Below are 227112 nucleotides of genomic sequence, written 5' to 3' on the forward strand. Positions count from 1 at the left end.
GTAGCCATGGATCGTGCCGGCGCCTCAAAAGCCGAGCTGGCCCAGGCGATGGGCGGTCTGCGCGGGATGCGGCTGGGCATGCTGGAGGGGAATACTGATGAGGGGTATATCTCGGTGGGCGCGGGGATCGGCAACATCCATGCCATCACCTCTGTCGCCGAGGTGGTCAACCAGCTGGCGGTGTGAAGCCGCCAGCCGGGGCTCGGCAACCGGCGCGATCAGGCGTCGGCCACCTTCTCTACCGCCCGGGAGAAAGCGTCGATAGCCAGTCCGACGTCGGCGGCGGTGACCGACTCCGCCGGGTGATGGCTGACGCCCCCCAGGCAACGCACAAACAGCATGGCCGATGGCCAGCGCTCGGCGATGGCGATGGCGTCATGCCCTGCGCCGCTCGGCAGCGTCAGCGAACGCCCCTGCACCGCCGCTACCGCCTCGCCCAGCACCGCCTGCAGGTGACTGTCGCAGGCGGTGGCGGCGATGCGATAATACTCCTCAGCGGCGAAACGCAGCTGGCGACGCCCGGCAATGGCCTGCGCCTCGCCCAGCAGCTCATCCAGCAGCGCCGTCAGCGGCGCATCCTGCGGGCCGCGAATATCCAGCGTCAACTGCACCTCGCCCGGTATCACGTTCACCGCGCCCGGCACACAGCGCAGGGTGCCGACCGTCGCCACCAGGTTACCGCCGCGCTGCCGGGTCAGGTTTTCCACCTGCACCATCCATTCCGCCGCCGCGGCGAGGGCGTCCTTGCGGTGGAGCATCGGCACCGTGCCGGCATGGCCAGCTTCGCCGGTAAAGCGGCAGTTCAGCCGTCGGGCGCCGTTAATCGCCTCCACCACGCCGAGCGCCAGCCCCGCCTGCTCCAGGCACGGCCCCTGCTCGATATGCAGTTCCAGATAGGCGGCGATATCCCGCGGGAGACGGGCCGCATCGCCGATCCGCGCCGGATCGAGTCCGGCATTCACCAGCGCCTGGGCGACGCTCACGCCGTCGGTATCGCACTGTGACAGCCAGCTTTCAGGCCAGGTGCCGGTGACGCCGCGGCTGCCGAGCAGGGTGATGCCAAAGCGGGTGCCCTCTTCATCGCCAAAGCCGACGATCTCGATTGCCTTTGCCAGCCGTCGCCCCTGCTGGTGCAGACGCTGGACCACCTCAATCGCCGCCAGCACGCCGAGCATGCCGTCGTAGCGTCCGGCGTTGCGCACGGTGTCAAGATGAGAACCCAGCAGCACCGCCGGCGCCCCCTCCTGTTGTCCTTCATAGCGTCCGCAGATATTGCCGACGCTGTCCTGCCACACCATCATGCCGGCAGCCTGCATCCACTGGCCCACCAGCTGGTTGGCCTGCAGATGCTCGGGCGACAGATAGACACGGGTCAGGGCATCGGCGGTTTCGCTAAGGGTGGCCAGCCGATCGGCACGCGTCATCACCCGGCTGGCAGCCGCTTCTCTCTCCGCCTGCTGGCGGGCGGTATCACTCATAGGGTGGCCTCGGTGCGGTAGTGATCCCAGGCCGCCTGCATCGCCGCGCCCTGAGTGGTGGTGAACTTGAGGTAGTTCAGGACCGCTTCCAGCGCGCTGAGCGTCTGCATCACGCAGTCTTTACGCGCGTTATAGCCCATGGTGCCAATGCGCCAGACTTTACCGTGCAGCGGACCAAACGAGGTGCCAATTTCAATGCCGAAATCTTCCAGCATCAGTTTGCGTACCTGATCGCCGTTGACCCCGTTGGGGATCACCACCCCCAGCACGTTATTCATTTTGTGCCGCAGGTCGCCAAAGGTCTCGAGCCCCATCGCCTGGATGCCCTTCAGCAGCGCATCGCCGTGCAGTTTGTGGCGGGCGATGCCGTTGTCGAGTCCCTCCTGGAGGATCAGGCGCGCGCACTCCCGGGCGGCGAACAGCGCCGAGGTCGCTTCGGTATGGTGGTTAAGGCGCTCCGGCCCCCAGTAATCCATCACCATGCCGAGATCGAAATAGTTGGAGTAGATCATCTCGTCGACGCCGTCGTGGTGGGCGTCGGTGCGGATCCCCTGCTCAATGCAACGGCGGCGGCGGATGACCTCTTCCATCTGCGGACTGAGGGTGATGGGCGAGGTGCCGGAAGGACCGCCCAGGCACTTCTGCATCCCGGCGGACACCGCGTCCAGCTGCCAGGCGTCGGTTTCCAGCGGGTTACCGCCGAGCGACGCGGTGGCGTCGGTATAGAACAGCACTTCGTGACGACGGCAAATCTCCCCCAGCTCCGCCAGCGGCTGCAGCATGGTGGTGGAAGTATCGCCCTGCACGGTGAGCAGCAGGCGCGGGCGCACGCGCTTGATCGCGTCCTCAACCTGATCCGGCGTAAAGACCTCGCCCCACGGCACCTCGATGGTGTGCACCTCTGCCCGGCAACGACGCGCGATCTCGCACAGCAGATGTCCAAACCGGCCGAACACCGGCACCAACACTTTGTCACCCGGACGGATCGCCGACACCAGAATCGCTTCGATCCCGGCGCGCGAGGTGCCGTCGACCAGCATCGTCCAGCGATTTTCGGTGCGAAACACACCGCGGTAGAGCGCCATGACTTCATTCATGTAGTGGGTCATCGCCGGATCGTACTGGCCAACCAGCTGGCTCGACATGGCGCGCAGCACGCGCGGGTCGGCATTGATCGGCCCCGGCCCCATCAGCAGGCGCTGCGGCGGGTTAATTTGTGAAAACTGAGTGATATCCATCTGCCATTCCTTACGTTAGTTAAGACCGCGCACCGAGGAGATAAACTGTTTCAGTTCGCTGGTCTGCGGATTGGCGAACAGCGTTTTGCTGTCGCCCTGCTCCCAGACGCGTCCCTGATGCATAAACACCACGCGGTCGCCCACTTCGCGGGCAAAATTCATTTCATGGGTGACGAGGATCAGCGTCATACCTTCCGCCGCCAGTTGCTCCAGCACCTTCAGCACTTCACCCACCAGTTCCGGGTCGAGTGCCGAGGTGATTTCGTCACAGAGTAAAACTTTCGGCGACATGGCCAGCGCCCGGGCAATGGCCACGCGCTGCTGTTGGCCGCCGGAGAGATTGGCCGGATAGTAATCCAGACGGTCGCCAAGACCGACCTTCTCCAGCATCCGCTGCGCCAGCTCCCGGCATTCGGACTGGGACTTCTTCAGTACCCGCCGCGGAGCCAGCATGACGTTCTCCAGCGCCGTCATGTGCGGGAACAGGTTAAAGTTCTGGAACACCATGCCGATGGAGCGGCTGATCTCCCGGGCCTGTGAATCGCGATCGGTGATGGTCATGCCCCCGAGCTTGATACTGCCCTCCTGGTAGCCCTCCAGACCATTGATACAGCGCAGCAGGGTGCTTTTACCCGAGCCGCTGCGGCCGATGATCGAGATCACTTCCCCCATGTCGATATCCAGATCGACGCCCTTCAGCACATGGTTGTCGCCGTAGTACTTCTGCATCTGATTAATGGTGATGAGAGGCATTGAATTTGTTCTCCAGATAGCGGCTGTAGCGGGACAGCGGATAGCACAGAATGAAATAGCCCAGCGCCACCAGGGCAAACACTTTAAACGGCTGATAAGTGACGTTGGTCAGCATCGTCCCGGCCTTGGTCAGCTCCACAAAGCCAATAATCGATGCCAGCGCCGTGCCTTTGATCACCTGTACGGCAAAGCCCACCGTCGGCGCGATGGCAATGCGCAGCGCCTGCGGCGCCACCACCCGGTACAGGGTCTGGCCGAAGCTCAGCCCGAGACACCGCGAGGCCTCCCACTGGCCTTTGGGCAGCGCGCGAATGCTGCCGAACCAGATATCCAGCAAAAAGGCGCTGGTGTAGAGCGTCAGAGCGACCGAGGCGGCGGTCCACGCCGAGACGTCGACGCCGAACAGCGCCACGCCAAAGAATGCCAGAAACAGCTGCATCAGCAGCGGCGTCCCCTGGAACAGCTCAATGTACCCGCGGATCAGCCGTTTCACCTGGCGTCCGCCGGTGAGGCGCAGCAGCAGTAACGGTAAGGTGACCAGCGCCCCGCCGGTGAACGCGACCAGCGACAGCAGCACCGTCCAGCGACCGGCCAGCAGCAGGTTGCGGATAATGTCCCAGTCAGTAAAAGTGGTCATCAGGCCTGTACCCCCAGCCATTTACGCCCCGCCGCCATCAGCAGCTGGCGCATCGCTATCGATAACGCTAAGTAGATCCCGGTGGTCACCAGATAGACCTCAAAGCTCAAAAATGTCCGCGACTGGATCAGGTTGGCGGCGAAGGTCAGCTCCTCATAGGAGACCTGCGACACCACTGACGAGCCGAGCATCACGATGATGCACTGGCTGACCAGCGCCGGGTAAATCCGCTGCAGCGCCGGGGGCAATACGACGCGAACGAAGGTTTGCGTCCTGCTAAGCCCGAGCACGCGACCGGCTTCCCACTGGCCCTTCGGCGTCACCTGAATACCGGCGCGGACGATCTCGGTGCTATAGGCGCCGAGGTTAACCACCATCGCCAGCAGCGCCGCTTCACCGGCGGTCATCTTCAGTCCAAGGTTCGGTAAACCAAAGACGATAAAAAAGAGTTGCACCACAAACGGCGTGTTGCGGATGATTTCCACATATCCGCCCCATACCCGGCTGAGCATTCCCGGGCGCCCGCTGCGGATCGCCGCCCCGAGGATGCCGATCGCCAGTCCGCCGATCGTCGCCAGCACCGTCAACTGCACCGTCACCCACAGGCCGGCCAGCAGCTCCGGCCAGTGCGGCCAGAGCTCAGAGAAATGAAGTTGCTCCGTCATCCCCAGACCTTACGCGCCGAGGCTGGCAGGCAGTGGCGCTTTCAGCCACTTCTCAGACAGACCGTTGAGGGTGCCGTCCTTAATGCCCTGCTCGATGAGGGTATCCACTTTCGCCTTCAGCGCCGGTTCGTTCTTTTTCAGACCGATAAAGCACGGCGAGTCCTTCAGCATAAAGCTCGGCACCGGCGCTTTGTCGGCGTTCTGCCGGGAGATGGCCGCCACCACCAGATTGCCGGTCGCGACATACTGCACCTGACCGGACAGGTAAGCCGACAGCGTAGTGTTATTATCCTCGTAGCGCTTAATCTGCGCTGCCTGCGGCGCCACGCTGGTCAGTACCATATCTTCCACTGCCCCACGGGTCACACCGATGCTTTTGCCGCTCAGCGCGGCCGCGTCCTTCAGTTCCGCCCCTTTCGGGCCAAACACGCCGAGGAAGAACGGCGCGTAGGCGCGGCTGAAGTCGATCACCTTCTCGCGCTCGGCGTTCTTGCCGAGGCTGGAGATCACCAGGTCCACCTTATCGGTCTGCAGATACGGCACGCGGTTGGCGCTGGTCACCGGGACCAGCTGCAGCTTGAGCTTCATCGATTTCGCCAGATAGCGCGCCATATCGATGTCATACCCCTGCGGCTGCAGGTCGGTGCCCACCGAGCCGAACGGCGGAAAATCCTGAGGCACGGCAATACGAATGACGCCGCGTTTTTCAATATCCTGGAGCTGGTCAGCCTGCGCGGCAGAAACAGACGAAAGGAGACAAGCGGCCCCGGCCAGTGCGATCAACAGTTTCTTCATGATGTTTACCCGTTACGTTAGCATGAAACAAAAGATTCTTTGAATCTGTTTTTGCAACTAATGTGCCAGATACAGACGAGGCGAGAGTTGGCGAGGAATTAAAACAAAAAGTGAGAAAGGACAAGCGTTAACGGGAAAGTGTTCAGCGAGCGGCGGCGCCATCACGTGGTTTTTCTTGCACCATAATAATGCACAGCACCACGCTGGCGCCCCATTAGCGTTGTTCCAGCTCGTCCAGTTGCTGATAAAGCGTGGCGATATCGTGGATGCGCGGACGACCGCTGTCGAGCGTTTCATGGAGAAAGGCATTGGCCAGCAGATTAATCAGGCTGTTGACCGAGGCATAGCTGTCGTAGGCGGAGACGCTGTCCAGCGGCGCGCAGAGCTGCCAGCGGGAGAGCGGAAACAGGCTGTGGGCCTGCGGCTCGCACATTAACAGGACCGGCACCCCGTCGCGCTGCAGCTGCTGCAGCAGCGGGCGTACTATTCGCGGCCGGCGGCGAAACGCCATCATTACCACCAGATCATCGGCGGTCAGATCGACCAGCTCTTCGCTAAGGCTCTGGCCTGGCTGGGGCAGCACCAGCACCTGGCCGCGGGCCTGCAGCAGCTGCTGGCGCAGATGCAGCGCCGCCGGATAGGCGTTACGCATGCCCACCACCACAATGCGGCGCGCGGCCACCATCGCCGTCAGCGCCTCGGCGAACTGGCGGGCGTCGAGGGCGTTGACCCACTGGGTGAGATTCGCCATCTCCTGCTTATAATGGCGCGCCAGCAGCGTGTTACCCTGCACCGCGTCGCGCTGGTCGGTGAGCGGCATCCCGCTCTGGCGCAGGGTGCGCAGTTCATCGCGCATATCCTTATATTTGTCGTAACCGAGGCGCTTGAACAGCCGGCTGACGGTGGCTTTCGACACGCCGCTCAGCTGCGCCAGCTCGGCGCTGTTGTAGCTTATCAGGTCATCAAAGTGGTCAAAGATGAAATCCGCCACCCGCTGCTCCTGCGGCGACAGCGAGGCGTATTGCCCTTTCAGTCGTTCATCGAGTTGTTGCATAGCGCCCCTGTAACTTTCGTTTCATCATCCATCCCTCATCATACTGTATCTGCTATGCCTTACACATAGCGTGCCAGTGGGAAAATTCTGGTCATTGTTTTTATCAATGAAACGAAACGTTCAGAGATGGAACAGCTTTTGCAGTGTTCTGCGGGTGATTCGTTCAGAAAGGATAATTTATGCACAGTAGCAACGTTTCGACCCACGGCATGGCGGTGGCCCCCCATCACCTCGCCAGTCAGAGCGCGCTGGCGATCCTGCGCGAGGGCGGCAGCGCCATTGAAGCGATGGTGGCTGCCGCGGCGGCCATCGCCGTCGTCTATCCCCATATGAATGGCCTCGGCGGCGATGGCTTCTGGCTGATCGTACCGCCTGAGGGAGACCCCATCGCCATTGACGCCAGCGGGGCGGCCGGATCGCTGGCGACCCTCGAGGCCTACGCCGGACAGCAGCATATTCCCCACCGGGGACCGCAGGCCGCGCTGACCGTCGCCGGCACCGTCAGCGGCTGGGACGAGGCGCTGCGTATTTCACGGGACTTAACCGGCCGCGCGCTGCCGGTGGCCCGCCTGCTGGCCGATGCGATCGGCTATGCCGAAGACGGTATTCCGGTCACCGCCTCGCAAGCCCACGCCACCGCCAGCAAACTGGAAGAGTTGCGCCATCAGCCGGGCTTCAGCGAAACCTGGCTGGTATCGGGCGAGGCCCCGCGGCCCGGCAGCCGCTTTCGCCAGCCCGCCCTCGCCGGTACCCTGCGCATGCTGGCCAGCGACGGTCTCGACAGTTTCTATCGCGGGCCGCTGGCCGAGCGTCTCGCGCAGGGTATGGCCGCGCTGGGGATGCCGATCACCCTCGGCGACCTGCAGGCCCACCGCGCCCGGCGTCCGGCGCCGCTGACGCTCCAGCACCAGCAGGGCACGCTGTGGAATCTTGCGCCGCCGACGCAGGGACTGGTGTCGCTGGCGATCCTTGGCATCACCGACCGCCTGAACATGGCCGATGCCGACGACGCGCAAACAGTGCACCGTATTGTCGAAGCCACCAAGCGGGCATTTGCCCTGCGCGATGCGCATATCACCGATCCACGCCATCTGGATGTGGATGTACAGCAGTTGCTCACCCCGGAAGCCCTGCAGCCGCTGGCCGACAGCATCGACGACGCCAGCGCTTCCCCCTGGGGCCGCGGCAAAGGCCCGGGCGATACCGTCTGGATGGGCGTCGTGGATAACAGCGGACTGGCAGTGTCATTTATTCAGAGTATCTATCACGAGTTCGGCAGCGGCGTGGTGCTCCCGGACACCGGGATCGTCTGGCAAAACCGCGGGGCGGCCTTCAGCCTCGATCCGCAGCATCTCCTGGCGCTGGCCCCTGGCAAACAGCCATTCCATACCCTCAACCCTGCCGCCGCCCGCCTGAACGATGGCCGGGTGATGGTCTATGGCTCGATGGGCGGCGACGGTCAGCCGCAAACTCAGGCGGCGCTGTTTACTCGCTATATCCTGCAGGGGGTGCCGTTGCAGGAGAGCATCTCCCGTCCGCGCTGGCTGCTGGGCCGCACCTGGGGCCAGTCCTCCGATTCACTGAAGCTGGAGGGACGCTTTGCCCCCGCCTGTATCGCGCGACTGCGCGAGCTGGGGCACGAAGTGGAAGTGCTGGCTGATTTCAGCGAAGCGATGGGCCACGCCGGCGCCATTGTCCGCCATCCCAACGGCCTGCTTGAAGGGGCGACCGATCCACGCAGCAACGGCGCCGCCGCCGGATACTAAGGAGCAGACTATGACCACACAGCCTGACTGGAGCGAGTATCTGACGCAGATGACTCACCTGTTGCACCTGGAGCTGGATGCACACCGTCGTGAAGAGCTGGAGCGCCAGTTTGCCCGCATCGCCGCCATGGCGCAGCCGCTGATGGACTATCCCCTCGGGCCGCGCGAGGAGATTGCGGGGGTGTATAAAGCATGACTCTTCATCACTTCACCATCGCCGAGATCCAGCGTGCGCTGCACGAGGGCGAACTGAGCGCCCGGGAGATCGCCCGCCAGACGCTGGACGATATCGCCCGCGTGAATCCGCAGATCAACGCCTGGACCGAGGTCACCGCCCAGCGCATGCTGGCGGAGGCCGACAGCATTGACGCCCTGCGCCGGGAAAAGCGCCCCCTGCCGCCGCTGGCAGGGATTCCTTACGCAGTGAAAAATCTGTTTGATGTCGCCGGGCATACCACCCTCGCCGGGGCGAAACTGCTGAGCGACCGGGCGCCGGCGACCAGCGACAGCTGGGCGGTGCGCCAGCTGCACAGCGCCGGCGCCCTGCTCAGCGGGATGCTCAATATGGACGCCTACGCCTACGGCTTTACCACTGAAAACAGCCACTATGGCGCGACGCGCAATCCGCACGATCTGTCGCGGATCGCCGGCGGATCGTCCGGCGGTTCGGCCGCGGCGGTGGCGGCCGGGCTGGTCCATTTCAGCCTCGGCAGCGACACCAACGGCTCGATCCGCGTCCCCGCGTCGCTGTGCGGGATCTTTGGCCTGAAACCCACTTTCGGTCGCCTTTCGCGCTCTGGCAGCCATCCGTTTGTCGCCAGTCTGGATCATATTGGTCCTTTTGCCCGCCGGGTGGCCGACCTCGCCGCGGTGTATGACGCCCTGCAGGGGCGCGACCCGGCCGATGACTTTCAGGCTGATAAAGCCAGCGAGCGCACCGGTAATCTGCTGGAGCGCGGACTGGAGGGGCTGCGCTGCGCGCGGCTGGGCGGCTATTTCACCACCTGGTGCGATGACGACGCCCGGGCGGCCGTGGATCGGGTCGCCCACGCGCTGGGCGCCGACAGCGAGCTGCAGTTCGCGGATGCCGCGCTGGCCCGCTCGGCGGCCTTTATCATCAGCGCCAGCGAAGGCGGCAATCAGTACCTGACGGATCTTCGCCACTCGCCAGAGCGTTTTGAACCTCACTCCCGCGAGCGGCTGCTTGCCGGAGCGATGATCCCCTCCGCATGGTATCTGCAGGCTCAGCGTTTTCGCCGTCATGCTCGCCAGGCAATGAAATCCCTGTTCAGCCAGGCCGACGTGCTGATCGCCCCCGCCACCCCATGCAGCGCCACGCCGATAGGCGCGGAGGAGATGGTAATTAACGGCCAGCCGCTGCCGGTGCGCGCCAGCATGGGAATGCTAACGCAGCCGATCTCCTTCCTCGGTCTGCCTGTAGTGACCGTGCCCCTGCGTACCGCCAGCGGTAAGCCGATTGGCCTGCAGCTGATTGCCGCGCCGTTTAACGAACAAGCCTGTCTTCGCGCCGCGCGGGCGCTGGAAGCGATGGGCATTACCGATGCCCGAGTGGCGGAGAGTGCAGCATGATCAATCTGGACAATGTAGACCGCCCGGCGATCCTCGCCGAGGTGACGGCGGCGTTTTATCAGTATGAAGAGGCGCTGGTCAGCAATAACATCGAGGCGCTGGATGCGCTGTTCTGGCACGACCCGCGCACCGTACGGCTGGGAGCCGGCGAAAATCTGTATGGCATCGAGGCGATCCGCGCCTTTCGCGCCGCCCGCCCCGCCGCCGGTCTGGCCCGCGATCTGCGCCATACCACCATTACCACCTTTGGCGCGGATATGGCGGTGTGCAGCACCGAGTTCACCCGCGAAGGCAGCGCCCGCCTGGGCCGCCAGCAGCAGACCTGGGTACGCTTCCCCTACGGCTGGCGCATTGTCGCCGCCCAGGTCAGTCTGATGGACTGAGTGGCGTATACGGGAGCGGACCGGAGAATAAGGTATCCACCGGCCCGCTTCCGGTCCGGTAACACGCTATTTGGAGTCGAAGATCATGGTGTTCATCAGAGCGGCTGAATCAAAAGATATCCCCTCGCTGAAAACGCTATTTCTGCAGCTGGGCTATCAGACGGAGACGGCGATCATAGAACAACGCATCACTGCCCCGCAGAGTATGATGAGTGCGCTGGTGGCGGAAACAGAAAACGCCGTGTGTGGCGTAATCGTTATCAATTTTATTTTACCGGTACATGAGAACCGTTTATGGGCATTAATTTCCGCGCTGGTCATCGAGGAATCGTCACGTGGATCAGGGATAGGCCAGCAACTTCTCCATGCCGCAGAGCGCCTCGCCCGCGATAAACAATGCGCTCAGATCGAACTTTCAAGCAGTGAAAAAAGAATCAGAGCGCATCAATTTTATGAAAATAACGGCTACAAGGAGGTCCGCAAACGCTTCGTTAAACATTTGTCTTAACCGCCTGCGCGCGAGGGCTTTCCCCGGATGACCGTAACTATATTTTGCCCAGCAGGATATTTAACATGCGGCGCAGGGGTTCCGCCGCACCCCACAGTAGCTGATCGCCAACCGTTAACACCGAGTAGACGGGTTCATTATTTAACGACATTTTCTTGTAGCGGCCAATTCCTACCTGCAGCGAACCACTAGTAGCAGCCGGGGTCAATTGACTGACACTCTCTTGCTTATTATTGCGGACATAGTTTACCCATGGATGGGAATGGGTGACTAACTCAGCGAATTCCGCTTCGCTGACCTCACGTTTAAGTTTAAGGGTAATGGCAGCGCTGTGGCAGCGGATCACGCCGACCCGAATGCATAAGCCATTGACCGGAATGGTGCCGGGCGCAAGGCCAAGAATTTTATTGGTTTCCGCCTCGCCCTTCCATTCTTCGCGGCTGTTTCCATCGCCTAAATCGCTGTCGATCCAGGGAATGATGCTGCCCATCAACGGGACGCCAAAATTCTCCACCGGCATACCCGCGCTATTAATCAACTCACTCACTTTATTGACTAAAGGCAGCACGGAACCTGATGCCGTCAGTTCATCTGCAGATAAATGCTGACTGATATAAGCGCTTTGCGCGATTAATTCCCGCACCTGTTTGGCGCCCGCTCCGGAGGCAGACTGATAGGTCATCACGCTCATCCATTCGATCAGGTCAGCCTTGATCAGCCCGGCCAGCCCCATCAGGCTCAGCGTAATGGAGCAGTTGCCGCCAACAAACAGTTTCACTCCTGCTTTCACGGCACGATCGATATTATCGCGGTTGACCGGGTCGAGAATAATGCAGGCTTTTTCATCCATCCGCAGCGCCGAAGCGGCGTCAATCCAGTAACCTTGCCAGCCATGGTTAATTAACGCTGGATAGATGGCTTTGGTATAATCCCCGCCCTGACAGGTGATGATGATATCCATTTCGGCGAGGGCGCTAAGGGAATTCGCATCTTTAAGGATGTCGCTTTTACCATTAATAACCGGGCCCACACCGCCCGCACTGGAGGTACTAAAAAAATGCGCTGAAATATCGTCGAAATCATTTTCTTCGATCATTCTTTGCAGTAATACAGAGCCTACCATTCCCCGCCAGCCAACAATACCCACCTGCTTCATTTATTTAACCTTTATAAGTTATGAGAATGTTAATTTGCATTTCGCCATACTTTATATCGCATCCCCCCATAAAGGTCATTACCCACCACATCGATTTCTATCATTATTAAAATGTTTCATCCGCCATCAGTGATATTTATCTCTTATTACGATAAAGCAGGAATAAAGCGGCGGCGGCGACTGTCCAGTTTTCGGCATTCAGAGGAAGAAACGGCGTAGTGAAACGGGAGCGGCTTCCTCTCTGGGTACCATGAAGAGTAACTTGCATTTTGATAGTTACTATGTCAATTTGCTGGCAAAAGCCACCTGGTTACTGGACAGTCCATGAAAAATGAACCGCTTTGCCACGCTCCCTGCCCCATTGCCCGCAGCCTTGGCCGCATCGGTGACAGCTGGAGCATCATGATCCTGCGCGACGCCTTCGCGGGCTTTACCCGCTTTGACGAGTTCCAGAAAAGCAGCAACGTCGCGCCCAATATTCTGTCGCGCCGCCTGAAGGCGCTGGTCGACGACGGGCTGCTGGAGAAGGTGTGCTACAGCAGCACCCCGCCGCGCTACGAATACCACCTTACGCAACGCGGCCGCGATTTTCGCATGGTGCTGCTGGCGCTGGCGGAATGGGGTAACCGCCACTTCGCCCCCGAAGGCCGTCAGATGCAGCTGGTGGAAACCGCCACCCAGCGACGGGTTGAGCCAGTCATGGTGGATAAAGCGACCGGGGAAGAGATTATTCCGGGTAAATACGCCATGGTGCCGGGCCCCGCCGCCTCGCCGATGATGAAATACCGTCATGAATATCTGCTGCGCAAACGCGAAGGCGATAGCGGGCAAAAATTCCAGCCTGAACCCTACAGAGAGGCCAGCAATGAATCCGGCCAGTAAGAAAAGCGTCCTCGTCCTGGCGGCACTCGGCGTCGCCGCCCTGGCGGCAGCGAGCTACGGCGCTTACTGGTGGCATACCGGGCGCTTTATGCAGACCACCGATGATGCCTATGTTGGTGGCGACATTAGCGCCATCTCCAGCAAAGTCTCCGGCTATATCCAGCAGCTGGCGGTGCAGGACAATATGGCGGTGAAAAAAGGCGACCTGTTGATCCGCATTGACGACCGCGATTATCGCGCCGCCCTCGCAAAAGCCGCCGGAGAAGTGGCGGCGCAGCAGGCCGCGCTGGCCGATATCCTGGCCACCCGCCAGCTACAGCAGGCGACCATTGCCGGCTCTGCGGCCTCGTTACTGGCCGCCACGGCGGCAACCGAAAAACTGGCTAACGACAACCGACGCTATAACGCCCTGGCCGCGTCGAGCGCGATTTCCGCACAGATCCGCGATAACGCCTCCGCCGATTATCGCCGGGCGCACGCCGAGCAGGAGAAGGCCAAAGCGGATAAAACCGTGGCCGAACGTCAGCTGGCGGTGCTGGATGCTCGCCAGCAGCAAACCCTGGCTGCCCTGGCGCAGGCCCAGGCTAACCTCGAGATGGCCAGGCTGAACCTCAGCTATACCGACATTCGCGCGCCGTTCGATGGGGTGATTGGCAACCGCCGCGCGTGGTCCGGCTCGTTCGTCAGCAGCGGCACGCAACTGCTCTCCCTGGTGCCCGCGCACGGCCTGTGGATTGACGCCAACTTCAAGGAAAACCAGCTGGCGCATATGCGTGCCGGCCAGCCGGTGACCATCGTCGCCGATGTGCTGCCGAACCATACCTTTAAGGGCCATGTCGCCAGCCTGGCGCCGGCGACCGGCTCACGCTTCAGCATTCTGCCGGCGGAGAACGCGACCGGGAATTTCACTAAAATCGTGCAGCGGGTGCCGGTCCGCATTGCGCTGGAAGGTGACGGGGCAAAGCTTGACGTCCTGCGCCCGGGACTGTCGGTGATCGTCACCGTGAACGAAAAGAGCCCTCGATGAGCACCGTTCAGGCGCTGTCCGCCCCGCAGGGTCTGTCGATGCCGACGGCGAAGAAGATCTTCGCCTTCGCCAGCATGTGCGTGGGGATGTTTATTGCCCTTATCGACATCCAGATCGTCTCCGCCTCGCTGCGGGATATTGGCGGCGGCCTGTCGGCGGGCGACGATGAAACCGTCTGGGTACAAACCAGCTACCTGATCGCCGAGATCATTATTATCCCGCTTTCCGGCTGGCTGGCCCGGGTCATGTCGACCCGCTGGCTGTTTGCCGCTTCCGCGGCGGGCTTCACGCTGATGAGCCTGCTGTGCGGCTGGGCGTGGAACATCCAGAGTATGATCGCCTTCCGCGCCCTGCAGGGACTGGCGGGCGGGTCGATGATCCCCCTGGTGTTCACCACCGCTTTCGCCTTTTTCCAGGGCAAACAGCGGGTTATTGCCGCGGCGACGATCGGCGGCCTGGCCTCCCTCGCCCCTACGCTGGGTCCAACGGTGGGCGGCTGGATCACCGAAAACTACAACTGGCACTGGCTGTTCTTTATCAACGTGGTTCCGGGGATTTACATCGCGGTGGCAGTGCCGCTGCTGGTGAAAGTAGACAGCGCCGACCCCTCGCTGCTGCGCGGCGCCGACTATCTCAGTATTCTGCTGCTGGCCTTGTCCCTCGGCTGCCTGGAATATACCCTCGAAGAAGGTCCGCGCTGGGGCTGGTTTGATGACGCGACCCTGACGACCACCGCCTGGGTCGCCCTGCTCTGCGGCGTGGCCTTTGTTATCCGCACCCTGCGCCATCCGCAGCCGGTGATGGATCTCCGCGCCCTGCAGGATCGAACCTTCAGCCTCGGCTGCTATTTCTCGTTTATGGCCGGCGTCGGCATCTTCGCCACCATCTATTTAACCCCGCTGTATCTGGGGAGCGTGCGCGGTTTCAGTGCGCTGGAGATCGGCCTGGCGGTATTTTCCACCGGTCTGTTCCAGGTCATGTCTATTCCGTTTTATTCGTGGCTCGCCAACCGCGTCGACCTGCGCTGGCTGCTGATGGCCGGGCTGATCGGCTTTGCGGTGTCGATGTACAGCTTTGTTCCGATCACCCACGACTGGGGGGCGGATCAGCTGCTGCTCCCGCAGGCCTTTCGCGGACTGGCGCAGCAGTTTGCCGTCGCGCCAACGGTGACCCTGACGCTGGGCAGCCTGCCGCCCGCGCGCCTCAAGCTGGCCTCCGGGCTGTTTAATCTGATGCGCAACCTCGGGGGCGCCATCGGCATCGCCCTGTGCGGCACGGTGCTTAACGACAGAACCAATTTGCACTACAGCCGCCTGGCGGACCATCTGAATAACGCCAACCTGGCGATGAGCGATTTTGTTCAGCGCAGCGCGGCAAACTTCACCGTCCAGGGGATCTCGCCGGATGCCGCGCAGACGGCGGCGCTGAAAAATCTTTCCGCGCTGGCGCTGCGGGAGGCGCGAACCCAGGCATTTTCCGATGCTTTCTACCTCATCATGATGGGTTTTTTGCTTGCCGCGCTGCTGGTTCCCTTGATGAAAAAGCCGCCGGCACACTAATACTACAGGAGAGTTAACTATGGGCGTTTCCGTTAAACGCATTGTCGTCACCGGGATGGGGATTGTCAGCCCGCTGGGTTGCGGCGTACAGCACGTCTGGCAGTCGCTGCTGGCAGGAAAGTCAGGGATCACCCGGCTCAGCGAGCAGCTGGTCGCGGATATTCCCTGCAAAGTGGCCGGCCAGGTGCCGTCCATTGACAGCGATCCGCTGCACGGCTTCGACCCGCTGGCGACCATCCCGGCGAAAGAGCGCAAAAAGATGGATCGCTTTATTGAGTTTGCGCTGGTCGCCGCCCGCGAAGCGCTGGCCCAGGCCGGTTGGTCGCCAGTATCCGAGGCCGAACAGGAACGCACCGCCACGGTGATCGCCACCGGGATCGGCGGGTTCAGCGAGATCGCCAATGCGGTACATACCACCGATGAACGCGGGCCGCGTCGCCTCTCGCCGTTCACTATCCCCTCTTTTCTGGCCAACCTGGCCGCCGGGCATGTGTCTATCGCCCACGGTTTCCGGGGGCCCATCGGCGCGCCGGTCACCGCCTGCGCGGCTGGCGCTCAGGCCATTGGCGATGCAGCGCGGATGATCCGCAGCGGCGAGGCGGATATCGTCCTCTGCGGCGGCGCGGAAGCGGCAATTCATCGCGTTAGCCTTGCCGGGTTTGCCGCGGCAAGGGCGCTGTCCAGCGCCTCCAGCGACCAGCCGGAAGCCGCTTCCCGCCCCTTTGACCGTGACCGCGATGGTTTTGTGATGGGAGAAGGCGCGGGGCTTATCGTGATCGAATCTCTGGAGCACGCGCTGGCGCGCGGCGCCACGCCGCTGGCCGAGCTGGTGGGCTACGGCACCAGCGCAGATGCTTATCACCTGACCGCTGGCCCGGAAGACGGGAACGGCGCACGTCGGGCCATGGAGACCGCTATTCGCCAGGCCGGGGTGACCGTCGACGAGATTGACCATATCAACGCCCACGCCACCTCAACGCAGGTAGGTGATAAAGGTGAGCTGGCGGCGATTAAAACGCTGTTTGGCGCCCATCCGGTCGCCATTACCTCGACGAAATCCGCCACCGGCCATCTGTTAGGCGCGGCCGGCGGGATCGAGGCCATCTTCACCATTCAGGCCCTGCGCGATCAGGTGGTGCCGCCGACGCTGAACCTGCATCACCCTGATGAAGAGGCGGCAGGTCTCAATCTGGTGGCGCTGCAGGCCCGCCCGCAGAAAATGCGTTATGCGCTGTCGAACGGTTTTGGCTTTGGCGGCGTTAACGCCAGCCTGCTGCTGAAACGCTGGGAATAATCGTCAACTCCCCCCGCCGGCACTGGCCGGCGGGGTTAATCAGAACACGGACGCGCCACATGGATTAAATAAATTTAGCCTTATCTGCCCATGCAACAGGCACGCCCTGAGCGCATAACAGGGGTTCAAAACTGAGCAGCACCGCCTCAGCAATGTTGTGCTCGATAAAAGGATCTTCCTGCAGAAAAGCGTGAATCAAGGGCTTATCGTTTCCGCGCATAAGAATGAACCCACCGGCATGATTATCAACAGGGCCGGCAAACAGAATTTTTCCTTCTTTAATTCCGCGCATAAGCCATTGCTTGTGTGCCTCAAGATGGGCTGAGATTTCCTCTTCCGAACGCAGGTATGTCAATGTTATCGCGTGCATCATGGCCTACACCTCATTAGCAAATCGTCGTTGATGTTCTGAGAAACTGATCTCAATGTCTGACTTATTTCTTTTAACTGCACATGTCTGAATAACGGGTTTCATAACTCCAGCAAACGCTGAATTTATTCTATGCTGAGCGCCGCCTGATTAATCAGTTCAGCGACCTGAGCGGGATGGGAAATCATGGACAGGTGATCGGAATGAATCCGCGAAATGTGGGCGCCTATCTCGTGGGCAAAACGCGCCTGGACCGACGTATTCAGCGCATGGTCATTTTCGGTGATCAGGTACCATGATGGCCTGCTATGCCAGGCGGCGGTCTCTATCTTTTCGCTGAAGGCGCCCGCGGCGATGGGCTGCTGCTGCGCCGCCAGAAGGCGTGCCTGTGATGCAGAAAGGTCATTCGCCATGATCTGATGAAAAGCATTCGCATCATCCAGCCAGATCAAGCCGTTTTTATCCGCCTCCATCCCCTCCATCGGCGCATTAAGCCGTGTCAGAGCCTCGGCGACAGATTCTCCTGAGTCCGGCGCCAGGGCAGAAAGGTAGACCAGTCCTTTCACGTTTGGTGCATTACCTGCCTGGGTAATAACCGCGCCAGCCCATGAATGCCCCACCAGAAGAACGCCGCCCTTCTGACGCTCGAGGACGCGTTCCGTCGCCGTCACGTCATCCTGCAATGAGGTCAAGGGATTCTGCACGGCGGTGACGTGATAACCGTCAGCCTGAAGCAACGGGATAACGGCAGACCAGCTGGAACCATCCGCAAACGCCCCGTGGACCAGAACAATGTTTTTAATATCCGTCGCCTCTGCCCGGAGAGGCGATGCGAATGAAATCATCAAAGACATAACGAATGCTCCCAGGCGAATGTTTTTCTTAAGAAAAGGGTTCATCGACTCTCACTCTACCGTTGACGTTAAAAGAACGTCGCTCACTTTAACGCGGCAGGATGAAACCTATAAAGTGTCTTAAATGACAGTTATGATGCTAAATCAGACATAATTTTTACCAGGACTCACCATGCGAATTGCGTTACTGGCTATACCGGGCAGCATGAGATCGGCACTTGCCGGCATAGCCGACATGTTCTGGCTCGCCAATCAGATCATCGTCCAAAATCCGCAAGTCAACGCGGATATTGCACGGACGTCACCGTTTTTTGAGGTCATGGTGGTCACCTCCGATGGTCTGCCAGTCATGGACGTTCAGGGGAGAAAAATCGTTAGCGATGGTTCGTTCAATGATGCCCAACCTGTTGATCTGGTTATTGCCAGCGGTATGCAGCTTGACGAGCAGAAGCTTCCCCTCGCGCAAGAGGCCGTTACCGCTGCCGCAGAATGGGTGAAAGAAAAATATCTTCAGGGCAGTTGCATTGCAGGGGCCTGCGCCGGCGGATTTATCCTGGGTGAAGCCGGGTTACTCAACGGACGCGCCTGTTCCACGACCTGGTGGCTGTATCATACCTTGCGATCGCGATACCCACTGGCGAAGCCCGTCTGGGGGAAAGTCATGGCTGAACAGGACAACATCATTACCACAGGAGGCCCGTTTTCGTGGATTGACCTGGTTATCTATATTGTTCGCAAATATGCGGGCAATGAGATTGCCAAGAGGACGGCTGATATGGCCGTTGCGGATAGCCAGCCATTATCACAGCAGCTTTATGCGCCTGCGGGATTTCTCAATTCAAGGCATCCTCTTCTGATGAAGGCTGAACAGCTGGTGCGTTATCAAAACCCGGGCATAACGGTGGATCAGCTGGCTGAGGCCTTGAACCTGACACCCCGCACCCTCAATCGTAAAATGACCGCGCTGATCCAGGAGAGTCCGAAAAACTTTATCACGCGGGTTCGTATTGAAACGGCGGCGCTTATGCTGGAAATCCCTGACAAAACGATTTCTCAGGTCGCCAACGCCTGCGGATATAGTGATGAGACCGCATTCAGGCGGGCTTTCAGTCGTATCATGGGCATGTCCCCAGGGAATTACAAAGAGCGGATCAAAAATCAGGCCCCATAGTCTTTCACATGCCTGGAAAGCATCATCATGATGAATTCTTCACGCAATTATGAGGTGGCGCTCATTTTATACGCATGGCGAGTCATATCCTGAAATTCATTCTCAGGAGGTAAAACCATGAAAAAGCTTCTGATATGTTGTTTGTTTGGCAACACCGCCAATTCTCTCGCCAAAAAGATAGAGTTACTGGCGGAAAAAAAGGGCCATCCTCTCATTGTCAGCGCAGTGGGCCTGGAAAATTTTGCCAGCGTGGCGCCCGCTTTCGACGGATTTCTCGTTGCGCCGCATATTCAGTATAAGGTCGCGGAGATAAGAGGGATTGTTGGCGACGCTCTTTCTATTGCGGTGATTGAAAGTCTGCCCTATGCCTCACTCGACGCGGAAAAAGTTTTCGCGTTTGTGATGGCGCAGATGCCTGAACTGGCAATCTGACGCCAAAGGCCGCCTCTCTTGTGCGGCCTTCTCTACGCATGTCGCCTTCTACCTGCCCTGTTGAGACGCTTCAGCCCGTAATGCCGCCTGTACAGCAGGACGGGCATTTATTATTTCCATATACGACGATAGCGCTGGCCAGCGATCCAGTGGGATCGCGAAGAATTTGCACCATCCCAGCACCGTGAAGAGGTAGGCATCCGCCACGCTAAAGGACGGGCCAGTCAGATAGGTTTTTTCGCTGAGCGTCGTCTGCAGAAAATCGAAGCGTCGGAATAGCTTGTCTCGAAAAATCGTTTTGACATCTTCCGCCAGCGCGGAGTTAAACAGCGGCGCCGAACCCGCGTGTATTTCACTGGTGATAAAGTTAAGCCATTCCTGCAGGCGCACCCTTTCCCAACTGCCCGCGCGTGGCGCCAGGCCGTATTCAGGTTTACGATCGGCGAGGTACTGCACCATCGCCGGCCCTTCGGTGAGGATCTGCCCATCATCCAGCTCAAGCGCAGCAACATACCCTTTCGGGTTAATGGTGAGGAAGTCGCGACCATCAGCGGTGATCTTGCTTCTGTTGTTGACTCTCACCAGTTCAAATTCAAGGTTCAGCTCGCGCAGCACGATGTGCGGTGATAATGAACAGGTATCTGGCGCGTAATAAAGTTTCATCTCGTCTCCGTTAATGTGTAAAGCCGTCGGACAACGTCCTGCACGATCCTCAGCACACTGTATTTAACGCCGATCGCACTGTAAAATTAATGATATAGAAAAGAACTATTAGCTGAGCTACTGATAATCATGATGAATCTTTTACATTGGTGCCTGCTGGTAGCCGTGGCGGATGCCGGCAATATCTCACGTGCTGCCGAGGAGATAGGCATGACCCAGTCCGGCGCCAGCCAGGCCATTGCCCAGCTGGAGGCTTCTCTGGGCTTTCCGGTATTTACCCGTGAGCGACGATACATCGGGATTACCGCCCTGGGTGAGCAGGTGGTGGAACATGCCAGAAACATGCTTTCGCAGCTGAACGTTATCCGCGAACTGGCTGATCGGGGCCGGAACGTCACCCGCGGGCGCATTCGGCTGGCCAGTTTTCCCTCCGTGACGTCTACCTTGTTGCCCGGCCTGCTGCGCGACGTTAAGCGCCTGCATCCGGGTATTGACGTTGTTGTGCTGGAAGGCTCTGACGAAGAAGTCGAAGCGTGGCTTGCCGCAGACACCGTTGAACTTGGGGTGGTCATGAATCCCGTTCCCGGACTTGCAGAGGTGGTACTAGGACAGGATGCATGGGTCGCGGTCCTGCCCGCCAGCCATCGGTTGGCACAGCATGCGAAAGCTGATGGCATAACGCTAAAGGCGCTGGCGGACCAGCCCTTTGTTCTGGCGACGGGCGGCTGTGTCGTGAATGGCAAAAGCCTGATGGAAAAGGCCGGGTTGCAACTCTCTGATATCCGCGTGACGGTTCGCGACTGGATAAGCGCCTGTAAACTGGTCGGTGAAGAGATGGGCGTCGCGCTGGTACCGGAATCCGCCCTGCCGGAGACCTTGCGCAACCTGTGCGTGGTGCCAGTGACGCCGGCTATTCATCGTGAATTTGGGCTGGTTTGTTCGCCATCCGGAACGTCTTCTGATGCCACACAGGCGCTGCTTAATGCGCTACGTAAACGAAGATGAGCGCTCAAGCGTGAATCATCTTATCGGCATGTTAAACGGCTATTTCTGACAAAGCGTGGCCCCTCTGAAGCGCCGTGAGGTCCGCTTTGAGCGAAGAGCGGCCGTCCCATCCAGCGTAAGAACGTAAAAAAACCGCCGTGAGGCGGTTTAGCTTTCTCGTTAGGAGGTTGCGCTTGCGAGTCGCGCTGCAAATCCAATGAAGAACATACCTACCAGCGCGTTTCCAATGGTTGATAATCTACGGTTGCCTTTCAAACGGCTTAGCAGATAAGAGCCGCAGAAAACGAGGAAACCGAAATAAACGAGAGTAATCGCGAACATTACTGCTGCAAGGATGATAAACGCCATCCAGGAATGTTCAGCCTGAACATTGATGAACTGGGCGAAGAAAGAGATATAGAACAGCAGCGTCTTTGGATTCAGTAGAGTAACAAGCATTCCACGCCCGATGATCCCCTTAGCATCAGCTGAAGATTTCTTTTCCTGACTCGTTTCGACAGTTGGCTTAAAGATAGCGCGTATCGTCTGGACACCGAGATAGAAAAGATAGGCAGCACCTGCGTATTTAATGGCGTTAAACAAGGCTGGAATTGAGCTTATGACTGCGGCAAGCCCACACCATGCCAGCAGAACCAGAAGTACGTCACTCATGAGAATGGAAAATATTGCAGCAAAGCCTCGTTTGATCCCGCTCGTAATGCTTGTTTTAATCACGAACATGGTCTCAGGGCCAGGAGCAAGAACTATCAGTGTCGCACCAAGCAGATACGTCCCGAAATTCACGATACCAAAATCAGCAAACATTTTTACTCCAGTTCTCTCGTTTTCATCGAGGCTATTATAACGTAACCAGCGTTAATGAAAACACATCATGGCTGCTTTCTATCTATTCAGCCAATGTCCGCTCCTGGCACGAAGCGGACGCTATGAAAAATCATCAAGCTCGATTAAGAAGAGAAGAAGACATTGTTTTTAGGTAAGATGAATGGCTCAACTCATTAGCATGTATCTTTAATATCTCAAAGCAACTTTCTTAGGGCGTGTTACCTTTTTCTTTATCATATTGCTCTCTCCTTTACGCCCATTAATAACATAATGCACTTCGCAAAAAATTCTATACTGCGAAAAGAAATGTGAAAGTGCTTTATGTAATTCACCTGCCCATGGAAGACGCTCAACTTCCTTATCAAAAAAAATGATGTATAAAGTCAGTACTTTCTCTAAGATGAAAAACATTATTTCTAAATATCCTGAGTGAGTTCGAATGTTCTTTCATCAATTTTCCGATGCCATCTGAAATTGGTAATAATTTTTTAAATTCTCTAGGGCGTTCATTATCGAGTAAGAGTCGCATATTTAAGCTTTTAAATCCTTCGCAGACCACACCTAAAAAACCTAACCATGTAGAAAGATAAATTCTCATATCAAATTTTTCTCTCTCACTCAAATGGCCATTTTTTGTCATTTTTGTGTTGAGCTTATTGTAATTTTTAAACATAAGATCAGCCGTTTCGAAATAATGAATTTGTAATGTTAATACGCGGTCGTGATTGCGACATGGGAGCCTGTCCTCAGGGAAGCGGCAATCTGTATCTATAGCGTAAGTATGTGGGACATTAGCAAAATAATAAAGATCATGATCTGGAAAAATCAGTTCTCCATCATCTAGGGCCTTTTTTAAATGATCAGAGACATCATCAAAATTTCTGAATCCGTAATCTATTAGATTTTCCCCTGCAAAGTTGGTCAACCACCAAGAATTAAACCCTCCTACCTCACCTCGCCCCCCAAAATCAAAATCTACGCTCCCGGAGTTTAGATCTACCCTGCATCCAGCCCCATGTTTATAATATTTGACACCACCATCTAGCTCACCAACATTGGGTATATCAGATTCAATCCACTCATAGCAACTTGATGGCATTTTAATTCCAGACCGATGCATTAGCTTTAAAGCCACCTGGACATTATCTTGAAAGTCAACAATCAAACGATAAAGATTATTATTCATACCACAAGCTCACTTCAAATTATTGAGAAATGGGTGCAATACTTCACTCTGAACCAAAAACGCTATTAAGGATAATATCCCTTTTCCCGATAAATTAACACTGGCTATGCTCTTGATATCCGCTTCTGGCACAGAGCAGACAGCTAACTGAGCCAAAGATCAGCCATGAGCGAGGTGCGGAAATTTGAGTGTTGCCCGCCCCGGACATCTGAACTTAGCTTTGGCATTGCAGTGTAACATCTGAACTGGCCGGGCTTATGTGTTAGCGTTTTCCTGCTGCCGGGGAGTTTTCGCCGTTGCGGCTTTTGACTTACTGCTGGAGTAAATGAAGAACAGCGCGATACCCAGGCAGATAATGGCGCCGATTCGGCTCATCGTGAATGGAATCGACGCATTGCCCAGCCAGCCGAAGTTATCGATCAGCATGCTCATGGTTAACTGGCCAAAAATGACAGCGACCGTAGCCACTGCCGCGCCAATACGCTGGACGGCCAGTACCATAATGACGATATACGGTACGCCAAACATTGCGCCCAGCAGCTGCCATTTAGGCACGTCCATCAACGTCAGGGGGTGTTTGGGTTCAAAGAAGAAGATCAGCAGCCCCGTCACCAGGGCGCCGACAGAAAATGTCAGGAACGCGCTTTTAAATACGCCGACCTTGCTGCCCAGCTGGCCATTGATAGCCGCCTGGATACTCAGCATGGCGCCACCGGCGACGGCGAGCAGAATCATGATAATAGTCATAATGTTACTTTACCCCTGTGCAACCATAACCAGCGCTGCAATGATGAAAATCAGCGCAATGATACGCTTACTGTCAATTTTCCGGCGCGACGTACCGAGCAGACCGAAGTGATCAATAATCAGGCTCTTGAACACCTGGCCTGCCAGGATGCCGATCATAGTCATGGCGATGCCAATTGCCGGCGTTACCACGGTCAGGATGATGACGTAAATCGGCCCAAGCACGCCGCCAAGTAGCTGCCACGCTGGTTGCGCAAAGAATGACGGGCTGTTACGCGGGCTGAAAAAAAGCATCAGCAGGAAGGTCAGCGCCGCGCCCACGCCAAATATGCTGAAGGTAGCCCAGAGGTCACCGACCTCCCCACCCAGTGGCCCGAGCAATCCTGCCTCTATGGACAGTCCCATGCCTCCGGCAATGACGATAAAAATCAATATTAGTTGCATAGCAATCTGTCTCCCAAAGTCCAGACGGAGAAGATTACGACTTAACATGGATGAGAAAAATGCCATAATGAGATAAACACCTGTGCAGGATATGCATTAATGAATGGCCTTGGGAACATCAGTATTCGCGCCCTGCTGATTTTTATAGACGTTTATGAAACGCAGAATTTCTCGGTGGTGGCCCGGCGGGAAGGGATATCGGCCTCTCAGGTATCACGCGTCATCCATCAGATGGAGGATGTGCTCGGGCAGCAGCTTTTTTACCGCAATACCCGGGCTATAATTCCGACGGAAAGCGGCCATCTTTTTATCCGCTATGCGCGTGCGATGACGGGCAGCATGGAAGAGGCGCGGCGGGAACTCAATGAGAGAACGCTTGAGCCTTCCGGAATGGTCCGCATAAACGCACCGGTGTTCTTTGGACAGCGCCATGTCGCACCCGCGTTACCCGGCCTGACGGAGCGATACCCGAAGCTTAGTATTGAGCTTACGCTGACGGATGATTACATCGATCCACACCGGGAGCCGGCTGACGTGATTTTCCGGATTGGCGTGCTGACGGATTCCGCCTTTCATGCGCGCGTGTTTGGCCAGCAGTTCTATCATCTTGCCGCGTCACCGGATTACATCCGCCGGCACGGCATGCTGGGATCACCCGAAGAGCTCGCGCGACATCAATGCCTGGTCTATCGCGGTTCGTCAGGACCAAACCAATGGCTGCTGCGCAGGCACGGAGAGGAATGGGTGCACTATCCCGTCTCGCCCCTGATGTCATCGAATAATGCGGAAACCCTGCTGATTGCCGCACTCGGGGGGATGGGGATTGTGCTGTTTCCTGACTGGCTGATTGGAGACCGGCTGAAGAGCGGCGAGCTGGTCGGACTGCTGCCGGAACTGGATACATCCATAAAAACGGAGCCACAGCACATCGCGGCAATCTATCCGAATGCCCGCCACCCTCCGCTGAACGTGCGGGCGATTATCGATTACTACCTGGACGCGTTCGGTTCACCGCTTTACTGGCAGTCTGAATAAGACAGGCGACTTTATGGCTCGTCTCGAAGTTAACTTCCGTTTCTGGCGCAGAGCACACGCGTTAAATGCGCTTAAGGTCTGTTTTGAGCGAAGAACGGACCACACTATCTAAAGAAAGATAACGCTGATAATGTTGGGACCGCTCATGTTAAAAAAGGTATGCCATTTCTTTTCATTGACGATAACGAAGGGATTTTCATGGTTGAGGTTGAGGAAATAAAAAAGAAGTATCCCGGCGCAGACGCCTGGCAAATGGGTGACAGTCCGGAGCTGGCTAACGAGCTTGCGGAACTGATCAAAAAAGGGATAAAAACGGCCTCTTGCGGATCTTTTGCCTCTTACCAGCATGAAAAATCTGCTCCGAGGATAGGGAGTTATCACATTATTCTTGATGGCCAGAATGTTCCAGTTTGCGTGATCAGACTGATTTCGATGCAGCTGGTTCGTTTTTGTGATGTGACTGAAGCGTTCGCCCGCAAAGAAGGTGAAGGCGATTTAAGCCTTGAATACTGGAAGAAAGAGCATCAGAGATTTTTCAGCTCTGAAGGTCATTTTTCTGAGGATATGGAGTTGATCGCAGAAGAATTTGAAGTGGTTGAGGTGCTGTAAGGCAAGGGCAACGGGTTGACGTTTTATCACTGGCCACTGATAACACTGTTCGCTTCTGGCGCGGAGCGGACAAGCTGTCGAGCTAAAGGTCCGCATTGAGCAAGGAGCGGACGTGCCAGCTATAATTGGTAATAAAATGAGAGTAGAACTATTCTGATTTGTTTAAAAAAACATTTTTATATCCAAGGGCAAAATATTTTTATGCTATCTTACATGCTATCTCAATATGCCAGGCTACCTGTGCCTGAAGTTACTCTACGTTCATGGTTAAAACAATGGTTGTCAGAGCAGGAATCGAGGTGTACGGACAGAAGTTTCTCGGCGCGATTTCCCTGGAGAGAAACTGGATTATGTCAGGAATATTTTTTACAACGAAAACTCAAAATTGATGGAAAGCAATTTCTTACTGGCCCCCGTTATCAGGGCGGAAATATTAACAAACCTTTTATTGATATTGTAGGTATGGATTCTGACCTAAATCATACTGCATTAGAACTCATTAGTAAGGAATGGTCACAACTCAGAGCTCAGTATGTCCGCATTCTTGTGCCAGGCCAGTCCTTCCCGCAGGGTATTCCCGACCAGTATATATATGCCACGTCTTTTTCTGAACCCCCTGAATTCAATGATAAATTTCTTACTTTGCAAGTGGCGACATACGAAGATTTTGACTGGTGTTGTCAGGCTCTGGGCGATGCCTATAAGCATACATGGCAGACAGTTCGTGAACTGTCTGCAAGTAATTTGGTAGCAGTTGATGACGAAGAGTTGTGTGACCATATTTCTGAGAGAGAAGTATATATTATCTATGAAAACGATGTTCGCGCCGGGTTGCTAATATGCCAGAAAGGAAACCTCGCTTTTCTGAGAGGATATCGTATTACTGACAAAGTAATACTTCCTGCTTTTCGTGGTCGATCATTGTCGGCCCGAGCGCAACGCCTGCTGTACCGATTATTAACTCATTCCGATTCGGAACTATCTTTGTATATGGGCACAATTATTCCGGAGAATATACCCTCGATGAAAACTGCAGAAAGAGCGGGACGAACTTGCATCCTAAGTTATCAATTTCTACCCATCTGCAGCACCCACGACTAACAGCAATGCTAATTTATCTTCAGCCTACTTCCGCTTTTGGCACACAGGGGACGTCCAGGGCCCGGGAGTACTCCCCTGGACGCATTAATGGACGGTATGTGATTGTTGTGCAGGCTATCATATGGCTTGAGGTACAGCAGAATCAGGCTTCGTAGCAATGAGTCGGCTCACAGCGTCCGGAATCCACCCGGTGCCGTAAATCACCGCAAGGTCTGTCATAAGGTAATTTCATCACGCATCGCGACACCTTTTTTCTTTACGCAGGCCTTCTCTTTCACGGTTTGTCAGAACTGTGGACCGCAGTAATCTCCACTCCGTGCTTTAATCAATGAGAGTGTGTCGGGTGCAAATTAAACTACCTTTCTCAACAGCAAAGGCGGGATACCCCTACCCTCGCAGGGTTTCTGCGTCTGGTAATATGCCCATGACAGTCTCAAAGACCGCTTTGAGGGTTTCCCGGTTTAAGGCACAAAATCGCGTGGCGTTGACCCCAGAATGCAGCGAAAAGCAGCGGTAAATGCCGCCGGGCATGAAAAACCAAGCTGGTAAGCGACCTGTTTGATTGGAACGCCGTTCGCGAGAAGATCCAACGAAGCGCAAATTCTGGCTCTCTGCTTCCATGTTCTAAAACTAAAGCCTGTATCCTTCATAAACAATCGGGAAAAGGTCCGTTCCGACATGGCCGACATAAAAGCCAGCTCGCTCAGCGATGCTTCCCAGCGCTGATTGACCAGGAGCGATCTGGCCGCGCTGAATAATCGCTCATCATTCGGCATGGGAAGCGCCATCGTTAAAGGTGGAGCCTCGCTGAGAATTTCCAGAAGCAACAAAGCTATCTTCCGTTGACTCGGTCTGGCGTAGTCCTCACTGAACAGCCCAGCGATAAGTTCTTTGACTAACGGCGTAGCCGTGATCACATGTACCTGCTGACTCTTCGTAAAGCTCGTACATTCTGCAATAAGGCTACTGCTGAAATAGATCGCCCTGAGATCGGTTTGTGAAAGCAGATGGTAACTATGGATATGCAAAGGCGGTAGCCATAATGCCCTCTGAGGAGGGATCACCCAACGGTCACTCTCTGTTTGCACCAGCATAACCCCTCTGGTGGCGAAGAGTAGCTGCCCCTCAACATGATGATGGGGAGGATCTACCTCGCCGCGTTGATAGCTTATCGCAGTACTGGACCAGCCTGTGGCTTCATCATGTCTTGGCGCTTTATCTATACTACCTGGCATTTCAGATTTAGCCCCTGCCATTATCATATCGAAACTGGAACCACCCGGAGTAGAGCCTTAGGCAATGGGTGCGTGACTTATCATTCTGATCATCAAAGATATTACAGGAGCTTATCCTCATGCGCGTACACTTTATCGTACATGAAAGTTTTGAAGCCCCGGGCGCATATGAAACCTGGGCAATAAACCAGGGTTATGATGTAACTTACTCACGCGTCTATGCAGGCGATCGGCTACCTGATGACGCCGTAGGCATCGATTTTCTTATCGTTATGGGCGGTCCGCAAGATCCGGACACAACGCTTGAAGCGTGCCCGCACTTTAATGCTAAAGCGGAACAGGCGCTGATTGCTTCCGCGGTTAAAACCGGTAAGGCGGTGATCGGTATCTGCCTGGGTTCACAGCTAATCGGTGAAGCGCTGGGCGCGCCGTTCTCTCATAGCCCGGAAAAAGAGATTGGTAAATTCCCGATCACATTGACCGAAGACGGCAGGAAGGATGAGATGTTCTCTCACTTTGGGAAAACACTGGAAGTGGGTCACTGGCATAACGATATGCCAGGTTTGACGCCGGGGGCTAAAATTATTGCTTACAGCGAAGGCTGTCCGCGGCAGATTGTTGCCTATTCAGACCGCGTCTTTGGTTTCCAGTGCCACATGGAGCTCACATTGGACGTTGTAGAACGGCTGATCGCTCATTCTGAGAAAGACCTGAGCCGTGCAGCAGAATATCGTTTCGTTGACACGCCGGAAGCGCTCCGGGCACACGATTACAGTGAAATGAATCAAGTACTTTTTGGCTTTTTGGATAAGCTGGAAGCACGTTACAAAGCAGCGCAAGCATAATGTCATGCTCGGTGAGCTTGCCATCGGGTCCGCTCCTGGCACAGAGCGGACAAGCTACCTGAGTTGAAGGTCTGCTATGAGCGAACAGCGGACATCGTGACTCGAACAGGATTCATGCTAAGATGAAAAGGCATTTAATTGCCAGAAGTTGGCGAAGCCAATGAAAGGGATACGTAATGTTTACCCCAGAGTTTATAAATGAAGAACGCGGCGAATTTCTCCTTGTGGCCAACCACGCTCTGGCATCACCGGAATCGATAAAACTCAGTATTGCATACAATATTGCCAGAATAAGCTGGGGGCTATCGCAGCTTCCACCGCACATTCAAACTTGCCGGGTCGTCTATGACATCAGAGGGCAATCCATCCCAGATCAGGTTCAGGCCCAGATCAGGCAAGCACTTGAGCAGATAGCCATGGTGGAGTTTAAGAGCTGATGGGACTTCAGTTAATTATCAAAGCAGAACGTAACAAGATAGAAAAAGCATTGGGATCGCTGACACCAGAATGTGAAATATTCCCGGTCGCTGAAGGCCTTTTCGGTATTTCCATTTCGGAGCGAAGTCTCTCATCCGCGGGTGAATCTGCAGTTCTAAAAAAACTTGAACCACTCACACGTTTTGACCTGTGGCAGGGAGCCTGGCAAGAACCCAGGCGACGTTGGTTTTGGTGAGTTTCAGCGCTGAGTGAGATGGGGAAGTCGCATTGCGTGCTGGACGCAGATCGCCTGTCTTCATTAGCAAAGCGGCTTAAGGCTCTCAGTACTCAGATATGAATGTCCGCTCCTGGCACAGAGCGGACATTCCCCTTTGCCGACGTGAAAACCGCTATTGTCTGACCTCATTCTGGTCAGCCGGATGTTTTCTCCCGTCGCCCTGCCGGCGGCCTCTATCTCAGTAAAACCTGAATCAGCTGCACGACGATATACACTCCCGCTATCACCTGTATGATCCGAAACCCCCATCTCAGATAGCGCCATTGATGGCGTTCGCTGGCATCAGCGGCTTCAATGGCGGGATCATAACGTTTTCTTTTCCTGGTTCTGAATGTATCGAATCCCCACAGGATGAGAAGAAAGATGATGATGATTTTTTCAACGATAAGATGGTTCACAAAGAGAGACTCCGGTCTTCTCACGGTTACAGGCAGAATAGATAAACCGCCTGGATGTAGCCACCACTAAATGTAGGGGTACCTGAAGACGCAAGCCAGGCATTCCCGGATTGTCTGTCTTATGACTACGTTAGCGCATAGCAACGCCATAAAAGCGACATTCATTTCCGACACATGCTGCCGGAGTCCCCTTCCCCAACGCATCAGGCTGGGTGATAAAACGATGGCGGCTGCCCGGTCACGCGGCGGAACATGGTGGCGAAAGAGGACGCATTATCGTATCCAAGAGATAATGCCACTTCGTTCACCGGTTTTCCTGCTATCAACCATGCCAGGGCGCTCACCACGCAGGCTCGCTGACGCCAGGCGGAAAATGACAGGCCCAACTGCTTCAGGAAATGCCGGCGAAAGGTGCTCTGGCTCATAAACAGCGCCCTGGCCCAGCGTGCCGCAGGATCATGGATAGAGGGGTTAAGCAAAAAAGCCTGACAAAGCGCCAGCAGCGCCGGATGCTGCGGCAACGGAATGTCAAATTCGCGGACCGGCATGGCGGCCAGTTCCAGCAACATCAACTGTATCAGCGTGCGATCGCGTGGGCTGTCGTACAACGGTGGTAAATCCACAGCCTCAAGCAGTAGCTGGCGCAACAGCGGCGAGACGCTGATCACTTCGCAACGACGGTGTTTAATGAAAGCGGCCACATAATCTGGCTCAATATATAAGCTACGCGTGGTCACCCCCACAAATCTGACGGCGTGCACGGTTTCAGGAGGGATCCAGACAGCATGTTGCGGAGGAACCACCCATTCTCCGTCCTGAGTGGTGACATACATCAGTCCGGTCGCGCCATACAGCAGCTGTGCGCGACGATGCTGGTGCGGTGGCAGTATATACCCTTGCGCATAGTCATTGCCTAACGCCACCACTTCGCGATCGAGCCGATCGACCTCGTCAATTTTTACGTTGCGCACACCTGCCCCCCTCTGACCGATTTACAAAGGTAATTGAGCGCTACGCAAATGGGAAGCCGTACGCGACCGGTATAAGCTGCTCGCTCATTTTCAGGTCGGGGATATTTTCTTGAATGATATCGTTATTATTGCGCTGGCTGGCTTTACGACCGGCATTACCACAGTCCTGTTCGGCTTCGGGGGCGGCTTTGTGGTGGTGCCCTTTGTCTATCAACTGATGCTTCGGCAGCCGGAACTTACGGGAAACGCCATGCATGTCGCGGTGGCTACCTCAACGGCGGTGATGATATTTAACGCCGGCTGGGTCAGCTATCGAAACTGGCGGGCGGGCAAGCTTGCCGCGCAGACGCTGTTTCCTTTGTTATGGTTTATTGCCATTGGGGCGGTGGTCGGCTCCTGTCTGGCGGGGATATTGAGCGAGAAGATCGTTCGCGCGCTGTTTATTCTCTATATGCTGGCAACCATCAGCGATTGTTTGTTGCGCAAAGGTTTTTTCAGGGGCAGCGCTCGGCGTCGGCTGTCCCTGCCAGTAGTCACTGGCGGCGGTATGGTTATCGGTATGATTGCCGCATTGCTGGGCGTGGGCGGCAGCGTCATGACGGTGCCCCTGCTACGGCGACACGGGTATGAGATGCAGGAGTGCGTTAGCGCATCCAACCCGCTTTCTTTGCCCGTGGCGCTATGCGGGGCTGTGACCTATGCCGTCATTGGCTGGCACAGCATTCCGCTGAGCGGATTTCTGGGGTTTATCAGCCTGAAAATTTTAGGCCTGCTCGTCCTGACCGGCTGGGCCGGGATAGTGTTTAGCCGCCGGGCAATCCCTGCGGTACCTGATGTATGGTATGCACGCATCTATGTGCTGCTGCTGTGCCTGGTACTCCTCGCCATGCTCATTCAATAATCAAAATACATCCTGGTGAACCGGTTCAACAGACGCGACCGGGCGGGACCCTCTCCCTGTGGAGAGGGCCAGATGAGTGGCAGCAAGCTACCCGCGATACGGATGGGTTTCGCGCCAGTGGTCGGCAATTTGCTGCCGGGTGCAGACCCACACCTTGTCGTGCTGCTGGATATAGTCAAGGAAACGCTGCAGCGCACGGAAACGGCCCGGACGCCCAAGCAGCCGGCAGTGCATCCCCACGGACATCATCTTCGGCGCGGTTTCTCCCTCGGCGTACAGCACGTCAAAGCTGTCTTTCAGATAGGTATAAAACTGCTCCGCGGTGTTGAACCCCTGGGCGGTGGCAAAGCGCATGTCGTTGGCGTCGAGGGTATAAGGCACGATCAGGTGCGGCCGCTGGCTGCCGTCGCTGCAGGCCACTTCGCTCCAGAAAGGTAAATCATCGCCGTAATAATCGCTGTCGTAGTCAAAGCCGCCGTGCTCCACCACCAGTTGGCGGGTGTTGGGGCTGTCGCGGCCGGTATACCAGCCGGTGGGCGGTTTGCCGAACAGGTCGGTCAACATCTGCACCGCTTTTTGCAGATGCGCGCGCTCCTCGGCAATATCTATGTGCTGATAGTGGATCCAGCGCCAGCCGTGGCTGACCACATCGTAATCCGCGGCCTTGATCGCCGCCACAATCTCCGGGTGCCGCGCCAGCGCCATCGCCACGCCGAAGACCGTCAGCGGCAGCCCGCGCTGGCTGAACTCACGATGAATGCGCCAGAACCCAGCCCGGCTGCCGTACTCATAGAGTGAGTCCATCGACATATGGCGTGCCGGGTAGCTGGCGGCGCCGATAATATCGGACAGGAACTGTTCCGAACCCGCATCGCCATGCAGGACGTGATTCTCCGCGCCTTCCTCATAGTTGAGGACGAACTGCACCGCGATCCGCGCCCCGCCCGGCCAGCGCGCGTGCGGTGGCTGCCCTGCATAACCTCGCAGATCGCGAGGATAGTGTTCCTGGTTCTCTCCCATCTCCTGCCCCTTTTAAAATGGATTTAACGACTGAAACTGTCCGCTTAACGCTTTTCTCTCCGGGAACGCTAAGTCCCCGTGCTTGCTGGTCGCCAGGCCCAGCGCGACCAGTGACTCCACCATCTTCACCGCCGCGCTGACGCCATCGATCACTGGCACCCGCAGCTCGCGGGTCAGCTCCTGCGCCAGGGTCGCCATGCCACCGCAGCCAAGGACAATCGCCCCGCTGCCGTCCTCTTTCAGCGCGCGAATGCAGCGCTCACGCACTTTCTCCTGCGCCAGGCCGCTGCCGTCTTCCAGCGCCAGCACCGGCAAATCAATGGCGTGCAGCGCCGCGCAGTGTTGATGAAATCCGTACTGGTGCAGCAAATGACGGGCGATGATCAGCGTGCGCGGCAGCGTGGTCACAATGGAGAAACGAGTGGCGACCATCGTCGCCATATGCATCGCGGCTTCCGCAATGCCGATCACCGGCCCCTGGGCCAGCTCCCGCGCCGCCAGCAGCCCCGGGTCGCCGAAGCAGGCGATCACATGCCCATCCACCCCCTGCTCGCGTCCGGCCTTGATCTGCTCCAGCACGCCGACCGCGGCGATAGCTTCGTCAAAGTGGCCCTCAATTGACGGCACCCCGGCGCGGGGACAGACCGCAAGGATCTCGGTACCCGGCGCAGCGACCGCACGCGCGGCGGCGCCTATCGTTTCAGTCATCGCCAGGCTGGTGTTGGGGTTGATCACTTGTATACATATGGCAGACATCACGGCTCCTTGTGGCCGGCGAACAGCCGGGAAAAATCGGGCAGGCTGACGCCATCGCGCTCGAAGCACAGGCTGGCGACAATATGATCAAAATGGTGCATCAGCGCCTCGCTGAGCGGCTGCAGGGCTTTATCCCGTAGCAAACCCACCAGCTGCTGGTGATCGTCGCAACGGCAGCCCTGTCGCCAGGGAGCGCCCCAGGCGGCAATCACTAAAGAGGAGCGCTGGCTGAGGCGGGTCACCATCTCGGTGAGCACCGGGTTGCCGGAGATAGCCTGCAGCTGAATATGAAAGTCAGCGGAGTGGCGGATCGCCGCCGGGCCGTCGTGCGCCTCATGGGCCTGCTGTTCACGCTGAATAATGTTCTCCAGCGCCGCCAGATGCGGCGGCTGGCAGCGCGCGATCACATCCGGCAGATTAGCGACCTCAAGCAGCGCCCGGGTACGAAAGATCGCCTGGGACTCTTCCACGCTCGGGCTGGTGACGTGTGCACCACGTTTGGGCGTTAAGGTGACCAGTTGCACAGCGGCGAGTCGTTGCAGCACCTTTCTGATGCCGGTGCGACTCACGGCGAACACCTCCGCCAGCGCCTCTTCCGGCAGTTTGCTGCCCGGCGGCAACTGATGTTCGACGATGGCCGTCATCAGCGCCTGGTAAATGCTTTCGTCCTTGTCCTGCAGCGCTGGCGCGGCCTGGAGACGATGTTCATTATTCATTAACCCACTCCGGTTTCACTTATCGATAGCAGATCGTATACATAAAATTTATTTTTTGTATACAAGATTCATCATTCTGGCCTGGATCCTGCAATAGCCTCAGCAATCCATTTCACAGGGTTTTCATTCAGAGGAGCAGGTTTCATGCCACATTCATCCCACACGCAGCAGAAGAAGACTCACGAGGCGGCCGCCAGCTACAGTCCGCGGCTATGTAATGAGGATCTGGCGCCCACCCGCGACCAGAACTGGAGCTGGTACAATATTTTTTCATTCTGGATGTCGGACGTGCACAGCATGGGCGGCTACGTAGTAGCGGCGAGCTTCTTTACGCTTGGACTGGCCAGCTGGCAGGTTCTGCTCTGCCTGCTGGTCGGCATCTGTATTGTGCAGCTGTGCGCTAACCTGGTGGCGAAGCCGAGCCAGATGGCCGGGGTGCCATACGCCGTTATCTGCCGTCAGGCGTTTGGCGTCTTCGGCGCCAATATCCCGGCGGTGATCCGCGGGCTGATCGCGTTCGCCTGGTACGGTATTCAAACCTATCTGGCGGCGAATGCCCTGATGCTGGTTCTGCTCAAGTTCTGGCCCTCCCTTGCCTCGCTGACCAGCAGCAGCTTTCTCGGGCTGTCAACGCTCGGCTGGCTGTGCTTCGCCACCATGTGGCTGCTGCAGGCGATGGTGTTCTGGCATGGCATGAACGCCATCAAACGCTTTATCGATATCGCCGGTCCGGCAGTTTATGTGGTGATGCTGGCGCTGGCCGGCTGGATTGTATACAAGACCGGTCTGGATGGGATCTCCTTTACCCTCGCCAGCAAATCCCTGAGCGCCGGCGAGCAGACCTGGCAGATGATCACCGCCACGGCGCTGGTGGTCTCCTACTTCTCCGGGCCGCTGCTTAACTTCGGTGACTTTTCCCGCTACGGCAAAAGCATGGGCGAGATCCGCCGCGGTAACCGCTGGGGTCTGCCGTTTAACTTCCTGCTGTTCTCGGTGGTGACCGTGGTGATTGTCTCCGGCACCCAGTCGCTGTTCGGCAAAATGATCACTGACCCGATCGAAACCGTCAGCCGCGTGGGTAACGATCTGGCGGTGGCCATTGGCCTGCTGACCATGATTACCGCCACCATCGGCATTAATATCGTGGCTAACTTCGTCTCTCCGGCCTTCGATTTTTCCAACTGCGCGCCACAGAAAATCAGCTTCCGTACCGGCGGGATGATTGCCGCGGTGGGATCGATACTTCTGACGCCGTGGAATCTGTTTAACTCGCCGGAGCTGATCCACTATACCCTCGACGTACTGGGCGCCTTTATTGGCCCGCTGTTTGGCATTCTGATCGCCGACTTCTACCTGATCAAACGCGGCCGGGTGTCGGTGGACGATCTGTTTGACGATACGCCGAAGGGCAAATACTGGTACCGCAACGGCTTTAACCCGAAAGCGATTGCCGCCCTGCTGCCGTCGGTGGGCCTGGGGCTGATCATCAGCTTTATTCCGGCCCTGCATGAAGTGGCGAACTTTAGCTGGTTTATCGGGGTCTTCCTCGGCGCCACCCTCTACCGCTGGCTGGCCCGCGACGAGCGTGAAGCACAGGCGACCGCAGCCTTTCATTCCGGCGCGGTAGCGCAAAAAGAGTAACCCTCCCCACCTGCCGCGGCGTCTGGCCGCGGCAGGCTGAAAACTGGCACCAATCTTGCTGTTTATCACTATTCCCAGGCGTTAAGAGAAGGCAGGTTCGATGATGGATTACCAGACCGCGGTACGCGGTGCATTTTTTGATATTGCCGGCATGGCAGAGACCCCGGATGAGGTGGCTGCTCAGGCCCGTTATCTCGATGATGGCCTGTTGTTCTTGCGGGACGGGAAAATTATCGCGCTGCTGCCATGGCAGGAGGGCGAAGCCTTTCTGCATCCACTGAAGGGTTATGTCGATCAGCGAGGCAAGCTGCTGCTGCCCGGGTTTGTCGATACCCACATTCACTATCCGCAGACTGAAATGATCGGCGCCTTTGGTGAACAGCTGCTGGAGTGGCTCACCACCTACACCTTCCCGGTGGAGAGCCAGTTTGCCGATGCGGATTACGCGCAGGAGATAGCGCAGTTTTTTGTTAACCAGCTGATTAGCCATGGCACCACCACCGCGCTGGTGTTTTGTACACTGCACCCGGCTTCGGCCGAGGCGCTGTTCAGCGAGGCGCTGCGTCTGAATATGCGGCTGATCGCCGGCAAAGTGATGATGGATCGCCATGTGCCGGATTATCTGTGCGAAACCGCCGGGGAGAGCTACGAGCAGACCCGGGAGTTAATCCTCCGCTGGCATCAGCGCGGGAGGCTGGGCTATGCCATCACCCCGCGCTTTGCCCCTACCTCGACAACGGAGTTGCTGGAGGCCGTGCAGCGCCTGCGGACTGAGTTTCCCGACACCTGGCTGCAGACACATCTCAGTGAAAACCGCGAGGAGATCGCCTGGGTTAAACAGCTGTGGCCTGAGCATGCGCGCTATCTGGATGTCTATCATCACTATCAGCTCACCGGCGAACGCAGCGTATTTGCTCACGGGATCCATCTCGATGATGCCGAGTGGCAGTGCCTGCATGACACCGGGTCCGCCGTTGCCTTCTGTCCGACCTCGAATCTGTTTCTCGGCAGCGGACTGTTCCGCCTGCCCGCCTGCTGGCAGCACCAGGTGCGGATGGGCATTGGCAGCGACGTCGGGGCTGGCACCACCTTCAGCATGCTGCGGACGCTGGGCGAGGCCTACAAGGTAGGACAACTGCAGAGCTATCGCCTGCGCGCCAGCGAGGCCTTCTATCACGCCACCCTCGGCGGGGCGCGCGCCCTGCGGCTGGAGGATAAAATTGGCAATTTTCAGCCGGGCAAAGAGGCAGATTTTGTGGTGATTGACCCGGCGGTCACCCCGCTGCAGCGTCTGCGCACAGGCCGCTGCCATGACATTTATGAGCAGTTGTTCGTGCTGATGACCCTGGGAGATGAACGCAATATCAGCGAGACGTGGGTGAATGGCGAGCGGGTGTGGTGTCAGGATTGACCCTCACCCTGGCCCTCTCCCAAAGGGAGAGGGAACCGTTCGGTCATCGTTGCGACGCTGGCACGCCTCCAGACCCTCTCCCGGAGGGCCTTTGAATTGCCTGGCACCAGAATTTAGGTCATCAAAAACTCATTGCCAGGCCTACGCCATAGCCCGTGGTGTTATTGCCGAACATATAGCGCGCCACCAGTCGGGTGCGGGTGATAAAGACCGGGTATTTACTGCTGTCCAGCTCGAGGCCAACCCCCAGGGAGGTCAAACCGGTAAAGCCCAGCGCCCCTCGCTGCTCGCCGAGAAATTCAGTATGCGCCCCCTCCAGCACATAACGCAGCGGGTTGCCCAGCAGCGTCCAGTCGGCTATCGGCGCGCGGCGGCGCAGATACAGGCCGAGATTCTCCGCGCTGGCCTCGCCCTGCACCACCTCGGCGCTACTGCCGAAACTTTGCAGATGCATATAGGAGTAACGCAGTTCGGCATCAATATCCTGGGTGGCAGAGAAGCGTTCGTAATCCAGCATCAGTGCCCCGCCCAGCCCCCAGGCGTTGAACCGACCGCCGTCGAGAAATTGCAGATCGGCGTTGGTTTTTCGCTCAATTGCCCAGCTGCCAATACGCGCATCGCTGGCCAGGGTACCGAGCATCACATTGACGATCGGCCGCAGCACCAGGTTGCCTCCGAGGCTGTCCCGGTGCAGCGAAAAATCCCAACCGACGCCGCCGGTGGTGGTCAGACTGTTCCATTTGGTCGGCACATTCCGCGTCTGTTCGCCATTGCTGACCACAAAGCGCGGGTCGTAGCGGCTGTAACCCATCGTACCTTCAAGGTACAGAGGAAACGACTCGCTGAGGGTTGCCCCGCCGCCAAACTGGGTGATGGCCAGATTATGTTTGTCGTTGCTGCCGGAACCAATGTTGAGATCGCTGGCGGTCACGTCAGGGACGACGGTATAGCTCATCAGAGTCAATACGGCATCGGCACGCTGTTTGATGGCGTGGCCGTTCGCCGCCAGCGTCGCTGGCGCGGAAAGCGAAAGTACCGACAGGAGAACGAAAAGACGCACCATATGTCGTTTGCCACCTCAGCGACAGGCTAACAATATTGCCACCTAAATCAGCAGGCTGGCGTTCACTCAGTATAGTCGGTGAGTCAGCCTGCGCGTCCGGCGGGGAGAAAAAGCATCGGGCTGGTCAGGCCGCTCCTCCGCGGCTATGCAGCAGTTCCACATTTTCAAACGGCAGGCGCGAGACCCGGTTGCGCCCACCATTTTTGGCCACATACAGCGCTTTATCGACGCGGGAAAAAAGCTGATCAATCGCTTCCCCGTCATGGTGTTCGGCCACGCCGATGCTCACCGTCACCGACAGCGTCTGATACTCGCTGACCGCCTGGCGGATCCCTTCCGCCAGTATCAGGGCGCGCGCTATCGGCGAATGGGGTAAAAAGAGCAGAAACTCTTCTCCCCCCCAGCGATAAATTTTATCTTCGCGATCCCCCGACGTTTCCAGAATGCGGGAGATCACCAGCAGGACTTCATCCCCTTTTTGATGACCGTGAATATCATTAATGCTCTTGAAATGATCGATATCGATTAACAGCAGACAAAAGCCTTGCGCGATAAATGACGGCGCCTCGACGAGGCGATAAAATTCACGGCGATTAAGCAATCCGGTGAGCGGATCGTGGGCGGCAGAGAATTCCAGCTCTTTTTTCAGATGCACTTCCTCGGTGATATCGTGAATAATGCACAACATCAGTCGAATATTATAAAGCACTACGGGCCCGGCATAGGTTTGGACATGGCGCAGCGTACCGTCGGCTAAAATATGCGTAAAATTAAGCGGTTTATGCCCGCCTGGCATATTGGCAATATTATTCATGATGGGGATCACATCCCGACCAAGGGTATTAATTTGCCAGGTATGTTTATTGCGCATTTCCTCATCGGAATAATGATAAAAACGCAGCGCCGCAATATTGGCATCGACAATTCGACCATCCTTACTGGGATCGATCAATAGCATCGGCGCGGTATTGGTCATAAAAAAACGGGCAAAAAAACCATTGTTGCGTCGCTGATAACGGCGGGAGCCGGTATGAATGGATTGATTTTGCGCCAGCAGCTTCACGGCTTCAAACAGCAATAAGGTACCGCTGTCGTCGGTGTCGACCAGGGTGGTTTTACAATATACCGACTGCAGGCCCTTGCCCGTCTGTAACGTCCAGACTTCAAATATCTCGGTCATCGTATCGAGATAGCGAAGATAATGTTGTAACTGCGTTTCAGGACAGGTCGAATAGATACCGTTACGCATCTCCTTCAGCGACATATCGCCGCTCAATGTCCGGGAAGCCGGATTGGCATAGACCACACTTTCAGTAAAAGGATGGACTACCCATATCGGGGTGCTTAATACATCAAAAACAGCCAGTTCTTTTAATAACATACAGGCCCCAAACCGACCAATTCCCGGCGCAGAAGCGACACATAACGATATGCGTCCCTGACGCTGGTATAAAGTGATAACAAAGAAACCGAATAGCCTTAATGACGCGCGTGCGCGGCAAGTATAGTCGGTTCTGCACGCAGCGACGCCCACCCGAGGCGACTTTGCGCGTGGTTTAACCGTCTGGATGCGATAATGTCTTTTTTATTAATTCTATTTCAACAGCATAGCAGCAATACCAGAACTGGTAGTCGCTTTTGATCACAGAGTGTGTCTATCGGTCTTTTCGCCCGTTGGCTGCGTATTGGCTTTGTCCAGGATGCCCGCATTGCGGCTTTTATGCCCAGACTAATCGTGATAGTTTCTATCATAACTCTCATCACAAACGGCCATCACAGTGAAAAGATCCGCTACTAAAATCACGCTTGCCGATATCGCACGTGAAGCCAACGTCGGTATTGCCACCGTCGACCGGGTGCTCAACAAGCGTGCGGCGGTGAAGGAGTCCACGGCATTGAGCGTACTGGAGGCGGCACGACGACTGGGGTTTACCCTCGAGCAGCCCCACTATCGCCTGGCGGCGGGCAAAGCGCCGCTCACGGTCAGAATGGGGTTTATTCTGCTGCAAGAGACCCACTCCTTCTACCTGCCGCTGGCCCAGGCGCTGACGCGAGAGGCCGCCCCATGGCTACCGGCGGGCCAGGTGCCGGTGATACTGCATTTTGCCATCGATGCGGTGGAAGCGATGGCTCAGGCCATTCACCGGCTAAGTGACGAAGTGGACGTGTTAGGCCTGGTGGCGCTGGACCACCCGCTGATTCGCCACGCGGTGGCCCGGGCTGCCGCCCGTGGCGTTCGCGTGTTCACCCTGCTTTCGGATCTGTCGGTCCCTCAGCGCAGCGGATATATCGGCCTCGATAATCAAAAAGCCGGGCGCACTGCGGCCTGGTTTATTGAGCGCTTATGTCGGGGTAATGGCGAAATTGGCATTATCATTGGCGACAATCGTTTTACCTGTCAGGAAAGCTGTGAGATCAGCTTCCGCTCCTGCCTGCGTGAACAAGGCATGGGGCAGCAGATCCTGGAGCCGGTTCGCAGCCATGAACGGGCGGATATCGCCAGGAGCGTGACGGAGCAGATGCTGAGTCAGTACCCGGCCCTGCAGGCGATCTATGCCCCCTGCGGCGGCGTCGAAGGCATTGTCGAGGCGCTGCGCGACAGCGGCCGTCAGCAGGCGATCACTCTGGTCTGTCACGGCCCGCTAAACGACAGTGAACTGGCCCTGATCGATGGCACCATCGACATCATGCTTAACCACCGGCTGGAGGCGTTTGCCGCCGCCACGCTACGCACCATAACGGACGCAGTTTCGCGCTCGCCGAGCGAGGTGATTTCTCTCCCTCAGCCTTTCGATATCATCACCAAAGAAAATATGTAAACTCCCGGCCCCGCCGCCGCCGGGGCCAGTTAACGGGCAGACCGCGCCCGCCCTCAATTTGATAAAAAACTATCAAAAACTCCATCAATACAAAGCATGATGGCCATCAAAAAATCATCATTCCATCATTGTTGAGAATGAAATATTTATTCAATACTCAGCGGCATCCCCTGTGTAAAAAGGAAGCCAACATGACACTCTCAATCGCCAATGCCCCCTGCAGCTGGGGCGTGGATGACCCGAAAAACCCTGACCTTCCCACCTGGGCTACCGTGCTGAAGGAGGCGGCGCAGGCCGGCTATCGCAGCATTGAGCTGGGGCCCTGGGGCTACCTGCCCACCGACCCGGCCAGCCTGCGCGCGGCGCTGGAGCAGCATCAGTTGTCGCTGGTGGCCGGTACGATCTTTGACGATCTGGTCAGCGAGGCCCATTTCCCCACCCTGGTGGCGCTGACCCATCAGATCTGCCGCAATCTGTCGCAGGTTCCGGCCGCCGAACCCACGCCAGGGCATCCTGTTCAGCCGCCTTACCTGGTAATTATTGATTTCGGCAACCCTGAACGGGCGCGCTTTGCCGGGCGCGGCGCGCTCGCTCCACGTCTTGATGACAAAGACTGGCAGCGCATGATGGCGCACATTACCGCCCTCAGCACCCTCGCCTGGCAGGAGTACGGTGTGCGGGCGGTTATCCATCCCCACGCCGGGGGCTGCATCGAATTTGCGGATGAAATCGAGCGGCTGGCGAACGATATTCCACACGACGTCGCGGGATTGTGTCTGGATACCGGGCATCTCTACTACGCCGGTATGGATCCGCTCGACTGGCTGGATCGCTATTACGCACGACTCGACTACCTGCACTTCAAGGATGTGGATCCGCAGGTTTACCAGCGCGCCATCGCCGAGGGCATCGACTTTTTCACCGCCTGCGCCGAAGGGGTAATGTGCCCGCTCGGCAGCGGCGCCATTGACTATCCGGCCATCAAAGACTTTCTCGCCCGCCGAGGATATCAGGGCTGGATAACCATTGAACAAGAGCGCGACCCGCGCCATGCCGCAGGCAGCCTGCAGGCGGTCACGGAAAGTCTGCGCTATCTGCGCGACGTGGGATTCTGACAGGAGACGCAACATGATTAACGGTTTAAAACCTCTCGATCGCACCCTGCGCTGGGGCATGGTCGGCGGCGGCGGCAGCAGCCAGATCGGCTATATTCACCGCTCAGCGGCGCTGCGTGATAACACCTTTACGCTGCTGGCCGGCGCCTTTGATATTGATGCCGAACGCGGACGCCAGTTCGGCCAACAGCTGGGGGTGGATCCCGACCGCTGTTACGCCGACTACCAGAGCCTGTTCCGCGGTGAAGCGGAGCGTCCGGACGGCATTCAGGCGGTGTCGATTGCTACACCAAATAACACCCATTATGCCATCTGCCGGGCGGCGCTGGAGGCTGGGCTGCACGTGGTGTGCGAAAAGCCGCTGTGCTTCAGCAGCGAGGAAGCTGACGAACTGGTGGCGCTCAGCCAGCGGCAGCAGAAGATCATCGGGGTGACCTACGGCTATGCCGGCCACCAGCTGATCCTGCAGGCCCGACAGATGATCGCCGACGGGCTGCTGGGCGACATCCGTATCGTCAATATGCAGTTTGCCCACGGTTTTCACGCCCAGCCGGTGGAGCTGGAAAACGCCAGTACGCGTTGGCGGGTCGATCCTCGCTTTGTCGGCCCCAGCTATGTTCTGGGCGACCTGGCCACTCATCCGCTGTTTCTGGTTGAAACCATGGCTCCGCAGCTGAACATCACCCGGCTGATGTGCGCCAGACAAAGCTTCGTCAAAAGCCGCGCGCCGCTGGAAGATAACGCCCATGTGCTGATGGAGTATGACAACGGCGCCGTTGGCTCGCTGTGGAGCTCCGCCGTTAACTGCGGCTCCATGCACGGACAAAAGGTGCGTATCGTCGGTGAAAAAGCCAGTCTCGAATGGTGGGATGAACAGCCCAACCAGCTGCGCTATGAAATCCAGGGCGAGCCGGTGCGTATCCTCGAGCGCGGCATGGACTATCTCGATCCGCTGGCGCGTCAGGATGACCGCATCGGCGGCGGCCATCCGGAGGGACTGTTTGAGGCATGGTCGAATCTCTATCGCCGTTTCGCCATCGCCATGGATGCCGCCGACCGTCGCGACGAAGCGCTGCTGGCCGACTTCTGGTATCCGGACGCTCGCGCCGGCGCGTTCGGCGTGCGCTGGGTGGAAAACTGTGTACGGTCTGCCGACAACGGCGCCTGCTGGGTCGACTTCCGCTAACTCACTGGCTCAGGGCGCTCGCCCTGAGCCTTTATGGCTATTTTTCAATTCGTGCCAGCTGGGTCTTATCCGCCTCACGTGCGCTATCCGCCAGCGCCTGGAACGCGCCGGCGCCATAGTATTGCGCGGGAACCGGCAGCGCCTGCATATCATGCCCTGGGTAGATCTGCAGTTCGCCGAGGTCGCGTAAGCGGAACCCCCCAACCTGCTCCGGCATGGTCAGGCGATACGGCGGCAGGGTTTCGAAAGGGACCGGCGTCGGCAGCCGATTCCCCTGCAGATCATAGTTACGCTTCAGCACCAGAAACTTATCCGGCACCCGCCGGTGACTGTTCCACCAGTCGCCGTCGATCCGCTGAAACATCGCTTCCGTCTCCCCTCGCGTCGCCACCATCAGTCGGGTCAGCGCCTGTTTCAGCGCCGCATCCATGGCCTGGTTATAGTCTTCCAGCGAACCACCGTGGCCGCTGAGGATCACGTTAATCGCCAGCCTGGCGCCGAGTAAATTGGAGTAGAGATCCTCTGGCGAAAAAGCGGAGATCTCCTCAGAAAACCCGGGGACCGACTGGAAGCCATACCACTGGGCAATCTCATGCCATTGGGCAATTTCGAAGGCCAGATGACCCGCCAGCCAGGCGGCCAGCTGATAGCGCTGCCTGACGCCCGCCGGCGGCGTAAAGGCATTCAGCTGAACGCGGCGTACGCCCAGCTCTTCACTGTAGAAGATCCGCCCCGCCTGGCCCAGCGTCGGCGCAATACGATTGAACAGATAGAAGGTGTAGTCCGCCGTATCGCGCACATGGGCGATATCAATAAACCCGCCGCGACGGGTATAGATGAGCCCGTTCTGCTCCTCGCTGAGCCCCAGCAGGTTTTTCACCGCCCCGAACGCGCTGTCGTTGTAATGGTGCTTGCCCAGCGTATCCAGAGTCAGCACATTGCCAATCTGGTATACCGGAATCGGGATGCCCACCGCGCGCACGTGCAGGTCGTAACCAAAAGCGCAGCACGGTCGCAGCGACTCCGGCGGCGGCAGCTCACCCAGGGTGGGCACCGGATGGATCGCCGTCACAGCGGGCAGCACCGGATCCTGCGCCAGCGCCGGCAGCGACAGTGCAAACAGCAGCCATAAGGCTTTACGCATCAACAGCCTCTCCACAACAACAAAAGAGCGCGCATCTTACCGGCAGATGGCGCCAGCAGTTTTAGTTAAAAACGGTATTCACCGGAGACAAAGAAGCTATTGCGCTCGTTAAAACCAAATTCAGTCAGCACGTTAAAGTTTTTGGTGACTTCATACTGGGCGCCAATCAGCATATTCCAGGGTGAGGTTAGCTTCTGCTTGACGTCGAATTTCCCCTCGCCGTCTTTATTGACTGCGGCAATCAGGGGCTGAAGCTCTGGCGGCATATGCAGGTCGGCCAGATCGCCTTTAAACTCCTGCTGCACGTCCTGATACATGCTCCCGACCCACAGGCTGAGGTGGGACGGCCCGTCGATCCCCTGAAAACTGAAGCGGTAGCCGACGCGCGGCGAGACGGTGACCGCCGAGATGCTGCCGTCGAGAATATCGAAATCGGTACGGGTGTAGTTAGTGTCTACTAACCCGAACCAGTTGCCGTATCCCCCGGCGAGCGTAAAGCCGGTTCCCCAGGTGGTTCCTTTGAAATCAAGCGTAAAATCAATATTCTGCAGTTTTCCGCTCTGATAAAGCTGGTGAACCGCGCCGGCGATCACCCGATCCAGACCGCGAAACTGCGAAGGATCCGAATCCACGGAGACCTGGGAGACAGACGACCCGCGGGTATGCCCCACCAGCCCGTAAACGTTGAGAAACGGAAAGACCCACATATCGAGGCGCAGGTTTTCGGTTTTGCTCTTCTCGCGGGTGTGCCCGGCATCGATGGCGAACATATCGCTGGGAATGGGATGGTTGCCCAGCTTAAGCCCGGAAAAGGTAATACTGTCGACCATGATATCCTGACGGATATTCATATAGCTCAGGTTGACGCCGTAGGGTAACGGGATCGAATACCCCCGGGCGCGTGCCTCATCTCCCCATATCGGAAAATAGCTGTCGCTCTCGCTCTGCTCCGCGGCCGACGCGCCACAGGCCGCCAACAGCAGCGTTAACACCGTTCCGGATGCTCTCATTGTTATTCTCATGTGTAGTTATAAACCCGAACCGACATTGCAATAGACCGCCTGCTCATGCTCACTGAACGCCACGTCAATCCCGGTACGCAAACCGTACTGCCGTGCAATCAGGTAACGAAAACCGGCCCCCCATGCCACCTCTGACTGTTCCGCTGGCGTGCGCGCCGCGCACCCCGCGCCAACGAATCCCTGCAGGATCCAGCGCGGGGTGAAGGCCCAGGGAGGTTTGCGCCGTGACCACGTCGTCGCCCTGATAGCGGTAGCGCGAAATAGGGACATCAAAGGGTTATCATGGTGGATGAATGACTGATTAATGGCCCGCGACCGCCAGTGCGGACAACAGGAATTTCATGCTTACTCCGGGGCTTTGGGGACGCACGACACGCCTCACGAACAGTATTAACGCGACGGGGTAATGAAAATATAACGTATGAGAATAATGCTCACCAACGCGCAGTCGCCTGTTTTTCGGGTATTTTTAAACGAAAAAGTGCTGGCTATCACAGAAAAATGCCATCGCGATACAGGGCAGCGCGGTGATTGTATTCAAAAGGTGAATATCGTATAACATAGCGCTACCGAGGGGTGTCCCGTGAGGGCTGAGATGGCGCAAGCCGAACCCTTTGAACCTGATCTGGGTCATGCCAGCGAAGGGACGGGTCGGCAATTTTGCCTGCATTACCGCCATTGCCTGTTCACACCCCTGCACGCCCGGATCTCCCCTGAATATCTGGAGGTCCTGTGATAATTCCCGCGTTTAGCCATGGTCTTTATGGCCGTTTACGCCAGCTGGCCGCCGCTGACTGGCAGCACTATGTGGCGCATCCTTTCGTCCAGCAGCTTGCCGAGGGCACCCTGGCGGAAAGCGCATTTCGTCGCTACCTGACCCAGGATTATCTGTTTCTGATCCACTTTGCCCGCAGCTATGCGCTGCTGGTGAGTAAACTGCGCACGCTGCCGGAGATGCGGGCCGCGGCCGCCTCAATGAACGCCATCCTCAACGAACTGCCGCTGCACGTCGGTTACTGCGCTCAGTGGGGCATTAGCGAGCAGGAGATGGCTACCCAGCCTGAAGCGCCGGAAACCATTAACTATACCCGCTACGTGCTGGATATTGGCCACTCGGGTGATGCGCTGGATCTGCTGGTCGCGCTGATGCCCTGCGTGGCCGGTTATGCGGAAATCGGTCTCGGCCTGCTGCAGCATCCCGCCACCCGACTGGACGATAACCCCTACGCCTCGTGGATCCGCAACTATGGCGATGAAGGCTATCTGCAGGGCGTCAACGCCGCGCTGGCGCTGCTGGAAACGGTGTGGCAGCAGCGCGGGAGCGAGGCCCGGATCACTGAGCTGAGCGAGATTTTCACCACCGCCACCCGCCTTGAGGCGCAGTTCTGGCAGATGGGCCTCAACGCGACGGCGGAGACCCGGGCGTGACGGCGCCGGGTATCGAGGTCCGTGGCCTGAGCCTGCATTTCGGCGACCGCCGGCTGTTCGACAACCTGTCGTTTACGGTCCCCGGCGGGCAGTGGGTGTCGCTCCTCGGCGCCAGCGGGGCCGGCAAAACCAGCCTGCTGCGGGTGATGGCCGGTCTGGCGCCCGCCACCCGGGGAGAAGTGGTCGCCAGCGATGGGCAGCCTATTCAGGGCCGTCTGGCGTGGATGGGGCAGAAAGATCTGCTCTACCCCTGGCTGAGCGTCCGGGACAACGTCGCCCTCGGCGCGCGGCTGCGCGCTGAAAAAGTCGATCGTGCCCGGGTCGCCGCCCTGCTTGATCAGGTTGAGCTCTCGTCCTGCGCCGACGCCCGGCCGGCAACCCTCTCCGGCGGCATGCGTCAGCGCGCCGCGCTGGCCCGCACCCTGTATGAGGACCGCCCCATCGTGCTGATGGATGAGCCTTTCTCGGCGCTGGATACCCTCACCCGCACGCGCATTCAAACTCTGGCCGCCACCCTGCTGGCTGGTCGCACGGTGGTGCTGATCACCCACGATCCGCAGGAGGCCTGCCGGCTGAGCCACCGCCTGCTGGTCCTCTCGGCGGCAGACGGCGACATCGATGACAGCCATCACCTTGCCGGCACACCTCCGCGCGCGCCGGACGCGCCCGATCTCTTGATTAGCCAGGCCGCCCTGCTGCAGCAACTGATGAGGGCCCATCCATGACCGGACGTCTCTGGCGGGGAGGTATGGTGTTCTGCGGCCTAATGATCCTCTGGGGTCTGGCCAGCCGCAGCGGCATTCCTCACTTTCTTTTACCCTCCCCGATGGCGGTCGCCGAGGCGCTGTGGGTTAATCGCGCCTATCTCGGCTGGAACACGCTTATCACGCTCAGTGAGATCCTGAGCGGCCTGGCGCTGGGCGTGACGCTCGGTGTCACCCTGGCGCTGGGTATGATCCTCTCTCCGCGTCTGCAGCGCTGGCTGATGCCGCTGGTCCTCACCAGTCAGGCGATCCCGGTCTTTGCCCTCGCCCCGCTGCTGGTGCTGTGGCTGGGCTTTGGCATGAGCGCCAAAGTGGCAATGGCCGTGCTGGTGATTTTCTTTCCAGTGACTTCCGCCTTCTTTGATGGCTTGCGACGGGTCAACCAGGAGTATCTCGATCTGGCGCGCAGCATGAACGCCTCCTTCGGCGCTCAGCTGCGGCATGTCCGCCTGATGGCTGCCCTGCCTGCGCTGGGCTCGGGCCTGCGGATGGCGGCGGCGGTGGCGCCCATCGGCGCGATTATCGGCGAATGGGTCGGCTCCGCTGAGGGGCTGGGCTACGTCATGCTCAATGCCAATGCGCGGCTGCAAACCGATATCTGCTTCGCCGCGCTGTTTATTTTAGTGCTACTGACCCTCCTGCTGTGGCTGGCGGTAGATACCCTGCTACACCGGCTGATCGACTGGTCACCGGAATAAAGATGAAGTAATAAAGGAAAACAGATGAAAAAGTCGCTTTTCGCCGGGGCAACCCTGACGGCACTGGTCAGCGGCCACGCGCTGGCCAATGAACCGCTGACGCTGGTGCTGGACTGGTACATTAACCCCGACCATGCGCCGATTATGGTGGCCGAGCAGATCGGCGCCTTTAAGGCTCAGGGGCTGGACGTCAAGATTGTCCCTCCCTCCGATCCCGCGCTGCCTCCCCGCATGGTGGCCGCCCGTCAGGCGGATCTGGCCATCACCTACCAGCCGCAGGTGCACTTCTTCGCTGACGAAGGGTTACCGCTGGTGCGCGTCGGGACCCTGATTAACTCGCCGCTGAACACGGTGATCGCTCTCAATAAGCAGATCAAAACTCCGGCAGATCTGCAAGGTAAGAAGGTGGGCTATTCGGTCAGCGGCATTGAGCAGGCCACCCTGTCGACCATGGCGCAACACGCGGGTATCGATCCGGCCAGTATCAAACTGGTTAACGTCAATTTCCAACTGACCAGCGCCCTGCTGGCGGGCCAGGTGGACGCGGTCATCGGCGGCTACCGTAATATAGAAGCACAGGAGCTGAAGCTGCAGGGCAAAACGCCGGTAGTGATGAACGTCGAAGATTACGGCGTGCCGGCCTATGACGAGCTGGTGATTGTCGCCCATCGCGACGCGATTCATGAGGCCAAGATCCGTAAATTCCTCACCGCCCTGCAGGCCGGAGTGAGCTATCTGCGCGCCCATCCGCAGGAGAGCTGGGAGGCGTTTGCCGCCGCCCACCCGGAGCTGAAAACCGAACTCAACCACCAGGCGTGGCTGCAAACCGTGCCGCTGTTCGCCACCGATCCGGCGGCGCTGGATAAACCGCGCTACGAAGCTTATGAACAGTTTTTATATAACAATAAGTTGGTGAAAAAAGTCACACCTTTAACAAATTATGCGGTGGAACTGCATTGAGACTTGCTATCGCTGACGGAAGGCATTCCGTCAGCGTTTTAACGCAGCGGCAATAAAAATATAGAGACTTTCTCACTAATAATTACACTTTAAAGGGTTATCGTGACACGCAGTTGTTCTATTATAATTCAGCAGGTTACGTTAATTATTGCCCCGGTAAGAATAACGTCAAAATAACGCAATCAATAAAACGTTGAATGCGGATTTAAAAAGCCATATATTGTGCGCGCTTTATGAATGCCAATTCAATTCCTTAGACCAATTATTCAACCAGCGTTCAACCGCAATGCTGGTTGTGGGAGTGATATGATGACGGATAAAGTCCGTATTGATACTTTACGTGCCGATTTATTAGACGCAAACAACGAAACCTTTTTGGCCCGTCAGGCCGAATTCGAATCGAATGTCAGGAGTTACCCGCGTAAGTTACCGCTGGCTATCACTAAAGCTGAAGGCGTGTGGCTGACGGATGCGGATAACAAACAGTACCTGGACTGCCTCGCGGGCGCCGGTACTCTCGCTCTGGGCCACAACCACCCTGATGTATTGCAGAGCATCCAAAGTGTCATTACCAGCGGCTTGCCGTTACATACCCTCGATCTGACTACCCCGTTAAAAGATCGTTTCTCCGAATACCTGCTCTCTTGCCTGCCGGGCGAAGGGAAAGAGTATTGCCTGCAGTTCACCGGTCCTTCCGGCGCTGACGCCGTGGAAGCCGCGCTGAAACTGGCGAAAAAATACACTGGCCGTACGGCGGTGATCAGCTTCTCCGGCGGCTATCACGGGATGACCCATGGCGCGCTGTCCGTCACTGGCAACCTGTCGCCGAAAGCAGCGGTTAACGGCATGATGCCGGAAGTCCAGTTCATGCCTTACCCGCACCTGTATCGTTGCCCGCTGGGCATCGGCGGCGAAGCCGGCGTGAAAGCCCTGACCTACTACTTCGAAAACCTGATCAACGATGTGGAGAGCGGCGTCCGTAAACCGGCGGCGGTGATCCTCGAAGCTGTGCAGGGTGAAGGCGGCGTGAACCCGGCGCCGGTTGAGTGGCTGCAGCGCATCCGCAAAGTGACCGAAGAGCATGGCATTCTGCTGATCGTCGATGAAGTGCAGGCTGGCTTTGCCCGTACCGGTAAATTCTTCGCCTTCGAGCACGCCGGTATCCAGCCGGACATCATCGTGATGTCGAAAGCGGTCGGTGGCGGTCTGCCGCTGGCGGTGCTGGGCATCAAAAAACAGTTCGACGCCTGGGAACCGGGTCACCACACCGGCACCTTCCGCGGCAACCAGCTGGCGATGGCTACCGGCCTGACTACCCTGCGTCACCTGCGCGACAACAAGATTGCCGACAAAGTCGCTGCCCAGGGCGAGTGGCTGAAAGGCAAACTGGCCGAGCTGCAGAAGCGCTACCCGGTCATTGGCCACGTACGCGGTCTTGGTCTGATGATCGGTATCGAAATCGTCAAGCCGAACGAAGCGCAGGATCACATGGGCTGCTACCCGGCTGACGGCGAACTCTCTGCCCTGCTGCAGAAGAAATGCTTCGAAGCGGGCCTGATTCTGGAGCGCGGTGGTCGTCACGGCTGCGTGCTGCGTCTGCTGCCGTCCCTGCTGATCAGCAACGCGGAACTGGATGTGTTCCTCGACAAATTCGAACAGGCCCTGCTGGCCGCCGGCGTAAAGCCGGTCTGAGTGGAGTCAGTGACCACCATGTCCACATTGAATCCGATTCTTGCTGGTTCAGCGCAGAGCGTTGAAGCCTATCAGCAGGTTATCGAGCAGACCAGCCATGCCGTTGTGCAGTGGCTGAAGCAACCTGAGATGTATCAGGGGAAAAGCGTTGACGAGCTGCGTGAGCGTATCTCCCTTGAATTTAACGAACAGGGTTTGGGTAACCAGGCGGCGATTGATCGTGCGATCGAGTACTTCCTGAAAGACAGCCTGTCGGTGCATCACCCGCAGTGCGTGGCGCACCTGCACTGCCCGAGCCTGGTAATTAGCCAGGCGGCGGAAGTGTTGATCAACGCCACCAACCAGAGCATGGACTCCTGGGACCAGAGCCCGTCAGCAACCATCATTGAGATGAAGCTGATCGAATGGCTGCGCGCCCGGGTCGGTTATCCGGCTGGCGACGCCGGCGTCTTCACCAGCGGCGGCACCCAGAGCAACCTGATGGGCCTGATGCTGGCGCGCGACGCCTTCTTCGCCCGTCAGGGGCACTCCATCCAGCAGGATGGGCTGCCGGGGGATATCCGCAAGTACAAAGTATTGTGCTCGGAAAACGCCCACTTCTCGGTGCAGAAGAACATGGCGCTGATGGGCCTCGGCTACCGCTCGGTCACGCTGGTGAAAACCGACGAATTCGCGCGGATGGACGTGTCCGATCTGAAAGCGAAGATTGCGCAAGCGCAGGCTAACGGCGAGCAGATCATGGCGATCGTCGCCACCGCCGGCACCACCGACGCGGGGGCTATCGACCCGCTGCGCGACATCGCCGGTATCGCCGCGGAACATCAGATCTGGCTGCACGTTGACGCAGCCTGGGGCGGCGCGCTGCTGCTGTCTGAGCAGTATCGTGACTACCTTGACGGTCTGGAGCTGGTGGATTCCGTTACCCTGGACTTCCACAAGCAGTTCTTCCAGACCATCAGCTGCGGCGCCTTCCTGCTGAAGGACGCGCGCCATTACGAGCTGATGCGTTATCAGGCGGCCTATCTGAACTCCGAGTTCGATGAAGAACACGGCGTACCGAACCTGGTGTCTAAGTCGCTGCAGACCACCCGTCGCTTCGATGCGCTGAAGCTGTGGATGGGTCTGGAAGCGCTGGGCCAGAAACAGTATGCGGCGATCATCGATCACGGCGTCACGATGGCGAAAAACGTGGCGGAGTACGTGAAGTCGCAGCCGACGCTGGAGCTGGTGATGCAGCCGCAGCTGGCGAGCGTGCTGTTCCGTTCCCGTCCGGCGCAGATGGCGCAGAGCGACGCGGCGGCTATCGCGCTGCTCAACCAGCGCGTCGGCGATGCCCTGCTGGCTTCCGGCCGCGCTAACGTTGGCGTGACCGAGCATAACGGTGTCACCTGCCTGAAGCTGACCCTGCTGAACCCGGTGGTGACGCTGGATGACGTGAAGGTGCTGCTTAACCTGGTGGAACGCACCGCTCAGGAGCTGCTGGCGCAATAACCTGCCCTAGCGGGCGGCGCCTGCCGCCCCGCTGTCAGCCTTACCTGCAATAAGCCGATAATCTCCTTATCGGCTTTTTTATTTCTTTCCGCGCCACTGACGTTCTCTGCTCCCTGGCTGGTCGCTGGGCCCGTTGACGCCTGCCTTTCGCGATGCCACAGTATTATCCCGAGAATAACGACGTTCAGGATAAACATCCTGAAAATGAGGATGATGATGGAGAAACGCTTACCGGGACTGGATCTCGACGCCCTGCGTAGCTTTGTGACCGGCATGGAGTGCGGCAGTTTCGCCCAGGCAGCGCTGCGCCTGTCGCGTTCCACTTCGGCCGTCAGCGCCCAGCTTAAAAAGCTGGAGAGCCAGTGCGGTACGGCGCTGGTGGCCAAACAGGGGCGGCATCTGGTGCTCACCGCGGAAGGCGAAAAGCTGATGAGCTACGCCAGACGACTGCTGGCGCTCAATGATGAAACCCTGCGCGCGCTGCAGGGCGAGCGGCTCACCGGCGAGATCCACCTTGGTATGCAGGAAGATTTTGGCGAATCGCTGATGCCGGGGATCCTGGGGCAATTTAAACGGCATCATCCGCAGGTGCGGATAGTCGCCAGGGTGGATCGCAATGGTCCGCTGCGCCAGGCGCTGGCGGAAGAGGCGCTGGATCTGGCGCTGCTGTGGCAAACCGAAGATCAGGGTCCCGGGATGGGCCGCTGCCCGCTGGCGTGGATTGCGCATCCTGACCTGGATATTGGTGCACTGCTAGCCTCCGGCGAGCCGATGCCGCTGGTGATGTTCGATAGCCCGTGCCTGATGCGCTCCCGCGCTATCGCCTGTCTCGATGCCGCGGGGATCCCCTGGCAGGTGGTATTCGTCAGCCACAGTCTGAACGGCATCTGGGCGGCGGTACAGGCTGGCCTGGGGCTGACGATACGCACCCGCATCGGCATGCCCGGCAACCTGCGCACCGTCGCCGGGCTGCTGCCATCGCCAGGTAGCCTGGCCGTTAACCTGCAACAAACCCCGCGCGAGGGACAGCATTCCGCCGCCGTGGCGCTGCTAGGAGACCTGATGACCGAGGCCCTGCAGGGGTGGGTCGAGATGTGACGTTGTCACGCTACTTCCATTCACCCTCACCCTCTCCCTGAAGGGAGAGGGAACCGTTCGGCAGTCACCGACAATGGGCATCCAGCGCCTCTCCCGCTTCGATGCCCGGTGGCGGCTGCGCCTTACCGCGCCGACATTCTCCCTGCGCGCTCCTGTAGGCCGGGCAAGCGCAGCGCCGCCCGGCATCAGGTATAAGGGCTGGAGGGAACCGTCCGCCAGACGCCTACGCCGCGGGTCAGGCTTTGCTCTCCTGCAGCAGCTGCTGGATCACCTGCTCCTGGCGGGCATAATCCCCTTCGCCGAAGGCGGTATAACGCAACTGTCCGCGAGCGTCGAAAATGTAATGCGCCGGCCAGTACTGATTGCCGAAGGCATTCCAGATGGCGTACTCATTATCCGCCACCACCGGGTAGGTTATCCGCCCGTCCTTCACCGCCTGGCGCAGCAGCGGCAGCGAACGCTCCCAGGGATATTCCGGGGTATGGACGCCAATCACCACCAGCCCGGCCGCACGGTATTTGTTCGCCCAGTCGCGTACGTAAGGCAGGGTATGCTGACAGTTGATGCACTCCCGGGTCCAGAAATCCACCAGCACCACTTTGCCCTTCAGACGCTCCGGAGTTAACGCCGGGCTGTTGAGCCACGCGCTGCCTCCCGCCAGGGAAGGCATCGCGCTGCTGGGCTGCGGCGCGGCGATCGGCTGGAGGATGGTCTTTTGCTCCGGCTGCGGCAGACGGGCGGCCAGCCGCTGCTCCAGCGCCTGACTCCAGCCTCCCGCACTTTGCAGATAGCGATCGCCGCCGCTGGCGATCAGTGCCACCGGGGCCAGCATCGCCACCCCCGCCAGCCGGCGCAGCCGTTCGCCGAACGCCAGCCCACGACGCAGACGGGCAATCAATGCTGCACCACACCACCCCAGCAGGAATAACATCAGCGCCCCGCCGCTGCCGTAGGCCAGCAGCAACCCGCCGGTGGTCGCCTGGCCCGGATGCACAAAGCCCAGGCTGAGTATCGCCCCCAGTACCGGCCCGGCGCACGGGGCCCACAGCAGGCCCACCGCCAGCCCGGCCAGCAGCGAACCGATCCAGCCGCGCAGGCGTGAGCTGGCGTTGTTAAGCTGATTTCCCAGCGCCACCAGGGGTGAGGTCAGCCGCTGCGCGACGCGCTGCGAAAGCAGGCTCAGCCCGACCAAGGCGAAGAACGCCAGCGCCAGGCCGCGGCCTGCGAGGGTCAGATTCACCACCCAGCCGCTGGCGACCGTCACCAGCCACGAAACCGCGCCGAACATCAGCGCCATTCCAGCCAGCATAATTGCCAGCTGCCCCCGGCGGCCCCGGACGCTGGCGAACAGCAGCGGGATCACCGGCAGCGTACAGGGGCTCAGCAGAGTTAACATTCCGCCCAAAAATGCAATGAATATCGACATCGCCTTCTCCTCATTATGTCGTCGCTGCCGAGAGTGGCAGCCACGACATTACCGCAAGGCCATGTAAGGCGAATGTGTCGGGAAAGGGGGAGAATTGTCGGCTTAGTTATCCGTCTGCGCCGGAGATACAGCAGGATACAATCCCGCCGCGGCAAGGCGAACGCTGGCGTCCAGGCCGCCCTGTGGGCGGTTGGCCAGGCGCAGTGCGCCGTTCATCTGGCTGACCAGCTGCGCGGCGATCGCCAGCCCCAGACCGGTGCCGCCGGTATCGCGATTGCGCGAGTCCTCCAGGCGATAAAACGGCTGCAGCACCGCCTGTAGCGCGGCCTCCGGGATCCCCGGCCCCTCATCCAGTACATGGAGGGTGACATCCCCGGCGGCGTCGCGGGTCAGAGTTACCGTGACCGTGGTGCCGAATTTCAACCCATTATCGATAAGGTTAGTCATCACCCGGCGCAGGGCCTGCGGTGGGATCCACACCACCCCGGCGGTCTCCTCCGGGCAAAAACGCACCGGCCGGCCGACATCGGCATAATCGCAGACGATGGTGTCGAGAAAGGCGTCAAGGTTCAGCCGCTGGCGCGCCTCCGCCAGTGGCTGCGAGGTGCGGGCGAAGGCGATGCCCTCCCGCACCAGGCGGGTCATATTGTCGAGATCCTGCAGCAGCTTATCGCGCAGTTCCGGCTGGTCGGCCATCTCCACCCGCAGCTTCATTCGGGTGATCGGGGTTTGCAGATCGTGGGAGATAGCGGCGAGGATCCGCGCCCGCTCCTGCAGATGGTCGTGGATGCGCGCCTGCATCGCGTTAAACGCGCGAGCGGCACGGCGGACCTCTTCCGGCCCCTGCTCGGCCATGGTTCCCGCCGTGTCGCTGGCCGGTTCAAGGGCGTCCACTGCGCGGGTAAAACGGGTGATGGGCAGCAACACCTGGCGAACGGCATACCAGGCGCAGGCCAGCAGGAGAACAAACTGAGCGATCAGCACCACCGGCAGCCAGCGGGCGATGGCCGGTAGCTTCGGCCACAGATCGAGAGTCAACGGGGCGCCGTCGTGGAGGGTAATATGGGCCTGAATATGCTGCCGCGGGCCGGGGATCGTCACAATACTTACCGGATACTGCGCACTCAGCGCCTCCTGCAGGGAGCGGGCTGCGTCCCGGGCGCGCCAGCTGTCCGGGTAGTCGCCGCGCTCGCCGGAGCCCAGCAGATAGCGATAATTGCCGCGCGCCAGCTTCGGCAGCCATTGCGGGCGCTCAGCGGCCGGCAGGCGGTCAAGGATCGCCACGCTGGTGGCGACATCGGAAGCCAGATTGTCCAGCATCACGCTGCGAGCGCTGCTCATGCGCTCATAAAACAGCAGCGACAGGGTTAAAGTATTCGCCAGCAGCAGCGCCAGAAACAGCAGCGCTATCAGCCTCGACTGCAGCGAGGCGGGCCAGAACCTCATTCATGCCTCTCGCGGATGGAGACCGGCACCGACAGCACATAGCCTTCGCTGCGCACCGTTTTAATGTAGGCCGGCTCGCGGGCATCCTCCCGTAGCCGCTGGCGCAGTCGGCTCACCAGCAGGTCAATTGACCGCTCAAACAGTTCCGCGTCGCGTCCCTGGGTCAGATTCAGCAGCTGGTCGCGGTTCAATACCCGCTGGGGGTGATCGAGAAACACCCGCAGCAGCCGATACTCCGCCCCGCTGAGGGCGACGATGGCGCCGCTGTCATCCAGCAGGTGGCGGGCGGCAGTGTCGAGCAGCCAGTCGCCAAAGGCGATCAGCCTGCCCGCCTCGGTGATCTGCAGATTGGGCGGCAGCGCCCGGGTGCGGCGTAAAATGGCTTTGATGCGCGCCAGCAGTTCGCGGGCCACAAAGGGTTTAATCAGATAATCATCAGCTCCCATTTCCAGGCCGAGGATCCGGTCGCTGTCGTCGGTGCGGGCGGTGAGCATCAGCACCGGAATATCCTGCTGCGGGTTGGCGCGCAGCTGGCGACAGAGCGTTAAGCCGTCCTCGCCCGGCATCATGATATCCAGCACAATCAGGTCAATTTGATGATTTTTGAGCACCGACCACATGGCTTTGCCGTTCGCCGCGCCGCTGGCGCGATATCCCGATTTTTCCAGATAGTCGACAATCAGTTCCCGAATATCGCGGTCGTCATCGACGACCAGGATGTGGTCAATACGCTCCAAAGGCTGCTCCTGCGGCAAAATAAACTCTTCACAAGCATAAGCCGTGTTGCCGGAAGCGCAACGTCGCGCCGCCGGCAAGGCGCGGATTACAAACGGTCAGCGTCCACCACCGCCTGGACAAAGTCTGCCGGGTCCTCCTGCGGCGGATTATGGCCCACCGCCCCCTGCAGATCCCGGTGTTCATATTTTCCGCTAAATTTAGCCCGGTAGCTGGCGGGAGCCGGATGCGGCGCGCCGTTATTCGCCCCTTCAAGGGTGATGGTGGGCACGGTTATCGGCGGTAGCGCCGCCAGCCGTTGTTCATAGCCGGCATACTTCGCTTCCCCCTTCTCCAGCCCCAGGCGCCAGCGGTAGTTGCTGATGGTGATCGCCACGTGGTCCGGGTTATCCAGCGCCCGGGCGGTTCTGGCAAAAGTCGCGTCGCTGAATTTCCACTGCGGCGACGCCTGATGCCAGATAAATTTCGCAAAGTCGTGGGTGTTCTGCCGGTAACCGGCTTCGCCGCGCGGGGTGGCAAAATAGAACTGATACCACCACGACAGCTCCGCCTGCGGCGGCAGCGGTTTTTCGCCAATCTGCTGACTGCTGATCAGATACCCGCTCACCGAGACCAGGGATTTCACCCGCTGCGGCCACAGCGCGGCGACGATATCCGCCGTGCGCGCGCCCCAGTCAAAGCCGGCCAGATCCGCCTGCCTGATGTTCAGGGCGTCCATCAGATGGACAATATCGGCCGCCATCGCCGACGGCTGACCGTTACGCGGCGTGCTGGCGGAGAGGAAACGGGTCGTGCCGTAGCCGCGCAGATACGGCACAATGACCCGGTAACCCTTCTGCGCTAAAGCCGGCGCCACCTGAGCATAGCTCTGAATATCGTAGGGCCAGCCGTGCAGCAGGATCACCGGCTGGCCGTCGCGCGGGCCGATATCCACGTAGCCTATATTCAGGTCGCCGGCGCGGATCTGGTGGATCTTGTCGAACGCCCCCGCGTCTTCCGCGGCGCAAACGGCAGCGGACCACAGGGTGGATAACCCCAGCGCCGCGGCGCTGGTATAGCGGATCAGGGATAATCTGTTCATCACTTTCTCACCTTTTATCATCATCAAGAGAGTACGTGACCAGTAAAGCGGAAATTTGTATCTGCCATGTGCCCGACCGGGGCCATTTTTATCTCTTAATGTCAGCGCTGCGCCGCGAGATACAGTGTGATACAGAGTCGAGGTTGGCAATTGTTGCGGGCATGTGAATTTATGCTTGCCCCAGGAGATAAATCCGTTACCGTGGCAGGCATTTTTCACCACTTAAGAACGCAGGTACCCGCTATGGAGATTTTTGATGGTCACAATGACCTGCTGCTGAATCTCTGGCTTCACCATCGTGAGGATCCGGTAAGCGCCTTCTTTGCCGGGATAGAAAACGGCCATCTCGACTATCAGCGTATCCGCCAGGGCGGGCTGGCCGGCGGCCTGTTCGCCCTCTTTGTGCCGCCGCAGGAGTATATCGCCCGCGTGGCGCCGCAGTACGCCAGCGAGGCGTGGGATCCGCTGGCGATCCTCTGGCAGCAGTTGGCTATCCTCAAGGCGATTTGCGCCCATGACGCCAGCCGCGCGCGGCTGTGCCTGAGCGCGGCGGATATCGAACGCTGTCGCCAGGATAACGCGCTGGCGATGGTGGCGCACATCGAAGGTGCTGGCGGGTTCGACGCGCAAGGCGAAGATCTGCAGGCCTTTTATCGCGCCGGGGTGCGCAGCATTGGTCCGTTCTGGAACATCGCCAATCGCTTCGGCTGCGGGGTCACCGGCGCCTTTCCCGGCAGCCCGGACAGCGGGCCGGGTCTCACTCGCGAGGGCATTGCGCTCATCGCTCAGGCCAACGCCCTGAAGATGCAGATCGATGTTTCGCACATGAATGAACAGGCCTTTTGGGATACCGCTCACCATTCCACCGCCCCACTGGTGGCCACCCACTCTAATGCCCACGCCCTGTGCCCACAGCCGCGTAATCTGACCGACCGGCAACTGCGGGCGATCCGTGACAGCGGCGGCGTAGTGGGCGTCAATTTCGGCAATGCTTTCCTGCGCGCCGACGGACGGCGCGACAGCGACACGCCCATAACCACCATTGTCCGGCATATCGACTATCTTATTAACATAATGGGTGAGGATCATGTGGCTCTCGGCTCGGATTTTGACGGCATCACCCTGCCCGACGAGCTGGGCGATGTGGCCGGCTTACCGCGGCTTATCAATGCCTTGCGGGACAATGGCTATGATCAATTGGTGCTGGATAAGCTGCTGTGGAACAACTGGCTGCGGGTATTAAAAAAGGTTTGGCAACAATAGGTTATATTGTAAACATAAAGTTAATTCCTTACAGATTCCGGGTTGATCTCTCTCCCGGTGAAGCGCAATATGCGGCGGCCGTCACAGATCCAGCATTATCCGTGAGGCCTGTCGTCATTTTTAAGAGGAACACAACATGTGGAAGAAACCTGCTTTTATCGATTTACGTCTCGGTCTGGAAGTGACGCTGTACATTTCTAACCGTTAATCGCCCCGCCCGCCGTTCGCGCGGGCACCTTCATTCATTACCCGGTCCGTCTTCATGTTCATTAAAGTCCTCGGCTCCGCCGCCGGCGGCGGTTTCCCGCAATGGAACTGCAACTGCGCCAACTGTCAGGGTCTGCGCAACGGCACCATTCAGGCCAGTGCCCGCACCCAGTCGTCGATCATCGTCAGCGATAACGGCAAAGAGTGGGTGCTGTGCAATGCCTCGCCGGATATCAGCCAGCAGATTGCCCATACCCCCGAGTTAAATAAACCCGGCGTACTGCGCGGGACGTCTATCGGCGGCATTATTCTCACCGACAGCCAGATCGACCACACCACCGGGTTGCTGAGCCTGCGCGAAGGCTGCCCGCACCAGGTGTGGTGCACGCCGGAGGTTCATGAGGATCTCTCCACCGGCTTCCCGGTGTTTACCATGCTGCGACACTGGAACGGCGGCCTGGTGCATCATCCCATCGCCCCGCAGCAGCCTTTTACCGTTGACGCCTGCCCTGATTTGCAGTTTACCGCCGTGCCTATCGCCAGCAACGCGCCGCCCTATTCGCCGTATCGCGACCGGCCGCTGCCGGGCCATAACGTGGCGCTGTTTATCGAAAACCGCCGCAACGGGCAGACGCTGTTCTATGCCCCGGGGCTGGGTGAGCCGGATGAAGCCCTTCTGCCGTGGCTGCAAAAAGCGGACTGTCTGCTGATCGATGGCACCGTCTGGCAGGATGACGAGCTGCAGGCCGCCGGCGTCGGGCGCAATACCGGTCGTGATATGGGACACCTGGCGCTCAGCGATGAGCACGGGATGATGGCCCTGCTGGCCTCCCTGCCGGCAAAACGCAAAATTCTCATTCATATTAATAACACCAACCCGATCCTTAACGAGCAGTCTCCCCAGCGCCAGGCGCTAACGCAACAGGGGATTGAAGTGAGCTGGGACGGGATGGCAATCACCCTTCAGGATACCGCATGCTGATCACCGACACGCTGTCGCCGCAGGCCTTTGAAGAGGCTCTGCGGGCTAAAGGCGCCTTCTACCATATTCACCACCCTTACCACATCGCCATGCATAACGGCGAAGCGACCCGCGAGCAAATTCAGGGTTGGGTGGCGAACCGGTTTTATTACCAGACCACCATTCCGCTGAAAGACGCGGCGATTATGGCTAACTGCCCGGATGCGCAGACCCGGCGCAAATGGGTGCAGCGGATCCTCGACCACGACGGTAGCCACGGCGAAGATGGCGGGATTGAAGCCTGGCTGCGGCTGGGGGAAGCAGTCGGTTTGAGCCGCGACGACCTGCTCAGCGAGCGTCACGTGCTGCCCGGCGTGCGCTTCGCGGTGGATGCCTATCTTAATTTCGCTCGTCGCGCCTGCTGGCAGGAGGCGGCCTGCAGCTCCCTGACCGAGCTGTTCGCCCCACAGATCCATCAGTCGCGCCTCGACAGCTGGCCGCAGCACTATCCGTGGATCAAAGAGGAAGGCTATTTTTACTTCCGCAGTCGTCTGAGCCAGGCTAACCGCGACGTTGAGCATGGTCTGGCGCTGGCGAAGACCTACTGTGACAGCGCTGAAAAACAGAACCGGATGCTGGAGATCCTGCAGTTTAAGCTCGACATCCTGTGGTCGATGCTCGATGCCATGACCATGGCCTACGCTCTGCAGCGCCCGCCCTATCACACGGTCACCGACAAGGCGGCCTGGCACACGACCCGACTGGTGTAATCATGCAAAAAACGTCCATCGTTGCCTTTCGTCGCGGCTACCGACTGCAGTGGGAAGCCGCCCAGGAGAGCCATGTGATCCTCTATCCGGAGGGAATGGCTAAACTCAATGAGACCGCCGCGGCGATCCTCGAGCTGGTCGATGGCCGGCGCGACGTCGCGGCGATTATCGCCATGCTTAACGAACGTTTCCCGGAAGCCGGCGGCGTCGATGACGACGTCGTCGAGTTCCTGCAGATCGCCTGTCAACAGAAGTGGATCACCTGCCGTGAGCCAGAATAAACCCGCCGTCAATCCGCCGCTGTGGCTGCTGGCGGAGCTGACCTACCGCTGCCCGCTGCAGTGTCCCTACTGTTCCAATCCGCTGGACTTCGCCCGGCAGGAAAAGGAGCTGACCACCGAACAATGGATCGAGGTCTTTCGCCAGGCGCGAGCGATGGGCAGCGTACAGCTGGGCTTTTCCGGCGGCGAGCCGCTGACCCGTAAAGATCTGCCGGAGCTGATCCGCGCCGCGCGCGACCTCGGGTTCTATACCAACCTGATCACCTCGGGAATTGGGCTAACCGAGAGCAAACTCGACGCCTTCAGCGAGGCCGGGCTGGACCATATCCAGATTAGCTTCCAGGCCAGCGATGAGGTGCTCAACGCCGCTCTCGCCGGCAATAAAAAAGCCTTCCAGCAGAAGCTGGCGATGGCCAGAGCGGTAAAAGCGCGCGACTACCCGATGGTGCTGAACTTCGTCCTCCACCGGCACAACATCGACCAGCTCGATAAAATTATCGAGCTGTGCATTGAGCTGGAGGCCGATGACGTCGAGCTCGCCACCTGCCAGTTTTACGGCTGGGCGTTTCTTAATCGCGAGGGGTTACTGCCGACCCGGGAACAGATCGCCCGCGCCGAGCAGGTGGTCGCCGATTACCGGCAGAAAATGGCCGCCAGCGGTAACCTCACCAACCTGCTGTTCGTCACCCCGGACTATTACGAGGAACGCCCGAAAGGCTGTATGGGCGGCTGGGGATCGATTTTCCTCAGCGTCACTCCGGAAGGCACTGCGTTGCCGTGCCACAGCGCGCGCCAGCTGCCGGTGGCGTTCCCGTCGGTGCTGGAGCAGAGTCTGGAATCGATCTGGTATGACTCGTTCGGCTTCAACCGTTATCGCGGGTATGACTGGATGCCGGAGCCGTGCCGCTCCTGTGATGAAAAAGAGAAAGACTTCGGCGGCTGCCGCTGTCAGGCCTTTATGCTGACCGGCAGCGCCGATAACGCCGACCCGGTGTGCAGCAAATCCCCACATCATCACAAAATCCTTGAGGCCCGGCGCGAAGCGGCCTGCAGCGACATCAAAGTCAACCAGCTGCAGTTCCGCAACCGTACCCGCTCGCAGCTGATCTACAAAACCCGGGAACTGTAATGACGCTGGCGACCCGCACTGTCACTCTGCCGGGCGGCCTGCAGGCTACCCTGGTTCATCAGCCGCAGGCCGATCGCGCGGCGGCCCTGGTGCGGGTTGCCGCCGGCAGCCACCATGAACCGTCGTGCTTCCCCGGTCTGGCGCACCTGCTGGAACACCTGCTGTTTTACGGCGGTGAGCGCTACCGCAATGATGAACGGCTGATGAGCTGGGTGCAGCGCCAGGCAGGGAATGTGAATGCCACCACCCTGTCCCGCCACAGCGCTTTCTTTTTCGAGGTCGCCGCCGAGGATCTGGCTGACGGCGTCGCGCGCCTGCAGGAGATGCTGCAGGCGCCGCTGCTGCTCAGGGACGATATTCAACGCGAAGTCGCGGTTATCGACGCCGAAAACCGCCTGATCCAACAGCATGAGTTGTCGCGACGGGAAGCAGCCGTGCGTCACGCCGCCATCGCGCCCGCGGCGTTTCGCCGCTTTCAGGTCGGCGACGCCGGGTCGCTGGGGGAGGATTTCCTCGCGCTACAGGCGGCCTTACGTGACTTTCACCGCAGCCACTACGTCGCCCGCCGGATGCAACTCTGGCTGCAGGGGCCGCAGTCGCTGGAGGTGCTCGGCGAACTGGCGACCCGTTTCGCCACCGGGCTTGCCCCGGGCGAGGCACCGCCGCCAGCGCCGCCGCTCACTCTGGGCGAGCCCCCTCAACTGCAGCTGGCCGTCTCCAGCCAGCCCGCGCTGTGGCGCTGCCCGCTGATCGCCTTAAGTGACAATGTCACGTTACTGCGCGAGTTTTTGCTGGATGAAGCCCCCGGTAGCCTGATGGCCGGCCTGCGCCAGCGCGGGATGGCCGAGGACGTGGCGCTGAACTGGCTGTATCAGGATCAGCACTTCGGCTGGCTGGCGCTGATTTTCGCCAGCGACCGGCCGGAACAGGTCGACCGGCAGATAACCCACTGGTTGCAGGCGCTACAGCAGACGACGCCTGAGCAGCAGCAACACTACTATCAGCTGTCCCGGCGCCGTTTTCAGGCGCTGTCGCCCCTCGATCAGCTGCGCCAGCGGGCATTCGGCTTTGCCCCCGGGGCGCCGCCCACCGGGTTCGCCGATTTTTGCGCCGCCCTGCTGGCCGCCCCCACGGTCAGCCTGGCCTGCCAGACGCAGCCCCCCGGAGCAACGGTAGCCACCCAGGGCTTTAGCCTGCCGCTCAGCCGATGGTCGCCACGTCCGGTCTCTGACCCGGCGCTGGCATTCGCTTTTTATCCGCAGACCGCTGGCGACCTCAAGGCCGAAAGCCCGGCGGAAGCCGCGCCACTGCGTCACCTCCCGTCACCGGGAGAGCCGCCGACGCTCCTGCTGCGACCACCCTTCTACTGCTCGCCCACGCCGGCCGGGGGGCTGGCGCGCGGGGAACAGCTGCGTTCATTGCTTGCCGCCCTGCGCCATGCCGGGGGACACGGCGAGTGGCATCTGTTCGACGGTAGCTGGCAGCTGATCCTGCAGTTGCCTGCGTCCGGCCAACGGCCGGAGGCGATTCTGCAGGCCATCGTGCGGCAGCTCGCGCTCCCGGTCGCCCCGCTGCCCCCACCGCCGGAGAGTATTGCGATCCGTCATCTCATCGCCCAGCTCCCCGAACGGCTGGGTACGTCAGCGCACCAGGAAGGTTGGCTGGCGGCCCTGACCGGCGGCAGCGCGGAAGATGCGCAGTGGGTAGCGCGTCAGCTGAGCCGGCTTACCGTCCCGGTTAATCCGCCGATGCCCGCTCCGGCCCCCTGCCGCCGCGGCGTCGAGCGGCTGGCTTTCCCCGGGGAAGGCGCGGCGCTGCTGGTCTTTATTCCGCTGCCGGAAGGTGCTTCGCTGGCGGCCCTGCGGGTGCTGGCGCAGTTCTGCGAGCCGCCGTTTTTCCAGCGCCTGCGGGTGGAGCAGCAGATAGGCTATGTGGTGAGCTGCCGCTATCAGCGCGTTGCCGATCGCGATGGGCTGCTGATGGCGCTCCAGTCCCCGGAACGCCGTCCCGGAGAACTCCTCCGCTGCTGTAAAACCTTTCTGCGCCAGCTGGACCCCATGGATGAGGCGACCTTCAGGTTGTTACAGCAGCGGCTGGCCGCTCAGGCCCGCTCCCGGGTACCGCCGAAGGTGCGCGCCCTGGACGCGCTGCGCCAGGAGTATAACTTGCCGGGGGTGACGCCGCAGGCGGCTGACGCGCTGCGCGTTGAAGAGGTGGTCGCCCTGTGGCGTGAGATGACCCGCCGGCGTCGTCGCTGGCGAGTGCTGTTCACGACAGGGAGTTAATGGCCGGGGGCATCCGGGGTCAGAAAGTCGCTGACGAAGCGGGTGAGGATCGCCGCGGCCTGCGGGCTCTCCTGGACCTCGTCGTGTAACTGTTGTGGGTCGATGCCTTCTGCCTGCAGCACCGCCTCCCGGTAGCGGATCAGCGAGCGGGCAATCGGCGCGGTGAATTCCGGGTGAAATTGCGTGGAGACCGCCTGCGGCCCGTAGCGCACAATCTGGTGGGGATCGTGGGAGGATGCGGCCAGCACGGTAGCCCCCTCCGGCAAACGGGTCACGGTTTGCAAATGGCTCAAATGCGCGGGGAATGTCGCTGGCAGGCCGCTCAGCAGCGGGTCATCGACACCCCACGGCGAAAGCGCAATCGTTTTGCTGCCGCTTTCCCGCCCGGCAGGATGGTAAGCCACCTCACCGCCCAGCGCATGGGCCATCAGTTGATGACCATAGCAGACGCCGAACAGCGGCATGCCGATAGCCACCGCCTGACGGATCCAGTCGGCGGTCCGTTCGCTCCATGCCAGGCGATCGGACACCATTGCCCACGAACCGGTGAGAACCGCCACGGTCTGGCGATCCGGCGCCGGCAGCGGTTCATCTTCAAAGACCCGCACCGCGGTCAGCTGCGCCTGCCACGGCGCCAGCAGCGTACGGAACCAGTGCGGCAGATCGCCATGCTCCTCGCGGATGGCTGCCGGCGGCGTGCCGGTCTGAACCAGCAATAATCGGTTACGTGTCACCCTTCCTCCTCGCTCCGGGTCATGTTCCTGCCATCACTATGCCGCCCGGAAAGCCGCGGGACAAATAACCAATATCTATGAACGATGCGCGTCCGGAATAAGTCCAGCCGCTTACTGGGCATCGGCGCTGTCACGCTGCGGCACGTCAGCCGCCGCGGATGACGCCTGCTGCGGAACAAAGATGTGGTCCAGAATGGCGCGCGCCGTCGGTCCGGCCACCACCCCATCCCCGCCGCCGTTCTCCAGGATCAGCGCCATCGCCACCTTCGGATGCTGATAAGGGGCAAACAGGGTATAGAAGATATGGTCGCGCAGACGCACCGGGATCATTTTGGCGTTATAGGTCTGGTTTTGCTTCAGGCTGAACACCTGCGAGGTGCCGGACTTCGCCGCGATCTGGTACGGCGCGGTATGGAACAGCTTGTAGCCGGTGCCGTTGGGCAGATTCGCCATCCCATACATGCCGTTGCGCACAATGCCCCAGTACGGCGATTTCGGATCGCCCACCTGCGGCAGGTTCGCCGGCTGCTGATAACGTTCCACATGGTTGCCCTGCTTCATCGAATAGAGCAGATGCGGATCCTGCACCTTGCCATTGTTCAGCAGGGTGGTGAGCGCCTTCACCATCTGAATTGGCGTGGCGATCCAGTACCCCTGGCCGATGCCGACCGAGATGGTGTCCCCCTGATACCAGGGCTTTTTATGCACCCGCTGTTTCCACTCCCGGCTGGGCAGTACGCCGGCATACTCCTCATTAAGGTCGATGCCGGTGGACTGGCCGTAACCAAACTTGCTCAGCCACTCATGGATCCGGTCAATGCCCATCTCGAAAGCGACCTGATAGAAAAAGGTGTCAGCCGACTCTTCGATGGCTTTGGTCACGTTGAGCATCCCGTGGCCGGTCTTCAGCCAGTCGCGGTAGCGGCGTTGCGTGCCCGGCAGCGTCCACGTCGGCGCGCCGAAGAAGGTGGTGTTCGGGGTGATGACCCCAGCGGAGAGCGCCGACAGCGCCATATAGGGCTTCACCGTCGAGGCCGGCGGGTAAAGACCCTGAGTGACACGGTTGATTAGCGGCCGGTCCGGATTATCGAGCAGCGATTTATAGGCCTGATAGCCGATGCCTTTGACGAACGGATTAGGATCGTAGCTGGGGCTGGAGACCATCGCCAGCACGCCGCCATCCCGCGGGTCGACCACCACCACCGCCGCGCGCTGCCCCTTCAGCACCGACTCAATATACTGCTGCAGGTGCAGGTCGAGGGTCAGATAGAGATTTTTCCCGGCCACCGGCGGTACCTCTTTCAGCAGACGCACCACCCGGCCGTGGTTATCGACCTCCACTTCCTGATAGCCAGTGGTGCCGTGGAGCGCTTTTTCGTAATAGCCCTCGATCCCCTGCTTGCCGATATTGTGGTCGGCAGCATAGTTCTCCTCTTCGCCGTCTTTCGCCAGCCGCTGTAGGTCGTTGTCGTTAATTTTCGACACATAGCCCACCACGTGCGCCAGCTCGGCGCCGTACGGGTATTCGCGCTGCTGATAGCTCTCCACCGTCACGCCGGGGAAACGGAATTCGTTAACCGCGAAGCGCGCCACCTCCACGTCGCTGAGGTCGGACTTCAGCGTCACCGCTTTATAGCGGCTGTTGTGGTGCATATCGTCGCGGAAGCTGGCGATGTCATCCGGCGTCAGGTCGACGATCGGCGTCAGGCTTTGCAGCAGCGCGGCCATATCGGGAATTTTGCTCGGGATCACCTGCAGGCGATACAGGGTAATGTTCTGCACCAGCGGAATGCCATTGCGATCGAATATCAGCCCGCGGCTGGGGGCAATGGGCAGCATCTTAATGTCGTTCTGGTTCGATCGGGTCTGGTAGAAATCATGCTGCTCCACCTGCAGATGGTAGAGGTTGGCGATCAGCACGCCAAAGCAGACCACCACCAGCAGAAAAGCAATTGCGGCCCGGCGGATAAACAGCATCTCTTCCGCGGAGTGGTCGCGAATTTCATCTCTCAAAAGGGGCATTAGCGGTACATCACCTGAATCACAAGAAAAGCCAACAGCGTAACGGCCGGGAAGCATAGCCTTATCGCGGCGCCAGCCCTACTGAAAGGTTGCTAATGATCTGGCAGAAATGTTTCAGCATGTTAGAGCGTGGGAAGCCTTTCTGTGCAGGAGAAAGGCATCAGAGTGCGAGGTTAGCCAGCAACGGGGACGGCTGGCATCTGTTTACACGATCAACCCGCTTATTTTCTGGCCTCAAAAGCGATCTTAACCGCCATTCCCGCCAGTACCGTCGCCATCAGCCAGCGTTGAAATTGTTGCCAGCCCGGCCGCCGACCAAGAAATAACGCCACCTGCCCGGCCAGCAAGATAATCATGCCGTTCACCGCCACGCTGATGATCACCTGGGTACAGCCTAATATTAACGACTGACTGAGCACGCTGCCGAGTCCGGGGGTGATAAACTGCGGCAGCAGGGACAGATACAGGATGGCAACTTTGGGGTTCGCCAGGCTGGTGAGGAATCCCATCAGAAACAGCTTACGCCCACTGTCCGCGGGTAAGTCGCGCACCGCAAATATCGGCCGCCCTCCCGGTTTGATCGCCTGCCACGCCAGATAGAGCAAATAAGCGACCCCGCATAAACGCAAGGCATCGTAGGCATATGGGACCGCGAAAACCAACGCGGTGATGCCGAAAGCGGCACACAACATATAGAAGAAAAATCCCACGGCCACGCCGGCAAGGGAGATAAAACCAGCGCGTTTTCCCTGGCAAATCGAACGCGAAGTGAGATACATCATGTTGGGGCCTGGGGTTAACACCAACCCCAGCGCCACCGCGGCAAAGGCCATTAATGAAGCGAATTCAGGCATAACTTATCTCCAGCTATCGGTAATGCCCAGGCGCGCGGCGACGTCGACCATGCTCCCCGACAGTATTCTGTCTTCAGCGCCAGTCACATGGTGCCTAAGTATTAGCTTATTCTGTGTCCGCCAACAACCCCCGTACCGGACATTCGTTACGCTCGCGCAACGGACAGCCCTCATCCTTTTCTCGCAGGAAAATTGTCATATCTCAAACAATTAGCATTCCGGCTCCCTGATTGACGCAGATCGTTTCCTTTGCCGTCTCGTTACGTCTATGGTTAATGGTGAGGTTTATACTAACCGCCAGGTCTGCCTGGTCATATAAGGGGATGTTTACCCTTCGTTGAACGGAATTAGCTATTAAATCTGTAGACTCATTCAAATATCGCTTATTGGTAGCAGTGTATATCGTAATGGCATTCACAAAAGCAAACGGAGCCTGATATGAGCACGTCTAACGACCCATCCAACAACGCATCCGCCGGAAAGTGCCCTTTCCACGCCGAGACGCCAAAACAGAGCGCCGGCAGCGGCACCGGCAACCGCGACTGGTGGCCTAACCAGCTGCGTGTCGATCTGCTGAACCAGCACTCCAGTCGTTCCAACCCGTTGGGTGAGGATTTTAACTACAGGGAAGAGTTTAAAAAGCTCGACTACTCCGCGCTGAAAGCTGACCTCAGAGCGTTGCTGACCGACTCGCAAGAGTGGTGGCCGGCAGACTGGGGTAGCTATATTGGCTTGTTTATTCGCATGGCCTGGCACGGCGCCGGCACCTACCGCACCGTTGACGGTCGCGGCGGCGCAGGCCGTGGGCAGCAGCGCTTTGCGCCGCTGAACTCCTGGCCAGACAACGTCAGTCTCGATAAAGCCCGTCGTCTGCTGTGGCCAGTAAAACAGAAATATGGCCAGAAAATCTCCTGGGCCGACCTTTACATGCTGGCGGGTAACGTCGCTCTGGAAAACGCCGGCTTCCGCACCTTTGGCTTTGGCGCCGGTCGTGAAGATGTTTGGGAACCGGATCTGGACGTCGACTGGGGCGATGAGAAAGAGTGGCTGGCCCACCGTCACCCGGAAAGCCTGGCCAAACAGGCCATCGGCGCCACCGAAATGGGGCTAATCTACGTCAACCCTGAAGGACCGAACGCCAGCGGCGAGCCGTTGTCCGCCGCAGCGGCCATTCGCGCCACCTTCGGCAATATGGCGATGGACGATGAAGAGATTGTCGCCCTGATCGCCGGCGGCCACACGCTGGGTAAAACCCACGGCGCCGCCGAAACCAGCCACGTCGGCGCCGAGCCGGAAGCCGCCCCGCTGGAAGCGCAGGGTCTGGGCTGGCACTCCAGCTACGGCAGCGGCGCAGGTGCGGATGCCATCACCTCCGGTCTGGAAGTGGTCTGGACGCAGACGCCCACCCAGTGGAGCAACTACTTCTTCGAGAACCTGTTTAAATATGAATGGGTGCAGACCCGCAGCCCGGCTGGCGCTATCCAGTTCGAAGCCAAAGATGCGCCGGAAATTATCCCGGATCCGTTTAATCCGGGGAAAAAGCGCAAACCGACCATGCTGGTCACCGACCTGACCCTGCGCTTCGACCCGGAGTTTGAGAAGATCTCCCGCCGCTTCCTCAACGACCCGCAGGCCTTTAACGAGGCGTTTGCCCGGGCGTGGTTCAAGCTGACCCATCGCGATATGGGGCCAAAATCCCGTTACCTCGGTCCGGAAGTGCCGAAAGAAGATCTGATTTGGCAGGATCCGCTGCCGGCAGCGACTCATCAGCCGAGCGCTGAGGATATCGCCAGCCTGAAAACCGCCATCGCCGGCGCCGGCCTGTCGGTGAGTGAGCTGGTCTCGGTCGCCTGGGCTTCCGCCTCCACCTTCCGCGGCGGCGATAAGCGCGGCGGCGCCAACGGCGCACGCCTGGCCCTCGCTCCGCAGAAAGACTGGCCGGTCAATGCTATCGCCAGCCGGGTGCTGCCGACTCTGCAGGCGATCCAGCGCGCCTCCGGCAAAGCGTCGTTAGCCGATATCATCGTGCTGGCTGGCGTGGTCGGCGTTGAGCAGGCGGCCGCTGCCGCCGGCGTCAGCGTTAACGTGCCGTTTACCCCAGGCCGCGTCGACGCCCTGCCTGAGCAGACCGACGTCGAGTCGTTTGACCTGCTGCAGCCGCTGGCGGATGGCTTCCGCAACTATCGCCGTATCGAAGGCGGTGTATCGACGGAAACGCTGCTGATCGATAAAGCCCAGCAGCTCACGCTAACCGCCCCGGAAATGACCGTGCTGGTCGGTGGCTTGCGCGTACTGGGCGCGAACTACGACGGCAGCAAACACGGGGTGTTCACCGACCGCGTCGGCGTGCTCAGCAATGACTTCTTCGTCAACCTGCTGGATATGGCCACCGTCTGGAAAGCGGCCGATGACCACGCGGAGCTGTTTACCGGCAGCGACCGTAAAACCGGCGAGGCGAAGTACAGCGCCACCCGCGTGGATCTGGTGTTTGGCTCCAACTCTGTACTGCGCGCGCTGGCGGAAGTATACGCCTGCGCCGACGGGCAGCAGAAGCTGGTGCATGACTTCGTCGCCGCCTGGACTAAGGTGATGAATCTCGACCGTTTCGATCTGTAATCCCCCCGCCCCGGCACCCGCCGGGGCGTTTTGCTTATACCGCCCGCGGCAACTGTTGCAGGCGACTCCGCGTACGCTGAATATCCTCCAGTTCCACCCCGGCCACCAGCGTCTCCAGATCGCAGCAGGTTACCAGCAGCAGGCGGATCTGCTTTTCATACAGCACATCGATCACGTTGATAAAGCGCTGCTGGGCCGCCGGCCCCACCGTAGCCAGCGGCGGCACCTCTTCCAGTAACCAGACCGTATAGCTTTCGCTGAGCGTCAGATAGTCCATCACCGCCGTGGCGGCCTGACAGAGTTGGGCAAAGGTGAAGTGGAGCAGAGTGGATGACGCCGTGGCAGCCAGCAGGGTGCGATAACCTACCGTCAGCGAAACCGGTTCGGCAGGCAGCGACGGCAGGTCATACAGCTGACGCTGTTGTGCATTCGGATTAACCCACATCCGCCCGCTGCAGAAGGCATTATCGACGCTCAGATGACGCTGGCGATAATCCTCCTCACCGTTCAGCGCGACGACCGCCAGGTGGGCGCGGATCAGCGCGATCGACGGTAAAAAACGATCGTGATACAGCGGATTGGGCAGCAGCATCTCCGGCGGATAGTTTGACGTCGCCAACAGCACAATGCCGCTCTGAAAGAGATGCTCCAGTAAGACCTTGATCAGCATCGCGTCGCCAGGGTCGTGAAGATGAAATTCGTCGAAGCACAGCAGGCGACAGCCGGAAGTCATCTGCCTCATCACCGCCTGCAGGTCGGGCGCGCCGGGGGCATTCAGCCGCTGATGTAGCTCGCGGAAGAAGTGATGAAAATGGACCCGCCGCCGGGCGGCGAGCGGCAGGCTGGCAAAAAAGTGGTCGAGGATAAAACTTTTCCCCCGCCCGGTCCGCCCCCAGACGTACAGCCCCTGCGGCGTACCCGCCGCGGACAACAGCTGCTGGCCCAGAGCATCCAGGCGAGCGATCAGCGACAGCTGATCGTCATCGAGCGTCAGACGCGCCCGCGCCGCCTGCTCGGCCATCACACGGGTAAAGCGAAACTCAGTCGCCATCTCTGGCTGATCTGAATACGACGCCATACATCCCTCTTTTAACATTCTTATAACCTCCTGCGAGGAGGCCATTCTAGCCGCTTTCCTGCGGGTTGGCGAATCGCACAACGGGAAATACCGTCCGCGGTGATTTACTTCAATTCTTCGCCTGGCATGCGGCGAAAACTAGCATGAATCTCATTTTTCATGGTGTACCGCGATATCTTGCGCTAAAGATTGCAGCTAACGCGTAGGATTAAAAATTTAAAACTATTAACAATCAATTAACATTAGCAGGCAAACCATTCATCCTGAGGAATACAACACCATGTCTACCACCCAGGTTCTCGGCGGCGCGCCTTATGCCTCGCCCGGACAACCGCACGCCAGTTTAACCGGACGCATTGATGCGCTGCCCGCCTCCTTCGGTTTATGGTCGTTTATCACCCTGCTCTCCCTCGGTGGCTTCTTCGAGCTCTACGACCTGTTCCAGACCGGGTATATCAGCGCAGGGCTGCTGGCCGACGGGATTTTCCACACCGGGCAGGCGGGGATATTCGGGATTGCCGATCAGGCGGCTTTTGCCTCCGCCACCTTTATGGGGCTGTTTATTGGCGCCAGTCTGTTGGCGCCGCTGGCGGACAGGCTGGGGCGCCGTCTGACGTTTATGGTAGCGCTCGCCTGGTACGGCCTCTTTTCGCTGCTGATGGCGACGCAGAGTAGCGCGGAAGGGGTGATCTTTTTCCGCTTTCTGGTGGGGATCGGCCTCGGTATTGAGCTGGTGACTATTGATACCTATCTCAGCGAATGGATGCCAACCCATCTGCGCAATAAAGCGTTTGCCTTTGCTTTCTTCATCCAGTTCCTGTCGGTTCCGGCGGTGGCGCTGATGTCCTGGATGCTGGTGCCAACCACCCTCTTCGGCCTCAGCGGCTGGCGCTGGGTGATCATCTTTGGCGCGCTGTTCTCGCTGGCGATCTGGTTTATCCGCAAAAAGCTGCCGGAGTCAGCGCGCTGGCTGGAAAGCAAAGGGCGGCATGATGACGCGCATGCGGTGATGAGTGAGATGGAAGCCCGCTGTGGCGTGACGCCGTCGCCGAAGCATGCGCATGCGCATGCGGCACAGAGCGTCGTCAAACGCGGCACCTTCCGCGAAATCTGGGCGCCGCAGTATCGGCAGCGCACCCTGATGCTAATGGTGATGAACTTCTTCCAGGCGATCGGCTTCTTCGGCTTTGGCAACTGGCTGCCGGCGCTGCTCTCCGGTCAGGGGGCCAGCATCACTCACAGTCTGCTGTACGCCTTCTTTATCACCCTCGCCTATCCTCTGGGCTGCCTGTTCTGCACCCGCTTCGTGCATCGCTTTGAGAACAAGTGGCAAATTGTCCTCTCCGCGCTGATGACTGTCATCTTCGGGACCCTGTTCGCCCTGCAAAACAGCCCGATTCTGCTGGTGATCTGCGGGTTTATGATCACCTGGTCCAACGCCTGGCTGACCATCAGCTACCACGCCTACCAGGCCGAGGTGTTCCCGACCCATATTCGCGCCCGCGCCGTCGGCTTCTGCTACTCGTTCAGCCGGCTCTCCACCGCGGTGACCAGCATCCTGATCGGCATTATTCTGCAATACGCCGGCACGCCGGGGGTGATTAGCTTTATCGTCGTCAGTATGCTGATGGTGATGCTGTCGGTAGGGATCTTCGGCCCCAAAACGCGGGGTATTCGTCTGGAGAATATCTGAGGTTGTCGCAGGGACTGGCCTCAGCCAAAAATCCCCTGCGCCTCGGCGAAGCATTTTTCCGCCAGGGTTGATACCGGCTCCTGCTGGCGCATAATGAGCGCCAGCTGTGAATCGACCTGGGTTTCGGCGATCGGCAGAATTTCAAGATTATCGCTCAGCGCTTCGAGGCCGTTGTTGAGCGGCATAATCGCGCAGCAGATCCCCGCCTGCACCGCCTGGATAATCTGAAACGTCGAATCGCTTTCAAAAACATACTTCGGCGTTAGCCCTTTAGCCTTAAAGCTGATTTCAATGGATTCCCGGTAGTACATTCCCTTGGTCAGAAAACCGAGGGGCAACGTCGCCAGCGCCTCCCACCCCGGCGTCGCACCGCTGAAGTCGAAATGGCGTTTATCATGCAGGAGCCCCATCCGGGTTTGCGGCAACCGGGCGACCTTAAACAGGCGCTGGTCCAGATGCTGCAGATAGCAAATGCCCAGATCCAACTGGTTACGGCTGACGCCATCGATAATCTGCTCCGAGGTCATCGACAGCAGGCTGAACTGCAGCGCCGGGTATTTCTCCGCCAGCGGTTTAATCAACTGCATCGGGTTCAGGCTCGCCAGCGGCACCATGCCGACCCGCAGCTGACCGACCATCTGCCCGCGACAGATCGCCGCCTCTGCCGCCAGACCATCATGGGCAGCCAGCACCGCCCGCGCCCAGGCCAGGATCCGCTCACCTTCCGGGGTAAACCCCTCAAAGCGCTGGCCGCGCTGAATAAGCGTCAGGTTCAGCTCCTCTTCCAGGTTACGAATGCGCATGGAGAGGGTCGGCTGAGTAATATGGCAGGCCGCCGCCGCCTGGCCAAAATGGCGCGTCTGATCGAGCGCGATCAAATACTTGAGTTGCTTAATATCCATTCTCTTTCCCGTTTGAACCCCGCCGTTCACCCCCGGGGCCGCGCACAGGTTACCAGAATGTTAGTTTCAGTAGCGATAAATTCAAGCGAGGACATCACGAGGGGCTGCAGGGCGCAGGACGGCGCGATGCCGTCCTGCGCCCTGCTTTTTTAGCGTACGCCGGCCAGCGGACGGATCTCTTTCGAGCGCAGCGTCAGACGAACGGGAACCGACTTATATGAAGGGGTGCCGCTCTCTTCATCCAGATAGTTCAGCGGCACCAGCACGTTGGCTTCCGGATAATAGGCCCCGACGGTACCGGGCGCGATGCCGTAGGCTACCACCGTGATATCTTCCAGCGTCAGCTCGCTGTCTGGCAGCGCGGTATGAATATCTACCCGATCGCCATGTTCCAGCCCCTGGGCAGCCATGTCCTGTTCATTCATAAACAGCACGTCGCGGCGGCCAAAAACACCGCGGTAGCGGTCATCCATCGCGTAGATGGTGGTGTTGTACTGATCATGACTGCGCAGCGTCACTAAGCGCATCACATCTTCGCCCTCCACCACCACGTTCTCATGCAACCCTTTGAAGACCGAGAACATGGCTTTACCGGTGGCCGTTGGCCAGATGCGCTCGGTCGGCGGTAGCGGCATGCGGAAGCCCCCGGGATGACGAATACGCTGGTTATACTCCTCGAACCCCGGAATGGTCTGTTCGATCAGATCGCGAATGCGGTCGTAATCTTCCACCAGATACAGCCAGTCCACTTTGCTGGCCGGCAGAGTGGCCTTCGCCAGACCGGCGACAATCGCCGGCTCCGAGCGCAGCGTCGGCGAGGCGGGCTTAAGCTTGCCTGACGACGCATGCACCATCGACATCGAATCCTCGACAGTGATCGACTGCCGGCCGCTGGCCTGCAGGTCAAGCTCGGTGCGGCCCAGACACGGCAGAATAAAGGTCTCTTTCGCCGTCAGCAGGTGCGAGCGGTTGAGCTTGGTGCCGACGTGAACGCTAAGCTCAAGGCCGCGCATCGCCGGGAAGGCGCGTTCGTGATCCGGCATCGCCACAGCGAAGTTGCCCCCGAGGCAAATCAGGGCTTTGGCGTCGCCGGCGATCATGGCCTCCAGGGCCTTCACCGCATCGTGACCATGATGCCGCGGCGGCGTAATCCCCATCACCCGCTGCAGGCTGTCGAGGAAGGCCGCAGAGGGTTTTTCACTGATCCCGACGGTGCGGTTTCCCTGCACGTTTGAGTGGCCGCGCAGCGGACAGATGCCAGCGCCCGGCTTGCCGATGTTGCCGCGCATCAGCAGCAGGTCGGCAATCAGACGGACGTTGGAAGTGCCTTTATTATGCTGGGTAATACCCATGCCGTAGGTGACGATGGTGGCCCTGGATTTGGCGTAAGCCACGGCGACCTGGGTCAGGGATTCGCGCGTCAGGCCGGACTCCTGTTCGATATCCTGCCAGCGGGTGGCATGCAGATCCTCGGCGAAGGCAGAGAATCCCTGGGTATGCTGGGTAATAAACGCGTGGTCGAGCACATTGCCCTGCTCCTCCTCCAGCTGCAGCAGCGCTTTGGCGATCCCTTTCAGCGCCGCCGCGTCACCGCCGGCCCGCACCTGGTAGTAGGTCGAAGCGATCGGCGTCGAGCGCCGGGTCGCCATCTCCATCACGTTCTGCGGGTCGGCAAAACGCTCCAGCGCCCGCTCACGCAGCGGATTGAAAACGATAATCGGCACGCCGCGGCGGGAAAGCTCATGCAGGGTGCCCATCATCCGTGGGTGGTTGGTGCCCGGATTATGGCCGATGGAGATCACCAGCTCGGTCTGGTCAAAATCGTCGAGGGAGACGGTGCCTTTGCCAATCCCGATCGACTGCGGCAGGCCCACGCTGGTGGATTCGTGGCACATGTTGGAGCAGTCGGGGAAGTTGTTGGTGCCATACTCGCGGGCGTACAGCTGGAACAGCCACGCTGCCTCATTGGACGCCCGGCCAGAGGTATAGAACTCGACCTCATCAGGCTGCAGGCCGCGAAGGATCTCGCCGATGCGGGAGAAGGCCTGCTCCCACGCCACCGGACGCAGAGTATCGCTGGCGCGGTCGTAGACTAAAGGATGCGTTAAGCGGCCATAGCCCTCCAGTTCGAAATCGCTCTTCGCCAGCAGGGAGGTCACGGTGTTGGCCGCGAGGAACGCGGGCGTCACCCGTTTGGTGGTCGCTTCCCAGGTCACGGCTTTGGCGCCATTTTCGCAAAACTGAAAAGTGGATTTATGCTCTTTATCCGGCCAGGCGCAGCCCGGGCAGTCAAACCCATCCGGCTGGTTAGTGCGCAGCAGCGTGGCGGGCGCTTCGAAAGCATCCATCTGGGTACGCACAGCGATGGCCGTGGCCTTCAGGGCGCCCCACCCGCCTGCCGGGCCATCATAGGGGTGAACACCGGGCACCGCGCGTCTTTTATTGGTCATCTCTTTACTCCTGCTGCTCTGTTCTGGCTGTCTCTAGCCGAAAAAGGCGTACGACAACCCCGGCGACGAAGCGTGAATCGCATGGCGTCACCTGAAAAGAATGCTGTTTCTCAAGGATAGTACGATGGGAAAGCGTAGGTACTGCGTTTGTTAACTGAATAATAACATACACCACAATTCTGTATAATTGATGTTATCTATCAGGTGTTAAATTTAACTTATTTGCAAATTTTCGCGGTTATCGTCGCTGTGCGCTGACGGATAAAAGACCCACGGGAAAGCGATGACCGGGCAGCGGAAACCGCCCGGTGGGTCTGATTCAGGTCAGATTGAAGTAACGGTCCGGACGCAGCGTCTCCGGCAGCGGATGCTGACCGGTCATGTCGAGCAGATTGCGCTCAATGGTATTGCACATGGCGTTCAGCGGCAGATCATTGGCGGCGGTACCGAAAGGATCTTCCAGCTCTTCCGCCAGCGAATCCCACGACAAAAAGGTGTAGGAGATAAACACCGAGACAAACGGCGTCATGTAGTGCAGATCGCCGACCAGCGCGAACGGCAGCAGCGTGCAGAACAGGTACACGGTGCGCTGCAGGATCAGGGTATAGGCGAATGGCACCGGAGTGGTCGCCAGCCTTTCACAACCGCCCAGCACGTGCGCCAGCTCATCGAGTTTGTTGTCCATCAGCCCGTAGGTGATGTCGCTGAGCTTGCCCGCCTCCCGCAGCTGGCCAATTTCGTTGCCGACCAGCAGCAGGATCCGGTTGGTGGGCATTGAGCTGGCGAGGATCTCCGCCACCTTGTCATCCGGCAGCAGCCGCCGCAGGTCAGCCGTCGGATCGGTTTTGCGCAGCTGGTGCTTCAGGCTCCAGCTAAAGGCCACCAGATAGCTGACGATGCGGCAATGGACATCGTGTTCGGCCGGCAGGATATTGCGCAACTGGCGTACCAGCGTACGTTCGGCGATAAGCACCGTCCCCCACAGATTGCGCGCTTCGACGAACCGGCTGTAGCTGGCGCTGTTGCGAAAGCCGAGAAAAATCGCAATCGCAATCCCCAGCAGGCTGAACGGCGCCACCGTTAAGTGGATCCCCAGCTGCTCGTACCATTGATAGCTGATAATGGCGATGATGGACATCAGCACATTAAGCAGCAGACGAAAGATGATTTTCGACAGCACGGAGCCGTGCCAGTCAAATAAGCGAAGAAACCAGTGTTGTTCTGGCCGAATGATCATTGTCTGACTTCCTGAATTACCGCTCTGGTCATTATCTCTGAATAAAGAATAGAGATTATCTATGAACCGATTGGTTTATTTTATCGTTAACTGCGATGGGCAGATCTTCGCCATTATTTAGCGATGGTAATGGCGTTTTTAGTATGTGCTTTTTTTATATTTCAGGCAATCGATGCGCCAGCAATTAAGGCTCAGGGAAAAAATAGCCGCTGAGCCAATAAAATTGCCGGTTCAGGACACCGGGTGCGCCAGGCCGCTTTTGTCAGCCCCGCATAGCGCGCTGGCCGCGTCGCTGGGATCAAGATGCACCATTACGTTAAGCACCGGATGCTGCGCCAGGACCCGCTCCCGCGCCTGACGGGCAATCTGATGTCCCTCGGCTACCGACATCTCTCCCGCCACCTCGAGATGGACATCCACCAGCACCAGATCCCCCGCCTTACGGGTTTTCAAATCGTGCAGACCCGCCACGCCCGGCGTGGCCTGCAGCGTGCCGGCGATCGCCCGCTGCGTCTCTTCATCGACGGCGCGGTCCATTAAATCGTGCAGCGCCGTGGCGGCGAAACGATAGCCCATGCGAGTGATTAGCAGTCCCACCGCCAGCGCGGCAAGCGGATCGAACCAGGCGAACCCGGCCAGGTTACCGATAATTCCCAGCGCCACCACCAGAGATGACGCGGCATCGGAGCGGGCATGCCAGGCGTTGGCGATGAGCAGCGATGAATTCAGCCGCGTGGCGACCGCCAGCATATAGCGAAACAGCCCCTCCTTAACGGCCAGCGCCACCAGCGCCATCCACAGCGCCACGCTGTGCACCGCCGGAATCGTCTGCGGCTGCGCCAGGTGACCTGCCGCAGACCACAGCATGCCGACCCCGACCAGCACCAGGATCGCGCCGAGGATCAGCGAGGCGCCATTCTCGTAGCGCCAGTGTCCATAGTGGTGATCGTGGTCTGAGGGTCGACGGCTCTTTTTATTCGCCACCAGCACCACCCCATCGGCGACCAGATCGGAAAAAGAGTGCATCCCATCAGCAATCAACCCCTGGGAGCCAGAGAATATTCCCACCACAACCTGAAACACGGAAAGGAAAATATTGACCACCACGCTAATAAGGGTACTCTTTCGCGCCTGCACCGAACGCTCATGATATTTATTATCATTTTCAAAATTATGTTGTGTCATTATTTCTCTCCCTTTGTGAGCGGGAAGAATAAACTGACAAGCTGAGTTTATGCTTAACAATATAAAAGCCATTGCCTTTCCGTTTAACGATATCGGCGCTGTCGATTATTAATATATTCTGAAAGGGTGGCAGGACAGGTACAACCGCGCGCGGATGGGCTATCTTATGACTGGCCCGGCAGGTCGGGCCACTTTCTCTTCACCACCACAGGAGTCAGCGATGTCAGAGAACACCTCATCCCGGCTGCGTTTTGCCATTAACCTGGGCAACGCGGTCCTGGCCCATCTCGGGGAGACGGGGGAGCCCGCAGGTCTCACCGTCGAGCTTAGCCATCGGCTGGCGACGCGCTGGGGCGTCACCGCCGAGTTCGTCCCCTATCCTGCCGCCGGAAAAGTGGTGGCTGACGCCGGCGGTGATCACTGGGACATTGCGTTTCTGGCCATCGACCCGGCCCGGGAAGCGACCCTGCGTTTTACGCCTCCCTACATCACCATCCAGGGGACCGCGCTGGTGAGAGCCGGTTCGCCCTGCCAGAGCGTGGCCGACATGGATCGCCCGGCAACCACCATTAACGTCGGGCAAAACGCCGCTTACGATCTGTGGTTAACCCGTCATCTGCAGCACGCCAGCCTGAATCGCCTTCCCTCCTCGCAGGAGGCCATCGACGCCTTCCTCGCCGGTGAAGGAGATATGGTCGCCGGTATCCGACAGCCGCTGGAGGCGACAGCCCGTCAGCACGCTGGGGTGCGGGTACTGGCGGATAATTTTACTGAGATCCAGCAGGCCATCTGCGTCGCCCGGGCGGATGTCGCTGGCTTCAACGCGGTGAATGACGCGCTCAGCGAGTGGCGGGCGGATGGCAGCCTGGAGGCACTGATTGCCCGACAGCTGGGCTAGGCGGAGTGACCTTCACTCCACTTGCATCCGGCGCATGGCGCAATGCCAGGCGCCGTTGCGTACCGAGGCACGGAGCACGCGGGCCACGCCATGCACCAGCAGGCGCGTCGTGCGCCGCTGCAGCGGCGTGAGCGACAGCCCCAGCATCTCCTGCGCCCATTCCGGCAGCAGATCGATTCCGGCGCGCATCATGACCTGACCCACCGGCTGGCTCAGCCTACCCGGCAGACGAGTAGAGAGCAGCACCTCGGCTACCTCCCGGGTACGTTCGTCACAGCGCAACTGCGGGCGCATCGCCTCGAGATAGTCCGCCACTTCCTGCGGCGTCTGAGGGATGTCCTGGGCCCCCAGCCGACGGGCGATTTCCGCCGACTCGCGGAAATAGTCCTCCTGGCGCTCGGCGCTGACCACTGTCCGCTTGTAGCGCAGGTGGGAGGCCATAAAGCGGCTGCACTCGGCGACGTGCACCCAGGTCAACAGCGCCGGATCGCTGGCCTGATAAGGAGTGCCGTCCTTATCCACCCCGCCGATCCGCTGATGGATCCCCTGCACTTTGGCGATGAGCCGCTCGGCGTCGGGGGTAGTGGCAAAGGTGGTGGCGGAAATAAACTGGCTGGTGCGGCGCAGGCGGCCAAAGATGTCCTCACGGAAACGGGAGTGATCCCAGACGCCGGCCAGCGCCAGGGGATGCAGCATCTGCAGCAGCAGCGCGCTGATGCCGCCGCAGAGCATCGAGGTAAAATCGCCGTGTACCTGCCAGATGGCCGACTGCGGACCAAACAGCCCCGGCTCCCCTTTAGGCTGTTCAAAATCGATCTCTTTTAGCGCCATGCCGGTCAGGCCGAGCACCTGCGCCTCGATCATCCCGCGAATGCCGATCATGATGATGTCCCTTACGTGCAATTAAAGGACAAAAGATACCACTATTGGGCAGCGCAGGGAGAGATATCGGGAAAGGGTGCCCGCTGCGCGCGGGCACGACAGCTTACGGATTCAGCTGGTAGTCGAGAGTGATATTGGCTTTCAGCACCTGCGATACCGGGCAACCGGCCTTCGCTTTCTGAATGATCTCATCGAACGCCGCCGGCGCAACGTCCGGCAGAACAATCTGACTTTGCAGCGCGATGTCGGTTATCGCAAAGCCGCCGTCGGTTTTATTGAGGGTGACCACCGCCGTCGTGTCGATAGACGTTGCGGTATAGCCCTCTTCGCTGAGCATCAGCGACAGGGCCATTGAGAAACAGGCGGCATGCGCGGCGCCAATCAGCTCCTCAGGGTTAGTGCCTTTCACCCCTTCAAAACGGGTGTTAAAGCCGTAGGGCTGCTGGCTCAGCGCCCCGCTCTCTGTCGACACGGTGCCTTTGCCATGTTTCAGATCGCCTTCCCAGTGCGCCAGCCCTTTCTTATGAATCGCCATGTGACTCCTCCTGTGATGATGTCGAACAAGAAGTATAGTGCGTGATGCCGAACCTGCGCCTTTTCTGCGGCCCGGGCATCACTGTGCCCTTAAGGATCTCGTGGTCAGCCTCGCTAACGACCATCGTGTGGCTGATAAGGATCGGTTTTGTCGTCCTTGCTGTCGTCCCGTTTACGCGGCACTTCGCCATGCTCGGCAGGCGCCTCGCGCGCAGGATGCTTTCCGCCCTGCTCACCTTGCGGCTGAGATGTGTTACTCATATCGGCGTTCTCCGCTTACTTAGGCGACTGCTTGAGCAGACGATCGACACGCACCACCGGCGGCGTCATTTTGCGATCGAGGCTACCGTTGATGCTGACCAGATCGTCAGGCTCTACGTGCTGTTCGTTAAACGCGGCGGCCGGAATGATGGCAGTGATGGTGCCGCTTTTATCGCGAAACTGATAACGGTCATTGTCCTGGCGGGTGAGCACATTACCGCGCAGTGAAATAGTCGCGCCATCGTGCATGGTTTTCGCCTGCTCAACGGTCATGATCCGGCCATCCTCGACGCCGCGATAGCCGTCATCGAGTTTGTGCGGCGGCGGCGGTGCGGCATCCTGACTAAAACCGCCCTTATCGTCCGCCTGTGCAATACCCACGGCGAGTACACAGGCCATAGCGAGCGCTAATTTTTTCATCATCCCTCCGTCATTTTACCGATGATTAGAATAAAGCCTGGCTGAGGCGATTCATTTTTACAAAGTCAATTGTTCTGATATCGACTAATATAAGAATGTCCTTATCGTTACGCTGTTGCCGAAACGAAACGCGGGGAAAATAATAATGATTAAGAATCAACAGGATTGTCCCATCGTTGACGAGAATGAACGAGCACTACGCTTCGAATATCGATTCCGGCGCTATGGGATAATTGTTCTGAGTCTCATCATTCTTACCGCGCTAAGCGGTCTGTGGTCCTCCGGTTATTTCAGTGAAGCGCACCGGGAAAGTGCCGCAGGTGAATTAAGCGTCGATTATCAGCGGTATGCCAGACTGATGAGTGAAACCGAAGTGAATATTCAGATTAAACCCGATGGAGGTAGTGAAAAAATTATCAGCTTCACCGCCCCGTTTTTATCGCAATACCAGGTCGGTGATATCCGCCCGCAGCCGGATAAAATGTACAGTGCCGAGGGGAAATTATACCTCGTGTATCAGCAAGCGGACAACCGCTCGCCGATGTCGGTGTGGTTATCCATTACCCCAAAAACAGCCGGCAATATTTCCCTGCAGGCGGCAGTGAACGATCGCGCGCCTGTCACCTGGAACCAGTTTGTCTATCCCTAGGAGTGGCTATGGAAATGGTCCTCAGAGCCGCAGCAATCTATTTTATCCTGTTGATTATTTTTAAGATTGCTGGCAGAAGAACGCTGATGCAGTTAACCAACTTTGATCTAATATTGCTGCTGATAATTAGCGAAGCCACCCAACAGGCTATGCTCAGCACAGACTATTCCGTCACCGGTTCGATGCTCACCATCGTCACTCTGGTGGGTGTTGATATTTTATTCGGCTATATTAAGAAACGCTTCTCGCAGGCGGAAAATTTCATTGATGGCAGCCCGGTTATTGTGGTGGAAAATGGTGCTGTCATCGACGAAAAGATAAAGCTCGTCAATATCTCTGTCGATGATATCCTGCTGGCAGCCAGGCAGCACCATGGGATCTATGAGCTCAAAGCGATCAAATTCGCTATCCTCGAGCGTAACGGCCAGATATCCATTATTCCTGAAAAGGAATAGTCTCAATTTTATTTATCGCGCTCCGGTTGTTTATCACCTGATTCGGGGGCGCGGGTGGCGTCATCCTCTTCTTTTTCAACGCTAAGCATGTTTAATGTCACCATTTTTCCTCCTCGCGGGTTGACAGGGTTCTAACAGATTATAGAACGTCCTCGCCGATGCAGGCACGATCCAGCCAGCATCATCCGGATATGTCGTCTGATTCACACTGCGTATATTCCAGGATATTTCCCACCTCGTCATTGTCATTTGTGAGGAATAATTAACCGATCTGTGCAGTTAATATTGCGCTAGCCAAAAAAAATGAGGTCTCTATGTCTGTGATGGTAATTACCGGGGGAACCGCGGGGGCGGGCAAAGCCACCGCGCTGCGTTTCGCTCGCGCAGGATACCACGTGGCGCTGATTGCCCGAGATGAGACGGGTCTGCAGGAAGCCCAGCAGGCCTGCGAACGGTTTGGCATTAAAACGCTGGCCATTAGCGCCGACGTCGCCGATGCCGGGGCGCTGCAGCGCGCCGCCGCCGAGGTGGAAGCCACACTTGGCGCGATAGACGTTTGGATCAACAACGCCATGACCACCGTGCTGGCCCCCTTTCGTCAGATGAGCGAGGAGGAATTTCGCCGGGTGACGGAGGTGACCTATCTCGGCTATGTCAATGGCACCCGCGCGGCGCTGGAGGTGATGGCGCCCCGGGATCGGGGAGTGATTATTCAGGCCGGCTCGGCGCTGGCCTGGCGGTCGATTCCCCTGCAATCGGCCTACTGTGGAGCCAAGGCGGCGATCCGCGGCTTTACCGATGCCGTGCGTACCGAACTGATGCACGAGAAAAGCCACATCCAGTTGACCATGGTCCAGCTGCCGGGGATGAACACCGCCCAGTTTGGCTGGGCGCGGAATAAAATGGATCAGGCCATGCAGCCGGTGCCGCCGGTCTATCAGCCGGAAGTGGCCGCCGAAGCTATCTACAGCGTCATCCAGCGTCCGGTCAACGAGCTGTGGGTCGGGAAAAGCACCATCCAGTCGATCCTCGGTCAGGTCTTCTTTCCTCGCCTGCTCGATCGGCTGATGGTGAAAAAGGCGTGGGAGGGACAGTTTACCGGCCAGCCGAAGCCGGCAGAGCATCAGGACGACCTGTTCACGCCGGTACGCGGCAATCACCCCGGACACGGCCCCTTTAACGATGGCGCACGGCGTAAAGCGGTGACCATCAGCGCCGATCTCCCGGGAAAAGTGGCTGCCGGCGTCGGGGTAGCGGTGGCGACGATGGCTCTGCGGGCGTTGTTCCGTCGTTCCGGGAAACGGCGTTAATCCAGGCTCCGGCTGAACCAGCGGTACCCATACCCGGAAAGCGCCAGCCGCGCATCTTTCCCGCCGTGTAGCCCATCCTGATAGAGCTTATCTTCCAGAATTGGGCTCCAGTAGCCCTCGGCCAGCGGCGGGAGCAGGACCTCTACCGCCTGCTGGCTGCAGTTCGCCAGCATCAGCACTTCCCGCGATTCGCTGCGATAGCACAGGCCCAGTACCGCAGCAGGCTTCACCGCGAGGATGGCGAAAGGAATGGAGCCCGGCTCGGTATATTCCGCCCGCGCCAGCACCATATTGCGCACCCGGTTCAGCAGCGATCGGGGGTGGCGCAGTGCCGTTTCGACATTGATCCGCTGGTAGCGCCACCGCCCGCTGGCTATCGGTTTTACCGGCAGATCGTCCCGCGCCGCCCGGGAGAAGCCGCCGTTGGGCGCCGCCGACCACTGCATCGGCGTTCTGACTGCGTAGCGCTCCGGTAAGCTCAGATCGTCTCCCATGCCAATCTCGTCGCCATAGCGCATCACCGGCACGCCGGGCAGCGCCAGCAGGATCGCATGGGCCAGCGCCATGCGCCGGGTATCGCCATCCAGCATCGGCGCCAGTCGCCGGCGTACGCCACGCTGGTAAACGGACATGGATTTATCAGGGGCAAAGGTGCGGATAACCTGGCGTTTATTGCGTTCGCCGATCCCCTCGAGATCCAGTTCATCATGGTTACGCAGCCAGTTGACGAAGCAGCACCCGTCCGGCGGGGTCACCATCGCCTGCAGGGCTTTTACCACCGGGGCGGCGCGCTGCTGCGCCAGACTGAGGTAGAGATATTTGTTAAGCCAGAAATTGAGCACCATCTGCAGCCGATCGCTGTGACCGAAGTAATGGCGGTAATCTTCTACCGCAACGTCCACTTCACCCAGCAGTATCGCCTCGGGATTGAGGCGCTGAACGACCTGCCGGAGATGGTTCAGCAGCGGGTAGCCGCGCGCCTCGTCGCCCTTCCCGGCCTGTTTCACCAGATGTGACGCGGCATCGAGGCGAAAACCTGACACGCCCGCCTGCAGCCAGAAGGTGATGATGTTTTCGATTTCAGCGATCACCGGCGGATGAGCAAGATTCAGATCCGGCTCATGACGATAAAACATGTGGCGATAGTATTGCCCGGCCTGTTCGTCCCAGCGCCAGACGCTCTCCTCGACGCCGGGAAACATGGGGGGATCGTCCTTCTCCGGCGGCCTGTCGGCCCAAAGATAGTATGGCCGCCACGGCGACCGGGGATCGCGTCGCGCCGCCTGAAACCACGGGTGCTGGGCGGAAGTGTGCTGGATAACCAGCTCAACAATCACCCGCAGCCCCAGCTCCCGGGCGCGGGCAATCAGCTCAATCACGTCGGCGATGGTGCCAAAGCGCGGATCGGGCTGCAGATGGTCGCTGATATCATAGCCATCATCCTGCAGAGGGGTGAGATAGAAAGGCGTCAGCCAGAGCACCGTCGCCCCGAGGCTGCGAATGTAATGTAGCTTTTGGCGAATACCGGCGAGATCGCCGTAGCCGTCACCGTTAGCGTCATAAAACAGTGAACTATCAACCTGATAAATGACCGCTCTGTGAAACCACTGTTCCCGTTGCATCACTATCACCTTGCTTATTCACCCTGACGGGTGGCCCGTCACTCGCCAGCAGATTCAGCGCGGTTTACGTCCGCCCCTCGCCGTCGGCCGGGGTTTGGCGACAGGCGATACGGTAGCGTGTTCCGCTGAAGGCGCCCGATTCGCCACCGCGTCCACCAGAGCCTGCTGTCTGGCGGTTAATTTCAGAGGAACCTGTTCCTCGACAGCATGGAGCGCGATCGTGTGGCGTTTAACCATAGTTTTTCTCCGGCGGCTTATTTTCCGGCCTCAACGCCAGGCAGATCGGCACGATGCAGAAATTGCCCGACGATCGTCGGCTGATGATGAAGCAGCCAGTCAGCCATGCCTCGCTCCTCCGCCAGCATCGCCTCCAGGGCGTGGATGGCATGGTGGTCGCCCACCCGTTTCGCCGCCGTCAATAAGGCGGTATAGCAGGCGACCTCGAATTGCGCAAAAACATAGGCCGTGATAATGACTTTAATAACCTCATCGCCGGGCAGCATCATCCCAATGGACTGGCCCAATGCGGCGACCCGGCTCATCGCATCCTGCAGCGCGGAGCGGGAAATATGATTACGGGCAATGATATCCTGCAGAGACGATAATTGCCGGCGGGTTTCATAGCGATGTTGTTCAAGACGCGTGCGCAGTGGCGGATAGTTCTCACTCCTTCTGATTGCGGCGATTAATATCACTTCGGCCTGTTTTTCCATCGCATGTGCATCGCGCAGCCAGTTATGGTAATTTTCAATATCCGTCATAAATACCTCTGATAACCAATCCTTTATTTGGATGTGGGATCTTCATTCTCTTCCGCCGCCTGATCCGCTCGCGCTGCACTATATCCGGATAAATGCCCAACGATATTCGCATAGATGCTAATGAGAATGACCCACAGGACGCTGTTTTTCCACCAGATTAACGAGGGTATTGCCAGAATGACCCACATCACGGCGGCCACAAGATGGCAACGTTTAATCAATGCCGGTGTCAGTTTCATTTTTATTACCTGCTATGTTATAAATACTTAACCGTTAACCAGCATGTTGCCGATTCATTTACTCTTCGCGTATTGCCGATAAATAAATACGAGTATCCGACCAGATTTATTATTACCAGCCCATATAAACAGAAACCTGCGGACCGGCAGGCCCACAGGTTTTTGTTTCGGCGCCCTTTTTAAAGCGCCTCAGGCTTCAGTCATTAACTGTCACCGGCTTTACGACCACCGCCATGACTGTTCTTACCACCCTTTTTACCGGCTTCGGATGCACGTTCAGGATCATTTTTAAAGTTCCCGCCGCTGTGCTGTCCGCCTTTACGCCCGGCTTCGGATGCTTTTTCACGATCTTCTGCAAAGTTACCTGAACCGCCTCTATGCTCTGCCATAATTTCACCTTTTAGGTTTACTCGATCTCGGTTGGTAAATGGAAAATGACCCTGTTACAAATCATCGCCCTCAATATCTAACACTAGAGGAATGCTCGCAGGAGTCAAATTAACGCCAGGCTTTTATCCACGCCAAATGGCAAATAAAAAATAAATAACGAAGCGGCAGTAAAAATAAATACATTGTAACTCACTTATTCGCCTTAGGTTATCACCATTCACTATCATGAATTTTTTCGCCCCGGCGCCTTTGTAAAAAAATGAAAATGATGGGCGATTTTTTATTTTTACATCAGCCAGACATCACCGTCATAAAAATACTCACAATGAAGTAGTTCATCAACCATCCATAGGTGCAAAAAACTATTTTTTTCACAATGCACCCCCCTTCGCCTTTAAAAAAGCATACCGTCATTCAGCCCGCCCGGTAAAATAGCCCCGCACCGCAAATTAAGGATGGAATAATCCTAATTTAACACCACCAATAATAACGCAGCGACATACAACGAAATTCGCCAAGGATCAGCCGGTTAAAGTCAAATAAAGCCCCTATTTTGCCTGTTAAACAAGATAGATGATCCTCTCGCGCTGCCTGGCCTGGGGTGAAGCTGACCTATCCTTAGGTCTGGCCCGTTCTGTCTGAAGGAGATGACTATGCAAGATGAAAAACCGCCAATGAAAAAATTACCCACCTCCATGTTGCCAGAAGAGACGGCTCCCCGTCCGGAGTTCCCGGAGCAAGAACAAACCCCGCCGGGTCTGGATGCGGAGATGGAGCCGTCACCGGACCACGGGGAAACCAGCTACACCGGCACCGGGCGGCTGGCGGGTAAGAAAGCGTTAATTACCGGCGGCGACTCCGGCATTGGCCGCGCGGTGGCGATCGCCTTTGCCCGCGAAGGGGCCGATGTCGCCATAAGCTATCTGCCGGAGGAGCAAGAGGATGCCGATGGAGTCATCGCGCTGATCAAAGCCGAAGGTCGCACGGCAGTGGCCCTGCCGGGGGATATTCGCTCCGAGTCCTTCTGTCAGTCGCTGGTGGCCGACGCGGTGGAACAACTGGGAGGCCTGAGCATCCTGGTCAATAACGCCGGACGTCAGCAATACTGCGAGACGCTCGAGGAGCTCACCACCGAAGACTTTGACGCCACCTTTAAAACCAATGTCTACGCGCCGTTCTGGATCACTCGCGCGGCGCTGCCCCATCTTCAGGCCGGGAGCGCAATCATCAATACCACCTCGGTGCAGGCCTATAAACCCAGCCCGATCCTGCTCGATTATGCCCAGACCAAAGCCTGCCTGGCGATCTTTACCAAATCGCTGGCCAAGCAGGTGGCGAAACGAGGCATTCGCGTCAACGCCGTGGCGCCAGGCCCATACTGGACGGTGCTGCAATCCAGCGGCGGCCAGCCGGACGAGAAAGTGAAACAGTTCGGCAAAGACACACCGATGGGCCGCCCGGGGCAGCCGGTCGAGATCGCCCCGCTGTACGTCACCCTGGCATCAGACGCCTGCTCCTATACCTCCGGTCAGGTGTGGTGTTCTGACGGCGGGGACGGCGTGGTCTAAATCCGTAGCCTCCGGACCGATACACGGGCCGGCGTTATGCCGGTCCCTCCCCAACACGATCGCCGCGCAGCCCCTGTGTGGCGATTTTTCCTCTCCCGCAGCGTGTTTAGCCGGCTGCATGCTATGATATCCGCCCGCCGCTGTGCGCTGACCCTGAGGACAACTGATGAGTAATGAGATCCCCCTGAAATTTTATGACATCGTGGACGAGTACGAGACCGAAGCGGCCTCCCCGGTTAAAGAGACGGAACGCGATGCGCTGGCGCGCTATTTTCAACTGCTGATTGAGCGGCTGATGAATAACGAAGAGATCGATGAAGAGGCGCAGCAGGAGATGGCCCGCGAAGCGGCCATTGATGAACGCCGAATTGACGATATCGCCAACTTCCTTAATCAATGGGGCAACGAGTAAGTCTCATCGTCAGCTCACCGGCAGGGCCACCGCCCGCCGGTGTTGCCGCTGAATGCAACGCCATGTTCATGCCCCGGCGGCAATCTCCCCCAGACGTCGCTGCAGCGCATCCAGAAACAGCGGTAGCCCATCGGGCTGATAGTCGCGGGAAAGATAGATGCCATAGACGCTCAGCGCCTTCGGCGTCCAGTCAGGGAGCACCACCTCCAGCGCCCCGCTGGCCAACGCGCTCCGCGCCTCCAGTTCGGGGAGCATCGCAATGCCGCACCCGGCGACCGCCGCCTCCAGCAGCAGAGAAGAGATCCCCGCGCTCAGATTGCCGCTCACCGCCACCGACGCCTCCTGCCCCTGCGCATCGCTGAACTGCCAACGCTGGCCGGCAAAGTGGCTGTATAACAGACAGTTATGCTGTTGCAGATCGTCAAGCGTCGCCAGCGGGCCATGCTGCTGGAGCCAGCGCGGTGCGGCACAGAGGAGCGAACGACACAGCCCGAGGCGGCGAGCGATCGCCCCGGGCTCGGGGTTGTCGGTAATGCGAATGGCCACGTCGATGCGCTCGCCGATCAGGCTGACCGGATGGTTATTGATATCCAGCTCCAGGCGCAACTGCGGATAGCGAGCGAGGAAGTCCGGCAGCAGCGGAGAGATCAGCTGCATTGCCGTGAAGTGCGCGCAGGCGACGCGCAGCGTGCCGCTGGGGTCGGCCCGCTGGCGCTCGCCGGCGATTTCATCGGCGATCCGCGTCAACCCGCGGGTCTTAAGCAACACTTTTTCCCCCGCCGGCGTCAGGGTCAGCCGGCGGGTGGAACGATGGATCAGCCGGGCGCCAGCCCAGTTCTCCATCTGCTCCAGATAGCGACTGACCATCGGACGCGACATCCCCAGCGCCCGCGCCGCGGCGCTGAGACTTCCCAGCTCGCAGATGCGCAGGTATACCTGAGCAGCAATCACCCTGTCCATCATGCCCCCTTCATCTGCACGATTTATGAAACTCAGCATCTCTTATTTCAGGAATTCTATCAAATAGCGAAATCCGTACAATGGAACGCATTCACCTGTTACTGAGAACACATCATGAAATTATCTGCTCTTGCTGTTGCCACCGCCCTGTTCAGCGGTTCGATCTTCGCGGCGCCTCTGACGCTGCAAACCTACAATCCGCAGGAAAAGGGCCTCTTTGCCGTTAACTCCACTCTCGTTTCCGGCCCGCACGAAGCAGTGCTGTTTGACGCGCAGTTCAGCGTCAAAGACGGCGAAAAGCTGGTAGACATGATCAAGAAAAACGGCAAGCCGCTCACGCGGATTGTGATCACCTCTGGCGATCCGGATTTCTATTTTGGTCTTGAACCGCTGATGAAAGCCTTCCCGCAGGCGGAAGTGGTCGCCACGCCGGAGGTCGTCAAACATATTGAAGCCACCAAAGCAGCCAAACTGGCGTACTGGGGCCCGCAAATGAAAGATGGCGCGCCGACACAGGTGTACGTTCCGCAGGCGCTGAAGGCCAACAGCTTTACCATCGACGGCGAGAAAGTAACCATTATGCAGCCGCATGACTACGCGGCGTTCGTCTGGATCCGGGCGAACAAAACGATCCTCGGCGGCACAGGCGTGGCGTGGGGCATGCATCTCTGGACCGCCGACACCCAGACATCGGCCAGTCGCCAGCAATGGCGCCACACGCTGGACCAGATGATCGCCCTGCACCCGCAGCGGGTGATCCCTGGTCATTACCTCGGCACCCCGCCGGAGGGAGACAGCGCGGTGCGCTTCACAAAAACGTATCTCCAGCAGTTTGAGCAGGCGCTGAAGACGCATCAGGATTCGGCCGGGGTGATCAAGGCCATGGAGACGCAGTGGCCGGGCCTGGCGGAGACCAGCTCGCTGGAGTTAAGCGCCAAAGTTAATACCGGCGAGATGAAGTGGTGATCCCGGCTGTGCGTGAGGGAGACTGTTCTTAATCTGGCGCGCGAAGGTTGCTATTGCCCTGAAAATGGACCACCCTAGCTGAGGTCGCACAAAAAACGTGCGGCCGACTTTGGGTTACATTTCATCCGGTCACCACCGGGTTTGCCCTTGAAACCAGAACAGGATAAAGGAGTCAGAATGAAATCGAACCATCAGGCACGTCATCTTCTCGGTCTGAACTATAAGCTTTCCCAGCAGAAAAAAGTGGTGCTGGAAGGCGATGAAGAAACCACCCTCAACCACATCCATGCTACCGGCCGCAAACGCCGCGGTGGTTAATTTTCAGTCTGAGTGATGATAAACAACACCGTCCTGTTGCCAGGATGGTGTTTTTTTATGTCAATTGATTGCTTGTTTACCCGCTTGACGACCATCTGCTCTATACTCTGCCCGCTGCTTTCCACCCGCCCTCGCTTATCGCCGCGCCGGGACTGTGGTCATGATCAAGGAGTTAGTGCGATGCAATTTACTCATAAGAAAAACCGTTCCCTGTACATCCCTTACGCGGGTCCCGTTCTGCTTGAATTCCCCCTCCTCAACAAGGGCAGCGCCTTCAGTCTGGAAGAGCGCAGCAATTTCAACCTTCTTGGCCTGCTGCCGGAAGTGGTTGAAACCATCGAAGAGCAAGCGGAACGCGCCTGGATCCAGTATCAGGGATTCAAAACTGAAATCGACAAACACATCTACCTGCGTAACATCCAGGACACCAACGAAACCCTGTTTTATCGCCTGATCGGCAACCATCTCGAAGAGATGATGCCGGTTATCTATACCCCGACGGTGGGCGCCGCCTGCGAACGTTTCTCCGAGATTTACCGTCGCGCCCGCGGCGTCTTCATCTCTTACCAGAATCGCCATAACCTTGACGACATCCTGCAGAACGTCCCGAACCATAACGTGAAAGTGATTGTGGTCACCGATGGCGAGCGTATTCTCGGCCTCGGCGACCAGGGGATCGGCGGGATGGGGATCCCGATCGGCAAGCTGTCGCTGTACACCACCTGCGGCGGCATCAGCCCGGCTTATACCCTGCCCATCGTGCTGGACGTTGGAACAAACAACCAGCAGCTGCTCGACGATCCGCTGTATATGGGCTGGCGCCATCCGCGCATTACCGACGACGAGTATTATCAGTTCGTTGACGACGTGATCCAGGCAATTAAGGCCCGCTGGCCGGACGTCCTGCTGCAGTTTGAAGACTTTGCGCAGAAGAACGCCATGCCGCTGCTCAACCGCTATCGCAATGAAATCTGCTCGTTTAATGACGATATTCAGGGCACCGCGGCGGTCACCGTCGGGACGCTGATCGCCGCCAGCCGCGGCGCCGGTAGCCAGCTCAGCGAGCAGAAAATCGTCTTCCTCGGTGCGGGTTCCGCCGGCTGCGGTATCGCCGAGCAGATTATCGCCCAGATCGTCCGCGAAGGCGTTAGCGAAGAAGAGGCCCGCCAGCGCGTGTTCATGGTTGACCGCTTCGGCTTGTTAACCGACGGCATGCCTAACCTGCTGCCGTTCCAGAACAAGCTGGTGCAGAAGCGTGAGCATCTGCAGGGCTGGGATACCACTAACGATGTGCTGTCCCTGCTGGACGTGGTGCGTAACGTGAAGCCGAACATTCTGATCGGCGTCTCGGGTCAGCCGGGGCTGTTCACGGAAGAGATTATCCGCGAGATGCACAAGCACTGCCCGCGGCCAATCGTGATGCCGCTCTCAAACCCGACCTCACGGGTGGAAGCGACGCCGCAGAATATCCTGAGCTGGACCGATGGCGAGGCGCTGGTCGCCACTGGCAGCCCGTTTGCCCCGGTCACCCTGAAAGGCAAGCAGTACGCTATCGCGCAATGCAATAACTCCTATATCTTCCCGGGGATTGGTCTGGGGGTGATTGCTTCCGGCGCGTCGCGGGTCACCGACGAGATGCTGATGGCCGCCAGTGAAACCCTGGCGAAACACTCGCCGCTGGTGAACAACGGCGAAGGTCCGGTGCTGCCGGAGCTGAAGGATATCCAGACCGTCTCACGGGCAATTGCCTTCGCGGTCGGCAAGGTGGCGCAGGAGCAAGGCATGGCGGTGAAAACTTCCGCTGAAGCGCTGCTGCAGGCCATTAGCGATAATTTCTGGCTGCCGGAATATCGCAATTATCGCCGCACCTCGATTTAATCACGCTCACCGGGTCGACATATCGGCCCGGTTTTTAATAACGTCAGAATAATATCTCCCGCCACAGAAACATCTTTTTCGCCCATATTCATTCATCGTAAAAATATAAAACGGATAGCATTTGCCGCACGCCCTCCGCTGTGCAAAATAGTTGTTTCTCACCCCCTCACAACGGAATGTGAAATGCTAAAATTAACCCCTGGCGCGAATAAAGCGAATGCGATTCTGATCCGTATTGTCTTGTTTCTTATCGGCGGTATCGCCATCATCACCGGAATGTGCCTCTTCAGCGGTGATATGTGGATGCTCACCCCGCGGGCTGAACAGTATCAGCCCGCCACCGGCGATCTGGTGGATGTCGTCATCTATGAACCGAGTAAATTTTTCTTCGCCCTGCTCTACGTGTTTATTATTACCCTGGTCTGGCTGTTGGCGGTACGTAAAATCCCCTCGCGGCCGATACAGCATCCTATATTACCGCTGATGGTACTGATTGCCGCCGGGATAGTTATTTTCCTCCATCCGGAGGTTACCCCCGGACGAGATGCCAGTATTCAGTACGGTAAACATAACGTTTATTACACTGCCATTTTCTGGAGCAAAACGAATTCAGATCGACATATCACTCAACCCTCTAAATATGAGATTTTTGTTGAAGCGAAAGATCCCCGCTGGCTTATCGACAGAAACAATCTTGGCCGCGCCTGGCGCTGTGAAGTCAAGCGGCATACCCAGTTTTACACCCTGTCATTCAATGAGGGCTGGTTTCCGGACGGCGATCCGCAGGTCATGGCCCGCCAGTGTACTCAGGTAAGCGATCTGAACGCGCTCAGTGATACGGCAATCATGATTGCCCGCCCGATCGCCACCGTCCCTGTGGAGGCACCGTAAATGAGCCAGCAAAAAAATGGTTCTGCAACCATGTTTTGGCAAACACATAAGCCCTCTGCGCCAACCCGGCGTCGTAGACAAAGGCGGCGCAGGTGAAAGCTGGCGGGGCCCCCCTGCCAGTTTTGTCACTGGCGTCGCTAGCCTTTCCCCACTACACTGCCACCACCCACCCACTGACTGAATAAAAAAGGAGGCCCCCCATGCTGTATTGTGAAATGTTTATTGTTTCACATGCATTAGGCAATTGCGCCAGCTCAAGCGTTATCGGTATCGTGCTGCGATAACTATGGCTTGAGCGAAGACACTTCACGCAATCCCTTCTCTCCGGCTTACCGGGTTATCGTCAGCGAGTTTTGACGAGGCATTTGTATGCCTGTAACTCTTGAGTAAGTTGACTATGAGTACATTACTAACTGCCCATGCGCTCCACGTGGAGACTGCCTTTGGGCCGCTGTTTAACACCCTCTCCTTCACCCTGAAGAAAGGCGACCGTATCGGTCTCATCGGCCATAACGGTTGCGGCAAAAGCACCCTGTTGCAGGTGCTGGACGGCACCCTCGCGCCCACCTCGGGCAGCGTCTCACTCGCCGGTCAGTGTCTGATGGCCCGCGTTGAACAGCATCTGCCGGAGGCGCTGCGTTCGCAGTCGCTGTTGCAGGCAGTACTGGCCCCGTTACCCGCTGATGTACGGGAAGCGCAGCGCTGGCTGGCCGAACGCCTGCTGGCGCAGATGGGCTTTACCCCGGCGGTGATGGAGCAGCAAACCACTACCCTGAGCGGCGGCCAGCACACGCGCCTGCTGCTGGCCCGGGCGCTGATCCGCCAACCTGACCTGCTGCTGTTGGATGAGCCCGGCAACCACCTCGATCTGCCGACCCTGCTGTGGCTGGAAAGCTTCCTGCAAACCTGGCAGGGGAGCTTCGTGCTGGTGTCACACGACAACACCTTACTGGATGCTGTAACTAATGCCAGCTGGATCCTCCGCGACCAGACGCTGCACAGCTTCGCCTTGCCCTGCAGCGCTGCCCGTCAGGCACTGCAGGAACAGGATGAAAGTGCCGCGCTGCGCCATAAGGCCGAGCAAAAGGAGATCGACCGGGTCAGCGCCAGCGCCCGGCGGTTGGCCACCTGGGGTCGCGTCTATGACAACGAAGACCTCGCCCGTAAAGCCAAACAGATGGAGAAGCAGGTCGCCCGCCTGAAAGACGAGCAAACCGAGCTCAGCGTCGGCCCGCCGTGGCGTCTGTCATTGCAGGGGGACGCCCTGCCGGCTGACCGCCTGCTGGAGATGGACACCCTGCCCGTCGCGCCCGCGCCGGGCCTGCCATCCCTCTTCACCACCGGCGTGGCGCGCCTGCGCAGCGGCGATCGCGTGGCCATCATGGGGCGCAACGGCGGCGGTAAATCGTCCCTGCTGCGCCTGCTGTGGCAGCAGATGAACGACGCATCGCCACTCCCGGGGCTGCGCCTGCATCCCCGGCAGCACCCCGGCTACTATGACCAGACGCTGGAGCAGTTACCGGACGATGCCAGCCTGCTCGACGCGCTGACGCCGTTCGCCCCGTCGGCCGACACCCGTAAACGGGCGCTGATCGCCGCCGGGTTTGGCTGGGCGAGACATAGCCAGAAGGTCAGCACCCTCAGCGGCGGCGAGCGGTCGCGGCTACTGTTTGTTGGCCTCTCGCTGGCGCGTTACAGTCTGCTGCTGCTGGATGAACCCACCAACCATCTTGATATGGAGGGTAAAGCGGCGCTGGCGCAGACGCTGCGCGATTACCCCGGCGGCGTGCTGCTGGTCAGTCATGACCGCCAGCTGATTAGCGAAAGCTGTAACCGCTTCTGGCTGATCGACAACGCCGGGTTAACGGAATGGCACAGCCTGGAGGAGGTCTATGCCCGTCTGCAAGCCGTGGCGCCCGCCCCGGACAGTCGACTCGCTTTGCAGAGTACGCCCGCCGGGGCTGACGATGATGAGGAGGCGCTGCTGGCGCGGCTGATTGACCTGGAGCAATGGCTGGCTGACGACATGGCCCGCAAGCCAAAACATCAAAAGCCGTCACTGCAGGCGCAGTGGCGAGAGGAGATTAACCGCCTGCTTAACCAGCTGGCGTAATCTTCATGTTCCCCCACCGGCTAAGGCGCAACGTGCTTAGCCGGTGTTTCCGGACCGGGTAAATTGCTGCTCGGTCATTACCTTTCCCCACTGCTCCCCCTGCCATTCGCGGGTTAACGTGAAGCCAAAGGATTCATACAGTTTGCGGGCCGCGTCCAGCCCTTTAAAGGTCCACAGCTGCACCGCGCTAAACTGGCGACTATCGCAGAAAGTCATCGCCTCGCTGAGCAGACGCCTGCCGATGCCGCTTCCCCGGCAGCTGTCGTCGAGAATAAACCAGCGCAGATGCGCCTCCTGCTGGCCAAGATCCTCGCCATCGATAGCCAGCGAGCCGACGATTTTGCCTTCGCGGATCGCCAGCCAGATCTGGTTGGCCGGGGAGGAAAGCCGGGTGGCAAATTCCGCTACGCCGCTGGCGACCTTGCCTTCAAAAAAAGCGCCAAAGTCATGATGACGGGCGTAATACTCCCCGTGCATCTGGGCAATCCGGCCGATCATCCCCGGCTGGTAGCCGGTCATCAGCGAAATTTGCGGAGCCGTATCCGCGAGCGCGCTATCCCGACACTGCGCCAGCGCCCGGGCATAGGCCGCCAGTCCAGTGGCGACAGTGTGCTGCTGCGTCTCATCCAGATGGTCTAACGCCTCCACCACCTGACGGGTACCCCAGGCGTTAATTTTCGCCACCGTATCGTGCCCCTTTGCCGTCAGGGCGAGTGATTTCGCGCGCGCATCCTCCGCGCAAGGACGCTCCTCCAGCTCACCGGCCGCCAGCAGACGAGAGACCATCCGGCTGACGCTTGATTTTTCCAGTCCCAGCAACGTGACCAGCTGCGCGGCCGTCATCTCCCCCCTCATCGATACCTCAAGCAGGGTGTGCACCGCCGAAGGTGAATAATGGGTGGCGGCCAGCGTGGTGCTCATAAAGCCCAGCTCGCGCACCATTAACCGCGAGGCGGTACGAATCTGTTGGATTAAGGGGGTATCAGGCATGGCGGCGGGTCCAGAAAATGAAATGGTTGTGCAATACAACCATCAACTTCATCCTGCGTCAAGATGCAATATGGTGGGATAAGCGTTGCCGTGTGACGTGTGATTTCGCCGGCATAGGGATCATGAAAGCGAATGCCGCGGGCGCCGGACAGCGCCCGCGATGAATATTATTGCGGGTTCTTCGCTTTCCAGGCTTCCCAGGCCGATTTGATCTCCTGCTTCGCAGCGGCGGCATCGTTAAAACCGGCCAGCTCAACCTTTTTACGCCCCTCCGGCAGTTCTTTATAGACCCGGAAGAAGGCCTCCAGCCGCTGCTGCTCGATTTTCGGCAGATCGGTGATGGTCTTGATGTCGTCATAGGTTGAGTCAATTTTACTGGCCGGCACGGCGATGATTTTGTCGTCTTTCTCACCGCCGTCTATCATCTTAAGGACACCGATCGGCCGCAGCTTAATCAGTGTGCCGGGCGCCATCGGCGCGCGAGTGTAAAACACTACGTCCAGCGGGTCGCCATCTCCGGCCAGCGACTGGGTCAGCGAGCCGTAGTTCGCCGGGTAAGCCACCGGCATCGACTGAAAGCGGTCGGCGATGATAAACCCCGTTTTGGCGTCGGTTTCATACTTAATAATGCCCCCTGCCGGGATCTCGGTGACGGCGTAAAATTCTTCCGGGTTGTTTTCCGGCTGGGGGAATTCCAGTACGTTCTGCGCCTGCGCGGCGGCGGACAGAAACAGACCGGCAGTGAGGATGGTTTTTACCAGATGCATTGTTGTATCACTCTGTTGTTATAAGAAATTGATGCGCAAAACGATAGAGTTGGGTGATGAAGAAAACATGACCATTCAGTGACGCTATTATTACCTACCAAAATTAGAGGTATTGTCTGAATTTTGTGCTATCGCTGTAGCAAAAAACCACATCCTGTACTAAAGCGCCTTGTATTTTTCTCCATCGCGTCTAATCCTTATTGGGTACTATTGCATTAATAAAATTAAACAATCCCCTCACAAGGAGACAGGCATGAAGGCTGCTGTTGTTACCCACGACCATCAGGTTAACGTCACGGAAAAAACGCTGCGCCCGCTGGAATACGGTGAAGCGTTGTTGAAAATGGAATGCTGCGGCGTGTGTCATACGGACCTGCACGTGAAAAACGGCGATTTTGGCGATAAAACCGGCGTCATTCTCGGCCATGAAGGGATCGGGGTGGTGCAAAAAGTCGGACCGGGCGTCACCTCCCTGAAGCCAGGCGATCGCGCCAGCGTAGCGTGGTTCTTCGAAGGCTGCGGCCACTGCGATTACTGTAACAGCGGCAATGAGACGCTGTGCCGCTCGGTGAAAAACGCCGGCTATACCGTCGACGGCGGCATGGCGGAAGAGTGCATCGTCACCGCCAACTACGCGGTAAAAGTCCCGGACGGCCTCGACTCCGCCGCCGCCAGCAGTATCACCTGCGCGGGCGTCACTACCTACAAAGCGGTCAAGGTCTCTCACATCAAACCGGGTCAGTGGATCGCTATCTACGGTCTCGGCGGGCTGGGCAACCTGGCGCTGCAGTATGCGAAGAATGTCTTTAACGCCAAAGTGATCGCTATCGACGTCAACGACGGGCAGCTGGAGCTGGCGGCCTCGATGGGCGCCGATCTGACCATCAACTCCCGTAATGAAGATGCGGCGAAAGTGATTCAGGAAAAAACCGGCGGCGCGCATGCTGCCGTGGTGACCGCGGTAGCTAAAGCGGCCTTTAACTCAGCGGTGGATGCCGTTCGTGCCGGTGGCCGCGTGGTCGCGGTGGGCCTGCCGCCGGAGGCGATGAGCCTCGATATTCCACGTCTGGTGCTCGACGGCATCGAGGTGGTCGGTTCGCTGGTCGGTACTCGTCAGGACCTGGTGGAAGCCTTCCAGTTTGCCGCCGAAGGTAAAGTGGTGCCGAAAGTTACCCTGCGCCCGCTGGAAGATATCAACGCCATCTTTAAAGAGATGGAGCAGGGTCAGATCCGCGGCCGTATGGTTATCGATCTGCGCAGCTAATCACCAACGCCTCTCCCGCCCGGGAGAGGCGCTTGCCCCACGCTTCCCACTCGCGAAGTAAATCCAATTTCCGCAAATGCTTAGCGCAATTCCTTGGTTCCTTTGTTTTTAGCCGCGCCCGATGATGGCAACACAATAGATAACAAAGGAATTCACCATGCATCGTCATTTTCGCCTGCCCGCGCTGGCCGCCCTGTTTCTCTCCGGCGCCTTTTCCGTCTGGGCCGCCGACACGCCGGTTAAAGGCGGCACCTTAATTTATCTGGAGCAGCAACCGCACACCAATCTCTATCCGCCCGCCGGCGGCTTTTATCCGAATGGCGGTATTCTCAATCAGATAACCGACAAGCTCACCTGGCAGAACCCGAAAACGCTGGAGATTGAGCCGTGGATTGCCGAGAGCTGGACCAGCAATGCCGATAAAACCGAGTACACTTTCCACCTGCGCAAAGGGGTCACCTTCTCGGACGGCACGCCGCTTGACGCCGCCGCCGTGGCTAAAAACTTCGACACCTATGGTCTGGGAGATAAAGCCCATCGCCTGCCCGTCTCGGAGGTCATCAATAACTACCAGCGCAGCGAAGTGATCGACCCGCTGACGGTGAAATTTTACTTCAACAAACCGTCGCCGGGCTTCCTGCAGGGAACCGCCACCATCGGCTCCGGTCTGGTATCACTCAGCACCCTGCAGCGCAATTTTGAAGAGCTGGGCGATGCCCGGCATATTATCGGCTCCGGGCCCTTTGTGGTGCAGGATGAAAAGCCAGGCCGCGAGCTGACGCTGGTGGCGCGCAAGGACTATCAGTGGGGGCCGAAAAACAGTGCCCAGCAGGGGCCCGCTAACCTCGACGGCATCACCTATATTGTGACCCCGGAAGACAGCGTGCGCATCGGCGCGCTGCTGGCGGGTCAGGCGGGCTTTATTCGCCAGGTGCAGGCCTACGATGAAAAGCAGGCGACCGATCAGGGATTTAAGGTCTACGCCGCCCCTACCCGCGGGGTCAACGACAGCCTGAGCTTCCGCCCGGATAACCCACTGGTCGCCGACCTGCGGGTGCGCCAGGCCCTGCTCCATGCCACCAACGCCAAACAGGTGGTGGAGACGCTATTCTCCGCTAACTACCCGCAAGCGACCTCCGTACTGGCCAGCTCCGCCGCCGGCTATGTCAATCTGAGCGATAAACTGACCTTCGACCAGGCCAAAGCCCGACAGTTGCTGGACGACGCCGGCTGGAAGCCCGACGCCGACGGTATTCGCAGTAAAGACGGCCAGCGGCTGGCGCTGACGGTATATGAATCGCTGCCGCAGCCGCAGAATAAGGAAGTGCTGCAGCTGATCGCCCAGCAGTGGCGCCAGGTGGGTGTGGCGTTGACCGTCAAAGCCGGGGATGCCGGTAGCCGTACGCTGGACAATCTTGACCCGCAGAAAACCCCGCTCACCGTCTCAGAAGTGGGCCGCGCCGACCCGGATGTGGTGAAAAGTATGTTCTTCCCCAACAACCGCGATGCGCTGCTGCAGAAAGGCGGCTCCAGCGATAAAGTGCAGCATTTCCGCGATGATAAGCTCAATGACCTGCTGACCGGCATCTCCGCGGCGGTAGAGCCGCAGCAGCGCTTGCAGTTAACCGGTGACGCCCAGCGCTATCTGATCGATAACGCCTATGTGATCCCCATTTTCGAAGAGCCGCAGGTGTTCGCCGGCGCGCCGTGGGTCAAAGGCGTCAGCTTCGAGGCCGTCGGTCGTCCGTCGTTCTACGGCGCGTGGCTGGACAAGCACTAAGAGGCCGGGTATGAGCGCTTATCTTCTGCGACGGTTCGGCCAGGGGCTGCTGGTCCTGTGGGCGGCATTTACCCTCACTTTTTTCCTGCTGCAGGTGCTGCCGGGAGATGCGGTGCTGATCAAGTTTCAGAATCCGGATCTTGGCCTGAGCCCGGCGCAAATCGCCGACATGCGACTGGCCTACGGCGCCGATAGCCCGCTGTGGCGCCAGTACCTGCACACGCTGCTGGCGATGCTGCACGGCGACTTCGGCTATTCCCTGCAGGCAGGGCTGGCAGTCAGTAGTCTGATTGCCAGCAACCTGCCGGATACCTTAAGCCTCGCGCTGCCGGCCTTTCTGCTGGCCGTGGCGCTGGCGTTCGCCCTCGCCTTCGCCTCGCGTCTGCCGGGGCTGCGCTGGCTGAGTAACCTCCTGCAGTCGCTGCCGGTGCTGTTTATCTCTCTGCCGACTTTTTGGCTGGGTATCGCCCTGATCCAGCTCTTCTCGTTTCAGCTGCGCTGGATCCCGGTGATCAACCCCGGCCCACTGGAAGGGCTGATTTTACCGGTTATCGCCGTCGCGCTGCCCATTTCGGCCCCGCTGGCGCAGATCCTGATGCGCAGCATGGATCAGGTGGCGGTTCAGCCCTTCGTCGCGGTCGCCCGCGCCAAGGGAATGAGCGAGACCGGCGTCCTCTGGCACCATGTGATGGGTAATGCCCTGCTGCCGGCGCTGAATATTGCCGGGCTGCTGCTGGGTGAGCTGATTGCCGGGGCGCTGATCACCGAGACCGTCTTCGGCCGCAGCGGCCTCGGCCAGCTGACCCAGCAGGCGGTCAATAACCAGGATATCGCCGTGCTGCAGGCAGTGGTGATGATCTCCGCCCTCGGTTTCGTCCTGATAAACCTGCTTGTCGACCTGGTCATGCCGCGACTGGATCCCCGACTCCATTTACAGACCGGAGGTGCGAAATGAGCCTGGTCGACTATGCCATCGCGGTTCGCCGCCGCCCGGAATGGCGCAGGGTGCGTCTGCAGCCTGGCCTGTGGCTGGCGTGGGCGGTGATGATCACCGCGTTGTTAATGGCCCTCGCCCCGCAGTGGTTTACCGCCGCGAACCCGCTGGAAGGGATCCCCGGCGCTCAGCGCCTGGCGCCGCAAGCGCACTACTGGCTGGGTACCGACCAGCTGGGGCGCGACCTGTGGACGCGGGTGGTTTACGGCGCGGTACATTCCCTGTCGGCGGCGCTGATCGCCGTCGCCATCGGCCTGGTGGTAGGTACCGCCCTTGGTACGCTCGCCGGGGCGCTGACCGGACGCGTTGAATCCACGATCATGCGCCTGGTCGATGTCCTGCTGGCCATCCCCTCCCTGCTGCTGCAGCTCACGGTAATTATTCTGCTTGGTTTCGGCACGGTGAATGCGGCGGTGGCGGTTGGCGTGGCAGCTATCGCCAGCTTCGCACGCCTGGCGCGGGCGGAGGTCGTGCGCGTGCGCCACAGCGATTACGTCGAGGCGGCCCGGGGCAGCGGCGGCACCTTTTTCGCCGTCTTCTGGCGCCATATTCTGCCCAACTCGCTCACTGCGGTGCTTGCTTTCGCGACGCTGCAGTTCGGACAGGCGATGTTGGCCCTGGCCACCCTCAGCTTCCTCGGCTACGGCACCCCGCCGCCGGTCCCGGAGTGGGGATTATTGATCGCCGAAGGTCGCAACTACCTGTCGACCGCCTGGTGGCTGACCACCTTCCCCGGCCTCGCCGTGGTCGCCGTGGTCCTTGCCGCCAATCGTCTTAGCCGCCAGTGGAGTGGAGTACGCCCATGAACGTTCTGTCCGTTGAAGATCTGCGCATCAGCTACCGCTCGCGGGGCGAATGGCGCGAGGTGGTGCACAACGTGAGTTTTTCCATCCAGCGTGGCGAAATGCTGGCCTTCGTCGGAGAATCCGGCTCGGGGAAAACCACCACCGCGCAGGCCATTATCGGCCTGCTGGCGGATAATGCCCGCCGGGATGCCGGGCGGATTGTCCTCAATGGCGAAGTGATTAGCGACTGGTCGGCAAAACGCCTTAACCGCCTGCGCGGAGTGAGCATCAGCCTGGTCCCGCAGGATCCCGGTAATTCGCTCAATCCGGTAAAAACCATTGGTCAGCAGGTGGAAGAGATCCTGCGCCTGCATCAGTCCCTCTCCGCCGCTGAGCGCCGACAGCAGGTCCTTAACCTGCTCACTAAAGTCGGTCTCAGCCACCCGGAACAGCGTTTTGACCAGTATCCGCATCAGCTGTCTGGCGGGATGAAACAGCGGGTGCTGATCGCCATCGCCATTGCCCTGCAGCCGGATCTGATTATTGCCGACGAGCCCACCAGCGCTCTCGACGTCACGGTGCAGAAGCGCATTCTCGACCTGCTCGATATCCTGCGTCGCGAGTCGGGTACCGCCGTGCTGTTTGTCACCCACGATCTGGCGCTGGCCGCAGAACGCGCCGACCGGATTATGGTGTTTCGTCAGGGAGAGATTCAGGAACAGGGCGCCACCGAGACGATTGTCCAGCGTCCGCAACACCCTTACACCCGCCAGCTGCTCCACGACCTGCAGGATGCGCCGTTGGGGCTGACGGCGGCTCGTCACCGACCGCTGGCCACGCCGGCCATTCGCGTGGAGGGGATCAGCAAACGTTTCTCGCTGGGCAAACAGGCGCTGCAGGCGCTCGACAGCGTCAGTTTTGAGGTCAGACGCGGCACCACCCATGCGCTGGTGGGCGAATCCGGCTCCGGGAAAACTACCCTGGCGCGGATCCTGCTGGGCTTTGAGCGCGCCGATGCCGGACAGGTGACCATCGACGGTATCGACGCCGGGCATCTCAGCCGCGAGGCGCAGCGTCAGCTGCGGCGGAAAATCCAGTTTGTCTACCAGAACCCCTTCGCCTCGCTCGACCCGCGCCAGACGCTGTTTGCGATTATCGAAGAGCCATTAAAGAACTTTGAGCGCCTCAGCGCGTCGGCGCGTCGCCTGCGCGTGGAGACCGTCGCCGCGCGGGTGGCGCTGGCCCCGGAGCTGCTGTCGCGTACGCCGCGGGAGCTCTCCGGCGGCCAGCGGCAGCGGGTGGCGATTGCCCGGGCGCTGATCCTCGAGCCGGCGATACTGGTCCTTGACGAAGCGACCTCGGCGCTCGACGTCACCGTTCAGGCGCAGATCCTCGCCCTGCTGCAGCAGTTACAGCAGCAGCTGGGTCTGAGCTACCTGTTCATTACCCACGATCTGGCGACGGTCAGGCGGATTGCCGACAGCGTCACGGTACTGCGCGCCGGCCAGGTGGTGGAGCATGGCGACGTTGACCGCCTGTTCGCCACTCCGCAGCAGGCCTACACTCGCGAACTGATCGCCGCCATTCCCCAGGTTTCACCCCGCTTAGCACAGGCCCACACGGAGAACGCATAATGCCTAAACGCCTCGGCTTTTTTACCCGTCTGCTCGATCAGGGCTCCGCGCAAACGCGCTACCGGCTGGCGGCCGAACAGATCCGCCACGCGGAGCGTTTGGGCTTCGACAGCGCATGGATTGCCCAGCACCATTTTCATGAACAGGAAGGCGGCCTGCCATCGCCGCTGGTGTTTCTCGCCCACGTGGCGGCACAGACCGACCGGATCCGTCTCGGCACGGCGATTATCACTCTGCCGATGGAAAATCCGCTGCGCGTCGCCGAAGACGCGGCGGTACTGGATTTACTCACCGACGGACGTCTGGAGGTGGGATTTGGTTCCGGCGGCACGCCAACGTCGTTTCTGCCCTTCGGCCTGACCAGCGAGCAGCGCGGGGCGGTGTTTGCCGACCATCTGCACCTGATCCATAGCGCCTGGCGCGGCGACACGCTGAGCCACCCGGACAACCGTCTCTATCCGCCCGCACCGCAGTTGGCGGAGCGTATCTGGATCGCCACCTTCTCGGCGGAGGGCGCCATCCGCGCCGGTCAGGCGGGACACGGGTTGATGCTGTCGCGCACCCAGCCACGGCCATCCGGCGAGCCACGTCTGCCGCTGGACGCCATTCAGAACCCGATCATCGACGCCTACCTGGCGGCGCTGCCGGACGGCGTTGCACCGCGGATCCTCGCCTCGCGCACCGCCTTCGTCGCCGACAGTCACGCCCACGCCCTGCAGGTCGCCGAGCCCGGTCTGCGCGAGCAGGCGACACAGCACCGGGCGGCGGGTCATACAATAGAAGGTGACAGTGTCACCGACTATCTACAACAACTGGATGCCCACGTCGGCGATCCTGAGCATGTTATTGCCTCCCTGGCGCAGGACAGCGTGCTGGCCCGCGCCACCGATATTTCGTTTCAGGTGCACTCGGTCGAGCCTTCGCACCGGGATACGCTGCGTTCCATTGAGCTGATCGCTCAGCATATTGCCCCCCACATCAGATAAGGAGTCACCATGACGCTGAGTCAGGATATTCTGGCCGAACTGGCGGAGATTGCCCCCGGTTCCCCGCTCGACCAGGCGCGCGCCGTACGCGACGCCAGCACCCGTCACGCCCAGGGAAGTTATGAAGTGCTGTTCCGCCAGCAGGACGCTGACTTTCCTCTTGATGAACGCTTCGCGGTAGCCGCGAAGGTGGCGAAACTGCATCAGGCGGACGCGCTGGCGGCGCACTATGCCGGTTTCGGACTCGCCGATCCAACCACCGATCGTCTGGTCCCGGCGCTGGCCTTTGCCCGCCTGCTCACCTTCACCCCCGTCGAAGCTACCCCCGGCGCGCTGCACACCTTAACCGGCGCGGGCTGGAGCCTGCGGGGCATCGTCACTCTGGCGCAACTGGTGGCCTTTGTCAGCTTCCAGAGCCGACTGCTGCTGGGCCTGCGGGCGCTCAACCATAAACCGATCGTCAGCGCCGATACGCCGCAGGTTGCCGGATACTGGCATACCACACCGCATACCCAGAGCGGCAAAGCGGCCCCGGTTCGCTTCACCCGCGATGAGCTGCACTGGGAACCCTGGCTGGCCGATAAACCGCTGGCGGAATTCAACGCTGAAGAACAGGCGATTCTGGCCAAATATGGCCATAGCGACTCCCCCTACTTTCGCCTGCTGGCGCGCAATCAGCCGGTGCTGGAGCAGCGGACCCTGACCGATAAAGGCATTTTCTATACCCCCGGGGGATTGCCGCGCGCCGAACGCGAGCTGGCCGCCACGGTGACCAGCAAAATCAACGGCTGTATCTACTGCGCCTCGGTGCATGCCCGTAAAGCGGCGCAGCTGGCGAAGGACGAGACCGCTGTCGACACGCTGCTGGCGGTGACGCCGGGGGAGAATTTGAGTGACGGCCAGTCGCCGCGCTGGCAGGCGGAAATCGACGCCGCCGCTGCGCTGTCGGTGACGCCGCCCGGGCTGAATGCCCGCCATCTGGCGGCGCTTGATGAGCAGGGTTTAGATACCCTGGCCCAGCTGGATCTGCTGCAGTCGGCGGCCTTTTTCGCCTGGGCCAACCGGCTGATGCTGACCCTTGGCGAACCCTGGCGTGAGTAAGCGTCGTTAGCAAGCTTGTCGGCGCTGATGGCAGCCATAGATGAGCAAGGCGCTCATCGCCAGAAACGACAGCGTGGCGGCAGGAAGCGCCACGCTGTTCCAGCCAAAGCCCTGGGCAATCATCATCCCGCCGCAGAAGGCGCCGATGGCGCTGCCGAGGTTGAAGGCAATCTGCCCTCCTGCCGCCCCCAGCATCTCGCCGCCTTTGGCGTTCTGCAGCAGCAGGATCTGCAGCGGCGCCGACAGGGCGAATAGTCCCGCGCAGCAGATAAACGCCAGAGTCAGCGAAGCGACTTTATGCTCACCGAAGGCAAAGATCAGCAGCAGCGTCACGGCAATGACCCCGTCGGTTATGGCCGCAATGCGCAGCGGGCTAAAGCGCCCGGAAATTTTGCCGCTGAACAGATTGCCGACCACCATTCCCAGCCCCGCCAGCATCATAATCAGCATCATCCTGCCTTCGGCAAAGCCGGAGACGTTGATCATAAAGGGCTTAATATAGCTGAACCAGGCAAACACACCCGCATTGCCAAACATGGTGGCGGCAAAAATCAGCCACGGCGCCGGGGAGGCCAGAAAACGGAACTGCTCGCGCAGCCGGGTGCTGGTGCGATCATAGAGGGTGGGCACCCAGCAGAAAATAGTCATCAACACGGCGACGTTAAACACGGCGATAAGGGCAAAGGTATAGCGCCAGCTGAAGTGATGCCCAAGCCAGGTGCCGCCGGGGACCCCCACCAGGTTAGCCACCGTCATCCCGCCGATCATCCCCGCCACCGCGGCGGTCACCTTCCCCGGCGGCGCGATTTTCGACAGGATAATCGCGCCGACGCCAAAGAACGCCCCGTGAGGAAAACCGGAAACCAGGCGGCCAAGCGCCAGCATGGCGTAGCTACTGGAGAGGGTAAACAGGGTATTGCCGAGAATACACAGGGCAGCGAGAAACAGCATCACCGATTTCAACGAAAACCGGCTGGAGAGCAGCGCCATGATCGGCGCGCCGATCACCACACCGAAGGCATACCAGGCAATCATATTGCCGGCGGCGGGGATCGACATCCCGACATCGTGCGCCATATCCGGCAGCACGCCCATAATGCCAAATTCCGCCATGCCGAGTCCGAAGGTGCCCAGCGCCAGTGAAAAAATCGTTTTTTTCATACATCTTATAGGGGTATTGAGAGACGGCCGGCATTATTGACCATCCCGCCCCGACACACCAGCTAAAAACGCCCGACGGCAGTTTCCTCCATACAACGGCCTGATTCGTTCATGCTCGCCGCCGCGCGGCCGGCCATCATCGAGCCGGCGACGGCGTGGCTTAGCAATGACCCTCCCCTATTAAAATCAGTGGGCTCAAAGCGATAAACGCCCAATTGATCTCAACTTAACTTGAGGTTGTAAAGTCTTCCCATCATTCACCTCTGGAGAATCATCGATGCAAACTGTTGATGTCGGTTTTACCCATGTCGCCTTTACCGTCCGCTGTCTGGCCAGCAGCATTGATTTTTATACCCGCTATACCGCGATGACCGTCATTCACCAGCGCGAGCCCGGCTTGCCCTCAGCGCGTAAGGTGGCGTGGCTCAGCGATCGCACCCGGCCCTTCGCTCTGGTGCTGGTGCAGAGTGACGATCCGGCCGACACGCCGCTGGGCCCGTTCGGCCATCTCGGCGTCGCCTGCGCCACCCAGGCGGAGATCGATGAGAAGGTCGCTCAGGCGCGGCGGGAAGGCGTTTTGCGGCGGGAACCGGAACAGCTGGGCGATCCGGTGGGATACTTCGCCTTCTTAGCCGACCCGGACGGTAACACCCTCGAGCTGTCATGGGGGCAGCGGGTGGGGCTGGAAGTCATTGCGGCGGGGAACGCCAGCTAGCCCGTCCCCTGCGCGAATATTTTCCACCGCCTCGCCGGCGAAGGATTACACTTCAAAGGGATACCTCGGCAACACGGAGCATGGCGATGGGTAATAAGAAAAACGGTAATCCGGTCGACGCGGCGGTGAAGACCGCCCCGCTCGACAATAAAGCCTATGAGAAGGCGTTGCGCAAACTCCATGTTGAGCTGGTGAAACTGCAGCGCTGGGTGGTGCATAAAGGGCTGAAAGTGTGCATCGTCTTTGAAGGCCGGGACGGCGCCGGCAAAGGCGGCACCATTAAGGCGATCACCGAGCGCGTTAGCCCGCGTATCTTCCGGGTCGTCGCCTTGCCCTCTCCCACCGAGCGCGAGAAAAGCCAGCTCTATTTTCAGCGCTATATCAAGCACCTTCCGGCGGCTGGCGAGATTGTGATTTTCGATCGCAGCTGGTACAACCGCGCCGGCGTCGAACGGGTGATGGGCTTTTGTACGCCGGAGGAGGTGCAGAAGTTTCTCGACGGTGCGCCGATGGTGGAGCGCGGCATGGTCGAATCGGGCATAATTCTGCTCAAGTACTGGCTGGAGGTCTCTCCGCAGGAGCAGGAGCGCCGCCTGCGGGATCGCATCGACGATGGTCGTAAAATCTGGAAGCTCTCGCCGATGGACATTAAGTCTTTCAACCGCTGGGATGAATATACCGCCGCCCGCGACGCCATGTTCGCCGCCACCGATACCGCCTGGGCGCCGTGGTTCGTCGCCCGCTCGGAGGATAAAAAGCGCGTACGCCTGAATATCATCACCCATCTGCTGTCGCAGATCCCCTATGAAGCTTTACCGGTGGAGCATGTGACGCTGCCGAAGCGCAAAATTGGCAAAATGAAACAAACCAATTTCCCCTTCCGCTTTATTCCCGAGAAGTTCTGATTATTCCCCGCCGCGCTGGTTAATACCAGCGCCGGGTTTATTACAATAACCATGAGTATTTCATGCGGTTACTTTCCTCTGGAAGCGGCCTCGCAAAATAAATATTAAAGTTGCTGCTGGGATTTATTTTTTAGTGAGTAAAGTGAATAATAACAGAACCAACCGCAAGGAGCCTATGATGAAAAGTAATACGCTACGTAAAAGACCCACTGACGTACCCGTCCAGAAGGCGTCAGCACAGCCAGGTAAGGATTTACGAGAAGCAGATAAACAGCGACAGCACAAGGAATTCATTGCCGCAATGAATGAATTTATTGCAAAAGGAGGCACTCTTACTGATGATGAATTTTTCAGGGTACTATGATGCTTGAACAATTCAATTTTTATCGAAATTGTTCTGTCCAGACAAATAAAACCCTGCCGTATTATATGATCGTGCAGAATGATTATTATGCAGACCTGGCCACGAGAGTCATTATTCCTTTAATGCGAACACAACAGTTACCACGCTGGCATCAGCATGTCGTACCAAGGATAAATATAGAATTTGACAGCTTTTTACTTTGTACGCCAATGATCAGTAACTTAAATAATAAACGGATCCAGCCACAGGATTTCGTCTGCAATCTGAGTCATGCGCGCCAGGGCGTTATCGATTCAATCGATACACTTATCACGAACTGCTGACTGCCGGGAACCCGCTCCGACATCTCCGGAGCGGGTTTTGCGCCGTGAAGGCTTACTTCATCCCTTCGCGACTCTCTTTGATCGCCTCCAGGCGTTCGACATCGCGATACCAGCGCGGGTGATGTTTCTTCGCCCAGCGGCGACTGACCTTACCCTCAATCATCCCATTAATCGACCCTTTGACCCAAAATGCCATATACATATGGATGAGGATCGCGTGGATCAGGATAATCGCCGACGTCGCATGAATCAGCAGGCTATAGCGAATCACCTGAATCGGGAAATATGCCGCGAAATACGGCCGCCAGATAATCACCCCGGTCACCAGCAGCACAAAAATCATGCTCATAATGGTCCAGAACATCATCTTCTGCCCGGCGTTATATTTCCCGACGCGCGCGACCTTATGTTCGTTGCCTTTCAGCACCTCCACGATACCTTTCAGCCAGGGGATATCCTGTTTATCTGGAATATTGTGGTGGACAAAACGCACAAACATAAACATCAGCGCGACAAAAATCAGCACCCCAAAGAACGGGTGCAGGATACGCCCCATCTGCGGGGTGCCGAAGGTTTCCGTCAACCATTGTAGCGTCGGGAAAAAAAACGAAATCCCCGACAGCGCCACGAGGAAGAAACAGATAACCACCGTCCAGTGACAGGCGCGATCGATAAATGTCGTGCGCACAATCATCTTCGATTTACTCATCATGCTCCTCCTCGTCGTCATCAACTTCCTTGTTCGGCCCGATACCGATGTAGTGGTAGATAAGCCCGGCGAAGGTGGCGATAAAACCCGCCGCCGCCAGCGGTTTCAGCGCCCCCTTCCACAGATTGATACTGGTATCGATCTGCGGTTCCTTCGGCAGTTTGTGATACAGCTCCGGCTGGTCGGCATGATGCAGGACGTACATCACGTGGGTGCCGCCGACGCCCGGCGGGTTGTAAATCCCGGCGTTGGCATAACCGCGTTTTTTAAGCTTAGCCACCCGCTCCTCGGCCACCTCCAGCATCTCTTTTTTCGTGCCGAAGTGGATCGCGCCGGTCGGACAGGTTTTCACGCAGGCCGGTTCCTGACCGACGCTGACCCGGTCCACGCACAGGGTGCATTTATAGACCCGGTTATCCTCTTTATTGAGGCGCGGAATATTAAACGGACACCCGGCAATGCAGTAGCCGCAACCAATGCAGTTTTCCTGCTGGAAATCGACGATGCCGTTGGCGTACTGAATAATCGCCCCGGCGGAGGGGCAGGCTTTCAGGCAGCCCGGCTCTTCACAGTGCATACAGCCATCCTTGCGGATAAGCCACTCCAGCTTGCCGTTCTGTTCAGTCTCGCTAAAGCGCATTACCGTCCAGGACTTGGCGCTGAGATCCGCCGGATTGTCGTACACGCCGACGCAGTGCCCCACTGCATCGCGAATGTCATTCCACTCGGAACAGGCCACCTGGCAGGCTTTACAGCCCACGCAGGAGGAGACATCGATTAGCTTGGCGACTTCGGCCTTATAGTCCCGCGCGCGCGGCGCAGGCGTGATGGGGTTGGTCGCGGAGCGTTTAATAATGTCTTGTGTTTCCATCGCCATTGAATCGCTCCTTACGCTTTCTCGATGTTGACCAGAAACGCCTTATACTCCGGCGTTTGCGAGTTGGAATCGCCGACGTTAGGCGTCAGGGTGTTGGCGATATAGCCTTTACGGGCCACACCTTCAAAGCCCCAGTGCAGCGGGATCCCAACGGTTTCGACCTGCTGGCCGTTGACGTTCAACGTGCGCAGTCGGCGGGTCACCACGGCAACCGCGCGAATAAACCCGCGTTTGCTGCTGACTTTCACCCAGTCGCCGTTGGCGATACCTTTGCTTTTCGCCAGCCCTTCGCTGATTTCGACAAACTGTTCCGGCTGCGCGATGGAATTGAGCAGCGCATGCTTGGTCCAGGTGTGGAAATGCTCGGTCAGACGATAGGTGGTGCCGACATACGGGAACTTATCCTTCTTACCCAGGCGGATGGCGTCCTCTTCATACAGACGCACCACCGGGCTGGAGACCACCTTCGGGTGCAGCGGGTTGGTGCCAAGCGGGGTTTCCATCGGCTCGTAGTGCTCCGGGAACGGCCCTTCCGCCAGTTTATCGAGCGCAAACAGGCGGCCAAGTCCCTCCTGCTGCATGATAAACGGCCCGGTGTTGCTCCCCGGCGGCGCAGTATTGAAGTCCGGAATATCATTTCCAACCCACTTGCTGCCGTTCCACTGGATCAGCATCCGCTTCGCATCCCACGGCTTGCCGTTAATATCAGCCGAAGCGCGGTTATACAGCACCCGACGATTGAGCGGCCACGCCCAGGCCCATCCCAGCGTATTGCCCAGGCCCGAAGGATCGGCGTTATCACGATTCGCCATCTGGTTACCCTGCTCGGTCCAGCTGCCGGTATAGATCCAGCACGACGACGCGGTGCTGCCGTCATCGCGCAGCAGCGCGAAGCTATTGAGCAGTTGGCCTTTTTTCGCCAGCAGAGCGCCATTTTGATCGTAGAGATCCGCCAGCGCGTAGCCGTTGTTCTCTTTAGCCACTTCTGCCGATTCCGGGTGATCTGGCTGCTTATAGCGCCAGCTCATCTTCAGCAGGGGTTCCGCGCCCTTCCCGCCTTCGGTGCGGTACAGTTCGCGCAGGCGATGATAAATCCCGGCAAGGATTTCGCCATCGTTGCGCGCTTCACCTGGGGCATCCTGACCTTTCCAGTGCCATTGCAGCCAGCGACCGGAGTTGGCGATCGAGCCATCTTCTTCGGCAAAGCAGGTCGACGGCAGGCGGAAGACTTCGGTCTGAATCGCCGACGGGTCGACATCATTAGACTCGCCGTGGTTCTGCCAGAAGGTCGAGGTTTCGGTCACCAGCGGATCGATAACCACCAGATACTTCAGCTTGCTGAGACTGCGGACCACTTTGTTTTTGTCCGGGAAGGACGCTACCGGGTTGAAGCCCTGACAGATATAGCCAGTGACGTTGCCGTTATCCATCATATTGAAGTACTTGATAACGTCGTAGGCCTGATCCCATTTCGGCAACCAGTTGAAGCCCCAGTCATTCTCTTTCTGCGCCGCCTCGCCATAGAACGATTTCATCAGGCTGACGAAGAATTTCGGGTAGTTGCTCCAGTAGTTCACCTGCCCGGGCAGCGTCGCTTTCGGCGTGTTGGCGCTAAGATAACTTTGCAGATCGGTCTGTTTATCGGATGGCAGCGTCAAATAACCCGGCAGACTGGTCGACAGCAGTCCCAAATCGGTCAGCCCCTGAATATTAGAGTGGCCGCGCAGCGCGTTGACGCCGCCGCCGGCCATGCCCATGTTGCCGAGCAGCAACTGGATCATCGCCATGGTACGGATGTTCTGCGCGCCGACGGTGTGCTGCGTCCAGCCCAGGGCATACAGGAAGGTGGTGGTGCGATCCGCGACGCTGGTTGAAGCCAGCACCTCGCACACTTTGAGGAAGACCGCTTTCGGCGTACCGCAGATATTCTCCACCACATCCGGCGTGTAGCGGGAAACGTGCTGCTTGAGCAGATTCCACACGCAGCGCGGATGGCTGAGCGTTTCATCGCGTTTGGCGTAGCCGTTTTCATCGAACTGGTAGTTCCAGGACGATTTATCGTACTGACGTTTTTCGGCATCGTAGCCGCTGAACAGGCCCTCTTCGAAGGCAAAATCATCCCGCACCAGCAGACTGGCATTGGTGTAATGCTTCACGTACTCGGCATTGATCTTATTATTTTCGATCAGGTACAGCAGCACGCCCGACAGGAAGGTAATGTCGGTACCGGAACGAATCGGCGCATAGATATCGGCCACCGACGCGGTACGCGTAAAGCGTGGGTCGACGACGATAAGCGTGGCATCGTTATTGTTCTTCGCTTCCATCGCCCAGCGGAATCCCACCGGATGCGCTTCGGCGGCGTTGCCGCCCATCACCACCACGACGTTAGCGTTTTTGATATCAACCCAGTGGTTGGTCATCGCACCGCGACCAAATGTTGGAGCAAGACTTGCTACCGTTGGTCCGTGTCAGACGCGCGCCTGGTTGTCTACCGCCAGCATGCCGAGCGAACGCACAAATTTTTGCGTCAGCATGCCAGTCTCATTGCTTGCCCCCGAGGCGCACAGCATGCCGGTGGAAAGCCAGCGGTTAACCGTCACGCCCTGCTCGTTCTTTTCAATAAAGTTGGCGTCGCGGTCGGCTTTCATCAGTCTGGCGATGCGGTTAAAAGCGTCATCCCAGGAGATGCGCTGCCATTTATCCGAGCCCGGGGCGCGGTATTGCGGATAACGCAGGCGGTTTTCACTGTGGACATAGTCCAGCAGGCCTGCGCCTTTCGGGCACAGCGCGCCGCGGCTCACCGGATGGTCCGGGTCCCCTTCAATATGGTAAATCGCTTCTTTGGCGTTTTTCGCGCCGTCGCCGAGGCTATACATTAATAGCCCACAGCCCACGGAGCAGTAAGTGCAGGTGTTGCGGATCTCTTTCGCACGCAGCAATTTGAAATTGCGTGCCTGAGCCAGCGCCATTTTAGGGGCAAAGCCCAGGGCGGCGGCTGTGGTTCCGGCCATACCGCCTGCGCAGATCTTAAAGAACTTTCTGCGGCTGACGTCCATTGCATTCCTCCATGCAGGATGTTGATTCATCGCGCGGAGGAAACTAACAGCAATACCTTTGTTTTATTTGCGTCAAATCAAGGTCGAAAACGCTCGCCCCCTTAATAGTCAGCGGCGACGAGTTTGACTAATACCAAAGAGTTAACGCCGGCGGGAAATATCGACCATCGACCGGCAAAAGATGTTATAAATTCCGGCTGCGTTTGCGTCACTATCAGGTTAAATATGCAAAAAAAGAGAGCGACATCAATCGGCTTCGCCGCCATTATCTTATGGAGCACGATGGTCGGATTGATTCGCGGCGTCAGCGAAGGGTTAGGCCCGGTTGGCGGCGCGGCGATGATTTATAGCCTCAGCGGCCTGCTGCTCATTTTTACCGTTGGCTTTCCCAACCTGCGCCAGATCCCGCGCCGCTATCTGCTGGCCGGCAGCGTGCTGTTTGTCAGCTATGAAATCTGCCTCGCCCTGTCGCTGGGGTTCGCCGCCACTCGCCAGCAGGCCATTGAAGTGGGGATGGTCAATTACCTGTGGCCCAGCCTGACGATTTTGTTCGCCATTCTCTTTAATGGCCAGAAAAGCAGCTGGCTGGTGATCCCCGGCTTATTGCTGGCGCTGTTCGGCGTGAGCTGGGTACTTGGCGGCGAGCACGGGCTCAACCCCGAGGAAATCATCAATAACGTGGTGTCCAGCCCGCTGAGCTACATTCTGGCATTTGTCGGGGCGTTTATCTGGGCGGCGTACTGCACGGTGACCGCGAAGTACGCCAAAGGTAAAAATGGCATTACCCTCTTTGTCCTGTTAACCGCCCTGACGCTATGGCTGAAATTTCTCGCCAGCGACCAGCCGCCGATGCTGTTTAGCTGGCCGGTAGTCATTAAGCTGATGACGGTCTCCGTGGCGCTGGGGCTGGCTTACGCGGCGTGGAACGTCGGGATCCTGCACGGCAACGTCAGCCTGCTGGCGGCGGCGTCGTACTTCACGCCAGTGCTCTCTTCCGCGCTGGCGGCAGTCCTGCTCAGCGCCACGCTATCGTGGTCCTTCTGGCAGGGCGCCGGGATGGTGTGTCTCGGCTCCCTGCTCTGCTGGTACGCCACCCGCCGCTAACCGAGATCGCCCCCCGCCACCGGTAGCGTCACGCCGGTGATATAGCTGGCTTCATCGCTGGCGAGAAACAGGATCGCGTTCGCCTGTTCCGCCAGCGTGCCGTACCGGTGCAGCAGGCTGCTCGCCACCGTCTGATCGACGACCTGCTGATACCACGCCTTTTCCTGCTCGCTCGGCTGCTCATCGTTGCGCGGCGTCAGGCGCGGCGGCGCCTCCGTCCCGCCAGGCGCGACGGCGTTAATCCGAATACCGCTGCCGCTGTACTCCATGGCAATCGACCGGGTCAGCGCATTCACGCCGCCTTTCGCCGCCGAGTAAGGCACCCGGTTCACCCCCGCCGTCGCCACCGACGAGATATTGACGATGCTGCCTTTCCCCTGCTTCAGCATCCAGGGGAGCGCCGCGCGGCAGCCCCACAGGGTAGGAAACAGCGAGCGGCGGATCTCTTTCTCAATTTGTTCTGGCTGATACTCGGCGAAAGGTCGCGCCCAGATAGTTCCCCCGACGTTATTGATTAACACATCGAGGCGGCCAAAATGCGCTACCCCGGCGGCAAACGCCTGTTCAGTACTCTGCCACTGCTCAAGGTCAGCCTCCAGCGCCAGTACCTGACTTCCGGCCTGGGCTAAAACGGCAGCCAGTTCGTGCACGTAAGGCGAGCGGTCAATCAGCAACAGGGCGGCGCCTTCAGTTGCCGCCTGCTCCGCGGTCTGGCGACCAATGCCCTGCGCCGCGCCGGTAATAGCGACGACTTTATCGGTAAAACGCATCATGCCTCCTTATGCCGCCGCGCTCTGGCTGGCGATAAATTTCTCATACCAGAACCCTGCCGGGGAAATTCCTCTGTCGCGCAGCGCCGTGGCGACCGCGTTCACCATCGGCGGCGGCCCACAAAGATAGATATCGACGTCGCCGTTATTCAGCATGGCGTCATCCAGATGGTCGGTCACAAAGCCGCGCTGCGGGCAGGTACTGTTTTCATCCGCCACCACCGGCAGCCAGCGATATCCCGTCAGTTGTTGGTTAAACGCATCCAGCGCGTCGGTTTTCACCAGATCGCAATCGCGGGTCACGCCGTACAGTAGCGTTACCGGGCGCTGACTGCCCTGTGTTTGCAGGGTATGTAACATGGAGAGCAGCGGCGCCAGCCCGGTGCCGCCCGCCAGCATGAGCAGCGGGCGTTCGCCGCTGCGCAAATAGAAGCTGCCCATGGGGCCGCTGAGGGTCAGGCGATCGCCGGGTCGCGCCTGCTGGGTTAACCACTGGCTCATCATGCCGCCAGGCACGTTACGGATCAGAAAGCGCCCTTCGAGAGAACCCGGCAGCGAGCTGAATGAGTAGGCGCGGACATGAGGCGTGCCCGGTACCTGAATGTTGATATATTGCCCCGGCAGAAAAGCCAGCGGCTCATCCAGGGCGACCACCAGTTCGATGGCGGTATCGGACAGACAATTCACCTGCCGCACCTCCGCCCCGGTGTTGGTCAGCGCGGTTTTGCACTGCGCGGCGGCCACCGGCACATCGATCACACAGTCGCTGGTCGGGACCATCTGGCAGGTCAGCACCTGGCGAGCCTGCGCTTCGTCGTCGCTTAACGCCTCGTCGAGATAATCCTCCCCCAGATCGTATTCACCGCTGGCGCAGTGACATTTGCAGGTACCGCAAACGCCGTCCGAACAGTCCATCGGCAGATTCACCTTCTGGCGATAGGCGGCATCCAGCACCTTCTCCCCGGCATGGCATTGAATAAAGCGGGTAATGCCGTCCTCAAAATTAAGAGCAATATTGAAGGTCATAAGCGCCTCTTAAATGTGGTAAACGTCAATCACCTGACGGATATAATCGTTATTCAGGCGCACGGTTTTGCGCACGATCTGCGGTCTGCCGTCCAGCTCAATTAGCGTGCAACAGGTAGAGCCGAAATAGGCATCCGTGTGTTGATAGCGGTGGCTCCAGGTGACCCAGTTGTAGCGCACCTCCAGCCCCTCGTCGCTTTCGCCCATCAGTTCAACATTGCTGATGATGTGGGTGGTGCGCGGCTCCGGCGTACTGGCGCCGGAACGTTCGGTTTTAATGCGATAGACGCGATCTTCCAGGCCTTCACGGTTGGGATAATAGATAAGGGAAATCTCTTTTTGCGGGTCGCGCGTCAGCTGGTCATCGTCGCCCCACGCCGGCATCCAGTAGACCACCTGCGGGCTGTAACAGCTCAGCCATTCGTCCCACTGACGATCATCCAACAGGCGGGCTTCGTAATAGAGAAACTGGCGAACGTGTTCGAGATTCAACATCAGGCCACCTCCACGCGCTGGGTAATCGACTGGTCGTAACGCTGCTGTTCCTGTTCCAGCGCCGCCAGCATGACCGTTTGCCAGTGATGGTGATGGGCGATGTACAGCGCTTCATCTTCCGATTTCACCCCGCTGAGTCGTGGCGTGAAACCGGCATGTTTGGCGTGCTCATCCGGGCCGTCGACCCAGCGCAGCGCGCCGCGGCTCAGATCGCTCCATGGCAGATTTTCGCCGAGATAGCCGCGCTGACAGGCGCTGAACTCTTCCAGATCGTCCGGCGTCCCCATCCCGCTAACGTTAAAGAAATCTTCATACTGGCGGATGCGTAGCGCCCGCGCCAGGTCAGATTCGCCTTTTGGCGCAAAGCACCAGATGGTGACTTCGGTTTTATCCACCGCAATCGGGCGGATCACGCGGATCTGGGTAGAAAACTGATCCATCAGGTAGACGTTGGGGTACAGGCACAGGTTGCGGGTTTCGTTGACCATCTGGTCGGCGCGCAGTTCGCCAAATTCCGCCTGCAGACGCTCGCGGTGGGCATACACCGGGCGCACTTCCGGGTTCAGCGCCCGGGTCCACAGCAGCATGTGGCCATTGTCAAAACCGTAGCCGCCGCCGACGCTCTTTGACCAGCCGTTGGCGTCAACCGCATGCGTCCCCTCCGCTTCATAGTTGCGGCGTGACATGGTTGAGGCATAGTTCCAGTGCACCACGCTGACGTGATAGCCATCGGCGCCGTTCTCCGCGCCCAGCTTCCAGTTGCCTTCGTATACATAGCTCGACGAGCCCTTCAGCACTTCCAGCCCGTCCGGCGCCTGATCGACGATCAGATCGATGATTTTGCGGGTTTCGCCGAGATAGGCCTCCAGCGACTGCACGTCGGCGTTGAGGCTACCGAATAAGAAACCGCGGTAAGACTGAAAACGCGGCAGTTTTTGCAGATCGTGAGACCCTTCCTGTTTGAAGGTGTCAGGATAGGCGCCGGTGCTCTCATCTTTGGCTTTTAATAATTTGCCGTTATTGCTGAAGGTCCAGCCATGAAACGGACAGGTAAATGAGTTTTTATTTCCGGTTTTGCGTCGGCATAACATAGCCCCGCGGTGGGCACAGCTATTAATTAATGCATGCAATTCATTCTTTTTATCACGAGTGATAATAACCGGCTGCCGTCCCAGCGTCAGAGTATAATAATCTCCCGGCTCGGCAATCTGGCTTTCATGCGCGAGAAAAACCCAATTACCTTCGAAGATATGCTTCATTTCAAAATCAAATAACTGTGGATCGGTAAATATAGAGCGGTGGCAACGGTAAATATGATTTTCACGGTCGACAATTAACGCGTTGTTAATTTTGTCTTTAAGCGCTGATAGCGTTTTTTGCATGAGTCAGTCCCTCCTGCAGGATTCAGGATGAAAGAAACAGGGTGAATTTGTCGTTTTCGAGTGCACTGTCGGCCCCGGGCAGCGGCGTGCCCGGGGCCGATAATACCGGTTACTCTTTGGCGCGCAGGCGGGTGCCGCGGTGCTCTTCGTCGGCGTTCAGGGCTTTACACAGGGTGAAATCAAAACAGACCTCGGTGTGCTCTCCCTCAAGATCGCGCTGCGCGATGGTCTCGCGGTCGGTCACTTTTACCGGGTCGGCAATCAGACCGTCGCGGGTAGCAAAGGCAAAATCATCCCACAGATATTTATCGCCGCTGAGGTTAATCTGGCTGGTCAGATGCTTATAGCCCGGGGCGGAGACGAAGAAGTGAATGTGCGCCGGACGGTTGCCGTGGCGGCCTAATTGATCCAGCAACTTCTGGGTTGGACCATCCGGCGGGCAGCCGTAGCCGGACGGCATGATGCTGCGCACGCTGTAGCGGCCATCGGCGCCAGTGCGGATCCGGCGACGGAGGTTGTAGTCGCTCTGGCTTTTATCGAAAAACGAGTAGTTACCCAGGGTATTGGCGTGCCAGATATCAACGATGGCGTTAGCGATCGGCTGGCCCTGATTATCTTTAACCTGACCATGCAGCCACATTACTTCCCCGGCATCTGCGCCATCATCCATCCGGGCGTGGCTGTCGGCCAGCGGCGCATTGGCCACATACAGCGGCCCTTCGATGGTGCGCGGGGTACCGGTTTCCCGCCGCGCCGCCGCATCAATGGCGTCCTGACGCAGATCGAGGAAATGCTCCAGTCCCAGCCCCGCCGCCAGCAGCGCCGCTTCCTGACGCCCACCCAGCTCGTGCAGATAGTTCACCGCGTGCCAGAACTCTTCTTCTGTGACGTTATAGTCATCGATCAGCGTGCAGATATTCTCCAGCAAACGGTGGACGATGGCTTTAAAACGTTCATTACCGCCAGGGACATTTAACCCCGCGCCTTCACGTAATAATTTCTGCACGGCTTCTTGTTGTACGAAAGCATTACTCATAATTATTCTCTCTTATCGTTGTAGGATATTTGCCGGGTATTCCCGGCATGAGGTCAGATGTTATTATTATTAGCTATCGTCTTCACGAACAGACGAGGGATGACGGCACAGCGCCTCGACGCGAATATCCATAAAGGGATACAGCGGCAATCCCATTAAAATTTGATGTAACTCTTCGGCATCTCGAACATCGAAAATGCTGACATTGGCGTAAAGACCGGCGACGCGCCAGATATGTCGCCATTTGCCTTCACGTTGTAATTGTTGCGAATAGGCTTTCTCGCGTTGTTTAATTTCATCCGCTTCGGCGGCAGGAAACCCGAGCGGGATATTAACGGTCATCTCCACTTTAAATAGCATGATTTACTCCTGTTATGCTTTACGGGAATAGAAGCGCAGCTTGTCTTCATCCAGCTCCACGCCGAGCCCTGGCGTCTGCGGGAGCGCTACCTGACCATCGGCAAAGGTCAGCGGTACGCTGACGATATCGTCTTTGAGGAGCAGCGGGCCGAACATCTCGGTACCCCACTGCAGCGGCAGCGTCGACCAGGCGTGCAGAGACGCAACGGTACCGACGGTCCCTTCCAGCATCGTGCCGCCATACAGGCCAATCCCCGCCGCCTGGGCGACGCGGGCCAGCGCCAGCACGCTGTTCGGCCCTCCCGCCTTGGCGATTTTCAGGGCGTAAGCGCCGGTAAAGCCCTGCTGCGCCAGTTGGTAACCATCGTAAGCGGTCGCGACCGCTTCATCCGCCAGGATCGCGGTTTCGATTTGCTGGCTCAGGCGCACCAGTGCGGCATTGTCGTGGGCGCTGACCGGCTGTTCGATGAGGTCCACGCCCATCGCCGCCAGTTCGCGGCAGCCTTTCGCGCCGGTCGCGGCGTCCCAGGCCTGGTTGACGTCGACGCGGATGCTGGCGCGATCGCCTAACGCTTCCACAATGGCCCGGGTATGAAGCAGGTCGGTGGCTAATTCCCGCGCGCCAATTTTCAGTTTGAACGCCTGATGGCGGCGCTCGGCTAACAGTTTTTCCCCTTCGGCGATATCTTTCGCGGTATCGCCGCTGGCTAAGGTCCACAGCACCGGCAACGCCGTTTGCAGCGCCCCGCCGAGCAGCGCCGACACCGGCAGCCCTAAGGCTTTGCCCTGGGCATCCAGCAGCGCGGTTTCAATGGCGGACTTTGCAAAGGTGTTGCCTTTAATGGCGCTGTTCATGCGGGCAGTCAGCGCATTCAGGTTATCGGCCGGCTGCCCTTTCAACAGCGGCGTCAGATAATGGGTTATCGCCGACGAGATAGCCTCCGGGCTCTCGACGCCATAGCTCAAACCACCAATGGTGGTGGCTTCGCCGATGCCGCAGATGCCGTCGGAGCGGGTAAGCCGCACGATCACCAGCGTCTGGCAGCCCATGGTGGTCATCGATAACTTGTGTGGCCGGATGGTCGGGACATCCACTATCCAGCTCTCAATACGTTCTACGGTGGCGGTCATTTTCGGTTCCTGATGAGATGTATAACTTTTTGTACCCACATCCATAACGGGGAGGTGTGTGCCATTGACAATAGGGTTCAGCCTGGCGGCTGGTCAACGGCGATAATCGAAATGTTGTGCGATTATCGGCACGTTTGTTAAAGGCAGTTAATAATGTGATCGCGGTGGTAAAACCGGCACAATTCAGGACGGTGCAGTTTGCGCACGGTATAGTGATGCCCCGTGAGCTTTGCATTGCAACGGAGAGGGAATCAATGCGTGACCATACCCCCACCACCTTGAGCGCCAGGCAGGCCGAGCACGATCCCAACTTTATGCTGTCTCTGGCCCGCGGGCTGGAGGTCCTTAACGCTTTTACTCCCCAGCGCCAGCGGCTGACCATTTCTCAGTTGAGCCAGAAAACCCAAATCTCCCGCGCGGCGGTACGCCGTTGCCTGTATACCCTCGCCGCGCTGGGCATGGTGCACAGTCCGGATGGCCGCAGCTATGAACTGCTGCCCCGGGTGCTGGCCGTCGGCCACGCCTATCTGGCCGGTACGCCGCTGGCCAAGGTGGCGCAGACGGCGCTGGATAGCCTCGGCAAAGCGCTCGGCGAATCCTGCTCAGCGGCGACGCTGGATGGCGATAACGTGCTCTATATCGCCCGCGCGGCAGTCAATAATTTACTGAGCGTCGACCTGGGGCGCGGCAGTCGCCTGCCGGCGTGGGCGACCTCTATGGGACGGGTGTTGTTGAGCGCGCTGCCGGAGGAACAGCTTGAGGTGACACTGTCACGAGCAGCGTTAATCCGCTACACCCCGCACACTCTGTGCGATATGGCCGGGCTACGCGCGGAGATTGCCCGGGTGCGCATGCAGGGCTATGCCCTCGCCGACCGGCAGATTGAGGTGGGGTTGTGTTCGCTGGCGGTGCCCGTGCTGTCACGCCATGGCCAGGTGGTGGCCGCCCTGAATGTCGGGGTCCCCGCCGCGACGACCAGCGCCGCGGCGTTAAAAGAGAAGGCCCTCGCCCCGCTTCGACGCGCGGCGATGGACCTGTCGCTACAGCTATAGCGTTGACTGCGGTTTCGCCACGCTCGCCAGGCTGCGCCAGATGCCGGCCGCCAGCAGCAGAAGCAGTACGCCCGCCGTCGCCAGCACCAGGCTGTGAGCCTGGGTAAAGGCCGCCTTCGCCGCCGCCATCAGCGCCTCAGCCATCCCGGCGGGCAGCGCCTGCGTCAGGCTGACCGCCTCGCCGATTGACGACGACGCCTGCTGCGCCATGGACTCACTCAGCCCGGACGGTAGCACAATGGTGGCGCTGTAGCTGCGGGTCAGGATCAGCCCGAACAGCGCAATACCGAGACCGGCGCCAAGTTCATAGGCCATGGTTTCGATGGCCCCGGCTGCTGCCGCTTTCTCCTTCGGCGCCGCCGCCATAATCGCGGAGCTGGAGGCCAGCAGCGCGCTGGCGACGCTGAAGCCCAGCAGCGTCATCAGCCCCCACGCCTGCCACGGCTGACTGCTGAAATCGGTCAGCGCGAGGCCCAAAAAGCTGAAGGCGCTGAGCAACATCCCGCCGGTCGCCACCTCGCGCAGCCCAAGCCGCGACACCAGCAGGCCGGCAATCGGGCCGCTGAAGCCGCTGGCGACCATCACCGGCAGCATAAACATCCCCGCCTCGAACGGCGTTTTCTGATGCACAAACTGCAGCTCCTGAGCCATCAGCAGCTCAAAACCGACCAAGGTAATCAGGGCCGTCATCGCCATCATCACCCCGCTTAAAATAATACGATGGGTGAACAGCCGCATATCCACCATCGGGCGGGTCGCCGACAGCTGCTTGCGGATAAACCAGGTGAGCATCGCCGCCCCGCCGATCGCCACCAGTGCGGTGAGCCACAGCGCCAGCTGGCCCTTCAGCGCCGATTTCGCGCTAAACACCAGCATCAGGATCGACGCAATCAAAATAAGCGCCTGCAGCAGATTGAGCGGTTGTTCGCGGCGCGCAGGCTGGCGCGGCACCACCTTCGCATTAATGGCGATAACCACCAGCACGATCGGTACGTTGATCAGGAATACCGACCCCCAGTAGAAATGCTCCAGCAGCATGCCGCCCACCAGCGGGCCAAAAGCCGCGCCGCCGGAGCCCACCGCCGCCCACAGACCCAGCGCCATATTGCGCTGGCTGGCCTCGGCAAAGGTGCTGCGGATCCCAGCCAGCGTCGCCGGGACGATCATCGCCGCCCCCACCGCCAGCAAAGCGCGTGAGGCAATCAGCGTCAGGGCCGTCGGCGACAGCGCGGCGCACAGCGAGGCGACGCCAAAAATGGCGCTGCCGAGCAGCAGCAGGCGCTTGAAGCCGATTTTATCGCCGAGGGCGCCCATCGGCAGCACCATACCGGCCATGACTAAGGAGTAGATGTCAATAATCCACAGCAGCTCATTGCCGCTGCTACCCAGCGCGACGCTGAGCGTCGGCGCGGCCACATGCAATACCGTGGCGTCAATCGCCACCGGAATATAAACCAGCAAAATCGCCATCAGCGTCATCCATTGCCGTGACATAGCTTGTACCTCAATGTTGGAAATTGGACACACGTCCAGGATGGCGATCCTGCCGGATTGTTGAACGCATGTCCAACTTTTTGTTACACTCGGCCAAAGTCAGATGACAGCGGGGTTCTATGCACTATTTACAGCGGGATGCACGACGGGAAGGGATTATGCAGGCCGCCATGCGGCTGGCGCTGCGCGGCGGCTTTGCCGCCATGACCGTGCGGCAGATCGCCCGCGAAGCCGAGGTGGCCGCCGGGCAACTACACCACCACTTCGCCTCCATCGGCGAGCTGAAATCGCAGGTTTTCATCCGTCTGATCCGCGAGATGCTCGATATGCCGCTGGTGGCCGAAGACGCCAGCTGGCGCGAGCGGTTATTCTCAATGATCGGCAGCGAAGATGGCCGGCTGGAGCCCTATATCCGCCTGTGGCGCGAAGGCCAGGTGCTGGCCGACAGCGACCCGGACATCAAAGCGGCCTACCTGCTGACGATGACCATGTGGCATGAAGAGACCGTCGCCATCATCGAGCAGGGCCTCGCCTGCGGCGAATTTCGATCGGCTGAGCCTGCGGCGGATATCGCCTGGCGTTTTATCGCCCTGGTGTGCGGCCTCGACGGGATTTATGCCCTTGGTACCCAGGCCCTGGATGAGGCGGCGTTTAGCCGTTATTTGAATAAGATGATTACGCTGGAGTTATTTTAGCCATCTTTACATTTAGTAACAATTAATTCCGCTACGCTTACCACGTGCTCTCTGTCAGCACGTTTTTTTTATCTACGCTTCATAGATAACGCAGATTAAGCGTTATTCACCATCCCCTTGTATTCAGCAGTTGACCTTATTTATTTACTCCTTTCCGGGCAAGTAGAGGGCAATATGTCGGTACATAATGAGAAAGATAATCATTACCTTTTGAAGAATTGGCGGCCTGAAAACAAGGCATTCTGGGAAAATAAAGGTCAAGCCATCGCGAGAAGAAATCTATGGATATCAGTAACCTGCTTACTGCTTGCTTTCTGCGTATGGATGTTATTCAGCGCCGTGGCGGTCAATCTCAATAAGGTCGGTTTTCATTTCACTACCGACCAGCTTTTTTTATTAACCGCCCTCCCTTCACTTTCCGGCGCGATATTACGGGTGCCCTACTCCTTTATGGTACCCCTTTTGGGAGGGCGCTACTGGACCGTATTAAGTACCGTGATCCTGATTGTGCCTTGTATTTGGTTAGGGGTGGCGATCCAGTATATTACTACTCCGTTCTGGGTATTTATTGTTATTGCACTGCTATGCGGTTTTGCCGGCGCGAATTTTGCTTCCAGCATGGGAAATATCAGTTTCTTTTTTCCCAAAGCCAAACAGGGCAGCGCGCTGGGGGTCAATGGCGGCCTTGGCAATCTCGGCGTCAGTGTGATGCAGATGGTCGCCCCGGCGGTGATCTTCCTGCCGCTCTTCACCTTCCTCGGCGTCCATGGCGTCACCCAGCCCGATGGTTCGACAATCACCCTGAGTAATGCGGCGCTCGTCTGGGTACCGCTGCTGCTGCTCGCCACCGTCGCCGCCTGGTTCGGCATGAACGATATCGCCGGTTCAAAGGCCTCGATTCGCGATCAGCTTCCCGTACTCAAGCGACCGCATATGTGGCTGTTAAGCCTGCTCTATCTGGCGACCTTCGGCTCGTTTATCGGCTTTTCCGCCGGCTTTGCCATGCTGGCGAAAACCCAGTTTCCCGCAGTCGATATCCTCAAACTCGCCTTCTTTGGGCCGTTCATCGGCGCGCTGGCGCGCTCATTCGGCGGGATCATCTCCGACCGTCTGGGCGGCGTGCGGGTGACGCTGGTCAACTTCGTCCTGATGGCGCTGTTTACCGGCCTGCTGTTTCTGACCCTGCCAGGCAGCGGCTCCGGCAGCTTTCTCGCTTTCTACGTGGTGTTTATGGGGCTCTTTTTAACCGCCGGTCTGGGAAGCGGCTCCACCTTCCAGATGATCGCCGTCATCTTCCGCCAGCTCACCATCGACAGCGTAAAGCAGCGCGGCGGCAGCGATGAAGAAGCGCAGCACGAGGCGGTGACCGATACCGCTGCCGCGCTGGGCTTTATCTCGGCGATCGGCGCCATCGGTGGCTTCTTTATTCCAAAAGCCTTCGGCACCTCGCTGGCGATGACCGGCTCGCCGGTCGGGGCCATGAAGGTCTTCTTTGTTTTTTATGTGGTTTGCGTGCTGGTGACCTGGCTGGTCTACGGCCGCCGTAAACCCGCTTAACCATAACGATTTATCTGCCGGATGGCGGCTTACGCCTTATCCGGCCTACGAGTTCGTTCGCTCATCCGGCCGGGTGGCACGATGCCGGACATCATCGGAGCAGGAGAAATGTCATGAGTAAATTACTGGATCGCTTTCGCTACTTTAAGCAGAAAGGCGAGACCTTTGCCAACGGCCACGGCCAGGTCTACAACAACAACCGTGACTGGGAAGATAGTTACCGTCAACGCTGGCAGTTCGACAAAATTGTCCGCTCCACGCACGGTGTGAACTGCACCGGCTCCTGCAGCTGGAAAATTTACGTCAAAAACGGCCTCGTTACCTGGGAAACCCAGCAGACCGATTATCCGCGCACCCGGCCAGATCTGCCAAACCACGAACCGCGCGGCTGCCCGCGTGGCGCCAGCTACTCCTGGTATCTCTACAGCGCCAACCGGCTGAAGTACCCGCTGGCGCGTAAACGGCTGATTGAGCTGTGGCGCGAAGCCCTGGCGCAGCATCCCGACCCGGTACAGGCCTGGGATAGCATCATGCAGGATCCGCTAAAAACCCGCAGCTACAAACAAGTCCGCGGCAAAGGCGGCTTTGTTCGCTCCAGCTGGAAAGAGTTAAATCAACTGATCGCCGCCGCCAACGTCTGGACCATCAAACACTACGGCCCGGACCGCGTCGCGGGCTTTTCGCCGATCCCGGCGATGTCGATGGTCTCCTACGCCGCGGGCACCCGCTATTTATCGTTGATCGGCGGCACCTGCCTGAGCTTTTATGACTGGTACTGCGATCTCCCCCCCGCCTCGCCGATGACCTGGGGCGAACAAACCGACGTGCCGGAATCCGCCGACTGGTACAACTCCAGCTACATTATTGCCTGGGGCTCCAACGTCCCGCAGACCCGAACCCCGGACGCCCACTTCTTTACCGAAGTACGCTACAAGGGCACCAAAACCATCGCCATCACGCCGGACTATTCGGAAGTCGCCAAGCTCTGCGACCAGTGGCTGGCGCCAAAACAAGGCACCGACAGCGCGCTGGCGATGGCCATGGGCCACGTGATCCTTAAAGCCTTCCACCTCGATAACCCGAGCGATTACTTTCTTAACTACTGCCGGACCTACACCGACATGCCGATGCTGGTGATGCTCGAGCCGCGCGACGACGGCAGCTATACGCCGGGCCGTATGCTGCGTGCTTCCGACCTGCTTGACGGTCTCGGGGAAAGTAATAACCCGGAATGGAAAACCGTCGCCTGTAACGCCGACGGCGAACTGGTGGCGCCGAACGGCTCCATCGGCTTTCGCTGGGGCGAAAAAGGCAAATGGAATCTCGAACAACGGGCAGACGGCAAAGATGTCGAGCTGAAGCTGTCGCTGCTGGATATTCGCGACAGCGTAGTGTCGGTGGGCTTCCCCTACTTTGGCGGCAACGAAAACCCGCATTTTCGCAGCGTAGCGCAGTCACCGGTGACCTTTCACCCGCTACCGGCGAAACAGCTGACGTTGGCCAGTGGTGACAGCGGCCTGGTGGTCAGCGTCTATGACCTGATTCTGGCCAACTACGGTCTGGATCGCGGGCTTGACGATGTCAATGCGGCGAAGGATTTCGCCGAGGTCAAAGCCTATACCCCGGCATGGGCGGAGCAGATCACCGGCGTACCGCGTCAACATATCGAACAAATCGCCCGCGAGTTCGCCGAGACGGCGCATAAGACCCATGGCCGCTCAATGATTATCCTCGGCGCCGGGGTGAACCACTGGTACCACATGGATATGAACTACCGGGGGATGATCAACATGCTGGTATTCTGCGGCTGCGTCGGCCAGAGCGGCGGCGGCTGGTCGCACTATGTCGGTCAGGAGAAACTGCGCCCGCAGACCGGCTGGCTGCCGCTGGCGTTCGCCCTGGACTGGAGTCGTCCGCCGCGGCAGATGAACAGTACCTCTTATTTCTACAACCACGCCAGCCAGTGGCGCTACGAAAAACTGACCGCGCAGGAGCTATTGTCGCCGCTGGCCGACGCCAGCAAATTCAGCGGCAGCCTTATCGACTTCAACGTCCGTGCGGAACGGATGGGCTGGTTACCCTCTGCGCCCCAGCTCAACGTCAACCCGCTGACCATTAAGCAGCAGGCCGAGGCCACCGGGCTCTCCCCCGCGGAGTTCACCGTCCAGTCCTTAAAATCAGGCGATATTCGCTTTGCCGCCGAGCAGCCGGATAGCGGCAAAAACCATCCGCGCAACCTGTTTATCTGGCGTTCTAACCTGCTGGGATCGTCCGGTAAGGGGCATGAGTACATGTTGAAATACCTGCTCGGGACCGACAGCGGTATTCAGGGTGATGAACTGGGCGCCAGCGATGAGGTAAAACCTGAGGAAGTCGAGTGGCAGACCGCGGCGATTGAGGGCAAACTCGATCTCCTGGTGACCCTCGATTTCCGCATGTCCAGTACCTGTCTCTTCTCCGATATTGTCCTGCCGACCGCCACCTGGTATGAAAAAGACGATATGAACACCTCGGACATGCACCCGTTTATCCACCCGCTCTCCGCCGCCGTCGACCCGGCCTGGGAGGCAAAGAGCGACTGGGAGATCTACAAGGATATCGCTAAATCCTTCTCGCAGGTCTGTGTCGGCCATCTCGGGAAAGAGACCGATGTGGTGCTGGTCCCACTGCAGCATGATTCCCCCGGCGAACTGTCGCAGCCGTTCGAGGTGCTTGACTGGCGCAAAGGCGAATGCGATCTCATTCCAGGCAAAACCGCACCGTCCATTGCCCTGGTGGAACGCGACTACCCGGCCACCTGGGACCGCTTCACCTCTCTCGGCCCGCTGCTCGATAAGCTCGGCAACGGCGGGAAAGGCATTGCGTGGAATACGCAAAGCGAAGTCGATTTCCTCGGCAAGCTTAACTACGTCAAGCCCGACGGTCCGGCCAAAGGCCGGCCGCGGATCGACAGCGCCATTGACGCCTCTGAAGTTATTCTCAGCCTCGCGCCGGAAACCAACGGCCAGGTGGCGGTGAAAGCCTGGCAGGCGCTGGGAGAGTTTACCGGCCGCGATCATACCCATCTGGCGCTGAATAAAGAGGATGAGAAGATCCGCTTTCGCGATATTCAGGCGCAGCCGCGCAAAATTATCTCCAGCCCGACGTGGTCCGGACTGGAAAGCGAGCACGTCTCCTACAATGCCGGTTATACCAACGTGCATGAGCTGATCCCCTGGCGCACCCTCTCCGGCCGCCAGCAGCTGTATCAGGACCATCCGTGGATGCGCGCCTTCGGCGAAAGCCTGGTGGCCTATCGCCCGCCCATTGATACCCGAAGCGTCAGCCAGATGAAGGCCGTGCCGCCAAACGGTTTCCCGGAAAAAGCGCTGAATTTCCTGACGCCGCACCAGAAGTGGGGGATCCACTCCACCTATAGCGAAAACCTGTTGATGCTGACGCTGTCGCGCGGCGGGCCGATCGTCTGGCTCAGCGAAACCGACGCGAAAGAACTGGGCATTGAAGACAACGACTGGATTGAAGCGTTCAACGCCAACGGGGCTCTCACCGCGCGGGCGGTGGTGAGCCAGCGGGTGCCGCCGGGGATGACCATGATGTACCACGCTCAGGAACGGATTATGAATATCCCGGGTTCGGAAGTGACCGGTCGTCGCGGCGGTATTCATAACTCGGTAACCCGCGTCTGTCCGAAGCCAACGCACATGATTGGCGGCTACGCCCAGCTGGCCTATGGCTTTAACTACTACGGCACCGTCGGTTCGAACCGCGACGAGTTCATCATGATCCGCAAAATGAAGAATATTGCCTGGCTGGATGACGAAGGTCGCGATCAGGTACAGGAGGCGAAAAAATGAAAATCCGTTCTCAGGTTGGAATGGTGCTGAATCTGGACAAATGCATCGGCTGTCACACCTGCTCGGTCACCTGTAAAAACGTCTGGAGCAGCCGCGAAGGCATGGAGTACGCGTGGTTCAATAACGTGGAGACCAAACCGGGCATTGGCTACCCAAAAAACTGGGAGGACCAGGATCAGTGGCAAGGCGGCTGGATCCGCGGCATTAGCGGTAAACTGACGCCCCGTCTCGGCAATCGGGTCAGCGTATTATCGAAGATTTTCGCCAACCCGGTGCTGCCGGCGATCGACGATTACTACGAACCCTTTACCTACGACTACCAGCATCTGCACAACGCGCCGGAGGGCAAATATCTGCCGACCGCCCGCCCGCGCTCGCTGATCAGCGGCGAGCGTATGGATAAGATTAACTGGGGCCCTAACTGGGAGGAGCTGCTCGGCGGCGAATTCGAGAAACGCGCCCGCGACCGTAACTTCGAAGCCATGCAAAAAGAGATGTACGGCCAGTTCGAAAATACCTTCATGATGTATCTGCCGCGCCTGTGCGAGCACTGCCTCAATCCGAGCTGCGTGGCCACCTGCCCGAGCGGCGCGATCTACAAGCGTGAGGAAGATGGCATCGTACTGATCGATCAGGACAAATGCCGCGGCTGGCGGATGTGCATCAGCGGCTGTCCGTATAAAAAAATCTACTTTAACTGGAAGAGCGGCAAGTCGGAAAAATGCATTTTCTGCTATCCGCGTATTGAGTCCGGGCAGCCAACGGTCTGCTCAGAAACCTGCGTTGGCCGCATCCGCTACCTTGGCGTGCTGCTGTACGACGCAGACCGTATCGAAGAAGCGGCCAGCACTGAACATGAAACCGACCTCTATGAGCGCCAGTGCGAGGTGTTCCTTAATCCAAACGATCCGGCGGTCATTGAGGAAGCGCTAAAACAAGGGATCCCGCACAACGTCATTGAGGCGGCGCAGAAGTCGCCGGTCTATAAGCTGGCGATGGACTGGAAGCTGGCCCTGCCGCTGCATCCGGAGTATCGCACCCTGCCGATGGTCTGGTATGTGCCGCCCCTGTCGCCGATCCAGTCGGTTGCCGACGCTGGCGGCCTGCCGGGCAACGGCAACATCCTGCCAGCGGTTGAGAGTCTACGCATCCCGGTGCAATACCTGGCGAATCTGCTGAGCGCAGGCGATACCGGGCCGGTCTTGCGCGCGCTGAAACGGATGATGGCGATGCGCCACTACAAGCGCTCGCAAACCGTCGAGGGCGTCACCGATACCCGGGCCATTGAAGAGGTGGGCCTCAGCGTTGAGCAGGTCGAAGAGATGTATCGCTATCTGGCGATCGCCAACTACGAAGACCGCTTCGTGATCCCCACCAGCCATCGCGAACTGGCGGAGGATGCCTTCCCGGAACGTAACGGCTGCGGCTTTACCTTCGGCGATGGCTGCCACGGGTCAGATACGAAATTCAACCTGTTTAACAGCCGGCGGATCGACGCCATCGACGTCAGCGGCGTGCGTAAGCATGGGGAGGGCGAGTGATGCGGATCCTGAAAGTGATCGGTTTGTTGCTGGAGTACCCCGACGAGTTACTTTGGGAGAACCGCGACGATGCCCTGGCGCTGGTCAGCGTCGACGTCCCTTCCCTGACGCCGTTTGTCAGTGAGCTGCTGACGGCTCCGCTGTTGGATCGCCAGGCCGAGTGGTGCGAGGTGTTCGAGCGCGGGCGCGCCACCTCGCTGCTGCTGTTTGAACATGTGCATGCCGAATCCCGCGACCGCGGCCAGGCGATGGTCGACCTGATGAATCAGTATCAGCAGGCGGGTCTGCAGATCGATTGTCGCGAGCTGCCCGATCATCTGCCGCTGTATCTGGAGTACCTCAGTATTTTACCCCCCGCGGAGGCGCGCGAAGGGCTGCAGAATATCGTGCCGATTCTGGCGCTGATCGGCGGCCGCCTGAAGCAGCGAGCCTGTCCGTATTATCAGCTGTTTGACGCCCTGTTGGCGCTGGCTAAAAGCCCGCTCACCAGTGACAGTGTCACAAAACAGGTGGCGGGAGAAAAGCGCGACGATACCCGTCAGGCGCTGGACGCCGTGTGGGAAGAAGAGCAGGTGAAGTTTATCGAAGATAACGCGACCGCTTGCGACAGCTCGTCGATGCAAGCTTATCAACGACGCTTTAGTCAGGATGTGGCGCCGCAGTACGTTGACATCCGCGCCGGAGGCCCGAAATGATCCAGTATCTGAACGTCTTCTTTTACGATATCTACCCTTACCTGTGCGGCACCGTCTTTCTGGTGGGCAGCTGGCTGCGCTACGATTACGGGCAGTATACCTGGCGCGCCTCATCCAGCCAGATGCTGGATAAGCGCGGAATGGTGCTATGGTCGAATTTATTTCATATCGGCATTCTCGGCATCTTCTTCGGCCATCTCTTTGGCATGCTGACCCCACACTGGGTCTACTCGTGGTTCCTGCCGATGTCCCAGAAGCAGCTGATGGCCATGATCCTCGGCGGCATCTGCGGCGTGCTAACCCTGGTCGGCGGTATCGGCCTGCTGATGCGCCGCCTGACCAACCCGCGCATTCGCGCCACCTCCACGACCGCGGATATTTTGATCCTGTGCATTCTGCTGATTCAGTGCGCGCTGGGGCTGACGACCATCCCCTTCTCCGCCCAGCATCCGGACGGCAGCGAAATGCTCAAGCTGGTGGACTGGGCGCAGGCGGTGGTCACCTTCCACGGCGGCGCCTCGGCGCATCTGGACGGCGTGGCGTGGATCTATCGCGTCCACCTGGTGCTGGGGATGACTATCTTTCTGATCTTCCCCTTCACCCGTCTGGTTCACGTCTGGAGTGCGCCGGTGGAGTATTTTACCCGCCGTTACCAGGTGGTACGCTCCCGCCGCTGAAGGCTGGCGGCCCCAGCCATGCCCGTTTACCGGTAGCCCGGACGAGGCGCTCGCGCCGACTCCGGGTCATATTTTTCAGCCCCGGTTCCAGCCTTTATGCCGGATGGCGGCTACGCCTTATCCGGCCTACAGGGGCCTCTCAAAGGCTCATACCTCCCAGGCCCGCGCAAGCGCAGCGCCGCCGGGCGATGACTGTGGGAACGGAGCCACTTTTATGCCGGGTGGCGGCTGCGCCTTACCCGTATATGGACACCTCCCGTTATGCAAGCCATTCTGCATTTTGTGTAACGGGAGTAAGATGCTTTCGTATATCCGGCCTCTCTTTCGGTACCGTCGTACCCGGCCATGATGTTATCTGCACACCTGGTTCCATTCGGCCTAACGGCTTTGCTTCGCAGGGAGCCTTCGGGTAAACCGGAGTTTTCAGGTGTCGGTCTTACCTGTTACACATCACTGCTTAATGACTCCGCAATCTCACGACAGGATGACGCTTCTCTGACATTCAGTCAGGTCTGTATCACATCACACGATACTCTTCCCCCCGGCTCAGTACCGACCAGGCTATACGTGCATTTTTGTTCGCCATGGCGACCGTTGCGATATTCCTGTTACGTCTTTCTGCCACCGACTGAAGCCACCGGCTTCGCCGGTCCTCCTTGTGATCACACGCATTCAGCACCGCACGGGCACCGTGGATCAGCAGCGTTCGCAGGTAGCTGTCGCCCCTTTTGCTGATGTGACCCATTTTTGTTTTTCCGCCGCTCGAATGTTGCCGGGGCACCAGCCCCAGCCAGGCTGCCATCTCCCGCCCGCTCTTAAACTGTTTTGCATCACCCACTGCGGCGACCAGGGCGCTGGCGGTTACCGGACCAATCCCGCCGATCTCCTGAAGTCGTCTGATACGCTCATCTTCCTGCGCCAGCTGTTTAAGCCGGCGGTCATAACGATTCAGTCGCTCATCAAGTGCCTGAAGTTCTTCTGTTAACTCACTCAGCAGACGGATAAAGCGGTTATCCCATTTTTCCTGCTGAGAAAGTATTTCCGGCAGTGCTTTACGGAGAGCGGACAACCCAGCGGGAAGTCCAAAGCCAAATTCACCCAGCATCCCGCGTATTTCGTTGCTGAGCGCTGTTCTGTCGTGGATCAGGCGGGCACGAACCCGGTGTTCAGCCTGCATGCTCTGCTGTGCTTCAGACTTAATGGCAACATAGCGCATCCCCGGCCGGCTGACGGCCTCGCAGATCGCTTCGGCATCATTGGCATCATTTTTATTGCCCTTCAGATAAGGCTTAACGAACTGAGGCGGAATAATGCGAACCGTGTGACCGAGTCGTGTCAGCTCGCGTGCCCAGTAATGCGAGGAGCCGCATGCTTCGATACCAATAAGACAGGGTTCGAGCCGGGTGAAAAAGGTGAGCATCCGGGCGCGATGCAGGGTTTTGCGAAGCACAACACGTTCCTGGTGATCAACCGCATGAAGCTGAAAAACCTGTTTTGCGAGATCGAGGCCAATACGTTTAATATTCATGTGGACACCTCCCCCTGGGAACTGAAGTTAACACCTCAGTCTGGCACATTGATGCCGTAAGGTGGGAGGTGTCCATTACATCGGCCTACAGGATCCACTCACAGGCTCACACCCCGTAGGCCCGCGCAAGCGCAGCGCCGCCGGGCGATGACTGTGGGAACGGAGCCACTTTTATGCCGGGTGGCGGCTACGCCTTACCCGGCCTACAGGGTCGTCTCACAGGCTCATACCCCCCAGGCCCGGTCAGCGCAGCGCCGCCGGGCATGAGGAGAGTTATTTCCCGGCTTCCGGATGGGTATCGAACGCCGCCATTACCGCCGCCAGCGCCGCTTCACTAAAGCCATGTTTAGGATCGTCCACGCCCAGCCCGAAGCGGGTCTGCAGCGCTTCATACAGCGCGGAGACATCGGCAAAATCGATCTTCTCCACCACGTGGTTATTCTCCCAGTGGGTAAAGTGGAAATTGGTGAGGGTCATTTTGCCGCCGTCGGGCAGATGACGGCACATCAGCAGATGGTGACGGAAGTGGGACTGCGGCCAGTGCGCCGACCAGAAGTTACCCATCACATAATCAGACGCATACTGGCGGCCTAAATCGAAATGGTACATCGACTGCCAGTGTTCGTGATGGTTGAACTGCAGCGTCCACTCATCGCCCTCATGCACCAGACGATAGCTACCGTGCGGCGTTTGCTGGGGGATATCGGCCAGCAGTTTGATCGGCGCGGTCAGCGTCTGGCCGCCGAAGCCGACGTCGGCGATCCAGCGCTCGCCCGCCACTTCCACCAGCAATAAACGGTGAGTACGCGGCGGCATCTGCGGCGGATTGGCCAGCACTACACGGCCAAGCAGGCTGCGGACATTAAAGCCTATCTCGCGCAGCACGCGCTCCAGCAGGCCATTCTGTTCAAAACAATACCCCCCGCGGCGGGCGGCGATCAGCTTCTCTTCCAGCGCCCGATCGTCAAGGTGGATCTCACGCGGCAGCAGGACGTCGAGGTTTTCAAAGGGGATGGCGCTGTTATGCTGCAGATGCAGTTCCCGTAGGGTATCAATGGATACATCAGGCTCACCCGTCCAGCCCAGACGGGAAAAATAGGCGCGTAAAAAGGGACTCATCAAGGCCTCCAGCTGTAGGTGTCCGACATTTATAGCCTATTTTTCCGCGCCGACCGTCTTTTTTGTGCGCTTGTCGTTAACCGCGCGTGCTGCGCTGCATCAGCGCCAGCGCCGTCAGCATCAGGACCAGACCGGTCAACAGCGTCAGGCTGGCCATCGCCATGCCCTGACCGACGGAACCCTGTTCGAACTGGCGCCAGATAAACACCGCCACGGTTTGCGTACCGGCTGGAGAGAGCAGCAGCGAGGTCACCAGCTCCCGGGAGGCCACCGCGAACACCATCAGCATCGCCGCCAGCAGCGCCGGAAAGACCAGCGGCAGGACAATCAACCGCAGCGCCTGCAGTGGCGACGCCCCGTGCACCCGGGCGGCGGACTCAAGATTGTGGCCCAGCTGGCGCAGCGCGCTGCCGACATAGCGCACCGGCCAGGGCAACAGCAGGCAGCAATAGGAGAGCAGCAACATCCACAGCGTGTTATAGGGCGAGCGCGGCCAGAAGGGCTGATTCCACAGCAGGATCAAACCGACGCCTACCACCACGCCCGGCAGCGCCGCCGGCATCAGCGACAGCGCGTCCACCATCCCGCGCCCTTTAATCTTCTGCACCATCACCAGCCAGGCGGCCAGCAGGCCCAGCACGCCGACGATCAGCGCCGAGCCCAGGGCCAGCGACAGGCTGGTGCCGAGGGCCGACAGGGCATCCCCCTGCTGGTCAAACAGCGCCGCGAAGTGACGTAGCGTGACATTCTCAATACTCACGCCCCCTGAGAGCGTGCCCATCACGCTGGTGAGCATCATCGAGGCGGCAGGGACGCCGACCGCCAGGCCGCCGACGGCCGCCATCACCAGCACGGCGGGCAGCGTCATCCAGCCCAGCGATGCCCCGCGGTTTTCTCCCGGCTTGCCGGTGACGCTGGTGACCTCTTTCTCCCCCACCAGCCGCTTTTGCAGCCACCAGGCGAACAACGCCACCGCCATCAACAGCAGCGACAGCAGCGCGGCGCCGGTAAGGTCCACCGGCCAGTCGGCCAGCTTTTTCTCAATACCGACCGTCAGCATCACCACTCCCGCCCGGCTGCCCAGCGCCGCCGGTACACCAAACTCCTCGATAGCGAGGGTAAACGCCAGCAGCGTGCCCGCCGCCAGCGCCGGGGAGAGCATCGGCAGTGTCACGTGCCAGAAGGCGCGCCAGGCGCTGGCGCCATGGACGCGGGCGACCACCGCCAGCCGGGTCCCGCTCGCCAGCAGGCTGCGGGAGACGGCAAAGTACACCACCGGGAAAATATTAAAGGTCATCACCAGCACGATACCGCTGCGGCTGAACAGCAGATCGTTCAGTTGCCAGCCGGTCAGCTGCTGCAGATAGCCCTGGCTTTGCAGGGCCAGCATCCAGGAGAGCGCCGAGATATAGGGTGGCGTCAGAAAGGGGATCAAAAACAGGAGATCCCACAGTCGGGGCAGCGGCAGCGAAAACATACCGCGCAGGATGCCGAGCGGCAGGCCAATCATTACGCTGACCAGCGCCACGCCGGCGGCGATCCACAGCGTACCGCCGAGCATCGCCGGTAACTGGGGATCGGCCAGCAGCGCCGAGACGCCGCCAAAGGCGTCCCCGAGCGAACCGGCGCTAAAATGGGGAAAAATCGCCTGCAGCAGAATAAACACTAACGGCAACGCGACCAGCATCACCAGGGCAGCGAGGGTCGCGCCGGAAAGGAATGTTTGTTTCACAACCGGTTCCTGAAGCTGAGGGGTCCCCCGGCGGCCAGCGCTGGAGGAACAGGAGCAATTACTGCGCGTACAGCTGACTGAAGCGGGCGAGCACGGCGCCCCGTTCGCTGCTGCCTTCGCTGGTGGTGGGCAGCACCTTCAGCGCGTCCAGTAACGGACGTTTGGCCGCCACGTCGCGGCGGGCGGGCATCAGCCAGGCATCGGCAACCCTCGCCTGACCTTCCGGCGACAGAACATAATCGATAAAGGCTTTGGCATCGTCGGCATGCTGGCTGGTTTTGAGGATCATCATCGGGCGCGGGGCAATCACCGTTCCGCTGGCCGGGAAGATCACCTTCAGCGACTCGCCCTGCTGAATATTGCCGTAGGAGACATAATCCACCGCGCCAAACACCGCCGCTTTCGCCCCCTGCATCACCGGCGTCACCGCCTGGGCGTTGGGTCCGCTGACCACCATGCCGTTCTTTTTCAGATCGTCAAACAGTTGCCAGGCCTGGTCGCCCATGCTGTTTTGCAGCCCGATCAGCAAATCCAGCGACGCGCCGGAGAGCGCCGGGTCGGGGGTTGTCACCTTGTCTTTAAACGCCGGCTGGGTGAGATCCCGCCACTCTTTCGGTTCCGGGGTACCGCTTTTACTGTTCCAGACAATGCCCAGGGCGGAGACGCCCTGGGCGATATAGTCCGCCGATTTCAGGTTCGCCGGTACCTGGTCGGCATTGGCGCTCGCAAAAGGCAGCAACCAGCCCCGCTGGTGCAGATCTTCGGCGGTATCCCACGAGGCGGAGATCAGCACATCCGCCTGCGGGTTGGCCTGCTCGGCCTCCAGTCGGGCCATTACTTTGCCGGTGGTGGCCTGGAAAACCGTCACCTTCACCCCGGTCTGTTGTTCAAAACCGCTGGCCAGGCTTTTCGCCAGCGAGCCGGGTCCGGCGGTGTAAACGGTCAGCGCATGGGCGCTGGAGAGCATCATGGCGGAAAGAGCCATCGCGAGTACCACTCCTTTCTTAACGGTCATAACGGTGTTCATGCAACTTCCCCTGAGGTTGGCGTAACGGCGCGGACAGCGGCCACGCGGCCCGCGGATAAATAGACAATCTGGTCAGCTAACAGCTCGGCTTCACGTCGATCATGGGTGACATACACGGCGGTGATGCCGAGCTGTCGCAACAGGCGGCTCATTTCGCCGCACAGCGATTCGCGCAGTTCGCTATCCAGGTTGGAGAGCGGTTCATCAAATAGCAGCACCCGCGGCGCGGCGACGATCGCCCGCGCCAGCGCCACCCGCTGCTGCTGACCGCCAGAAAGACCAGAAGGTTTACGTTCGGCGAAACCGTTGAGGCCTACCCGCGCCAGCGCCTCGCTCACCCGGCGCTCGCGTTCGCTACGGGAGACACCTCGCATGCGCAGCGGAAAGGCGACGTTCTGCGCCACGCTCATATGCGGCCAGAGGGCGTAATCCTGAAAAACCATGCCGATATCGCGCTGCTCCGGGGGCAATCCCCATCCTGCGCGAGCGACCAGCCTGTCGCCAAAGCGGATTTCGCCGCTGACCGGCACGCTCAGCCCGGCCAGCAGACGCAGCAAAGTGCTTTTGCCGCAGCCGGACGGACCCAGTAGCGCCACGATGCGGCCGGGTTCGATATGCAACGAGAAACGGTCAAGAACGGGAGTCTCTGCGAAGGCAAAAGAGACCTCCTGCAGGGTGATAGGGGTCAGCGTGCGCATCATCGCCCTCCCTTTCGGGACAGCGAGACCTGCCCGGCGGCCGACATCCGACGGGGCACGCTCACCTGGGATAACATCAGGGGAGCCAACATATTGTGATCCTCTTTGGGACTTAGTGCTGGCGACTATAGTCAGACGAGATGACGTATTGATTACATTTTCATTGCGGCTTAACGTGTTACCTGCCAACCGACCCATTATTCAAGGAACGCCTATGAGCCGCTTTCGCCACGTTGAACTGCAGTACGCCAGCCGCCTGCTCAACCACGGCCCAACCATTTTGATCACCAGCTACGATGCCCCGTCTGACCGGCGCAACGTCATGGCCGCCGCCTGGTCAATGCCGGTGGAATTCGCCCCGCCGCGGGTGGCTATCGTGGTGGATAAAAGTACCTGGACGCGGGAGGTCATCGAGCGCAACGGCACCTTCGGCATTGTGGTCCCCGGCGTCGCCGCCGCCAGCTGGACCTACGCCGTCGGCAGCGTCAGCGGCCGCGATGAGGACAAATTCAATGCCTGGGGGATCCCGGTAGTGACCGGCCCGGAGCTGGGGTTGCCGCTGATCGAGGAGAAGTGTCTGGCGTGGATGGAGTGCCGCCTGCTGCCGGCGACGGCGGCCCAGACCCAGTACGACACCCTGTTCGGGGAGGTGGTGTCTGCCGCCGCCGATGAACGCGCATTCGTCACCGGACACTGGCAGTTCGACGACGATAAGCTCAATACCCTGCATCATCTTGGCACCGGCAATTTTGTCGCCAGCGGTCGTCATGTGCGGGCAAACTCCCTCGACGAGTAAGCGTGACTTGCCGCAGGCGGCAGGTTTTTCCCCTGCCCAGCCTGCGGCCCCCCTTTTAACCCGGTGGGCGGCGGCGATCGGCGCTGGGGGTCAGGCCAAACACTTTTTTATACAGAGTGGTAAAGTGGTTGCTGTTGGCGAAGCCGCACAGATAAGCCACTTCGGTAATGGACATCTCCGTTTCACGTAATTTGACCCGCGCGGAGACCAGTCGCAGACGTTTCAGATAATTATCCGGCGTTAAGCCCGTGGCCTCTTTAATATGGCGAAACGCCGTGCGGGTGGTGAGATGAAATTGCTCCGCCAGTTGCTGCCAGTTATGTTCTTCGAAACAGTGCTCCTGCAGCCAGGTGAGTAATTTATGCAGTTTATAGCGGGTGCTGCTATATTCGGCTTCCGACTCGGCTGTGAGAATGGTGGTCACCAGTTGGAAAAAGAGAGACTCCCGTTGCGGGGTATTATCCGCCGCCCTCAGCGCCGGGGAAAATATCTTTTCCAGCAGTTCCCGACAATAGCTGCGGGTCTCCGGCGCCAGCCAGCCATAGCAGGCGGCACGCTGCGCCGATAATTGCTGCAGCAATCCCTCCATCTGCTGTAAATAGCGAAAGGCCACCGCCGGATTAATTAAGACATTAATCAGCTTCAGCGTCCCCAGTTCATCATAATAGTGGACATCGCCAGGCTGGACGTAAAATACATCGCCCTGCTGGATGTACAGCGGGCGGCCATTAATAACGTGTAATCCATGCCCCTCCTCGACGATCACCAGCTCAGCAAACTCGTGGCCATGCTCCTGGCTATTATCTTCCGGGTCGCTGGCGTACATGCCGAGCTTATCCTGGGGATGGGTGAAATAATACTCAACGGTCAGTGTCATCATTACAGCAAATCCTGAACAGCCTGGTGCGCAGGGGCACGATAATCTATTCCGACCTTCGCCACGCGCCCGATGTGCGGATTTGTGATCGCCAGCGCCCCCACCTCATTATTCCTGCCATTTTCACTGACGGTTTGGCATTGCCAGAGTGGTGGCGCCGCCAGACGACGGCCTATGCTGCGCCTAACCTAATGGAGAGGACGCAGTATGTCACAGGCAATTCAATACAATTCCAGTGTGGCGATGACCCGCCATCCGCATTTATTAGAGCGGGCGGCCGCCCTGACGCCCGCGCTGCATCGTCAGCGCCAGGCGCCGCAGGCCATCGTCGAAGCCGTCGCCGATCCGGCGGCGCTGAACGGCTGGCGGGGACACACCGTCTGCACGCCTGAGCAGTTTTATCAGCAGCCGCTTCGCGTCGGCGACAGCATCATCATTGATTTTGGCAGCCATTTTGTTGGCTACCTGCAGTTCAGCTGCCGCAGCGTCGGCAGCCCGCCGGATGCCCCGGCCCATCTGCACTTCACCTTCGGCGAAACGCTGAGCGAAGTCTGCGAGCCGTTCAGCGAGTACCAGGGGTGGCTGAGCAGTAGCTGGTTGCAGCAACAGGATCTGTGGCTCGACGTCCTGCCCGCCCGGGTTGACCTGCCGCGTCGCTACTGCCTGCGCTACCTGAAGGTGGAGGTCAAAGCGCTGTCGCGCAAATTTCGTCTGCAGTTCGATGAGATAGCCCTGGAAACCGTTACCTCAGCCGGCAGCCCGCAGCCGGCGGTCATCGCCGATCCGCAGTTGAAAGCCATTGATAGCGTCGCGGTTCGCACCCTGCAAAACTGCATGCAGGAGGTATTTGAGGATGGGCCGAAACGCGACCGTCGGCTGTGGCTCGGCGACCTGCGCCTGCAGGCGTTGGTCAATGACGTGACCTTCGGCCACCACGATCTGGTCCGCCGCTGCCTGTACCTGTTTGCCGGCCATACCCGGGAAGACGGCATGGTCTCCGCCAATGTCTTTGTCCAGCCTGATGTGCGCGCCGATGACACCTTTCTCTTTGATTATTCATTATTTTTTATCGACGTACTTTATAACTACCTGCAAAGCACCGGCGACACGGAAACCGTCGGTGAGCTGTGGCCCACGGCGCGGCGGCAAATCGAGCTGGCGCTGACCCGCTGCGATCCCCAGGGTCTGGTGCGCGACAGCGATGACTGGTGGGCATTTATCGACTGGCAGGCAGAGCTGAATAAACAGTCGTCGGCGCAGGGGGTGCTTATCTACTGCCTGCAGCGTGCCCTCTGGCTGGCGCAGCGTGTTGAACCGCAGCGGGTAGCCGACTACACCGCTACGCTCGCGCAACTGAAAGAGGCCGCCCTCCGCCACCTGTGGGACAGCGAGCGGCAGGTGTTTATCAGCGGCGCCGCGCGCCAGGTCTCATGGGCATCGCAGATCTGGCTGGTACTGGCGGAAGTTGGCACCGCCGGGCAGCGGCAAGCGCTGATGCGCCGCCTGCAGCAACAGCCGCCCGCCATTGCCATGAATACCCCGTACTTGCGCCATCATCACATTGTCGCCCTGCTGCAGTGCGGCCTGCGCGAGGAGGCGGTGGCGGAGATCAAAGCCTACTGGGGGGCGATGGTTGACTCCGGCGCCGATACCTTCTGGGAAATTTTCGACCCACAGCATCCTGACTTTTCCCCGTATGGCAGTAAGCTCATTAACAGTTACTGCCATGCGTGGAGCTGTACCCCGGCCTGGTTTATTCGCCAGTACGGACTTTAACAACAACGATAAGCGAGTGATTTATGGCAGAAACAACGTTTACCCTGTGGCGGCAGCGCCTTGGCTATGGCATTGCCGATCTCTCCTGCAACCTTGTGTGGCAGATGATCTCTCTGTATCTGATGTTCTTTTACACCGACGTGATGGGCCTCCCGGCCTATTACGTTGGGCTGATGTTCCTGGTTACCCGGCTGGTGGATGGCGTGGCCGACGTGCTGATGGGGCTGGTGATCGACAATACCGCCACCCGCTGGGGGCGCTGCCGTCCCTGGCTGCTGATTGGTGCCCTGCCTTTTGGTCTGCTGTGTATTCTGGCCTTCTATGTGCCGGATTTCGGCACCACCGGCAAACTGCTGTACGCCTTTATCACCTATCTGTGTCTGTCGTTCCTCTACACCCTGGTGAACATTCCGTTCTGCGCCATGCTGCCGTTTTTAACCAGTGATTCCGCAGAGCGCACCACGCTGTCGGCGGTACGTATTCTGCTGGGATCCCTCGGGGCCACCATCGTCGCCGTGGCCACCCTGCCGCTGGTCGGCATGCTGGGCAAAGGCGACCAGCAGCAGGGGTTCCTCTATACCGCGGTGATTTTTGGCGTACTGGCGGCCTTTTTCCTGCTGGTGAGCTTTCGCAACGTCGAAGAAAAGATCATCCTCAGCGGGGAGCGCATGACCCTGAAACGCGCCTGGATTAGCCTGCGCGCCAATCGTCCGTGGTGGATCTTCGCCAGCAATATATTTCTGATGTGGGGGGCATTCTTCTTTCAGACCGGAGCGCTGGTGTACTTCTTCCACTATTACGTCGGGAATACCGAGCTGACGGCGGTTATCGCCGGGATCTCCACCTTCGTTCCCCTGCTCGGCACCCTCAGCGTCCCGCTGCTGGCCCGACGCATGAAAAAACGTCATGTCTATCTGGTGGCCAGCGCGGTCAATCTGCTCGGGATGGGGATGATGATGCTGTCTGGCACCTACGCGCTGGGGCTGATCGTCGGGGCGGTGATCCTCTCCCTTGGCGCCGGTCAGCGCACGGCTATCTATTTCTCGATGCAGGCCGACCCGGTGGATTACGGCGTGTGGAAAACCGGCATTAATACCGCGGGTATCCTGACCTCGATAAACGGCTTTCTCGGCAAGGTGGCGATGGCCGGCGCCGGGGCGATCACCGGGGCACTGCTCTCCTCCGGCGGCTATATCGCCAACCAGGCGCAAAGCGACAGCGCCCTGTTGGCCATCAAGGCCTGCTATCTCTACATTCCGGCGCTGTTGATCCTCGCCTCGATGCTGTGGATGGGCCGCTTCTACCGTCTCGACGATCAGTATGAGCAGATCCGTGCCGACCTCGATGCCGGACGCGGCGCCTCGCCAGCCCCGGCCACCGGAGAATCCCCCGCCATGTAAGGCGCCCCGCTGCTTTAACCTCTGGATAAATTAAGGACTTTTATGCGTATCTCTGTGATTAGCGCAGCGGTTTGCTGCGCCCTTTTTCCACTCACCAGCGCCGCCGGGTTGAGCGTCGAACAACGGCTGGCGCAGCTCGAAGCGCGCCTCAATCTCGCCGAACAGCAGGCCAGCGAAGCCAGCCGCCGCGCGCAGCGGGCAGAACAGCAAACCGCCGCCGCCGAACAGCGCGCGGCGGCAGCGGAGCAGCAGGTGCAGGCGCTCAGCCAACAGACCACGGCTCGCGAACAAAAACAGCAGGCTACCAATCAGCAACTGAGCGAACAGCTGGCGAAGCGCGCCCCGGACGATGGCTTTACCTTTAACGCCTACGCCCGTTCCGGAATGTTAGTCAACAGCCACGGCAAAGGCGCCCGCGGCGGGCCAGGCATCTCCCCGGCCAGTTCGCTCAACGGCGATGCCCACGTCGGTCGTCTCGGCAACGAAAAAGATAATTACGCTGAGCTGAGCTTTGGCAAAAAGTTCACCTTCAACGATGGCTCATGGGCGCGCTTTAAGACCATGCTCGCCGACGGGGCCACCAACCCGGATCCGTGGGTTCAGGACAACGACAGCCACCATCTGAACATTCGTCAGCTGTACGTCGAGATGGGCGACTTCGCCGAGTTCACCGGGCCGTTAAAACGCGCCTCGATCTGGGCCGGCAAACGCTTCGATCGGGATAACTTCGATATCCACTTTACCGATAGCGACATCATGTTCCTCGGTGGCACCGGCGGCGGGATCAATGATGTCGACTGGGGAAGCGGCCTGCGCGGCGATTATTCGGTGTATGCGCGTAACTTCGGCGACCTTGGCAGCGATAATTACGCGGATAATGACATCCAGAATCTGCTGTTCACCGCCAACCATTTTTACGGCAACTGGCAGCTGATGACCACGGTGATGACCGCCCAGGGTAACGATGACCTGAAAGATAATACCTCGACCACCGGGAGCTATGCCCTGCGCAGCGATAACACCGCCAAAAACGGCTACTACGCGATGCTGGCCCTGCACGACAAACAGCAGTTCTACGGCCTGGCGCCAGGGGTGTCGGAAAGCGCACTGCAGTACGGCGTCGGGCTGGGCGCCGAAGCGCGTCAGCCGGGGAGCGATGGCGACTTGACCGAGAACGCGGCCTCCCTGCGCTTTGCGTCGTACGGGATCCTGCCGCTGGGGAAAAACTGGCAGCTGGCGCCGTCGGTGATAGCCCAGCACAGCGAAGACCGCTATCGCGACGGCGACCGCTACGACTGGGCGACATTTAACCTGCGGGTATCGCAAGGGATCTCCGCTCACTTCGCCCTGCTGTATGAGGCCTCGTGGCAGTATATGGATCTCAATCCGAACGGGCGCAGCTATCGCTATAATGACAACGTTTATCAGTATCAGGCGGTCCGCGGTGATTTCTACAAGCTGACCTTCGCCCCCACCTTTAAAGTGGGCGATGTGTTTGATATCAAAGCGCGGCCGGAGATACGTTTCTTTGTCACGTGGATGAACTGGGATAAAGACCTGGATCGTTATGCGATCAACGATGATTTCGGCAGCAAAGGCTTTACCGCTGGCGGGACATGGAACTTCGGCGTGCAGACGGAGATTTGGTTCTGACCGAGCGTCACTGGCGGGCATCATGCCCGCCAGTGGCAATTACATGCTATAACCCGGCTTCTTTATCAGCTGCGCCATCTGCGGGGCGATCTCACTGTCCCACACCGCCTGCCACGCGTCCGGCTCAACCTGAGTCAGCGCGACGCTGACGGCGCTCTCTTTGCTGTTCAGATGGCGGATCAGCACCTCTGTGATGTCGGCGGCCAGCGCGGTTTTTTGTTCGTCAGTCAGTTCACGGGGAAAACATTTAATATCTACATGCGGCATAGCAAAGACTCCTTGTGGTCAGAGCCATAACGCTACCACAGAATGGCCGTTCTGGTTGCCATCGCGTGCGTTAAATCAGCTTGTTACGGCGTAGCGCCACGGCCAGTTCCGGTCGCTGACAGACCGCCCGGGCGATGGCGGCGAATTTTGGCGCGTGGTCGTCAAACCACGCCTGTCGCGGCCCCCAGCTGTACATCGCCGCGATATAGCAATCCAGCAACGTTACCGACGAGCCCAGCGCCCACGGCCCGGCAGCCAGCTGCTGTTCGAACCAGAGATAGAGATTTTTCCTGTACTGGCGACAATTCTCCACCAGTTGCTCTGCGGCGGCGGGCGCCCAGCGTTCCGGGTAATCGGCATAGGTAAAGGTGGGATAGATGTTGGCCACCAGCCAGACCAGCAGACGCTGGAACTATTGACGCTGCGGCGTCCCCGGCGCGGGGGCCAGATCGGGACGCTGATCGAGGATCATCAGCGCGATGGCGGCGGTTTCGGTCATGATGCTCCCATCGGCCAGCCTCAGGGTGGGCACCTGGCACAGCGGATTAATCTGCCGCAGACGCTCGCGCGCCGGACCGGGCTGGTCAAAGCCCTCCACGTCAACCACCTCGTAGGGAATATCGGCCAGGGAGAGCATCAGCTCGCTAATCGTCGAGCCCCATCCCGGCACGCCATAAACGGTAATCATGGTCTGCCTCCAGGGTAAAGCCTAAGTGTAGGCAGAAATTCGCCGCTCACCCACCCGGCACACCATGCCCTGAAAAGGCAGGCCTACGCCGATTCTCGTGCCACCAGCTGAAAGCCGATATCTATAATCACCCCGCTGTCTTCTCCTCCTTCGATGCGGTCAGCCAGCAGCGTAGCGGCCCGTTCACCGATGGCATGACGGTCGACGCTGACGGTAGTGATAGCCGGACGATTGCTGGCGGCGAAATCCAGATCGCCAAAACCGATCACCGCCAGATCCTGCGGTACGCGTAGCCCCCGGCTTTCGGCTTCCATAATCGCCCCCTGGGCGAGGGTGTCTGAGCTGCAGATGATCACATCAAACTCGCTGGCGGCGAGCAGCTCCGCCAGACCGCGCCGCCCCAGCGCCAGCGACGCCGGGAGCGGCACTTCAACCTGAGGCGCATCGTCCAGCCCTTTTTTAGCCAGTCGGGCACAGAGCCCCTGCTTACGCAACATCGCGCGCGCATCGCCCGCCCACAGCAGGCCTGGTCGCTGGTAGCCTTTCTCCAGTACATACTCGCCAATGGTTTCGCCCACTTTTTCATGGGAAAAACCGACCAGCATATCCAGCGGCGTCGGGGTGAGATCCCAGATTTCCACCACCGGCGTGGCGGCGTTAAGAATCGTTTTCTTTAACAGCGGCGCATGCTGGATGCCGGTTAACACCACGCCATCAGGGCGCCGCGAAAGCAAGGTAGAGACCAGCTCGGCCTCGGTCTGCCGGTCATAGCCCGCCACGCACAGCAGCATATGGTAGCCGCGCGCCGCCAGGGTATCGCTCAGCGCCTGGATGGTATCGACAAACATATTGTTATTGATTTGCGGTACCACGACCGCCACCAGCTTGCTGCGCCTGGAGGCGAGGCCGCCGGCCAGCGCATTGGGGATATAGCCCGTCGCCTGCACAGCCTGCATCACTTTCTCTACCGTTTTTGGCCTGACCAGCTGGGGCGTATTCAGCGCCCGACTGACCGTCATCGGCGACAACCCGGCGCTGCGAGCCACATCCTCCAGCGTCGGCGCCCGCGTCGGTTTTTTGCTTTTCACGGCTAAGCCCCTGTGTTAAGTCGTTTTCTGTGGGCATTATTGATGATGCCCCACGCAATTGCCAGCGCCCGCCGCGTCTCCCCTAACAGAATCAACGACCTGCAATACAAAATGTTATCGCTATCATTATGACTTGTCACTTTTCACAAACTGTTTTGGATTGTGACCTGCACAGCAAATTTTTCGCCTTTATAACGGCCAATTGTGATCGTTTGTACAAATTAAAACCACTACCGTAGCGTCAAAATCATTTCACCATTACAAATGATAGCGCAATCATTTTATTATCAAAAAGGACACCAGTATGACCTCAAGCGCCAATTCCGAATCCGTAACCTACGCCAAAGCTTTCGGCGTCAAAACCGCCGCTGAAACCGGTGACCGCATTGACCACGTTAAACTGTCGCTGGCTTTTCTGCCGCTGGCCACCCCCGTCAGCGATGCCAAAGTGCTGACCGGTCGCCAAAAACCCCTGACCGAAGTGGCGATTATCATCGCGGAAATTCACTCCCGGGATGGATTCACCGGCGTCGGCTTTAGCTACTCGAAACGTGCGGGCGGCCAGGGCATTTACGCTCACGCCAAAGAGATAGCCGATAATCTGCTTGGCGAAGATCCGAACGACATTGACAAAATCTACACAAAACTGCTGTGGGCCGGGGCTTCCGTCGGCCGGAGCGGAATGGCGGTACAAGCTATCTCCCCTATCGATATTGCCCTGTGGGATATGAAAGCCAAACGCGCCGGTCTACCGCTGGCCAAACTGCTGGGTTCACATCGTGATTCCGTGCAGTGCTACAACACTTCCGGCGGCTTCCTGCATACCCCCCTGGATCAGGTGTTGAAAAACGTGGCTATCTCCCGTGAAAACGGCATCGGCGGGATTAAACTAAAAGTCGGTCAGCCTAATACTGCCGAGGATATCCGTCGTCTGACGGCGGTGCGCGAAGTGCTGGGTGATGACTTCCCGCTGATGGTCGATGCCAACCAGCAGTGGGATCGCGAAACCGCCATTCGCATGGGGCGCAAAATGGAGCCGTTCAATCTGATCTGGATTGAGGAGCCGCTGGATGCCTATGACGTCGAAGGCCACGCGCAGCTGGCCGCCGCGCTGGATACGCCGATTGCCACCGGCGAGATGCTGACCAGCTTCCGCGAACATGAGCAGTTGATCCTCGGCAACGCCAGCGACTTCGTGCAACCGGATGCCCCGCGCGTCGGTGGGATCTCCCCGTTCCTGAAAATAATGGATCTGGCCGCGAAGCACGGTCGCAAGCTGGCTCCGCACTTTGCCATGGAGGTGCACCTGCATCTCGCCGCCGCCTACCCGCTGGAGCCATGGCTGGAGCACTTCGAGTGGCTGAACCCGCTGTTTAACGAGCAGCTAGAACTGCGCGATGGCCGGATGTGGGTTTCCGAACGCCATGGTCTGGGCTTCACCCTCAGCGAGCAGGCCCGCCGCTGGACCCAGCAAAGCTGCGAGTTTGGAACTCGCCCGTAATGACTTTTCCCGGATGACGGCGTCCACGCCTTATCCGGGCTACCGGTCCGCAGACCACTGAGAACCCGTAGCCCCGGTAAGCGCAGCGCCACCGGGGATAAACCTCTGACCCGCTGTACTCGCAATACACGAAATCCGTCAGCAAGTATCAAAGCGGCATGAAAGATGACGTGTCTTCACAACCCTGCAAAGGAGTTGAATAACATGCAACAGCAAATAAAACGCAGCAACGTGCGTTACGGTATATTGGTTTTTTTATTTCTCGCGACCGTATTTAATTATGCTGACCGGGCCACCCTGTCCGTTGTCGCGCCGATGATGAGTAAAGAGTTAGGTTTTGACCCTGAAGCAATGGGCCTGGCCTTTTCGGTGTTTGGTATTTCCTACGTCATTATGCAAATCCCCGGCGGCTGGCTGCTGGATAAATATGGTTCGCGGTTGGTCTACGGCTGCGCGCTGATTGGCTGGTCGGTCGTCACTATGTTTCAGGGCACTGTTTATCTGTTTGCCAGTCCGCTGGTGGTGCTGGTGCTCCTGCGTCTGATGATGGGGGCCATTGAAGCACCCGCTTTTCCGGCCAACAGTCGCCTGAGCGTCCAGTGGTTCCCCAATAAAGAGCGTGGATTTGTCACCTCGGTCTATCAGGCCGCGCAGTATATTTCGCTGGGCATTATTACGCCGCTGATGACCATCATTCTGCATAATTTAAGCTGGCACTATGTTTTTTATTATATTGGCGCTATCGGGGTGGTGCTGGGAATATTCTGGCTGGTAAAAGTGAAGGATCCTTCACATCATCCTAAAATTAACCCGCAGGAGCTCGATTATATTCGTGAAGGCGGCGGCGTACCGGAATTAGGTAGCCAAAAAACGCCGCAAAAATTAACTCTCGCGCAGATTAAAAGCGTCTGCGTCAATCGCATGATGATCGGGGTTTATATCGGCCAGTTCTGCGTCACATCGATTACCTGGTTCTTCCTCACCTGGTTTCCGACTTACCTCTACCAGGCCAAAGGCATGTCAATCCTCAAGGTCGGGTTTGTCGCCAGTATCCCGGCCATAGCTGGATTTATCGGTGGCCTGCTGGGCGGCGTGTTTTCGGACTGGCTGCTGAAACGCGGTTACAGTCTGACCACCGCCCGTAAGCTCCCGGTGATCTGCGGCATGCTGCTCTCCTGCATCATTGTCGTCGCCAACTACACCTCTTCGGAAGTGGTGGTGATCGCCGCCATGAGTCTGGCGTTTTTTGCCAAAGGTTTCGGGAACCTCGGCTGGTGCGTGCTGAGCGACACCTCGCCGAAAGAGATGCTCGGTATTGCCGGTGGCGTGTTCAATATGTGCGGCAACCTGGCGAGCATCATTACCCCGCTGGTCATCGGGGTGATCCTCGCCAACACCCACTCGTTTGATTACGCCATCCTCTACGTCGGTTCCATGGGCGTGCTGGGCCTGTTCTCCTATCTGTTTATCGTTGGGCCGCTGGATCGCTTGACGCTCACTCCGCGCACCGTTTGATTGAAGACCCTGGCGAGCATTCGCCTCCGCTGTTTCGCGTCGTACTCCGGCGAAACAGCGGTTTTTTAGTAGGTTATCCCCGGCGGGTTGACCACCGACTGCGCCACCGCCTCGCCCTGCTCTCCCCAGCGCGCCAGCACCTGCTGATATTCACCGCGGGCAATCGCCCCGTCGAGGGCTGCCTGCAGGGTAAAGACCAGGCCGTTGCCTTTTTTGGTGGTTGTCGCCACCCACGCTTTTTTCGGCCCCAGGCCCACCACCCGGGTCTGGCCGTTAAGGGCGGCCTTATAGGCTGCCACCGACTGCGGGCCGAAAAAGATATCCGCTCGCCCGGACTGGATATAGAGGTTGCCGGAGGCATCATCGGTCAGGTAGACCGGCTGGGCCTGCGGCCGTCCGGCGGCACGGTTGTCCTCATTCCAGCCCAGCAGGATCCGCTCCTGATTGGTGCCGGACCCGACGATCACTTTGCGCCCGGCGAGGTCGGCGGGTCCGTTTACCGCGGCGATGTCGCTGGTGGATTTCACCGAGAAGGCCAGGGAGTCCACCCGGTAAGTCGCAAAATCGAACTTCTCTTTGCGCTTCTCGGTTACCGCGATATTGATCAGCGCCACATCGTAGCGGCCGGAGGCGATGCCCAGCGGCCAGTCCTCCCACGCGGTGGGCACCAGCCTGAGTTTCAGGCCAAGGCTTCCGGCCAGCAGGCGGGCCATATCCGGGTCGCTGCCGATCCGCGTGCGGTTGTCGCTGGCCAGCAGCGCCAGCGGCGGCGAATTGAGCGCCGAGATCGCCACCGTCAGCGTCCCCGGCTCGACGAAGCGATAGCCCGGCGGAATTTTCGCTATCGCCTGCGGGTCGCGGGTGACCGGCAATGGCTGCTCATTGGCACGCAGATCCAGCGCCGCGTGAGCGCTCATGGCAAAAGCGCTGAGAACAAGGGTCATTAGCGCTCTGTTCATGACGGCAGTACCCTGGATAAAAACTGTCGGGTACGCGGATGCTGCGGATGGTTGAGCACCTCGTCGCTGCTGCCCTGCTCGACGATCCTGCCGTCGACCATAAACACCACCTGGTCGGCCACCTCGCGGGCAAAGCCTACCTCGTGGGTCACCACCACCAGGGTGGTACCGGAGCGCGCCAGCTTCTTGATGACATCCAGTACCTCGCCCACCAGCTCGGGATCGAGCGCCGAGGTGGGCTCATCAAACAGGATCACCCGCGGGTCCAGTGCCAGCGCCCGGGCAATCGCGATACGCTGCTGCTGCCCGCCTGAGAGATGCCGCGACCAGGCGTCGGCTTTATTGCGCAGTCCGACAACGTCCAGCAGTTCATAAGCGCGGGCAATGGCCTCTTTGCGCGTGACCTGCTTGTGGGCGATCGGCGCCTCAATCAGGTTCTCCAGCACCGTCAGGTGCGGAAACAGGTTAAAGTTCTGGAACACGTAGCCGACGTTGATCCGCTGGCGGAGGATCTCCTTCTCTTTCATCTCATACAGCTTGTCGCCTTTGCGGCGATAACCGATATAGTCGCCATCAATCTGAATAAATCCCTCATCGACACGTTCGAGGTGATTGATGGTGCGCAGCAGCGTCGACTTGCCCGAGCCGGAAGGGCCGAGGATCACCGTCACCGTGCCCGGGGGGATCTCCAGCGACACATCGTCCAGCGCCTTGTGGCGGCCATAGTATTTGCTGACCCCGGTGATAGAGATATGGCCATTATGAGAGCTGGGCATGAACGGCCTCCTGCGGCTGTGGTTGACGTGCGGGTTGATTCAGACGGCTGCTGCGGGCGCTGTTTACCGCCGAGCGGCGCTCGCTGCGCGCCAGGGCGCGTTCCACCAGATACTGAATGGCGGAGAGAACGCTGGTGATCGCCAGATACCAGGCGGCGCCGACCATCAACAGCGGGATCACCTCCTGGGTACGGTTGTAGATCATCTGGATGGTGTAGAACAGTTCCGGCATCGCCAGGACGTACACCATCGCCGTTCCCTTGGCCAGACTGATGATCTCATTGAAGCCGGAGGGCAGGATGGTGCGCAGCGCCTGCGGCAGAATAATGCGCAGCGTACGTCGCCAGGCGGGAAGCCCCAGTGCAGCGGCGGCTTCATACTGCCCATGGTCGACCCCTAAAAAGCCGCCGCGAATAATCTCCGCGGTATAGGCGCTCTGCACCAGCGTCAGGCCCACCACCGCCGTGGAGAATTGCCCCAGCACGTTAATGGTCTGATAGCTGGCCCAGGTGACGCCGGTAAACGGGATCCCCAGCGACAGGGTGTCGTAGAGATAGGAAAAGTTATACAGAATAATCAGCACCACAATCAGCGGCAGCGAGCGAAACAGCCAGATATAACCCCAGGCGAGGCTGCTGAGCAGCCACGATGAGGATAAGCGGGCCAGCGCCAGCAGGCCGCCGAAGATCACGCTCAGCACCGTGCCGAGCAGGGTCAGGAGCAGGGTTTGTCCCAACCCCTCGAGGATCACCGGGTCGAAGAACCAGCGGGCGAAGACGCCCCACTCCCAGCGCGGGTTAAAGGCCACCGACTGGATCACCACCGCCAGCACCAGCAGGGCGACCAGGGCCCCGACCACCCGCAGCGGATAGCGCGCCGGCACCACTTTTATTGTTTCAGATGAATGCATCATGCCTCCTCAAGCGCTGTGACTGAAGGCGCTCACCGCCAGCGCTTTAGTGAACCGCAGCCGGCCATCGTACGGCGGCTGACTGTACTCTTCCGGGTCTCGCGTGAGGTCAAACTGCGCCTCATACCCCTGGCTGAGATAGAGCTTTACCGCCTCCGGCTGACGGAAGCCGGTGGTCAGGTAGATATGGCTGTACCCGGCCAGCACCGCCCGCCGTTCCAGCTCCTGGACCACCTTCGCCGCCAGCCCCTGCTGGCGCAGACGGCGGTGCGTCCAGATACGTTTGATCTCCGCGGTGTGGCGATCTTTCGGTTTATAAGCGCCGGTGGCGATAATTTCTCCCTCACGCTCAAGGACGATAAACAGCCCCTGCGGCGGCAAATACCACTCAGTCAACTCCACTTCCGCATCGCGGGAAAAATAGTCGCCGTAGCGGGCGGCATATTCGGCAAACAGCCCGCTAATAATCGGCTGCAGCTCCGGTGCGTCCGGAGAAATATCGCGGAATGCTTCGCTCATCGCGCCTCCTGTCAGTCGCCCAGTCCGGGTGGGTTGATTTCTGATTGCGGAATACTCTCCACCCCTTCGCCCCAGCGGTTAAGCACTTTGGCGTAATCGCCGCTGGCGATAGCGCCGTTCAGCGCCGCCTGGACGGCATTCACCAGCCCGCTGTCTTTTTTCAGCGTCACCGCGATATGCGCCGCTTTCGGCCAGCCGCCGTCGACGCTGCCCACCAGTTTGGTTTTACCGGTCAGCGCCGCCTTCCACGCGCCTATCACGTTGGGGCCGAAAAAGGCGTCGGCTCGCCCGGTCTGCAGGGCCAGCGTCTGGGCGGCGTCATCCTTGGTGTAGACCGGGGTAAACGGCTTCAGCCCCTTCTTGACGTTCTCCGCGTTCCACGCCAGCAGGATCGCCTCCTGGTTAGTACCGGAGCCGACGATAATCTTCAGCCCGGCGATGTCTTCCGCCTTGTCAATTTTGTTCAGCGGACTGGTGCTTTTGACGTAGAAGCCCAGCGAGTCTTTACGGTAGGTGGCGAAATCAAACTTCTCTTTGCGCTCTTTGGTGACGGTAATATTGCTGATCGCGGCATCATATTTGCCGGAGGTAACCCCCAGCGGCCAGTCTTCCCATGAAGTGGGAACCACGTTTACTTCCAGCCCGAGGCTCTCCGCCACCAGCCGGGCGATATCCGTCTCGCTGCCGAGCAGGGTTTTGTTGTCATCGGCGAAGACCGTCAGCGGTGGTGAGTTCAGGGCTGCCACCGCGACGGTGAATTTCCCCGGCACCGCCAGATGCAGATCTTTCGGCAACAGCGCAATGGCCTGTGGATTTTTCGCTGTGTGAATCGGCGTTTTGTTGGCCTCCAGGCTCACCCCGGTGCCATTGATCTTGACGTCCTGGGCCCACGACGAGGCGCTAAATGCCAACGCGACGGCCAGCAAGAGTGTTGTTTTCTGCATAGCGTGATTCTCTTTTATTATTTTTGGAATTGGTTAGCAGGTAGCGCCAGACCCAGACTTTCCCGCAGGGTGGTGCCCGGATAGTCGCGACGGAACAGGCCGCGCGCCTGTAACAGCGGAACCACCTCATCCACAAAGCGCGGGAAGGTTTCCGGCGTGCCGCCCTGAATAATGAAACCGTCCGCCGCGTGCTGTTCGAACCACAATTGCAGGCCATCGGCGACATCGCTGGCGGTGCCGGTAAAGCGCGGACGCGGACTCGCTGCCTCCAGGGCCACCTGGCGCAGGGTTAATCCCCGCTCGCGGGCGTGACGTTTAATCTCGTCGGTGGTGCTGCGGAAGCTGTTTTGTCCCAGGTCGCCAATATCCGGGAACGGTTCATCAAGCGGATACTGCGAAAAATCATGATGTTCGAAATACCGCCCCAGATAATTCAGCGCATCCTCGATGGAAACCAGCGCCGCGGTAGTCTGGTACTGACGTTCCGCATCCTCGGCGTCATCCCCGACGATGACGCTGACGCCCTGGAAGATATGCAGTTGGTCCGGGGTGCGCTGATATGCGCTGAGTTGGCTTTTAACATCCTGATAAAATGCCTGCGCCTCGGCCAGCGATTCCTGATGGGTAAAAATGGCATCGGCGTGGCGTGCGGCTAATTTCTTGCCGTCGTCCGACGCGCCGGCCTGGAAAATAATCGGCCGTCCCTGCGGCGTGCGGGCAATATTTAGCGGCCCGGCCACTTTAAAGAAATCGCCATGGTGATCGAGCGTATGCAGTTTATTTTTATCAAAAAACTGGCCAGTCTCCTTATTGCGCACAAAGGCGTCTTCTTCCCATGAATCCCATAAGCCTTTCACCACCTGCAGATATTCATCGGCAATGCGATAGCGCAGCGCATGATCCGGATGCTGGGCCCGGGAGAAGTTTTTCGCCGACCCTTCCAGCGGCGAAGTGACCACGTTCCACCCCGCCCGTCCCTGGCTTAAATGGTCGAGGCTGGCGAACTGACGGGCGGTAGTAAACGGCTCGCTGTACGAAGTGGATAAGGTCCCCACCAGTCCCAGACGCCGGGTGACCGCGGCCAGCGCGGAAAGTACCGTTAAAGGTTCGAAGCGATTTAAAAAATGGGGAATCGATTTTTCATTGATATATAACCCGTCGGCGACAAAAATAAAATCCAGCTTCCCCTCTTCCGCTTTTAACGCCGTCTCTGTGACGAAGTTAAAATTAATACTGGCGTCCGCCTGCGCCGCCGGATGACGCCAGGCGGACATATTTCCCGATGCGCCATGTAATATCGTTCCCAGACGCAATTGTCGATTTTCAGACATAGCTACCCCTTCCCCTGTCATCCATTAAATGTGTTGTAATGCCTGTTCCGCCAGCTGGGCGAAATAGTGCGCTGCGGGTGCAATAAGCCGTTCGTCCGGATTAAATGCCGGATGGTGCAGACCATATTCGCTGGCGCTGCCGATGCTGACGAACGCCCCGGGAATATGCTGAAGATAGACCGCAAAATCTTCGCCGCCGAGATGCAGATCGGCGTGATGGGTGCGGTACCCGGCCTGGGCCGCCACGTCGCTGGCGAAGTCGGCCCAGCGGGCGTCATTGACCAGCGCCGTCGGGCCGGCATACCAGAAGACGTCAATCTGTGCGCCAAAGGCGCTGGCGAAACCGGCCGCGATCTCGCTGACCCGGGCCTTGACCCGCTGCTGCACTTCACTGCTGTGAGTGCGCAGCGTCCCTTCCAGCTCGACGCTCTCCGGCAGCACGTTCCAGGTATTGCCTCCCTGGATCCGCGTCACGCTGAGCACCACCGAGTCGAGGGTGTTCACTTCCCGACTGGCCACGCTCTGCAGCACCGTCACCAGTTGGCTGGCCAGCAGGATCGCATCCTTTCCTTCATGTGGGCGGGCGGCATGCGCCCCCTTCCCGGTCACTTTGAAGACGAAGCGGTCGACGTTGGCGTAGAACGCGCCGCCGCGGGTGGCAAATTCGCCCACCGGCAGGCCGGGCTCATTGTGCATGCCAAAGATCGCCGACACGTCCTCCAGCGCCCCGGCGCGGATCAGGGTTTTCGCGCCGCCAAAATTTTCCTCCGCCGGCTGAAACAGGATCCGCACCCGCCCCGGGAGTTCCGCTTCCCGCTCCTTCAGCAGCAGCGCCGCCCCCAGCATCACGCTGGTGTGAATATCATGGCCGCAGGCATGCATCATCCCTTCATTTTGCGAGCGGTAAGGCAGACCGGTCGCCTCCTCGATGGGCAACGCGTCGATGTCCGCCCGCAGGGCAATCACCTTGTCGCCGCTGCCGACTTCGGCGACCAGCCCGGTTTTCAGATCGAAGGGCAGCAGAGTCAGCCCGCCGCTCTGCAGCCAGTCGCGGATCCGCGCGGTGGTGGCTACTTCCTGTAGGGAGAGCTCCGGGTTCTGGTGCAGCTCGCGCCGCCAGCTAATCAGTTGTTGTTCAAAGGACATTCAGCACCTCCTTGCCGTAGTGAGCCTGCGCCAGCAGGCGCAGGGAGTGCAGGCGCGCTGGCCCGTCGCTAATAGGGGTATCAATGATGAGTTCATCCAGCTGATCTTCCGCCTGCAGCGCGTCAAGCCGGGCTTTAACCTGTTCGGGAGTACCGGAGATCAGTGAAGATTCGCGGCGGTGGATGCGTGTCGGCCGGCTGCCAGCCTGGCGGGCAAAGGCGACGGCCTGAGCCTCACTGCCGACGGTCACCCGCTGGCCGTTCTCCAGCTCGACGCCCCACACCTCGACCTGCTGCGCCAGCGCGGCGGCGGTGGCCGGATCGTCAGCCACCACCACCTGCACGGCGACGATCGCCTCACGCGGGCTGAGCTCGCGCCAGCGGTTGATCACCGTGCGGCGTAGCGCGCTGTCGCCATTGAGATGGGCCGCAAACACGAAGTTCCAGTCAAGACGGGCGGCCAGTTCCGCACTCTCCAGGCTGGCGCCGAGCAGAAATCCGTCGGCCCGGCGCGGCGGGATCGGCGTGGCGCGCAGGCTCTCCTCTCCCCCTGGCTCAGTCAGTGACAGCCAGTTATCCAGCTGCGCCAGCTGATCGGCAAAGGTCCCTTTCTCCTCCTGATGCAGGCCCTGCTGCAGGGCGCGGGTGGAGAGCGGCAGGCCGCCAGGCGCCTTGCCCACCCCGAGATCGATGCGACCCGGCGCGAGGGCAGCCAGCAGGTTAAAGTTTTCCGCGACTTTATAGGGGCTGTAGTGCTGGAGCATGACGCCGCCGGACCCAAGACGAATGCGCCGGGTGTGGCCCAGCAGCCAGGCGATAACCAGCTCCGGCGAGGGGCTCGCCAGCTGATCGGTATTGTGGTGTTCGGCGACCCAGAAGCGGTGATAACCCCAGGCTTCGGCGTGTTGCGCCAGCGTTAATGTACGCGCCAGCGCCTGCGCGGCGGTTTCCCCGGCGGCAAGCGGACTTTTATCCAGGATACTGATTCGATAAGACATTTCGCAGGCTCATATGAAAGTACGTGCCTGCATTATTAAAATCTCAGCTAACTATTGAGAAACAATTAATTCACATGTGTACTGCTGAAAATTAGATATGCCCGCCTGGCCGCTGCGCTTCCAGCTCGCGGAGCAGCGCCTCAGCCTGCCGCGGACTGCGCACCCGGACGAAGCGAATATGACGATATTGCGGATCCTGCATGTCGGCCAGATAGCGTCGGCGATTCTGCCGCCAGGTTTTCAGCGTCCAGAGGATAATGGATTCCCGGCTGCAGAACGAACGGCGAAAGCTCTCGCGGTTGCCCGTGCCCGGCCACAGCTCCTGATGCCGCCACGCCCGGCTCGTCGCCCGCCACACCGCCTGGCGCAGCGTGCGCCAGAGGCTATAGTCGACCCAGATCACCAGATCCACCTCGCGCCATTTGACGCTGCGGCTGCGATTGTAATTGCCATCCAGCACCCAGCCCGGCGAGGCCGTAGCGGCGGCAATAGCGGCGAAAAACGCCTCATCCGGTGTGCCCTGCCAGTTCGGCCGCCAGTACAGGCGATCGAGCTCGATCCAGGGTAGTCCCAGCCGGTTCGCCAGGCGCCGGGCCAGAGTGGATTTGCCTGAGCCGCTGGTGCCGACCATGTTGATGTTCATCTCTGTTTCTCCCTGGTAGCCAAACGAATACTTATTTCAATGTTAAATGGCGTATATAGTAGTGATGTTTATCAATGATAAAAGGTGTTTTCAGGATGAACCCCTATGAAGCCCGCTACAGACAACTGTTAGCCAACGGAGCCAGCGCCTGGGCGGGTGATGGTTTTGCCAGGACAAAGATACAACAAGAAAAAACATTTCATTGGCTGGATGCCCATGGCTATTTACCCGCTCCCGGCGCGCCGGTACTTGAACTGGGATGTGGCAATGGTGCCATGGCTGCCCAGTATCTGGCGGAAAGAGGCTATGCCGTATCGGGTGTTGATGTGTCCGAAACGGCGATCCGCTGGGCAGAAGACCGTTTTCAGCAAGCGGGTCTGGACGCCACATTTTTCGTCGGCAACGTCTGTCATCTTTCTCAATGTGAGGATGCCCAGTTTGCCTTAATCATTGATGGCAGCTGTTTACATTGTCTGCTGGAAGATGAGCGTCGCCGTTTTTTCGCCGAGGCGAGAAGATTGCTGAAACCCGCAGGCCGGCTGGTGATCGGCTCGATGTGCGGGCTTCCTCGTTATGCTGAAGACCTCGCCACTTACGATCCTGTCAAGCATCATCTCCTGAAAGAGGGGCAGCCCTGGCGTACGCTTAAACCCCTCCCGGCTTTACTGAATGAGATACAGCAGGCGCAGTTTAGCGTCCTTGCCACCGATGTTAAGCACAATGCCTGGTGGGATCATGCCACCATCGTTTGTTCGGCAAACGGGCCGTCGGCTGATCCTCAGAAGAGTTAATTTCAGGCTGACCGCGCCACCTGTTATGCAGCGCCAGTGAAGATGGCGCTGCCGCCAACAAAGCAGTCTTTATCCAGCGTCAGGCTGGCGATTTTATGCACCGGGCCACGCATACGGACCTGAAAATCCGCGTCGAAGGTGATGTGCAGCTGACCACCAGGCATGTTGACATCCACCCGATCGTCCACCTTCCCTAACCGGCGCATCGCGCTGGCAGCCGCACAGCTGCTGCTCCCGGAGGCCATCGTGAACCCGGCGCCCCGCTCCCAGATACCAATCTTTAGCGTATGGCGATCGATAACTTCCACGAACTGGACATTGGTGCGTTTGGGGAACAAGGAATGGTTTTCGATTTGCGGCCCTAAACGATGAACCTGCGCCAGGTCGAGCTTATCGACGAGGACAACGCAGTGGGGATTGCCCATGGAGACCAGCACGACGGACAGGGTTTCTTCCGCCAGCGGCAACGGATAATTCACCGCCTCGGGCAAATTCACTAAGGCGGGTAACGCCGCCGGATTGAAATTCGCCCACCCCATGTCGACGCTAATCTGATGAACATCGCCATGCACAGTGCAATAAACGTCACCGCCCGCCGTGTGTACCAGAAAGGGCTCATGGCCGACGCGACCGATATCAAACAGATAGCGCGCATAGATCCGTAGCCCGTTACCGCTTTTCTCCGCCTCGGAGCCGTCCGGATTGATAATACGCAGCGTGGGATGGGTATGATCGCCGCTGTCGATCAGCAGACCATCCGATCCCACGCCATAGTGGCGATGGCACAGAATTTGAATATGCTCGTTGCTCAGCTGGTCAGCAACGGCGCGATGGCATACCAGGTAATCATTACCCAGCCCGTGATATTTATGAAAGTGTAAGGGTGTCATTGTGTGGGTTCGCCTGGCGCTGCAGTTTTTTGGACATCTTACATCACATTCACCGTCTTGATGAATTAAACCCTGCGTTGTTAACCGTCGTGATCATTCTGCTCCACTGCGTCCGGCTATCAGACTGGCGCCTCCCCTCCGTCGGGCTTACACTCTGCGTACCTGTGAGCGGTATTCATCAATCCGGAAAGATTATGCTAAAAGAGAACGTAAACGATCTGCTCTCCTTTATGGTGGTAGCGCGTGAGCGCAGCTTTACACGCGCAGCGGCCCAGCTCGGCGTGTCGCAGTCGGCGCTCAGCCATGCCATGCGCCATCTTGAAGCGCGTCTTGATGTGCGGCTGCTGACCCGCACCACCCGCAGCGTGGTACCAACCGAGGCGGGTGAGCGACTCATTCAGCGCCTCGGTCCGCATCTGGAGGAGATGGAGCGGGCGCTGACCGCGCTGCGCGATACGCGCGAACGCCCGGCGGGCAACCTGCGCATCACCGCCGGGGAGCATGCCACCAGCACCGTACTCTGGCCGGCGCTAAAGCCATTTATGCTGCAATATCCGGATATTAACATCGAAATCACTGTTGATAATGGCCTCACGGATATCGTGGATGGCCGGTTTGACGCCGGGGTGCGACTCGGCGAACAGGTAGCGAAAGAGATGATTGCCGTGCGCATTGCCCCGGATATGCGGATGGCGGTAGTGGGTTCGCCAGCCTATCTGCAGCAGGCCGGTACGCCGCAGACGCCCTGGGATCTTGCGCAGCATCGCTGCATCAATCTGCGCCTGCCGACACGAGGTGGACTTTACGCCTGGGAGTTTGCCCGCGACGGCCGGGATATCCAGGTCCGGGTGGAGGGGCAAGTGATCCTCAACAGCCTGCCGCAGCGCATCGATGCGGCGGAGGCGGGCCTCGGTCTGGCCTACGTTCCGGATGACTGCGTGGCGGAGGCCTTAGCCAGTGGCCGGCTGGTGCAAGTGCTGGCGGACTGGACCCCCACCTTCCCCGGCTACCATCTCTACTACCCCAGTCGACGCCAGCATACCAGCGCTTTCACTCTGTTGCTGGAAACTCTGCGACGCTGATCTCATTGATAAATCTGTCAAATGCTATCGGTAAATGTTTTAGGTGCGTAACTATTACGTTACGTGTAGGATTCAGCGCCATGTCTGAGCTTATCTCCTACGTCAGAATGATGAGAAAGCCAGCATAATGTGCCAGCCGTCATCCACTCCGGCTGCAAACATGGGCATTGACAGGAAACTGATACATCAATGAATACGAAACACGACACTGCAGCGGAGCACCATGCTGCGAAACGCCACTGGCTCAACTCACATGAAGCGGGTTATCACAAAGCGATGGGCAACCGTCAGGTACAGATGATCGCCATCGGCGGCGCTATCGGTACCGGTTTGTTCCTCGGCGCCGGGGCACGTTTACAAATGGCAGGGCCAGCGCTCGCCCTGGTCTATCTGGTCTGCGGCATCTTCTCCTTCTTTATTCTTCGCGCCCTCGGCGAACTGGTTCTCCACCGCCCCTCGAGCGGCAGCTTCGTCTCCTATGCCAGGGAATTCCTAGGTGAAAAGGCCGCTTACGTGGCCGGCTGGATGTACTTCGTTAACTGGGCCATGACCGGGATCGTCGATATCACCGCCGTGGCGCTGTATATGCACTACTGGGGCGCGTTTGGCGATGTGCCACAGTGGGTCTTCGCCCTCGGCGCGCTGGCGATCGTCGGTACCATGAACATGATCGGCGTAAAATGGTTCGCCGAGATGGAGTTCTGGTTCGCGCTGGTCAAAGTGCTGGCGATCGTTGCGTTCCTCGTGGTCGGCACCATTTTCCTCGGCTCTGGTAAGCCGCTGGACGGCAATGCCACCGGCTTCCATCTGATCACCGATAACGGCGGCTTCTTCCCTCACGGCCTTCTGCCGGCGCTGGTGCTGGTGCAGGGCGTGGTCTTTGCCTTCGCCTCCATTGAACTGGTGGGCACCGCGGCCGGCGAGTGTAAAGATCCGGAGTCGATGGTACCGAAGGCCATCAACAGCGTGATCTGGCGTATCGGCCTGTTCTACGTCGGTTCGGTGGTGCTGCTGGTGCTGCTCCTGCCGTGGACCGCCTACCAGGCAGGACAGAGCCCGTTCGTCACCTTCTTCTCCAAACTGGGCGTACCGTATATCGGCAGCGTAATGAACATCGTGGTGTTAACCGCCGCCCTCTCCAGCCTCAACTCCGGCCTCTACAGCACCGGACGTATCCTGCGCTCCATGTCGATGGGGGGCTCCGCGCCGAAGTTTATGTCGAAGATGAGCCGTCACCACGTCCCTTACGCCGGGATCCTGGCGACGCTGGCGGTGTATGTGGTGGGAGTGTTCCTCAACTATCTGGTGCCGTCGCAGGTGTTTGAGATCGTGCTGAACGTCGCGTCGCTGGGGATCATTGCTTCCTGGGGCTTTATCGTGGTGTGTCAGATGCGTCTGCGCAAAGCGATCAAGGAAGGAAAAGCGGCGAAGGTGAGCTTCAGAATGCCGGGGGCGCCATTCACCTCCTGGCTGACGCTGCTGTTCCTGTTCAGTGTGCTGGTGCTGATGGCCTTCGATTATCCGAACGGCACTTACACCATTGGCTCAATTCCACTGCTGGCGGTGCTGCTGGTAGCTGGCTGGTTTGGCGTGCGTAAACGCGTGCATGCGATCCACAGTACGGCGCCGACGCTCAGGAAGTAACTGGCAGGACTCCCGGTTTGCCCGCGACGGACAAACCGGGAGGTCAGGATTTAGTTATCCTCAACCAGCTGCGACACGTCGCTACTGTTAATTTCCCGCTTATTACCAGACTCATCGATATAGCTGGTCATCCCCGTTTCTTTATCCAGCTGCGGCTTGCCGTGGGTGACGATCGTCTGACCGCTTTTGGTGGTCATAACGTAGTTGGACGAACAGCCTGCCAGCAGCGCCAGCATCGCACCGGCGCAAATCACCATAAATGGCTTTTTCATTTTATCTCCACTGATTACCACTGCCCGCGCAAGGCGGGAAAGCGTTAAGTGTATAACCATCTGGTTTATCAGGCCAATACGCGTTTGTAACAGAGGGTGAGGTGCCGGGCGGCATGCGGGGCGCGACATTGACCGAACGTCGTCGCCCCGGGCATTTTACAGCGCGATGCGGATCACGTCGTCCGGCGCGGTGGCCTCTTTCTCACGGCTGGAAGCCTGTTTCACGCTGACGTACAGCGTTTTGCCGTCATCAGAGAGCGCCAGGCTGTTGGGGTGAGTCGGCGTTTTAAAGGTCTTCACGATCTTGTAGCGCTTACCGTCGATGACGCTGACTTCCCCGGCCTTACGGTGCGTCACATAGGCTTCATTACGCGTCGGGTTAAACAGCACCGCCAGCGATTCCGGCGCGGCGATTTTCTCCAGCACCTTACCATCGCGGGTATCGACCACCAGCACTTCCGGCTGCTTGCTGTCGGTAATAAAGGCGCGGTGACCGGCGGTATCAAGGCTCAGGTTTAAGTAGAAGTGCGCTTTGCCATCGTCCTGCAATTTCTTGCGCGACACAATGGTATTGCTCTCGCTGTCGATGGTCAGCAGTTCGCCGTCGGCATTGGTGGTATAGAGGCGTTTCGCCTGCGGATCGATCGCCAGACCCGTCGCCATTGCCCCGGTGCCGGTAATAGTGGTTTTCAGCTTCAGGGTCGCGCCATCTACCACCCAAATCACGCTCTCTTTGCCCAGACCGGTAATGTAGACCGTGTTGGTCTGCTCATTGACCGCCAGCTCGCGCGGTTGCAGTGGGCGTACGGTTTCACTGCGCTGACGCTCGTCCAGCACCAGACGCCCTTTCACGGCGCCGGTTTTGGCGTCAATGGCGGTGACGGTGCTGTCGACGGTATTGCCAAACCACAGCGTGCCGGTGGCATGGTTGATAGCAGCGCCGAACGGCTTCAGATCGTTGTGAATAATCTGCGTCACGTCCAGGGTGGTGGGGTCAAGACGATAAACAATACCGCCCTTGTCCAGTGAGCGACTCTGCGACGTGGCGACCCATAACGCGTTCTCCTGCTGGCTGTAGGCCATTTCGTAGGCCCCTTTTCCGACGGCCTTACGCAGCATCTCATCCGCAGCGTGGGCGCTAAAGCTACCTGCCAGCAGCAGAGAGGTGAATAACAGTGAATGGCGCAGACGCGGCGCGGCAAAATGACGTAGTGACATGACGACTCCCTTTGATAAACCAGTATGTGCTGACCCGACATCGCTTCCGGCGGTAAAGTCCTGGCTTTACCCTTATTTTTGAATGCGAATAGTAATCATTATTTATCTCAAAGTGGAGCGCTAATTGTTGTTGTTCGGTAAATTCATCAGCAAGAAGCACTATCCGTTAACCAACGGCGGTTAATAATTTTCAAATGTTTTACAAACGGGGTAACATATCTACATATGTTCCATTTGGTTCGTCTCCCGAGTACTATCGATGAAAATCCTGTCCGTGCGTCACGCCGCCCTGCCGGCGCTGCTGCTACCGCTGATTGCCGCGGCCCAGACCGCTGATGAACAAACCATGGTGGTGACCGCCGCGCCAACCACTGTTTCTGAACTGGATACCCCCGCCGCCGTCAGCGTGGTCAATGGGGATGAAATGCGCCAGGCCGCACCGCGCGTCAATCTCTCTGAATCACTGGGCGCCGTACCGGGCCTGCAGGTGCAGAACCGGCAAAACTATGCCCAGGATCTGCAACTGTCGATTCGCGGGTTTGGCTCTCGCTCCACCTATGGCGTGCGCGGGCTACGCATCTATGTCGATGGTATTCCGGCGACCATGCCAGACGGCCAGGGGCAGACCTCGAATATCGATATTGGCAGCGTCGACACCATTGAGGTGCTGCGCGGCCCCTTCTCTGCCCTGTACGGTAACTCGTCCGGCGGGGTGATCAACGTCACCAGCCAGACCGGCACCCAGCCGCCCACCGTGGAAGCCAGCAGCTACTATGGCAGCTTCGGTACCTGGCACTACGGGATGAAGGCCACTGGCGCCGTTGGCGACGGCAGCCATGCAGGCGATGTGGATTACACGGTCTCGACCAACCGCTTCACCACTCATGGCTATCGCGATCACAGCGGCGCACGCAAAAATCTGGCGAACGCCCGACTGGGGGTGCGCATCAACGATGTCAGTAAGCTGACGCTGCTGCTGAACAGCGTGGATATCAAAGCCAATGACGCCGGCGGCTTAACCGCCGACGAATGGCGCGATAACCCGCGCCAGTCGCCGCGCGGCGACCAGTATAATACCCGCAAGAATACCCGGCAGACCCAGGCCGGCCTGCGCTATGAGCGCCAGCTGAGCGCCCAGGACGATCTCAGCGTCATGATGTACGCCGGTGAACGTGAAACCACGCAGTTCCAGTCGATCCCGCGCACGCCGCAGCTGAAACCGAGCCATGCCGGCGGGGTGATCGATCTCACCCGTCACTACCAGGGAATCGATACCCGCCTGACCCATCGCGGAGAGCTGCTGGTGCCCGTCACCCTGACCGCCGGTCTCGATTACGAGAACATGAGCGAGCGCCGTAAAGGGTATGAAAACTTTGTGATGGTCAACGGCGCGCCGCAGTATGGCGAACAGGGTGCGCTGCGCCGTAACGAACGCAACCTGATGTGGAACATTGACCCCTACCTGCAGACCCAGTGGCAGTTAACGGACAAACTCTCGCTCGATGCCGGGGTTCGCTACAGCTCAGTATGGTTCGACTCGAATGACTACTACATCACCCCAGGCAATGGCGATGATAGCGGTGATGCCAGCTATCACAAGTGGCTGCCCGCAGGCTCGCTGAAGTATGCTCTGACCGACGCGTGGAACGTCTACCTCTCCGCTGGCCGCGGCTTCGAGACGCCGACCATTAACGAACTGTCATACCGCTCCGATAACCAGAGCGGCCTTAATTTCGGCCTGAAGCCCTCCACCAACGACACAGTGGAGATCGGCAGTAAGACGCGGCTCGGCAATGGGCTGCTCACCGCCGCCCTGTTCCAGACCAATACCGATAATGAGATCGTGGTCGACAGCAGCAGCGGCGGGCGCACCAGCTATAAAAACGCCGGCAAGACCCGTCGTCAGGGGATGGAGCTGGGGATGGATCAGCAGTTTGGCGAGAGCTGGCGTCTGAAGGCGGCCTGGACCTGGCTGGACGCGACCTATCGCACCAACGTCTGCGACGACGCCAGCTGCAACGGCAACCGCATTCCGGGGATCGCACGCAATATGGGCTACGCCTCCTTTGGCTATCAGCCGGAGCAGGGCTGGTACGCCGGCAGCGATATTCGCTACATGAGCGACATCATGGCGAATGACGAAAACACGGCTAAAGCGCCTTCCTGGACGGTGGTTGGCCTGACGACCGGCTATAAATGGAGCTACGGCAGGATGGACATGGATCTGTTCGGCCGCGTCGACAACCTTTTCGACCGGGAGTACGTCGGGTCCGTTATCGTTAATGAATCCAACGGGCGCTACTACGAGCCTGCTCCCGGACGCAACTACGGCATCGGCCTGAACCTCGCCTGGCGCTTCGAATAACACGCCCCTTCCCCGCCGGCGGTGATTGGCGGGGAAGGCTTAACGATGTGGCGTTTTCCCCACGGACGCGGGTTAAAGCAGATTTCGCAGGGATAACTCGAAAATGATCTTTTCCGCCTGGCAGGAGAAAGCGATGGCGAGATCGAGTTTAACCTCGTCGCCAACGGCGGCGATGGTGTAATCGACCTGCGGCGGTTCACTGGCCGGCGCCGCGGCGGCAGCACGTTCGCGCACGGCGGCTACGGTGGATTCCGCTTCCTCGCGGCTCGGGAACATTTTCTCCGCCCGGTAGACGCAGTCCTCGTTATCAATGATGGTACCGACATCAATGGCGCAGCCTTTGGTACTGCATTTATCTACTACATCTTTCATCGTAATAACCTCTTGAGTTTTCTTAAGGATAAGAATCCGCTCACCGAAAAGCAAACCATTAATATCCGTAAGGATTAGCAATTTTTCTATTATATCGCGCCGCGGCGGGCGCCAGCTTGCGCCATCGCAAGGTGAGGCAATATGACTGCCGACGATCGCCTGACGATACTCGATGCCATCGCAGCAATCGTGGCCTCCATCACACTATTCTGCACACCATCTCGTCTGCCTCGCCTCACAGCGTTAGTCTGGTCACAGAACAACGCCAACAAGGAGCTGCTATGGCACTGCCGATGATGATTGATTGCGATCCGGGACATGATGACGCGATCGCCCTGGTCCTCGCCCTCGCCTCGCCGGAGCTGGAGGTGAAAGCCGTCACCGCTTCCGCGGGCAACCAGACCCCGGAGAAGACCCTGCGCAACGTGCTGCGTATGCTGACGCTGCTGAACCGGCCGGATATCCCGGTGGCCGGCGGCGCGTGGAAGCCGTTGATGCGCGATCTGATCATCGCCGATAACGTGCACGGCGAGAGCGGACTGGATGGCCCGAGCCTGCCGGAACCAACCTTTGCCCCGCAAAACTGCACCGCCGTCGAGCTGATGGCCAGGGTGCTGCGGGAAAGCCAGGAGCCGGTGACTCTGGTGGCCACCGGGCCGCAGACTAACGTGGCGTTGCTGCTCGCCAGCCACCCGGAGCTGCACGCGAAAATCGCCCGCATCGTGATCATGGGGGGCGCAATGGGGCTGGGCAACTGGCAGCCGGCGGCGGAGTTTAATATTTTCGTTGATCCGCAGGCGGCGGAAATGGTCTTTCAGTCCGGGATCCCGGTGGTGATGGCGGGGCTGGATGTTACGCATCGGGCGCAAATCCTTCCCGCCGATATCGAGCGATTCCGCCAGATTGGCAATCCGGTGTCGACCATTGTCGCCGAGCTGCTCGACTTCTTTATGGCTTACCACAAGGATGAAAAGTGGGGCTTCGACGGCGCGCCGCTGCACGATCCCTGCACCATCGCCTGGCTCCTCAAGCCGGAGATCTTTACCACTATCGAACGCTGGGTCGGCGTGGAAACGGAAGGAAAATATACCCAGGGGATGACGGTGGTCGATTACTACCATCTGACCGGCAATCGGCCCAATACTACCCTGATGCTGGATGTCGACCGTGAAGCCTTTGTCGATCTGCTCGCCCAGCGGTTAACCTTTTACGCCTGACACGCCTCCCATGCCCCTTTTCCCTCACGGGAAAAGGGGCAGAGTAAGTCGGATCCGCCGGACTAGTCGTCCGCCGCGACGCGGATCACCACCTTACCGAAGTTCTCACCTTTTAACAGGCCGATCAGCGCCTGCGGCGCCTGATCCAGACCGTCGATCAGCTGTTCGCGATATTTAATTTTCCCCTCTTGCACCCAGCGCCCCATCTGCTGCTGGAATTCCGCGATCCGATGCCCGTAATCCTGGCCGATAATAAAGCCCTGCATCCGGATGCGCTTCTTGAGGATGGTCGCCATCAGCAGCGGCAGACGATCCGGTCCGTCCGGCAGACCGGTGGCGTTATAGCCGCTTACCAGCCCGCAGACCGGTACCCGCGCTGCGGTATTCAGCAGCGGCAGCACCGCGTCAAAAACCTTGCCGCCGACGTTTTCGTAGTAAACGTCAATGCCCTGCGGGCAGGCCTGGGCCAGCTGTTCGGCAAAATCATCCGCACGATGGTCAAGGCAGACATCAAAGCCTAACGTCTCAACCGCATACCGACACTTCTCCTCGCCGCCAGCGATGCCGACGGTGCGGCAGCCCTTAATTTTGCCGATCTGTCCGACCGTGGCGCCAACCGGCCCGGTCGCCGCAGCGACCACCAGCGTTTCGCCCGCCTTCGGCTGGCCGATGTCCAGCAATCCCATGTAGGCGGTGAAGCCCGGCATCCCCAGAACTCCCAGCGACCATGACGGGTGTTGCGGGTCGTCACCCAGCTTCACCAGTCCGTTGCCGTCGGAGAGTTCATAATCCTGCCAGCCGCTGTAGCCCAGCACCCAGTCGCCGGGTTGATAATCGGCATGATTTGAGCTGACCACGCGACTCACGGTCCCTCCCACCATCACCGCGCCAATGGCCACCGGTGGCGAATAAGAAGGCGCGTCGCTCATGCGCCCGCGCATATAGGGATCGAGCGATAAAAAAACGGTACGCAGCAGAACCTGCCCCGGCCCCGGCGTCGGCACCTCGCTCTCTTCCAGGCGGAAATTCTCTGCCGTCGGTTCACCATGGGGGCGGGAAGCCAGTACCCAGCGGCGATGGCGTTGCGGTTGATCTGTCATAGCAAACTCCTCTTGTTAGCAGACAGTACTGAGGCTAGCTGCTTTATGCGCAACGTGCTTTACCATTAAGAGCCGGATGGCGATTGATTAAGGCGAACCACCAGATAGACGCAGGTCTCCGCGGATTCATTGATAAAGCGACAATCGTTGGGCGGGCCAAGCTCCAGACAATCCCCCTTCTGCATCTCATGACGGGTAGTCCCTTCGACAAACACCAGCTCGCCCTGCTGCAGCCAGATCAGCTGGCGGGCGAGCGCATAGGAAGAGGCCGGCATGGGCACATCGCTGCCGGGCGGCAGCTCAATCTGCACCAGATCTATCGGCAGATCGCTGCGCGGCGAGACGTGGCGGCGGAGATAGTGGCTTTGCGGGTCGTGCCACACCGGCTGGCTGGCAAAGCGCAGCAGCTTACCCTCCTGCATTTCCGCCCGGGCGATCAGCGTCGACATACTGATGCCGAAGGCGCCGGAAAGACGGCCCAGCATCGAGGCCGTCGGGCTGCTTTCGCCGCGCTCGATTTTATGGATCATCGCCCGCGAGGCGCCAGCCCGTTCGGCGAGGTCGTTCAGCGACCAACCGCGGGACTCACGCTCGATGCGGATGCGCGCACTGATGCGCTGATTGAGGTTGTCTTCTATAGTATTCATAACGTAATACTATAGTGTGCACCCACCCATTACACAACTGCTCGTCGGGCCGCGTGCTTGCCGGGTCATCCGTAAAAATTATGCGGAAAACGGATGACAGCGCGATGTTCATTATTGTAATAATATCGTACTACTATAGTGTACAAAAAACTGAGGTTTGCTATGTCCATCCGCCCTGCCATTAAAGACGACTGTGCAGCGATCGCCGAAATCTATAACCACGCCGTCGTGCATACCGCCGCCATCTGGAATGATAAAACCGTGGATACCGACAACCGTATCGCGTGGTTTGAAGCCCGCCAGTTGGCCGGCTTTCCGGTGCTGGTGAACGAGGAAAACGGCGTCATCACCGGCTATTCCTCGTTTGGCGACTGGCGCGCGTTTGACGGTTTCCGCCACACCGTGGAGCATTCGGTGTACGTTCACCCCGATCATCAGGGGAAAGGGCTGGGTCGCAAACTGCTGGTTGCGCTGATCGCCGAAGCGCGTCGGCTGAATAAACATGTGATGGTCGCCGGTATTGAATCGCAGAACCACGCTTCGCTGCATCTGCATGAAACGCTGGGCTTTATCACCACCGGGCAGATGCCGCAGGTAGGAACCAAATTTGGTCGCTGGCTGGATCTCACCTTTATGCAGCTGCAGCTGGATGAGCGTCAGGACCCGGACGGCAAGGCATGAATGCGTCGCTCACCCTCGCCTGTCTGGTTGCCGCCGGCGTTGGTCTCGTGGTGCAGAATACCCTGATGGTGCGCATCACCCAGTCGGCGTCGACGATCCTTATCGCCATGCTGCTCAATTCGCTGGTGGGAATTGTTATTTTCGTGACGATGTTACTGCTGCGCCAGGGCGTCGCCGGCTTTCAGGAGCTGGCCCTGAGCGTGAAGTGGTGGACGCTGATCCCCGGCCTGCTGGGGTCCTTTTTCGTCTTCGCCAGCATCAGCGGCTATCAGACCGTGGGCGCGGCCACCACCATTGCGGTACTGGTCGCCAGCCAGCTGGTTGGCGGGTTGATCATGGATTTAGTTCGCGCCCACGGCGTGCCGGTGCGGGCGCTGATCGGGCCGGTATGCGGCGCGGTGATGCTGGTGGTGGGCGCCTGGCTGGTGGCCAGGCGCCAGTTCTGAGCGCATCTTCAGAGGATCGCGCCGCCTTTCGTCAACTGCTCGCGGCGCGCGTCCTGCTCTTCCTGATGCTGTCGCCCATGATGGGCGATGGCGGTGCGCAGGCGCTGCTGCTGGGTATAGCGTTCCTCACGACTGAGTTGTGGATCATCGCTCAGGGCGATCAGCAGCTCATTCATATGAGTGATAACGCCCTCGGCAAGGGTGTCATCGACTTTGACGATAACCTCATCCAGATGTGCCATCCGGTTCTCCTTTCGCTTAATTCAGCTTCGCTTTGGAAAAATCGCTCCCCATCATGCTCACGCGGTAGCCGCTGACGTTGCTACGGGTGGCATAGAAGGTCTTGCCGGTCGCCAGGGTGATCCACGGCGCCTGCTGGTAGAAGATCTCTTGCGCCTGTTCATAGAGTTTGGCACGCGCCTGCGGATCGCTCACCAGCAGCGCTTTCTTCACCAGCGCGTCATAGGACTTATCGCACCAGCGGGCGACATTGGAGCCGGTCTGGATATTATCACAGCTGAGCAGCGTGCCGGCAAAGTTGTCCGGGTCGCCGTTGTCCGACATCCAGCCAAACAATGCGCTGTCATCTTCTCCCTTGCGCATACCGGCAAGGTATTCTCCCCATTCATAGCTGACAATCTTCGCTTTGACGCCCACTTTAGCCCAGTCGTTTTGGATCATTTCGGCGATCCGCTTCGAGTTCGGGTTGTACGGACGCTGGACCGGCATCGACCACAGGGTTACTTCCGCTCCTTGCTCCAGACCCGCCTGCTTGAGCAGCGCTTTGGCTTTCTGCGGATCGTAATCATAGTCCGGGAGATCTTTCTTATACCCGAGCATCGTCGACGGGATCGGTGATTTCGCCACGCTGCCGGAATCGAGGAATACCGCCTTGACGATCGCCTGCTTGTCGGTGGCATAGTTTAATGCCTGGCGCACCAGCACATTATCAAACGGTTTTTTCTCCGTGTTGAACGCCAGATAGCCGACATTCAGCGCCTCAACCGCATGCAGCGCCAGATCTTTATTGCCCTTAATCACCGGGAACTGAACCGGCGAAGGCGCAGGAATAATCTGGCACTCGTTGGTCTGCAGTTTCGCCAGACGGGTCTCGACGTTCGGCGTAATGGAGAAGATCAGGTGCTTAGTCGGCACCTCGCCTTCCCAGTAGTGGGGATTGGCGATATAGCGGATTTGGGAATCCACTTTATACTGCTGCAGGGCATACGGCCCGGTACCGACAGGCCAGTTATCAACATTCTCCGGCGTCCCTTTCTTCAGCATCGCCTCGCCATACTCCGCCGACAGAATAGAGGCGAAGTCCATGCCCCAGTCGGCAAGAAACGCCGCGTTCGGCTCGTTAAGCACGAACTGGACGTGATAGTCATCGACCTTTTTCACCGACTTAATCAACTTATCGAGGCCCACGTCGTGGAAGTACTCATAGTTCCCCTGCGACACCTTGTGATAGGGATGCTGAGGATCCATCTGGCGCAGCACGGAAAACAGGACGTCGTCGGCGTTAAAATCGCGGGTTGGTTTGAAGAATTTGTTGCTGTTGAACTTCACCCCCTGACGCAGAGTAAAGGTCCAGGTTTTGCCATCCTCAGAGACGTGCCACTCGGTGGCCAGCGACGGGATCGGCGTGTTCTTCACCGGGTCAAAGGTGACCAGGCGGTTATACAGCACCTGCGAGCTGGCGACGAACGACGGGCCGGAGCTGGCGATTTGCGGATTAAAGGACTCCGGAGAGGCTTCTGAGCAGTAGACCAGTGTGTCATTGCCTGCGGCCCAGGCGGCGCCGGCCGGCAGCAGTGCGCTCAGCAGCAGCGCCAGCGTGGTTTTCCCTGTAGACATGGTTATAAGTCCTGATTATTGATTATAAGAACCGTAATATCAGCACAGGCGCCCGCCCCCGGCAAATAATCAATGGCTATCACCTTATGCAAATCACGCTGAAATCGCTGGTTTAATCGGCGTAGCGCTGTTTTTTACGCCAGCAAGTGTCGGGATGTTGTGAGCCACACATAATTCCTGCAAAAAAATGTGCGATAACCGCCCTGCTCACGCTCACTGTCAGTAGTGCCCGGTACACTGGGGGAACCGCAGAACAAGAGGTTTCCACCATGACAATCACCTGCAATCTGTACATTGACGGCCAGTGGCACGATGCCGAAGGCCGCCGCACCTTTACCCGACGCCACCCGGCCCACGACGACGTCGCCTCGGTGGCTGCGGCCGCCAGTCTCGCCGACGGCAAACGCTGCGTCGAAGCCGCGGCCAAAGCCTTCCCGCTGTGGCGTGATACCTCTCCGGCGGAACGACGCCGTTTACTGCTCGACGCGGCGGAACATATGCTGTTGCGGGAGGCTAAATTTATCGCCGCCATGGCGGCGGAGACCGGCGCGACCGCGCACTGGGCCGGCTTTAACGTTCATCTGGCGGCCGATATCCTGCGCGAAGCGGCGGCGCTGACCACCCAAATTGAAGGGCAAATTATTCCTTCCAACGTGCCGGGCAACCTGGCGATGGGCGTCCGCCAGGGGGCGGGGGTGGTACTGGGCATGGCGCCGTGGAACGCACCGCTGATTCTGGCTACCCGGGCGCTGGCAACGCCGCTGGCCTGCGGCAACGCAGTGATCCTCAAGGGCGCGGAGCTGTCGCCGGCCACTCAGGGACTGATTATCGACGCCCTTGACGCGGCGGGCTTCCCACCGGGGGTGGTGAACTATCTTACCTGTGCGCCTGAATATGCGCCGGCGCTGGTGGAATCGCTGATCGCCCACCCGGCGGTGCGGCGCGTTAACTTTACCGGATCCACGCCGGTGGGGCGGATTATCGCCCGCACCTGCGGGCAATATCTTAAACCGGCGGTGCTGGAGCTCGGCGGTAAAGCGCCGCTGCTGGTGCTGGACGATGCTGATATCGAGCAAGCGGCGGCGGGCGCGGTTTTTGGCGCCTTCGCGAATGCCGGCCAGATCTGCATGTCCACCGAGCGCATTATTGTCGACAACGCCGTAGCGGAGGTGTTTATCCCGCTGCTGGCCAGGCGCGCCGCCGCCCTGCCCGCCAGCCTGACGGGGCCGGTGGTTGATATGAACACCATCACCCGCTGCAACGCCTTAATCGACGATGCGTTAGCCAAAGGCGCTCGCCTGCTAACCGGTGGTAAAGCCAGCGATACCCACATGGCGCCGACCTTGCTGGACGGCGTGACCCGCGAGATGCGGCTGTGGAACGAAGAGTCCTTCGGCCCGGTAAAAGCGATTATTCGGGTTAAGAATGAAGAAGAGGCGCTGACGGTGGCCAACGACAGTGAATACGGTCTTTCCGCTGCGGTCTACAGCCGCGACAGCGCCAGAGCGTGGAACGTGGCGCAACGTCTGCAAACGGGCATTTGCCATATCAATGGCCCAACGGTGCATGATGAAGCGCAAATGCCGTTTGGCGGCTGCAAAGCCTCGGGCTATGGCCGCTTTGGGGGTCGGGCCGGCATCGCGGAATTCACCGAGCTGCGCTGGATAACACTCCAGACCCAGCCCCGCGAACTCCCTTTCTGAGCCGGTATTCTTTTAACCCTGGCTGGCGATGATCTGCGCCAGCCCTTGCGGATTCTCCCACGCCATCGAGTGCCCCCCGCGGGGCACAATCCCGACCGGGATCCCTTGCGCCTCAGCCAGGTCAATATCGGCATAAGGCAGGGAGAGCTCACCGACGATGAGCCTTTTTTGACAGTGCAGCTGGCAGAGCTGACTAAACCAGGGGGTATCGCTGCCACGCATCAGGCTGCTGGCGGCCCGCCAGACGGCCCAGGGCGCGCTGTTTTGCAAACAGCCAGCCCATGGCGAGCGCTCCTCAGCCAGCATTCTGGCATAGCCTTCGGCAATAAAGGCCGCCTCTGTCTGCGCCGCAATGCGCCTGCTGTACTCACCGCCGCCGGCAAACAGATTGGGTTCAGAGACCAGCAGCGTGGTCACGCGCTCGCCCAACAGCCTCGCCGCTTCGATGGCGATGCTTCCTCCCATGCTATGACCGAACAGCGCGAAGCGCTGCAGGCGCAGATGGTTAAGTAGCTGCTCCACGACTTGCGCCTGAATATGTATGTTGTAACTAAAGTCGTGCGGTTTATCGCTGTAGCCGAAGCCTGGCAGATCGATGAGTATTTTACGCCGTCCGTTCAGCGCAGGATCGCTGGCGACGCGGGGATAATCGTAGGATGACGCGCAGCCGAGACCGTGGATAAACACCACCGGGAGGCCATCTCCCGGAAGATCGAGCCAACGCAGCGTGGCGCCTGCGACGGAAGAAAAGAAACCGTTCACCTGTATGCCTCCATGATAAAATTACTGGTTTTTTATACAGTAACCTTACCCTTTCCGCCACCCTTTTCTGCCGTCCGGCATCTGGGGTTAAAACAGCGAGACGAGCAGCGCCATCGGGAAGCTGAACGGCCAGGTGGCGCCGATCAACAGGGCCGCCAGCAGGCGGATCACCCGGCTCTCTTTGGTCAAAAACCAGCTAATCACGGCGCATATCACGCCCATAATGGCGTAAAACACCAGCATTTTTTGATATAACGTCATTCTTACTCTTCCTTCCCTGAGGGGCGTTCCATGGTGGGATGATTATCTGCCATGACGTCGTGATTCAGAGATACCTGTATAACAAATTCTGAAACGGGCTGAATATTGAGAATAAAGCCTGATTCGTCTTAATCCGATAGCGCAACCGCAGGCGCCGTACTATACCTTTATGGACTTACTCATTAAGGTGGCGTTATGGATGTCTCCAGCAAAACCGTCATTCTGATTAATGTCTGCGCCGCGTGCGTACTTATCAGCCTGCTGTCCGTGAGATTTGGCTGGTTTTAATGATTTTACTCAGCAACGAAACCTAAAAAAGCAGCCCCCAGGGGCTGCTTTTTTACGCGCGAACACGGGCGATATTATAAAGGTTATAAGCGACAGGTGCTGCCTGGCCTGCCGCAATAACCTTATTAAGCTCCGGGTTATAGTGCGGCAGAAAATTCATCTGTTCGCTATCCCATTCGGCGGCAGCGCAGACGGCCTGCCCCACTCCCGCGCTCTCACAGCCCTGAATGCGTTTTGCCGGGGCGTTACCATAGCTCAGCGTCACAGCGCCGATAGCCAGCAGAATAAAAGCCAAAATTTTCACAACGACATCAACGTTAAAACCTAATATGCGCTAAATGATCGCATGAGCAGCGACGGAAAGTCAAACCCGGGAGCACCCGCAACCCGCCTGCAGCCCGCATTTTGGCCGGACTCACGGAATATTTAATATTCAGAACAAATATCATGCAATAACAGCAAATATTAAATCCTTATTTATAGTCGTGAAATAATTTCGGTTCAGGGCAATTCCATTGGTCTGATAAAGATAATATGTCCCCGTTCTCAGGGGGAAAAGATTGTCGCCGCATTCACCAAAAATGCGATATTCCGCGCAGGGCCTCCATCTTAATACGATAAAAGGCCGCTACAAGCCGTTGTTACATAACCCCTTCATTGTGGATCTCGCGGTTAATCGCCAAAAATAGCGCTAAATGACAACAAATATCATTTGCCTTCCATTCAGATAATACTTACATTCATAACTATTAGTAATGTTTTGGCGCCAGGGCGCTTTTTATATTTCGAGGTGGATATGTCCGGAATCATCACGCTGGTCATCGCGCTGATCCTGCTGGTCGCGGCGGTGTATAATCTTATTTCCTATATTCGTGACCGTCGTAGCGCCAGTTTACCGAGCAAAAAAACCAAGCGCTGAATGGCGGCCAGACGATGCGTTTCCTGATGGTCATTCGGTCTTCATCCCGCGATGCGGCGGGCATAAAAAAGCCCCTGCCAACAGGCAGAGGCCAGTATACGGTCGCGAACCGCGACGCTGTCGCCTCACCCGCCGGGCGCGACGCGCCCAGGGTGACTGGCGGACCCCATCCGGCGCTTATCTCCGGCACTCACATTGGCTTAGCTCTTGAAGGGGCATCAGAATAATCTCATATCCCCCTCGTAGAGTTTTGACAATTTTTGCCATTGTGACTATTAGCGAACTAACACAACCGTCGCGCAATCATCGCCAGCCACTAAAGGGTCAATGCTTTAGCCATGCTTAACCATGACATGGCGGACCACCGTGTAATCCTCAAGGCCATACATCGACATGTCCTTTCCGTAGCCCGACAGTTTCTGGCCGCCGTGCGGCATTTCGCTCACCAGCATAAAGTGGGTGTTGACCCAGGTGCAGCCATACTGCAGCCTGGCACTAAGCCGGTGGGCACGGCCTACATCTTTCGTCCATACTGAGGACGCCAGACCATACTGGGAATCATTCGCCCAGCTCAGGGCCTGCGCTTCATCGCTGAAAGGCGTCACACTGACCACCGGGCCAAACACTTCGCGCTGCACAATGGCGTCTTCCTGCCGGGCGCCGGCAAGCAGCGTCGGCTGGAAGTAATAGCCCGCGCCGTCAGCCCGGCGACCGCCGGTGACCACCTTAATATGCGGCAGTGCCTTTGCGGCTTCCACTGCGGCGCTAACCCTTTCAAGATGCGCCAGCGAGCTCAGCGGTCCCAGCTCGGTAGAGGCATCCTCTGGCGCGCCCATTTTCAGGCTGGCCACCGCCGCCCCAAGTTTCTCCACCAGTTGGTCGTAAATCCCCTGCTGAGCGTAGATCCGGCAGGCAGCCGTGCAGTCCTGGCCGGCGTTATAGAAACCGAAGGTTCGTACCCCATCGACTACCGCATCGATATCCGCGTCGTCAAACACAATCACCGGCGCCTTGCCGCCCAGCTCCATGTGGGTGCGTTTGATCGACGAGGCGGTATGGCTGATGATATGGGCCCCGGTGGCAATCGACCCGGTCAGCGACACCATTCGCACTTTGGCATGCGAGGTCAGCGGGTCGCCTACCGTTTTGCCGCGGCCAAACAGCACGTTGATCACCCCTTCGGGGAAGATATCTTTTGCCAGCTCCGCCAGCTTCAGCGCCGTCAGGGGGGTGATCTCCGAGGGTTTTATCACCACGCAATTGCCTGCCGCCAGCGCCGGGGCCAGCTTCCAGGCCGCCATCATCAGGGGATAATTCCAGGGGGCGATAGAGGCCACCACGCCCACCGGGTCGCGGCGGATCATTGAGGTATGCCCTTCGAGATACTCTCCGGCGGCCATTCCCGGCAGGCAGCGGGCGGCGCCGGCGAAGAAGCGGAAGACGTCCGCAATGGCCGGCATCTCATCGTTAATCACGCAGTGCAACGGCTTGCCACAGTTCAGCGACTCCAGCTGCGCCAGGGTCTCCGCCTGCGCCGCGATAGCGTCCGCCAGCTTCAGCAAGCATTCCGAGCGCGTTTTCGGCGTTGTCTGGCTCCAGGCATCGAACGCCCGATCCGCCGCCTCAACGGCGGCATCGACCTGGGCCGCTGTCGCTTCGGCAATCTCCAGGATCACATCGCCGGTCGCAGGGTTGTATACCGGCACCTTTTCGCCTTCACCTGCCACTAACTTACCGTTTATCAAAAGGTTGTGTTGCATAGCATTATCCTGTTTCATGGTTTTATTTCCCGTTTCCGGCGTCGTTATCGCCGTCGCGGGTGAGCCACCAGGCCCCTAAGATTGGTATCGTCGTTACCAGCATCACCAACAGCGCGACAACGTTGGTGACGGGCACATCGCGCGGCCGCCCCAGCTGATTCAGTAACCACAGCGGCAATGTTCGCTCATGCCCCGCGGTAAAAGTGGTGACGATAATTTCATCAAACGACAGGGCGAAGGCCAGCATTCCCCCCGCCAGCAGCGCCGATCCCAGATTGGGCAACACCACGTAGCGAAAGGTCTGCCAGCCGGTCGCGCCCAGGTCCATCGAGGCTTCCACCAGGCTCCACGAGGTCCGACGAAAGCGGGCAATGACGTTGTTAAAGACCACCACCACACAAAAGGTCGCGTGCCCCACCACAATGGTCAGTAGCCCCGGCTCGAGACCGACGGCTTTAAACGCCGTCAGCAGCGCCAGGCCGGTAATGATCCCCGGCAGGGCGATCGGTAACAGCAGCAGTAGCGATACCGCATTCTTACCAAAAAAAGTGCTGCGCCACAGGGCACCTGCAGCCAGCGTGCCAAGTACTAAGGCAATGGCCGTCGACAGGGCGGCAATTTTAAGTGACAACGTCACGGATTCGAGAATATCGCTACGCCCTGCTGCCTCGCTAAACCAGCGTAGCGTCAGCCCCTGCGGCGGAAAGCTGAAGGCCGCATCCTCCGTATTAAAAGCATAGATGGCAATGATCAGCAGCGGGAAGTGGAGGAACACCACGCCGCCCCAGGTCGCCAGTTGCAGATACCAGGGTGCGCGTTCAGAGTGCATCGAAGGCTCCCAGACGTTTCACGAACGCCAGATAAAGGGCAATCAGCACGATCGGCACGAGGGTGAACGCCGCCGCCATCGGCATATTGCCTATCGCCCCCTGCTGCGAGTAGACCATGTTGCCGATAAAGTACCCCGGCGGCCCGACCAGCTGCGGCACGATAAAGTCGCCCAGCGTCAGCGAGAAGGTGAAAATCGATCCGGCGGCAATACCAGGGATAGCCAGCGGCAGAACCACATAGCGGAAGGTCTGTCGTGGCCCGGCGCCAAGATCGGCCGACGCCTGCAGCAAGGAGCCCGGAATGCGCTCCAGCGCCGCCTGCACCGGCAGGATCATAAACGGCAGCCAGATGTAGACGAACACCAGAAAGCGTCCCAGCCCGGAGGTGGACAAGGTGTTGCCGCCGATCGCCGGGACGGTCAGAAGCGCATTCAGCGCCCCTTCCAGTCCAAGATGGCCCAGAAACCACTGCGCCACACCATCTTTGGCCAGCAGCAGTACCCACGCGTAGGCTTTGACGATATAGCTGGCCCACATCGGCAGCATCACAGCGATATAAAAGAAAGCCTTCATTTTGCCGCTGGTATAGCGAGCCATGTACCAGGCCATCGGCAGCGCCAGCATGGCGCTGGCGAGCGTCACACTCAGGGCCATTACCAGGGTACGGACAATAATGTCGTAATTGGCGGGATTGAACAGCGCCCGCAGGTTGGCCAGCGTAAAGTCGCTGGTCACCGACATGGTGAAGTCGTCAAAGGTATAAATACTCTGCCACAGCAGGGTCAGGAGCGATCCCAGATAGACGATACCAAACCACATCAGCGGCCCGAGCAGCAGTAAAAACAGGCCCAATGCTGGCCGACGCCAGAAGATCCCGGATACGCGCCCGGCCTGCGCAGGAATCATCGCCATGGTCATCTCAGCCTCCGCTTTCCAGCGGGGTCATCGCCGACCGCGACCATGACGCCAGCACCGTTTGCCCCATTCGCGGGGCGCTGGCTGCCGCCGCGCCATCGATATTCGCCTGGCTGACCAGCAGCTTGTCCCCCTCCGCCAGCCTGAGCTCAATCCGCGTCGCCGCCCCCTGATACTGTACCGCCTGCACTACGCCCTGAACCTGAACCTCGCCGCCGCCCTGCAGGCGAACATGCTCCGGACGCAGCGACCAGCTACCCGGCATGCCGCACAATCGCCGGGCCGCCTCGGCTTCAAAAACGTTGGCGGTGCCGACAAAGCCAGCGACAAACGCGGTCTTCGGATGCAGATAGAGATCCTGCGGCGCATCCACCTGTTCGATGCGCCCATTGTTAAACACCGCCACGCGGTCTGACATCGACAACGCTTCGCTCTGGTCGTGGGTCACGAAGATAAAAGTTATCCCCAGCGACTGCTGCAGCTTTTTCAGCTCCACCTGCATCTGCTCGCGCAACTTCAAATCCAGCGCACCCAGCGGCTCATCGAGCAGCAGCACCCGCGGCTGGTTCACCAGCGCCCGGGCAATAGCGACCCGCTGCCGCTGGCCGCCGGAGAGCTGAGAAGGCTTACGATGATGAGCAAAGCCAAGGGCCACCTTTTCCAGCGCTTCCTGGGCGCGGGCATGGCGCGCTTTCTTCGCCATGCCTTTGACCATCAGGCCGTAGGCGACGTTGTCGAGGATCGACATATGGGGAAACAGCGCATAGTCCTGGAACACCGTATTCACATCCCGCTGCCAGGGCGGCAGTTCGCTGGCCGGCTGACCGAAAATACGGATGGTGCCGCCGGAGAGCTGCTCGAAACCGGCAATCAGCCGCAGGCAGGTGGTTTTGCCCGAACCGGAGGGGCCCAGCATTGAGAAAAATTCACCATCGCGAATGCCTATGCTAACCCCATCTACGGCCCGCACATCGCCGTACAAGCGCGATACATTCTGAAACTCGACCGCGTACGTCATTGTCTGCCTCCCGTCCTTAGCGGCCGCCCATTATCGCAATATAGTCCTGAGTCCATCTGCTGTAGGGTACGTATTTCCCGCCTTCGGCAACCGGCGTTTTCCAGAAATGGATCCGGGTAAACTGGTCATAGCCGTTGGTTTCACAGCCTTTGTCACCGAGCAGCGCGCTGGCTTTACACCCCTCTGGCACCACCGGGAGCGAGCCGAACCACGCCGCCACATCGCCCTGCACCTTCGGCGTGAGCGACCAGTTCATCCATTTGTAGGCGCAGACCGGATGCTTCGCTTCGCTGTGCAACATGGTGGTATCCGCCCAGCCGGTCACCCCCTCCTTCGGAAACACGGTGGCGATGGGCTGGCCTTCAGCCTTCAGGCCGTTGGCCTGATAGGGCCACGAGCTGGAGGCGGCCACCCCTTCGTTTTTGAAGTCGTTCATCTGTACGGTGGCGTCATGCCAGTAGCGATGGATCAGCGGCTGCTGGTCGCGCAGTACTTTCAGCACCGCGTTATACTGGGTTTCGGTCAGTTGATAGGGATCTTCGATCCCCAGCTGCGGCTGGGTGGCTTTGACAAACAGCGCGGCGTCAGCGATATAGATCGGGCCATCATAGGCCTGCACGCGTCCCTGATTGGTTTTGCCGTCCGGCAGGTTCTGTTTAACGAAGACCACGCTCCAGCTGTCCGGCGGCGTCGGGAATACACGGGTGTTGTACATCAGCAGGTTCGGCCCCCACTGATACGGCGTGCCGTAGGCTTTACCGCCGACGTTAAACCATGCCCCTTGCGCAATGCGTGGATCGAGGGTGCGCCAGCCGGCAATCAGCGCGGTATTAATCGGCTGAACGCGTTTGCCCATGATCAGACGCAGCGAGGCATCGCCCGACGCGGTCACCAGATCGTAGCCCCCCTTGGCCATCAGGCTGACCATCTCGTCAGAGGTAGCGGCGGTTTTGACATTAACCTGACACCCGGTCTCTTTTTCAAACTGAGTGACCCAGTCGTACTGCTTGTCTGTCTGGCCGCGTTCGATATACCCCGGCCAGGCAATAATATCGAGCCGCCCTTCCGGTTTATCCAGCGAGGTGAGTGGCTCTGCCGCCTGCACGGTCAAACAGGCCATGCTCAGCACATAAAGGCTGCAACGGGCAAATTTTTTGCTCATCAGGTGTTACTCCTGTCACAAGGTAATTAGCGGCAGCCGTGCCGTAAAAATATCTCCTGAAATAAGGGTAGTCAGCGGATTAACGCCCCCTGGGGAATTTATTCAGGTTGTGACCCGGGACGCATTACGCAAAAATCGCCAACACAAGCAGGACTTTATGGATTATAGACAACGAGTTAGAGAAAAAGGAGGGGTATGCGTATTTCCTATGATGAGCGCCGGTAAAATAATGACCGGCCTCAATAAAAACTCACCCGCGTTTATTTTTGTCGAGAGTTTATGGCGACGGAAAATAGCCTGAGTCGTCAGGTAAGCTGCTCACGAATAAGTTCACCCAACCGCCTCACCCCCTGCTCTTCGCGTTCCCCCCAGCCCCAGGCGGTATTAAAACGGAAAAACGAGGTCCAGCTGGCGGAGGTGGAGAACATTTTTCCTGGGGCAATGCTGATGTGCGAGGCCAGCGCCCGGGCGCTTAGCTCACTGGCGTCGGCCCCTTCCGGCAGCTCAATCCACAGAAAGTAGCCGCTGTCGCTGTGGTGGACGATAACCTCTGGCGGCAGATGGCGCAGCAGCGCCTGCCAGGCCAGCTGTTTACGCTCCGCCAGCTGGCGGCGCAAACGGCGCAGGTGGGCGTCATAGCGCTTGGTGGACAGATAATCCACCAGGGCTAGCTGCATCGGCGAGCTGGTGGAGAGCGTACTCATCAGCTGCAGTTGCTGGATCCGCCGCGCCTGTTTGCCGGCCGCCACCCAGCCGATACGAAACCCGGGCACCAGACATTTTGAAAATGAGCTGCAGTGCAGCGTCATATCCTGATGGTCCCAGTATTTCGCTGGTAACGGTTTCTCGCGACCAAAGTAAAGCTCGCTGTAGACATCATCTTCTATCAGCATCACGTTATAGCGCGCCAGCAGCGCCACCAGCGCCGCTTTTTTTTCGGCGCTAAGGGTGAAGCCGAGCGGGTTTTGTCCGTTAGTCATTAGCCAGCAGGCCTTGACCGGGTAATTTTGCAGGGCCGCTTCCAGCGCCGTCAGGTCAATGCCCTCTTTGACGTCGGTCGCCACCGACAGCGCCTTCAGGCGCAGCCTCTCCAGCGCCTGCAGGGCGCCGTAGAAACAGGGGTTTTCCACCACCACCCAGTCGCCCGGCTCGGTCACCGCCTGCAGACTGAGGTTAAGCGCCTCCAGCGCCCCGGCGGTAATGACGATCTCATCCGGCGAGATGTTCATCCCCTGCAGGGCATAGCGTCGGGCAATGGCGTGCCGCAACTCCGCATTGCCCGGCGGCAGGTTCTCAATGACGCTCATGGCGGTGGCGGTTTTGCTCACCTGCGCCAGCGAGCGGTTAAGCTGCTGCAGCGGGAAGAGACGCGGGTCCGGAAAGGCCGAGGCAAAGGGCAGCATCGACGCCTGGCGGCTGGCCTGTAGCACCTCAAAGATATAGGTATTGATATCGACAGCTTCATCGCGGGTCACCTGGGCAGGCGGCGCCGGCTGTCTAAGCTTCACCGGCTGAGGGGCGACATAATAACCCGACTGCGGACGGGCGACGATGCGCCCCTGGCTTTCCAGCAGCTGATAGGCATGGCTGACGGTCATAAAGCTCATGCCGCTGCTGATCACCTGCTCGCGCAGCGACGGCAGCCGATCGCCAGGCAACCAGACGCCAAGCGCGATCTGTTCGGTCAGCTGTTGCGCCAGCTGTTGATACTTTTTCATTGCGGCCGTCCCCGTACGATAACCTCCCATTATCATATATCAGTTATAAAAAAATCATAGTTTGCTGTAACTGTTATATCTGCAGCGGCAGTCGCGTCCCGTCACAGCACGGGATAGGTTTAAAATATCACCACCCAGAATAGTGAGATTAACGCAAACCAGAAGATAATCATCACGCCGAGCGTAATGCACAAACTCTGTAATCCTTTTTCAGACATGGGCATTCCTTTTTATTTATTCCCGAGCGCATACAGTACAAATTACCCACGGAGTCGACAATTTATTATTATTTAATTTACGATTAACCCGCTCAGCGTTTTTACTTATTCTCATACTAATGCGTGAGAATAAATGACGCTAAAACTCGTTGTGCATTATCGCAAGAATTAATACAGTAACGCGTGATGTTCGGGATATATTATTCCGGCCAGAAACAGTGCCGTGCCGGCGGCCGAGTCCGCCGATCAACCGCTCCCGGGATAACGGCCAAATCTCCGCTGGTCTGTTGGTTAAGCGACCCACCCCATCGGTATTTATTCGTACCGGCCGATGATTGGGACGCGAGGTGAAAAATCATAACAGAGGCCAACTGTTATGATAAAAAATGGCGCGACTGCCTCTGCCCCCCAGCCACCACCCTGCCTAAAATTGCGCTGAATCAATTTTGTAGTGGAGTCCTGCATGTTCGGTCTTGATGCATTCCATCTTGCGCGAATTCAATTCGCCTTTACGGTCTCATTTCATATTATCTTTCCCGCCATTACTATTGGGCTGGCCAGCTACCTGGCGGTACTCGAAGGTCTGTGGCTAAAAAGCAAAAATCCCACCTGGCGTTCGCTGTACCACTTCTGGGGCTTTGTTGAATAAATCGAACTTTTGCTGAGTTGAAGGATCAGATCACGCATCCTCCCGACAACACAGACCATTCCGTGGCAAAGCAAAAGTTCAGAATCACCAACTGGTCCACCTACAACAAAGCTCTCATCAACCGTGGCTCCCTCACTTTCTGGCTGGATGATGAGGCGATTCAGGCCTGGTATGAGTCGGCAACGCCTTCATCACGAGGAAGGCCCCAGCGCTATTCTGATCTCGCCATCACCACCGTTCTGGTGATTAAACGCGTATTCCGGCTGACCCTGCGGGCTGCGCAGGGTTTTATTGATTCCATTTTTGCCCTGATGAACGTTCCGTTGCGCTGCCCGGATTACACCAGTGTCAGTAAGCGGGCAAAGTCGGTTAATGTCAGTTTCAAAACGTCCACCCGGGGTGAAATCGCACACCTGGTGATTGATTCCACCGGGCTGAAGGTCTTTGGTGAAGGCGAATGGAAAGTCAGAAAGCACGGCAAAGAGCGCCGTCGTATCTGGCGAAAGTTGCATCTTGCTGTTGACAGCAACACACATGAAGTTGTCTGTGCAGACCTGTCGCTGAATAACGTCACGGACTCAGAAGCCTTCCCGGGCCTTATCCGGCAGACTCACAGAAAAATCAGGGCAGCCGCGGCAGACGGGGCTTACGATACCCGGCTCTGTCACGATGAACTGCGCCGCAAAAAAATCAGCGCGCTTATTCCTCCCCGAAAAGGAGCAGGTTACTGGCCCGGTGAGTACGCAGACCGCAACCGTGCCGTTGCTAATCAGCGGCTGAGCGGAAGCAATGCACGGTGGAAATGGACAACGGAATATAACCGTCGCTCGATAGCGGAAACGGCAATGTACAGAATGAAGCAGTTGTTGGGAGATTCACTGACGCTGCGTGACTACGATGGTCAGGTAGCGGAAGCTATGGCCATGGTGCGTGCGTTGAACAGGATGACAAAGGCTGGGATGCCAGAAAGCGTGCGTATTGCCTGAAAATCCAGCCAGCTACAGGGTCGTTCGCAAGAAATCTTATTTATTCAACAAAGCCCACTTCTGGTCGAAAATCTTCGCCGTCAACTTCGGCATGGGGGTGGTTTCCGGGCTGGTGATGGCCTATCAGTTCGGCACCAACTGGAGCGGTTTCTCTCAGTTCGCGGGGAGCATTACCGGCCCCCTGCTGACCTATGAAGTCCTGACAGCGTTCTTTCTGGAAGCGGGCTTTCTCGGGGTGATGCTCTTCGGCTGGAACCGCGTAGGGCCGGGGCTGCATTTTTTCGCCACCTGCATGGTGGCGCTGGGCACCATCATCTCGACCTTCTGGATCCTCGCCTCCAACAGCTGGATGCAGACCCCGCAGGGGTTTGAGATCGTTGACGGCCAGGTGGTGCCCGTCGACTGGCTGGCAGTGATCTTTAACCCGTCGTTCCCCTACCGCTTACTGCATATGACAGTGGCGGCGTTTCTCAGTAGCGCGCTGTTTGTCGGCGCCTCGGCGGCCTGGCATCTGCTGCGCGGCAATCAGTCGCCGGCGATCCGTAAGATGTTCTCGATGGCGCTCTGGATGACGCTGCTGGTCGCCCCCGTCCAGGCGCTGATCGGCGATATGCATGGTCTGAATACCCTGAAACACCAGCCGGCGAAAATAGCCGCCATTGAGGGCCACTGGGAAAACCCGCCGGGCGAGGCAACGCCGTTGCTGCTGTTTGGCTGGCCTGATATGGCGCAGGAGCGCACCCGCTACGGGCTTGAGATCCCGGCCCTGGGCAGCCTGATCCTCACCCACAGCCTTGATAAACAGGTGCCGGCGTTGAAGGAGTTCGCTCCTGAGGATCGCCCGAACGCTACCGTGGTGTTCTGGTCGTTTCGCCTGATGGCCGGTCTTGGCATGCTAATGCTCCTGCTCGGCGTACTGGCCCTGTGGCTGCGTCGCGGCGGCCGACTGTACCATTCCCGGCCATTTCTGCGCTTTGCGCTATGGATGGGCCCTTCAGGACTGATTGCTATTCTCGCTGGCTGGGTAACCACCGAAGTGGGCCGTCAGCCATGGGTGGTGTATGGCGTTCAGCGCACTGCAGACGCCGTTTCCGCCCACGGCGATCTGCATATGTCGGTCAGTTTATTGACCTTTATCGTGGTCTACAGCGCCGTCTTCGGCGTCGGCTACAGCTATATGCTGCGCCTGATCCGCAAGGGGCCGCAGGAGGTGCAGCCCGCGACAACCGGTACGCCAGCCCGCCCGCTTTCCGCCGCCACTGAAGGTTATCTGCAGAAGGAGTCCCGCTAATGGGTATCGAATTATCGGTGATTTGGTTCGTGATTATCGTCTTTGCCACGCTGATGTACATTGTCATGGATGGCTTTGATCTGGGCATCGGGATGTTGTTCGGCACAGTACGGGGCAGCACCGAGCGCGACGTAATGGTCAACAGCGTCGCCCCGGTGTGGGATGGCAATGAGACCTGGCTGGTACTGGGCGGCGCTGGTCTGTTTGGCGCTTTTCCCCTCGCCTACGCGGTGATAATCGACGCCCTGTCGATCCCCCTGACCCTGATGCTGATCGGCCTGATTTTTCGCGGCGTCGCCTTTGAGTTTCGCTTCCAGGCCACCCCGTCGCACCGACCCTTCTGGGACCGTGCCTTTTTTGGCGGTTCCTTGCTGGCGACCTTCAGCCAGGGCGTGGTGGTCGGGGCGGTGATCAACGGTTTCACCGTCAGCGGTCGCGCCTTCAGCGGCGGCATGTTTGACTGGCTGACCCCGTTCAGCCTGTTTTGCGGACTCGGGCTGTGCGTGGCCTATGCGCTGCTCGGCGCCACCTGGCTGGTGATGAAAAGCGAAGGCGCGCTGCAGCAGCGGATGCGAAGCGCATCGCGGCAGCTGCTGGTTGCCCTGCTGGCGGTGTTTGCCGTCATCAGCCTGTGGACTCCGCTGGCGCACCCGGCAATTGCCGCCCGCTGGTTCAGCCTGCCGAATCTCTATTTCCTGCTGCCGGTGCCGCTGCTGGTGATCCTCATCAGCGGCTGGCTGTGGCGTACGCTGCATCAGCGCGACCGCCATGTTTCGCCCTTCACGCTGACGCTGGGCCTGGTCTTTCTCGGCTTTAGCGGACTGGGGATCAGCATCTGGCCGCATATTATCCCGCCGGCCATCACGCTGTGGCAGGCTGCCGCTCCCCCGCAAAGCCAGGGCTTTATGCTGGTGGGCGCACTGCTGATTATTCCGGTCATTCTTGGCTACACCTGCTGGAGCTATTACGTGTTCCGCGGCAAAGTTCAGCCCGGGGAGGGATATCACTGATGCATACTGCCTGGCCTAAACGTCTGCTGTGGCTGATCGCGCTCTGGGGAGGCAGCGTACTGACGCTGGCCGCCATCAGCCTGCTGTTTCGCCTGCTGATGAACGCCGCAGGGCTAAAAGTCTGAGTGGGATGCAGAGAAGTCCGAAAAGGGATTTCTCCATCTTATCTTCACTTTTGCCTGATGAAATACGGCGATACATCAGAAGAAAGGATATTGCTATGAAGAAGTTAGCTTTACTGTCCGCCGTGATGACGCTGGGAATATCGTCATGGGCGTTCGCTGCCGACAACCCGCCACCGCCGCCAGAAAAAGGCGCGCAGCATCAGGGTAAACCGCCGGCGAAAAACGGCCAACACGATGGTAAGCAAGCGCAACACAACGGCAAGCAGCCACAACGAGATGGCAAACAGCCGCAGCATGATGGCAAACAGCCGCAGCGTGACGGCAAGCAGCCACCAAAAGGCGGCGAGCACAGCGGGAAACCGCTGCCGCCAAAAGCATAACCCCTCAGGCCTGGCCTTCTGCGCCAGGCTTTTTTTCACCTTCTTTCAGCTGACATTGACAAACTCTTGCCCTTCTTTGAGAAGCCGAGAAAAAAACCTGCACAACGCCTGGCATAGTAAGCCCACCCCATTGATTCGCAGAGTAAAGGTATGTTGAGGAGAAGCATGAGCGCGCTGCTGTTGCTGTGCGCGCTGTTTTCAGGACATCTGCTGGCCCACCGCCAGGGGCACGATTACTTTCCGGTGCAGAGCCTCGAACAGCAGCTGCTGCACGAGGCGGACAGCGACGAGCTTCGCAGCCAGTGCGAGGAGGCCGCCGCCGATCTGAACGAGCATCACCGCTGGCAGGATGCCCGCAAACCGCGGGCGCCGCATTACCCGTAGCGTCGCGCTGGATCAGGCTCCTTTGCGCTTCGGCAGGGTCTTCATCAGCTCATCCGGGCTGACGGAGGCGACGATGCTCCCGGGAAGCGGCATTTTGAGGATGTGGTTTTTAATCTTCCCGACGACATGCATTTCGCACGGGCGACAGTCAAACTTCAGGGTCAGCACTTCATCGCCGTGGATCAGCTGCATCGGCGTGGCTTTCCAGCTCTTGATGGAGCCTTTCGCCTGTTTCGGACAAAGATTAAACGCAAACCGCAGGCAGTGTTTGGTGATCATCACCGGCACATCGCCCTTCTCTTCGTGCGCTTCATAGGCGGCGTCAATCAGCTGCACGCCATAGCGCTGGTAAAAGGCCCGCGCCTTATGGTTATAGACGTTGGCGAGGAAGGAGAGATGGGTCTCCGGATAGACCGGCGGCGGTACGGAGACCGGCTTGCGGGTGCCGCGTTGCCAGGCGTTGAGGCGCGCTTCGTCCAGCATTTCAGCCGTTTCACGACGCAGCTGGTTGAGCAGGCTGTTGGGGACAAACAGCGGCGGCAGGTTGACCTGCACGTCGCGTGGGTAGTAAATGGTCTGCCCCAGTTTTGTGACGCCGTCACGCAAATTGGCCAGCGCTTTTTCTGCCTGATTGGCTTCGGCGAACGCTCCGTCGAGAGTATGGGTCACGCTGACGCCATCTTCACAGGTCATGGTCAGAACCAGCTGTTCCTGCCAGCCGCTCAGCGTAACGTCCACGGCGATGCGGCGTTCGCTGGAGGTCTTCAGCAGCGCCTGCTGCCAGTTGTGATCGAGGTTACGGTTGAGCGCCTGGTGCGGACGCGCTTTATGCAGATCCGCCGGCATCTCGTTCGGCCACACCCGATAGCGATTTTCGCCGGTTTTCTCCACCGTATTGGCACGGAAGCCCACCACTTCACGCTTGATCATCACGTTAAGGCCATCGCCGTTGGTTAACGGTTCGCTCACTTCGACATCAAGATGGTCTTTCCCCACCTTCAAGACTTCGCCCACCGGCAGCCCGATAAATTTCGGCGAATCAAAGGCGCCGATGTCGCCTTTACGGGCATTGACGAAGTAATCGGTGCTGCCGCGGTGGAAGGTTTTATCGGTAGACGGAATAAAAAAGTGCTCGGTGCGCCCTGCCGAGGCGCGCGCCAGGTCGCCGCGGTCTTCGATAATGGCATCCAGCATTTGACGGTAGTGCGCAGTGATGTTTTTCACATAACTCATGTCTTTGTAACGGCCTTCAATTTTGAAGGAACGTACCCCGGCGTCGATCAGCGCCGCCAGGTTGGCGGTCTGATCGTTGTCCTTCATCGACAGGAGATGTTTTTCATATGCCACCACCCGTCCCTGATCGTCTTTCAGGGTATACGGCAGGCGGCAAGCCTGCGAGCAGTCGCCCCGGTTGGCGCTACGTCCGGTCTGGGCGTGCGAAATGTTGCACTGCCCGGAATAGGCCACGCACAGCGCGCCATGAATAAAGAATTCAATGGTGGCGTCGGTATGCTCGTAAATGGCTTTGATCTGACTGAGATTCAGTTCACGCGCCAGCACGATCTGGCTGAAGCCGGCGTCGGAGAGAAATTTTGCTTTTTCCACGCTGCGGATATCACACTGGGTACTGGCGTGCAGCTCAATCGGCGGCAGATCCAGCTCCATGATCCCCATATCCTGCACAATCAGCGCGTCAACGCCCGCCTCATAAAGATCGGTAATCAGCCGCTGCGCCGGCTCCAGCTCATCATCATGCAGAATGGTGTTCAGCGTGACAAAGATTTTGGCGCCATAGCGATGGGCAAAAGGCACCAGACCGGCGATGTCGCTCAGGCTGTTGCTGGCATTGTGACGAGCGCCAAAGTCAGGCCCACCGATATAAACGGCGTCGGCGCCGTGGAGGATCGCTTCGCGAGCGATACCGGCGTCGCGGGCAGGACTAAGAAGTTCAAGACGATGATTGTGCAGGCGCATACGCGTGTTGTTATCCAGTATAAGGGGGTCGAAATGGCGGCTATTGTAGTCAGAACCGGGTACAGACGAAAACCTTTTCCACCGTCGCGCGACGACGAATTTTCATTTTTCAGCAAAGTATTGACGGAAAAGATAGTTCCTTCACATCCTCGCGCAGCGTACTGTCATCTCGTATTCCGGATTTTCCTCGTCACGTTGTGAGTGGTTATCATCAGTCATCTTGTCTGGCCGCGGGTTCGCCCGCGGTTTTTTCTTTTGGATAATGGATAAGAGAATGGAAATGGGCCGCCTGAACGCCGCGGTTACGATACGCATGCGCCTCATCGCCGGCGAAGCGCCGTCCCTCCCCTGGCTGCAGTAAATGCCACTCCCCCTGTAAACAGAGATCCAGGGCGCCGCTAATCACCACCACATGTTCAATCACCCCTTTCTCATGCGGCGTCGATTCGCTCAACGCGCCGGGGGCAAGGGTTATCGAAAAATGGTCAAAGCGCAGCTCCGGGTCCCACGGGAAGACCGGGGTCACCACCATCGCCTGCTGCTGCGGATCAAAAGCGGAAGGCGCTGCGCTGGCGTCCGGAACGATAAACGCCGAAAACGGCACGTTCAGCCCGGTGGCAATCTTCCACAGCGTCGCCACCGTCGGGCTCGATTCATTACGCTCAATCTGCCCCAGCATGGCTTTCGACACCCCCGTCTCTTCTGCCAGACGCGAGAGACTCCAGCCACGCTGCTGGCGCAGGGTTTTGAGCGTTGCCGCCAGATGTTGCGCAATATTCATCCTACCTCCTGACTTGTACAGGCAAGAGTATATCCCCATTTGCCTGATTCTACAGGGCGTTTCTCGGCATATCACCGTGAGAACAGGTGTCTTACGCTCTCCACATCCGCACCTTGTGCGCTATAACGCACAGTGATAGAGTATTTGTATGTTATAACGCACAAGAGAATCCTATGCGCTCGTTTACCCTTCCTCTTCCCACTCTGTTGGCGGGTTTCGTCGCTGTACTGGTGGGCTACGCCAGTTCAGCCGCCATTATCTGGCAGGCTGCTGCGTCTGCTGGCGCTACCCCCGGGCAGATCGCCGGCTGGATGACGGCCCTTGGCCTCGCCATGGGTATCAGCACCCTTGCGCTGAGCGGCTGGCGTAAAGTTCCTGTGCTCACCGCCTGGTCAACGCCGGGCGCCGCGCTGCTGGTCAGCGGTCTACAGGGAGTCACCCTCGCCGAGGCCGTGGGGGTGTTTATCTTTGCCAACGCGCTGATCGTCCTTTGCGGCGTGACGGGCCTGTTTGCCCGGCTGATGAAGATCATTCCCCATTCACTGGCCGCCGCGATGCTGGCCGGGATCCTGCTGCGTTTCGGTTTGCAGGCCTTCGCCGGCTTACAGGACCATCTGCTGCTGTGCGGCGGCATGCTCGCCGCCTGGCTTCTCTGTAAAGCGCTGTGGCCCCGCTTCGCGGTAGTCGCCGCGCTGGTGGTGGGGGCGCTGATCGCGGCGGCCTCCGGGGACGTCGCCAGGACGGCCGTACCGCTGGCCTTCGCGGCACCAGAGTGGATCGCGCCGCAGTTTACCCCGGCGCTGCTGCTCAGTGTCGGCCTGCCGTTTTTCCTCGTCACCATGGCCTCGCAGAACGCCCCCGGGTTCGCCACGCTGCAGGCATCCGGCTACACCGTACCGGTATCGGCACTGCTCGTCGCCTGTGGAGGTCTGGCGTTGTTGCTGGCGCCGTTTGGGGTCTACTCCATCTGCATCGCGGCGATCACCGCTGCGATTTGCCAGAGTCCGGAGGCGCACCCGGATCCGCAACAGCGCTGGCTGGCGGCCATGGCCGCAGGCGGTTTTTATCTGCTGGCGGGTCTGTTCGGCGGGTCGATCACCGCCCTGATGTCGGCTTTACCCGCGGCGTGGATCCAGATGCTGGCCGGCCTGGCGCTGCTCGGCACCATCGGCGGCAGCCTGTTTCAGGCGGTACATCAGGCCAGTGAACGCGATGCGGCAGTACTGACCTTTCTGGTCACCGCCAGCGGCGTGACGCTGGCGGGAATTGGTTCGGCCTTCTGGGGCGTGGTGCTTGGTGGGGTAAGCTATGGCGTGTTATCCGCGCTGCGCCGCCCTTAGCTGGGACGGCGTCAGGCCGGTGGCCGCTTTCACCCGATGGCTGAAATGGCTGGCGGAGCTGAAGCCGCAGACCAGCGCAATCTCCGTTAACGGCAGCGCGCTGTGGCAGAGCAGATTTTGCGCCCTGGCCATTCGCTGCTGCATCACATATTGATGCGGGGCCATATTCAACGACTGGCGGAACATGCGGGCAAAATGGAACTCACTGAGTCCCGCCTGCTGCGCCAGGTCGGCCAGGGTCAGCGGCTGATCGAGGTGGGCATCGATCCAGGCCAGCACGTGACGCTTCACGCCCGGCGCCAGCCCTCCGGTGACCGTCGGCAAACGCCACTGCACGGTGGAGTAGTGCTGGATCAGATGGGTGAGCAGTAAGCTGCTGGCGGCGCTGAGGGTCAACTGGTTCGCCGGCTGTCGCCAGTCATTGGCCAGTAAAAACTGGCGGTACACCGCGGTGATTTTGTCATCGCTGGCGAAGGTTTTTTCCTGCAGGGTGAAGTTTGCCGGGCTACGATCCCACACCTCTTCGCCGACGCGGCGCAGGTGCTCATCGGTACAGTAGAGATGCACAAAAGACAGATCGCCGCGGATATCCCAGACGCTCTCATCCCCTTTCGGCATCAGACAAAAGCGATCCGGGCCGCCGCCATTTTTCCAGCCGTGCGGCGTCTTTTGATAGCTTTCATAGCCATCGGCGACGTACAGGCTCAACGTATGGTGATCGCTGCGCACCGTCACGGTGTCGCAATTGTTGTACCAGGCGGCCAGTTGAATTCCGGAATTCAGCTCCACCGTGCCCCGCAGCACCGCGTTCTGTCGCCGTAATGTTTCAAACGTCCCGTAACCCATTGCCTTCACGCATCTGCCCGTAAAAGCTCTAGTCTAGGGAGACTCCGGCGCGGTTTCCAGTCCTCACCGCAGGCGAATGACAAATAAGCGCAAGAATTTGCAAGCCGACAACAAGCGGGTGAAAGCTGCCGGTTGCGACAGGCGGCATACTCCTCCCTTCAACAAGCAGAGGAGAGTCAGGGTGAACGCATTACTTTATGCACTCGTTGTCGTGATCTGGGGGACAACGTGGATTGCGATTTTTTTACAACAAGGGCCGGTGGCGGCGCCGGTATCCATTTTTTGGCGCTTTGCCGTGGCCAGCATCACGATGCTGACGATTCTGCTTGTCACGCGACGGCTACGGCCGCTGGGCGCGAAAGATCACTTTTGCTGCCTGCTGCAGGGCTGCTGCGTCTTCTGCTTCAATTTCTGGTGTTTTTATACTGCCGCGGCCTGGATCAACACCGGTCTGGAATCGGTGATCTTTTCCATGGCCGTACTGTTTAACGCCATTAACAGCTTTCTTTTTTTTCGCCAGCAGCCGCCGGGCCGCTTCTGGGCCGCCGCCGCGCTGGGCCTCGCCGGTATCGTCACCCTGTTCTGGGATGACCTGCTGGCCAATGGGCTAAACGCCTCGCTGCTGTGGGGGATCGGTCTGAGCGCCCTGGGTACCTACGGCTTTTCACTGGGCAATATGTTCAGCATTCGCCACCAGCGGCGAGGGCTGGAAACCCTCACCACCAACAGTTGGGCGATGCTCTACGGGACGCTGGTGATGGGCGCGATCGCCCTGCTACGTGGCGATAATTTTATGCCGGAGTGGACCGTCAGCTACCTTGGCGCCCTGCTTTACCTGGCGCTGTTCGGCTCAGTGATCGCCTTTGGGGCCTATTTCACTCTCGTGGGGCGCATCGGCGCCAGCAAAGCCGCCTACAGTACGCTGCTGTTTCCGCTGGTGGCGTTATCCATTTCCACCGTCTATGAAGGGTATGTCTGGCACAGCAACGCCGTGATCGGGCTGGCGCTGATCCTGCTGGGTAACCTGGTGATGTTTGCCAAACCGGAACAGCTGCTGCTGCGCCGAAGGCTGGCCTGAGGAGACAGAAGAGAAACAGCGCCGTCGTCAGACGGCGCTGGCACGATTAACGCTGAGAGGAATCGAATTTGACGGCGTCGACCGCCATATCATCGATCACCTGCTTCAGGGTATCGACGGTCAGCGGCGTATTCTCATTCGCCAGGGTTTTGCCTTCCCCTTTACGAACAACCTTGATCACCGGCTTATTGGTGCTGGCGTCAATGACCTCCGCCTCAAAGTACAGATCGGTGTCCATGGTACGATGGCCGGTGGCGGCCTGGGTGCCGGCGACAATCATAGCAACCGGGATCACTTCATAGAACTGCAGCCCCTCTTTGCTGGAGTCCACCCCGGTGATCGCCCCGCGGAAGATGAGGCTGCGTTTGCCGGCGGTAGTGGCCAGCGGTTTACGCTCGGAAATAGCCTGTTTCAGCTCTTTGTTGGTGTAGTTAAGAATATCCTGCAGCGCCTTTTCCCCTACCTGGGTGGTCGGCTTCGGTACCGGATAGTAGGTCACCGGGTGATAAACGATATTGTCATAGTTGGCTGGATTGAAGTTCGGATCGATCCAGCGCAGCTCCGGCTTGCCGGAGGCAGAGGTCGTTTCTTTCAGGTTGGAATAATCTTTTAAGAAGCCCGAATACTGATTCGGTTGCGCCACTTTCGCCGCACAGCCGGTCAACGCCAATATTCCCGCCAGAGCGGCGACTTTCAGTAAAACGCGAGTACGCATAGAGAGATCCCTGTAAATGCAGTTTTTTTTCGGCAGACGTTATAGCAAATAGGACCCACTAGTTTTGTGACAAAAAAAGGGCTTCGTCAAGGAAGATTTATAAATATTGATAGGATGAACATTACGTTATTAAATAATCACTTAAAAAGCGTATTGCGCGGTTTTCCAGGCTCATTTTCGCCGCAACGGATCTCTGTCTTGCCCACGCTTTGGCGGGGAATGCGGCGCGGGCCATGCTCAGCTTCCCACGCCGCCGCGTATCAGGCAGGCTTGCGCGCCAACAGGGTGGCGAAGCGCAGTTTGATGCGATTGCCGTTGGCGTCGGTGCGATGCAGCTCGCCGACGTCCTCATTGTATTTCAGCAGCTCCCAGCCCTGGTAATAATCACGAAGCTCATCGGGTTTAAAGGCAAACGGGAAGCCGACGGTGCAGGGATAGTCTTCGGTATCCATTGCCGCCACAATCAGGTTAAAGCCGCCGGCAGCGGTGCAGCGCTGCATATTGGCGATCAGGCCCGGGATGGTGTCAGGCTCCAGGAACATCATCACCACGGTGGAGAGGATCAGGTCATATTCCCCATCAAAGGTCAGGCTATTGAGGTCTTTTACCGCGGTGCGGAGATTTTCCAGCGCCTCGGCAGCGCGAATACTTTCCAGATTATTGATGCTCACCGGATTTTTATCCCACGCCGTCACCGTGAATCCGTTCGCCGCCAGATAAAGGCTGTTACGCCCGTTGCCACAGCCCAGATCCAGCGCCCGCCCCGGCGGCACCACTGTCGCAGCATGCAGCACCTCGGAATGGGTGCGTGTCAGGCCATATTTATCACTAAAATAATCCGCGTCACGCGTTGTCATGATCCTTCCTTCTTATTCAGGAGTGTTTCCCGGTCGACCTGTACCAGCAGTTTCCCGCTCACCAACAGCAAAATTGTGCGCAGTAACAGCAGGCCGACAACCAGATTGCTAAAAATAAACAGCGGCATTGCCAGATGGTGAAAAAAGCCGTCCGCCCTGGCCTGGCCGAGATGCAGGCCGGTGGTGGCCAGCGCGGAAATACCGAACGAGAAGCTCCAGAAGGAAGCATTGAACGGCTGGCGAAGATACCAGGGCATCAGGCGCAGCATGAACAGTAGCTGCAGCAGGCCGTAACCAAACAGCAGCTTCGCGAAGGTATCCGCTTCCCCACCGTTGACGCTGAGCCAGGCGCTGCAGGCCACCAGCGCAGGCGCCAGTTGGATCCCCAGCGAGGTGCGCAGCGGCGTCGGCAGCTCGCCCGCGCTGCGCAGACGCTGGAGGATCGCCGGCTCGAGGCTCAACCAGGAGAAGACCCCGGCGCCGAGGAACACCAGCCCGGCGTCGGTAAATCCCAGCGCGCCGCAGGCCATCGCGCTAATGAAATTATTGGCCACCGTGGGCAGATAGAGTCCCGGCGTGGTGGCCTCGTGAGGATGCGTCCCCCGCCACAAGCCGCCACTTTGCCAGGCGGCATAGGCAAGCTGCAGCGCCACCCCCGGCACAAACAATCCCAGCGCCAGCGGTCGCCACCAGGGCACCAGCCCGATCGCCACCAGCAGCGTGGTGGCCGGAAACAGGCTGACAAAGCTGCTGCTGACCGGATGACGCATCTCCCGTAGCACGCTCGCCGGAAAGCGAATTGCCCGGCTGATAAACGCCATGCTGAGCAGCGCCCACATCGCGATCGCCAGCATCACCAGACCATCGCCGATGCTGCGGCTAACCGGCCAGAGCGTGCTGGCGTAGCGCCAGGCGAAGCCCATTCCGATGGTGCCGAGCACCATACCAAAATAGCCTGCCGGCAGGTTCAGCGCCTGCCGCGGCGTTTGCTTGCTCTTCATTTTGTTGATGATATCAATTTAATTTGAAGTTGCATTTTAAAGGAACCTTATCCCGCGCGCTACGGCGATCTTTGCTATGTTTATGTTAACCATAAGTAATGAGGATCGGGAATGCGTAAATATCGTCTCAGCGAACAGACCCGGCAGTATTGTTACCAGGAAGAGGCTGGCAAACAGAGCGTCACCCTGCGCCAGATAGTGGCGCTTATTGATTTCGCTGACGTCAAAGCAGGCAGCGAAGGCGGTTGGGTGGACGCGGAAAGCGCTCTCAGCCAACAGGGAGAGTGCTGGATCTACGATGCCAACAGCGTGGTTTTCGCCGGGGCAAGTATCCGCGACGACGCTCGCTTAACCGGGCCCTGCGTGGTCAGCCACGAGGCCGCCATCGGCGGACGGGCATGCATTCATGCCTCGCACATTAGCCATCACGCGCAGATAAGTGACAACGTCACGATTAATCATAGTCTGGTGCGCGGTTACTGTCGCCTCGCCGACGAGGCGCGTCTCCTGCCGCACTGCCAGGTGATTGCCGCCCGCGGGCTGACCGCCGATCGCGACAAAGTCCTGCAGATTTATCAGCGAGCCACCGTTAGCGCCTCGCGTATTCTTCATCAGGCGCAAATCTACGGCGATGCCTTTGTCGAGCACGCTTTTGTCGAACATCGCGCAGAAGTGTTCGACCAGGCAAGACTGGAGGGGAACGAAGAAAACGACGTCTGGGTGTGCGATAACGCCCGGGTTTATGGTCACGCGCGACTGATCGCCGGTCGCGGAGAGGATGCCATTCCCACCGTGCGCTACAGTTCGCAGGTGGCGGAGAATGCGGTGATTGAAGGCAACTGCCTGTTAAAGCACCGGGCGATGGTCGGTGGCGAGGCGCAGCTGCGCGGTGGTCCGATTCTGCTCGACGACGATGTGCTGATCCAGGGGCGGACAGTCATCATCGGCGATGTGATCGTTGAGCACCAGGTCTCCATCAATGACGAGGTGCAGATTGCCGCACAGGAGGGAGAGGCCATTCATCTGCGCGGCCCGAAAACGCTTGACGGCCAGCAGCACATCACCCGCACGCCGCTGTTAGGCGCCCTCTAGCGCCTCGTCGCGGTCAATAATGCGCGCGTAAATATTCTGATCGTCATAGCTGCCGTTCAGATACTCGGCCTGCCTGAGGCAACCTTCAAGAACGAACCCATTGCGCAACGCCACCTGGTTACTGCGGGTATTGGCCACCCGGCATTTGATCACAAACCGGCGCACCAGCCCGCTGCGGGCATAATGGTGGATAAAGGCCTGCAGGGAGCGGGAAAGCAGCCCCTGCCCCTGGTGATCTTCATCGATCCAGTAGCCGATATAGGCCGTTTTGTTCTGCGGCTCGATCTGGTTGAACGACAGGACGCCCACGAGTCGATGGTCGAGAAACAGCAAAAACATTTTGGCGTAATCCCGCTGATGCAGAATCACGTTACCCTGCACATGGCGGCGGGTCTCCTCTTCGCTGTTCACTTCGGCGGGCCAGTTGAGCGATTGCTGCAGCCAGTGGCGGTTTTTCACCACCAGCTGGTGCAGATCGCTGACGTAGCGCTCATCAATCGCGATAAGCGTCAGTGCGTCGGTCACCGGGATCGTCTCAGGTACTGCGGGAATGTCTGTAGTCATGGGGCTCTCTACTGGCCCGCAGGGGTTGCCTGCGGGCCGCGGCTGTCACGGGATTATTTCATGATCCGGTCGTCAACGTAGTTACGTTTATCCGGCGCCGGCGGGAAGTACTGATAGAGCCAGGTTTCGCTGATGGCTTCGCCCTGACAGCGCAGGAACAGGCGCATCTCCACCGGGTCGGTCGAGTCGGAGGTCGGATACCAGTCGAAGAGGATCCGGTAGCCATCGAACGGCTCGACGTAGAGGATCTCAATCTGCTTCGCTTCCCCGCTGGAGAGGGTGATCACCGGTTCAATACCGCGCGGCGCGGCGGCCTTCAGATCGCCGCCGACAAAGTCGATGGCAAAACGACGCGCCCACTTATCCGGATAGTGCTCGCCCGGCGCCCAGCCTTCCGGGAAGCCCCCCATCCCGGTGCGGGTGGCGAGCACACGCGCCAGCGGGGTGCTCACCGGCGGCTGCGCGCTCCAGTAGAGACGGTAGCGGAAGTCCAGTTCGTCGCCCGCCTTCACCGCTTTTTCCGGCTGCCAGAAGCAGACGATATTATCCAGCGTTTCGCCGGTAGTGGGGATCTCCATCAGGCTGACCGCCCCTTTCCCCCACTGGTTACGCGGCTCAACCCACAGGCTGGGGCGCTTGTTATACCAGCCCATCACGTCCTGGTAATGGGAGAAATCGCGGTCCAGCTGCAGCAGACCGAAGCCGCGCGGGTTCTTGTCCTGGAAGGCGTTGAACTGCAGCTTCTGCGGGTTATTCAGCGGCCGGCAGACCCATTCGCCGTTCCCCAGCCACATCGACAGCCGATCGGAGTCGTGGATCTGCGGGTGGATGGTATCGCACATCCGGCGCTCGTTGTTGCCGCAGCTGAACATACTGGTCATCGGCGCGATACCCAGCTGTTTGATGTCCTTGCGGGCATAAAGGTGATTTTCCACGTCCATGATGACCTGGGTATCCTGGCAATGGATGGTGAACTTGTAGGCCCCGGTGATGCTCGGGCTATCCAGCAGCGCATAAACGGTAAAGACCGTGGCGTCCCCTTTAACCGTTTCGAACCAGAAGGAGGTGAAATCAGGGAACTCTTCCGGGGTATCGGTAAAGGTGTCTACCGCCAGCCCACGAGCCGACAAGCCGTACTGGTAGGTGCTGTCTACCGCGCGGAAATAACTGGCGCCAAGGAACGCCACGATATCGCGGCGCGCCAGCTCCGGCGCTTTAAACACCCGGAATCCGGCGAAGCCGAGGTCGGACTGCCCTTCCAGCTGGCGGGTGTCGACCCCGGCGTCATTGTACTTAAACAGCTCAGGGCGGAAATGGATCTCGCGCGCCTGCTGAGTGGCGGCGTCAAGAGAGAACATCCGCACGCGGCGACGGAACCCCATCCCGACGTGGAAAAACTGGATGTCCAGTTTGCGTTCTTCGATGTTGTTCCATAGCGAGTGGTTGGCGTCATACTGGATGCTGTTATAAGCCTGCGGAGTCAGATTGGCCAGCGTCGGCGGCAGATCGCGCGGGGCGCCGCCCCATGGCTGGCGCGCCAGATCGTGGGCCATCGCCTGCAGCACGGTGTAATCGAAACGACGCGTTTGCCCGTCGGCAATACCCGCGTCTTCGGCAAAAGCGGCCTGACTGAATAAGGAAGCGACTCCTGACGTCCCGCATACGGCGGCAACAGCCATGGAAGATTTAAGAAAACGTCTGCGGTTCATGCCTGAGAAAGCGTCCTTCTGCACGGGTGAATTGATTCGCAACGCGTCATCACGCTGCGTGATAAATTCCGCCCACTCTAGACAAAAACGATTAATAATCCAATTGTTGCCCGCAGAAAAAAGGTAAAAAAGCCCTGTCTACCGGAACAACCCGTTTTTTTACTTTTCCTTCGACGTGCGGCCGGGGAAAGAACAGACTGCCGGCCGCTTTTTCGCCTGACCATTGAGCGGATAGCTCTTCCTCGCTTCGGTATATTCATCACACCTATGCCCCGCCGCCCTGCGTTTTTTTTAGGCACGATTGGCGCAAATTTCCGCCACATCCGGTGCTAACTTTTCACCGGTAACCGCTATATTTCTTCATGTTAGCGGCCAACACGGGAGAGCCGTTCGGGCTGTCCCTCCACGCTCTCCAGGGAATTCATTCAGGAGTCATGCCATGCAAGTGAAAGCAGCCGTCACGCTGGGCTACCAGCAACCTTTCGTCATCAAGGATGTCGACGTCTCCCCTCCGGGGAAGGATGAGATATTAGTGAAAATTGTCGCCACCGGGGTCTGTCATACCGACGCGGTGATGCGCGATAACCCGGGAGTGGTGCCTATGCCTGCCATCCTCGGCCATGAAGGCGCCGGGATCGTCGCCAGCGTCGGGGAGGCAGTCAACGGTATCAGAGTCGGAGACCACGTGGTGCTCAGCTATGCCGCCTGCCACCATTGCGAAAATTGTTTAAGCAACCACCCTTCAGCTTGCGAAGATTTTAATACGCTTAATTTTGGCGGCCGACGCGAGGATGGCACCACCCCCTATCGGCTGGGCGATCAGGATCTGTCCCTGTTCTTTGGCCAGTCGTCCTTCAGCCAGTATGTGGTCACCCGCGCCAGCAACGCCGTGGTGGTCGACCCGGAGGTAGATCTCACCCTGCTCGGCCCGCTGGGCTGCGGCATCCAGACCGGCAGCGGGACGGTGCTCAACCGCCTGAAACCGGTGATTGGGGAATCGATTGTGGTGTTTGGCTGCGGCGCCGTGGGGCTCAGCGCCATCATGGCGGCGAAATTAACCGGCTGTTCGCAGATCATCGCTGTCGATATTCATGCCAGTCGCCTCGCCCTGGCGGGCGAACTGGGCGCCACCCATCAGATTAATGGCAAGGAACAGGATGCCGTCGCCCTGATCAAACAGCTCACCGGCAAAGGCGCTCACTACGCGGTGGAAACCACCGGCGTATCGGCCATCGTGCTGCAGGCCGTACACGCGGTGAAACCATTAGGTACGGTGGCCATCGTCGGCTTTACCGGGGATATCACCTTTAACGTGCAGAACGATCTGATGGCGGAGGGCAAGTCGCTGGTCGGGGTGATTGAAGGCGATGCCGTCCCGGCGCTGTTTATTCCGCTGCTGGTGCAGCAGTACAAGCAGGGGAAATTCCCCATCGATAAGCTTATCGTTCGCTATCCGCTGGCCGATATCAACCAGGCTTTCGCCGATTCGGCGTCTGGCAAGGTGATAAAGCCCGTGGTTGTGATGTGAGTGAATGCCGCCACCAACCGGTGGCGGCAGTTGCTCAGCCGCACCTCAGCGCATTTACTCCAGCGTCACGTGATGCTTCATCACCCGGCGAAACAGCGCCAGCCGGGCGCGCATAAAGCGATTTTCCACTTTAAAGCCGGCACGCTTATGCAGGCCAATGCGCAACAGACGATCCCGTCCGCGCAGGCACGCTGGCCAGCGTACCGCGCCGGCAAGCGCCTGGTCGCCGCTGGCGACGCGGGCAAACTGGACCCAATAGTCAGCCACCTGAGCGGCGAAGGCCAGATCCGCTTCGCTGGCATACTGACACACCGGGTCGGTCAACCGCAGGTTATCAAACACGTAGGGCACCTCGTTGCCATGCCAGGCGCCGTGCGGATAGGTGTCATGCTCCGCCTCCGCAACATAATCAAACCAGTAGCGCCAGCACGGCTGCCCCACGCGCTGCTGCGCCTGCATCACCACATAGCCGAGGGTGGTGAAGGCCATGTCGCGGCACACTTCCCGCCCCAGCGCCTCATCGCCCTTCACGCCGGGATAAAGGAGTTTGATCAGCCCCAGTCCCAGGCGGCGCTCACGGCGCAGCTTCTGGATCTGCCCGGCGATATCGACGCCAAACACGGCCATCACGCTGGCTTCATCGCTGTTGGAGCCGATCATCACCGGCATTGGATGCTGGCGCCCGGCCAAAAAGGTCTCCAGCATCGGCTGCGGCAGCACCGCGTCGCCGACGATGGGGGCCGGCCCTGTGTTCAGCGGCGCGGTGAGCGACCAGAAGGCCTCCGCCGGGATCGCCCGCAATTCCTCAGCGCTGGCTCGCGGTAAGGCGAAGTGTTCCGCCAGCAGGCGGCCTTTCTCCAGCGCCTTCTCTCGCGGCAGGTCGGGTAACGTATACCCGCTCTGAATAATCGCTTTATGGAACAACCCTTTCGCTTTCGGCGAGGCCATCAGCGACAGCACGCTGCGCGCCCCGGCGGATTCGCCAAACAGCGTGACGTTGGCGGCATCCCCGCCGAAGGCGTGGATATTCTCCTGAACCCACTGCAGGGCGGCAATCTGATCGAGCAGCGCGAAATTATAGAGACGTTCGCCCGCCTCTTCTTCCAGCGCCGGATGGGCGAAAAAGCCGAGATGGCCCAGCCGGTAGTTGACCGTCACCACCACCACATCGCGGCTGGCTAACGCTTTGCCATCGTAAGGCGGCAGGCTGCCGGCGCCGATGGTAAACCCGCCGCCGTGCAGCCAGACCATCACCGGCAGCGGCTGCGCCGCAGCAGCAGGTGCCCAGATATTGAGATATAAGCAGTCTTCGCTGAAAGCGCCGGGATCGCCGCCGCCGAGCTCACGGCAGTAGTCAATGTCCTGCCAGCTGGCGGCGGAAAAGGCGTCGGCCTGGCGGACGCCCTGCCAGCGGGCAGGAGGCTGCGGCGCGCCCCAGCGCAGCGGGCCCACAGGCGGCGCGGCATACGGAATGCCGCGCCAGATATGGATCCCCTGCTCTGCGCTCCCGGATACGGTTCCCTGGCGGGTTTTCGCCAACGGTTTCGACGGATGTTGCATAACCTGCTCCCTGTAAGGCTGATGCCAGCAGGGTACTGATTTTACAGCAGACCGCAACGTCGTTTGCTGCGCTCCTCCGCCTGTCGGTACAGGGCAAACTCATCCTCCACCGGGCAGCCCAGCGCCGTCTCAAAGGCTTCGCGGCTGGCATTCCCGTGGCTGCGCGCCTGCGTTTCGTTGCCCAGATTAGACTGAAAAATGCCCGCCGCGCTGACCGGTAAAAAATCTTCATAAATAATCGGCTGGGCGACCACCCACCCGCGCTCAATCAGCGGCTGCGGATCGTCCCCCGGGCGAAACGCCTGGCGATGCGCCTCGCCGGCGGGCGTCAGGCGGTAGCGAAACCAGGCCAACCCCTGCTGACGGAGCAGAAATTCGCTGTCGGGGAATTCGCGGAATACCTCCTGCAGATGCAGCTGATGGCTGAGATTGTCCTTTCCTGTCCCTGCCGCCTGCAGCAGTCGGTCGTACAGTGCGCGTCCTTTTGGCGTTAGCGCAATGCCGCGTTGCTCAATTTCGCCAAAGCGGGCGCTGTGGGTGCCTTTATGCTCACCGGCGAACATCACCGGCTCCTCAAGCGCCTTAAAGCTGGTCTGCCGCAGGAGGATCGGGACCTCCCGGCGCGGTGGCCCTTCAATCAGCGCTTTGGGTTCAATACCACACTCGGGCATCAGGGCCTGGGCGCGGTCAATATCCAGCGTCCGCGGCGTGAGGTGATTGATATGGCATCCCGGAAAGCAGACCACATCGGCAATCAGGCGGTGCTCGCGATGCAGAGCATGGTAGGTCTCCTCATCGACGGTGGCATGCCGGTGCCAGCGGAAGGTCTCCAGCGCCTCCTGCACAAACTCGCGCGCGTCGGCAGAGGTGAATTCGCCCTCAGCTTCATACTGCGCAATCAGCGCCAGACAGCGGGGGGTAAAGATTTTGCGCCGGGCAAGGATGGCCTCGGCCCGCTCGCGCAGGGCGCGATTTTCAATCAGCTCCAGGCGCAGCAGCGAGGTGAAAACCCGAAACGGATTGCGCGCCAGCGCGGCATCGTCGATGGGACGAAAGGCCGTGGAATGGACCGGCACGCCGGCCTGTGAGAGATCGTAATAGCTGACGGGATACATCCCCATGATGGCAAACATGCGACGCAGCGTCGCCAGTTCCTCCGCTGTGCCCACGCGGATTGCGCCGTGGCGCTCCACGTTTAAGCGCGCCAGCTCGTCGGCATTGGCCAGTTGTTCATGCAGCTGCGGATTATTTTCCAGTACCGCCAGATTGACGTCAGCCACCAGCTCCAGCAGCGTCCCGTATTGCGGAACTTCCTGCTGGTACATAGCCGACATGGCCTGCGAAAACTGCTCCCGAATCTCATCAGCCGTGATGGTGTTCGCCATGATGTGTTACCTCCAGTGAATACTTCCTGGAGTGTAGGAAAGCTGCCTCCTGGCGGGGGGAAGAATTTACAAACTGTGATGGCGATAACCTGCTTCCGCTAGCAGTCATTGCACAAAACATAACCCACGGTTATGAAAAACACCCGGTAATTTCACTTTAAATTAACAATACATTTACACACACTGTTTCTGGCGACATTACAACAACATGCCCCTCTACCGTCTACACGGAGTACCCGATGAACGACAAATGGTCCCCGCGCGAGGTTATCCATCGCGATTACAGTAGCCACCCGCCCGCTTACGCGCCGGGCTATAAAACCAGCGTCCTGCGCTCACCGAAGAATGCCCTGATCTCCCTGCAGAACTCATTGTCAGAGATCACCGGGCCGGTCTTTAGCCGTGACGATCTGGGCCCTCTGGATAACGATCTTATCCTTAATTACGCCAAAGAAGGCCTGCCGATTGGCGAGCGGATCATTGTGCACGGTTACGTGCGCGATGGTTTTGGCCGACCGATGAAAAACACCCTGGTGGAAGTCTGGCAGGCCAATGCCGGCGGCCGCTACCGACATAAAAAAGATCAGTATCTGGCCCCGATTGACCCGAACTTCGGCGGCTGCGGCCGGGTGCTGACCGATGAAAACGGCTATTACTGTTTTCGCACTATCAAGCCCGGCCCCTACCCGTGGCGTAACCAGGCCAGCGACTGGCGTCCGGCGCATATTCATTTCTCGCTCTCGGGTGAAGCCTGGGCGCAGCGCCTGATCACTCAGATGTATTTCGAAGGCGATCCGCTGATCAAACAGTGTCCGATCGTCCGAACCATTAATAATGACGACGCCGTGCGCACGCTGATCGCCGAGCTGGACATGCACGCCGCCGTACCGCTGGATTGTCTGGCCTACCGCTTTGACCTTGTTCTGCGCGGCCATCGCGCCACGCTGTTTGAAAATCGCACTCAGGGGGCCGCCCGATGAAAGAGTATCTGCCTGAAACCGCCTCGCAGACGGCGGGACCCTATGTTCATATCGGTCTGGCGCCTGACGCCGCGGGCTTTCATATTTTTGAGAAAAACTTTGGCCCGGTCCTCACCACCGCGGATACCACCGGGGAGCGGATCACCATTGAAGGCCGGGTTATCGACGGCTCCGGAACACCGGTCCGTGATGTGCTGCTGGAGATCTGGCAGGCCAACGCCGCAGGACGCTACAACCATCCTGACGACCGTCAGCAGCAGAAAGCTGTCGACCCGGGCTTCCGCGGCTGGGGGCGTACCTGCTCTGATTTCACCTCCGGCGTCTGGCGCTTTGACACCATTAAGCCGGGCCCGGTTGTCGGCCGCGATGGCCGCCTGATGGCGCCGCACGTCAACCTGTGGGTGGTCGCCCGGGGGATCAACATCGGCCTGAACACGCGGATGTATTTCGCCGATGAACATGAGGCCAACGCCAGCGACCCGGTGCTGAATCTGATCGAGTGGGAAGTGAGACGCAAAACCTTAATCGCCGAACGCGAGGTTCGTGGTTCGGAAGTGGTCTATCGCTTCGATATTTATCTGCAGGGCGAAAACGAAACCGTCTTTTTCGATATCTAGCGGCCACGCCGATAAACGCCTTCCCCTCGTCCTGCGGGGGGAAGGCGTTTTAAACCGTGGGGAAAGATCTTGTAATGTAATCAGGTCAAATGTTAATAATATTTTGCTATCTGGTTATCAAATTTAAACAAGGCCGCTTGTCTCTTTCACCGCTGTGTTTTTAACATCATCTACTATGGAAAAAAATGGTCTCTTCAGTCAGCGCATTCGCTTGCGCCATCTACACACCTTCGTGGCCGTCGCTCAACAGGGAACGCTGGGGCGCGCGGCTGAAACTTTAAATCTGAGCCAGCCTGCACTCTCGAAAACGCTTAACGAGCTTGAACAGCTAACCGGTACCCGGCTGTTCGAGCGGGGCCGCCTGGGGGCGCAACTCACCCTGGTCGGCGAACAGTTTCTGACTCATGCCGTTAAGGTACTTGATGCCCTTAACTCAGCGGGTCAGGCGCTGAACCGTAAAGAGGGGCTGAATAACGACATTGTGCGTATCGGCGCGCTGCCTACCGCCGCGCTGGGGATCCTGCCAACGGTGATCGGCCAGTTCCATAAGCAGCAAAAAGACATCACGCTGCAGGTCGCCACCATGAACAACACCATGCTGCTGGCGGGGTTAAAATCCGGGGAGATCGATATCGGTATCGGACGCATGTCCGACCCGGATCTGATGAGTGGACTCAACTATGAACTGCTGTTCCTCGAATCCCTGAAACTGGTGGTTCGCCCGGGACACCCCCTGCTTCAGGAGACCGTGACCCTGAGCCGGGTAATGGAGTGGCCCGTCGTCGTTTCGCCGAAGGGCACCGTACCGCGGCAAAACGCCGAAACGTTGCTCCAGAGCCAGGGCTGTAAAATGCCCGCCGGCTGTATCGAGACCCTCTCGGCTTCGCTGTCACGCCAGCTGACGGTCGATTTTGACTATGTGTGGTTCGTACCTTCCGGGGCGGTGAAAGACGATCTTCGCCGGGGTGTGCTGAGCGCCCTGCCGATTGCCACCCAGGGCGCCGGAGAGCCCATCGGCATTCTGACCCGCGTCGATGCGACGCTCACGCCAGGTACGCAAACCTTGCTCAGCGCCATCCGCAAGTCAATGCCTGCCTGACCCCGCTTTCTCCCCGGTAGCCTTGCCGGGGAGCCTACGTACGTCGATGTGGTGCGACGGACGGTGCAACACATTTAGCAAAATAATCATTTAGTGCGAAATCATTCATTAACAATTGCGTAAATTTCTTTAACAGATCTATCATATCGCGATTTCACCAAATGGTTCATTTGAAATCACATCAAGCAATAAACCTGCGTTTATGAAGGTACAAACCTCTTCATTCAAAAATAAAACAGAAAACACCTGTTTCATTTGGTTCATGATGAAGTGGCGGGAGTGGTTAAGGAGATTACATGGCAACTGGCAACGCGCCGCGCGGATTCCCCCGGATCCTGCAGTGGCTTCTCGCCGGACTGATGCTCATCATCGGTCTGGCTGTGGGTATTCTTGGGGCAAAACTGGCCCTCGTCGGCGGTACACTGTACTTCGCGCTGATGGGCGTGGTCATGGTCATCGCGGCGGTGTTGATTTTCCGCAACCGCCGCGGCGGTATTCTGTTATACGCCGTGGCGTTTATCGCCTCGGTGATCTGGGCGATTAGTGACGCTGGCTGGAGCTACTGGCCGCTCTTCTCGCGCCTGTTTGCGCTCGGCGTCCTGGCCTTCCTTGCCGCCCTGGTCTGGCCTTTCCTCGCCAGCCCACCGGCAAAAAAAGGCCCGGCATATGGCGTCGCCGCCGTTCTCGCCGTGGCGCTGGCGGTGAGCTTTGGCTGGATGTTCAAATCCGAACCACTGGTTAGCGCCACTGAAGCGGTGCCAGTGAAGCCCGTCGCGCCGGGCGAACAGCAGAAAAACTGGGCGCACTGGGGTAATACCACCCACGGCGACCGTTTCGCCGCGCTGGACCAAATCAACAAACAGAACGTCAACCAGCTGCAGGTGGCCTGGGTGGCGCATACTGGCGATATCCCGCAGAGCAATGGCTCCGGGGCGGAAGATCAAAACACCCCGCTGCAGATTGGCGATACTCTGTACGTCTGCACCCCTTACAGCAAAGTGCTGGCGCTGGATGTGGACAGCGGAAAAGAGAAATGGCGCTATGACTCCAAATCCTCTTCGCCCAACTGGCAGCGCTGCCGCGGCTTAGGCTATTACGAAGAGAGCCAGGCGCAAACCGCGCCAGCGTCAGGCACGCAGCCTGCCGCCTGTTCCCGTCGTCTGTTCCTGCCGACGATCGACGCCCGCCTGATCGCCATTGATGCCGATACCGGCAAACTGTGCGAAAGCTTCGGCGATGGCGGTATTGTCGACCTCAGCGTCGGCATGGGTGAAGTGAAAGCGGGCTACTATCAGCAGACCTCCACCCCGCTGGTAGCGGGCAATGTGGTAGTGGTGGGCGGCCGCGTCGCGGATAACTACTCCACCGGCGAACCGCCGGGCGTGGTCCGCGCGTTTGACGTCCACACCGGCAAACTGGCGTGGGCGTGGGATCCCGGCAATCCAGCGCTGACCGGTGTTCCGCCGGAAGGCCAGACCTATACGCGCGGTACGCCAAACGTCTGGTCGGCGATGTCCTACGACGCGAAGCTGAATCTGATCTATATGCCAACCGGCAACGCCACGCCAGATTTCTTTGGCGGCGAACGTACCGCGCTGGACGATAAATACAGCTCCTCTATCGTGGCTGTGGATGCCACCACCGGCCAGGTGCGCTGGCACTTCCAGACCACGCACCACGACCTGTGGGACTTTGACCTGCCGTCTCAGCCGCTGCTGTACGACCTGCCTGACGGCAAGGGCGGTACCACCCCGGTGCTGGTGCAGACCAGCAAGCAGGGCATGATCTTTATGCTCAACCGCGAGACCGGCGAGCCAGTGGCCAAAGTGGAAGAGCGTCCGGTACCGGCGGGCAACGTCAAAGGTGAACGCTACTCTCCGACGCAACCTTACTCGGTAGGGATGCCGATGATCGGCAACCAGACGTTGACCGAATCCGATATGTGGGGGGCGACACCGATCGACCTGCTGCTGTGCCGTATTCAGTTCAAAGAGATGCGCCATCAGGGCGTCTTTACCCCGCCAGGTGAAGACCGTTCCCTGCAGTTCCCGGGCTCGCTCGGCGGCATGAACTGGGGCAGCGTTTCGGTGGATCCGAACAACAGCCTGATGTTCGTCAACGATATGCGTCTGGGTCTCGCCAACTATATGGTGCCGCGCGCGAAGGTGGCGAAAGACGCCAGCGGGATCGAGATGGGCATCGTGCCGATGGAAGGTACGCCGTTTGGCGCCATGCGCGAACGTTTCCTGTCGCCGCTGGGCATTCCGTGCCAGAAACCGCCGTTCGGCACCATGTCCGCGGTGGATCTGAAAACCGGGAAACTGGTGTGGCAGGTACCGGTTGGCACCGTAGAAGATACCGGGCCGCTGGGGATCCGGATGCACATGCCCATTCCGATCGGCATGCCGACCCTTGGCGCGTCGCTGTCGACGCAGTCCGGACTGCTGTTCTTCGCCGGTACCCAGGATTTCTACCTGCGCGCCTTTGATACCGCGAACGGGAAAGAGATCTGGAAATCGCGTCTGCCGGTCGGTAGCCAGTCCGGCCCGATGACCTACGTCTCACCGAAAACCGGTAAGCAGTACATTATTATCAATGCTGGCGGCGCCCGTCAGTCACCGGATCGCGGCGATTACATCATTGCCTACGCGCTCCCGGATCATCACTGATCGACCTAAGCAAAAGGGCCCATCCGGGCCCTTTTTTTATCGGTGACGATACGCCATCAGCGTTAGCGATTACTGGTCGCCAAAGTGGATCACGGTGCGAATCGATTTGCCTTCATGCATCAGATCAAAGGCCTCGTTAATCTGCTCCAGCGGCAGGCGATGGGTAATAAACGGGTCGAGGCGAATTTTACCAGCCATGGCGTCCTCCACCATTCCCGGCAGCTGACTGCGCCCTTTCACGCCGCCGAAGGCGGAACCGCGCCACACGCGGCCGGTCACCAGCTGGAACGGACGGGTCTTGATCTCCTGGCCCGCACCGGCTACGCCGATGATCACGCTCTCACCCCAGCCTTTATGGCAGCACTCCAGCGCGGCGCGCATCACGTTGACATTGCCGATGCACTCGAAGCTGAAATCCACCCCGCCGTCGGTCAGTTCGACAATCACATCCTGAATCGGCTTATCGTAGTCGTTCGGGTTGATAAAGTCGGTTGCCCCCATCTCTTTGGCGAGGGTGAACTTATCCGGGTTGGTATCGACCGCCAGAATACGCCCGGCCTGCGCCTGCACCGCGCCCTGGATCACCGCGAGACCAATGCCGCCCAGACCAAAGACCGCGACGCTATCCCCGGGCTTGACCTTCGCCGTGTTGTGCACTGCGCCGATACCGGTGGTGACACCGCAGCCCAGCAGGCACACTTTATCCAGCGGCGCCTGCGGATTGACTTTCGCCAGCGAGATCTCGGCGCAAACCGTATATTCGCTGAAGGTGCTGGTGCCCATATAGTGATAAATCGGTTCGCCGTTATAGGAGAAACGGGTGGTGCCGTCCGGCATCAACCCTTTGCCCTGGGTGGCGCGCACCGCCTGACAGAGATTGGTTTTACCCGACTTACAGAACTTGCACTCGCCGCATTCGGCGGTATACAGCGGGATCACGTGGTCGCCCGGCTTAAGGCTGGTGACGCCCTCGCCCACTTCCACGACAATCCCGCCGCCTTCATGGCCCAGTACCGCCGGGAAAACACCTTCCGGATCGTCGCCGGAGAGGGTGAAGGCATCGGTGTGGCACACGCCGGTGTGGGTGATTTTCACCAGAACTTCGCCTTTCTTCGGCGGCGCGACGTCAATCTCAACGATTTTTAACGGCTGGCCAGGACCAAAGGCAACTGCTGCGCGTGATTTCATAACTGTCTCTTCCTCGTCGTGATGTTATTTTAAATAGGATCGTAGCAGATGACCGACCTCTGCCATTCTCGCGGCCCGCTGGTCCGGGGTGGTCTCGCCGCTAACCAGCTCGTCCTGCAGGTGGATCTCCACCATTTCGCCCATCAGGCCATTTGCCGCACCGCGAATCGAGGCAATCTGCTGCAGGATTGTCATGCAGGGTTCGCCGGACTCCAGCGCGCGCTCGAGGGCCTCGACCTGGCCGCGGATGCGGCGTACGCGACTGAGCGCCCGTTTTTTATCTTCAGGTGAATGTGGCACGATTACGCCTCCGTATCATATAGGGGGGTATACTATATTTTATTACCCATAAAGGCAAAAAAACCCCGTCGCGGGACGGGGTCAGGCAAAAAGGGTAACGATCATTTAGCGCTTACGAGGCATCATCCGCAGCAGGGTATTATCTTTCCACCAGTAATGATGGACCAGCGCGGCAAGGGCATGCAGGCCAATCACGAAGTAGCCCGCGTTGGCTAACCATTCATGGATCGCCTTCAGGGTGTCCACCCGCTCAAAATCGCTCTGCGGGGCATACGGCATGGTCAGGCCAAAGGCGTACCAGGGATTTCCGCGCCAGTACATCATCACCATCCCGATCAGCGGCAAGGCAATAAATAGCAGATAGATAACCAGATGGCCGAGATGAGCAAAACCGGTCATCATCGGCGACGGTTTCGGCACGATCGGCGGCGCTGGCGACTTCAGCCGCACCAGCAAACGCGCCACCATCAGCGCGCAGATGGTGATCCCGCAGGAGACATGAATCATATTAATCAGCGGCCGGTCACTACGGGGAAAAAATCCACGTAGCTCCATTGCCGCATAAGCCACAACCACCAGCAAAAAGACCAACCAGTGAATACCGATCTGCAGGCCCGAATATTTATCGCGCATGAAATTTCCTTAATGGAAAGAGTGATATCGCCAACATAGCGGCCTTCTCTTAAATTTTCATTAACCTTTACGTTGAATTAACAATTGATTACCGCATTGCGCCGATCCGCTCCCGACCCGGGAAGGCGCAGCATGCCTCGACGTGCTGAAGCGAACAGGCAACCGGCAGTCGGTACGCTATTACAAAATTAAACAGTTTTGTCACCTTCCCCTGTCCTGTCCTTCTCTATAGTAGAGAGCATCTGTCGAGCCACGTTGCGCATGGAGATGAGAATGAAGAAAATCGGCTTACCGCTATTGTTGCTGGCGTCGCTGGCTGTCCCGGCTTTCGCTGCGGACTGCCAGCCTAACGGCATTGGCGGATCATTTTGCATAAACGATGATGGCACCACCACCGACACGGTACCGAATGAAGTGAATGGTATGGATACTTACTCGGACAATGGCGGGTATACCAGCTCCCTGCCCGATCAGTCGGGGGCCGATGAAGCGCTGGAAGGCTCGACGATGTCGACGCAACAGGATACGGTCGCCAGCAGCGGCCAGGGCGATAGCGCACTGGCTGGCCGCGACTGGCATGCACCGTCCAATCTCAATGATGGCGCCGCCACCTCCAGCATGAGTCTGCTGGATAAACCCTGAGATCGGATGCTAAGCGAGGCTCCAGCCTGCGGCGCCGATAGCGACGGCGAACAGCAGGCAGGCCAGCGCCGTTTTGCGTAACAGCATGGTATAGAATGAAATCGCAACGCCAATAAAGACCACAATCAGAATCGGCCACATGCTTAATAGCAGCAGCAGAAAACCCTCAATATTGTTATGGATTACGCTCTCCACATCCGCATCCTTGCCTCATCGTCGATAAAGTAAGCAGAATTTAATATGTAACATGAATACATTCAAATAAAATATAAATGCAAATGATTATGCACAGCATTCTGCGGCGGACGGAGGCTCGCCTGTCTCGGCGTCCTGGGGGTGCCATCAGGAGCCGCCACGAAAAGAGACGTCAGGATGGTTCCAGGACCACTTAGTGGTACGCTCGTACTCTTGCTGGGATCGCGCTCCCCTTCAGACCTTCATTCGCCGCTGATATCCGACACTACGCGCCGGCGATGGCAGTCGCCTGGTTGCAGTTTATCCCCCTGAGCGGAACGCACATCCAGATACTGAAGCGGCTGACCGTGTTCGTTATCCAGCAGGACAGAATAGGTTTCCCCCTGATCAAACATATAACGCTCTCCCCATTGCCGCATCGCCACAACAATGGGAAACACAGATCTCCCCTTTTCAGTCAGGACGTATTCCTTGTAGGCGCTGCCATCCGATGCCGGTAAAATCGCGAAAATACCGATATCGACCAGGTGCTTCAGCCGCGAGGCAAGGATATTTTTGGCCAGCCCTAGATTCTTTTGAAACTCGCTGAAGCGCCGCACATCGTCAAATGCCTCGCGAATAATCATCAGGCACCAGCGTTCTCCAATTGATTCCAGCGTTCTTGCCACCGGACATTCACTGGTTCTGAGTGATTCCTGTTTCGCCATCTGCGTGCTCTCCGTCTATCAGTCTGCTGTTGCCAGCTTAATCTCCCCTCGTAGCAGTTGCAAAAGAAAACCACTATGGCTAGTTTTATAAGCATACTAGTTTTAAAAAGCAACCAGAATGCAGGCCTCTTATGAAATGCAAGGCAAGTTTGTGTACCGAGCACGAGATCCCGACCGCGTCCGCCCCTGTCACGATGCTGACCGCGGGGATAACGGCGCTGTTTTCATTGACCTGCGCGCTGGCGGTAGCCAACGTTTATTCAGCTCAGCCTTTACTCGACTCGATGGCGGTCAGCCTGAAGGTGTCGCCCGGTATGATTGGCAGCGTCGTCACGGCAACGCAGGCGGGCTATGCCATTGGTTTGCTGTTCCTGGTTCCGCTCGGGGACGGGTTGAACCGTAAATACGTGGTGTTGACTCAGCTGTTGCTGTCAGTGGCGGCGTTAGTCGTGGCAGGGTTATCCCCTAATATCGCGATCCTGCTGGGTGCCATGCTGATCGTCGGGCTGATGGCCGTGGTGGTGCAGTTGATGGTGGCGTGGGTGGCGATACTGGCGACGCCGCAGAAACGAGGCCAGGCGGTAGGTACCCTGACCAGCGGCATTGTTTCAGGCATTCTGTTATCTCGTTTTATATCAGGGGCGATCGCTGATATCGCCGGCTGGCGAGCCGTTTATCTCACGGCTGCCTGTCTGATGTTGTTGATTGCCGGCGTCGTCTGGAAAGTCATGCCTTCGCCCCCGCCGCAGCCGCAAAAGCCCACTTATCTATCCTTACTGAAGTCAGTTTTTCAGCTGTATCTCACTGAACCGCAACTGAGAAAGCGCGGGATCCTGGCGCTGCTGATCTTCGCCGCTTTCAGCATGCTGTGGACGACCATGGTCATGCCGCTCACCGCTCTTTCCCTGTCGCACACCCAGACAGGGATGTTTGGCTTAGCCGGCATCGCTGGCGTGCTGGCCGCCTCAAGGGCGGGCAGATGGGCTGACCAGGGATGGGCGCAGCGCACGACCGGCCTGGCGCTGGCGCTGCTGGCGCTCTCCTGGCTGCCTATCGCCTGTGCCGAAACCTCTCTGCTCTGGCTGATAGCGGGCGTTATCGCACTGGACTTTGCGGTGCAGGCCGTTCATGTCACCAACCAGAGTCTGATTATTGCCGCCAGGCCTGCAGCGGCAAGCCGCCTGGTTGGGGCTTACATGTGTTTTTATTCGCTGGGCAGCGCGGCAGGCGCTATCGTCGCCACCCAGCTCTATTCTCACTGGGGATGGCAGGCGGTTTGCCTTGCCGGCGCCGCGGTCAGCGCCTGTGCTTTTCTGGTCTGGTCAGGATCGCGTCAATCATGAACGTCGTGCTCGCTGTAAAATGGCGCAGCGAAAAAGAGCGGAAAAGTGACCAGAGAAGCCCCAGCTGTTTGTATCGAATGGATTTTTTCAATGCTTTTAAACAGTTATGTACATGTTGTATAATGACGTGCACTTTAACTAAAAAAAGAGTGCGACCATGATTGATTCTTCATTGCCATTAACCGACATTCACCGCCACCTTGACGGTAACATCCGGGCCCAAACCATCCTCGATCTTGGCCGCGAGTTTAATATCGCCCTTCCCGCTTCCACCCTCGACACGCTGCGTCCCCACGTCCAGGTCACCAGCCTTGAGCCCGATCTGGTCAGTTTTCTTGCCAAGCTCGACTGGGGGGTAAAAGTCCTTGCCTCACTGGAAGCCTGCCGTCGCGTGGCATACGAGAACGCCGAAGACGCCGCGCGCAATGGCCTGCACTACGTTGAGCTGCGCTTCTCTCCCCGCTATATGGCGATGACCCACCAGCTTCCTGTCGACGGCGTAGTAGAGGCAGTGATCGCGGGCGTACGTGAAGGCAGCCGCGATTTTCAGGTCGACGCCCGCCTGATCGGCATTCTGAGCCGCACCTTCGGTGAAGCGGCCTGTCAGGAAGAGCTGGCGGCGCTGCTCGCCCACCGCGAGGGCATCACCGCGCTGGATCTGGCCGGTGATGAGCAGGGCTTCCCGGGCGCGCTGTTCCTCAACCATTTTAATCAGGCCCGCGACGCTGGCTGGCATATTACCGTCCACGCTGGCGAAGCGGCCGGACCGGAAAGTATCTGGCAGGCCATCCGCGAGCTGGGCGCGGAGCGCATCGGTCATGGGGTCAAAGCGGTAGAGGATCCGGCCCTGATGGACTACCTGGCCAAACATCAGATCGGCATTGAATCATGCCTGACCTCGAATGTGCAAACCAGCACCGTGGCTTCGCTGGCCCAGCATCCACTGAAGCAGTTCCTTGAGCACGGCGTGCTGGCGAGCCTCAACACTGACGATCCGGCGGTGCAGGGCGTCGATATCATTCACGAGTACACCGTGGCGGCGCCGGCGGCGGGCCTGAGCAGGGAGCAGATCCGTCAGGCACAGATCAACGGTCTGACCCAGGCGTTTCTGAGCGAACAGGAAAAAGCCGCTCTCATTCAGCGGGTGGCGAAAGGTTGATCACCGGCCCGGCGGCAGCGCTGCCGGGCTCCCCCTCACACCAGGCTGAGCGTGGCGCGATGTCTGGCCGACTCGATACCCAGCTCAATCAACGTCATGATCTGAATCGCCTCGCTGGCCGGGACCGGGTTTTCTCCCTCCCCGTTAAGCGCGTCGCGAATGGCGGCATAGTAGGCGGGATAGTTGCCCGGCAGCGTCAGCCATGTCTCCTCGCTTCGTTCGTCGCCTTCGGCGCGGGTCAGAGTACCGTCGCGCATATCATACCCCCAGTCCTCCTGCGGCAGTCGTTCACCGTTTTTTAGCCGTTCCTCCTGAGGATCAAGGCCGAACTTAATATAGCTGGCCCGCGAGCCGTGGACGATAAAGCGCGCGCTCTCCGCCGCAGCGAGCAATGTGCCATGCAGCACCACCCGCCGCTGGGGATAGGCCAGCACGGCGTGAAAATAGTCGGTGGATTGCGCGCCGGGGCGAAGTTGAGCGAGATCGACTGTGATACTCACCGGCAGGCCAAAGAGCACCACCGCTTGATCAAGCAGATGTGGCCCCAGATCGTACCAAATGCCACTTCCGGGACCACCCTGCTCACGCCAGCGCTGACGCACCTGGGGGCGGAAGCGATCGAAATGCGACTCAAAGTAACACACTTCCCCCAGCTGACCTTCGTTAATTAACGCCCTGACGGTTAAGAAGTCACTGTCCCAGCGGCGGTTATGAAACACCGACAGCACCCGGCCGCAATGCTTCGCCAGACTCTCCAGCTCGCGTGCTTGTGACAGTGTCACGGTAAAGGGTTTATCCACCACCACATGTTTGCCCGCTTCCAGCGCCGCTTTCGCCAGCGGAAAGTGGGTATCGTTCGGGGTGGCGATGACCACCAGATCAATATCAGGATCGTTGAGCAAGTCCTTTGCCGCACTCACCACCCTGACCCCCGGCCAGTCGGCATGGACTTTGCCGGCCTCGCTGCTGGAGACCCTCGTCAGCGCCATGCCCGGCGTGCCGCCGATCAGCGGCGCGTGAAACGTTTTGCTGGCGTAACCGTAGCCTATCAGCCCTACCCGGATCGCGTCACTCATGTTACCGCCTCACTTATTCAGCTAATGTCAATATCGCGTAGATGAGAATAATCTTACAAACAATGAGCAAAATTTATCATTTGATTCACAGCTGTTTTCCCGCATGCGTGCAAAATCAGACAGATACCCCTTGTGATCTGCTGACCTTGGAGTAACATTTCCCACTGTGTTCAAAGGATACTGAAGTGTTATGACGACTGTTTTTACCCGTATTGTAGAACTTATTGGCTGGATTGTTTTTGGGATTTCCGCACTGCTTTTGGTTATCGCCCACCATATTGATAACTACCAGTCGCCACCGCCAGCGGATGTGGTGCAGACAAAGTAGCGCCGCCGTGAAACAGTGACCCGCCTCGCAACTGTGCAACCGGTTTCAGAAACCGGTTGCACAGCTATCCTTGCTTTGATTACACTCCCTCTATCATCAGACTGGGAGCTTTTTCATGGCCGCTTTTCCGCACAATTTTTTATGGGGCGCCGCTACCGCAGCGTATCAGGTTGAAGGTGGGCACGACGCAGACGGTAAAGGACCGTCAATCTGGGACATCTACTCTCACCTGCCGGGTACCACCTTTGAAGGCACCACCGGCGATGTCGCAGTCGACCACTATCACCGTTTTCGCGAAGACGTTGCGTTAATGGCCGAAATGGGCCTGCAAAGTTATCGATTCTCCATCTCCTGGCCCCGGCTGCTGCCCGCCGGGCGCGGCGAAGTGAATGAAGCCGGCGTACAGTTTTACAGCGATCTGATCGACGAACTGCTGGCGCACAATATTGAGCCGATGATCACCCTCTATCACTGGGACCTGCCGCAGGCCCTGCAGGATGAGGGTGGCTGGGAAGCACGCACTACCGCCGAGGCCTTCGCCGAGTACGCCCGCCTGTGCTATGCGCGCTTTGGTTCACGGGTGAAGCTGTGGGCGACCTTTAACGAAACCATCGTGTTCATTGGCCACGGCTACATTAATGGTCTGCATCCCCCGGCGGTGCGCGATCCGGCGCGTGCCATTCAGGCGTGTCATCACGTGTTTATCGCCCATGCGCTGGCGGTCAAGGCATTCCGCGAGATGAACGTGGCGGGCGAGATTGGCTTCGTCAATGTGCTACAGCCGCATACTCCGCTCACCGACAGTGAGGCGGACAAAAAAGCCACCGAACTGGCTGACGCCATCCACACCCACTGGCTTTACGACCCGGTACTGAAAGGCACCTATCCTGCCGCCCTGCTGGCGCAGACCCAGGCGCTGTGGGGGGTACCGCGCTTTGCCCCGGACGATGACACACTACTGCGCGAGAATCGCTGTGACTTTATCGGGCTGAATTACTATCGCCGGGAAACGGTGTCCGCCCAGCAGCCCAACATCCCCACCGGTGGCGAACCTGGCGTGGAGGGGTTGTTCTATTTCGTGCGTAATCCGCAGAGCACCTATACCGAATGGGGATGGGAAATCTGGCCGCAGGGGCTGACGGACGGCATTATGATGATCAAGGAACGCTATGGCGATATCCCGATCTATATCACCGAAAATGGCCTGGGAGCGAAAGACCCGATAATTGCCGGAGAAGTGGTCGACGATCCGCGAATCGACTACCTGAGCAGCCATATTGGCGCCCTGGAAAAGGCACTGGCGCTGGGGGCGGATGTGCGCGGCTATTATCCCTGGTCGTTTATCGATCTGCTGAGCTGGCTCAACGGATATCAAAAGCAGTACGGCTTTGTCTATGTCGATCACCAGCAAAATCTGGCACGCAAACGAAAGAAGAGTTTTTATTGGTACAAATCTGTTATTGCCAGTCACGGCGAACAGCGTTAATCTTCTCTTGCGGGCGCCATTCGGCGCCCGGTCTGGTTTTAGAATATTCTTAAACTTCTCCCTGCTCTTCAAGGTCGGCTCTCGCCCCTTGTCATGGGTTTATATAACCTGAATCATTCCACCCGGCCCCATTCAGAAGGCGCCGTTGGTTGAGAGTAGGTTTAGTGAATGCTGATAATATTCAACATAATTATTCCGATTATAAAATGGATACGAAAATGACCGTTCTGGACTATTTATTAAAATTCCGCAAAATCAGTTCGCTCGAAAGTCTTGAAAAACTATTTGATCACCTTAACTACTCCCTGACCGACACCGAAGAGATCGTGAATATGTATCGTGCGGCCGACCACCGCCGGGCAGAGCTGGTCTCCGGTGGTAAATTGTTCGATGTGGGCCAGGTGCCTAAATCCGTTTGGCGATTCGTGCAGTAAGGCTGTCATCCTTCACGCCAGTTGCTTATACTTCCCGGCCTGATTTTCATTACTGGCGTTGAATAGGGGAGTAACATGACGTCTCAATCTGCAGAACGCATTGGCGGATGGCTGCTGGCACCGCTGGCCTGGTTGCTGGTGGCGCTGCTGAGCGCCTCCTTATCGCTGCTGTTTTTTGCTAATGCTCTCATGTCGACGCAGACGTATGCCCTGCTCCGCGCCATGAGCACCGGACATCTGGCGCTGTGGCTCGCTTCGCTGCTGTTTGCCGTCGCCATGTGGTATTACACGCTCTGGCTGACCATCGCGTTCTTTAAGCGGCGCTCGCTGGTCCCTAAGCACTATATTATCTGGCTGCTCATCACCCTGCTGCTGGCGATAAAGGCATTTGCCTTCTCTCCCGTCTCGGATGTCCTTGCTTTGCGCCAGCTGCTGTTTCCACTCTTGGCTGCCGCGCTCCTGGCGCCCTATTTTCGCCGTTCCCAGCGGGTAAAACGGACCTTTGTTCATCCGTAATAACCCCACACTTAACCTGTTGTCGCCGGTATCGTTTTATTCGATAATAAGCGGCTTTTTTTCGTTTCAGGTCGCATGATGGCTGATTATTTACTGCTCTTTATTGGTACAGTCCTGGTCAATAACTTCGTTCTGGTGAAGTTTCTTGGTCTGTGCCCGTTTATGGGGGTTTCCAAAAAGCTGGAAACCGCAATGGGGATGGGGCTTGCCACCACCTTCGTGATGACGCTGGCCTCTATTTGCGCCTGGCTGATTGATACCTGGATCCTTATCCCCTTAAATCTGGTCTATTTACGCACGCTGGCCTTTATTCTGGTCATCGCCGTGGTGGTTCAGTTCACTGAAATGGTCGTGCGTAAAACCAGCCCGGCGCTCTATCGCCTGCTGGGTATCTTTCTGCCGCTGATCACCACCAACTGTGCCGTACTCGGGGTGGCGCTGCTGAATATTAATCTGGGGCACAATTTCCTGCAGTCCGCGCTGTACGGCTTTGCCGCCGCCGTCGGTTTCTCGCTGGTGATGGTGCTGTTCGCGGCGATCCGCGAACGCCTGGTGGTGGCCGATGTGCCCGCGCCGTTTCGCGGTAATGCCATCGCATTGATTACCGCCGGTTTAATGTCTCTGGCTTTTATGGGCTTTAGTGGTTTGGTGAAGTTGTAATGAGCGCAGTCTGGATAGCCGTGATCGCCATCAGCCTGTTAGGGCTGATTTTCGGCTTAATACTGGGGTATGCCTCCCGCCGTTTTGCGGTGCAGGACGACCCGGTGGTGGAAAAAATTGATGAACTGTTGCCGCAGAGCCAGTGCGGGCAGTGCGGCTACCCCGGCTGTCGTCCCTATGCGGAAGCTGTTGGTGCCCAGGGTGAAAAAATTAACCGCTGTGCGCCGGGTGGCGAAGCCGTAATGTTAAAAATCGCCGCCTTACTGAACGTCGACCCGCAGCCGGTCGATGGCGATGAACAGGAGGCGGAGCCAGTTCGTATGCTCGCGGTAATCGACGAGCCGAACTGCATTGGCTGCACCAAATGCATCCAGGCGTGTCCGGTGGATGCGATTGTCGGGGCAACCCGCGCCATGCATACCGTGATGAACGACCTGTGCACCGGTTGTAATCTGTGCGTTGCCCCCTGCCCGACCCAGTGCATTTCGCTCGTTCCGGTGGCGACCACCCCGGAAACCTGGAAATGGGATCTCCATGCGATCCCGGTGCGCAATATTCCTGTGGAACAACATGTTTAAGTTATTTTCCGCTTTCCGAAAAGATAAAGTCTGGGATTTTAACGGCGGTATTCATCCGCCCGAAATGAAAACCCAGTCTAACGGTACCCCACTGCGCCAGGTGTCCCTGCCGCAGCGCCTTATCATTCCGCTCAAGCAGCATATTGGCGCCGAAGGCGAACTGTGCGTCAAGGTGGGCGATCGGGTGCTGCGCGGCCAGCCGTTGACCCGCGGATGGGGAAGAATGCTGCCCGTACACGCCCCGACCTCCGGTACCGTTACCGCCATCGCCCCGCACACCACCGCTCATCCTTCGGGGCTGGCGGAGATGAGCGTGATCATTGACGCCGACGGCGAAGACCGCTGGATTGAGCGCGATGGCTGGAGTGATTATCAGGTCCGTACGCGCGAAGCGCTTATCGAACGCATTCATCAGTTTGGCGTCGCGGGCCTCGGCGGCGCCGGTTTCCCCACCGGCAGCAAACTGCGCGGCGGCGGCGATAAAATTAAGACGCTGATTATTAACGCCGCCGAATGCGAACCCTATATCACGGCGGACGACCGCCTGATGCAGGACTGCGCCGCGCAGATTGTCGACGGGATCCGCATCCTCGCGCATATTCTGCAGCCTGACGAAGTGCTGATCGGCATTGAAGACAATAAACCGCAGGCCATTTCGATGCTGCGGGCAGTGCTCTGCGACGCCCATGGCATCTCGCTGCGCGTGATCCCCACTAAATACCCCTCCGGTGGGGCCAAGCAGCTTACCCAAATTCTCACCGGCAAGCAGGTACCGCACGGCGGTCGTTCGTCGGATATTGGCGTGCTGATGCAGAACGTGGGGACGGCCTATGCGATAAAACGCGCGGTGATTGACGGCGAGCCGTTAACGGAGCGCGTGGTCACCCTGACCGGCGAGGCGGTCTCGCGGCCGGGCAACGTCTGGGCGCGCCTTGGTACCCCGGTACGCCATCTGCTTAACGACGCCGGCTTCTGCGCCAGCGCCGAGCCAATGGTGATCATGGGCGGCCCGCTGATGGGCTTTACCCTGCCGGGGCTGGATGTCCCGGTGGTGAAGATCACCAACTGCCTGCTGGCGCCTTCCGCCAGTGAGATGGGCGAGCCGCAGGAAGAGAAAGGCTGCATTCGCTGCAGCGCCTGCGCCGACGCCTGTCCGGCCGATCTGCTGCCGCAGCAGCTGTACTGGTTCAGCAAAGGCCAGCAGCACGATAAAGCCACCGCGCACAATCTGGCGGACTGCATAGAATGCGGCGCCTGCGCGTGGGTTTGCCCAAGCAATATTCCGCTGGTGCAGTACTTCCGTCAGGAGAAAGCGGAGATCAGCGCGATTCGCCAGGAAGAGCAGCGCGCCGCAGAAGCTAAAGCGCGATTCGAAGCCCGACAGGCGCGCCTGGAGCGTGAAAAAGCCGCCCGCGCCGAACGGCATAAAAAAGCTGCCGTTCAGCCTGCCGCCAAAGATCAGGATGCGATTAACGCCGCCCTCGCCCGGGTACGCGACAAACAGCGTGATGCCGCGCAACCGATCGTGATTCAGTCTGGCGCCAAACCGGATAACAGCGAGGCGATCGCTGCACGCGAAGCGCGGAAGGCCGAAGCCCGGGCACGCAAGGCACAGCAGCAGGCCTCGTCGGTGGAAGCCCCGGTCGCCGAGCCGGTCGACCCGCGTAAAGCCGCGGTGGAAGCCGCTATCGCCCGCGCCAAAGCGCGTAAAGCCGAACAGCAGGTCGCGCCGGTGGAAGC

The 227112-nt window shown here is 58.9% G+C and carries 222 protein-coding genes, 6 pseudogenes and 2 riboswitches (1 of these 230 cut by a window edge); of the genes and pseudogenes, 114 read left to right on the top strand and 114 right to left on the bottom strand.

What is annotated here, in order from left to right:
- Positions 1 to 186 carry the final stretch of an NAD(P)H-dependent flavin oxidoreductase gene (locus A1WC_RS12635; protein ID WP_008804833.1) on the top strand. Its footprint begins 792 nt before the window's first position, so 186 of the gene's 978 nt are visible here — the last part of the coding sequence; the start codon falls outside the window, past its left edge; its stop codon occupies positions 184 to 186.
- A gap of 32 nt (positions 187 to 218) precedes the next feature.
- Here the strand turns inward: A1WC_RS12635 and hpxK are convergent, their stop codons facing one another.
- The 7 genes from hpxK to hpxU all read right to left on the bottom strand — a co-directional run bounded on the left by hpxK (position 219) and on the right by hpxU (position 6620).
- Positions 219 to 1478, bottom strand: a complete 1260-nt coding sequence (gene hpxK, locus A1WC_RS12630; protein ID WP_016161068.1) for an allantoate amidohydrolase — start codon at positions 1476 to 1478, stop codon at positions 219 to 221.
- Entirely contained in the window at positions 1475 to 2716 is a 1242-nt protein-coding gene (locus tag A1WC_RS12625) for a pyridoxal-phosphate-dependent aminotransferase family protein (RefSeq protein WP_016161069.1), read from the bottom strand. The genes hpxK and A1WC_RS12625 overlap by 4 nt, the downstream gene beginning before the upstream one ends.
- 15 nt (positions 2717 to 2731) lie before the next feature.
- On the bottom strand, positions 2732 to 3469 hold the full coding sequence (locus A1WC_RS12620; protein ID WP_016161070.1) for an amino acid ABC transporter ATP-binding protein: 738 nt from the start codon (positions 3467 to 3469) through the stop codon (positions 2732 to 2734).
- Complete coding sequence (locus A1WC_RS12615; RefSeq protein ID WP_004176118.1) at positions 3450 to 4106, bottom strand: amino acid ABC transporter permease; 657 nt, start codon at positions 4104 to 4106, stop codon at positions 3450 to 3452. Before A1WC_RS12615 ends, A1WC_RS12620 begins: the two co-directional genes overlap by 20 nt.
- Positions 4106 to 4771 carry an amino acid ABC transporter permease gene (locus A1WC_RS12610; protein WP_004176117.1) on the bottom strand — a complete coding sequence of 222 codons (666 nt, stop codon included), beginning with the start codon at positions 4769 to 4771 and terminating at the stop codon, positions 4106 to 4108. Before A1WC_RS12610 ends, A1WC_RS12615 begins: the two co-directional genes overlap by 1 nt.
- A gap of 9 nt (positions 4772 to 4780) precedes the next feature.
- Entirely contained in the window at positions 4781 to 5566 is a 786-nt protein-coding gene (locus A1WC_RS12605) for a transporter substrate-binding domain-containing protein (protein ID WP_004143665.1), read from the bottom strand.
- Positions 5567 to 5780: 214 nt separating this feature from the next.
- Positions 5781 to 6620, bottom strand: coding sequence for a MurR/RpiR family transcriptional regulator HpxU (gene hpxU, locus A1WC_RS12600; protein ID WP_008804829.1), 840 nt, complete (start codon positions 6618 to 6620; stop codon positions 5781 to 5783).
- 179 nt (positions 6621 to 6799) lie between these two features.
- Here hpxU and hpxW point away from each other — a divergent pair, with 179 nt between their 5' ends.
- From hpxW to A1WC_RS12575, 5 genes are all read left to right on the top strand, one after another.
- Positions 6800 to 8386: an oxamate amidohydrolase gene (gene hpxW, locus A1WC_RS12595; protein ID WP_012541682.1), complete on the top strand. Its 1587-nt coding sequence runs from the start codon at positions 6800 to 6802 to the stop codon at positions 8384 to 8386.
- Positions 8387 to 8396: 10 nt separating this feature from the next.
- Positions 8397 to 8582, top strand: a complete 186-nt coding sequence (gene hpxX, locus A1WC_RS12590; RefSeq protein ID WP_016161071.1) for an oxalurate catabolism protein HpxX — start codon at positions 8397 to 8399, stop codon at positions 8580 to 8582.
- Positions 8579 to 9976, top strand: coding sequence for an AtzE family amidohydrolase (locus A1WC_RS12585; RefSeq protein ID WP_016161072.1), 1398 nt, complete (start codon positions 8579 to 8581; stop codon positions 9974 to 9976). Before hpxX ends, A1WC_RS12585 begins: the two co-directional genes overlap by 4 nt.
- Entirely contained in the window at positions 9973 to 10359 is a 387-nt protein-coding gene (gene hpxZ, locus A1WC_RS12580) for an oxalurate catabolism protein HpxZ (protein ID WP_002905421.1), read from the top strand. The genes A1WC_RS12585 and hpxZ overlap by 4 nt, the downstream gene beginning before the upstream one ends.
- An 85-nt stretch (positions 10360 to 10444) precedes the next feature.
- The gene (locus tag A1WC_RS12575) at positions 10445 to 10867 is read left to right on the top strand and encodes a GNAT family N-acetyltransferase (protein WP_012541679.1); all 423 of its coding nucleotides are present in this window, start codon (positions 10445 to 10447) and stop codon (positions 10865 to 10867) included.
- 37 nt (positions 10868 to 10904) lie between these two features.
- On the opposite strand, the gene asd is transcribed toward A1WC_RS12575, so the two are convergent.
- Positions 10905 to 12023 (bottom strand): aspartate-semialdehyde dehydrogenase, encoded by a 1119-nt coding sequence (asd, locus tag A1WC_RS12570; protein ID WP_016161073.1) that lies wholly within the window; start codon positions 12021 to 12023, stop codon positions 10905 to 10907.
- 196 nt (positions 12024 to 12219) lie between these two features.
- Between asd and A1WC_RS27935 the strand changes: the two genes are divergently transcribed.
- From A1WC_RS27935 to fabF, 5 genes are read left to right on the top strand one after another with little or no spacing between them, the layout of a single operon-like run.
- Complete coding sequence (locus A1WC_RS27935) at positions 12220 to 12351, top strand: hypothetical protein (protein ID WP_162494481.1); 132 nt, start codon at positions 12220 to 12222, stop codon at positions 12349 to 12351.
- On the top strand, positions 12348 to 12905 hold the full coding sequence (locus A1WC_RS12565) for a winged helix-turn-helix transcriptional regulator (RefSeq protein WP_016161074.1): 558 nt from the start codon (positions 12348 to 12350) through the stop codon (positions 12903 to 12905). The genes A1WC_RS27935 and A1WC_RS12565 overlap by 4 nt, the downstream gene beginning before the upstream one ends.
- Positions 12889 to 13932 (top strand): HlyD family secretion protein, encoded by a 1044-nt coding sequence (locus A1WC_RS12560; protein WP_012968175.1) that lies wholly within the window; start codon positions 12889 to 12891, stop codon positions 13930 to 13932. Before A1WC_RS12565 ends, A1WC_RS12560 begins: the two co-directional genes overlap by 17 nt.
- Complete coding sequence (locus A1WC_RS12555) at positions 13929 to 15491, top strand: DHA2 family efflux MFS transporter permease subunit (protein WP_016161075.1); 1563 nt, start codon at positions 13929 to 13931, stop codon at positions 15489 to 15491. Before A1WC_RS12560 ends, A1WC_RS12555 begins: the two co-directional genes overlap by 4 nt.
- Positions 15492 to 15510: 19 nt before the next feature.
- A complete protein-coding gene (fabF, locus tag A1WC_RS12550; protein ID WP_016161076.1) occupies positions 15511 to 16785 on the top strand; it encodes a beta-ketoacyl-ACP synthase II in 1275 nt (424 codons plus the stop codon).
- A gap of 64 nt (positions 16786 to 16849) precedes the next feature.
- Here the strand turns inward: fabF and A1WC_RS12545 are convergent, their stop codons facing one another.
- Together A1WC_RS12545 and A1WC_RS12540 are read right to left on the bottom strand one after the other, a co-directional pair.
- The gene (locus tag A1WC_RS12545) at positions 16850 to 17158 is read right to left on the bottom strand and encodes a YciI family protein (RefSeq protein WP_016161077.1); all 309 of its coding nucleotides are present in this window, start codon (positions 17156 to 17158) and stop codon (positions 16850 to 16852) included.
- 122 nt (positions 17159 to 17280) lie between these two features.
- Positions 17281 to 18009, bottom strand: coding sequence for an alpha/beta fold hydrolase (locus tag A1WC_RS12540; protein WP_016161078.1), 729 nt, complete (start codon positions 18007 to 18009; stop codon positions 17281 to 17283).
- A gap of 172 nt (positions 18010 to 18181) precedes the next feature.
- Between A1WC_RS12540 and A1WC_RS12535 the strand changes: the two genes are divergently transcribed.
- Together A1WC_RS12535 and A1WC_RS12530 are read left to right on the top strand one after the other, a co-directional pair.
- A complete protein-coding gene (locus A1WC_RS12535) occupies positions 18182 to 19180 on the top strand; it encodes a GlxA family transcriptional regulator (protein ID WP_016161079.1) in 999 nt (332 codons plus the stop codon).
- Between the two features lie 117 nt (positions 19181 to 19297).
- Complete coding sequence (locus tag A1WC_RS12530) at positions 19298 to 19612, top strand: PTS sugar transporter subunit IIB (protein WP_016161080.1); 315 nt, start codon at positions 19298 to 19300, stop codon at positions 19610 to 19612.
- A 48-nt stretch (positions 19613 to 19660) separates the two neighbouring features.
- On the opposite strand, the gene gstA is transcribed toward A1WC_RS12530, so the two are convergent.
- Positions 19661 to 20275: a glutathione transferase GstA gene (gene gstA, locus A1WC_RS12525; RefSeq protein ID WP_008804819.1), complete on the bottom strand. Its 615-nt coding sequence runs from the start codon at positions 20273 to 20275 to the stop codon at positions 19661 to 19663.
- 129 nt (positions 20276 to 20404) lie between these two features.
- Between gstA and A1WC_RS12520 the strand changes: the two genes are divergently transcribed.
- Positions 20405 to 21280: a LysR family transcriptional regulator gene (locus A1WC_RS12520; protein WP_016161081.1), complete on the top strand. Its 876-nt coding sequence runs from the start codon at positions 20405 to 20407 to the stop codon at positions 21278 to 21280.
- Between the two features lie 159 nt (positions 21281 to 21439).
- Here A1WC_RS12520 and leuE read toward each other — a convergent pair whose 3' ends face one another.
- The 4 genes from leuE to A1WC_RS12500 all read right to left on the bottom strand — a co-directional run bounded on the left by leuE (position 21440) and on the right by A1WC_RS12500 (position 24482).
- Positions 21440 to 22084 carry a leucine efflux protein LeuE gene (gene leuE / locus A1WC_RS12515; protein WP_016161082.1) on the bottom strand — a complete coding sequence of 215 codons (645 nt, stop codon included), beginning with the start codon at positions 22082 to 22084 and terminating at the stop codon, positions 21440 to 21442.
- 382 nt (positions 22085 to 22466) lie between these two features.
- Entirely contained in the window at positions 22467 to 23291 is an 825-nt protein-coding gene (locus A1WC_RS12510; protein ID WP_016161083.1) for a DUF6896 domain-containing protein, read from the bottom strand.
- Positions 23292 to 23546: 255 nt separating this feature from the next.
- Positions 23547 to 24038, bottom strand: coding sequence for a DMT family transporter (locus A1WC_RS12505; RefSeq protein WP_016161084.1), 492 nt, complete (start codon positions 24036 to 24038; stop codon positions 23547 to 23549).
- A 9-nt stretch (positions 24039 to 24047) separates the two neighbouring features.
- Positions 24048 to 24482, bottom strand: a complete 435-nt coding sequence (locus A1WC_RS12500) for a DMT family transporter (protein ID WP_004151877.1) — start codon at positions 24480 to 24482, stop codon at positions 24048 to 24050.
- A 99-nt stretch (positions 24483 to 24581) separates the two neighbouring features.
- Here A1WC_RS12500 and A1WC_RS12495 point away from each other — a divergent pair, with 99 nt between their 5' ends.
- The 3 genes from A1WC_RS12495 (at position 24582) to A1WC_RS26285 (ending at position 27227) form a co-directional block, all read left to right on the top strand.
- On the top strand, positions 24582 to 25517 hold the full coding sequence (locus A1WC_RS12495) for a LysR family transcriptional regulator (RefSeq protein WP_008804812.1): 936 nt from the start codon (positions 24582 to 24584) through the stop codon (positions 25515 to 25517).
- 252 nt (positions 25518 to 25769) lie between these two features.
- Positions 25770 to 26126, top strand: a complete 357-nt coding sequence (locus A1WC_RS12490) for an ASCH domain-containing protein (protein ID WP_162494447.1) — start codon at positions 25770 to 25772, stop codon at positions 26124 to 26126.
- A 201-nt stretch (positions 26127 to 26327) separates the two neighbouring features.
- Entirely contained in the window at positions 26328 to 27227 is a 900-nt protein-coding gene (locus A1WC_RS26285; protein ID WP_016161086.1) for a hypothetical protein, read from the top strand.
- Positions 27228 to 27688: 461 nt separating this feature from the next.
- On the opposite strand, the gene A1WC_RS12485 is transcribed toward A1WC_RS26285, so the two are convergent.
- Positions 27689 to 28462, bottom strand: coding sequence for an AraC family transcriptional regulator (locus A1WC_RS12485; protein WP_003026049.1), 774 nt, complete (start codon positions 28460 to 28462; stop codon positions 27689 to 27691).
- Between the two features lie 119 nt (positions 28463 to 28581).
- Here A1WC_RS12485 and A1WC_RS12480 point away from each other — a divergent pair, with 119 nt between their 5' ends.
- The 3 genes from A1WC_RS12480 (at position 28582) to A1WC_RS26290 (ending at position 29980) form a co-directional block, all read left to right on the top strand.
- Entirely contained in the window at positions 28582 to 29307 is a 726-nt protein-coding gene (locus A1WC_RS12480; RefSeq protein ID WP_016161087.1) for a GMP synthase, read from the top strand.
- 176 nt (positions 29308 to 29483) lie between these two features.
- Complete coding sequence (locus A1WC_RS12475) at positions 29484 to 29744, top strand: hypothetical protein (protein ID WP_012968162.1); 261 nt, start codon at positions 29484 to 29486, stop codon at positions 29742 to 29744.
- A complete protein-coding gene (locus A1WC_RS26290; protein WP_071599419.1) occupies positions 29744 to 29980 on the top strand; it encodes a hypothetical protein in 237 nt (78 codons plus the stop codon). Before A1WC_RS12475 ends, A1WC_RS26290 begins: the two co-directional genes overlap by 1 nt.
- Positions 29981 to 30195: 215 nt before the next feature.
- Here A1WC_RS26290 and A1WC_RS12470 read toward each other — a convergent pair whose 3' ends face one another.
- Both A1WC_RS12470 and A1WC_RS12465 read right to left on the bottom strand, forming a co-directional pair.
- On the bottom strand, positions 30196 to 30420 hold the full coding sequence (locus A1WC_RS12470) for a hypothetical protein (RefSeq protein ID WP_016161088.1): 225 nt from the start codon (positions 30418 to 30420) through the stop codon (positions 30196 to 30198).
- 203 nt (positions 30421 to 30623) lie between these two features.
- Positions 30624 to 31391 (bottom strand): AraC family transcriptional regulator, encoded by a 768-nt coding sequence (locus tag A1WC_RS12465; RefSeq protein ID WP_016161089.1) that lies wholly within the window; start codon positions 31389 to 31391, stop codon positions 30624 to 30626.
- A gap of 109 nt (positions 31392 to 31500) precedes the next feature.
- On the opposite strand from A1WC_RS12465, the gene A1WC_RS12460 reads away from it, so the two are divergent.
- Positions 31501 to 32292: a sulfite exporter TauE/SafE family protein gene (locus A1WC_RS12460; protein WP_016161090.1), complete on the top strand. Its 792-nt coding sequence runs from the start codon at positions 31501 to 31503 to the stop codon at positions 32290 to 32292.
- 87 nt (positions 32293 to 32379) lie between these two features.
- Here A1WC_RS12460 and puuE read toward each other — a convergent pair whose 3' ends face one another.
- The 3 genes and pseudogenes from puuE to A1WC_RS12445 all read right to left on the bottom strand — a co-directional run bounded on the left by puuE (position 32380) and on the right by A1WC_RS12445 (position 34784).
- Positions 32380 to 33312, bottom strand: coding sequence for an allantoinase PuuE (gene puuE / locus A1WC_RS12455; RefSeq protein WP_016161091.1), 933 nt, complete (start codon positions 33310 to 33312; stop codon positions 32380 to 32382).
- Positions 33197 to 34068, bottom strand: a pseudogene (gene hpxA / locus A1WC_RS12450) (allantoin racemase). Before hpxA ends, puuE begins: the two are co-directional and overlap by 116 nt.
- A complete protein-coding gene (locus tag A1WC_RS12445) occupies positions 34068 to 34784 on the bottom strand; it encodes a GntR family transcriptional regulator (RefSeq protein WP_008804802.1) in 717 nt (238 codons plus the stop codon). Before A1WC_RS12445 ends, hpxA begins: the two are co-directional and overlap by 1 nt.
- A gap of 144 nt (positions 34785 to 34928) precedes the next feature.
- Between A1WC_RS12445 and A1WC_RS12440 the strand changes: the two genes are divergently transcribed.
- Together A1WC_RS12440 and guaD are read left to right on the top strand one after the other, a co-directional pair.
- Positions 34929 to 36425 (top strand): NCS1 family nucleobase:cation symporter-1, encoded by a 1497-nt coding sequence (locus A1WC_RS12440; protein WP_008804801.1) that lies wholly within the window; start codon positions 34929 to 34931, stop codon positions 36423 to 36425.
- Between the two features lie 100 nt (positions 36426 to 36525).
- Positions 36526 to 37836, top strand: a complete 1311-nt coding sequence (guaD, locus tag A1WC_RS12435) for a guanine deaminase (RefSeq protein WP_016161093.1) — start codon at positions 36526 to 36528, stop codon at positions 37834 to 37836.
- A gap of 121 nt (positions 37837 to 37957) precedes the next feature.
- Here the strand turns inward: guaD and A1WC_RS12430 are convergent, their stop codons facing one another.
- Positions 37958 to 38899 carry a hypothetical protein gene (locus tag A1WC_RS12430; RefSeq protein WP_004189966.1) on the bottom strand — a complete coding sequence of 314 codons (942 nt, stop codon included), beginning with the start codon at positions 38897 to 38899 and terminating at the stop codon, positions 37958 to 37960.
- A gap of 124 nt (positions 38900 to 39023) precedes the next feature.
- The gene (locus A1WC_RS12425) at positions 39024 to 40280 is read right to left on the bottom strand and encodes a sensor domain-containing diguanylate cyclase (RefSeq protein WP_032691193.1); all 1257 of its coding nucleotides are present in this window, start codon (positions 40278 to 40280) and stop codon (positions 39024 to 39026) included.
- 397 nt (positions 40281 to 40677) lie between these two features.
- Between A1WC_RS12425 and A1WC_RS12420 the strand changes: the two genes are divergently transcribed.
- The 3 genes from A1WC_RS12420 (at position 40678) to A1WC_RS12410 (ending at position 44019) form a co-directional block, all read left to right on the top strand.
- Complete coding sequence (locus A1WC_RS12420) at positions 40678 to 41718, top strand: LacI family DNA-binding transcriptional regulator (RefSeq protein ID WP_016161095.1); 1041 nt, start codon at positions 40678 to 40680, stop codon at positions 41716 to 41718.
- A 191-nt stretch (positions 41719 to 41909) separates the two neighbouring features.
- Positions 41910 to 42833: a TIM barrel protein gene (locus A1WC_RS12415; RefSeq protein ID WP_016161096.1), complete on the top strand. Its 924-nt coding sequence runs from the start codon at positions 41910 to 41912 to the stop codon at positions 42831 to 42833.
- A gap of 13 nt (positions 42834 to 42846) precedes the next feature.
- Positions 42847 to 44019, top strand: coding sequence for a Gfo/Idh/MocA family protein (locus A1WC_RS12410; RefSeq protein WP_016161097.1), 1173 nt, complete (start codon positions 42847 to 42849; stop codon positions 44017 to 44019).
- A gap of 37 nt (positions 44020 to 44056) precedes the next feature.
- Here the strand turns inward: A1WC_RS12410 and A1WC_RS12405 are convergent, their stop codons facing one another.
- The 3 genes and pseudogenes from A1WC_RS12405 to A1WC_RS0125145 all read right to left on the bottom strand — a co-directional run.
- A complete protein-coding gene (locus A1WC_RS12405) occupies positions 44057 to 45163 on the bottom strand; it encodes a DUF4056 domain-containing protein (RefSeq protein WP_016161098.1) in 1107 nt (368 codons plus the stop codon).
- 65 nt (positions 45164 to 45228) lie between these two features.
- On the bottom strand, positions 45229 to 46173 hold the full coding sequence (locus A1WC_RS12400; protein WP_012968151.1) for a hypothetical protein: 945 nt from the start codon (positions 46171 to 46173) through the stop codon (positions 45229 to 45231).
- Between the two features lie 18 nt (positions 46174 to 46191).
- A pseudogene (locus tag A1WC_RS0125145) lies at positions 46192 to 46447 on the bottom strand (glyceraldehyde-3-phosphate dehydrogenase); the annotation flags it as partial.
- Positions 46448 to 46747: 300 nt separating this feature from the next.
- Positions 46748 to 46849: riboswitch (TPP riboswitch) on the top strand.
- Positions 46850 to 46917: 68 nt separating this feature from the next.
- On the opposite strand from A1WC_RS0125145, the gene tenA reads away from it, so the two are divergent.
- The 7 genes from tenA to A1WC_RS12360 all read left to right on the top strand — a co-directional run bounded on the left by tenA (position 46918) and on the right by A1WC_RS12360 (position 54316).
- Positions 46918 to 47613, top strand: coding sequence for a thiaminase II (gene tenA, locus A1WC_RS12390; protein ID WP_016161100.1), 696 nt, complete (start codon positions 46918 to 46920; stop codon positions 47611 to 47613).
- A complete protein-coding gene (locus A1WC_RS12385) occupies positions 47610 to 48338 on the top strand; it encodes an ABC transporter ATP-binding protein (protein WP_016161101.1) in 729 nt (242 codons plus the stop codon). The genes tenA and A1WC_RS12385 overlap by 4 nt, the downstream gene beginning before the upstream one ends.
- Positions 48335 to 49075 (top strand): ABC transporter permease, encoded by a 741-nt coding sequence (locus tag A1WC_RS12380; RefSeq protein ID WP_016161102.1) that lies wholly within the window; start codon positions 48335 to 48337, stop codon positions 49073 to 49075. The genes A1WC_RS12385 and A1WC_RS12380 overlap by 4 nt, the downstream gene beginning before the upstream one ends.
- Before the next feature lie 24 nt (positions 49076 to 49099).
- Positions 49100 to 50035, top strand: coding sequence for an ABC transporter substrate-binding protein (locus A1WC_RS12375; protein WP_008804789.1), 936 nt, complete (start codon positions 49100 to 49102; stop codon positions 50033 to 50035).
- Between the two features lie 306 nt (positions 50036 to 50341).
- Complete coding sequence (locus tag A1WC_RS12370) at positions 50342 to 51727, top strand: diaminobutyrate--2-oxoglutarate transaminase (protein ID WP_008804788.1); 1386 nt, start codon at positions 50342 to 50344, stop codon at positions 51725 to 51727.
- Between the two features lie 9 nt (positions 51728 to 51736).
- A complete protein-coding gene (locus A1WC_RS12365; protein WP_163589946.1) occupies positions 51737 to 53218 on the top strand; it encodes a pyridoxal phosphate-dependent decarboxylase family protein in 1482 nt (493 codons plus the stop codon).
- 204 nt (positions 53219 to 53422) lie between these two features.
- Positions 53423 to 54316 carry a LysR substrate-binding domain-containing protein gene (locus A1WC_RS12360; protein WP_032691197.1) on the top strand — a complete coding sequence of 298 codons (894 nt, stop codon included), beginning with the start codon at positions 53423 to 53425 and terminating at the stop codon, positions 54314 to 54316.
- Positions 54317 to 54551: 235 nt separating this feature from the next.
- Here the strand turns inward: A1WC_RS12360 and A1WC_RS12355 are convergent, their stop codons facing one another.
- From A1WC_RS12355 to A1WC_RS12340, 4 genes are all read right to left on the bottom strand, one after another.
- The gene (locus A1WC_RS12355; RefSeq protein WP_016161106.1) at positions 54552 to 55742 is read right to left on the bottom strand and encodes a cytochrome c biogenesis protein/redoxin; all 1191 of its coding nucleotides are present in this window, start codon (positions 55740 to 55742) and stop codon (positions 54552 to 54554) included.
- A 102-nt stretch (positions 55743 to 55844) separates the two neighbouring features.
- Positions 55845 to 57188, bottom strand: a complete 1344-nt coding sequence (locus A1WC_RS12350) for a sensor histidine kinase (RefSeq protein WP_016161107.1) — start codon at positions 57186 to 57188, stop codon at positions 55845 to 55847.
- Positions 57185 to 57925 (bottom strand): response regulator, encoded by a 741-nt coding sequence (locus A1WC_RS12345; protein ID WP_004180014.1) that lies wholly within the window; start codon positions 57923 to 57925, stop codon positions 57185 to 57187. The genes A1WC_RS12350 and A1WC_RS12345 overlap by 4 nt, the downstream gene beginning before the upstream one ends.
- Before the next feature lie 86 nt (positions 57926 to 58011).
- The gene (locus A1WC_RS12340; protein ID WP_016161108.1) at positions 58012 to 59004 is read right to left on the bottom strand and encodes an alpha/beta fold hydrolase; all 993 of its coding nucleotides are present in this window, start codon (positions 59002 to 59004) and stop codon (positions 58012 to 58014) included.
- Between the two features lie 243 nt (positions 59005 to 59247).
- Between A1WC_RS12340 and A1WC_RS12335 the strand changes: the two genes are divergently transcribed.
- The 7 genes from A1WC_RS12335 (at position 59248) to pqqF (ending at position 65900) form a co-directional block, all read left to right on the top strand.
- A complete protein-coding gene (locus A1WC_RS12335) occupies positions 59248 to 60267 on the top strand; it encodes a dipeptidase (protein WP_016161109.1) in 1020 nt (339 codons plus the stop codon).
- Between the two features lie 136 nt (positions 60268 to 60403).
- Positions 60404 to 60475, top strand: a complete 72-nt coding sequence (gene pqqA / locus A1WC_RS26295; RefSeq protein ID WP_002905689.1) for a pyrroloquinoline quinone precursor peptide PqqA — start codon at positions 60404 to 60406, stop codon at positions 60473 to 60475.
- 54 nt (positions 60476 to 60529) lie between these two features.
- Entirely contained in the window at positions 60530 to 61456 is a 927-nt protein-coding gene (gene pqqB, locus A1WC_RS12330) for a pyrroloquinoline quinone biosynthesis protein PqqB (RefSeq protein ID WP_008804781.1), read from the top strand.
- Positions 61450 to 62205: a pyrroloquinoline-quinone synthase PqqC gene (gene pqqC, locus A1WC_RS12325; RefSeq protein ID WP_008804780.1), complete on the top strand. Its 756-nt coding sequence runs from the start codon at positions 61450 to 61452 to the stop codon at positions 62203 to 62205. The genes pqqB and pqqC overlap by 7 nt, the downstream gene beginning before the upstream one ends.
- A 2-nt stretch (positions 62206 to 62207) precedes the next feature.
- Positions 62208 to 62486: a pyrroloquinoline quinone biosynthesis peptide chaperone PqqD gene (pqqD, locus tag A1WC_RS12320; RefSeq protein WP_008804779.1), complete on the top strand. Its 279-nt coding sequence runs from the start codon at positions 62208 to 62210 to the stop codon at positions 62484 to 62486.
- The gene (gene pqqE, locus A1WC_RS12315; protein WP_012968140.1) at positions 62473 to 63615 is read left to right on the top strand and encodes a pyrroloquinoline quinone biosynthesis protein PqqE; all 1143 of its coding nucleotides are present in this window, start codon (positions 62473 to 62475) and stop codon (positions 63613 to 63615) included. The genes pqqD and pqqE overlap by 14 nt, the downstream gene beginning before the upstream one ends.
- Positions 63615 to 65900 carry a pyrroloquinoline quinone biosynthesis protein PqqF gene (gene pqqF, locus A1WC_RS12310; protein ID WP_016161110.1) on the top strand — a complete coding sequence of 762 codons (2286 nt, stop codon included), beginning with the start codon at positions 63615 to 63617 and terminating at the stop codon, positions 65898 to 65900. The genes pqqE and pqqF overlap by 1 nt, the downstream gene beginning before the upstream one ends.
- On the opposite strand, the gene A1WC_RS12305 is transcribed toward pqqF, so the two are convergent.
- The 3 genes from A1WC_RS12305 to A1WC_RS12295 form a co-directional block, all read right to left on the bottom strand.
- On the bottom strand, positions 65897 to 66634 hold the full coding sequence (locus A1WC_RS12305) for a glutamine amidotransferase (protein ID WP_008804776.1): 738 nt from the start codon (positions 66632 to 66634) through the stop codon (positions 65897 to 65899). The two genes, pqqF and A1WC_RS12305, sit on opposite strands and share 4 nt — an antisense overlap.
- 111 nt (positions 66635 to 66745) lie before the next feature.
- A complete protein-coding gene (mrdA, locus tag A1WC_RS12300; RefSeq protein ID WP_016161111.1) occupies positions 66746 to 68656 on the bottom strand; it encodes a penicillin-binding protein 2 in 1911 nt (636 codons plus the stop codon).
- A gap of 221 nt (positions 68657 to 68877) precedes the next feature.
- The gene (locus A1WC_RS12295; protein ID WP_004898401.1) at positions 68878 to 69510 is read right to left on the bottom strand and encodes a LysE family translocator; all 633 of its coding nucleotides are present in this window, start codon (positions 69508 to 69510) and stop codon (positions 68878 to 68880) included.
- 17 nt (positions 69511 to 69527) lie between these two features.
- Positions 69528 to 69607: riboswitch (ZMP/ZTP riboswitch) on the bottom strand.
- Between the two features lie 341 nt (positions 69608 to 69948).
- On the opposite strand from A1WC_RS12295, the gene katG reads away from it, so the two are divergent.
- Positions 69949 to 72126: a catalase/peroxidase HPI gene (gene katG / locus A1WC_RS12290; protein ID WP_012541632.1), complete on the top strand. Its 2178-nt coding sequence runs from the start codon at positions 69949 to 69951 to the stop codon at positions 72124 to 72126.
- 34 nt (positions 72127 to 72160) lie between these two features.
- Here katG and zapE read toward each other — a convergent pair whose 3' ends face one another.
- Positions 72161 to 73222: a cell division protein ZapE gene (gene zapE, locus A1WC_RS12285; protein WP_016161112.1), complete on the bottom strand. Its 1062-nt coding sequence runs from the start codon at positions 73220 to 73222 to the stop codon at positions 72161 to 72163.
- A gap of 262 nt (positions 73223 to 73484) precedes the next feature.
- On the opposite strand from zapE, the gene A1WC_RS12280 reads away from it, so the two are divergent.
- A complete protein-coding gene (locus A1WC_RS12280; RefSeq protein ID WP_016161113.1) occupies positions 73485 to 74897 on the top strand; it encodes an MFS transporter in 1413 nt (470 codons plus the stop codon).
- Between the two features lie 20 nt (positions 74898 to 74917).
- On the opposite strand, the gene A1WC_RS12275 is transcribed toward A1WC_RS12280, so the two are convergent.
- From A1WC_RS12275 to A1WC_RS12260, 4 genes are all read right to left on the bottom strand, one after another.
- Positions 74918 to 75799, bottom strand: coding sequence for a LysR family transcriptional regulator (locus A1WC_RS12275; protein ID WP_012541629.1), 882 nt, complete (start codon positions 75797 to 75799; stop codon positions 74918 to 74920).
- 149 nt (positions 75800 to 75948) lie between these two features.
- The gene (locus A1WC_RS12270; RefSeq protein ID WP_016161114.1) at positions 75949 to 78249 is read right to left on the bottom strand and encodes an FdhF/YdeP family oxidoreductase; all 2301 of its coding nucleotides are present in this window, start codon (positions 78247 to 78249) and stop codon (positions 75949 to 75951) included.
- Positions 78250 to 78568: 319 nt separating this feature from the next.
- Positions 78569 to 79486 carry a bestrophin family protein gene (locus A1WC_RS12265; protein ID WP_016161115.1) on the bottom strand — a complete coding sequence of 306 codons (918 nt, stop codon included), beginning with the start codon at positions 79484 to 79486 and terminating at the stop codon, positions 78569 to 78571.
- 231 nt (positions 79487 to 79717) lie between these two features.
- Positions 79718 to 80671, bottom strand: coding sequence for a cation diffusion facilitator family transporter (locus A1WC_RS12260; RefSeq protein ID WP_016161116.1), 954 nt, complete (start codon positions 80669 to 80671; stop codon positions 79718 to 79720).
- Positions 80672 to 80891: 220 nt separating this feature from the next.
- Between A1WC_RS12260 and A1WC_RS12255 the strand changes: the two genes are divergently transcribed.
- Positions 80892 to 81569, top strand: coding sequence for an ABC transporter substrate-binding protein (locus A1WC_RS12255; protein WP_016161117.1), 678 nt, complete (start codon positions 80892 to 80894; stop codon positions 81567 to 81569).
- Between the two features lie 12 nt (positions 81570 to 81581).
- Here A1WC_RS12255 and A1WC_RS12250 read toward each other — a convergent pair whose 3' ends face one another.
- The 4 genes from A1WC_RS12250 to A1WC_RS12240 form a co-directional block, all read right to left on the bottom strand.
- Positions 81582 to 82451, bottom strand: a complete 870-nt coding sequence (locus A1WC_RS12250; RefSeq protein WP_012541625.1) for an oxygenase MpaB family protein — start codon at positions 82449 to 82451, stop codon at positions 81582 to 81584.
- 103 nt (positions 82452 to 82554) lie between these two features.
- Complete coding sequence (locus tag A1WC_RS12245) at positions 82555 to 82986, bottom strand: OsmC family protein (RefSeq protein ID WP_008804765.1); 432 nt, start codon at positions 82984 to 82986, stop codon at positions 82555 to 82557.
- 113 nt (positions 82987 to 83099) lie between these two features.
- Positions 83100 to 83246, bottom strand: coding sequence for a hypothetical protein (locus A1WC_RS27940; protein ID WP_012541624.1), 147 nt, complete (start codon positions 83244 to 83246; stop codon positions 83100 to 83102).
- 15 nt (positions 83247 to 83261) lie between these two features.
- Complete coding sequence (locus A1WC_RS12240; RefSeq protein ID WP_008804764.1) at positions 83262 to 83666, bottom strand: YdeI family stress tolerance OB fold protein; 405 nt, start codon at positions 83664 to 83666, stop codon at positions 83262 to 83264.
- Between the two features lie 145 nt (positions 83667 to 83811).
- On the opposite strand from A1WC_RS12240, the gene A1WC_RS12235 reads away from it, so the two are divergent.
- The 3 genes from A1WC_RS12235 (at position 83812) to A1WC_RS12225 (ending at position 86080) form a co-directional block, all read left to right on the top strand.
- A complete protein-coding gene (locus A1WC_RS12235; RefSeq protein ID WP_016161118.1) occupies positions 83812 to 84315 on the top strand; it encodes a hypothetical protein in 504 nt (167 codons plus the stop codon).
- An 8-nt stretch (positions 84316 to 84323) separates the two neighbouring features.
- Positions 84324 to 84770 carry a DUF421 domain-containing protein gene (locus A1WC_RS12230; protein WP_008804762.1) on the top strand — a complete coding sequence of 149 codons (447 nt, stop codon included), beginning with the start codon at positions 84324 to 84326 and terminating at the stop codon, positions 84768 to 84770.
- Positions 84771 to 85084: 314 nt separating this feature from the next.
- On the top strand, positions 85085 to 86080 hold the full coding sequence (locus tag A1WC_RS12225; RefSeq protein ID WP_012968128.1) for an SDR family oxidoreductase: 996 nt from the start codon (positions 85085 to 85087) through the stop codon (positions 86078 to 86080).
- Here A1WC_RS12225 and A1WC_RS12220 read toward each other — a convergent pair.
- The 5 genes from A1WC_RS12220 to A1WC_RS0125155 form a co-directional block, all read right to left on the bottom strand.
- Positions 86077 to 87702: an alpha-amylase family protein gene (locus A1WC_RS12220; protein WP_016161119.1), complete on the bottom strand. Its 1626-nt coding sequence runs from the start codon at positions 87700 to 87702 to the stop codon at positions 86077 to 86079. The genes A1WC_RS12225 and A1WC_RS12220 overlap by 4 nt on opposite strands.
- A gap of 54 nt (positions 87703 to 87756) precedes the next feature.
- Entirely contained in the window at positions 87757 to 87939 is a 183-nt protein-coding gene (locus tag A1WC_RS12215; RefSeq protein WP_012968126.1) for a hypothetical protein, read from the bottom strand.
- 17 nt (positions 87940 to 87956) lie between these two features.
- Entirely contained in the window at positions 87957 to 88463 is a 507-nt protein-coding gene (locus A1WC_RS12210) for a ferritin-like domain-containing protein (RefSeq protein WP_016161120.1), read from the bottom strand.
- A 23-nt stretch (positions 88464 to 88486) separates the two neighbouring features.
- Positions 88487 to 88702 (bottom strand): hypothetical protein, encoded by a 216-nt coding sequence (locus A1WC_RS12205; RefSeq protein WP_008804758.1) that lies wholly within the window; start codon positions 88700 to 88702, stop codon positions 88487 to 88489.
- A gap of 203 nt (positions 88703 to 88905) precedes the next feature.
- Positions 88906 to 89091: a general stress protein gene (locus A1WC_RS0125155; protein ID WP_008804757.1), complete on the bottom strand. Its 186-nt coding sequence runs from the start codon at positions 89089 to 89091 to the stop codon at positions 88906 to 88908.
- 654 nt (positions 89092 to 89745) lie between these two features.
- Here A1WC_RS0125155 and A1WC_RS12200 point away from each other — a divergent pair.
- Positions 89746 to 90660, top strand: a complete 915-nt coding sequence (locus A1WC_RS12200) for an SDR family oxidoreductase (RefSeq protein ID WP_016161121.1) — start codon at positions 89746 to 89748, stop codon at positions 90658 to 90660.
- Between the two features lie 166 nt (positions 90661 to 90826).
- A complete protein-coding gene (locus A1WC_RS12195) occupies positions 90827 to 91072 on the top strand; it encodes a DUF2543 family protein (RefSeq protein WP_008804755.1) in 246 nt (81 codons plus the stop codon).
- A 66-nt stretch (positions 91073 to 91138) separates the two neighbouring features.
- Here A1WC_RS12195 and A1WC_RS12190 read toward each other — a convergent pair whose 3' ends face one another.
- Positions 91139 to 92032, bottom strand: a complete 894-nt coding sequence (locus A1WC_RS12190) for a LysR family transcriptional regulator (protein ID WP_012968123.1) — start codon at positions 92030 to 92032, stop codon at positions 91139 to 91141.
- A 114-nt stretch (positions 92033 to 92146) separates the two neighbouring features.
- Between A1WC_RS12190 and A1WC_RS12185 the strand changes: the two genes are divergently transcribed.
- Both A1WC_RS12185 and sra read left to right on the top strand, forming a co-directional pair.
- Positions 92147 to 92998, top strand: a complete 852-nt coding sequence (locus tag A1WC_RS12185; protein ID WP_016161122.1) for a Vmh family MBL fold metallo-hydrolase — start codon at positions 92147 to 92149, stop codon at positions 92996 to 92998.
- A 177-nt stretch (positions 92999 to 93175) separates the two neighbouring features.
- Positions 93176 to 93316, top strand: a complete 141-nt coding sequence (sra, locus tag A1WC_RS12180; protein WP_012541615.1) for a stationary-phase-induced ribosome-associated protein — start codon at positions 93176 to 93178, stop codon at positions 93314 to 93316.
- On the opposite strand, the gene A1WC_RS27945 is transcribed toward sra, so the two are convergent.
- Complete coding sequence (locus A1WC_RS27945) at positions 93313 to 93441, bottom strand: hypothetical protein (protein ID WP_172437957.1); 129 nt, start codon at positions 93439 to 93441, stop codon at positions 93313 to 93315. The genes sra and A1WC_RS27945 overlap by 4 nt on opposite strands.
- Before the next feature lie 55 nt (positions 93442 to 93496).
- On the opposite strand from A1WC_RS27945, the gene A1WC_RS12175 reads away from it, so the two are divergent.
- The 3 genes from A1WC_RS12175 (at position 93497) to A1WC_RS12165 (ending at position 98198) form a co-directional block, all read left to right on the top strand.
- Positions 93497 to 95194: an NAD-dependent malic enzyme gene (locus A1WC_RS12175; RefSeq protein ID WP_016161123.1), complete on the top strand. Its 1698-nt coding sequence runs from the start codon at positions 93497 to 93499 to the stop codon at positions 95192 to 95194.
- Positions 95195 to 95377: 183 nt separating this feature from the next.
- Complete coding sequence (locus tag A1WC_RS12170) at positions 95378 to 96085, top strand: hypothetical protein (RefSeq protein WP_016161124.1); 708 nt, start codon at positions 95378 to 95380, stop codon at positions 96083 to 96085.
- A 397-nt stretch (positions 96086 to 96482) separates the two neighbouring features.
- The gene (locus tag A1WC_RS12165; RefSeq protein WP_016161125.1) at positions 96483 to 98198 is read left to right on the top strand and encodes an ABC-F family ATP-binding cassette domain-containing protein; all 1716 of its coding nucleotides are present in this window, start codon (positions 96483 to 96485) and stop codon (positions 98196 to 98198) included.
- Between the two features lie 36 nt (positions 98199 to 98234).
- On the opposite strand, the gene A1WC_RS28530 is transcribed toward A1WC_RS12165, so the two are convergent.
- Both A1WC_RS28530 and A1WC_RS12155 read right to left on the bottom strand, forming a co-directional pair.
- A complete protein-coding gene (locus tag A1WC_RS28530; RefSeq protein WP_016161126.1) occupies positions 98235 to 99188 on the bottom strand; it encodes a helix-turn-helix domain-containing GNAT family N-acetyltransferase in 954 nt (317 codons plus the stop codon).
- Between the two features lie 167 nt (positions 99189 to 99355).
- Positions 99356 to 99955 carry an inorganic diphosphatase gene (locus A1WC_RS12155; RefSeq protein WP_016161127.1) on the bottom strand — a complete coding sequence of 200 codons (600 nt, stop codon included), beginning with the start codon at positions 99953 to 99955 and terminating at the stop codon, positions 99356 to 99358.
- Between the two features lie 253 nt (positions 99956 to 100208).
- Here A1WC_RS12155 and adhP point away from each other — a divergent pair, with 253 nt between their 5' ends.
- From adhP to A1WC_RS12120, 7 genes are all read left to right on the top strand, one after another.
- A complete protein-coding gene (adhP, locus tag A1WC_RS12150; RefSeq protein ID WP_002906221.1) occupies positions 100209 to 101219 on the top strand; it encodes an alcohol dehydrogenase AdhP in 1011 nt (336 codons plus the stop codon).
- A gap of 157 nt (positions 101220 to 101376) precedes the next feature.
- Positions 101377 to 102999, top strand: coding sequence for a TIGR04028 family ABC transporter substrate-binding protein (locus tag A1WC_RS12145; protein WP_016161128.1), 1623 nt, complete (start codon positions 101377 to 101379; stop codon positions 102997 to 102999).
- A 10-nt stretch (positions 103000 to 103009) separates the two neighbouring features.
- A complete protein-coding gene (locus A1WC_RS12140) occupies positions 103010 to 103954 on the top strand; it encodes an ABC transporter permease (RefSeq protein WP_008804745.1) in 945 nt (314 codons plus the stop codon).
- Complete coding sequence (locus A1WC_RS12135) at positions 103951 to 104799, top strand: ABC transporter permease (protein ID WP_008804744.1); 849 nt, start codon at positions 103951 to 103953, stop codon at positions 104797 to 104799. The genes A1WC_RS12140 and A1WC_RS12135 overlap by 4 nt, the downstream gene beginning before the upstream one ends.
- Entirely contained in the window at positions 104796 to 106412 is a 1617-nt protein-coding gene (locus tag A1WC_RS12130) for a dipeptide ABC transporter ATP-binding protein (RefSeq protein WP_016161129.1), read from the top strand. The genes A1WC_RS12135 and A1WC_RS12130 overlap by 4 nt, the downstream gene beginning before the upstream one ends.
- Entirely contained in the window at positions 106412 to 107398 is a 987-nt protein-coding gene (locus tag A1WC_RS12125) for a putative FMN-dependent luciferase-like monooxygenase (protein ID WP_016161130.1), read from the top strand. The genes A1WC_RS12130 and A1WC_RS12125 overlap by 1 nt, the downstream gene beginning before the upstream one ends.
- 9 nt (positions 107399 to 107407) lie before the next feature.
- On the top strand, positions 107408 to 108499 hold the full coding sequence (locus A1WC_RS12120; RefSeq protein ID WP_016161131.1) for an alkylhydroperoxidase domain protein: 1092 nt from the start codon (positions 107408 to 107410) through the stop codon (positions 108497 to 108499).
- A 6-nt stretch (positions 108500 to 108505) separates the two neighbouring features.
- On the opposite strand, the gene araJ is transcribed toward A1WC_RS12120, so the two are convergent.
- Entirely contained in the window at positions 108506 to 109660 is a 1155-nt protein-coding gene (gene araJ, locus A1WC_RS12115; protein ID WP_016161132.1) for an MFS transporter AraJ, read from the bottom strand.
- Between the two features lie 277 nt (positions 109661 to 109937).
- Between araJ and A1WC_RS12110 the strand changes: the two genes are divergently transcribed.
- The 4 genes from A1WC_RS12110 (at position 109938) to A1WC_RS12100 (ending at position 111967) form a co-directional block, all read left to right on the top strand.
- On the top strand, positions 109938 to 110375 hold the full coding sequence (locus A1WC_RS12110; RefSeq protein ID WP_016161133.1) for a VOC family protein: 438 nt from the start codon (positions 109938 to 109940) through the stop codon (positions 110373 to 110375).
- An 86-nt stretch (positions 110376 to 110461) separates the two neighbouring features.
- Positions 110462 to 111280 (top strand): polyphosphate kinase 2, encoded by an 819-nt coding sequence (ppk2, locus tag A1WC_RS12105; RefSeq protein ID WP_012541603.1) that lies wholly within the window; start codon positions 110462 to 110464, stop codon positions 111278 to 111280.
- A gap of 178 nt (positions 111281 to 111458) precedes the next feature.
- A complete protein-coding gene (locus A1WC_RS0125160) occupies positions 111459 to 111644 on the top strand; it encodes a hypothetical protein (RefSeq protein ID WP_025711567.1) in 186 nt (61 codons plus the stop codon).
- A complete protein-coding gene (locus A1WC_RS12100) occupies positions 111641 to 111967 on the top strand; it encodes a CcdB family protein (protein ID WP_016161134.1) in 327 nt (108 codons plus the stop codon). Before A1WC_RS0125160 ends, A1WC_RS12100 begins: the two co-directional genes overlap by 4 nt.
- Before the next feature lie 52 nt (positions 111968 to 112019).
- On the opposite strand, the gene fdnI is transcribed toward A1WC_RS12100, so the two are convergent.
- From fdnI to fdnG, 3 genes are read right to left on the bottom strand one after another with little or no spacing between them, the layout of a single operon-like run.
- On the bottom strand, positions 112020 to 112676 hold the full coding sequence (gene fdnI / locus A1WC_RS12095) for a formate dehydrogenase-N subunit gamma (protein ID WP_016161135.1): 657 nt from the start codon (positions 112674 to 112676) through the stop codon (positions 112020 to 112022).
- A complete protein-coding gene (gene fdxH / locus A1WC_RS12090) occupies positions 112669 to 113553 on the bottom strand; it encodes a formate dehydrogenase subunit beta (protein ID WP_016161136.1) in 885 nt (294 codons plus the stop codon). Before fdxH ends, fdnI begins: the two co-directional genes overlap by 8 nt.
- An 11-nt stretch (positions 113554 to 113564) precedes the next feature.
- The gene (gene fdnG, locus A1WC_RS12085; RefSeq protein WP_148672080.1) at positions 113565 to 116612 is read right to left on the bottom strand and encodes a formate dehydrogenase-N subunit alpha; all 3048 of its coding nucleotides are present in this window, start codon (positions 116610 to 116612) and stop codon (positions 113565 to 113567) included.
- Positions 116613 to 116837: 225 nt separating this feature from the next.
- Between fdnG and yddG the strand changes: the two genes are divergently transcribed.
- Positions 116838 to 117716: an aromatic amino acid DMT transporter YddG gene (yddG, locus tag A1WC_RS12075; protein ID WP_016161139.1), complete on the top strand. Its 879-nt coding sequence runs from the start codon at positions 116838 to 116840 to the stop codon at positions 117714 to 117716.
- On the opposite strand, the gene A1WC_RS12070 is transcribed toward yddG, so the two are convergent.
- From A1WC_RS12070 to A1WC_RS12040, 7 genes are all read right to left on the bottom strand, one after another.
- The gene (locus A1WC_RS12070) at positions 117713 to 118486 is read right to left on the bottom strand and encodes a 1,6-dihydroxycyclohexa-2,4-diene-1-carboxylate dehydrogenase (protein WP_016161140.1); all 774 of its coding nucleotides are present in this window, start codon (positions 118484 to 118486) and stop codon (positions 117713 to 117715) included. The two genes, yddG and A1WC_RS12070, sit on opposite strands and share 4 nt — an antisense overlap.
- A gap of 9 nt (positions 118487 to 118495) precedes the next feature.
- Positions 118496 to 119512: a benzoate 1,2-dioxygenase electron transfer component BenC gene (benC, locus tag A1WC_RS12065; RefSeq protein ID WP_016161141.1), complete on the bottom strand. Its 1017-nt coding sequence runs from the start codon at positions 119510 to 119512 to the stop codon at positions 118496 to 118498.
- Between the two features lie 9 nt (positions 119513 to 119521).
- The gene (benB, locus tag A1WC_RS12060) at positions 119522 to 120007 is read right to left on the bottom strand and encodes a benzoate 1,2-dioxygenase small subunit (protein ID WP_016161142.1); all 486 of its coding nucleotides are present in this window, start codon (positions 120005 to 120007) and stop codon (positions 119522 to 119524) included.
- Complete coding sequence (locus A1WC_RS12055; RefSeq protein ID WP_016161143.1) at positions 120007 to 121389, bottom strand: Rieske 2Fe-2S domain-containing protein; 1383 nt, start codon at positions 121387 to 121389, stop codon at positions 120007 to 120009. The genes benB and A1WC_RS12055 overlap by 1 nt, the downstream gene beginning before the upstream one ends.
- Before the next feature lie 109 nt (positions 121390 to 121498).
- Positions 121499 to 122425, bottom strand: coding sequence for a catechol 1,2-dioxygenase (gene catA / locus A1WC_RS12050; RefSeq protein ID WP_016161144.1), 927 nt, complete (start codon positions 122423 to 122425; stop codon positions 121499 to 121501).
- 69 nt (positions 122426 to 122494) lie between these two features.
- Positions 122495 to 122785, bottom strand: a complete 291-nt coding sequence (gene catC / locus A1WC_RS12045) for a muconolactone Delta-isomerase (RefSeq protein WP_012968100.1) — start codon at positions 122783 to 122785, stop codon at positions 122495 to 122497.
- Positions 122786 to 122797: 12 nt separating this feature from the next.
- Positions 122798 to 123961 (bottom strand): muconate cycloisomerase family protein, encoded by a 1164-nt coding sequence (locus A1WC_RS12040; RefSeq protein WP_165454047.1) that lies wholly within the window; start codon positions 123959 to 123961, stop codon positions 122798 to 122800.
- 170 nt (positions 123962 to 124131) lie between these two features.
- Here A1WC_RS12040 and A1WC_RS12035 point away from each other — a divergent pair, with 170 nt between their 5' ends.
- Entirely contained in the window at positions 124132 to 124968 is an 837-nt protein-coding gene (locus tag A1WC_RS12035; RefSeq protein WP_162493252.1) for an IclR family transcriptional regulator domain-containing protein, read from the top strand.
- Here the strand turns inward: A1WC_RS12035 and kmrA are convergent.
- Positions 124963 to 126462 (bottom strand): efflux MFS transporter KmrA, encoded by a 1500-nt coding sequence (kmrA, locus tag A1WC_RS12030; RefSeq protein WP_016161147.1) that lies wholly within the window; start codon positions 126460 to 126462, stop codon positions 124963 to 124965. The genes A1WC_RS12035 and kmrA overlap by 6 nt on opposite strands.
- A gap of 119 nt (positions 126463 to 126581) precedes the next feature.
- Here kmrA and A1WC_RS12025 point away from each other — a divergent pair, with 119 nt between their 5' ends.
- The 6 genes from A1WC_RS12025 (at position 126582) to narI (ending at position 135481) form a co-directional block, all read left to right on the top strand.
- On the top strand, positions 126582 to 127157 hold the full coding sequence (locus A1WC_RS12025; protein ID WP_032691198.1) for a TetR family transcriptional regulator: 576 nt from the start codon (positions 126582 to 126584) through the stop codon (positions 127155 to 127157).
- A 174-nt stretch (positions 127158 to 127331) separates the two neighbouring features.
- Positions 127332 to 128714 carry a NarK family nitrate/nitrite MFS transporter gene (locus tag A1WC_RS12020; RefSeq protein WP_016161149.1) on the top strand — a complete coding sequence of 461 codons (1383 nt, stop codon included), beginning with the start codon at positions 127332 to 127334 and terminating at the stop codon, positions 128712 to 128714.
- Positions 128715 to 128827: 113 nt separating this feature from the next.
- On the top strand, positions 128828 to 132568 hold the full coding sequence (locus A1WC_RS12015) for a nitrate reductase subunit alpha (protein WP_016161150.1): 3741 nt from the start codon (positions 128828 to 128830) through the stop codon (positions 132566 to 132568).
- Positions 132565 to 134109 (top strand): nitrate reductase subunit beta, encoded by a 1545-nt coding sequence (gene narH / locus A1WC_RS12010; RefSeq protein WP_012541586.1) that lies wholly within the window; start codon positions 132565 to 132567, stop codon positions 134107 to 134109. The genes A1WC_RS12015 and narH overlap by 4 nt, the downstream gene beginning before the upstream one ends.
- Positions 134109 to 134804: a nitrate reductase molybdenum cofactor assembly chaperone gene (gene narW / locus A1WC_RS12005; protein WP_016161151.1), complete on the top strand. Its 696-nt coding sequence runs from the start codon at positions 134109 to 134111 to the stop codon at positions 134802 to 134804. The genes narH and narW overlap by 1 nt, the downstream gene beginning before the upstream one ends.
- Positions 134801 to 135481 (top strand): respiratory nitrate reductase subunit gamma, encoded by a 681-nt coding sequence (narI, locus tag A1WC_RS12000; RefSeq protein WP_004175972.1) that lies wholly within the window; start codon positions 134801 to 134803, stop codon positions 135479 to 135481. Before narW ends, narI begins: the two co-directional genes overlap by 4 nt.
- 517 nt (positions 135482 to 135998) lie before the next feature.
- Here the strand turns inward: narI and A1WC_RS11995 are convergent.
- The 5 genes from A1WC_RS11995 to A1WC_RS11975 all read right to left on the bottom strand — a co-directional run bounded on the left by A1WC_RS11995 (position 135999) and on the right by A1WC_RS11975 (position 141588).
- Positions 135999 to 137009, bottom strand: coding sequence for an IS110 family transposase (locus A1WC_RS11995; RefSeq protein ID WP_016161152.1), 1011 nt, complete (start codon positions 137007 to 137009; stop codon positions 135999 to 136001).
- Positions 137010 to 137282: 273 nt separating this feature from the next.
- Positions 137283 to 138128 carry an N-hydroxyarylamine O-acetyltransferase gene (gene nhoA, locus A1WC_RS11990; protein WP_016161153.1) on the bottom strand — a complete coding sequence of 282 codons (846 nt, stop codon included), beginning with the start codon at positions 138126 to 138128 and terminating at the stop codon, positions 137283 to 137285.
- 76 nt (positions 138129 to 138204) lie between these two features.
- Complete coding sequence (locus A1WC_RS11985) at positions 138205 to 139860, bottom strand: ABC transporter permease (protein ID WP_016161154.1); 1656 nt, start codon at positions 139858 to 139860, stop codon at positions 138205 to 138207.
- Positions 139861 to 139918: 58 nt separating this feature from the next.
- Positions 139919 to 140887 carry an ABC transporter substrate-binding protein gene (locus A1WC_RS11980; RefSeq protein ID WP_008804721.1) on the bottom strand — a complete coding sequence of 323 codons (969 nt, stop codon included), beginning with the start codon at positions 140885 to 140887 and terminating at the stop codon, positions 139919 to 139921.
- Complete coding sequence (locus tag A1WC_RS11975; RefSeq protein ID WP_008804720.1) at positions 140884 to 141588, bottom strand: ABC transporter ATP-binding protein; 705 nt, start codon at positions 141586 to 141588, stop codon at positions 140884 to 140886. Before A1WC_RS11975 ends, A1WC_RS11980 begins: the two co-directional genes overlap by 4 nt.
- 211 nt (positions 141589 to 141799) lie before the next feature.
- On the opposite strand from A1WC_RS11975, the gene A1WC_RS11970 reads away from it, so the two are divergent.
- The gene (locus A1WC_RS11970; RefSeq protein WP_016161156.1) at positions 141800 to 142381 is read left to right on the top strand and encodes a flavin reductase family protein; all 582 of its coding nucleotides are present in this window, start codon (positions 141800 to 141802) and stop codon (positions 142379 to 142381) included.
- A gap of 55 nt (positions 142382 to 142436) precedes the next feature.
- Here the strand turns inward: A1WC_RS11970 and A1WC_RS11965 are convergent, their stop codons facing one another.
- Positions 142437 to 143261: a helix-turn-helix domain-containing protein gene (locus A1WC_RS11965; protein WP_016161157.1), complete on the bottom strand. Its 825-nt coding sequence runs from the start codon at positions 143259 to 143261 to the stop codon at positions 142437 to 142439.
- A gap of 204 nt (positions 143262 to 143465) precedes the next feature.
- Between A1WC_RS11965 and A1WC_RS11960 the strand changes: the two genes are divergently transcribed.
- From A1WC_RS11960 to A1WC_RS11950, 3 genes are read left to right on the top strand one after another with little or no spacing between them, the layout of a single operon-like run.
- Positions 143466 to 145034, top strand: a complete 1569-nt coding sequence (locus A1WC_RS11960; protein ID WP_012541581.1) for a family 78 glycoside hydrolase catalytic domain — start codon at positions 143466 to 143468, stop codon at positions 145032 to 145034.
- 23 nt (positions 145035 to 145057) lie between these two features.
- On the top strand, positions 145058 to 146434 hold the full coding sequence (locus A1WC_RS11955) for an MFS transporter (protein WP_016161158.1): 1377 nt from the start codon (positions 145058 to 145060) through the stop codon (positions 146432 to 146434).
- 42 nt (positions 146435 to 146476) lie between these two features.
- Positions 146477 to 148087, top strand: coding sequence for a carbohydrate porin (locus tag A1WC_RS11950; RefSeq protein ID WP_016161159.1), 1611 nt, complete (start codon positions 146477 to 146479; stop codon positions 148085 to 148087).
- Positions 148088 to 148126: 39 nt separating this feature from the next.
- Here the strand turns inward: A1WC_RS11950 and pptA are convergent, their stop codons facing one another.
- The 3 genes and pseudogenes from pptA to A1WC_RS11940 form a co-directional block, all read right to left on the bottom strand.
- On the bottom strand, positions 148127 to 148354 hold the full coding sequence (gene pptA, locus A1WC_RS11945; RefSeq protein ID WP_002906690.1) for a tautomerase PptA: 228 nt from the start codon (positions 148352 to 148354) through the stop codon (positions 148127 to 148129).
- A gap of 70 nt (positions 148355 to 148424) precedes the next feature.
- Positions 148425 to 149042, bottom strand: a pseudogene (locus A1WC_RS0125165) (glutathione S-transferase family protein).
- 83 nt (positions 149043 to 149125) lie between these two features.
- Positions 149126 to 150130: a LacI family DNA-binding transcriptional regulator gene (locus A1WC_RS11940; protein ID WP_016161162.1), complete on the bottom strand. Its 1005-nt coding sequence runs from the start codon at positions 150128 to 150130 to the stop codon at positions 149126 to 149128.
- Between the two features lie 304 nt (positions 150131 to 150434).
- Here A1WC_RS11940 and A1WC_RS11935 point away from each other — a divergent pair, with 304 nt between their 5' ends.
- On the top strand, positions 150435 to 151631 hold the full coding sequence (locus A1WC_RS11935) for an L-talarate/galactarate dehydratase (RefSeq protein ID WP_012541576.1): 1197 nt from the start codon (positions 150435 to 150437) through the stop codon (positions 151629 to 151631).
- Between the two features lie 204 nt (positions 151632 to 151835).
- The gene (locus A1WC_RS11930; protein WP_016161163.1) at positions 151836 to 153146 is read left to right on the top strand and encodes an MFS transporter; all 1311 of its coding nucleotides are present in this window, start codon (positions 151836 to 151838) and stop codon (positions 153144 to 153146) included.
- Between the two features lie 65 nt (positions 153147 to 153211).
- On the opposite strand, the gene A1WC_RS11925 is transcribed toward A1WC_RS11930, so the two are convergent.
- From A1WC_RS11925 to A1WC_RS11885, 8 genes and pseudogenes are all read right to left on the bottom strand, one after another.
- A complete protein-coding gene (locus A1WC_RS11925; protein ID WP_172437960.1) occupies positions 153212 to 154063 on the bottom strand; it encodes a transporter substrate-binding domain-containing protein in 852 nt (283 codons plus the stop codon).
- 38 nt (positions 154064 to 154101) lie between these two features.
- The gene (locus A1WC_RS11920; RefSeq protein WP_008804710.1) at positions 154102 to 154881 is read right to left on the bottom strand and encodes an amino acid ABC transporter ATP-binding protein; all 780 of its coding nucleotides are present in this window, start codon (positions 154879 to 154881) and stop codon (positions 154102 to 154104) included.
- The gene (locus tag A1WC_RS11915) at positions 154865 to 155791 is read right to left on the bottom strand and encodes an amino acid ABC transporter permease (RefSeq protein WP_008804709.1); all 927 of its coding nucleotides are present in this window, start codon (positions 155789 to 155791) and stop codon (positions 154865 to 154867) included. Before A1WC_RS11915 ends, A1WC_RS11920 begins: the two co-directional genes overlap by 17 nt.
- Before the next feature lie 9 nt (positions 155792 to 155800).
- Positions 155801 to 156310: a GNAT family N-acetyltransferase gene (locus A1WC_RS11910; RefSeq protein ID WP_008804708.1), complete on the bottom strand. Its 510-nt coding sequence runs from the start codon at positions 156308 to 156310 to the stop codon at positions 155801 to 155803.
- A gap of 11 nt (positions 156311 to 156321) precedes the next feature.
- Positions 156322 to 158585 (bottom strand): annotated as a pseudogene (locus tag A1WC_RS28305) (NtaA/DmoA family FMN-dependent monooxygenase).
- A gap of 24 nt (positions 158586 to 158609) precedes the next feature.
- Positions 158610 to 159731, bottom strand: coding sequence for a M20 peptidase aminoacylase family protein (locus tag A1WC_RS11895; RefSeq protein ID WP_016161167.1), 1122 nt, complete (start codon positions 159729 to 159731; stop codon positions 158610 to 158612).
- Positions 159721 to 160728 carry an MsnO8 family LLM class oxidoreductase gene (locus A1WC_RS11890; protein ID WP_012541571.1) on the bottom strand — a complete coding sequence of 336 codons (1008 nt, stop codon included), beginning with the start codon at positions 160726 to 160728 and terminating at the stop codon, positions 159721 to 159723. Before A1WC_RS11890 ends, A1WC_RS11895 begins: the two co-directional genes overlap by 11 nt.
- Positions 160729 to 160819: 91 nt before the next feature.
- Positions 160820 to 161371: a shikimate kinase gene (locus tag A1WC_RS11885; protein ID WP_016161168.1), complete on the bottom strand. Its 552-nt coding sequence runs from the start codon at positions 161369 to 161371 to the stop codon at positions 160820 to 160822.
- Between the two features lie 95 nt (positions 161372 to 161466).
- Between A1WC_RS11885 and A1WC_RS11880 the strand changes: the two genes are divergently transcribed.
- Positions 161467 to 162162 carry a class I SAM-dependent methyltransferase gene (locus A1WC_RS11880; protein ID WP_016161169.1) on the top strand — a complete coding sequence of 232 codons (696 nt, stop codon included), beginning with the start codon at positions 161467 to 161469 and terminating at the stop codon, positions 162160 to 162162.
- 23 nt (positions 162163 to 162185) lie between these two features.
- Here the strand turns inward: A1WC_RS11880 and dapF are convergent, their stop codons facing one another.
- Positions 162186 to 163052 (bottom strand): diaminopimelate epimerase, encoded by an 867-nt coding sequence (gene dapF / locus A1WC_RS11875; protein ID WP_016161170.1) that lies wholly within the window; start codon positions 163050 to 163052, stop codon positions 162186 to 162188.
- Between the two features lie 194 nt (positions 163053 to 163246).
- On the opposite strand from dapF, the gene A1WC_RS11870 reads away from it, so the two are divergent.
- The gene (locus A1WC_RS11870; protein WP_008804700.1) at positions 163247 to 164134 is read left to right on the top strand and encodes a LysR family transcriptional regulator; all 888 of its coding nucleotides are present in this window, start codon (positions 163247 to 163249) and stop codon (positions 164132 to 164134) included.
- A 189-nt stretch (positions 164135 to 164323) separates the two neighbouring features.
- Positions 164324 to 165778: an L-asparagine permease gene (gene ansP, locus A1WC_RS11865; protein WP_008804699.1), complete on the top strand. Its 1455-nt coding sequence runs from the start codon at positions 164324 to 164326 to the stop codon at positions 165776 to 165778.
- A 50-nt stretch (positions 165779 to 165828) separates the two neighbouring features.
- Here the strand turns inward: ansP and A1WC_RS11860 are convergent, their stop codons facing one another.
- Both A1WC_RS11860 and A1WC_RS11855 read right to left on the bottom strand, forming a co-directional pair.
- Positions 165829 to 166050, bottom strand: coding sequence for a YgdI/YgdR family lipoprotein (locus tag A1WC_RS11860; protein WP_002906779.1), 222 nt, complete (start codon positions 166048 to 166050; stop codon positions 165829 to 165831).
- Between the two features lie 156 nt (positions 166051 to 166206).
- Positions 166207 to 167268: a YncE family protein gene (locus A1WC_RS11855; protein ID WP_008804698.1), complete on the bottom strand. Its 1062-nt coding sequence runs from the start codon at positions 167266 to 167268 to the stop codon at positions 166207 to 166209.
- A 259-nt stretch (positions 167269 to 167527) separates the two neighbouring features.
- On the opposite strand from A1WC_RS11855, the gene pqqU reads away from it, so the two are divergent.
- Positions 167528 to 169633 carry a TonB-dependent receptor PqqU gene (pqqU, locus tag A1WC_RS11850; RefSeq protein WP_016161171.1) on the top strand — a complete coding sequence of 702 codons (2106 nt, stop codon included), beginning with the start codon at positions 167528 to 167530 and terminating at the stop codon, positions 169631 to 169633.
- Between the two features lie 72 nt (positions 169634 to 169705).
- Here pqqU and A1WC_RS11845 read toward each other — a convergent pair whose 3' ends face one another.
- Complete coding sequence (locus A1WC_RS11845) at positions 169706 to 170005, bottom strand: DUF406 domain-containing protein (protein ID WP_016161172.1); 300 nt, start codon at positions 170003 to 170005, stop codon at positions 169706 to 169708.
- A gap of 89 nt (positions 170006 to 170094) precedes the next feature.
- On the bottom strand, positions 170095 to 170325 hold the full coding sequence (locus tag A1WC_RS26305; protein ID WP_071599449.1) for a hypothetical protein: 231 nt from the start codon (positions 170323 to 170325) through the stop codon (positions 170095 to 170097).
- Between A1WC_RS26305 and rihA the strand changes: the two genes are divergently transcribed.
- Complete coding sequence (rihA, locus tag A1WC_RS11840) at positions 170287 to 171222, top strand: pyrimidine-specific ribonucleoside hydrolase RihA (RefSeq protein WP_016161173.1); 936 nt, start codon at positions 170287 to 170289, stop codon at positions 171220 to 171222. The two genes, A1WC_RS26305 and rihA, sit on opposite strands and share 39 nt — an antisense overlap.
- A 62-nt stretch (positions 171223 to 171284) precedes the next feature.
- On the opposite strand, the gene A1WC_RS11835 is transcribed toward rihA, so the two are convergent.
- Together A1WC_RS11835 and A1WC_RS11830 are read right to left on the bottom strand one after the other, a co-directional pair.
- Positions 171285 to 172322 (bottom strand): NADP-dependent oxidoreductase, encoded by a 1038-nt coding sequence (locus tag A1WC_RS11835; protein ID WP_016161174.1) that lies wholly within the window; start codon positions 172320 to 172322, stop codon positions 171285 to 171287.
- A 65-nt stretch (positions 172323 to 172387) separates the two neighbouring features.
- Complete coding sequence (locus A1WC_RS11830) at positions 172388 to 172969, bottom strand: helix-turn-helix domain-containing protein (protein WP_008804693.1); 582 nt, start codon at positions 172967 to 172969, stop codon at positions 172388 to 172390.
- 162 nt (positions 172970 to 173131) lie between these two features.
- Here A1WC_RS11830 and A1WC_RS11825 point away from each other — a divergent pair, with 162 nt between their 5' ends.
- Positions 173132 to 173650 (top strand): GNAT family N-acetyltransferase, encoded by a 519-nt coding sequence (locus A1WC_RS11825; protein WP_012541564.1) that lies wholly within the window; start codon positions 173132 to 173134, stop codon positions 173648 to 173650.
- Positions 173647 to 174096, top strand: a complete 450-nt coding sequence (locus A1WC_RS11820) for a DMT family transporter (RefSeq protein ID WP_008804691.1) — start codon at positions 173647 to 173649, stop codon at positions 174094 to 174096. Before A1WC_RS11825 ends, A1WC_RS11820 begins: the two co-directional genes overlap by 4 nt.
- Before the next feature lie 8 nt (positions 174097 to 174104).
- On the opposite strand, the gene A1WC_RS11815 is transcribed toward A1WC_RS11820, so the two are convergent.
- Positions 174105 to 174338: a YdcY family protein gene (locus tag A1WC_RS11815; protein ID WP_008804690.1), complete on the bottom strand. Its 234-nt coding sequence runs from the start codon at positions 174336 to 174338 to the stop codon at positions 174105 to 174107.
- 16 nt (positions 174339 to 174354) lie between these two features.
- Positions 174355 to 175953 (bottom strand): ABC transporter substrate-binding protein, encoded by a 1599-nt coding sequence (locus tag A1WC_RS11810; RefSeq protein ID WP_016161175.1) that lies wholly within the window; start codon positions 175951 to 175953, stop codon positions 174355 to 174357.
- 269 nt (positions 175954 to 176222) lie between these two features.
- Between A1WC_RS11810 and A1WC_RS11805 the strand changes: the two genes are divergently transcribed.
- Positions 176223 to 177656: an aldehyde dehydrogenase gene (locus A1WC_RS11805; protein WP_012541562.1), complete on the top strand. Its 1434-nt coding sequence runs from the start codon at positions 176223 to 176225 to the stop codon at positions 177654 to 177656.
- A 12-nt stretch (positions 177657 to 177668) separates the two neighbouring features.
- On the opposite strand, the gene A1WC_RS11800 is transcribed toward A1WC_RS11805, so the two are convergent.
- Together A1WC_RS11800 and A1WC_RS26310 are read right to left on the bottom strand one after the other, a co-directional pair.
- Complete coding sequence (locus tag A1WC_RS11800) at positions 177669 to 178418, bottom strand: alpha/beta fold hydrolase (protein ID WP_012968074.1); 750 nt, start codon at positions 178416 to 178418, stop codon at positions 177669 to 177671.
- Between the two features lie 87 nt (positions 178419 to 178505).
- Entirely contained in the window at positions 178506 to 178679 is a 174-nt protein-coding gene (locus tag A1WC_RS26310; RefSeq protein WP_008804686.1) for a GhoT/OrtT family toxin, read from the bottom strand.
- Between the two features lie 195 nt (positions 178680 to 178874).
- Here A1WC_RS26310 and yncL point away from each other — a divergent pair, with 195 nt between their 5' ends.
- Positions 178875 to 178967 carry a stress response membrane protein YncL gene (gene yncL, locus A1WC_RS26315; protein WP_012968073.1) on the top strand — a complete coding sequence of 31 codons (93 nt, stop codon included), beginning with the start codon at positions 178875 to 178877 and terminating at the stop codon, positions 178965 to 178967.
- Positions 178968 to 179019: 52 nt separating this feature from the next.
- Here yncL and A1WC_RS11795 read toward each other — a convergent pair whose 3' ends face one another.
- Positions 179020 to 179271, bottom strand: coding sequence for a hypothetical protein (locus A1WC_RS11795; protein ID WP_016161176.1), 252 nt, complete (start codon positions 179269 to 179271; stop codon positions 179020 to 179022).
- Positions 179272 to 179763: 492 nt separating this feature from the next.
- Between A1WC_RS11795 and A1WC_RS27220 the strand changes: the two genes are divergently transcribed.
- Positions 179764 to 179886: a small membrane protein gene (locus tag A1WC_RS27220; RefSeq protein WP_004175940.1), complete on the top strand. Its 123-nt coding sequence runs from the start codon at positions 179764 to 179766 to the stop codon at positions 179884 to 179886.
- Between the two features lie 332 nt (positions 179887 to 180218).
- On the opposite strand, the gene patD is transcribed toward A1WC_RS27220, so the two are convergent.
- From patD to A1WC_RS11765, 6 genes are all read right to left on the bottom strand, one after another.
- Complete coding sequence (gene patD / locus A1WC_RS11790) at positions 180219 to 181646, bottom strand: aminobutyraldehyde dehydrogenase (protein WP_012541560.1); 1428 nt, start codon at positions 181644 to 181646, stop codon at positions 180219 to 180221.
- A 22-nt stretch (positions 181647 to 181668) separates the two neighbouring features.
- Entirely contained in the window at positions 181669 to 182475 is an 807-nt protein-coding gene (locus tag A1WC_RS11785; protein WP_008804683.1) for an ABC transporter permease, read from the bottom strand.
- A complete protein-coding gene (locus A1WC_RS11780; RefSeq protein ID WP_012541559.1) occupies positions 182465 to 183394 on the bottom strand; it encodes an ABC transporter permease in 930 nt (309 codons plus the stop codon). Before A1WC_RS11780 ends, A1WC_RS11785 begins: the two co-directional genes overlap by 11 nt.
- Before the next feature lies 1 nt (position 183395).
- The gene (locus tag A1WC_RS11775) at positions 183396 to 184409 is read right to left on the bottom strand and encodes an ABC transporter ATP-binding protein (protein WP_008804681.1); all 1014 of its coding nucleotides are present in this window, start codon (positions 184407 to 184409) and stop codon (positions 183396 to 183398) included.
- A 16-nt stretch (positions 184410 to 184425) separates the two neighbouring features.
- Complete coding sequence (ydcS, locus tag A1WC_RS11770; RefSeq protein ID WP_008804680.1) at positions 184426 to 185571, bottom strand: putative ABC transporter substrate-binding protein YdcS; 1146 nt, start codon at positions 185569 to 185571, stop codon at positions 184426 to 184428.
- Between the two features lie 305 nt (positions 185572 to 185876).
- Complete coding sequence (locus A1WC_RS11765) at positions 185877 to 187289, bottom strand: PLP-dependent aminotransferase family protein (RefSeq protein ID WP_008804679.1); 1413 nt, start codon at positions 187287 to 187289, stop codon at positions 185877 to 185879.
- A 681-nt stretch (positions 187290 to 187970) separates the two neighbouring features.
- Here A1WC_RS11765 and A1WC_RS11760 point away from each other — a divergent pair.
- From A1WC_RS11760 to A1WC_RS11735, 7 genes and pseudogenes are all read left to right on the top strand, one after another.
- A pseudogene (locus A1WC_RS11760) lies at positions 187971 to 188141 on the top strand (cytochrome ubiquinol oxidase subunit I); the annotation flags it as partial.
- 32 nt (positions 188142 to 188173) lie between these two features.
- Positions 188174 to 189142, top strand: a complete 969-nt coding sequence (locus A1WC_RS11755; RefSeq protein ID WP_000654811.1) for an IS5 family transposase — start codon at positions 188174 to 188176, stop codon at positions 189140 to 189142.
- Between the two features lie 7 nt (positions 189143 to 189149).
- Positions 189150 to 190433, top strand: a pseudogene (locus A1WC_RS11750) (cytochrome ubiquinol oxidase subunit I); the annotation flags it as partial.
- Entirely contained in the window at positions 190433 to 191443 is a 1011-nt protein-coding gene (cydB, locus tag A1WC_RS11745; RefSeq protein ID WP_008804677.1) for a cytochrome d ubiquinol oxidase subunit II, read from the top strand. The pseudogene A1WC_RS11750 and the gene cydB, both read left to right, overlap by 1 nt.
- The gene (locus tag A1WC_RS26320; RefSeq protein ID WP_012541556.1) at positions 191443 to 191568 is read left to right on the top strand and encodes a DUF2474 domain-containing protein; all 126 of its coding nucleotides are present in this window, start codon (positions 191443 to 191445) and stop codon (positions 191566 to 191568) included. Before cydB ends, A1WC_RS26320 begins: the two co-directional genes overlap by 1 nt.
- A 95-nt stretch (positions 191569 to 191663) precedes the next feature.
- Positions 191664 to 191948: a hypothetical protein gene (locus A1WC_RS11740; protein WP_016161179.1), complete on the top strand. Its 285-nt coding sequence runs from the start codon at positions 191664 to 191666 to the stop codon at positions 191946 to 191948.
- 150 nt (positions 191949 to 192098) lie between these two features.
- Positions 192099 to 192332 carry a DUF2554 family protein gene (locus tag A1WC_RS11735; RefSeq protein WP_008804675.1) on the top strand — a complete coding sequence of 78 codons (234 nt, stop codon included), beginning with the start codon at positions 192099 to 192101 and terminating at the stop codon, positions 192330 to 192332.
- 12 nt (positions 192333 to 192344) lie between these two features.
- On the opposite strand, the gene A1WC_RS11730 is transcribed toward A1WC_RS11735, so the two are convergent.
- Positions 192345 to 194306, bottom strand: coding sequence for a peptidase U32 family protein (locus tag A1WC_RS11730; protein WP_008804674.1), 1962 nt, complete (start codon positions 194304 to 194306; stop codon positions 192345 to 192347).
- A 33-nt stretch (positions 194307 to 194339) separates the two neighbouring features.
- On the opposite strand from A1WC_RS11730, the gene A1WC_RS26325 reads away from it, so the two are divergent.
- The gene (locus tag A1WC_RS26325) at positions 194340 to 194507 is read left to right on the top strand and encodes a hypothetical protein (protein ID WP_162493250.1); all 168 of its coding nucleotides are present in this window, start codon (positions 194340 to 194342) and stop codon (positions 194505 to 194507) included.
- A gap of 10 nt (positions 194508 to 194517) precedes the next feature.
- On the opposite strand, the gene A1WC_RS11725 is transcribed toward A1WC_RS26325, so the two are convergent.
- Positions 194518 to 195087 (bottom strand): helix-turn-helix domain-containing protein, encoded by a 570-nt coding sequence (locus A1WC_RS11725; RefSeq protein ID WP_008804673.1) that lies wholly within the window; start codon positions 195085 to 195087, stop codon positions 194518 to 194520.
- A gap of 173 nt (positions 195088 to 195260) precedes the next feature.
- Between A1WC_RS11725 and A1WC_RS11720 the strand changes: the two genes are divergently transcribed.
- Positions 195261 to 196427 carry a benzoate/H(+) symporter BenE family transporter gene (locus tag A1WC_RS11720; protein WP_016161181.1) on the top strand — a complete coding sequence of 389 codons (1167 nt, stop codon included), beginning with the start codon at positions 195261 to 195263 and terminating at the stop codon, positions 196425 to 196427.
- On the opposite strand, the gene A1WC_RS11715 is transcribed toward A1WC_RS11720, so the two are convergent.
- Entirely contained in the window at positions 196404 to 197273 is an 870-nt protein-coding gene (locus A1WC_RS11715; protein WP_016161182.1) for a helix-turn-helix domain-containing protein, read from the bottom strand. The two genes, A1WC_RS11720 and A1WC_RS11715, sit on opposite strands and share 24 nt — an antisense overlap.
- A 181-nt stretch (positions 197274 to 197454) precedes the next feature.
- On the opposite strand from A1WC_RS11715, the gene A1WC_RS11710 reads away from it, so the two are divergent.
- A complete protein-coding gene (locus A1WC_RS11710) occupies positions 197455 to 198351 on the top strand; it encodes a DMT family transporter (protein WP_016161183.1) in 897 nt (298 codons plus the stop codon).
- Positions 198352 to 198397: 46 nt separating this feature from the next.
- Here A1WC_RS11710 and A1WC_RS11705 read toward each other — a convergent pair whose 3' ends face one another.
- The 3 genes from A1WC_RS11705 to tehA all read right to left on the bottom strand — a co-directional run bounded on the left by A1WC_RS11705 (position 198398) and on the right by tehA (position 200924).
- Positions 198398 to 199066, bottom strand: a complete 669-nt coding sequence (locus tag A1WC_RS11705; RefSeq protein WP_016161184.1) for a DUF3313 domain-containing protein — start codon at positions 199064 to 199066, stop codon at positions 198398 to 198400.
- Positions 199067 to 199326: 260 nt separating this feature from the next.
- On the bottom strand, positions 199327 to 199923 hold the full coding sequence (gene tehB, locus A1WC_RS11700) for a tellurite resistance methyltransferase TehB (RefSeq protein WP_016161185.1): 597 nt from the start codon (positions 199921 to 199923) through the stop codon (positions 199327 to 199329).
- Positions 199920 to 200924: a dicarboxylate transporter/tellurite-resistance protein TehA gene (gene tehA / locus A1WC_RS11695; protein ID WP_008804667.1), complete on the bottom strand. Its 1005-nt coding sequence runs from the start codon at positions 200922 to 200924 to the stop codon at positions 199920 to 199922. The genes tehB and tehA overlap by 4 nt, the downstream gene beginning before the upstream one ends.
- A 111-nt stretch (positions 200925 to 201035) precedes the next feature.
- On the opposite strand from tehA, the gene ydcK reads away from it, so the two are divergent.
- Positions 201036 to 202016 (top strand): YdcK family protein, encoded by a 981-nt coding sequence (gene ydcK / locus A1WC_RS11690; RefSeq protein ID WP_008804666.1) that lies wholly within the window; start codon positions 201036 to 201038, stop codon positions 202014 to 202016.
- Here the strand turns inward: ydcK and rimL are convergent.
- Together rimL and A1WC_RS11680 are read right to left on the bottom strand one after the other, a co-directional pair.
- Complete coding sequence (gene rimL, locus A1WC_RS11685) at positions 202002 to 202580, bottom strand: 50S ribosomal protein L7/L12-serine acetyltransferase (RefSeq protein ID WP_008804665.1); 579 nt, start codon at positions 202578 to 202580, stop codon at positions 202002 to 202004. The genes ydcK and rimL overlap by 15 nt on opposite strands.
- A gap of 53 nt (positions 202581 to 202633) precedes the next feature.
- On the bottom strand, positions 202634 to 204289 hold the full coding sequence (locus tag A1WC_RS11680) for a glucan biosynthesis protein D (protein WP_012541545.1): 1656 nt from the start codon (positions 204287 to 204289) through the stop codon (positions 202634 to 202636).
- Positions 204290 to 204728: 439 nt separating this feature from the next.
- Between A1WC_RS11680 and A1WC_RS11675 the strand changes: the two genes are divergently transcribed.
- On the top strand, positions 204729 to 205817 hold the full coding sequence (locus A1WC_RS11675) for an NAD(P)-dependent alcohol dehydrogenase (protein ID WP_016161186.1): 1089 nt from the start codon (positions 204729 to 204731) through the stop codon (positions 205815 to 205817).
- Positions 205818 to 205871: 54 nt separating this feature from the next.
- On the opposite strand, the gene A1WC_RS11670 is transcribed toward A1WC_RS11675, so the two are convergent.
- Together A1WC_RS11670 and A1WC_RS11665 are read right to left on the bottom strand one after the other, a co-directional pair.
- Positions 205872 to 207377, bottom strand: a complete 1506-nt coding sequence (locus A1WC_RS11670; RefSeq protein ID WP_016161187.1) for a carboxylesterase/lipase family protein — start codon at positions 207375 to 207377, stop codon at positions 205872 to 205874.
- A gap of 41 nt (positions 207378 to 207418) precedes the next feature.
- Positions 207419 to 208762: a VOC family protein gene (locus tag A1WC_RS11665; protein WP_008804661.1), complete on the bottom strand. Its 1344-nt coding sequence runs from the start codon at positions 208760 to 208762 to the stop codon at positions 207419 to 207421.
- A gap of 239 nt (positions 208763 to 209001) precedes the next feature.
- Between A1WC_RS11665 and pcaH the strand changes: the two genes are divergently transcribed.
- The 4 genes from pcaH (at position 209002) to A1WC_RS11645 (ending at position 214127) form a co-directional block, all read left to right on the top strand.
- Positions 209002 to 209742: a protocatechuate 3,4-dioxygenase subunit beta gene (gene pcaH, locus A1WC_RS11660; RefSeq protein WP_008804660.1), complete on the top strand. Its 741-nt coding sequence runs from the start codon at positions 209002 to 209004 to the stop codon at positions 209740 to 209742.
- On the top strand, positions 209739 to 210359 hold the full coding sequence (pcaG, locus tag A1WC_RS11655) for a protocatechuate 3,4-dioxygenase subunit alpha (protein ID WP_008804659.1): 621 nt from the start codon (positions 209739 to 209741) through the stop codon (positions 210357 to 210359). The genes pcaH and pcaG overlap by 4 nt, the downstream gene beginning before the upstream one ends.
- A gap of 175 nt (positions 210360 to 210534) precedes the next feature.
- The gene (locus A1WC_RS11650) at positions 210535 to 211458 is read left to right on the top strand and encodes a LysR substrate-binding domain-containing protein (RefSeq protein WP_012541541.1); all 924 of its coding nucleotides are present in this window, start codon (positions 210535 to 210537) and stop codon (positions 211456 to 211458) included.
- A 296-nt stretch (positions 211459 to 211754) separates the two neighbouring features.
- Positions 211755 to 214127, top strand: coding sequence for a glucose/quinate/shikimate family membrane-bound PQQ-dependent dehydrogenase (locus A1WC_RS11645; protein WP_016161188.1), 2373 nt, complete (start codon positions 211755 to 211757; stop codon positions 214125 to 214127).
- Positions 214128 to 214196: 69 nt separating this feature from the next.
- Here the strand turns inward: A1WC_RS11645 and A1WC_RS11640 are convergent, their stop codons facing one another.
- The 3 genes from A1WC_RS11640 to cybB all read right to left on the bottom strand — a co-directional run bounded on the left by A1WC_RS11640 (position 214197) and on the right by cybB (position 216248).
- A complete protein-coding gene (locus tag A1WC_RS11640; RefSeq protein WP_008804656.1) occupies positions 214197 to 215315 on the bottom strand; it encodes an S-(hydroxymethyl)glutathione dehydrogenase/class III alcohol dehydrogenase in 1119 nt (372 codons plus the stop codon).
- Positions 215316 to 215339: 24 nt separating this feature from the next.
- Positions 215340 to 215615 carry a metal/formaldehyde-sensitive transcriptional repressor gene (locus A1WC_RS11635; protein ID WP_004101746.1) on the bottom strand — a complete coding sequence of 92 codons (276 nt, stop codon included), beginning with the start codon at positions 215613 to 215615 and terminating at the stop codon, positions 215340 to 215342.
- 105 nt (positions 215616 to 215720) lie between these two features.
- Positions 215721 to 216248, bottom strand: a complete 528-nt coding sequence (cybB, locus tag A1WC_RS11630) for a cytochrome b561 (RefSeq protein ID WP_008804655.1) — start codon at positions 216246 to 216248, stop codon at positions 215721 to 215723.
- Between the two features lie 273 nt (positions 216249 to 216521).
- On the opposite strand from cybB, the gene A1WC_RS11625 reads away from it, so the two are divergent.
- Positions 216522 to 216890: a hypothetical protein gene (locus tag A1WC_RS11625; RefSeq protein ID WP_016161189.1), complete on the top strand. Its 369-nt coding sequence runs from the start codon at positions 216522 to 216524 to the stop codon at positions 216888 to 216890.
- A gap of 9 nt (positions 216891 to 216899) precedes the next feature.
- Here A1WC_RS11625 and A1WC_RS11620 read toward each other — a convergent pair whose 3' ends face one another.
- Together A1WC_RS11620 and A1WC_RS11615 are read right to left on the bottom strand one after the other, a co-directional pair.
- A complete protein-coding gene (locus A1WC_RS11620) occupies positions 216900 to 217085 on the bottom strand; it encodes a hypothetical protein (protein WP_008804653.1) in 186 nt (61 codons plus the stop codon).
- Between the two features lie 242 nt (positions 217086 to 217327).
- The gene (locus A1WC_RS11615; RefSeq protein ID WP_012968054.1) at positions 217328 to 217792 is read right to left on the bottom strand and encodes a winged helix-turn-helix transcriptional regulator; all 465 of its coding nucleotides are present in this window, start codon (positions 217790 to 217792) and stop codon (positions 217328 to 217330) included.
- A 194-nt stretch (positions 217793 to 217986) separates the two neighbouring features.
- Here A1WC_RS11615 and A1WC_RS11610 point away from each other — a divergent pair, with 194 nt between their 5' ends.
- Positions 217987 to 219135, top strand: coding sequence for an MFS transporter (locus A1WC_RS11610; protein ID WP_008804651.1), 1149 nt, complete (start codon positions 217987 to 217989; stop codon positions 219133 to 219135).
- Between the two features lie 157 nt (positions 219136 to 219292).
- A complete protein-coding gene (gene add / locus A1WC_RS11605; protein ID WP_016161191.1) occupies positions 219293 to 220294 on the top strand; it encodes an adenosine deaminase in 1002 nt (333 codons plus the stop codon).
- A gap of 35 nt (positions 220295 to 220329) precedes the next feature.
- On the opposite strand, the gene A1WC_RS11600 is transcribed toward add, so the two are convergent.
- Complete coding sequence (locus A1WC_RS11600) at positions 220330 to 221370, bottom strand: oxidoreductase (protein WP_008804649.1); 1041 nt, start codon at positions 221368 to 221370, stop codon at positions 220330 to 220332.
- Positions 221371 to 221560: 190 nt separating this feature from the next.
- Here A1WC_RS11600 and blr point away from each other — a divergent pair, with 190 nt between their 5' ends.
- The 7 genes from blr to rsxC form a co-directional block, all read left to right on the top strand.
- Positions 221561 to 221698, top strand: coding sequence for a division septum protein Blr (blr, locus tag A1WC_RS11595; RefSeq protein ID WP_012541534.1), 138 nt, complete (start codon positions 221561 to 221563; stop codon positions 221696 to 221698).
- A gap of 115 nt (positions 221699 to 221813) precedes the next feature.
- Complete coding sequence (locus tag A1WC_RS11590; RefSeq protein WP_016161192.1) at positions 221814 to 223184, top strand: GH1 family beta-glucosidase; 1371 nt, start codon at positions 221814 to 221816, stop codon at positions 223182 to 223184.
- Between the two features lie 218 nt (positions 223185 to 223402).
- A complete protein-coding gene (gene ydgT / locus A1WC_RS11585; RefSeq protein ID WP_004202843.1) occupies positions 223403 to 223618 on the top strand; it encodes a transcription modulator YdgT in 216 nt (71 codons plus the stop codon).
- Positions 223619 to 223693: 75 nt separating this feature from the next.
- Entirely contained in the window at positions 223694 to 224134 is a 441-nt protein-coding gene (locus A1WC_RS11580; RefSeq protein WP_008804647.1) for a DUF2569 domain-containing protein, read from the top strand.
- 78 nt (positions 224135 to 224212) lie between these two features.
- Complete coding sequence (rsxA, locus tag A1WC_RS11575) at positions 224213 to 224794, top strand: electron transport complex subunit RsxA (RefSeq protein ID WP_002907658.1); 582 nt, start codon at positions 224213 to 224215, stop codon at positions 224792 to 224794.
- Positions 224794 to 225372: an electron transport complex subunit RsxB gene (gene rsxB, locus A1WC_RS11570; RefSeq protein WP_008804646.1), complete on the top strand. Its 579-nt coding sequence runs from the start codon at positions 224794 to 224796 to the stop codon at positions 225370 to 225372. Before rsxA ends, rsxB begins: the two co-directional genes overlap by 1 nt.
- Positions 225365 to 227112: electron transport complex subunit RsxC (gene rsxC / locus A1WC_RS11565; RefSeq protein WP_016161193.1), on the top strand; the 1748-nt coding region annotated here is incomplete at its 3' end. The genes rsxB and rsxC, both read left to right, overlap by 8 nt.

Source organism: Klebsiella sp. KTE92, assembly GCF_000398905.1.
In the GTDB taxonomy this organism is placed as follows: Bacteria; Pseudomonadota; Gammaproteobacteria; order Enterobacterales; family Enterobacteriaceae; genus Klebsiella; species Klebsiella variicola.

Coding starts and splice junctions, on each gene's coding strand:
- hpxK (WP_016161068.1), bottom strand. CDS start 1,478: ATGAGTGATACCGCCCGCCAGCAGGCGGAGAGAGAAGCGGCTGCCAGC.
- A1WC_RS12625 (WP_016161069.1), bottom strand. CDS start 2,716: ATGGATATCACTCAGTTTTCACAAATTAACCCGCCGCAGCGCCTGCTG.
- A1WC_RS12620 (WP_016161070.1), bottom strand. CDS start 3,469: ATGCCTCTCATCACCATTAATCAGATGCAGAAGTACTACGGCGACAAC.
- A1WC_RS12615 (WP_004176118.1), bottom strand. CDS start 4,106: ATGACCACTTTTACTGACTGGGACATTATCCGCAACCTGCTGCTGGCC.
- A1WC_RS12610 (WP_004176117.1), bottom strand. CDS start 4,771: ATGACGGAGCAACTTCATTTCTCTGAGCTCTGGCCGCACTGGCCGGAG.
- A1WC_RS12605 (WP_004143665.1), bottom strand. CDS start 5,566: ATGAAGAAACTGTTGATCGCACTGGCCGGGGCCGCTTGTCTCCTTTCG.
- hpxU (WP_008804829.1), bottom strand. CDS start 6,620: ATGCAACAACTCGATGAACGACTGAAAGGGCAATACGCCTCGCTGTCG.
- hpxW (WP_012541682.1), top strand. CDS start 6,800: ATGCACAGTAGCAACGTTTCGACCCACGGCATGGCGGTGGCCCCCCAT.
- hpxX (WP_016161071.1), top strand. CDS start 8,397: ATGACCACACAGCCTGACTGGAGCGAGTATCTGACGCAGATGACTCAC.
- A1WC_RS12585 (WP_016161072.1), top strand. CDS start 8,579: ATGACTCTTCATCACTTCACCATCGCCGAGATCCAGCGTGCGCTGCAC.
- hpxZ (WP_002905421.1), top strand. CDS start 9,973: ATGATCAATCTGGACAATGTAGACCGCCCGGCGATCCTCGCCGAGGTG.
- A1WC_RS12575 (WP_012541679.1), top strand. CDS start 10,445: ATGGTGTTCATCAGAGCGGCTGAATCAAAAGATATCCCCTCGCTGAAA.
- asd (WP_016161073.1), bottom strand. CDS start 12,023: ATGAAGCAGGTGGGTATTGTTGGCTGGCGGGGAATGGTAGGCTCTGTA.
- A1WC_RS12565 (WP_016161074.1), top strand. CDS start 12,348: ATGAAAAATGAACCGCTTTGCCACGCTCCCTGCCCCATTGCCCGCAGC.
- A1WC_RS12560 (WP_012968175.1), top strand. CDS start 12,889: ATGAATCCGGCCAGTAAGAAAAGCGTCCTCGTCCTGGCGGCACTCGGC.
- A1WC_RS12555 (WP_016161075.1), top strand. CDS start 13,929: ATGAGCACCGTTCAGGCGCTGTCCGCCCCGCAGGGTCTGTCGATGCCG.
- fabF (WP_016161076.1), top strand. CDS start 15,511: ATGGGCGTTTCCGTTAAACGCATTGTCGTCACCGGGATGGGGATTGTC.
- A1WC_RS12545 (WP_016161077.1), bottom strand. CDS start 17,158: ATGATGCACGCGATAACATTGACATACCTGCGTTCGGAAGAGGAAATC.
- A1WC_RS12540 (WP_016161078.1), bottom strand. CDS start 18,009: ATGTCTTTGATGATTTCATTCGCATCGCCTCTCCGGGCAGAGGCGACG.
- A1WC_RS12535 (WP_016161079.1), top strand. CDS start 18,182: ATGCGAATTGCGTTACTGGCTATACCGGGCAGCATGAGATCGGCACTT.
- A1WC_RS12530 (WP_016161080.1), top strand. CDS start 19,298: ATGAAAAAGCTTCTGATATGTTGTTTGTTTGGCAACACCGCCAATTCT.
- gstA (WP_008804819.1), bottom strand. CDS start 20,275: ATGAAACTTTATTACGCGCCAGATACCTGTTCATTATCACCGCACATC.
- A1WC_RS12520 (WP_016161081.1), top strand. CDS start 20,405: ATGATGAATCTTTTACATTGGTGCCTGCTGGTAGCCGTGGCGGATGCC.
- leuE (WP_016161082.1), bottom strand. CDS start 22,084: ATGTTTGCTGATTTTGGTATCGTGAATTTCGGGACGTATCTGCTTGGT.
- A1WC_RS12510 (WP_016161083.1), bottom strand. CDS start 23,291: ATGAATAATAATCTTTATCGTTTGATTGTTGACTTTCAAGATAATGTC.
- A1WC_RS12505 (WP_016161084.1), bottom strand. CDS start 24,038: ATGACTATTATCATGATTCTGCTCGCCGTCGCCGGTGGCGCCATGCTG.
- A1WC_RS12500 (WP_004151877.1), bottom strand. CDS start 24,482: ATGCAACTAATATTGATTTTTATCGTCATTGCCGGAGGCATGGGACTG.
- A1WC_RS12495 (WP_008804812.1), top strand. CDS start 24,582: ATGAATGGCCTTGGGAACATCAGTATTCGCGCCCTGCTGATTTTTATA.
- A1WC_RS12490 (WP_162494447.1), top strand. CDS start 25,770: ATGGGTGACAGTCCGGAGCTGGCTAACGAGCTTGCGGAACTGATCAAA.
- A1WC_RS26285 (WP_016161086.1), top strand. CDS start 26,328: ATGCTATCTTACATGCTATCTCAATATGCCAGGCTACCTGTGCCTGAA.
- A1WC_RS12485 (WP_003026049.1), bottom strand. CDS start 28,462: ATGCCAGGTAGTATAGATAAAGCGCCAAGACATGATGAAGCCACAGGC.
- A1WC_RS12480 (WP_016161087.1), top strand. CDS start 28,582: ATGCGCGTACACTTTATCGTACATGAAAGTTTTGAAGCCCCGGGCGCA.
- A1WC_RS12475 (WP_012968162.1), top strand. CDS start 29,484: ATGTTTACCCCAGAGTTTATAAATGAAGAACGCGGCGAATTTCTCCTT.
- A1WC_RS26290 (WP_071599419.1), top strand. CDS start 29,744: ATGGGACTTCAGTTAATTATCAAAGCAGAACGTAACAAGATAGAAAAA.
- puuE (WP_016161091.1), bottom strand. CDS start 33,312: ATGGGAGAGAACCAGGAACACTATCCTCGCGATCTGCGAGGTTATGCA.
- A1WC_RS12445 (WP_008804802.1), bottom strand. CDS start 34,784: ATGAATAATGAACATCGTCTCCAGGCCGCGCCAGCGCTGCAGGACAAG.
- A1WC_RS12440 (WP_008804801.1), top strand. CDS start 34,929: ATGCCACATTCATCCCACACGCAGCAGAAGAAGACTCACGAGGCGGCC.
- guaD (WP_016161093.1), top strand. CDS start 36,526: ATGATGGATTACCAGACCGCGGTACGCGGTGCATTTTTTGATATTGCC.
- A1WC_RS12430 (WP_004189966.1), bottom strand. CDS start 38,899: ATGGTGCGTCTTTTCGTTCTCCTGTCGGTACTTTCGCTTTCCGCGCCA.
- A1WC_RS12425 (WP_032691193.1), bottom strand. CDS start 40,280: ATGTTATTAAAAGAACTGGCTGTTTTTGATGTATTAAGCACCCCGATA.
- A1WC_RS12415 (WP_016161096.1), top strand. CDS start 41,910: ATGACACTCTCAATCGCCAATGCCCCCTGCAGCTGGGGCGTGGATGAC.
- A1WC_RS12410 (WP_016161097.1), top strand. CDS start 42,847: ATGATTAACGGTTTAAAACCTCTCGATCGCACCCTGCGCTGGGGCATG.
- A1WC_RS12405 (WP_016161098.1), bottom strand. CDS start 45,163: ATGCGTAAAGCCTTATGGCTGCTGTTTGCACTGTCGCTGCCGGCGCTG.
- A1WC_RS12400 (WP_012968151.1), bottom strand. CDS start 46,173: ATGAGAGCATCCGGAACGGTGTTAACGCTGCTGTTGGCGGCCTGTGGC.
- A1WC_RS12380 (WP_016161102.1), top strand. CDS start 48,335: ATGACCGGACGTCTCTGGCGGGGAGGTATGGTGTTCTGCGGCCTAATG.
- A1WC_RS12375 (WP_008804789.1), top strand. CDS start 49,100: ATGAAAAAGTCGCTTTTCGCCGGGGCAACCCTGACGGCACTGGTCAGC.
- A1WC_RS12370 (WP_008804788.1), top strand. CDS start 50,342: ATGATGACGGATAAAGTCCGTATTGATACTTTACGTGCCGATTTATTA.
- A1WC_RS12360 (WP_032691197.1), top strand. CDS start 53,423: ATGAGGATGATGATGGAGAAACGCTTACCGGGACTGGATCTCGACGCC.
- A1WC_RS12355 (WP_016161106.1), bottom strand. CDS start 55,742: ATGTCGATATTCATTGCATTTTTGGGCGGAATGTTAACTCTGCTGAGC.
- A1WC_RS12350 (WP_016161107.1), bottom strand. CDS start 57,188: ATGAGGTTCTGGCCCGCCTCGCTGCAGTCGAGGCTGATAGCGCTGCTG.
- A1WC_RS12340 (WP_016161108.1), bottom strand. CDS start 59,004: ATGAACAGATTATCCCTGATCCGCTATACCAGCGCCGCGGCGCTGGGG.
- A1WC_RS12335 (WP_016161109.1), top strand. CDS start 59,248: ATGGAGATTTTTGATGGTCACAATGACCTGCTGCTGAATCTCTGGCTT.
- pqqB (WP_008804781.1), top strand. CDS start 60,530: ATGTTCATTAAAGTCCTCGGCTCCGCCGCCGGCGGCGGTTTCCCGCAA.
- pqqC (WP_008804780.1), top strand. CDS start 61,450: ATGCTGATCACCGACACGCTGTCGCCGCAGGCCTTTGAAGAGGCTCTG.
- pqqD (WP_008804779.1), top strand. CDS start 62,208: ATGCAAAAAACGTCCATCGTTGCCTTTCGTCGCGGCTACCGACTGCAG.
- pqqF (WP_016161110.1), top strand. CDS start 63,615: ATGACGCTGGCGACCCGCACTGTCACTCTGCCGGGCGGCCTGCAGGCT.
- mrdA (WP_016161111.1), bottom strand. CDS start 68,656: ATGCCCCTTTTGAGAGATGAAATTCGCGACCACTCCGCGGAAGAGATG.
- A1WC_RS12295 (WP_004898401.1), bottom strand. CDS start 69,510: ATGCCTGAATTCGCTTCATTAATGGCCTTTGCCGCGGTGGCGCTGGGG.
- katG (WP_012541632.1), top strand. CDS start 69,949: ATGAGCACGTCTAACGACCCATCCAACAACGCATCCGCCGGAAAGTGC.
- zapE (WP_016161112.1), bottom strand. CDS start 73,222: ATGTTAAAAGAGGGATGTATGGCGTCGTATTCAGATCAGCCAGAGATG.
- A1WC_RS12280 (WP_016161113.1), top strand. CDS start 73,485: ATGTCTACCACCCAGGTTCTCGGCGGCGCGCCTTATGCCTCGCCCGGA.
- A1WC_RS12275 (WP_012541629.1), bottom strand. CDS start 75,799: ATGGATATTAAGCAACTCAAGTATTTGATCGCGCTCGATCAGACGCGC.
- A1WC_RS12270 (WP_016161114.1), bottom strand. CDS start 78,249: ATGACCAATAAAAGACGCGCGGTGCCCGGTGTTCACCCCTATGATGGC.
- A1WC_RS12265 (WP_016161115.1), bottom strand. CDS start 79,486: ATGATCATTCGGCCAGAACAACACTGGTTTCTTCGCTTATTTGACTGG.
- A1WC_RS12260 (WP_016161116.1), bottom strand. CDS start 80,671: ATGACACAACATAATTTTGAAAATGATAATAAATATCATGAGCGTTCG.
- A1WC_RS12255 (WP_016161117.1), top strand. CDS start 80,892: ATGTCAGAGAACACCTCATCCCGGCTGCGTTTTGCCATTAACCTGGGC.
- A1WC_RS12250 (WP_012541625.1), bottom strand. CDS start 82,451: ATGATCGGCATTCGCGGGATGATCGAGGCGCAGGTGCTCGGCCTGACC.
- A1WC_RS12245 (WP_008804765.1), bottom strand. CDS start 82,986: ATGGCGATTCATAAGAAAGGGCTGGCGCACTGGGAAGGCGATCTGAAA.
- A1WC_RS27940 (WP_012541624.1), bottom strand. CDS start 83,246: ATGAGTAACACATCTCAGCCGCAAGGTGAGCAGGGCGGAAAGCATCCT.
- A1WC_RS12240 (WP_008804764.1), bottom strand. CDS start 83,666: ATGAAAAAATTAGCGCTCGCTATGGCCTGTGTACTCGCCGTGGGTATT.
- A1WC_RS12235 (WP_016161118.1), top strand. CDS start 83,812: ATGATTAAGAATCAACAGGATTGTCCCATCGTTGACGAGAATGAACGA.
- A1WC_RS12230 (WP_008804762.1), top strand. CDS start 84,324: ATGGAAATGGTCCTCAGAGCCGCAGCAATCTATTTTATCCTGTTGATT.
- A1WC_RS12225 (WP_012968128.1), top strand. CDS start 85,085: ATGTCTGTGATGGTAATTACCGGGGGAACCGCGGGGGCGGGCAAAGCC.
- A1WC_RS12220 (WP_016161119.1), bottom strand. CDS start 87,702: ATGCAACGGGAACAGTGGTTTCACAGAGCGGTCATTTATCAGGTTGAT.
- A1WC_RS12215 (WP_012968126.1), bottom strand. CDS start 87,939: ATGGTTAAACGCCACACGATCGCGCTCCATGCTGTCGAGGAACAGGTT.
- A1WC_RS12210 (WP_016161120.1), bottom strand. CDS start 88,463: ATGACGGATATTGAAAATTACCATAACTGGCTGCGCGATGCACATGCG.
- A1WC_RS12205 (WP_008804758.1), bottom strand. CDS start 88,702: ATGAAACTGACACCGGCATTGATTAAACGTTGCCATCTTGTGGCCGCC.
- A1WC_RS0125155 (WP_008804757.1), bottom strand. CDS start 89,091: ATGGCAGAGCATAGAGGCGGTTCAGGTAACTTTGCAGAAGATCGTGAA.
- A1WC_RS12200 (WP_016161121.1), top strand. CDS start 89,746: ATGCAAGATGAAAAACCGCCAATGAAAAAATTACCCACCTCCATGTTG.
- A1WC_RS12195 (WP_008804755.1), top strand. CDS start 90,827: ATGAGTAATGAGATCCCCCTGAAATTTTATGACATCGTGGACGAGTAC.
- A1WC_RS12190 (WP_012968123.1), bottom strand. CDS start 92,032: ATGGACAGGGTGATTGCTGCTCAGGTATACCTGCGCATCTGCGAGCTG.
- A1WC_RS12185 (WP_016161122.1), top strand. CDS start 92,147: ATGAAATTATCTGCTCTTGCTGTTGCCACCGCCCTGTTCAGCGGTTCG.
- sra (WP_012541615.1), top strand. CDS start 93,176: ATGAAATCGAACCATCAGGCACGTCATCTTCTCGGTCTGAACTATAAG.
- A1WC_RS12175 (WP_016161123.1), top strand. CDS start 93,497: ATGCAATTTACTCATAAGAAAAACCGTTCCCTGTACATCCCTTACGCG.
- A1WC_RS12170 (WP_016161124.1), top strand. CDS start 95,378: ATGCTAAAATTAACCCCTGGCGCGAATAAAGCGAATGCGATTCTGATC.
- A1WC_RS12165 (WP_016161125.1), top strand. CDS start 96,483: ATGAGTACATTACTAACTGCCCATGCGCTCCACGTGGAGACTGCCTTT.
- A1WC_RS28530 (WP_016161126.1), bottom strand. CDS start 99,188: ATGCCTGATACCCCCTTAATCCAACAGATTCGTACCGCCTCGCGGTTA.
- A1WC_RS12155 (WP_016161127.1), bottom strand. CDS start 99,955: ATGCATCTGGTAAAAACCATCCTCACTGCCGGTCTGTTTCTGTCCGCC.
- adhP (WP_002906221.1), top strand. CDS start 100,209: ATGAAGGCTGCTGTTGTTACCCACGACCATCAGGTTAACGTCACGGAA.
- A1WC_RS12145 (WP_016161128.1), top strand. CDS start 101,377: ATGCATCGTCATTTTCGCCTGCCCGCGCTGGCCGCCCTGTTTCTCTCC.
- A1WC_RS12140 (WP_008804745.1), top strand. CDS start 103,010: ATGAGCGCTTATCTTCTGCGACGGTTCGGCCAGGGGCTGCTGGTCCTG.
- A1WC_RS12135 (WP_008804744.1), top strand. CDS start 103,951: ATGAGCCTGGTCGACTATGCCATCGCGGTTCGCCGCCGCCCGGAATGG.
- A1WC_RS12130 (WP_016161129.1), top strand. CDS start 104,796: ATGAACGTTCTGTCCGTTGAAGATCTGCGCATCAGCTACCGCTCGCGG.
- A1WC_RS12125 (WP_016161130.1), top strand. CDS start 106,412: ATGCCTAAACGCCTCGGCTTTTTTACCCGTCTGCTCGATCAGGGCTCC.
- A1WC_RS12120 (WP_016161131.1), top strand. CDS start 107,408: ATGACGCTGAGTCAGGATATTCTGGCCGAACTGGCGGAGATTGCCCCC.
- araJ (WP_016161132.1), bottom strand. CDS start 109,660: ATGAAAAAAACGATTTTTTCACTGGCGCTGGGCACCTTCGGACTCGGC.
- A1WC_RS12110 (WP_016161133.1), top strand. CDS start 109,938: ATGCAAACTGTTGATGTCGGTTTTACCCATGTCGCCTTTACCGTCCGC.
- ppk2 (WP_012541603.1), top strand. CDS start 110,462: ATGGGTAATAAGAAAAACGGTAATCCGGTCGACGCGGCGGTGAAGACC.
- A1WC_RS0125160 (WP_025711567.1), top strand. CDS start 111,459: ATGAAAAGTAATACGCTACGTAAAAGACCCACTGACGTACCCGTCCAG.
- A1WC_RS12100 (WP_016161134.1), top strand. CDS start 111,641: ATGATGCTTGAACAATTCAATTTTTATCGAAATTGTTCTGTCCAGACA.
- fdnI (WP_016161135.1), bottom strand. CDS start 112,676: ATGAGTAAATCGAAGATGATTGTGCGCACGACATTTATCGATCGCGCC.
- fdxH (WP_016161136.1), bottom strand. CDS start 113,553: ATGGCGATGGAAACACAAGACATTATTAAACGCTCCGCGACCAACCCC.
- yddG (WP_016161139.1), top strand. CDS start 116,838: ATGCAAAAAAAGAGAGCGACATCAATCGGCTTCGCCGCCATTATCTTA.
- A1WC_RS12070 (WP_016161140.1), bottom strand. CDS start 118,486: ATGCGTTTTACCGATAAAGTCGTCGCTATTACCGGCGCGGCGCAGGGC.
- benC (WP_016161141.1), bottom strand. CDS start 119,512: ATGACCTTCAATATTGCTCTTAATTTTGAGGACGGCATTACCCGCTTT.
- benB (WP_016161142.1), bottom strand. CDS start 120,007: ATGTTGAATCTCGAACACGTTCGCCAGTTTCTCTATTACGAAGCCCGC.
- A1WC_RS12055 (WP_016161143.1), bottom strand. CDS start 121,389: ATGCAAAAAACGCTATCAGCGCTTAAAGACAAAATTAACAACGCGTTA.
- catA (WP_016161144.1), bottom strand. CDS start 122,425: ATGAGTAATGCTTTCGTACAACAAGAAGCCGTGCAGAAATTATTACGT.
- catC (WP_012968100.1), bottom strand. CDS start 122,785: ATGCTATTTAAAGTGGAGATGACCGTTAATATCCCGCTCGGGTTTCCT.
- A1WC_RS12040 (WP_165454047.1), bottom strand. CDS start 123,961: ATGGATGTGGGTACAAAAAGTTATACATCTCATCAGGAACCGAAAATG.
- A1WC_RS12035 (WP_162493252.1), top strand. CDS start 124,132: ATGCCCCGTGAGCTTTGCATTGCAACGGAGAGGGAATCAATGCGTGAC.
- kmrA (WP_016161147.1), bottom strand. CDS start 126,462: ATGTCACGGCAATGGATGACGCTGATGGCGATTTTGCTGGTTTATATT.
- A1WC_RS12025 (WP_032691198.1), top strand. CDS start 126,582: ATGCACTATTTACAGCGGGATGCACGACGGGAAGGGATTATGCAGGCC.
- A1WC_RS12020 (WP_016161149.1), top strand. CDS start 127,332: ATGTCGGTACATAATGAGAAAGATAATCATTACCTTTTGAAGAATTGG.
- A1WC_RS12015 (WP_016161150.1), top strand. CDS start 128,828: ATGAGTAAATTACTGGATCGCTTTCGCTACTTTAAGCAGAAAGGCGAG.
- narH (WP_012541586.1), top strand. CDS start 132,565: ATGAAAATCCGTTCTCAGGTTGGAATGGTGCTGAATCTGGACAAATGC.
- narW (WP_016161151.1), top strand. CDS start 134,109: ATGCGGATCCTGAAAGTGATCGGTTTGTTGCTGGAGTACCCCGACGAG.
- narI (WP_004175972.1), top strand. CDS start 134,801: ATGATCCAGTATCTGAACGTCTTCTTTTACGATATCTACCCTTACCTG.
- A1WC_RS11995 (WP_016161152.1), bottom strand. CDS start 137,009: ATGAATATTAAACGTATTGGCCTCGATCTCGCAAAACAGGTTTTTCAG.
- nhoA (WP_016161153.1), bottom strand. CDS start 138,128: ATGAGTCCCTTTTTACGCGCCTATTTTTCCCGTCTGGGCTGGACGGGT.
- A1WC_RS11980 (WP_008804721.1), bottom strand. CDS start 140,887: ATGAACACCGTTATGACCGTTAAGAAAGGAGTGGTACTCGCGATGGCT.
- A1WC_RS11975 (WP_008804720.1), bottom strand. CDS start 141,588: ATGATGCGCACGCTGACCCCTATCACCCTGCAGGAGGTCTCTTTTGCC.
- A1WC_RS11970 (WP_016161156.1), top strand. CDS start 141,800: ATGAGCCGCTTTCGCCACGTTGAACTGCAGTACGCCAGCCGCCTGCTC.
- A1WC_RS11965 (WP_016161157.1), bottom strand. CDS start 143,261: ATGATGACACTGACCGTTGAGTATTATTTCACCCATCCCCAGGATAAG.
- A1WC_RS11960 (WP_012541581.1), top strand. CDS start 143,466: ATGTCACAGGCAATTCAATACAATTCCAGTGTGGCGATGACCCGCCAT.
- A1WC_RS11955 (WP_016161158.1), top strand. CDS start 145,058: ATGGCAGAAACAACGTTTACCCTGTGGCGGCAGCGCCTTGGCTATGGC.
- A1WC_RS11950 (WP_016161159.1), top strand. CDS start 146,477: ATGCGTATCTCTGTGATTAGCGCAGCGGTTTGCTGCGCCCTTTTTCCA.
- pptA (WP_002906690.1), bottom strand. CDS start 148,354: ATGCCGCATGTAGATATTAAATGTTTTCCCCGTGAACTGACTGACGAA.
- A1WC_RS11935 (WP_012541576.1), top strand. CDS start 150,435: ATGACCTCAAGCGCCAATTCCGAATCCGTAACCTACGCCAAAGCTTTC.
- A1WC_RS11930 (WP_016161163.1), top strand. CDS start 151,836: ATGCAACAGCAAATAAAACGCAGCAACGTGCGTTACGGTATATTGGTT.
- A1WC_RS11925 (WP_172437960.1), bottom strand. CDS start 154,063: ATGAGCGCTCACGCGGCGCTGGATCTGCGTGCCAATGAGCAGCCATTG.
- A1WC_RS11920 (WP_008804710.1), bottom strand. CDS start 154,881: ATGCCCAGCTCTCATAATGGCCATATCTCTATCACCGGGGTCAGCAAA.
- A1WC_RS11915 (WP_008804709.1), bottom strand. CDS start 155,791: ATGCATTCATCTGAAACAATAAAAGTGGTGCCGGCGCGCTATCCGCTG.
- A1WC_RS11910 (WP_008804708.1), bottom strand. CDS start 156,310: ATGAGCGAAGCATTCCGCGATATTTCTCCGGACGCACCGGAGCTGCAG.
- A1WC_RS11895 (WP_016161167.1), bottom strand. CDS start 159,731: ATGTCCTTTGAACAACAACTGATTAGCTGGCGGCGCGAGCTGCACCAG.
- A1WC_RS11890 (WP_012541571.1), bottom strand. CDS start 160,728: ATGTCTTATCGAATCAGTATCCTGGATAAAAGTCCGCTTGCCGCCGGG.
- A1WC_RS11885 (WP_016161168.1), bottom strand. CDS start 161,371: ATGAACATCAACATGGTCGGCACCAGCGGCTCAGGCAAATCCACTCTG.
- A1WC_RS11880 (WP_016161169.1), top strand. CDS start 161,467: ATGAACCCCTATGAAGCCCGCTACAGACAACTGTTAGCCAACGGAGCC.
- dapF (WP_016161170.1), bottom strand. CDS start 163,052: ATGACACCCTTACACTTTCATAAATATCACGGGCTGGGTAATGATTAC.
- A1WC_RS11870 (WP_008804700.1), top strand. CDS start 163,247: ATGCTAAAAGAGAACGTAAACGATCTGCTCTCCTTTATGGTGGTAGCG.
- ansP (WP_008804699.1), top strand. CDS start 164,324: ATGAATACGAAACACGACACTGCAGCGGAGCACCATGCTGCGAAACGC.
- A1WC_RS11860 (WP_002906779.1), bottom strand. CDS start 166,050: ATGAAAAAGCCATTTATGGTGATTTGCGCCGGTGCGATGCTGGCGCTG.
- A1WC_RS11855 (WP_008804698.1), bottom strand. CDS start 167,268: ATGTCACTACGTCATTTTGCCGCGCCGCGTCTGCGCCATTCACTGTTA.
- pqqU (WP_016161171.1), top strand. CDS start 167,528: ATGAAAATCCTGTCCGTGCGTCACGCCGCCCTGCCGGCGCTGCTGCTA.
- A1WC_RS11845 (WP_016161172.1), bottom strand. CDS start 170,005: ATGAAAGATGTAGTAGATAAATGCAGTACCAAAGGCTGCGCCATTGAT.
- rihA (WP_016161173.1), top strand. CDS start 170,287: ATGGCACTGCCGATGATGATTGATTGCGATCCGGGACATGATGACGCG.
- A1WC_RS26305 (WP_071599449.1), bottom strand. CDS start 170,325: ATGTCCCGGATCGCAATCAATCATCATCGGCAGTGCCATAGCAGCTCC.
- A1WC_RS11835 (WP_016161174.1), bottom strand. CDS start 172,322: ATGACAGATCAACCGCAACGCCATCGCCGCTGGGTACTGGCTTCCCGC.
- A1WC_RS11830 (WP_008804693.1), bottom strand. CDS start 172,969: ATGAATACTATAGAAGACAACCTCAATCAGCGCATCAGTGCGCGCATC.
- A1WC_RS11825 (WP_012541564.1), top strand. CDS start 173,132: ATGTCCATCCGCCCTGCCATTAAAGACGACTGTGCAGCGATCGCCGAA.
- A1WC_RS11820 (WP_008804691.1), top strand. CDS start 173,647: ATGAATGCGTCGCTCACCCTCGCCTGTCTGGTTGCCGCCGGCGTTGGT.
- A1WC_RS11815 (WP_008804690.1), bottom strand. CDS start 174,338: ATGGCACATCTGGATGAGGTTATCGTCAAAGTCGATGACACCCTTGCC.
- A1WC_RS11810 (WP_016161175.1), bottom strand. CDS start 175,953: ATGTCTACAGGGAAAACCACGCTGGCGCTGCTGCTGAGCGCACTGCTG.
- A1WC_RS11805 (WP_012541562.1), top strand. CDS start 176,223: ATGACAATCACCTGCAATCTGTACATTGACGGCCAGTGGCACGATGCC.
- A1WC_RS26310 (WP_008804686.1), bottom strand. CDS start 178,679: ATGACGTTATATCAAAAAATGCTGGTGTTTTACGCCATTATGGGCGTG.
- yncL (WP_012968073.1), top strand. CDS start 178,875: ATGGATGTCTCCAGCAAAACCGTCATTCTGATTAATGTCTGCGCCGCG.
- A1WC_RS27220 (WP_004175940.1), top strand. CDS start 179,764: ATGTCCGGAATCATCACGCTGGTCATCGCGCTGATCCTGCTGGTCGCG.
- patD (WP_012541560.1), bottom strand. CDS start 181,646: ATGCAACACAACCTTTTGATAAACGGTAAGTTAGTGGCAGGTGAAGGC.
- A1WC_RS11785 (WP_008804683.1), bottom strand. CDS start 182,475: ATGCACTCTGAACGCGCACCCTGGTATCTGCAACTGGCGACCTGGGGC.
- A1WC_RS11780 (WP_012541559.1), bottom strand. CDS start 183,394: ATGACCATGGCGATGATTCCTGCGCAGGCCGGGCGCGTATCCGGGATC.
- A1WC_RS11775 (WP_008804681.1), bottom strand. CDS start 184,409: ATGACGTACGCGGTCGAGTTTCAGAATGTATCGCGCTTGTACGGCGAT.
- ydcS (WP_008804680.1), bottom strand. CDS start 185,571: ATGAGCAAAAAATTTGCCCGTTGCAGCCTTTATGTGCTGAGCATGGCC.
- A1WC_RS11765 (WP_008804679.1), bottom strand. CDS start 187,289: ATGAAAAAGTATCAACAGCTGGCGCAACAGCTGACCGAACAGATCGCG.
- cydB (WP_008804677.1), top strand. CDS start 190,433: ATGGGTATCGAATTATCGGTGATTTGGTTCGTGATTATCGTCTTTGCC.
- A1WC_RS26320 (WP_012541556.1), top strand. CDS start 191,443: ATGCATACTGCCTGGCCTAAACGTCTGCTGTGGCTGATCGCGCTCTGG.
- A1WC_RS11740 (WP_016161179.1), top strand. CDS start 191,664: ATGAAGAAGTTAGCTTTACTGTCCGCCGTGATGACGCTGGGAATATCG.
- A1WC_RS11735 (WP_008804675.1), top strand. CDS start 192,099: ATGTTGAGGAGAAGCATGAGCGCGCTGCTGTTGCTGTGCGCGCTGTTT.
- A1WC_RS11730 (WP_008804674.1), bottom strand. CDS start 194,306: ATGCGCCTGCACAATCATCGTCTTGAACTTCTTAGTCCTGCCCGCGAC.
- A1WC_RS26325 (WP_162493250.1), top strand. CDS start 194,340: ATGGCGGCTATTGTAGTCAGAACCGGGTACAGACGAAAACCTTTTCCA.
- A1WC_RS11725 (WP_008804673.1), bottom strand. CDS start 195,087: ATGAATATTGCGCAACATCTGGCGGCAACGCTCAAAACCCTGCGCCAG.
- A1WC_RS11720 (WP_016161181.1), top strand. CDS start 195,261: ATGCGCTCGTTTACCCTTCCTCTTCCCACTCTGTTGGCGGGTTTCGTC.
- A1WC_RS11715 (WP_016161182.1), bottom strand. CDS start 197,273: ATGGGTTACGGGACGTTTGAAACATTACGGCGACAGAACGCGGTGCTG.
- A1WC_RS11705 (WP_016161184.1), bottom strand. CDS start 199,066: ATGCGTACTCGCGTTTTACTGAAAGTCGCCGCTCTGGCGGGAATATTG.
- tehB (WP_016161185.1), bottom strand. CDS start 199,923: ATGACAACGCGTGACGCGGATTATTTTAGTGATAAATATGGCCTGACA.
- tehA (WP_008804667.1), bottom strand. CDS start 200,924: ATGAAGAGCAAGCAAACGCCGCGGCAGGCGCTGAACCTGCCGGCAGGC.
- ydcK (WP_008804666.1), top strand. CDS start 201,036: ATGCGTAAATATCGTCTCAGCGAACAGACCCGGCAGTATTGTTACCAG.
- rimL (WP_008804665.1), bottom strand. CDS start 202,580: ATGACTACAGACATTCCCGCAGTACCTGAGACGATCCCGGTGACCGAC.
- A1WC_RS11680 (WP_012541545.1), bottom strand. CDS start 204,289: ATGAACCGCAGACGTTTTCTTAAATCTTCCATGGCTGTTGCCGCCGTA.
- A1WC_RS11675 (WP_016161186.1), top strand. CDS start 204,729: ATGCAAGTGAAAGCAGCCGTCACGCTGGGCTACCAGCAACCTTTCGTC.
- A1WC_RS11670 (WP_016161187.1), bottom strand. CDS start 207,377: ATGCAACATCCGTCGAAACCGTTGGCGAAAACCCGCCAGGGAACCGTA.
- A1WC_RS11665 (WP_008804661.1), bottom strand. CDS start 208,762: ATGGCGAACACCATCACGGCTGATGAGATTCGGGAGCAGTTTTCGCAG.
- pcaH (WP_008804660.1), top strand. CDS start 209,002: ATGAACGACAAATGGTCCCCGCGCGAGGTTATCCATCGCGATTACAGT.
- pcaG (WP_008804659.1), top strand. CDS start 209,739: ATGAAAGAGTATCTGCCTGAAACCGCCTCGCAGACGGCGGGACCCTAT.
- A1WC_RS11650 (WP_012541541.1), top strand. CDS start 210,535: ATGGAAAAAAATGGTCTCTTCAGTCAGCGCATTCGCTTGCGCCATCTA.
- A1WC_RS11645 (WP_016161188.1), top strand. CDS start 211,755: ATGGCAACTGGCAACGCGCCGCGCGGATTCCCCCGGATCCTGCAGTGG.
- A1WC_RS11640 (WP_008804656.1), bottom strand. CDS start 215,315: ATGAAATCACGCGCAGCAGTTGCCTTTGGTCCTGGCCAGCCGTTAAAA.
- cybB (WP_008804655.1), bottom strand. CDS start 216,248: ATGCGCGATAAATATTCGGGCCTGCAGATCGGTATTCACTGGTTGGTC.
- A1WC_RS11625 (WP_016161189.1), top strand. CDS start 216,522: ATGAAGAAAATCGGCTTACCGCTATTGTTGCTGGCGTCGCTGGCTGTC.
- A1WC_RS11615 (WP_012968054.1), bottom strand. CDS start 217,792: ATGGCGAAACAGGAATCACTCAGAACCAGTGAATGTCCGGTGGCAAGA.
- A1WC_RS11610 (WP_008804651.1), top strand. CDS start 217,987: ATGCTGACCGCGGGGATAACGGCGCTGTTTTCATTGACCTGCGCGCTG.
- add (WP_016161191.1), top strand. CDS start 219,293: ATGATTGATTCTTCATTGCCATTAACCGACATTCACCGCCACCTTGAC.
- A1WC_RS11600 (WP_008804649.1), bottom strand. CDS start 221,370: ATGAGTGACGCGATCCGGGTAGGGCTGATAGGCTACGGTTACGCCAGC.
- blr (WP_012541534.1), top strand. CDS start 221,561: ATGACGACTGTTTTTACCCGTATTGTAGAACTTATTGGCTGGATTGTT.
- A1WC_RS11590 (WP_016161192.1), top strand. CDS start 221,814: ATGGCCGCTTTTCCGCACAATTTTTTATGGGGCGCCGCTACCGCAGCG.
- ydgT (WP_004202843.1), top strand. CDS start 223,403: ATGACCGTTCTGGACTATTTATTAAAATTCCGCAAAATCAGTTCGCTC.
- A1WC_RS11580 (WP_008804647.1), top strand. CDS start 223,694: ATGACGTCTCAATCTGCAGAACGCATTGGCGGATGGCTGCTGGCACCG.
- rsxA (WP_002907658.1), top strand. CDS start 224,213: ATGGCTGATTATTTACTGCTCTTTATTGGTACAGTCCTGGTCAATAAC.
- rsxB (WP_008804646.1), top strand. CDS start 224,794: ATGAGCGCAGTCTGGATAGCCGTGATCGCCATCAGCCTGTTAGGGCTG.